General features: G+C 56.8%; 194 protein-coding genes and 6 pseudogenes (1 of these 200 cut by a window edge). 102 read left to right on the forward strand and 98 right to left on the reverse strand.

All coding sequences use genetic code 11. The annotated features are described in order from the left end of the window. Positions 1–188 precede the first annotated feature (188 nt). Together ACMWJS_RS04160 and ACMWJS_RS04165 are read right to left on the reverse strand one after the other, a co-directional pair. Positions 189–647 carry a DMT family transporter gene (locus tag ACMWJS_RS04160; protein ID WP_229225826.1) on the reverse strand — a complete coding sequence of 153 codons (459 nt, stop codon included), beginning with the start codon at positions 645–647 and terminating at the stop codon, positions 189–191. 3 nt (positions 648–650) lie between these two features. Beyond that, positions 651–1085 (reverse strand): DMT family transporter, encoded by a 435-nt coding sequence (locus tag ACMWJS_RS04165; protein ID WP_045910475.1) that lies wholly within the window; start codon positions 1083–1085, stop codon positions 651–653. Positions 1086–1180: 95 nt separating this feature from the next. Here ACMWJS_RS04165 and ACMWJS_RS04170 point away from each other — a divergent pair, with 95 nt between their 5' ends. Then, on the forward strand, positions 1181–2113 hold the full coding sequence (locus ACMWJS_RS04170; protein ID WP_414746662.1) for a LysR substrate-binding domain-containing protein: 933 nt from the start codon (positions 1181–1183) through the stop codon (positions 2111–2113). A 5-nt stretch (positions 2114–2118) separates the two neighbouring features. Here the strand turns inward: ACMWJS_RS04170 and ACMWJS_RS04175 are convergent, their stop codons facing one another. The 4 genes from ACMWJS_RS04175 to ACMWJS_RS04190 form a co-directional block, all read right to left on the reverse strand. Further along, complete coding sequence (locus ACMWJS_RS04175) at positions 2119–3147, reverse strand: methionine synthase (RefSeq protein WP_262749542.1); 1029 nt, start codon at positions 3145–3147, stop codon at positions 2119–2121. Positions 3148–3170: 23 nt separating this feature from the next. Next, positions 3171–4145, reverse strand: a complete 975-nt coding sequence (locus tag ACMWJS_RS04180) for a DUF1852 domain-containing protein (RefSeq protein ID WP_023292484.1) — start codon at positions 4143–4145, stop codon at positions 3171–3173. Between the two features lie 213 nt (positions 4146–4358). Next, the gene (locus tag ACMWJS_RS04185; RefSeq protein WP_069719271.1) at positions 4359–5042 is read right to left on the reverse strand and encodes a YrhA family protein; all 684 of its coding nucleotides are present in this window, start codon (positions 5040–5042) and stop codon (positions 4359–4361) included. A 10-nt stretch (positions 5043–5052) separates the two neighbouring features. After that, positions 5053–6168 (reverse strand): DUF6883 domain-containing protein, encoded by a 1116-nt coding sequence (locus tag ACMWJS_RS04190; protein WP_414746663.1) that lies wholly within the window; start codon positions 6166–6168, stop codon positions 5053–5055. 388 nt (positions 6169–6556) lie between these two features. Between ACMWJS_RS04190 and ACMWJS_RS04195 the strand changes: the two genes are divergently transcribed. Then, positions 6557–7096 carry a DUF2058 domain-containing protein gene (locus ACMWJS_RS04195; RefSeq protein ID WP_167210511.1) on the forward strand — a complete coding sequence of 180 codons (540 nt, stop codon included), beginning with the start codon at positions 6557–6559 and terminating at the stop codon, positions 7094–7096. Between the two features lie 7 nt (positions 7097–7103). Here the strand turns inward: ACMWJS_RS04195 and ACMWJS_RS04200 are convergent, their stop codons facing one another. Together ACMWJS_RS04200 and azoR are read right to left on the reverse strand one after the other, a co-directional pair. Continuing rightward, positions 7104–7790, reverse strand: coding sequence for an RluA family pseudouridine synthase (locus ACMWJS_RS04200; protein WP_414746664.1), 687 nt, complete (start codon positions 7788–7790; stop codon positions 7104–7106). A 90-nt stretch (positions 7791–7880) separates the two neighbouring features. Next, positions 7881–8486, reverse strand: a complete 606-nt coding sequence (azoR, locus tag ACMWJS_RS04205; RefSeq protein ID WP_008502313.1) for an FMN-dependent NADH-azoreductase — start codon at positions 8484–8486, stop codon at positions 7881–7883. A gap of 205 nt (positions 8487–8691) precedes the next feature. Between azoR and hrpA the strand changes: the two genes are divergently transcribed. Further along, positions 8692–12594: an ATP-dependent RNA helicase HrpA gene (gene hrpA, locus ACMWJS_RS04210; RefSeq protein ID WP_048223098.1), complete on the forward strand. Its 3903-nt coding sequence runs from the start codon at positions 8692–8694 to the stop codon at positions 12592–12594. 90 nt (positions 12595–12684) lie between these two features. Here hrpA and ACMWJS_RS04215 read toward each other — a convergent pair. The 5 genes and pseudogenes from ACMWJS_RS04215 to ACMWJS_RS04235 all read right to left on the reverse strand — a co-directional run. Continuing rightward, positions 12685–13335 (reverse strand): annotated as a pseudogene (locus tag ACMWJS_RS04215) (O-methyltransferase); the annotation flags it as partial. A gap of 68 nt (positions 13336–13403) precedes the next feature. Then, the gene (locus ACMWJS_RS04220; protein ID WP_414746665.1) at positions 13404–14783 is read right to left on the reverse strand and encodes an efflux transporter outer membrane subunit; all 1380 of its coding nucleotides are present in this window, start codon (positions 14781–14783) and stop codon (positions 13404–13406) included. After that, positions 14783–15862 (reverse strand): HlyD family secretion protein, encoded by a 1080-nt coding sequence (locus tag ACMWJS_RS04225; RefSeq protein WP_414746666.1) that lies wholly within the window; start codon positions 15860–15862, stop codon positions 14783–14785. Before ACMWJS_RS04225 ends, ACMWJS_RS04220 begins: the two co-directional genes overlap by 1 nt. Positions 15863–15884: 22 nt before the next feature. Next, complete coding sequence (locus ACMWJS_RS04230; protein WP_262763884.1) at positions 15885–17537, reverse strand: MFS transporter; 1653 nt, start codon at positions 17535–17537, stop codon at positions 15885–15887. A gap of 158 nt (positions 17538–17695) precedes the next feature. Beyond that, positions 17696–19015 (reverse strand): MFS transporter, encoded by a 1320-nt coding sequence (locus tag ACMWJS_RS04235; RefSeq protein WP_046092563.1) that lies wholly within the window; start codon positions 19013–19015, stop codon positions 17696–17698. Between the two features lie 327 nt (positions 19016–19342). Here ACMWJS_RS04235 and ACMWJS_RS04240 point away from each other — a divergent pair, with 327 nt between their 5' ends. Next, a complete protein-coding gene (locus ACMWJS_RS04240) occupies positions 19343–20143 on the forward strand; it encodes a YdcF family protein (protein ID WP_414746667.1) in 801 nt (266 codons plus the stop codon). A 408-nt stretch (positions 20144–20551) separates the two neighbouring features. Here ACMWJS_RS04240 and gap read toward each other — a convergent pair whose 3' ends face one another. Further along, complete coding sequence (gene gap, locus ACMWJS_RS04245) at positions 20552–21553, reverse strand: type I glyceraldehyde-3-phosphate dehydrogenase (RefSeq protein WP_061715206.1); 1002 nt, start codon at positions 21551–21553, stop codon at positions 20552–20554. 189 nt (positions 21554–21742) lie between these two features. Here gap and cybB point away from each other — a divergent pair, with 189 nt between their 5' ends. After that, positions 21743–22273, forward strand: coding sequence for a cytochrome b561 (cybB, locus tag ACMWJS_RS04250; RefSeq protein ID WP_414746668.1), 531 nt, complete (start codon positions 21743–21745; stop codon positions 22271–22273). A 99-nt stretch (positions 22274–22372) separates the two neighbouring features. On the opposite strand, the gene ACMWJS_RS04255 is transcribed toward cybB, so the two are convergent. Together ACMWJS_RS04255 and ACMWJS_RS04260 are read right to left on the reverse strand one after the other, a co-directional pair. Beyond that, positions 22373–23440, reverse strand: coding sequence for an oxidoreductase (locus tag ACMWJS_RS04255; RefSeq protein ID WP_262790806.1), 1068 nt, complete (start codon positions 23438–23440; stop codon positions 22373–22375). A 13-nt stretch (positions 23441–23453) separates the two neighbouring features. Then, positions 23454–24197 carry a DeoR/GlpR family DNA-binding transcription regulator gene (locus tag ACMWJS_RS04260; RefSeq protein WP_414746669.1) on the reverse strand — a complete coding sequence of 248 codons (744 nt, stop codon included), beginning with the start codon at positions 24195–24197 and terminating at the stop codon, positions 23454–23456. Positions 24198–24937: 740 nt separating this feature from the next. Between ACMWJS_RS04260 and ACMWJS_RS04265 the strand changes: the two genes are divergently transcribed. The 4 genes from ACMWJS_RS04265 (at position 24938) to ACMWJS_RS04280 (ending at position 47827) form a co-directional block, all read left to right on the forward strand. Then, a complete protein-coding gene (locus tag ACMWJS_RS04265; protein ID WP_045910489.1) occupies positions 24938–26275 on the forward strand; it encodes a TolC family outer membrane protein in 1338 nt (445 codons plus the stop codon). 121 nt (positions 26276–26396) lie between these two features. Beyond that, positions 26397–44402 (forward strand): Ig-like domain-containing protein, encoded by an 18006-nt coding sequence (locus ACMWJS_RS04270; RefSeq protein WP_414746670.1) that lies wholly within the window; start codon positions 26397–26399, stop codon positions 44400–44402. A gap of 72 nt (positions 44403–44474) precedes the next feature. Further along, positions 44475–46655, forward strand: coding sequence for a type I secretion system permease/ATPase (locus ACMWJS_RS04275; protein WP_048030549.1), 2181 nt, complete (start codon positions 44475–44477; stop codon positions 46653–46655). After that, entirely contained in the window at positions 46652–47827 is a 1176-nt protein-coding gene (locus tag ACMWJS_RS04280; RefSeq protein WP_045910492.1) for an HlyD family type I secretion periplasmic adaptor subunit, read from the forward strand. The genes ACMWJS_RS04275 and ACMWJS_RS04280 overlap by 4 nt, the downstream gene beginning before the upstream one ends. Positions 47828–47862: 35 nt before the next feature. Here the strand turns inward: ACMWJS_RS04280 and ACMWJS_RS04285 are convergent, their stop codons facing one another. Then, a complete protein-coding gene (locus tag ACMWJS_RS04285; protein ID WP_045910493.1) occupies positions 47863–48747 on the reverse strand; it encodes a hypothetical protein in 885 nt (294 codons plus the stop codon). Between the two features lie 276 nt (positions 48748–49023). Here ACMWJS_RS04285 and ACMWJS_RS04290 point away from each other — a divergent pair, with 276 nt between their 5' ends. Further along, positions 49024–50487 (forward strand): EAL domain-containing protein, encoded by a 1464-nt coding sequence (locus ACMWJS_RS04290; RefSeq protein WP_414746671.1) that lies wholly within the window; start codon positions 49024–49026, stop codon positions 50485–50487. Between the two features lie 31 nt (positions 50488–50518). Here the strand turns inward: ACMWJS_RS04290 and ACMWJS_RS04295 are convergent, their stop codons facing one another. The 3 genes from ACMWJS_RS04295 to ACMWJS_RS04305 form a co-directional block, all read right to left on the reverse strand. Beyond that, positions 50519–50791, reverse strand: coding sequence for a DUF883 family protein (locus tag ACMWJS_RS04295; RefSeq protein WP_045910495.1), 273 nt, complete (start codon positions 50789–50791; stop codon positions 50519–50521). Positions 50792–50909: 118 nt separating this feature from the next. After that, complete coding sequence (locus ACMWJS_RS04300) at positions 50910–51578, reverse strand: epoxyqueuosine reductase QueH (RefSeq protein ID WP_048030544.1); 669 nt, start codon at positions 51576–51578, stop codon at positions 50910–50912. 124 nt (positions 51579–51702) lie between these two features. Then, on the reverse strand, positions 51703–52179 hold the full coding sequence (locus tag ACMWJS_RS04305) for a GNAT family N-acetyltransferase (RefSeq protein WP_262763857.1): 477 nt from the start codon (positions 52177–52179) through the stop codon (positions 51703–51705). Between the two features lie 90 nt (positions 52180–52269). On the opposite strand from ACMWJS_RS04305, the gene ACMWJS_RS04310 reads away from it, so the two are divergent. Further along, positions 52270–53199 carry a LysR family transcriptional regulator gene (locus tag ACMWJS_RS04310; protein ID WP_414746672.1) on the forward strand — a complete coding sequence of 310 codons (930 nt, stop codon included), beginning with the start codon at positions 52270–52272 and terminating at the stop codon, positions 53197–53199. An 83-nt stretch (positions 53200–53282) separates the two neighbouring features. Here ACMWJS_RS04310 and ACMWJS_RS04315 read toward each other — a convergent pair whose 3' ends face one another. Next, entirely contained in the window at positions 53283–53780 is a 498-nt protein-coding gene (locus tag ACMWJS_RS04315; RefSeq protein WP_414746673.1) for a surface-adhesin E family protein, read from the reverse strand. Next, positions 53777–54400 carry a hypothetical protein gene (locus tag ACMWJS_RS04320; RefSeq protein ID WP_229225841.1) on the reverse strand — a complete coding sequence of 208 codons (624 nt, stop codon included), beginning with the start codon at positions 54398–54400 and terminating at the stop codon, positions 53777–53779. The genes ACMWJS_RS04315 and ACMWJS_RS04320 overlap by 4 nt, the downstream gene beginning before the upstream one ends. 200 nt (positions 54401–54600) lie before the next feature. Between ACMWJS_RS04320 and ACMWJS_RS04325 the strand changes: the two genes are divergently transcribed. From ACMWJS_RS04325 to ACMWJS_RS04335, 3 genes are all read left to right on the forward strand, one after another. Then, a complete protein-coding gene (locus ACMWJS_RS04325; RefSeq protein WP_008502288.1) occupies positions 54601–54876 on the forward strand; it encodes a metal/formaldehyde-sensitive transcriptional repressor in 276 nt (91 codons plus the stop codon). Positions 54877–54906: 30 nt separating this feature from the next. Continuing rightward, a complete protein-coding gene (locus tag ACMWJS_RS04330; protein WP_021242543.1) occupies positions 54907–56025 on the forward strand; it encodes an S-(hydroxymethyl)glutathione dehydrogenase/class III alcohol dehydrogenase in 1119 nt (372 codons plus the stop codon). Between the two features lie 160 nt (positions 56026–56185). Then, a complete protein-coding gene (locus ACMWJS_RS04335) occupies positions 56186–57877 on the forward strand; it encodes a methyl-accepting chemotaxis protein (protein WP_414746674.1) in 1692 nt (563 codons plus the stop codon). Positions 57878–57966: 89 nt separating this feature from the next. Here ACMWJS_RS04335 and ACMWJS_RS04340 read toward each other — a convergent pair. The 4 genes and pseudogenes from ACMWJS_RS04340 to ACMWJS_RS04355 form a co-directional block, all read right to left on the reverse strand. Next, a pseudogene (locus tag ACMWJS_RS04340) lies at positions 57967–60346 on the reverse strand (glucose/quinate/shikimate family membrane-bound PQQ-dependent dehydrogenase). Between the two features lie 255 nt (positions 60347–60601). Continuing rightward, positions 60602–61525, reverse strand: a complete 924-nt coding sequence (locus ACMWJS_RS04345; protein ID WP_045910501.1) for a LysR substrate-binding domain-containing protein — start codon at positions 61523–61525, stop codon at positions 60602–60604. Positions 61526–61706: 181 nt separating this feature from the next. After that, positions 61707–62591, reverse strand: coding sequence for an SDR family oxidoreductase (locus tag ACMWJS_RS04350; protein ID WP_045910502.1), 885 nt, complete (start codon positions 62589–62591; stop codon positions 61707–61709). 64 nt (positions 62592–62655) lie between these two features. Continuing rightward, the gene (locus tag ACMWJS_RS04355) at positions 62656–63045 is read right to left on the reverse strand and encodes a YdeI family stress tolerance OB fold protein (RefSeq protein WP_045910503.1); all 390 of its coding nucleotides are present in this window, start codon (positions 63043–63045) and stop codon (positions 62656–62658) included. A 138-nt stretch (positions 63046–63183) separates the two neighbouring features. Here ACMWJS_RS04355 and ACMWJS_RS04360 point away from each other — a divergent pair, with 138 nt between their 5' ends. From ACMWJS_RS04360 to ACMWJS_RS04375, 4 genes are read left to right on the forward strand one after another with little or no spacing between them, the layout of a single operon-like run. After that, positions 63184–63687, forward strand: a complete 504-nt coding sequence (locus tag ACMWJS_RS04360) for a hypothetical protein (RefSeq protein ID WP_063621939.1) — start codon at positions 63184–63186, stop codon at positions 63685–63687. Between the two features lie 9 nt (positions 63688–63696). Then, positions 63697–64143 carry a DUF421 domain-containing protein gene (locus ACMWJS_RS04365; protein ID WP_414746675.1) on the forward strand — a complete coding sequence of 149 codons (447 nt, stop codon included), beginning with the start codon at positions 63697–63699 and terminating at the stop codon, positions 64141–64143. An 11-nt stretch (positions 64144–64154) separates the two neighbouring features. After that, on the forward strand, positions 64155–64673 hold the full coding sequence (locus tag ACMWJS_RS04370; protein ID WP_045910504.1) for a 2-oxo-tetronate isomerase: 519 nt from the start codon (positions 64155–64157) through the stop codon (positions 64671–64673). A 17-nt stretch (positions 64674–64690) separates the two neighbouring features. Continuing rightward, entirely contained in the window at positions 64691–65677 is a 987-nt protein-coding gene (locus ACMWJS_RS04375; protein WP_414746676.1) for an SDR family oxidoreductase, read from the forward strand. Here the strand turns inward: ACMWJS_RS04375 and ACMWJS_RS04380 are convergent, their stop codons facing one another. From ACMWJS_RS04380 to ACMWJS_RS04415, 8 genes are all read right to left on the reverse strand, one after another. Next, positions 65678–67303 (reverse strand): alpha-amylase family protein, encoded by a 1626-nt coding sequence (locus ACMWJS_RS04380; RefSeq protein WP_414746677.1) that lies wholly within the window; start codon positions 67301–67303, stop codon positions 65678–65680. Positions 67304–67311: 8 nt separating this feature from the next. After that, the gene (gene cydB, locus ACMWJS_RS04385; protein WP_167210557.1) at positions 67312–68322 is read right to left on the reverse strand and encodes a cytochrome d ubiquinol oxidase subunit II; all 1011 of its coding nucleotides are present in this window, start codon (positions 68320–68322) and stop codon (positions 67312–67314) included. Further along, a complete protein-coding gene (locus ACMWJS_RS04390) occupies positions 68322–69725 on the reverse strand; it encodes a cytochrome ubiquinol oxidase subunit I (RefSeq protein WP_048223144.1) in 1404 nt (467 codons plus the stop codon). Before ACMWJS_RS04390 ends, cydB begins: the two co-directional genes overlap by 1 nt. Before the next feature lie 67 nt (positions 69726–69792). Then, on the reverse strand, positions 69793–70665 hold the full coding sequence (locus ACMWJS_RS04395) for a manganese catalase family protein (RefSeq protein WP_008502274.1): 873 nt from the start codon (positions 70663–70665) through the stop codon (positions 69793–69795). 17 nt (positions 70666–70682) lie between these two features. After that, on the reverse strand, positions 70683–71189 hold the full coding sequence (locus ACMWJS_RS04400) for a ferritin-like domain-containing protein (protein ID WP_014831871.1): 507 nt from the start codon (positions 71187–71189) through the stop codon (positions 70683–70685). 25 nt (positions 71190–71214) lie between these two features. Further along, complete coding sequence (locus tag ACMWJS_RS04405) at positions 71215–71418, reverse strand: hypothetical protein (protein ID WP_311389038.1); 204 nt, start codon at positions 71416–71418, stop codon at positions 71215–71217. A gap of 23 nt (positions 71419–71441) precedes the next feature. Beyond that, positions 71442–71936 (reverse strand): ferritin-like domain-containing protein, encoded by a 495-nt coding sequence (locus ACMWJS_RS04410; protein WP_023311678.1) that lies wholly within the window; start codon positions 71934–71936, stop codon positions 71442–71444. Positions 71937–72036: 100 nt separating this feature from the next. Then, positions 72037–72222, reverse strand: a complete 186-nt coding sequence (locus ACMWJS_RS04415; RefSeq protein WP_004150795.1) for a general stress protein — start codon at positions 72220–72222, stop codon at positions 72037–72039. 527 nt (positions 72223–72749) lie between these two features. On the opposite strand from ACMWJS_RS04415, the gene ACMWJS_RS04420 reads away from it, so the two are divergent. Both ACMWJS_RS04420 and ACMWJS_RS04425 read left to right on the forward strand, forming a co-directional pair. Beyond that, positions 72750–74093: a VOC family protein gene (locus tag ACMWJS_RS04420; protein WP_414746678.1), complete on the forward strand. Its 1344-nt coding sequence runs from the start codon at positions 72750–72752 to the stop codon at positions 74091–74093. Positions 74094–74136: 43 nt separating this feature from the next. After that, positions 74137–75642: a carboxylesterase/lipase family protein gene (locus tag ACMWJS_RS04425; RefSeq protein ID WP_414746679.1), complete on the forward strand. Its 1506-nt coding sequence runs from the start codon at positions 74137–74139 to the stop codon at positions 75640–75642. Here the strand turns inward: ACMWJS_RS04425 and ACMWJS_RS04430 are convergent. Beyond that, a complete protein-coding gene (locus ACMWJS_RS04430) occupies positions 75629–76471 on the reverse strand; it encodes a LysR family transcriptional regulator (protein ID WP_229225847.1) in 843 nt (280 codons plus the stop codon). The genes ACMWJS_RS04425 and ACMWJS_RS04430 overlap by 14 nt on opposite strands. 114 nt (positions 76472–76585) lie before the next feature. Between ACMWJS_RS04430 and ACMWJS_RS04435 the strand changes: the two genes are divergently transcribed. The 4 genes from ACMWJS_RS04435 (at position 76586) to rimL (ending at position 81091) form a co-directional block, all read left to right on the forward strand. Next, a complete protein-coding gene (locus tag ACMWJS_RS04435; RefSeq protein ID WP_414746680.1) occupies positions 76586–77755 on the forward strand; it encodes a pyridoxal phosphate-dependent aminotransferase in 1170 nt (389 codons plus the stop codon). 22 nt (positions 77756–77777) lie between these two features. Further along, positions 77778–78551, forward strand: coding sequence for a transporter substrate-binding domain-containing protein (locus tag ACMWJS_RS04440; RefSeq protein WP_048030514.1), 774 nt, complete (start codon positions 77778–77780; stop codon positions 78549–78551). A 242-nt stretch (positions 78552–78793) separates the two neighbouring features. Next, complete coding sequence (locus ACMWJS_RS04445; protein WP_047075337.1) at positions 78794–80449, forward strand: glucan biosynthesis protein D; 1656 nt, start codon at positions 78794–78796, stop codon at positions 80447–80449. A 102-nt stretch (positions 80450–80551) separates the two neighbouring features. Beyond that, entirely contained in the window at positions 80552–81091 is a 540-nt protein-coding gene (gene rimL, locus ACMWJS_RS04450) for a 50S ribosomal protein L7/L12-serine acetyltransferase (protein ID WP_414746681.1), read from the forward strand. Here the strand turns inward: rimL and ydcK are convergent. Continuing rightward, on the reverse strand, positions 81086–82066 hold the full coding sequence (gene ydcK / locus ACMWJS_RS04455; protein ID WP_069719250.1) for a YdcK family protein: 981 nt from the start codon (positions 82064–82066) through the stop codon (positions 81086–81088). The genes rimL and ydcK overlap by 6 nt on opposite strands. A gap of 135 nt (positions 82067–82201) precedes the next feature. Here ydcK and tehB point away from each other — a divergent pair, with 135 nt between their 5' ends. Beyond that, positions 82202–82795 (forward strand): tellurite resistance methyltransferase TehB, encoded by a 594-nt coding sequence (gene tehB / locus ACMWJS_RS04460; protein WP_032674766.1) that lies wholly within the window; start codon positions 82202–82204, stop codon positions 82793–82795. On the opposite strand, the gene pepT is transcribed toward tehB, so the two are convergent. Next, positions 82792–84021 carry a peptidase T gene (gene pepT / locus ACMWJS_RS04465; RefSeq protein WP_414746682.1) on the reverse strand — a complete coding sequence of 410 codons (1230 nt, stop codon included), beginning with the start codon at positions 84019–84021 and terminating at the stop codon, positions 82792–82794. The genes tehB and pepT overlap by 4 nt on opposite strands. 111 nt (positions 84022–84132) lie before the next feature. On the opposite strand from pepT, the gene ACMWJS_RS04470 reads away from it, so the two are divergent. After that, entirely contained in the window at positions 84133–85728 is a 1596-nt protein-coding gene (locus ACMWJS_RS04470) for an ABC transporter substrate-binding protein (protein WP_048223159.1), read from the forward strand. 135 nt (positions 85729–85863) lie between these two features. Beyond that, positions 85864–86538, forward strand: coding sequence for a DUF3313 domain-containing protein (locus ACMWJS_RS04475; RefSeq protein WP_045910520.1), 675 nt, complete (start codon positions 85864–85866; stop codon positions 86536–86538). A gap of 34 nt (positions 86539–86572) precedes the next feature. Here ACMWJS_RS04475 and ACMWJS_RS04480 read toward each other — a convergent pair whose 3' ends face one another. Further along, complete coding sequence (locus ACMWJS_RS04480) at positions 86573–87469, reverse strand: DMT family transporter (protein WP_008502257.1); 897 nt, start codon at positions 87467–87469, stop codon at positions 86573–86575. A 173-nt stretch (positions 87470–87642) separates the two neighbouring features. On the opposite strand from ACMWJS_RS04480, the gene ACMWJS_RS04485 reads away from it, so the two are divergent. Continuing rightward, the gene (locus ACMWJS_RS04485) at positions 87643–88515 is read left to right on the forward strand and encodes a helix-turn-helix transcriptional regulator (protein WP_414746683.1); all 873 of its coding nucleotides are present in this window, start codon (positions 87643–87645) and stop codon (positions 88513–88515) included. On the opposite strand, the gene ACMWJS_RS04490 is transcribed toward ACMWJS_RS04485, so the two are convergent. After that, positions 88495–89661, reverse strand: coding sequence for a benzoate/H(+) symporter BenE family transporter (locus ACMWJS_RS04490; RefSeq protein WP_414746684.1), 1167 nt, complete (start codon positions 89659–89661; stop codon positions 88495–88497). The two genes, ACMWJS_RS04485 and ACMWJS_RS04490, sit on opposite strands and share 21 nt — an antisense overlap. 92 nt (positions 89662–89753) lie before the next feature. Here ACMWJS_RS04490 and ACMWJS_RS04495 point away from each other — a divergent pair, with 92 nt between their 5' ends. Both ACMWJS_RS04495 and ACMWJS_RS04500 read left to right on the forward strand, forming a co-directional pair. Further along, the gene (locus tag ACMWJS_RS04495) at positions 89754–90281 is read left to right on the forward strand and encodes a helix-turn-helix domain-containing protein (protein WP_232945574.1); all 528 of its coding nucleotides are present in this window, start codon (positions 89754–89756) and stop codon (positions 90279–90281) included. An 80-nt stretch (positions 90282–90361) separates the two neighbouring features. Continuing rightward, entirely contained in the window at positions 90362–92326 is a 1965-nt protein-coding gene (locus ACMWJS_RS04500; protein WP_063621599.1) for a peptidase U32 family protein, read from the forward strand. Here ACMWJS_RS04500 and ACMWJS_RS04505 read toward each other — a convergent pair whose 3' ends face one another. From ACMWJS_RS04505 to ftrA, 3 genes are all read right to left on the reverse strand, one after another. Continuing rightward, on the reverse strand, positions 92327–92557 hold the full coding sequence (locus ACMWJS_RS04505; RefSeq protein ID WP_045910627.1) for a DUF2554 family protein: 231 nt from the start codon (positions 92555–92557) through the stop codon (positions 92327–92329). It abuts the gene before it with no gap. A 312-nt stretch (positions 92558–92869) separates the two neighbouring features. Then, positions 92870–93406 carry a dihydrofolate reductase family protein gene (locus ACMWJS_RS04510; protein ID WP_047075346.1) on the reverse strand — a complete coding sequence of 179 codons (537 nt, stop codon included), beginning with the start codon at positions 93404–93406 and terminating at the stop codon, positions 92870–92872. Positions 93407–93439: 33 nt separating this feature from the next. Further along, positions 93440–94447, reverse strand: coding sequence for a transcriptional regulator FtrA (gene ftrA, locus ACMWJS_RS04515; protein WP_414746685.1), 1008 nt, complete (start codon positions 94445–94447; stop codon positions 93440–93442). A 73-nt stretch (positions 94448–94520) separates the two neighbouring features. Here ftrA and ACMWJS_RS04520 point away from each other — a divergent pair, with 73 nt between their 5' ends. From ACMWJS_RS04520 to zinT, 8 genes are all read left to right on the forward strand, one after another. Beyond that, entirely contained in the window at positions 94521–94934 is a 414-nt protein-coding gene (locus ACMWJS_RS04520; protein WP_414746686.1) for a rhodanese-like domain-containing protein, read from the forward strand. A 156-nt stretch (positions 94935–95090) separates the two neighbouring features. Then, positions 95091–96194 (forward strand): cobalamin-independent methionine synthase II family protein, encoded by a 1104-nt coding sequence (locus ACMWJS_RS04525; protein WP_045910526.1) that lies wholly within the window; start codon positions 95091–95093, stop codon positions 96192–96194. A gap of 203 nt (positions 96195–96397) precedes the next feature. Next, positions 96398–97669: an urea ABC transporter substrate-binding protein gene (gene urtA / locus ACMWJS_RS04530; protein ID WP_023618714.1), complete on the forward strand. Its 1272-nt coding sequence runs from the start codon at positions 96398–96400 to the stop codon at positions 97667–97669. A 24-nt stretch (positions 97670–97693) separates the two neighbouring features. Then, the gene (gene urtB, locus ACMWJS_RS04535; protein ID WP_414746687.1) at positions 97694–99268 is read left to right on the forward strand and encodes an urea ABC transporter permease subunit UrtB; all 1575 of its coding nucleotides are present in this window, start codon (positions 97694–97696) and stop codon (positions 99266–99268) included. After that, entirely contained in the window at positions 99268–100341 is a 1074-nt protein-coding gene (urtC, locus tag ACMWJS_RS04540) for an urea ABC transporter permease subunit UrtC (protein ID WP_262823626.1), read from the forward strand. The genes urtB and urtC overlap by 1 nt, the downstream gene beginning before the upstream one ends. Continuing rightward, positions 100341–101138, forward strand: coding sequence for an urea ABC transporter ATP-binding protein UrtD (gene urtD, locus ACMWJS_RS04545; protein ID WP_223540491.1), 798 nt, complete (start codon positions 100341–100343; stop codon positions 101136–101138). The genes urtC and urtD overlap by 1 nt, the downstream gene beginning before the upstream one ends. A 9-nt stretch (positions 101139–101147) precedes the next feature. Further along, positions 101148–101846, forward strand: a complete 699-nt coding sequence (gene urtE, locus ACMWJS_RS04550) for an urea ABC transporter ATP-binding subunit UrtE (RefSeq protein WP_094942553.1) — start codon at positions 101148–101150, stop codon at positions 101844–101846. Between the two features lie 52 nt (positions 101847–101898). Further along, on the forward strand, positions 101899–102540 hold the full coding sequence (gene zinT / locus ACMWJS_RS04555; protein ID WP_414746688.1) for a metal-binding protein ZinT: 642 nt from the start codon (positions 101899–101901) through the stop codon (positions 102538–102540). A 37-nt stretch (positions 102541–102577) separates the two neighbouring features. Here the strand turns inward: zinT and ydeE are convergent, their stop codons facing one another. Further along, entirely contained in the window at positions 102578–103801 is a 1224-nt protein-coding gene (ydeE, locus tag ACMWJS_RS04560; RefSeq protein ID WP_414746689.1) for an efflux MFS transporter YdeE, read from the reverse strand. A gap of 194 nt (positions 103802–103995) precedes the next feature. Between ydeE and eamA the strand changes: the two genes are divergently transcribed. Next, on the forward strand, positions 103996–104901 hold the full coding sequence (gene eamA, locus ACMWJS_RS04565; protein ID WP_414746690.1) for an O-acetylserine/cysteine exporter: 906 nt from the start codon (positions 103996–103998) through the stop codon (positions 104899–104901). 32 nt (positions 104902–104933) lie between these two features. On the opposite strand, the gene marB is transcribed toward eamA, so the two are convergent. Genes marB through marR form a run of 3 tightly spaced genes read right to left on the reverse strand, consistent with a single transcriptional unit; the run spans position 104934 to position 106023 of the window. Further along, positions 104934–105152: a multiple antibiotic resistance protein MarB gene (gene marB / locus ACMWJS_RS04570; protein WP_008502238.1), complete on the reverse strand. Its 219-nt coding sequence runs from the start codon at positions 105150–105152 to the stop codon at positions 104934–104936. A 33-nt stretch (positions 105153–105185) separates the two neighbouring features. Beyond that, entirely contained in the window at positions 105186–105566 is a 381-nt protein-coding gene (gene marA, locus ACMWJS_RS04575) for an MDR efflux pump AcrAB transcriptional activator MarA (RefSeq protein WP_008502237.1), read from the reverse strand. A gap of 22 nt (positions 105567–105588) precedes the next feature. Further along, positions 105589–106023, reverse strand: coding sequence for a multiple antibiotic resistance transcriptional regulator MarR (gene marR, locus ACMWJS_RS04580; protein WP_008502236.1), 435 nt, complete (start codon positions 106021–106023; stop codon positions 105589–105591). Positions 106024–106278: 255 nt separating this feature from the next. Here marR and ACMWJS_RS04585 point away from each other — a divergent pair, with 255 nt between their 5' ends. Beyond that, the gene (locus ACMWJS_RS04585; protein WP_069719240.1) at positions 106279–106944 is read left to right on the forward strand and encodes a MarC family NAAT transporter; all 666 of its coding nucleotides are present in this window, start codon (positions 106279–106281) and stop codon (positions 106942–106944) included. Positions 106945–107029: 85 nt separating this feature from the next. Here the strand turns inward: ACMWJS_RS04585 and ACMWJS_RS04590 are convergent, their stop codons facing one another. After that, entirely contained in the window at positions 107030–108226 is a 1197-nt protein-coding gene (locus ACMWJS_RS04590; RefSeq protein WP_063621608.1) for a sugar transporter, read from the reverse strand. Between the two features lie 177 nt (positions 108227–108403). Between ACMWJS_RS04590 and ACMWJS_RS04595 the strand changes: the two genes are divergently transcribed. Both ACMWJS_RS04595 and ACMWJS_RS04600 read left to right on the forward strand, forming a co-directional pair. After that, on the forward strand, positions 108404–109192 hold the full coding sequence (locus ACMWJS_RS04595) for a PhzF family phenazine biosynthesis protein (protein WP_262808268.1): 789 nt from the start codon (positions 108404–108406) through the stop codon (positions 109190–109192). Positions 109193–109219: 27 nt separating this feature from the next. Beyond that, on the forward strand, positions 109220–110011 hold the full coding sequence (locus ACMWJS_RS04600; protein ID WP_024908451.1) for a PhzF family phenazine biosynthesis protein: 792 nt from the start codon (positions 109220–109222) through the stop codon (positions 110009–110011). Here the strand turns inward: ACMWJS_RS04600 and ACMWJS_RS04605 are convergent. The 6 genes from ACMWJS_RS04605 to ACMWJS_RS04630 form a co-directional block, all read right to left on the reverse strand. Further along, positions 110008–110685 (reverse strand): SDR family NAD(P)-dependent oxidoreductase, encoded by a 678-nt coding sequence (locus tag ACMWJS_RS04605; protein ID WP_414746691.1) that lies wholly within the window; start codon positions 110683–110685, stop codon positions 110008–110010. The two genes, ACMWJS_RS04600 and ACMWJS_RS04605, sit on opposite strands and share 4 nt — an antisense overlap. A 1-nt stretch (position 110686) precedes the next feature. Continuing rightward, positions 110687–111157, reverse strand: a complete 471-nt coding sequence (locus ACMWJS_RS04610) for a YhcH/YjgK/YiaL family protein (RefSeq protein ID WP_167210614.1) — start codon at positions 111155–111157, stop codon at positions 110687–110689. Continuing rightward, on the reverse strand, positions 111154–112317 hold the full coding sequence (locus ACMWJS_RS04615) for a sialidase family protein (RefSeq protein WP_414746692.1): 1164 nt from the start codon (positions 112315–112317) through the stop codon (positions 111154–111156). Before ACMWJS_RS04615 ends, ACMWJS_RS04610 begins: the two co-directional genes overlap by 4 nt. A gap of 1 nt (position 112318) precedes the next feature. Further along, complete coding sequence (locus tag ACMWJS_RS04620) at positions 112319–113731, reverse strand: sodium:solute symporter family protein (protein ID WP_032640176.1); 1413 nt, start codon at positions 113729–113731, stop codon at positions 112319–112321. A gap of 76 nt (positions 113732–113807) precedes the next feature. Beyond that, positions 113808–114692, reverse strand: a complete 885-nt coding sequence (locus ACMWJS_RS04625; RefSeq protein ID WP_414746693.1) for a dihydrodipicolinate synthase family protein — start codon at positions 114690–114692, stop codon at positions 113808–113810. A 17-nt stretch (positions 114693–114709) separates the two neighbouring features. Further along, entirely contained in the window at positions 114710–115852 is a 1143-nt protein-coding gene (locus ACMWJS_RS04630; protein WP_104948567.1) for an iron-containing alcohol dehydrogenase, read from the reverse strand. A 173-nt stretch (positions 115853–116025) separates the two neighbouring features. On the opposite strand from ACMWJS_RS04630, the gene dtnK reads away from it, so the two are divergent. The 4 genes from dtnK (at position 116026) to ACMWJS_RS04650 (ending at position 119548) form a co-directional block, all read left to right on the forward strand. Further along, positions 116026–117243 (forward strand): D-threonate kinase, encoded by a 1218-nt coding sequence (gene dtnK, locus ACMWJS_RS04635; protein ID WP_414746694.1) that lies wholly within the window; start codon positions 116026–116028, stop codon positions 117241–117243. Next, a complete protein-coding gene (locus tag ACMWJS_RS04640; RefSeq protein ID WP_063621615.1) occupies positions 117236–118222 on the forward strand; it encodes a D-threonate 4-phosphate dehydrogenase in 987 nt (328 codons plus the stop codon). The genes dtnK and ACMWJS_RS04640 overlap by 8 nt, the downstream gene beginning before the upstream one ends. A gap of 1 nt (position 118223) precedes the next feature. Then, positions 118224–118985 carry a DeoR/GlpR family DNA-binding transcription regulator gene (locus ACMWJS_RS04645; protein WP_023311787.1) on the forward strand — a complete coding sequence of 254 codons (762 nt, stop codon included), beginning with the start codon at positions 118224–118226 and terminating at the stop codon, positions 118983–118985. Between the two features lie 80 nt (positions 118986–119065). Continuing rightward, entirely contained in the window at positions 119066–119548 is a 483-nt protein-coding gene (locus ACMWJS_RS04650) for a GNAT family N-acetyltransferase (RefSeq protein ID WP_048030483.1), read from the forward strand. Here ACMWJS_RS04650 and ptrR read toward each other — a convergent pair. Further along, positions 119502–120380 carry a putrescine utilization regulator PtrR gene (gene ptrR / locus ACMWJS_RS04655; RefSeq protein WP_032674777.1) on the reverse strand — a complete coding sequence of 293 codons (879 nt, stop codon included), beginning with the start codon at positions 120378–120380 and terminating at the stop codon, positions 119502–119504. The genes ACMWJS_RS04650 and ptrR overlap by 47 nt on opposite strands. A 98-nt stretch (positions 120381–120478) precedes the next feature. On the opposite strand from ptrR, the gene sad reads away from it, so the two are divergent. The 9 genes from sad (at position 120479) to ACMWJS_RS04700 (ending at position 130845) form a co-directional block, all read left to right on the forward strand. After that, positions 120479–121867 carry a succinate-semialdehyde dehydrogenase gene (sad, locus tag ACMWJS_RS04660; RefSeq protein WP_414746695.1) on the forward strand — a complete coding sequence of 463 codons (1389 nt, stop codon included), beginning with the start codon at positions 120479–120481 and terminating at the stop codon, positions 121865–121867. A 111-nt stretch (positions 121868–121978) separates the two neighbouring features. Then, entirely contained in the window at positions 121979–123568 is a 1590-nt protein-coding gene (locus ACMWJS_RS04665) for a methyl-accepting chemotaxis protein (protein ID WP_069719236.1), read from the forward strand. A gap of 62 nt (positions 123569–123630) precedes the next feature. Next, positions 123631–124557, forward strand: coding sequence for a glutaminase B (gene glsB / locus ACMWJS_RS04670; RefSeq protein WP_045910537.1), 927 nt, complete (start codon positions 123631–123633; stop codon positions 124555–124557). Then, positions 124557–124913: a DUF4186 domain-containing protein gene (locus tag ACMWJS_RS04675; protein WP_414746696.1), complete on the forward strand. Its 357-nt coding sequence runs from the start codon at positions 124557–124559 to the stop codon at positions 124911–124913. Before glsB ends, ACMWJS_RS04675 begins: the two co-directional genes overlap by 1 nt. A gap of 113 nt (positions 124914–125026) precedes the next feature. Next, positions 125027–126466 carry a diguanylate cyclase domain-containing protein gene (locus ACMWJS_RS04680; RefSeq protein ID WP_414746697.1) on the forward strand — a complete coding sequence of 480 codons (1440 nt, stop codon included), beginning with the start codon at positions 125027–125029 and terminating at the stop codon, positions 126464–126466. A 119-nt stretch (positions 126467–126585) separates the two neighbouring features. After that, positions 126586–127551, forward strand: coding sequence for a sensor domain-containing diguanylate cyclase (locus tag ACMWJS_RS04685; protein WP_262810680.1), 966 nt, complete (start codon positions 126586–126588; stop codon positions 127549–127551). Positions 127552–127633: 82 nt separating this feature from the next. Beyond that, positions 127634–128161, forward strand: coding sequence for a GNAT family N-acetyltransferase (locus ACMWJS_RS04690; RefSeq protein ID WP_048030473.1), 528 nt, complete (start codon positions 127634–127636; stop codon positions 128159–128161). A 117-nt stretch (positions 128162–128278) separates the two neighbouring features. Continuing rightward, positions 128279–129730, forward strand: coding sequence for a tagaturonate reductase (locus ACMWJS_RS04695; protein ID WP_414746698.1), 1452 nt, complete (start codon positions 128279–128281; stop codon positions 129728–129730). A gap of 200 nt (positions 129731–129930) precedes the next feature. Continuing rightward, complete coding sequence (locus tag ACMWJS_RS04700) at positions 129931–130845, forward strand: bestrophin family protein (protein WP_048223212.1); 915 nt, start codon at positions 129931–129933, stop codon at positions 130843–130845. On the opposite strand, the gene ACMWJS_RS04705 is transcribed toward ACMWJS_RS04700, so the two are convergent. Further along, positions 130833–131381 carry a GNAT family N-acetyltransferase gene (locus ACMWJS_RS04705; protein WP_045910544.1) on the reverse strand — a complete coding sequence of 183 codons (549 nt, stop codon included), beginning with the start codon at positions 131379–131381 and terminating at the stop codon, positions 130833–130835. The genes ACMWJS_RS04700 and ACMWJS_RS04705 overlap by 13 nt on opposite strands. A gap of 118 nt (positions 131382–131499) precedes the next feature. On the opposite strand from ACMWJS_RS04705, the gene ACMWJS_RS04710 reads away from it, so the two are divergent. The 6 genes from ACMWJS_RS04710 (at position 131500) to ACMWJS_RS04735 (ending at position 136975) form a co-directional block, all read left to right on the forward strand. Then, positions 131500–131970: an N-acetyltransferase family protein gene (locus ACMWJS_RS04710; protein WP_414746699.1), complete on the forward strand. Its 471-nt coding sequence runs from the start codon at positions 131500–131502 to the stop codon at positions 131968–131970. 12 nt (positions 131971–131982) lie between these two features. After that, the gene (locus ACMWJS_RS04715) at positions 131983–132423 is read left to right on the forward strand and encodes an N-acetyltransferase family protein (protein WP_414746700.1); all 441 of its coding nucleotides are present in this window, start codon (positions 131983–131985) and stop codon (positions 132421–132423) included. Positions 132424–132568: 145 nt separating this feature from the next. After that, on the forward strand, positions 132569–133564 hold the full coding sequence (locus ACMWJS_RS04720; protein ID WP_063621625.1) for an alpha/beta fold hydrolase: 996 nt from the start codon (positions 132569–132571) through the stop codon (positions 133562–133564). A gap of 44 nt (positions 133565–133608) precedes the next feature. After that, positions 133609–134349, forward strand: a complete 741-nt coding sequence (locus ACMWJS_RS04725) for a response regulator (RefSeq protein WP_032647230.1) — start codon at positions 133609–133611, stop codon at positions 134347–134349. Beyond that, positions 134346–135647 (forward strand): ATP-binding protein, encoded by a 1302-nt coding sequence (locus ACMWJS_RS04730; protein WP_235401767.1) that lies wholly within the window; start codon positions 134346–134348, stop codon positions 135645–135647. The genes ACMWJS_RS04725 and ACMWJS_RS04730 overlap by 4 nt, the downstream gene beginning before the upstream one ends. A gap of 137 nt (positions 135648–135784) precedes the next feature. Further along, a complete protein-coding gene (locus tag ACMWJS_RS04735) occupies positions 135785–136975 on the forward strand; it encodes a cytochrome c biogenesis protein/redoxin (protein WP_414746701.1) in 1191 nt (396 codons plus the stop codon). Positions 136976–136980: 5 nt separating this feature from the next. On the opposite strand, the gene tam is transcribed toward ACMWJS_RS04735, so the two are convergent. Then, positions 136981–137739, reverse strand: coding sequence for a trans-aconitate 2-methyltransferase (gene tam / locus ACMWJS_RS04740; RefSeq protein WP_414746915.1), 759 nt, complete (start codon positions 137737–137739; stop codon positions 136981–136983). A gap of 439 nt (positions 137740–138178) precedes the next feature. Between tam and ACMWJS_RS04745 the strand changes: the two genes are divergently transcribed. After that, the gene (locus tag ACMWJS_RS04745) at positions 138179–138817 is read left to right on the forward strand and encodes an acyl-homoserine-lactone synthase (protein ID WP_414746702.1); all 639 of its coding nucleotides are present in this window, start codon (positions 138179–138181) and stop codon (positions 138815–138817) included. A gap of 14 nt (positions 138818–138831) precedes the next feature. Here ACMWJS_RS04745 and ACMWJS_RS04750 read toward each other — a convergent pair whose 3' ends face one another. Together ACMWJS_RS04750 and ACMWJS_RS04755 are read right to left on the reverse strand one after the other, a co-directional pair. Further along, on the reverse strand, positions 138832–139524 hold the full coding sequence (locus tag ACMWJS_RS04750) for a helix-turn-helix transcriptional regulator (RefSeq protein WP_045910553.1): 693 nt from the start codon (positions 139522–139524) through the stop codon (positions 138832–138834). Positions 139525–139830: 306 nt separating this feature from the next. Next, positions 139831–140415, reverse strand: coding sequence for an NUDIX domain-containing protein (locus tag ACMWJS_RS04755; protein WP_045910554.1), 585 nt, complete (start codon positions 140413–140415; stop codon positions 139831–139833). Between the two features lie 86 nt (positions 140416–140501). On the opposite strand from ACMWJS_RS04755, the gene ACMWJS_RS04760 reads away from it, so the two are divergent. After that, the gene (locus ACMWJS_RS04760; RefSeq protein ID WP_262749967.1) at positions 140502–141275 is read left to right on the forward strand and encodes a DeoR/GlpR family DNA-binding transcription regulator; all 774 of its coding nucleotides are present in this window, start codon (positions 140502–140504) and stop codon (positions 141273–141275) included. Between the two features lie 38 nt (positions 141276–141313). Here ACMWJS_RS04760 and ACMWJS_RS04765 read toward each other — a convergent pair whose 3' ends face one another. Then, positions 141314–141676, reverse strand: a complete 363-nt coding sequence (locus tag ACMWJS_RS04765) for a DUF4406 domain-containing protein (protein WP_048223225.1) — start codon at positions 141674–141676, stop codon at positions 141314–141316. Between the two features lie 135 nt (positions 141677–141811). Then, positions 141812–142048 (reverse strand): annotated as a pseudogene (locus ACMWJS_RS04770) (VOC family protein); the annotation flags it as partial. Positions 142049–142472: 424 nt separating this feature from the next. Here ACMWJS_RS04770 and ACMWJS_RS04775 point away from each other — a divergent pair. The 7 genes and pseudogenes from ACMWJS_RS04775 to ACMWJS_RS04805 all read left to right on the forward strand — a co-directional run. Further along, positions 142473–143072 (forward strand): annotated as a pseudogene (locus ACMWJS_RS04775) (aldo/keto reductase); the annotation flags it as partial. Beyond that, positions 143069–143845 (forward strand): annotated as a pseudogene (locus tag ACMWJS_RS04780) (aldo/keto reductase); the annotation flags it as partial. The pseudogenes ACMWJS_RS04775 and ACMWJS_RS04780, both read left to right, overlap by 4 nt. 102 nt (positions 143846–143947) lie before the next feature. Further along, entirely contained in the window at positions 143948–144982 is a 1035-nt protein-coding gene (locus ACMWJS_RS04785) for an amidohydrolase family protein (RefSeq protein WP_196364563.1), read from the forward strand. 150 nt (positions 144983–145132) lie between these two features. Then, positions 145133–145705: an NAD(P)H-dependent oxidoreductase gene (locus ACMWJS_RS04790; protein WP_032674800.1), complete on the forward strand. Its 573-nt coding sequence runs from the start codon at positions 145133–145135 to the stop codon at positions 145703–145705. Positions 145706–145707: 2 nt separating this feature from the next. Continuing rightward, positions 145708–146727: an aldo/keto reductase gene (locus tag ACMWJS_RS04795; protein ID WP_414746703.1), complete on the forward strand. Its 1020-nt coding sequence runs from the start codon at positions 145708–145710 to the stop codon at positions 146725–146727. Between the two features lie 59 nt (positions 146728–146786). Continuing rightward, positions 146787–147482: an antibiotic biosynthesis monooxygenase gene (locus ACMWJS_RS04800; protein ID WP_414746916.1), complete on the forward strand. Its 696-nt coding sequence runs from the start codon at positions 146787–146789 to the stop codon at positions 147480–147482. A 15-nt stretch (positions 147483–147497) separates the two neighbouring features. After that, positions 147498–148301 carry a carboxymuconolactone decarboxylase family protein gene (locus tag ACMWJS_RS04805; RefSeq protein ID WP_069719220.1) on the forward strand — a complete coding sequence of 268 codons (804 nt, stop codon included), beginning with the start codon at positions 147498–147500 and terminating at the stop codon, positions 148299–148301. A gap of 505 nt (positions 148302–148806) precedes the next feature. Here the strand turns inward: ACMWJS_RS04805 and ACMWJS_RS04810 are convergent. The 3 genes and pseudogenes from ACMWJS_RS04810 to ACMWJS_RS04820 form a co-directional block, all read right to left on the reverse strand. Beyond that, complete coding sequence (locus tag ACMWJS_RS04810; RefSeq protein WP_414455195.1) at positions 148807–151254, reverse strand: sigma factor-like helix-turn-helix DNA-binding protein; 2448 nt, start codon at positions 151252–151254, stop codon at positions 148807–148809. A gap of 1 nt (position 151255) precedes the next feature. Beyond that, positions 151256–153484, reverse strand: coding sequence for a DEAD/DEAH box helicase family protein (locus tag ACMWJS_RS04815; RefSeq protein WP_414455196.1), 2229 nt, complete (start codon positions 153482–153484; stop codon positions 151256–151258). A gap of 682 nt (positions 153485–154166) precedes the next feature. Next, a pseudogene (locus tag ACMWJS_RS04820) lies at positions 154167–154403 on the reverse strand (copper-binding protein); the annotation flags it as partial. Between the two features lie 388 nt (positions 154404–154791). Here ACMWJS_RS04820 and ACMWJS_RS04825 point away from each other — a divergent pair. After that, a complete protein-coding gene (locus ACMWJS_RS04825; RefSeq protein ID WP_414746704.1) occupies positions 154792–155238 on the forward strand; it encodes a hypothetical protein in 447 nt (148 codons plus the stop codon). Positions 155239–155279: 41 nt separating this feature from the next. Here ACMWJS_RS04825 and silA read toward each other — a convergent pair whose 3' ends face one another. The 4 genes from silA to ACMWJS_RS04845 are packed head-to-tail and all read right to left on the reverse strand — an operon-like array spanning position 155280 to position 161444. Continuing rightward, on the reverse strand, positions 155280–158420 hold the full coding sequence (gene silA / locus ACMWJS_RS04830) for a Cu(+)/Ag(+) efflux RND transporter permease subunit SilA (protein WP_414746705.1): 3141 nt from the start codon (positions 158418–158420) through the stop codon (positions 155280–155282). Between the two features lie 10 nt (positions 158421–158430). Continuing rightward, positions 158431–159681 carry an efflux RND transporter periplasmic adaptor subunit gene (locus ACMWJS_RS04835; RefSeq protein ID WP_414746706.1) on the reverse strand — a complete coding sequence of 417 codons (1251 nt, stop codon included), beginning with the start codon at positions 159679–159681 and terminating at the stop codon, positions 158431–158433. A gap of 11 nt (positions 159682–159692) precedes the next feature. Then, a complete protein-coding gene (cusF, locus tag ACMWJS_RS04840; RefSeq protein WP_414746707.1) occupies positions 159693–160034 on the reverse strand; it encodes a cation efflux system protein CusF in 342 nt (113 codons plus the stop codon). Positions 160035–160058: 24 nt separating this feature from the next. Further along, positions 160059–161444, reverse strand: coding sequence for an efflux transporter outer membrane subunit (locus ACMWJS_RS04845; protein WP_414746708.1), 1386 nt, complete (start codon positions 161442–161444; stop codon positions 160059–160061). Positions 161445–161606: 162 nt separating this feature from the next. Between ACMWJS_RS04845 and ACMWJS_RS04850 the strand changes: the two genes are divergently transcribed. Together ACMWJS_RS04850 and ACMWJS_RS04855 are read left to right on the forward strand one after the other, a co-directional pair. Further along, the gene (locus ACMWJS_RS04850) at positions 161607–162290 is read left to right on the forward strand and encodes a copper/silver response regulator transcription factor (protein WP_414746709.1); all 684 of its coding nucleotides are present in this window, start codon (positions 161607–161609) and stop codon (positions 162288–162290) included. Further along, positions 162280–163734: a Cu(+)/Ag(+) sensor histidine kinase gene (locus tag ACMWJS_RS04855; protein ID WP_048223253.1), complete on the forward strand. Its 1455-nt coding sequence runs from the start codon at positions 162280–162282 to the stop codon at positions 163732–163734. Before ACMWJS_RS04850 ends, ACMWJS_RS04855 begins: the two co-directional genes overlap by 11 nt. A gap of 3 nt (positions 163735–163737) precedes the next feature. Here the strand turns inward: ACMWJS_RS04855 and ACMWJS_RS04860 are convergent, their stop codons facing one another. Next, positions 163738–164643 (reverse strand): LysR family transcriptional regulator, encoded by a 906-nt coding sequence (locus ACMWJS_RS04860; RefSeq protein WP_063621652.1) that lies wholly within the window; start codon positions 164641–164643, stop codon positions 163738–163740. 117 nt (positions 164644–164760) lie between these two features. Here ACMWJS_RS04860 and ACMWJS_RS04865 point away from each other — a divergent pair, with 117 nt between their 5' ends. Then, positions 164761–166176, forward strand: coding sequence for an MFS transporter (locus tag ACMWJS_RS04865; protein ID WP_414746710.1), 1416 nt, complete (start codon positions 164761–164763; stop codon positions 166174–166176). Positions 166177–166222: 46 nt separating this feature from the next. On the opposite strand, the gene ACMWJS_RS04870 is transcribed toward ACMWJS_RS04865, so the two are convergent. From ACMWJS_RS04870 to ACMWJS_RS04880, 3 genes are read right to left on the reverse strand one after another with little or no spacing between them, the layout of a single operon-like run. After that, positions 166223–167218, reverse strand: a complete 996-nt coding sequence (locus ACMWJS_RS04870; protein WP_414746711.1) for a DUF2891 domain-containing protein — start codon at positions 167216–167218, stop codon at positions 166223–166225. 9 nt (positions 167219–167227) lie between these two features. Beyond that, entirely contained in the window at positions 167228–168214 is a 987-nt protein-coding gene (locus ACMWJS_RS04875; RefSeq protein WP_414746712.1) for a DUF979 domain-containing protein, read from the reverse strand. Further along, complete coding sequence (locus ACMWJS_RS04880) at positions 168211–168933, reverse strand: DUF969 domain-containing protein (protein ID WP_008501655.1); 723 nt, start codon at positions 168931–168933, stop codon at positions 168211–168213. The genes ACMWJS_RS04875 and ACMWJS_RS04880 overlap by 4 nt, the downstream gene beginning before the upstream one ends. A 200-nt stretch (positions 168934–169133) precedes the next feature. Between ACMWJS_RS04880 and ACMWJS_RS04885 the strand changes: the two genes are divergently transcribed. Beyond that, entirely contained in the window at positions 169134–169679 is a 546-nt protein-coding gene (locus ACMWJS_RS04885) for a winged helix DNA-binding protein (RefSeq protein WP_024908533.1), read from the forward strand. Here ACMWJS_RS04885 and glgX read toward each other — a convergent pair whose 3' ends face one another. Genes glgX through treZ form a run of 3 tightly spaced genes read right to left on the reverse strand, consistent with a single transcriptional unit; the run spans position 169680 to position 176023 of the window. Next, on the reverse strand, positions 169680–171755 hold the full coding sequence (gene glgX / locus ACMWJS_RS04890) for a glycogen debranching protein GlgX (RefSeq protein WP_414746713.1): 2076 nt from the start codon (positions 171753–171755) through the stop codon (positions 169680–169682). A gap of 15 nt (positions 171756–171770) precedes the next feature. Continuing rightward, on the reverse strand, positions 171771–174239 hold the full coding sequence (gene treY, locus ACMWJS_RS04895; protein WP_414746714.1) for a malto-oligosyltrehalose synthase: 2469 nt from the start codon (positions 174237–174239) through the stop codon (positions 171771–171773). Further along, complete coding sequence (gene treZ, locus ACMWJS_RS04900) at positions 174236–176023, reverse strand: malto-oligosyltrehalose trehalohydrolase (RefSeq protein ID WP_414746715.1); 1788 nt, start codon at positions 176021–176023, stop codon at positions 174236–174238. Before treZ ends, treY begins: the two co-directional genes overlap by 4 nt. Before the next feature lie 132 nt (positions 176024–176155). On the opposite strand from treZ, the gene ACMWJS_RS04905 reads away from it, so the two are divergent. The 4 genes from ACMWJS_RS04905 (at position 176156) to ACMWJS_RS04920 (ending at position 179577) form a co-directional block, all read left to right on the forward strand. Beyond that, complete coding sequence (locus ACMWJS_RS04905; RefSeq protein ID WP_045910584.1) at positions 176156–176683, forward strand: GNAT family N-acetyltransferase; 528 nt, start codon at positions 176156–176158, stop codon at positions 176681–176683. 99 nt (positions 176684–176782) lie between these two features. Next, the gene (locus ACMWJS_RS04910; RefSeq protein ID WP_414746917.1) at positions 176783–177532 is read left to right on the forward strand and encodes a 5'-nucleotidase, lipoprotein e(P4) family; all 750 of its coding nucleotides are present in this window, start codon (positions 176783–176785) and stop codon (positions 177530–177532) included. Positions 177533–177674: 142 nt separating this feature from the next. After that, on the forward strand, positions 177675–178661 hold the full coding sequence (locus tag ACMWJS_RS04915) for an MBL fold metallo-hydrolase (protein ID WP_414746716.1): 987 nt from the start codon (positions 177675–177677) through the stop codon (positions 178659–178661). A gap of 4 nt (positions 178662–178665) precedes the next feature. Then, the gene (locus tag ACMWJS_RS04920; protein WP_414746717.1) at positions 178666–179577 is read left to right on the forward strand and encodes a LysR family transcriptional regulator; all 912 of its coding nucleotides are present in this window, start codon (positions 178666–178668) and stop codon (positions 179575–179577) included. Here the strand turns inward: ACMWJS_RS04920 and ACMWJS_RS04925 are convergent. Continuing rightward, positions 179568–180452 (reverse strand): LysR substrate-binding domain-containing protein, encoded by an 885-nt coding sequence (locus tag ACMWJS_RS04925; RefSeq protein WP_008501665.1) that lies wholly within the window; start codon positions 180450–180452, stop codon positions 179568–179570. The two genes, ACMWJS_RS04920 and ACMWJS_RS04925, sit on opposite strands and share 10 nt — an antisense overlap. Before the next feature lie 113 nt (positions 180453–180565). On the opposite strand from ACMWJS_RS04925, the gene ACMWJS_RS04930 reads away from it, so the two are divergent. Continuing rightward, entirely contained in the window at positions 180566–182053 is a 1488-nt protein-coding gene (locus ACMWJS_RS04930; RefSeq protein ID WP_414746718.1) for a UbiD family decarboxylase, read from the forward strand. A 73-nt stretch (positions 182054–182126) separates the two neighbouring features. Here ACMWJS_RS04930 and ACMWJS_RS04935 read toward each other — a convergent pair whose 3' ends face one another. Continuing rightward, on the reverse strand, positions 182127–183461 hold the full coding sequence (locus tag ACMWJS_RS04935) for a J domain-containing protein (protein ID WP_414746719.1): 1335 nt from the start codon (positions 183459–183461) through the stop codon (positions 182127–182129). Further along, positions 183458–185155: an Hsp70 family protein gene (locus ACMWJS_RS04940; RefSeq protein WP_414746720.1), complete on the reverse strand. Its 1698-nt coding sequence runs from the start codon at positions 185153–185155 to the stop codon at positions 183458–183460. Before ACMWJS_RS04940 ends, ACMWJS_RS04935 begins: the two co-directional genes overlap by 4 nt. 164 nt (positions 185156–185319) lie before the next feature. Here ACMWJS_RS04940 and ACMWJS_RS04945 point away from each other — a divergent pair, with 164 nt between their 5' ends. Both ACMWJS_RS04945 and ACMWJS_RS04950 read left to right on the forward strand, forming a co-directional pair. Further along, positions 185320–185607, forward strand: coding sequence for a VF530 family DNA-binding protein (locus ACMWJS_RS04945; RefSeq protein WP_045415848.1), 288 nt, complete (start codon positions 185320–185322; stop codon positions 185605–185607). Between the two features lie 7 nt (positions 185608–185614). Further along, positions 185615–186907 (forward strand): glycoside hydrolase family 10 protein, encoded by a 1293-nt coding sequence (locus ACMWJS_RS04950; RefSeq protein WP_414746721.1) that lies wholly within the window; start codon positions 185615–185617, stop codon positions 186905–186907. A gap of 40 nt (positions 186908–186947) precedes the next feature. On the opposite strand, the gene dsbG is transcribed toward ACMWJS_RS04950, so the two are convergent. From dsbG to ACMWJS_RS05020, 14 genes are all read right to left on the reverse strand, one after another. Next, positions 186948–187706, reverse strand: a complete 759-nt coding sequence (gene dsbG, locus ACMWJS_RS04955) for a thiol:disulfide interchange protein DsbG (RefSeq protein ID WP_414746722.1) — start codon at positions 187704–187706, stop codon at positions 186948–186950. A 41-nt stretch (positions 187707–187747) separates the two neighbouring features. Beyond that, complete coding sequence (locus tag ACMWJS_RS04960; RefSeq protein WP_414746918.1) at positions 187748–188359, reverse strand: DsbA family protein; 612 nt, start codon at positions 188357–188359, stop codon at positions 187748–187750. Between the two features lie 7 nt (positions 188360–188366). Further along, the gene (locus ACMWJS_RS04965) at positions 188367–190391 is read right to left on the reverse strand and encodes a protein-disulfide reductase DsbD family protein (protein ID WP_414746723.1); all 2025 of its coding nucleotides are present in this window, start codon (positions 190389–190391) and stop codon (positions 188367–188369) included. A 48-nt stretch (positions 190392–190439) separates the two neighbouring features. After that, on the reverse strand, positions 190440–190811 hold the full coding sequence (locus ACMWJS_RS04970; RefSeq protein WP_167210770.1) for a hypothetical protein: 372 nt from the start codon (positions 190809–190811) through the stop codon (positions 190440–190442). 87 nt (positions 190812–190898) lie between these two features. After that, positions 190899–191459 carry an RNA polymerase sigma factor gene (locus ACMWJS_RS04975; RefSeq protein WP_414746919.1) on the reverse strand — a complete coding sequence of 187 codons (561 nt, stop codon included), beginning with the start codon at positions 191457–191459 and terminating at the stop codon, positions 190899–190901. 5 nt (positions 191460–191464) lie between these two features. Continuing rightward, positions 191465–191884: a hypothetical protein gene (locus tag ACMWJS_RS04980; RefSeq protein WP_008501687.1), complete on the reverse strand. Its 420-nt coding sequence runs from the start codon at positions 191882–191884 to the stop codon at positions 191465–191467. Between the two features lie 721 nt (positions 191885–192605). Beyond that, complete coding sequence (locus ACMWJS_RS04985) at positions 192606–194156, reverse strand: methyl-accepting chemotaxis protein (protein WP_414746724.1); 1551 nt, start codon at positions 194154–194156, stop codon at positions 192606–192608. An 89-nt stretch (positions 194157–194245) separates the two neighbouring features. Beyond that, positions 194246–195262, reverse strand: coding sequence for a LacI family DNA-binding transcriptional regulator (locus ACMWJS_RS04990; RefSeq protein WP_229225904.1), 1017 nt, complete (start codon positions 195260–195262; stop codon positions 194246–194248). A gap of 28 nt (positions 195263–195290) precedes the next feature. Then, a complete protein-coding gene (locus tag ACMWJS_RS04995) occupies positions 195291–196697 on the reverse strand; it encodes a sucrose-6-phosphate hydrolase (RefSeq protein WP_414746725.1) in 1407 nt (468 codons plus the stop codon). After that, complete coding sequence (locus ACMWJS_RS05000; RefSeq protein ID WP_023619263.1) at positions 196697–198067, reverse strand: sucrose-specific PTS transporter subunit IIBC; 1371 nt, start codon at positions 198065–198067, stop codon at positions 196697–196699. The genes ACMWJS_RS04995 and ACMWJS_RS05000 overlap by 1 nt, the downstream gene beginning before the upstream one ends. Positions 198068–198133: 66 nt before the next feature. After that, positions 198134–199651, reverse strand: a complete 1518-nt coding sequence (locus ACMWJS_RS05005) for a carbohydrate porin (RefSeq protein ID WP_414746726.1) — start codon at positions 199649–199651, stop codon at positions 198134–198136. 172 nt (positions 199652–199823) lie between these two features. After that, positions 199824–200714, reverse strand: coding sequence for an aminoimidazole riboside kinase (locus ACMWJS_RS05010; protein ID WP_414746727.1), 891 nt, complete (start codon positions 200712–200714; stop codon positions 199824–199826). Positions 200715–200802: 88 nt separating this feature from the next. Next, positions 200803–202014 carry a diguanylate phosphodiesterase gene (locus ACMWJS_RS05015; protein WP_414746728.1) on the reverse strand — a complete coding sequence of 404 codons (1212 nt, stop codon included), beginning with the start codon at positions 202012–202014 and terminating at the stop codon, positions 200803–200805. Positions 202015–202109: 95 nt separating this feature from the next. After that, a complete protein-coding gene (locus tag ACMWJS_RS05020) occupies positions 202110–203591 on the reverse strand; it encodes an alpha/beta hydrolase (RefSeq protein WP_414746729.1) in 1482 nt (493 codons plus the stop codon). Positions 203592–203856: 265 nt separating this feature from the next. Here ACMWJS_RS05020 and ACMWJS_RS05025 point away from each other — a divergent pair, with 265 nt between their 5' ends. From ACMWJS_RS05025 to ACMWJS_RS05055, 7 genes are read left to right on the forward strand one after another with little or no spacing between them, the layout of a single operon-like run. Beyond that, on the forward strand, positions 203857–204711 hold the full coding sequence (locus ACMWJS_RS05025; RefSeq protein WP_414746730.1) for a MurR/RpiR family transcriptional regulator: 855 nt from the start codon (positions 203857–203859) through the stop codon (positions 204709–204711). Positions 204712–204723: 12 nt separating this feature from the next. Beyond that, positions 204724–205299, forward strand: coding sequence for a D-alanyl-D-alanine dipeptidase (gene ddpX, locus ACMWJS_RS05030; RefSeq protein ID WP_045415823.1), 576 nt, complete (start codon positions 204724–204726; stop codon positions 205297–205299). A gap of 15 nt (positions 205300–205314) precedes the next feature. Next, a complete protein-coding gene (locus ACMWJS_RS05035; RefSeq protein ID WP_414746731.1) occupies positions 205315–206847 on the forward strand; it encodes an ABC transporter substrate-binding protein in 1533 nt (510 codons plus the stop codon). A 22-nt stretch (positions 206848–206869) separates the two neighbouring features. Beyond that, on the forward strand, positions 206870–207892 hold the full coding sequence (locus ACMWJS_RS05040; RefSeq protein ID WP_023327529.1) for an ABC transporter permease: 1023 nt from the start codon (positions 206870–206872) through the stop codon (positions 207890–207892). Further along, positions 207889–208782, forward strand: a complete 894-nt coding sequence (ddpC, locus tag ACMWJS_RS05045) for a D,D-dipeptide ABC transporter permease (RefSeq protein WP_045908776.1) — start codon at positions 207889–207891, stop codon at positions 208780–208782. Before ACMWJS_RS05040 ends, ddpC begins: the two co-directional genes overlap by 4 nt. Continuing rightward, positions 208782–209768 carry an ABC transporter ATP-binding protein gene (locus tag ACMWJS_RS05050; protein WP_414746732.1) on the forward strand — a complete coding sequence of 329 codons (987 nt, stop codon included), beginning with the start codon at positions 208782–208784 and terminating at the stop codon, positions 209766–209768. The genes ddpC and ACMWJS_RS05050 overlap by 1 nt, the downstream gene beginning before the upstream one ends. After that, on the forward strand, positions 209761–210690 hold the full coding sequence (locus ACMWJS_RS05055) for an oligopeptide/dipeptide ABC transporter ATP-binding protein (protein WP_414746733.1): 930 nt from the start codon (positions 209761–209763) through the stop codon (positions 210688–210690). The genes ACMWJS_RS05050 and ACMWJS_RS05055 overlap by 8 nt, the downstream gene beginning before the upstream one ends. Here the strand turns inward: ACMWJS_RS05055 and ACMWJS_RS05060 are convergent. Next, a complete protein-coding gene (locus tag ACMWJS_RS05060; RefSeq protein WP_008501706.1) occupies positions 210687–211436 on the reverse strand; it encodes an SDR family NAD(P)-dependent oxidoreductase in 750 nt (249 codons plus the stop codon). The genes ACMWJS_RS05055 and ACMWJS_RS05060 overlap by 4 nt on opposite strands. A gap of 115 nt (positions 211437–211551) precedes the next feature. Between ACMWJS_RS05060 and ACMWJS_RS05065 the strand changes: the two genes are divergently transcribed. Next, positions 211552–212457, forward strand: coding sequence for a LysR family transcriptional regulator (locus ACMWJS_RS05065; RefSeq protein ID WP_414746734.1), 906 nt, complete (start codon positions 211552–211554; stop codon positions 212455–212457). Positions 212458–212480: 23 nt separating this feature from the next. Here ACMWJS_RS05065 and ACMWJS_RS05070 read toward each other — a convergent pair whose 3' ends face one another. After that, positions 212481–212909: an OsmC family protein gene (locus ACMWJS_RS05070; protein ID WP_069719180.1), complete on the reverse strand. Its 429-nt coding sequence runs from the start codon at positions 212907–212909 to the stop codon at positions 212481–212483. A 75-nt stretch (positions 212910–212984) separates the two neighbouring features. After that, a complete protein-coding gene (locus ACMWJS_RS05075) occupies positions 212985–213866 on the reverse strand; it encodes a LysR family transcriptional regulator (protein WP_414746735.1) in 882 nt (293 codons plus the stop codon). A gap of 110 nt (positions 213867–213976) precedes the next feature. Between ACMWJS_RS05075 and ACMWJS_RS05080 the strand changes: the two genes are divergently transcribed. The 4 genes from ACMWJS_RS05080 to ACMWJS_RS05095 all read left to right on the forward strand — a co-directional run bounded on the left by ACMWJS_RS05080 (position 213977) and on the right by ACMWJS_RS05095 (position 217383). After that, on the forward strand, positions 213977–214828 hold the full coding sequence (locus ACMWJS_RS05080) for a Vmh family MBL fold metallo-hydrolase (protein WP_048223329.1): 852 nt from the start codon (positions 213977–213979) through the stop codon (positions 214826–214828). A 232-nt stretch (positions 214829–215060) separates the two neighbouring features. Beyond that, positions 215061–215276, forward strand: coding sequence for a biofilm-dependent modulation protein (bdm, locus tag ACMWJS_RS05085; RefSeq protein ID WP_414746736.1), 216 nt, complete (start codon positions 215061–215063; stop codon positions 215274–215276). A gap of 95 nt (positions 215277–215371) precedes the next feature. Further along, entirely contained in the window at positions 215372–215509 is a 138-nt protein-coding gene (gene sra / locus ACMWJS_RS05090) for a stationary-phase-induced ribosome-associated protein (protein WP_008501714.1), read from the forward strand. A gap of 176 nt (positions 215510–215685) precedes the next feature. Then, the gene (locus ACMWJS_RS05095) at positions 215686–217383 is read left to right on the forward strand and encodes an NAD-dependent malic enzyme (protein ID WP_414746737.1); all 1698 of its coding nucleotides are present in this window, start codon (positions 215686–215688) and stop codon (positions 217381–217383) included. A gap of 24 nt (positions 217384–217407) precedes the next feature. Here the strand turns inward: ACMWJS_RS05095 and ACMWJS_RS05100 are convergent, their stop codons facing one another. Then, a complete protein-coding gene (locus tag ACMWJS_RS05100; RefSeq protein ID WP_414746738.1) occupies positions 217408–218235 on the reverse strand; it encodes an HNH endonuclease in 828 nt (275 codons plus the stop codon). Between the two features lie 330 nt (positions 218236–218565). Between ACMWJS_RS05100 and ACMWJS_RS05105 the strand changes: the two genes are divergently transcribed. From ACMWJS_RS05105 to ACMWJS_RS05140, 8 genes are all read left to right on the forward strand, one after another. Next, positions 218566–220278 carry an ABC-F family ATP-binding cassette domain-containing protein gene (locus ACMWJS_RS05105; RefSeq protein ID WP_414746739.1) on the forward strand — a complete coding sequence of 571 codons (1713 nt, stop codon included), beginning with the start codon at positions 218566–218568 and terminating at the stop codon, positions 220276–220278. A 196-nt stretch (positions 220279–220474) separates the two neighbouring features. Next, a complete protein-coding gene (gene adhP / locus ACMWJS_RS05110) occupies positions 220475–221485 on the forward strand; it encodes an alcohol dehydrogenase AdhP (protein ID WP_008501719.1) in 1011 nt (336 codons plus the stop codon). 150 nt (positions 221486–221635) lie between these two features. Continuing rightward, positions 221636–223255, forward strand: coding sequence for a TIGR04028 family ABC transporter substrate-binding protein (locus tag ACMWJS_RS05115; RefSeq protein WP_414746740.1), 1620 nt, complete (start codon positions 221636–221638; stop codon positions 223253–223255). A gap of 10 nt (positions 223256–223265) precedes the next feature. Beyond that, entirely contained in the window at positions 223266–224210 is a 945-nt protein-coding gene (locus tag ACMWJS_RS05120) for an ABC transporter permease (protein ID WP_023327539.1), read from the forward strand. Beyond that, the gene (locus ACMWJS_RS05125; RefSeq protein ID WP_414746741.1) at positions 224207–225058 is read left to right on the forward strand and encodes an ABC transporter permease; all 852 of its coding nucleotides are present in this window, start codon (positions 224207–224209) and stop codon (positions 225056–225058) included. Before ACMWJS_RS05120 ends, ACMWJS_RS05125 begins: the two co-directional genes overlap by 4 nt. After that, positions 225055–226662, forward strand: a complete 1608-nt coding sequence (locus tag ACMWJS_RS05130) for a dipeptide ABC transporter ATP-binding protein (RefSeq protein WP_414746742.1) — start codon at positions 225055–225057, stop codon at positions 226660–226662. Before ACMWJS_RS05125 ends, ACMWJS_RS05130 begins: the two co-directional genes overlap by 4 nt. Continuing rightward, on the forward strand, positions 226659–227648 hold the full coding sequence (locus tag ACMWJS_RS05135; protein ID WP_414746743.1) for a putative FMN-dependent luciferase-like monooxygenase: 990 nt from the start codon (positions 226659–226661) through the stop codon (positions 227646–227648). Before ACMWJS_RS05130 ends, ACMWJS_RS05135 begins: the two co-directional genes overlap by 4 nt. A 10-nt stretch (positions 227649–227658) precedes the next feature. After that, complete coding sequence (locus ACMWJS_RS05140) at positions 227659–228750, forward strand: alkylhydroperoxidase domain protein (RefSeq protein ID WP_262796283.1); 1092 nt, start codon at positions 227659–227661, stop codon at positions 228748–228750. A 6-nt stretch (positions 228751–228756) separates the two neighbouring features. Here the strand turns inward: ACMWJS_RS05140 and araJ are convergent, their stop codons facing one another. The 3 genes from araJ to ACMWJS_RS05155 all read right to left on the reverse strand — a co-directional run. Further along, complete coding sequence (gene araJ, locus ACMWJS_RS05145) at positions 228757–229932, reverse strand: MFS transporter AraJ (protein ID WP_414746744.1); 1176 nt, start codon at positions 229930–229932, stop codon at positions 228757–228759. Positions 229933–230120: 188 nt separating this feature from the next. Further along, the gene (locus tag ACMWJS_RS05150; protein ID WP_414746745.1) at positions 230121–230627 is read right to left on the reverse strand and encodes a YbjP/YqhG family protein; all 507 of its coding nucleotides are present in this window, start codon (positions 230625–230627) and stop codon (positions 230121–230123) included. Next, positions 230627–230686, reverse strand: the 3' portion of a protein-coding gene (locus tag ACMWJS_RS05155) for a hypothetical protein (RefSeq protein ID WP_229225925.1). It continues 309 nt past the right edge of the window; 60 of the gene's 369 nt are visible here — the last part of the coding sequence; its start codon lies beyond the right edge, outside the window; the stop codon is at positions 230627–230629. The genes ACMWJS_RS05150 and ACMWJS_RS05155 overlap by 1 nt, the downstream gene beginning before the upstream one ends.

The raw sequence follows: 230686 nt of genomic DNA on the forward strand, positions 1-230686 counted from the left end.
ATGAGCCTGCATCCCTGCAGGCCACGCCCTCTCGGCGCATCCCTGCGCCTCGCCCCGGCCTTACGGAAACGCTTCGGCGATTTACAGCCGGACCAGGGCATGGCTGCAAGTAATTGCTTCACTTTAAAAAAACTTAATCGCTTTCGGTAAAAATTTTCTGGGGAGCCCTCAGTCCGAAAGATGCGATCTCATGTCCTGTCGGTGCGGGTTTTACTACCCGAGTAAATAAAGACAAGCGCAATCCCCAGGCAGACTACCGCCCCCAGACGACTCGTTGAAAAGGGAATGGCGGGATTACCCAGCCAGCCAAAGTGATCAATCAACATGCTCATGGCGAGCTGGCCAAAGATGACCGCCACCGTGGCGACGGCGGTGCCGATGCGCTGCACCGCCACGACCATAATCACAATATAAGGCACGCCAAACATTGCCCCGAGAAGCTGCCATTTCGGCACGTCCAGCAGGCTGACGGCCTGCTTAGGCTCAAAGAAGAAAATCAGCAGGGCGGTCACCAGCGCGCCGACGGAGAAGGTCAGAAACGCGCTTTTAAATACCCCCACGCTGCTGCCGAGCTGGCCGTTAATGGCGGCCTGAATGCTTAGCGTTGCGCCGCCGCAGACGGCCAGAAGAATCATAATCAGTGTCATACGCTACCCCTGTGCGACCAGAACCAGTGCCGCAATAATGAACCCCAGTGCAATAATGCGCTTTGCGTTTATCTTCCTGTGCGGCGAACCCAGCAGACCATAATGATCAATGATCAGGCTTTTAAAGACCTGGCCGGCCAGAATGCCAATCATGGTCATGGCGATGCCGATGGTGGGTGTCGCCACGGTCAGGATGACCACGTATACCGGACCGAGCACGCCGCCGAGCAGCTGCCAGCCGGGCTGTGCGAAAAACGACGGGCTGTTGCGCGGGCTGAAAAACAGCATCAGCAGAAATGTTAGCGCGGCGCCGACGCCAAAAATGCTGAACGTCGCCCATAAATCCCCGACCTTTCCCCCCAGCGGTCCCAGCAGTCCCGCCTCGACGGAGAGGCCCATCCCGCCAGCAATCACCAGTAAAATCAAAACAAACTGCATTCTTCTTCCTCCGTTTTCAGGCGAAGAAGATTACGTGGGTTGTTCAATGAGAAAAATGCCATAATGCAGCAAACACCTTTGCGAGAAATGCATTAATGGTTGACGCCAGCAACATCAACATCCGCGCGCTGCTGATCTTTATCGACGTGTATGAAGCGCAGAACTTCTCCGTCGTGGCGCGGCGACAGGGGATATCGGCCTCGCAGATATCGCGTGTGATCCACCAGCTTGAGGATGCGCTCGGGCAGCAGCTTTTCTATCGCAATACGCGGGCCGTCATTCCCACGGAAAGCGGTCATCTGTTTATCCGTTACGCCCGGTCAATGGCGGAAAACCTGGAAGAGGCGCGCCGGGAGCTGGACGCGCGTGCGGTGGAACCGTCCGGTGCGATCCGCATTAACGGACCGGTGTTTTTCGGCCAGAAGCATATAGCCCCAGGACTTCCCGGCCTGTCGGAACGCTATCCCCGCCTGAACGTAGAGCTGACGTTGACCGATGATTTTATTGACCCCCACCGGGATGCGGCAGACCTTATCTTCCGCATTGGCGTGCTGACGGACTCCTCGTTTCGGGCGCGGGTGTTCGGGAAGCAGGTGTATCATCTGGCCGCGTCGCCAGATTACGTGCGTAGACACGGTGCGCCTGAAGGGCCGGACGATCTGAATCGCCATCACTGTCTTGTCTATCGTGGATCGTCAGGGCCTAACCGCTGGCTGTTGCGCAGAGCGGGCGAGGCGTGGATACACTATCCCGTGACGCCATTGATGACCTCGAATAATGCGGAAGCGCTGCTGGCTGCGGCGCGAGGCGGGATGGGGATTGTGCTGTTCCCGGACTGGCTGGTGAGCGAGCCGCTCCAGCGCGGTGAGCTGATTCCGCTCCTGCCCGCGCTGGAGTGTGCCATCAATACTGAACAGCAGGCTATTGCGGCGATCTATCCCGATGCCCGACATCCGCCCCTGAACGTCAGGGCGGTAATTGATTATTACGTCGAGCGTTTTGGCACGCCGCTTTACTGGCAAAGGTAAGGGGATTACGCGCCAAGTTCTTTGCGGATAATCTCTGCGCCAGCGCTGAGTGCTCTCAGCTTGCCGTTGGCAACCTGACGGGAGAGGGGAGCCATGCCGCAGTTGGTTGACGGATACAGCTTGTCGGCGTCGACAAACTGCAGCGCTTTACGCAGCGTATCGGCCACTTCCTCCGGCGTTTCAACTGTGTTGGTTGCTACGTCAATCGCGCCAACCATCACTTTCTTGCCGCGGATCAGCTCAAGCAGATCCATCGGCACGCGGGAGTTGTGGCACTCCAGGGAGATGATGTCGATGTTAGAGGTCTGCAGCTTAGGGAAGGCCTCTTCGTACTGGCGCCACTCGGATCCGAGCGTCTTTTTCCAGTCGGTATTGGCCTTAATGCCGTAGCCGTAGCAGATGTGGACCGCGGTCTCGCACTTCAGCCCTTCAATGGCGCGCTCCAGCGCGGCGATGCCCCAGTCGTTGACCTCATCAAAAAAGACGTTAAACGCCGGTTCATCGAACTGGATAATATCCACGCCTGCGGCCTCTAACTCTCGCGCTTCCTGGTTGAGGATTTTGGCGAATTCCCAGGCCAGCTTTTCGCGGCTTTTATAGTGCGCGTCATACAGGGTGTCGATCATGGTCATCGGCCCCGGCAGGGCCCATTTGATCGGCTTGTCCGTGAGCTGGCGCAGGTACTTTGCATCGTCGACGAAGACCGGTTTCTGGCGCGCGACGGCGGAGACCACGGTAGGCACGCTCGCGTCATAGCGGTTACGAATGCGCACCGTCTGGCGGTTCTCAAAATCGACGCCGTTCAGGTGTTCAATAAAGGTGGTGACGAAATGCTGGCGGGTCTGTTCCCCGTCGCTGACGATATCGATTCCCGCGCGGATCTGCTCATCCAGAGACAGGCGCAGCGCATCCTGCTTGCCCGCCAGCAGTTCCTGATCCTGCAATTTCCAGGGCGACCACAGCGTTTCAGGTTGCGCAAGCCAGGTCGGCTTAGGCAGGCTGCCAGCCGTTGAAGTCGGGAGCAATGTTTTCATAATAAAAGACCTTTTTTGATGTATTAAAGCGTGTAGTTATCAGACCACTGCTCAAGAATGTGTTTGTAAGGCTTAATGAAGTACTCTTCGGTAAATCGACCCTGTTCAATCGCCAGACGGCTTCGCTCTTCCCGGTCATACACAATTTTGGTTAATGAGTGATCCTGCTGGTTCAGATCCGGTCGGTAGCACAGTCCGGCCGCCGAGTTGGCGTTATAAATTTCCGGGCGATAGATCTTCTGGAACGTCTCCATCGTGCTGATGGTGGCGATCAGTTCGAGGTCGGTGTAATCACTCAGCAAATCCCCGGTAAAGAAGAACGCGAACGGCGCCACGCTGTGTTCCGGCATGAAGTAGCGCACGCTCAGGCCCATCTTCGCGAAGTACTGCTCCGTAAGCGATTCGCCATCCGGCTGGTACTCAACGCCCAGCACGGGGTGCTGGTTACCGGTGCGGCGATAGGTATCTTTGCTGGAGACGCTCAGGCAAATCACCGGTCCTTTTGTGAAGTTCTCTTTGTATTCCGGTGAACTCACAAAATGGCGGAAGATATTGCCGTGCAGTTCGCCAAACTTTTCCGGAATGCTGAAGTGCTGCTGGTTCTTGTTGTGCTCCAGCAGCAGGACGCTGAAATCATAATCCCGCACGTAAGACGAGAAGTTATTCCCGACAATGCCAGGGATACGCTGGTTGTTTTTCTTGTCGACAATGGTGGTTTGCAGTATCTCAATGGCCGGGAACGGTTTTTCCGCGCCAATATTCAAATCGACAGAGATGATTTCCAGTTCAACCGCATAGCGATCGGCGTTTGGGTTATCCCAGCGTGCTAAAGCGTTAAAGCGGTTGTTGATCATCACCAGCGTATTGCGCAGGTTCTCCTGACGCTTTTCCCCGCGGGCGAGATTGGCGAAGTTGGTGGTCGTACGCGTATTTTCTGACGGGTTGTAATTCTCATCGAAGCAACTGCGCTTAAGGGTATATGTGAAAGCTTTGCTCATTGTGGTTATGCATCCTAAGTTCATGTTGCTAAGAAGTTACCAATGCATAATTTATGCCTGAGCCCGTGGCGCAGGGGAAGTGACTTAATTTCAATGCAACATGAGGGAAGTTCATGAACGGACTGCGATGGTTATCTGCTTCGTGATTGTTCGGGCGGCGCTGGGAAGAAATAGGCTGGTTGCAATTACAACCAGCAATGGATGTTGCGGATTTCAGTTCATTATATCAATCAGCGAGGACAACAATTCGCTGAAGTTAACATGTGATTCAATGGCAAATTCGGTCGATGCCTTATCACGGATCTCGAAACAGTCATCTTTGAAGTTGTAGGCAAACACGGACATAGCATCTTCACCAATGAGTACCTTGTCAGTAAGGTTTGGATCAACATAGATGTCGTTGTCACGTATTTCAACGTTTCGAATGTAGATATTCGACCATACGGGTTCACCGTTTTTCGCCTGCGCCAGGCTGTACAGCGTCAAACCGTTATACTCGAGTCCATCCATGATTTCGAACATACCAGAGTAGTCCAGCCGGTTAATCATCAGGCGTTGGATATCCTCGTAAACTGTTCTCCTCTGAGCATCCCATTCAGCAGGGGCGGCGTTGCGCATCAAATCTGCTATTACGTCTGGATCTACTGGGTTGGCTACGGGGAAATTATTGTCAACCAGCAATGTTTTAAGGATATTTGGGGTGAAATAACTCTTCAACTGAGCGGGAAGCAAAGCAGGCATTGCTATTGTTCTTCCTTCTTCGTCGCAAAACTCGACAAGATAGGCCAGCGTCGGGGTATTGAAAACCATAACAATCGTACCAATAGTCCCTTTTACCAGCCCCTCATTCGGTAAATCCTCTCCTAAAACCACAACGTCTAATTCGGCTCTTTTCATTTGTATTTTCTCATTTAACGAATAGGGTTGTCAGGCGAGGAACTAACGCGTCTGTTTCATACATCCAGCCAGTACGCACGATCGCTGTTTCACCGTTGACGCCTAAAATGGGCATTTCGACAGCCATTGTTTGACCGTAACTATTTGCCTGTAACACTTTTGCTGGGACCAATAATATGCCTTCCTGAATTCTTGCGGCTAAAACATCTGCATTAGTTGGGTTGTATCCCAGCGCTGACTCAAACACTCGGGCTTTGTGTCCTCCGGTAGGATGTGTTGAATCTAAAGCATAAGCCGCGAGTTTTTTCGGGTCGACAACCGCGTGTTCAGCATTCACTAGTGTGCCGCTCTGAGAGGTGAAACCTTTTACATATGGGCTCTCAAGTGTTGGTATTTTACTGAACCCCGATATTTCATCTATTTCGCTTAAAGGATTTAACCTGCCCATTGTTAATCCTGCTGCAACGGAGGCGCTCGCAATGATTAACCCTTTGTTGTTCATGACTTGCTCATAACCTGCTGGAGCATCTCCGCCAAGCTGCAGCGCGGTTTCATGAAACCCTGTAATATTGCCGTTATAAATACCACCCGCGGCGAGCAGACGACCCACAGCTTTACTGTTCAGCGTTTTCTCCGACGGTGCAGTGGTTGGCGCGTAATAATCATAATGCATCCGTTGAGTAGGAGCGGGCTTCCTGCCTTGCCGATCGGCAATAACGTGCCGGTAGGCACTCAGTATTCCGTCCTTATACCATGCATGCCACGATGAGGAAGTAGGGGTGAAAATTAGCTCGCCGTTATTGTCGATATAAAACGGGTTCCGGTCGCTGCTCCAGCGCCTGGAGGTATCCACACCAACAAGCCAACCAATTTTCAGCTCGTGTTTTACTTCGTCATAAATGGGATCTGCGTCGCTGCGATACCTGCGTTCATACGGTCTTTGATGTGGGGATACGCTATATTTTTTCTTGGGGAGACCAAAAGTAAGACTGTGACCGTTCGCTTCATAAGAGAGATCGTAATAAATACATGCCTCTCTTAGCGAGCCCGCAGGCGTCAGAATATATTGAAAATCTTCAGGGTCTAATCGCCGTGTTAATTCATGTGACCTGTAGAGTCGAAACATATAAAATACTTATCCTTTATTTTTGTGTGGATTCCCCGCCTCGGCTGTTTAAAAATCAACCGATGAACACAGTGAATATTTAACAATTCAGTGCTGATCATGAATAGAAGCAGACAAAAAATGTAAATTACAGTCTCCTGAAATGCGCTATGAATATACCAATGCCTGTAGTGGGTACAGATATAAACCTCACATCATATTTATGAACGGCTCATTTTTTAAGAAAATGACCTGGTAATTTTTAACCACTATTCACGCATTACCATTCGTAGAAGCTGCATGAAGAATGGACCAGACTCCGGCACAAAACGCCATGCCTACTTCTCTGGCACACGCTCCGCAATTCCCGCTATAATCCCCAAAATTTCCAACCGGTTTAGAAACAATCATGACAAAACTCACCTTACAAGAGCAGATGCTGAAAGCGGGCCTCGTCAGCAGCAAGAAAGCGGCGAAAGTGCAGCGTACGGCAAAGAAATCACGCGTTCAGGCGCGTGAGGCTCGGGAAGCGGTAGAAGAGAACAAGAAGGCGCAGATCGAGCGTGATAAGCTGCTGAGCGAGCAGCAGAAGCAGGCCGTACTGGCGAAAGAGTTTAAGGCGCAGGTGAAGCAGCTGATTGAGATGAACCGCATCACCGTGGCGAAAGGCAACATCACCTTTAACTTCACCGACGGCAATGTGATCAAGAAAATCGAGGTGGACAAACAAACCCAGGCTCAGTTGATCAACGGCCGTCTGGCGATTGCGCGCCTGGTGCTCAATGCTAACGGTGACTGCGACTACGCGATCATTCCGGCAGTGGTGGCCGATAAAATTGCCCAGCGCGATGCCGACAGCATCGTGTTAAATAGCGCGCTCAGCCAGGAAGAGCAGGACGAAGACGATCCGTACGCGGACTTCAAAATCCCTGACGATTTGATGTGGTAAACCGCGTTCAGAACGGGGCGGCGTGACGGGCGTTAACCGGCTCGCCGCTCACGGGATGAAAAAATTTCAGCTCGCAGGCATGCAGCATCAGCCGGGGCGTTTCCTCAGCGCCCGGCACGTCAAGACCGCCATACAGATCGCAGCCCAGAATCGGGTGTCCCAGCTGCTGGCAGTGAATACGCAGCTGATGGGTTCGCCCGGTCTCCGGGATCAGTTTCACCCGCGTTAACGGTAATCTCGCCCCCTGATAAAACCGTTCCACAACCTGGTAGCGGGAGCGGGCGGGTTTACCGGTAATGGCGCAGATCGACATCAGCGGGAACAGCGCCGGGTCTTTGGCAATCGGCGCATCAATGACCCCTTCATCATTTTCCACGTGGCCGCAAAGCAAGGCGCTGTAGACTTTCTCCACGCTGCGCTGGCTAAACTGCTGGCACAGTGCCGCGTTAATGGCCTTATTGCGCGCAACCACCATCAGCCCGGACGTACCAAAATCCAGACGGTGCACCAGCGTGCAGCCCGGGAACGTCTGAACCAGACGATAATGGACGGAATCGAGATTTTGCGGATTTTTGCCCGAGAGGCTGAGCAGGCCGGAAGGCTTGTCGATCAGCAGCAGATGTTCATCCTGCCAGAGGATCTGAATGTCATCGTGACACGGTGGGGCAATAAAAGAATCAATGATCGCAGACATCAGGCCGCCCGGCTGGAGAGTGGGAGCGGATGATAACGAAATGCGGGGGAAAAGAAAAACCCTCCCACCGGGCGGTGAGAGGGTGAAGTCTTACGCTGCAACCAGGCTGTCGATGGCGGCTTTCGCGTCGGTCTGCGCTTTGGTCGCCACTTCAGGACCGTAAGCGATACCTTCCGCGAACACGAAGTTCACGTCAGTGATGCCGATGAAGCCCAGGAACAGGCTCAGGTACGGTGCAACCAGGTCGGTTGGGGTGTCTTTATGGATACCGCCACGGCTGGTCAGTACGATCGCACGCTTGCCTTTCACCAGACCTTCAGGGCCGTTCTCGGTGTAACGGAAGGTTACGCCAGCGCGCGCCACCAGGTCGAAGTAGTTCTTAAGCTGGGTTGGGATGTTGAAGTTGTACATTGGGGCGTTGATGACGATAACGTCATGTGCCTGCAGCTCAGCAATCAGCTCGTCGGACAGGGCCAGCGCTTCCTGCTGGCGTGGAGACAGCGGTGCATCGCTTGGGCGCAGCGCGCCAACCAGCTCGCCATCCAGCACAGGAATTGGGTTTGCAGCCAGGTCACGCACGGTGATTTCGTCAGCAGAATGCTGTTCACGCCACTGTTCAACGAAGTAATCAGACAGCTGACCAGACTGAGAGTACCCTGCCAGAATACTGGATTTCAAAACTAATACTTTGCTCATGGGTGATTCCTGTTGTTGCATTTGATTGAAGGGGGTTGCCCCGTTGCTTGTTGACACTCTATTCACAATCCTGCCACAGAGATAGCGCAATATATCGAAGCCTATGTTCGAATTTTTTGAATAAGGCGCGAAAGGCGTCAGTGTGGTACTCTATAGCAATCATTAAAAAGAGAGTTTATCAGGGCGTGTACTGCCCTTTAACGCTATGACAGAACAACAAAAATTCACCTTCCCGATGCTCCTGCAACAGCTCGATTCTCTGACGCTGCGCGACAAACAGCGCTTCGCCCGCCGTCTGCACGGCGTCAAGAAGGTTAAAAATCCTGATGCACAACAGGCCATTTACCAGGAGATGGCGAAAGAGATTGAACAGGCAGCAGGGAAGGTTGTGCTGCGCGAAGCTGCGCGCCCGGCGATTACCTACCCGGAAAACCTGCCCGTCAGCCAGAAGAAACAGGACATTCTTGAGGCCGTACGCGACCACCAGGTGGTGATTGTCGCGGGTGAAACCGGTTCGGGGAAAACCACCCAGCTGCCGAAAATCTGTATGGAGCTGGGCCGCGGGATCAAAGGCCTGATTGGCCACACTCAGCCACGTCGTCTGGCGGCGCGCACCGTTGCCAACCGTATTGCCGAAGAGCTGCAGACGGAGCCGGGCGGCTGCATCGGCTACAAGGTCCGTTTCAGCGATCACGTTAGCGACAACACCATGGTCAAACTAATGACCGACGGTATTCTGCTGGCGGAAATCCAGCAGGATCGCCTGCTGATGCAGTATGACACCATCATCATTGACGAAGCGCACGAGCGCAGCCTGAACATCGACTTCCTGCTCGGCTACCTGAAAGAGCTGCTGCCGCGTCGCCCGGATCTGAAAGTGATCATCACCTCCGCGACCATCGATCCGGAGCGCTTCTCGAAGCACTTCAACAATGCGCCGATTATCGAGGTGTCAGGTCGCACGTATCCCGTGGAAGTGCGCTATCGCCCGATTGTGGAAGAGGCGGATGATACCGAGCGCGACCAGCTGCAGGCCATTTTTGATGCCGTTGACGAGCTGGGTAACGAAAGCGCGGGCGACATTCTGATCTTCATGAGCGGCGAACGCGAAATCCGCGATACCGCCGATGCGCTCAGCAAGCGCGACCTGCGCCACACCGAGATCCTGCCGCTGTACGCCCGCCTGTCCAATAGCGAACAGAACCGCGTCTTCCAGCCGCACAGCGGACGCCGCATCGTCCTGGCAACCAACGTGGCGGAAACCTCGCTCACCGTGCCGGGCATTAAATACGTGATCGATCCGGGTACGGCGCGCATCAGCCGCTACAGCTACCGTACCAAGGTTCAGCGGCTGCCGATTGAGCCCGTTTCGCAGGCGTCTGCTAACCAGCGTAAGGGCCGCTGTGGCCGCGTGTCGGAAGGGATCTGTATTCGTCTCTATTCCGAAGACGATTTCCTGTCGCGTCCGGAATTTACCGACCCGGAAATTCTGCGCACCAACCTGGCGTCCGTTATCCTGCAGATGACCGCCCTGGGGCTGGGCGACATCGCGGCGTTTCCGTTCGTCGAGGCGCCGGACAAACGCAACATCCAGGACGGCGTGCGTCTGCTGGAAGAGCTCGGGGCGATCACCACCGACGAGCAGGCGACGGTCTACAAACTGACGCCGCTGGGTCGCCAGCTCAGCCAGCTGCCGGTCGACCCGCGTCTGGCACGCATGGTGCTGGAAGCGCAAAAGCACGGCTGCGTGCGCGAGGCGATGATCATTACCTCGGCGCTCTCCATTCAGGATCCGCGTGAGCGTCCGATGGACAAACAGCAGGCGTCGGACGAAAAGCACCGCCGCTTCCACGACAAAGAGTCCGATTTCCTCGCCTTTGTGAACCTGTGGAACTACCTCGGCGAGCAGCAGAAGGCGCTCTCCTCGAATCAGTTCCGCCGTCAGTGCCGCGTAGATTTCCTCAACTACCTGCGCGTGCGCGAGTGGCAGGATATCTACACCCAGCTTCGCCAGGTGGTGAAAGAGCTGGGCATTCCGGTCAACAGCGAACCGGCGGAGTACCGCGAAATCCATATCGCGCTGCTGACCGGCCTGCTGTCCCACATCGGCATGAAGGACGCGGAGAAGCAGGAATATACCGGCGCACGTAATGCGCGTTTCTCTATCTTCCCCGGTTCCGGCCTGTTCAAGAAGCCGCCAAAGTGGACCATGGTCGCGGAGCTGGTGGAAACCAGCCGCCTGTGGGGACGCATTGCCGCGCGTATCGATCCGGAATGGGTGGAGCCGGTGGCGCAGCATCTGCTTAAGCGCTCGTACAGTGAACCGCACTGGGAGCGCGCGCAGGGCGCGGTGATGGCGACCGAAAAAGTGACCGTTTACGGCCTGCCGGTCGTCGCCGCGCGTAAGGTCAACTACAGTCAGATCGATCCGGCCTTGTGCCGCGAGCTGTTTATCCGCCACGCGCTGGTGGAGGGCGACTGGCAGACGCGGCACGCCTTCTTCCGTGAAAACCTGAAGCTGCGTGCTGAAGTGGAAGAGCTGGAGCATAAATCGCGCCGCCGCGACATTCTGGTGGATGATGAAGCGCTGTTCGAGTTTTATGACCAGCGCATCAGCCACGACGTCATCTCCGCTCGCCATTTCGACAGCTGGTGGAAGAAGGCCAGCAAAGAGACGCCGGACCTGCTCAACTTTGAAAAGAGTATGCTGATTAAAGAGGGCGCGGAGTCGGTCAGCAAGCTCGACTACCCGAACTTCTGGCATCAGGGCAACCTCAAGCTGCGTCTGACCTATCAGTTTGAGCCGGGGGCAGACGCGGACGGCGTGACCGTCCACATTCCGCTGCCGCTGTTAAACCAGGTGGACGAGAGCGGGTTCGAGTGGCAAATCCCCGGCCTGCGCCGCGAGCTGGTGATTGCGCTGATCAAATCCCTGCCGAAACCGGTTCGCCGCAACTTTGTGCCTGCGCCAAACTACGCGGAAGCGTTTTTGGGCCGCGTCACGCCGCTGGAGCTGCCGCTGCTGGACGCGCTGGAGCGTGAGTTCCGCCGCATGACCGGAACGACCATCGACCGCGACGACTGGAACTGGGATCAGGTGCCCGATCACCTGAAAATCAGCTTCCGCGTGGTGGACGATAAAAACAAAAAGCTGCTGGAAGGGCGTTCCCTGAGCGAGCTGAAAGAGGCGCTGAAAGGCAAAGTCCAGGAGACTCTCTCTGCGGTGGCCGACGACGGCATCGAGCAGAGCGGGCTGCATATCTGGAGCTTTGGCCAACTTCCGGAAAGCTACGAGCAGAAGCGCGGTAACTATAAGGTGAAAGCCTGGCCTGCGCTGGTTGACGAGCGCGACAGCGTGGCGATCAAACTGTTTGATAACCCGCAGGAACAGCAGCAGATGATGTGGCGCGGGCTGCGTCGCCTGCTGCTGCTCAACATCCCGTCGCCGATCAAGTATCTGCACGAGAAGCTGCCGAACAAGGCCAAGCTGGGGCTCTACTTTAACCCGTACGGCAAAGTGCTGGATCTGATTGACGACTGCATCTCCTGCGGCGTGGACAAACTGATCCACGAGGCGGGCGGCCCGGTCTGGACGGAAGAGGGCTTTGCCCAGCTGCATGAAAAGGTGCGCGCGGAGCTGAACGACACCGTGGTGGAGATTGCCAAACAGGTCGAGCAGATCCTCACCACCGTGTTCAATATCAACAAGCGTCTGAAAGGGCGCGTGGATATGACCATGGCGCTGGGGCTGTCTGACGTGAAGGCGCAGATGGCGGGGCTGGTTTACCGCGGCTTTGTCACCGGCAACGGCTTCAATCGTCTTGGCGATACGCTGCGCTATCTGCAGGCGATTGAAAAACGGCTGGAGAAAATGGCTATCGACCCGCACCGCGACCGCGCGCAGATGCTGAAAGTGGAGAGCGTGCAGCAGGCGTGGCAGCAGTGGCTGAACAAGCTGCCGCCAGCGCGCCGCGACGATGAAGACGTGCAGGCGATCCGCTGGATGATCGAGGAGCTGCGCGTCAGCTTCTTTGCCCAGCAGCTCGGTACGCCGTATCCGATTTCGGATAAGCGTATCCTTCAGGCGATGGAGCAGATTTCCGGTTAAACCCTTGCCCGGTGGCGCTGCGCTTACCGGGCCTACGGGAGAACGGGTAGGCCGGGTAAGGCGTAGCCGCCACCCGGCTTGCTTTCGTTCTACAATCGCCAGCGTAAACCCATCCCAACCCTTAATCCCCACCGTTTGCAGCGCGGTGGCGGTTAAGCGCGGGTTATCCCCCATCATCTCAATAAAACGCCGCACGCCCAGCACGCGCGCATCGTCGCTTTCCCCGTTGATTACCTCGCCGTCACGCACCACGTTATCGCCGATAATTACCGTGCCGGGGCGGGAGTAGTGCAGCGCCCATTCCAGATAGCCGGGATTGTTTGGCTTATCGGCATCAATAAAGATCAGGTCGAACGGCGGAACCTCACCGAAATTCTCCAGCGAGCTCAGGGCCGGGCCTTCAATTAATTCAATACGTTCGTCTAGCCCCGCGAGGTGAATATTCTGGCGGGCAACCCCGGCATGCGTCGGATCGGCCTCAAGCGTAATCAGCTTACCGTCCGGCGGCAGCGCACGCGCCATCCAGATTGAGCTGTAGGCACCCAGCGTCCCAATCTCAAGAATGCGTCTTGCCTGCGTCATGCGCACGAACAGCGCCAGCAGCTGCCCCTGATTGGCCGCGACATCGTGTTCGGGTAGTCCGGCGCGTTTGTTGTTTTCCAGCACCTGATGCAGTACGTCATCGTCAGGAATCAGCGAAGAAATCATGAAATTATCAACTGCAGACCACTGTTGTTGCATAGATTGACTCCTTGGGAGGGATTGCCGGGTGGCGGCTACGCCTTACCCGGCCTACGGGGTGAAATGTTTCAGGCACTGACCCAGCCGCCGCCCAGCGCTTTATACAAATCAATCTGCGCCAGCAGCAGGTTATTTTTCACCTGCACGACGCTGGTCTGGACCGAGAACAGCGTGCGCTGCGCGTCCAGCACGTCAAGATAGGAGGAATAACCGTTGCGATAGCGATTCTGCGCAATGCGCAGCGTCTCCTGCGCCACATCCTGCTGGGCAAGCAGCTCTGTCAGCTGTTCCTGATAGCGACTTATCGCATCAAGGCTGTTGTTGACTTCGGCAAACGCGTTACGCACGGTTTTTTCATAGGCGTACAGCGCCTGGTTTCGCTGGGACTGGGAAATGTCTACCTGCGCATTCAGCGCCTGGCGGTTCAGCAGCGGGGCGAGAATACTTCCCCCTGCGCTCCAGAGCTGAAGCGGGTTGTCCAGCAGGCCGGATAGGGTGCGATCCTGAACCGATCCGCTGGCGGTCAGGTTGATCGACGGCAGCAGGCTGGCGCGCGACGCGGCAAGCGAGGCATCCGCCGCCACCAGCTGGCGTTCGGCCTGAACGATATCCGGGCGGCGATTAAGAAGCGCAGAAGGCAGCTGCGACGGCAGCGTCAGCGGCGTCAGTGCCGCGAAGCTTTCGCCACGCGCCACGTCGCCCGGGTTGCTTCCCAGCAGCAGGCTCAGGGCATTCTCCTGCTGTGCAATCTGGTGCTGCAGCACGGGCACCTGCGCCCGAGTCGAGCGCAGTTCGGAATCCGACTGCATCAGCTCCAGGCGCGAGCTGTAGCCCGTCTCAAACTGACGCTTCGCAAGATTAAACGCCTCTTCGCGCGATTTCAGCGTGGATTCGGTCACGCGCAGCTGTTCGTCAAGCGAGAGCAGGGTGACGTAGCCGGATGCAACGGACGAGGCAACGGTCAAATCCGCGGCGGCGGCGGCGGCTTTTTGCGCTGCCAGAGAGGCTTCGGCAGCGCGAGAGGTGCTGCGGTTGACGCCCCAGATATCCACGTCATAGCTCGCCGTCAGGCTCCCTTTGTACAATGTGCCGTAAACCGGCAGCCCGGTCGCGGCGGATTGTGAACGGGCGCGCGTCCCGGTTACGCCTGCATCAAGCGAGGGAAACAGGCTGCCGTCGGCCGCATAGACCCGCGCCTGATACTCGTTTATCCTTTCGCGGGCGATCAACACGTCGCTGTTATGCTGTAGCGCCTGATCCACATAGCGGTTCAGGTGGTTGTCATGGAAATTACGCCACCAGAGCTGCTCCGTCGGGCTGGCAGGGCCGGAGACGGTGCGCCACTGGGTGGGGATGTGCAGCGTCGGCTGCGCCGGCTTGACGTCAACGGACTGGCATCCGGCCAGCATGACCGCCGCCACCAGCACGGCTATCGGGCGAAGGATCATTACTTCGCCTCCCGCGTATCAATGGTCACCTGTACCGACATACCCGGACGCAGCAGCGCGGAATCTTCTGGCTTACCGAGTACCTCAATGCGCACCGGAATACGCTGGGCTATTTTGACAAAGTTGCCGGTGGCGTTGTCCGGCGTGATGGCGCTGAACTCCACGCCGGTTGCCGGGGATATGCTCTCCACGCGGCCCTGATACGCTTTGTTGTTCAGGGCATCAACGGTGAATTTCACCGGCTGACCGACGCGCAGCTCCGCGAGCTGGGTCTCTTTAATGTTGGCGATGACCCAGTGCTGCGGCGGCACCAGGGTGGTGAGGTGCGTCCCGGCGGTCACGTAGGCCCCGAGACGCACGGCGATCTGGCCGAGCTGACCGTCACGCGGCGCCACAATGCGGGTGTTTTGCAGGTCAATCTGCGCCAGCTCCAGCGCCGCTTTGGCGTTTTCAACATCCGCCTCCAGCGCACCGCGGTTCACAATCACCGTCTGCAGATCCTGACGCGACATCTCAAGCGCGGCTTTCGCCTGGTCGATATCGGCGCTGCCCTGAGCGGCACTGGCCAGCGCCGCGTCGCGCTCGCGAATGGAAAGCGAGCCGTCCGTCGTCAGCTCTTTCACCCGTTTTAAATCCGCCTGGCTTTTCAGGCTCTGGGCGCGGGCATTTTTCAGCGCAGCGTCATTTTTGGCGATCGTTGCTTCGGCGCTTTTACGCTGCTGCAGGTTGTTATTCAGGGCGGCAATTTTCATCGCCAGCTGCGCCTCGGCCTGATGCACCCGCTGACGGTAGATACGGTCATCAATCTGCATCAGCAGGTCACCTTTTTTGACCTGCACAAAGTCCTGAACCTTCACCTCGGTGATATAGCCGTTCACCTGCGGGCTGATAAACGTCGTCTGGCCGCGCACGTAGGCGTTATCGGTAAACTGCGCGTGACGGGTAAACGGCGGCAGCTGCCACGCATAAAGGATTACCAGCACGCCGACGATACCGATGGCGGCGGCGGTGAAAACGGAAACAATGCGCACATTTTTGCGGGTGTTGGCCTGCTCTTTGGCGGCATCCTGCTGACTCATAAACTCTCCAGAACTCTTTATATTATTTGTTGCCGGTGGCGTTCTTCAGCGCCAGACGGGCAGTGATGCGCAGGCGCAGCAAGCGCCATAAAATCCAGATCAGCGTGGCGGCAGCGATGCTCGCCGTCAGCAGATAAGTATCGTTGTAGGCCAGAATATTCGCCTCCAGCGCGGTCACCGTTTGCAGCTGCGTTATCGCCTGGGTGCCCAGCAGCGCGCTGTCGCCAATCAGGCTTTTGTACATTTGGGTATAAAGCTGAATTCGCTCGTTGACCAGCGGGTTGAGCGTGGTGAGCTGGTCCGCCAGCAGGCTGGAGTGGTACTTCTCGCGCCAGGTCTGGAAGGTGCCGAGGATCGCGGAGCCCAGCAGGCCACCGAGGTTCTGGCTCATGCCAAACATCACCGAGAAGCTGACCAGGTTACGCGGGTCGGCGATCACCCCGCCAATGGCGGCCAGCATAGCGGGCGCCAGGAAGAAGGCGCTGCCGAAGCCCAGCAGGAACTGGCTTACCATCAGCTGATCCGGACGGGTCAGGTTGTTGGACTGGCTGTCCAGCAGCGAGGCAACAATCATCAGCGCCAGGGAGGTAATGATTGGCCACGCCAGCTTCGTTGGCTTGATGGTAAGACAGCTGGTGACAATCCCGCAGACGATCCCGGCGAAAATAGACCACGCCAGGTGCGTCATCTGCTCGTTCTGTAAGCCCACGTACTGCAGCCAGCCGATGACGCCGGTGTTCTGCTCGGCCAGCACGATTCGGATCAGCAGCATAATTAGCCCCAGGCGGACGATGCTGCCGCTCGACAGCCAGCGGGTGTTCAGCAGCGGGTTGCTGCGGTTATGTTCAAAGACAATGGCTGCGACAATCAGCACCAGCGATAGCGCCAGTGACCAGCCGATCCACGGCGCTTCGAACCACCAGTCAAGGCGGCCTAAAGAGAGCACGGCGCAGAGCAGGGCCATCCCGGGGGCCATTAAAAAGAAGGTGATAAAGTCTTTTTTCTCGAAGACCTTGCGCCGGTCGCCCGGCGGCAGTTTTAAGGCGATAACGCAGGCCAGGGAGATCAGCGCCAGCCCCAGCTCGAAGAAATAGAGCCCGCGCCACTCGTCCAGCTGCAGCAGCTCGGTCGAAAACAGGCGGGCCAGCGGGATGGCGAGCGACGATCCGGTGATGCCGATGGTCAGCGCCTTCAGGCGGTGCTTCGCAGGCCAGGCCTGGATTTGATAGTAAATCCCCAGCGAGCTGAGCGCGGCGGCCACCATGCCGTGCGCGGCGCGAACCATCAGCGCCGAGCTAAGATCGTTTACGAACAGATGGAAGAAGGTGACCAGCACGTACAGCACCAGAAAACCTTCCGTAAAGGCGCGCAAACCGTACTGCTGGCGGAATTTCACCAGCAGCAGGTTGATGGAGATGTTGGTCATCACATAGACCGCGGGCAGCCAGGCGATTTCGGTGGACCAGGCCCCGAAAGTCCCCTGCAAATTTTGCAGGTTGGCGGTCACCACCGCATTTCCCAGCGCCCCGGTCAGGCAGACCAGCAGGCCCACGACGCCGTAGGCAATGCGTTTTGGCGTACTGTGTTCGGGCGTGGAGGGCGAACCCAACAGGGCGGGTTTCTCATGTGGCTGCCACTCGCGAGGAGCATAAGGGTCGCGTTCGGGCAGGCGCATAACGTCGTTTACCTTAGAAATGATTGAATAATTAGCGGGCTAGCGATTCTACGTCTGCCGCAAATGATAATTCAAGTGAATATGATTTACGCATGTTAATCAAATGGTGAAGGGAAATTTAAGGAAAAAGAGCGGCCCGCAGGACGGGCCGGGAAGGGTCAGAGACGTTCGGGCTGCGCCTGGATGAGAGTGGCACGCTTAACGCGGCTGGCGCAGAAAATCGCGATTAAAGAAATGGTCACCGTGACGGCAAGATACCAGGCCACCGGCACCCAGTCGCCGTCGTATTTTGCCAGCAGGCCGGTGGCAATCAACGGCGCGGTACCGCCAGCCAGCGCGGCACCTAGCTGATAGCCTAGAGTAATGCCGGTGTAGCGCACGTTTGCACTAAAGATTTCAGAGCACAGCGTGCCGAGTACCGCGGTGACAGGGGCCCACAACACGCCAAAGGCGATGACCGTTGCGAGTACGATACCCCATGTGGTGCCGGTATTGAGCAGCATAAACCACGGTACGATAAACAGGCCCAGCACGAAGACGCTGATCGCGTACATGCGCTGGCGACCTACCTTATCGGAGAGCAGCCCCATCAGCGGGATCATAATGGTCGCCACCAGCGCACCCAGCGTCACGGCTTCCAGCGCCTGCGATTTCTGATACGTCAACGTGCTGGTGGCATAGCTCACCACGAAGGTTGAGAAGATGTAGAAGGGGGCGGTTTCAACCACCTTCAGACCGGCGGCAATCAGCACTTCGCGCCAGTGATGCTTCAGCGTATCGCGCAGGGGAGCCTTAGCCACCTGACCGGACGCTTTGACTCGCTGAAAATCGGGCGTTTCATCAATATCTTTGCGGATCCACAGGCCGAGCAACACCAGAACCGAGCTCAGCAGGAACGGGATGCGCCAGCCCCAGGAGAGGAAATCCGCCTCGCTGAACAGGGTCATCAGCGAAACGATAAAAGTTGCCATCAGCATACCGATGGTGACGCCCGCCTGCGGAATACTGCCGAAGAAGCCTTTACGTTTTTCTGGCGCATATTCATAGGCCAGCAGTAGCGCGCCGCCCCATTCACCGCCAATGCCCATCCCCTGAATGATACGCATCAGGATCAGCAGAGCGGGCGCCCACAGGCCAATCATCTCATACGTGGGCAGCAGGCCAATCATGACGGTTGCACCTCCCATCAAAGAGAGGGTCAACACGAGGGTTTTTTTACGTCCGATGCGGTCGCCAATGTGGGCGAAAAGTACCCCACCAATGGGGCGAATAAAGAAGGTTAAGGAGAAAGAGAGATAAGAGAGGATGAGTCCAATCACCGGATCGACCATCGGGAAAAAGATCTTATTGAAGACCAGCGCGGCCGCCGTACCGTAGAGAAAATAGTCAAACCATTCAATGGCACTCCCGGTAAGGCTGGCGATTAACACCTTTTTATTTTTTCGTAATACCGTCGTCGTACTTTCATGTTCTGTCATGACCTGAAACCCCGCCACGTTGATGATGAGAGAGGTGTCACCTGGCGCGCTTCAGGTGCAACCTGTGATGATGAAAAAGGTTGTGAAATTGTTAAGCAACTTAGGGTTGGATGTTACGTTTGGCAAGCGCAGGGGGGATAAAACTGGTCAGATCACGGTGAAATAAGCAGCGCTGGGTGCTTTTTCATGACGCCTGTACAATACAATGTTTTGTAAGGCTGGAAATCAAAAGCATAATAGGCAGGTGCAACCCGATGATTTTTGGATGTTTCTGGTTATTTCAGAAAAATGATAAATTCGGCGCTTCAACAACGTGAGGAGTTCACCATGGTTCAGCCCCATTTTCCCTTTCTGGCAGATGCCACGCTGGCGGCCATCAATACTGTCGGTGAATGGCTGGCGCAGGATGACCTGAGCGCGACGCGTCCGCTCCCGGAAGTCGATGCGGTAATTCTGGCAGGAAACGCGGTGATCCCAACCATTGACGCGGCCTGCCGGATGGCCTCTCAGCAAGACGTGCCACTTCTGATTAGCGGCGGCATCGGGCATTCGACCACCTTTTTATACGCCGCCATCGGCAGTCATCCGCGTTATCACACCGTACCGGTCACCGGGCGGGCTGAAGCGGGCATTCTTGCCGACATTGCGCGGGCGTTCTGGCAGATCCCCGAGGCGCAGCTGTGGGTTGAGGATCGCTCCACCAACTGCGGTGAAAACGCGCGCTTTAGCTGGAATATGCTGAAACAGCATCATCGAACGACCGGGCGGGTGCTGGTGGTGCAGGATCCGACGATGCAGCGCCGCACGATGGCGACATTTGCCCGCGTTTGTCGGGATGAGTCCGTTTCACCGCAGTGGCTCAGCCATCCGGGGTTTACGCCGACGCTGCAAAACGGTAACGAGGGCGTGGAATTCAGCGAGGGCAACACCGGCCTGTGGCCCGTTGACCGTTACCTTTCATTGGTTATGGGTGAGCTGCCGCGCCTGTATGATGACGCCAACGGCTATGGCCCGGCCGGGCGGGATTATATTGCTCACGTTGAATTCCCCGAGGCCGTCACCGCCGCATGGAAACAGCTGCAGCAGGATCCGGTCCTTGCGGATGCGTTGTCCATGCGCTCGCTTTAAGGACGTAATTAGAAGCAATAACAACCGCTTCAGAATAACATTTGGCTTACAGCGACACCCTGGTCCGGCTGTAAATCGCCGAAGCGTTTCCGTAAGGCCGGGGCGAGGCGCAGGGATGCGCCGAGAGGGCGTGGCCTGCAGGGATGCAGGCTCATGCCCGACCCGATAGCCTGAAGGAATAAGCTGAGGGCACCGCGAAGCGGCGATTTACCGCCGGAAGCCTGGGTCGCCAGGGTGGTGGCGATTGAGCCACCCTGGCACGTTCACCGGTCATGTCGTTACAGAGTAGCAAGGAACACAACGTGAACGGAATGACCACCAGAGCCGTATGTTCCCCTCACCCTAACCCTCTCCCATAGGGAGAGGGGATGGTTCACAGCTCATATTAGCCCTGAATAAAGAAAAAAATCACAGCGCCGCAAACTTATCCAGCGTCCGCACCAGCTGGGTCACAAACCCATACTCGTTGTCATACCAGGCAACGGCTTTCACCAGCTGAAGTTCTCCCGCTTCTGACACCTCCGTCTGCGTGGCGTCAAACACCGAACCATAGTGCGAGCCAATCACATCTGACGACACAATCTCTTCGTCGGTATACCCGAACGATTTATTGCCCTGCGTCGCCTTTTTCAGCGCGGCGTTGATCTCCTCAACGGTCACTTTCTTGCCCAGAATGGCCACCAGTTCGGTAACGGAGCCCGTTTTAACCGGCACGCGCTGCGCGTGGCCTTTCAGTTTGCCGCTGAGCGCAGGGATCACCAGACCAATGGCTTTGGCGGCGCCGGTGGTATGCGGAATGATATTCTCTGCCGCCGCCCGCGAGGCGCGAAGATCTTTCCCGCGCGGGCCATCCACCAGCGCCTGGGTACCGGTATAGGCGTGAATGGTGGTCATGGTGCCCACCTTAATTTCAAACGCGTCGTTCAGGGCTTTCGCCAGCGGGGCGAGGCAGTTGGTGGTGCAGGAGGCGACGGAGATGATGGTATCACCGGCGTCAATGGTGTCGTCGTTCACGCTGTAGACGATGGTTTTCATGTCGCCCGCAGGCGCAGAGATCAGCACCTTCTTCGCGCCCGCGTCCAGGTGCGCCCGTGATTTTTCTTCAGACGTATAAAAGCCGGTGCACTCCACGACGATATCCACACCTGCGGTTTTCCACGGAATATGCTTTGCCTCTTTTTCGGCATAGACCGCTATGGTTTTACCGTCAACGATCAGCGCATCCTCGGTGAAATCCACGCTCCACGGGAAGCCACCGTAGTTGGAATCATGCCTGAGCAGATAGGCCAGCACTTTCGGGGAGGTGAGGTCGTTGATGGCGACGACGGTATTACTGTCCTGGGTTTCAAGAAGGCGACGCAGAACAAGACGTCCGATGCGTCCAAAGCCGTTAATGCCAATTTTACTCATGGTGTTCTCCTGTAAACGTGTCGATGCGACAGTTTGAACTCATCCAGGCTTAGACCATCACGGGCAGGGCGGCAATTGAAGATGCTTCATGCGGGGGGAAGTATTTGAAAAACCATACAGAAAAGTTAATGAATTTTTAAGGAAAGGGGATTATGTTGGCGCGGTAACTGTTTTTAATCGAGAAATCACATGCGCACTAAATATACAAGCCTGCAAATCGGCATCCACTGGCTGGTGTTTCTGTTAATCATCGTCGCCTACTGCGCCATGGAGTTCAGAGGTTTCTTCCCGCGCACCGCGCGTCCGGTGATCAACATGATCCACGTCTCATGCGGGATCGGTATCCTGGTGCTGATGGTGACGCGTCTGCTGGTTCGCCTGAAATTCCGCGCGCCGCCGATTCAGCCGAAGCCAAAAGCGATGGTGACGGGGATGGCACATCTGGGGCATCTGGTGGTGTATCTGCTGTTTATTGCGCTGCCGCTGATTGGCATTGTGATGATGTATAACCGGGGCAGCGACTGGTTTGCCTTTGGCCTGGCGATGCCGCATGCGGCGGAGTCCAATTTTGACCTGGTGGATACGCTGAAGACGTGGCACGAGACGCTGGCAAACCTGGGCTATTTTGTGATTGGGCTGCACGCGGCGGCGGCGCTGATGCATCACTATTTCTGGAAAGATAATACTCTTCTGCGCATGATGCCGAAAAAGCGTTCGTAGTCATTAACGCTTGCCGGGTGGCGGCTACGCCTTACCCGGCCTACAATGCAATTCCCGAATCGTAGGCCGGGTAAGGCGTAGCCGCCACCCGGCTTGTTTTTAACCCAACAGAGCACGCTCTTCGGCACTTAACGCCAGCGCCTGGGTTGACCCCGTCTCAGACGACTTCACCGCCGCTTCCAGCACGGCCATGACTGCCAGTGCCTCAACCGGGTGGACCGGATTGGTGATTTTCCCAAGCAGCGCGTCACGCACATTGATGTAATACTGGCGCTGATCGCCTTTCGGGGTAGGGATCGTTTGCGATGCGCCGTCAGCGCCAAAGAACACCATACTGTCGCTGTCTTCGCCCCAGGCTTCACTCCCAGGGATAACCCCGGAGAGCAGCTGTGCTTCCTGCTGATCGATTCTGGCCTTCACCACGCTGCCCTTGTCCCCGTGGACGGCAAAGCGCGCCGTACCGCCTGCCACCAGCATGCTGGCGTGCAGAATCACCTTATGCTCCGGATAGTTTAAGACCACGTGCGCCCAGTCGTTGATTTCTGCGCCGTCGCGCAGCGTCGCGATATTCCCCTGAACCGACTGCGGCAGACCAAAGAGCTGTAGCGTCTGGTCGATAAGATGAGGCCCCAGGTCAAACCACAGGCCGCTCCCGGGGACATTCTGCTCGCGCCAGCGCACGCGCACTTCCGGGCGGAAGCGGTCGATATGCGACTCCAGGTGCTTAACCTTGCCGAGCGTGCCTTGCTCAATGACCTGCTTAATGCCGAGGAAATCGCTGTCCCAGCGGCGGTTGTGGAAGACAGAAAGCAGTCGCTGCTTTTCCTCCGCCAGCGCAATCAGGTCGCGGGCTTCCTGCATGTCGAGGGTGAAAGGCTTATCCACGACCACGTGTTTACCTGCGTTCAGGGCCAGCGTCGCCAGCGGGGCGTGCGTGGCGTTGGGGGAGGCAATCACCACCAGGTCAACATCAGGATGCTGAATAGCCTCTTCAGGGGTGGCGACCACCTCTACGTCCGGCAGATCGCGTTTCACCTTCTCTTCATCACGAGAAGAGACCACGGCCAGCTTAAGCCCGTCCACAGACTGGATTAACGGGGCATGGAAAGTTTTGCCCACAAATCCATACCCGATCAGCGCAATGTTAATTGTTCGAACTGTACTCATGAACTTCTCCACGTTAATTCGCGCACACCGTGACCTGCAATGCGCCAGGGTCCCCAAGCTCAGGCCAGGGACGATCTAAAAAGAGTTGTTGAATGTTAGATAACCCGGAAACCAGATACGGTTCGCAGCGGTTGACTTTCAGGTGGTCGGCAACAATCCAGTGCGCATGGCTTGCGTCAAGCATAGCGCGTTTAACCTCGGCATCCGCTTCTTTACCGGCGCTCAAACCGAGTTCAGCATGAATGGCGCACGCCCCGAGGATGGCAATATCTGCCCGATAGCGGGACAGCAAGGACAAGGTGGCGCTTCCGGCAAACAGGCGCTGCTTATGGTCCCATTTCCCGCCGAGCAGGATCAGCTCAACGTCTTCCCGGTCGCTAAAGTGCTGGGCGATGTCCAGCGACGTGGTAATGACGGTGAGCGGCCCGCGAAGAAAGGAGGCGACAGCCATCACCGTGCTGCCCGCATCCAGAAACAGGGTAGAACCCGCAGGAACCTGCTGTGCGACCTGTTTTCCCAGGCGCTGTTTGGTTTCCGGCAGCAGCGTATTGCGGCCCAGGCGATTCATGGCGGAAAGATTCAGCGCGATGGCCCCGCCGTGGTTCTTCTGCGCCAGCCCCTGGTTTTCCAGGTCGGTCAGATCCCGACGGATGGTATCGGCTGAAACCTGCAGTTTTTCTGCCAGCTCGGTGATGCTGGCCTGGCCTTGCTCGCTCAGGATATCCAGAACGTGGCGTTGTCGTGCGGTTTTGTGCATCGGTGTGCGTTCCTGCAAAATGTCGCAATATTTTGCATAATACAGCATTTTAACGCAGAGAAAAGGGCAACGTGGTTTTGATGTCGGGGAGTGAGGTGATGATTCAGATGCGTGATTATTAAAATTTTATTAAACAGGTATAAGCAAGCCGTTTTGAATGTTAACCACAATGTTATTGTTATGTTTTATTTAACGATTTGGGTTATGTAACCACTGCATTCCTATTGTCTGGTTTTTTATTCTGTTTAATGTTGCTAGTGTGGTTTTTTATTGCTTTAATTAGTTTATTAATGGCATTAAATTCTAATTTGTCTGGTTTAGCTACTTAAATTGACACTTCTTTGAAAATCTTTGTGTCTGACCCGCCCGGAAATTAACGCAAAAATGTGCAGGTGACGAATTAAGAATTTTCCTTAAATAACAGTCGGTTTATATGTTTCATCTGAAAGGTCATTTTAAGAGTTTTGTCCAGAAACCCCATCTTTTTTCTTAATTGTAACACCACATTAACATTGGGGGTGTAGTGGCTTATAACGCATTTTGTTATGCTGCTAACCACTTTAGGAAATAAGTAAATTCTTAATTTAAATAAGACGCAGGCAGATCTCATCTCCAGAGGAAATGGGTATGGGGAGTTTTACCTAAAATTCGGCAAGGATGCGAAATAAGATATTTGTCTAATTATCTATACCTCTTTTTGGGTAATTGCTTCAGTGTCACTCAGAGTCAGGGAGATAAAAATGACGATATTGCGAAAGCCTATGTTACGTCGATTTACAGCAGCACTGGCATTCATTTCATTAGCCATAAATACGGCGTACGCCAATAGTAGTCAGGTGGGTATTGCCCCGGTTGCCACGACAACCTTAAAAGAAAGTATTCTTTTTGCTATCGATCGCGATCCGTCGATTAGTCAGCAGGCCGCGCAACTCGGTATTGGTCAGGCGCAAATAGATGAAGCGCGCAGCGGCTGGATGCCGCAAATATCGCTGAACGGCAGCACGGGCCATAGCCAGACCACCGATTCCAGCGGGTCGCTGAAGAATTCAGCCGCGTGGGGGCTGAGCCTGACGCAGCTGATATATGACTTTGGCAAGACCAATAACAGCATCAGCCAGTCTTCCGCCCAGCGCGATAGCTATCGCTACCAGCTGATGAGCACACTCTCTGACGTGGCGGAAAAAACGGCGCTGAGCTATGTCGAGGTCAAACGCTATGCCGATCTGCTGCAGGCGGCAAAGGAGAACGTTCAGGCGCTAAAAAATGTTGAGCAACTGGCAAAGCTGCGCGCCGACGCGGGTGTGAGCTCGACCTCCGATGAGCTCCAGACCCGCACGCGTATTGCCGGCATGCAGGCGACGGTCGCGCAGTATCACGCCGCCTTAAACAGCGCCCGCGCGAGGCTCGCGGTATTAACCGGAATGCAGGCCGATAACTTTTCGCCTGTACCCGCAAATCTCGCGGTTGAGCCTGATTCGCTCAACCGCATTGATTATTCGCTGATACCGGCGGTCATGGCCGCGCAAAACATGGAGCGCTCAGCCCAGTATGGGGTGGAAACGGCGAAGTCTCAGCACTGGCCGACCTTAAGCCTGAAGGGCGGACGTACCCGTTACGAGTCGGACAACCGTTCGTACTGGGATGACCAGATCCAGCTCAACATTGACGCACCGCTTTATCAGGGCGGCGCGGTCTCTGCACGCGTGCGGCAGGCTGAAGGGGCACGGGCCATGGCCTCCTCTCAGGTCGATCAGGCGCGTTTCGATGTCCTGCAAAAAGCCTCCGTCGCGCAGGCGGACTGGACCGGTGCACGGGGAAGAATGGAGGCCGGGAAACAGCAGCTGGAAAATGCCCTGCGCGCCCGTGATGTCTATAAAAATGAGTACACCCTGAGCAAGCGGAGCATTAACGATCTGCTCAGCGTTGAGCAGGATGTCTGGCAGGCCACCTCGGCGAAAATAATCGCTGAGTATGATGGCTGGAGTTCGGCAATTAATTATGCTTCCGCGGTTGATAATTTAATGCCGCTTATTGGAATAGAGAAAAACGCTGCCGCAAAACTACCCGATTTGAGTTAAAAAAAGACGCGTATTGTCGCGCAAAATAAGTCTGAAAATAATGGGTGTTTTTTCCCAGGGATAGCTACATCCGTCTGGTGGACATATCCACAGGAATCCGTACACCTGCAAGGAGAGAAATATGAGTAACATAAAGGTTGTTGATGTCATCATTCGCAAAACGGCGGAGAAAACGAAATTAACCGGCGAAGGGAATTTGTCGGTCTCTATTTCATCCCCGAGCGTGATTGAAATCCAGGGTTCTGCTCAGGATGTGGCGCGTTATGTCCGTCAGGGGAAAGACCTCCTCATTTATATGAAAGATGGCAGCGTGATTCGCTGCAATAACTATTTTGTTGAAGATCCTGAAACGCATACTCAGTCAGAGCTGGTATTCAACGATCGTCAGGAACTGACGCATATTTCTTTTGCCGATGCCGGGGAAGCATCAGGCGTGGCGGTGACCGAGTTAACCGCGCAGGCCACACCGATTAGCAGCATTCAACCTTTCCTGGAGCAGGAAAGCGTCTTAAGCGATGCGCCGTGGGGCTGGATTGCGGGAGCTGCATTAGGCGGCGGTGCCATCGGGGCGCTGCTGGCAAACGGCGGCGACGGCGATACTAAAACAAAAGTTATTGATAATACGAAAGAGGTGGAAAGCGCCACGCCAACCTTCCTGCTGTCGGATAAAGCGGGCGACAAGCAGGGCGTGCTGACAGCAAACGCGATCACGGACGACAACACGCCAACCTTTAGCGGTACCGGTCAGCCGGGCGCGACGATCCAGATCAAAGACAGCAGCGGCAGCACCATCGCCAGCGCCATGGTGAGTAAAGAGGGCACCTGGACGGTAAAATTACCGACCCAGACGGACGGAGAACACACCTGGTCGGTGGTGCAGATCGATGGCAGTAAGACTACCGATGCGGGCAATATCACCGTAACGGTCTCGACCGCCGAGGCCGCCATTACGCTGGCCACCACGGCGGGCGATAACGTGCTTAACGCCAGCGAGCAATCCGCAGGCTTTACGCTCTCCGGCGCCAGCAAGAATCTGGCGCAGGGCACCGAACTTACCGTGACGCTGAACGGTAAAACTTACGCGGCCGTGGTGGGCGCTGACGGGACGTGGAGCGTTAACGTACCCGCGGCCGACGCGCAGGCGCTGGGCGATGGCACCTGGACGGTTAACGTCAGCGGCAAAGACGCGGCGGGTAACACCGTGAGCGGCAGCCAGACAATCGGCGTGGATACCGTCGCGCCAACCCTCTCTGTCGATACCCTCGCGCAGGACAACATCATTAATGCCGCCGAGCACAGCCAGCCGCTGACGCTGACCGGCAAAACGAATGCGGAAGCCGGTCAGATCGTCACAGTCACGCTGAACGGTAAAAACTACAACGCCACGGTGGGCAGCGACGGCACCTGGTCCGTCACGCTTGCCGCGAACGACGTGCAGGCGCTCAGCGAGGGCAATCACACCCTGACGGTGAACGTCAGCGACAAAGCGGGTAACGGCTCGTCTGTCACCGCCGATTTTGCGGTGGATACCACCGCGCCGGTCGTCACCATCGATACCGTGGCGGGCGACGATATTCTCAATACCAGCGAGCAGGGTCAGGCGCAGATTATCTCCGGGCAGGCAAACGGCGCCGCTGCGGGGGATGTGGTCACCGTGACCGTTGGCGGCCAGTCCTTCACCGGCGTGGTGCTGGCGGACGGCACCTGGAGCGTAGGCGTTCCGGCGTCCGTGCTGGGCGCGCTGGGGGAAGGTAACCATACGATTTCAGTTTCCGTGACCGACGCGGCAGGCAACACCGGCAGCGCCACACACGGCATTACGCTGAGCGGCAACCCGCCAGAATTTACGATTGATGCCATTAGCCAGGACAACGTGTTGAATGCTCAGGAGGCAATGCAACCGCTGAGCCTGACCGGCACCAGCAACCTGCCTGACGGCAGCGCCATCACCGTGACGCTGAACAACGTCAGCTATCAGGCCACCGTTGAAAACGGCATCTGGGCGGTCCAGGTGCCGGTTTCCGATGTACTGAATCTGGCGAACACCCTTTACACCGTCAGCGTCAGCGGTACTGACAGCGTGGGTAACAGCGGCTCTGCCGCGGCGACGCTGCTGGTGGATACCGTGCTGCCGCAGGTGATCATCAACACCTTTGCGGGGGACAACCTGGTCAATAACGCCGAAGCGGGTGTGGATCAAACGCTCAGCGGTCGCGTCACCGGCGCGGCGGCGGGCGATACCGTTTCTGTCACCGTGGGCGGCAAGAACTACATCGCCACGGTGGGCAGCGATCTGACCTGGAGCGTAAAAATCCCGTCAGCGGATCTTCAGGCGTTCGGCGACGGCGATTTAACCTTCACCGCGTCGGTGACCAATTCGCACGGCAATACCGGCACCGGCGAGCGCGATATCAACATCAACGCGCAGCTGCCGGGTCTGCGCGTGAACACCATTTCCGGCGATGACGTGGTCAACGCCATTGAGCAGCAGCAGGATCTGACCGTCACCGGCTCCAGCACCCATCTGGCTGCCGGCACGCAGATTACCGTCACCATCAATAACGTTGAGTACGTTACCGCGGTGAACGCCAGCGGCCACTGGCAGATCGGTGTCCCGACCGCGGACCTGCAGGCCTGGACCGCGGGAGAGGTGACGGTAAGCGTCAGCGCTGAAGATGCCTGGGGCAATACCGTTGCGGCTGAACACCCGATTGAACTCGATCTGAACGCCGTGGCGGTCACCATTGATACCGTCTCCGGCGACGACCTGCTGAATGCGGCAGAAAAAGGCGCCGATTTAACCCTATCCGGCCAGACGCAGGGCGTGGAGGCGGGGCAGACCGTGGTGGTGAAATTCGCCGACCAGACCTTTACCGCACAGGTGCAGCAGGACGGCTCCTGGAGCCTGACCGTGCCTGCCAGCGCCATGGAAACCCTGATCGACGGGCGCGCGCAGGTGAGCGTCAGCGTCACGAACGTCAATGGCAACAGTGCCGACGCGTCGCGCGTGATCACGGTGGATACGCTGCCGCCAGCGATTACGCTCGATAATCTGACCGCCGACAACATCATCAACGCGGCTGAGGCGCAGCAGGATTTAGCCTTGAGCGGCACCAGCAGTGCTGAAGCAGGCCAGACGGTCACCGTGACGCTGAACGGTAAAACGTATCAGACCACGGTCCAGACGGACGGTACCTGGCAGCTGATCGTTCCGGCGGCTGATGTCGGCGCCCTCAATGATGGCATCGTGACCGTGACGGCCACCGTGAGCGACGTGGCGGGCAATAGCAGCAGCGCCGACCGCGTGGGTTTGGTGGACGCGACCGTGCCGCAGGTGACCATTAACGACTTTGTCACCGACACTAACACCGTTAACCAGCTCGCCCATTCACAGGCGCAGATCCTGAGCGGCTCCGTCGCCGGTGCGGCAGCGGGCGACCTTGTGACCATTACCATTAACAGCGTCGATTACACCACCGTGGTGGATGCAGCGGGCAACTGGAGCCTTGGCCTGCCGGCGTCTGTCGTACAGGGGCTGACGGACGGCACCTGGACCATCGACGTCTCCGTGACCGACAGGTCCGGTAATACCGGTAGCACTTCGCTGGATGTGGTGGTGAATACCGTGGCGCCTGTCATCGGTATCAACACGCTGGCGGCAGACGACGTGATTAACGCGGTTGAGAAAGGCGAAGCTCTGCAGATTTCCGGCACCAGCAACCAGCCGGAAGGCACGACCATTACGGTGACCCTGAACGGCATACACTATACAGCCACCGCTGACGCCAGCGGCAACTGGAGCCTGACCGTTCCAGCGGCAAACGTCTCGGCGCTGGGCGAGGCGAATTACACCGTGACGGCGAGCGTCACCGATAGCGTAGGCAACAGCGCCTCAACCTCGCACGATGTGCTGGTGGACAGCTCGCTGCCGGTGGTAACGATCAACACGCTGGCGGGCGACAATATCGTTAACGCGGCGGAAGTGGCGGCGGGGCAAACCCTGTCCGGTAAGGTGACGAACGCGGCGGCAGGTGACACTGTCACGATTATCCTCGGCGGTCAGACATACACGGCAACCGTGCAGGACGATCTCACCTGGAGCCTGCCGTTAACGGAGAGTCAGTTCACCGCGCTCGGCAATGGCGATCTCACCGTATCGGCCAGTGTGACCAACGGCCACGGCAATACCGGCTCTTCTTCTCTCGACTTCACCATCGACGCCCAGCTTCCGGGGCTGCGTATTGATACGGTCGCAGGCGACGACGTGATTAACGTGATTGAACACGCGCAGAACCTGATTGTGTCCGGCACCAGCACCGATCTGGCGGCGGGCAGCGCCGTGACCGTGACCATCAACGGCAAAGCGTATTCCGCAACGGTGCTGGCGGACGGCTCCTGGCAGGCGGCGGTACCGGCGGCGGACGTGTCCCAGTGGGCGGATGGCTCGCTGGATATCAAGGCAAGCGCGCAGGATGCCTCCGGCAACCCGGTAACCATCGGGACCGTCGTGGACGTCGATCTCGCGCCGGTCGCCATCACCATCAGCAGCGTGACCGACGACAACGTGCTTAACGCGGCGGAAAAAGGCCAGGATCTGGTGCTGTCCGGTACGACATCCAACGTTGAAGCGGGCCAGACCGTCACCATCACCTTCGCAGGGAAAACGTATACCACGACGGTGGATGGCAACGGCGACTGGACCTGGACCGTTCCGGCTGCCGATCTGAGCGGCCTGAAAGAGGGCGACGCTAGCGTGCAGGTCAGCGTCACCAACGTGAACGGCAACACGGCCTCTTCGGCGCAGGCATTCAGCGTCGACACCACCGCGCCGACGGTGACCATCAACACCATCAGCGGCGATAATATGCTGAATGCGGCTGAGGCGGCGCAGGATCTGACCCTGAGCGGGACGTCTACGGCCGAAGCAGGCCAGACGGTCACCGTGACCTTCAACGGCAATCAGTACACCGCGCAGGTGCAGGCGGACGGCAGCTGGACGCTCGACGTGCCTGCGGCGGATCTGGCAGGCATTACCGACGGCAACGCGGCGGTCACGGCGACCGTGTCCGATAAAGCAGGTAACCCGGCCAGCGCGGGATCCTCGGTGCTGGTGGACACCACCGTGCCGCAGATCACCTTCAACATCGTTGCCGGCGACGACATCGTGAATATTGCCGAGCACGGTCAGGCGCTGATTGTCTCCGGTAAGGTGACGGGCGCGCAGGCGGGCGACGTGATTACCGTGACCCTGAACGGTAAAGACTACACCGCCATGCTGGACGCGTCCGGCAACTGGAGCGTGGGCGTTCCGGCGGCGGACGTGGGCGCGCTGGCCAATGGTGACCAGACGATCTCCGCGACCCTCACCGACAAAGCCGGTAACAGCGCCAGCGCGACGCACGAATTTGACGTCTCCCTGACCGCGCCGGTCATTGCCATCAATATCCTGGCGGTTGACGACGTGATCAACGCGACCGAGAAAGGCCAGGATCTGCAGGTATCCGGCACCAGTAACCAGCCGGACGGAACGACCATTACGGTGACCCTGAACGGAATCAGCTATACGGCCACCACCGACGCGAGCGGGAACTGGAGCGTGACCGTTCCGGCGGCAAACGTCTCGGTGCTGGGCGAAGCGAGCTACACCGTGACGGCGAGCGTGACTGACGCCGCGGGCAACAGCGCGAGCACCGGCCACAGCGTGCTGGTCGACAGCGCGCTGCCGCAGGTCACCATCAACCCGGTCGCCACGGATGATGTCATTAACGCCGCGGAAGTAGCTGCCGGGCAGACCCTGAGCGGGAAAGTGAGCGGTGCGGCGAGCGGTGACACTGTCACAATTTCCATCGGCGGCAATATCTATACTGCGACGGTTCAGGACGATCTGAGCTGGTCGGTCAACGTGCCGTCCTCGGTCTTAACCGCCATCGGTAACGGCGATCTGACGGTGTCAGCCAGCGTCACCAACGGCCACGGCAACACCGGCACCGGCGAGCGCGACATCAGCATCGACGCAAACCTGCCGGGCCTGCGCGTCGATACCGTGGCAGGCGACGATGTGATCAATAGCATTGAGCACGCTCAAAACCTGGTTATTACCGGCTCCAGCGACGGACTGGCGAGCGGCTCCGCGCTGACGGTCACCGTCAACGGCAAAACCTACGCGGCCACCGTACTGGCGGACGGCACCTGGACGGCGGCCATTCCGGCGGCAGACGTCAGCGCGCTCGGCGCGGGCACGGTTACCGTGACCGTGGAGGGGCAAAGCGCGGCGGGGAATCCGGTGACCATCAGCCATGACGTGAAGGTGGATCTGGCGGCAGTCGCCATCAGCATTAACCCGATTGCCTCTGACGACGTGATTAACGCGGCAGAGAAAGGCGCGGACCTGGTGCTGTCCGGCTCCACCACCAACGTGGAAGAAAACCAGACCGTTACCATCACCTTCGGCGGAAAGTCGTACACCGCGACGGTCGATGCCGACGGCAACTGGACGGCTACCGTACCGTCTGCCGACGTGGGCAGCCTGAAGGACGGCGACGCCAGCGTGCAGGTGAGCGTGACCAACGTGAACGGCAACAGCGCGTCGGCGGGCCGTGAGTACAGCGTGGACGCGACCGCGCCGACGGTGTCTATTGAAATCATCAGCGACAACAACATCATCAATGCGGCTGAAGCGCAGCAGGATCTGGTGATAAACGGCGTCACCAACGCCGAAGCGGGCCAGACCGTCACCGTGACCCTGAACGGTGTGGACTATACCACCACCGTGCAGGCCAACGGCAGCTGGAGCGTGACCGTGCCGTCCGCGGATCTCAACGGTATTACCGACGGGAACTACACCGTCAGCGCTGCCGTATCGGACAAAGCGGGCAACCCGGCCTCCGCGGATCGCGACGTGCTGGTGGATACCACCGTTCCACAGTTGACCATTCACACCGTGTCCGACGACGACGTGATCAACAGCGCCGAGCATGCGCAGGCCCTGATTGTCACCGGTTCCGTGACGGGCGCGGCGGCGGGCGACGTGGTCACGGTCACCCTCAACGGCAAATCGTACACCGCCACCCTGGAGGCCTCCGGCAACTGGAGCGTGGGCGTGCCTGCGGCGGACGTCACCGCGCTGGCCGCCGGGGATTACACTATTACCGCGGCGCTGACCGATAAAGCGGGCAACAGCAACAGCGCCACGCACGGCGTGGAGGTGAACCTGACCGCGCCGGGGCTGACCATTGACACCGTTTCCGGTGACGATGTGATCAACAATACAGAGAAAACCCAGGATCTGACCCTCTCCGGTACGGCTTCCGGCCTGGCGGCAGGCGCGGTGGTGACCGTGATGCTGAACGGCAAAGCGTACAGCGCGCAGGTGGACGATAACGGAAAATGGATCACCACCGTTCCGGCGAGCGAGGTCGGTCAGCTGGGCGAGGCGCTTTACACCGTCACCGCCTCGGCCACGGACAGCGTCGGCAACAGCACCAGCGCGTCGCACACGGTAAACGTGGAGTCCGTTCTGCCTGGCGTGATCGTCAACACCATTGCGGGCGACGACGTCATTAACGCGGCGGAGCTGGCAGCCGGCCAGACCATCAGCGGTAAGGTGGTGAATGCCGAAGCGGGCAATACCGTGACCGTGACGATTGGCGGTAATATCTACACCGCAACGGTGCAGAGCGATCTTACCTGGTCCGTTAACGTGCCGTCGGACGTGCTGACTGCGCTGGGTAACGGCGATTTAACGGTGTCGGCCAGCGTGACCAACGGCGTGGGCAACAGCGGATCCGCTGAGCGCGATATCACTATCGACGCTAACCTGCCGGGCCTGCGCGTGGATACCGTGGCGGGTGACGACGTGATCAACAGCATCGAACACGGGCAGAACCTGATTATCACCGGCACCAGCGACGGGCTGGCGGCGGGCGCGGCGCTGACCGTGACCGTCAACGGCAAAACCTATCCGGCGACCGTGCTGGCGGACGGCACCTGGCGCGCGGCGATCCCGGCTGCGGACGTGGGTGCGCTGAATGCAGGCACGGTCACCGTGACCGTGGCAGGCCAGAGCAGCGCCGGTAATCCGGTCTCCATCAGCCATGATGTGACGGTGGACCTGGCGACCGTTGCCATCAGCATCGATGCGATTGCCGCCGACGACGTGATTAATGCCGCCGAGAAGGGCGCGGATCTGGTGCTCTCCGGGGCGACCTCAAACGTTGAGGAAAACCAGACCGTTACCATCACCTTCGGCGGCAAGAGCTACACCGCGACCGTAGGCGCCGACGGCAAATGGACGGCCACGGTGCCAGCCGCCGACCTGGCGGGTCTGAAAGACGGCGACGCCAGCGTGCAGGTGAGCGTCACCAACGTGAACGGCAACAGCGCCTCGGCGGGCCGCGAGTACAGCGTGGATGCGACCGCGCCGAGCGTGACCATTAACACCCTGGCGACGGACGACATCCTTAATGCCGCCGAAGCGAAGAGCGATCTGACCGTGTCCGGTACCAGTACCGCCGAAGCGGGCCAGACGGTTACCGTATCGCTGAACGGCAAAGACTACACCACAACCGTCAGCGCGGATGGCAACTGGACGCTGAACGTTCCGGCGGCCGATCTGGCAGGATTAACCGACGGCAGCGTCACCGTGACCGCAAACGTCAGCGACAAGGCGGGTAACCCGGCGTCCGTGGACCACAACCTGACGGTAGATATCACCGTGCCTGCGGTGAACATCAATACCGTGGCGGGCGACGATGTCATTAACATCGCAGAACACGGCCAGGCGCAAATCATCAGCGGCACCGCCACCGGCGCAGCCGCGGGTGATAAGGTCACCGTCACCATCGGCGGCCAGACGTACACCACCGTGCTGGACGCGGCGGGGAACTGGAGCGTGGGCGTTCCGGCGAGCGTGATTTCCGGCCTCAGCGACGGCACTGTGACCGTGACTGCGTCCGTCACCGACGCGGCGGGCAACACCGGCACCGGTACGCATAGCGTGACCGTCGATACCGGCCTGCCATCGGTCAGCTTCAACGCCATCAGCGGTGACAACGTGCTGAATGCGGTGGAAAAAGGTCAGGATCTGAGCGTGAGCGGCACCAGCGCCAACCTGGCGGAAGGCACCGTGGTGACCGTGACCCTGAACGGCAAAAACTACACGGCGACGACCGCGGCAGACGGCACCTGGAGCCTGACGGTTCCGGCGGCGGATCTGGCCGGTCTGGGTCAGGCCAACTACACCCTGAATGCGACCGCCACCAACGGGGTGGGCAACAGCGTGAGCAACACCGCGAACCTGCTGGTAGACACCGCGCTGCCGGGCGTCACCATCAACACCATCGCGGGCGATAACGTTATCAACGCGGCGGAAGTGGCCGCGGGCCAGACCCTCAGCGGCAAGGTAACGAACGCGGAAGCGGGCAATACCGTCACCGTGACCATTGGCGGCAACAGCTACACCGCAACGGTGCAGAACGACCTGACCTGGTCCGTCAACGTGCCGTCTGACGTGCTGACCGCGCTGGGCAACGGCAGCCTGAGCGTGACGGCGACCGTCACCAACGGCCACGGCAACACCGGCACCGGCGAGCGCGAGATCGCGATCGACGCTAACCTGCCGGGCCTGCGCGTCGATACCGTCGCGGGCGACAACGTGGTCAACAGCATTGAGCATGCGCAGAACCTCATTGTTACCGGCTCCAGCGACGGGCTGGCACCGGGCACGGCGCTGACCGTCACCATCAACGGCAAAGACTATGCGGCCACGGTGCTGGCGGATGGCAGCTGGAGCGCGGCGATCCCGGCTGCTGACGTGAGCGCGTGGCCGGAAGGCACCGTCAAAATCAGCGTCACTGGCGACAGCGCTGCGGGCAATCCGATTACCATCAGCCACGATGTGACGGTAGATCTGGCGACCGTTGCCATCAGCATCAATGCGATTGCCACCGACGACGTGATTAACGCGGCGGAGAAGGGCGCGGATCTGGTGCTGTCCGGTGCGGTCATCAACGTGGAAGCCGGGCAGACCGTGACCATCAGCCTGAACGGCAAAATCTATAGTGCGACAGTGGACGACAGCGGCAACTGGACCTGTACCGTACCGTCTGCGGATCTGGCTGGCCTGAAGGACGGCGACGCCAGCGTGCAGGTGAGCGTCACCAACGTGAACGGCAACAGCGCCTCGGCGGGCCGCGAGTACAGCGTGGATGCGACCGCGCCGAGCGTGACCATCAACACCCTGGCGACGGACGACATTCTTAATGCCGCCGAAGCGAAGAGCGATCTGACCGTGTCCGGCAGCAGCTCTGCCGAAGCGGGCCAGACGGTGACCGTGTCGCTGAATGGCAAAGACTACACCACCACCGTCAGCGCGGACGGTAGCTGGACGCTGAACGTCCCGGCGGCTGATGTTGCGGCCCTGACGGACGGCAGTGTGACCGTTACCGCAAGCGTCAGCGACAAGGCGGGTAACCCGGCGTCCGTTGATCACAACCTGACGGTGGACGTCACCGTTCCGGCGGTGACCATCAACACCGTGGCGGGTGACGATGTGATTAACGTGGCTGAACACAGTCAGGCACACGTTATCAGCGGCACCGCCACCGGCGCGGCAGCGGGCGATAAGGTGACCGTCACCATCGGCGGCCAGACGTACACCACCGTGCTGGACGCGGCGGGTAACTGGAGCGTGGGCGTACCGGCAAGCGTGATTTCCGGCCTCAGCGACGGCACCGTGACCGTGACTGCGTCCGTCACCGACGCGGCGGGCAACACCGGCACCGGCAGCCATAACGTGACCGTCGATACCGGCCTGCCGTCCGTGGCCTTCAACGCCATCAGCGGTGACAACGTGCTGAATGCGGTGGAGAAAGGTCAGGATCTGAGCGTGAGCGGCACCAGCGCCAACCTGGCGGAAGGCACCGTGGTGACCGTGACCCTGAACGGCAAAAACTACACGGCGACGACCGCCGCAGACGGCACCTGGAGCCTGACGGTCCCGGCGGCGGATCTGGCGAGCCTGGGCGAAGCCAACTACACCCTGAGCGCGGCCGCGACCAACGGCGTGGGCAACAGTGTGAGCAACACCGCGAATCTGCAGGTGGATACCGCGCTGCCGGGCGTCACCATCAACACCATCGCGGGCGATAACGTTATCAACGCGGCGGAAGTGGCCGCGGGCCAGACCCTCAGCGGCAAGGTAACGAACGCGGAAGCGGGCAATACCGTCACCGTGACCATTGGCGGTAACACCTACACCGCGACGGTGCAGAGCGATCTGACCTGGTCCGTGAACGTGCCGGAGTCCGTCCTGACGGCGCTGGGCAATGGCGATTTGACCGTGTCAGCAACCGTCACCAACGGCCATGGCAATACCGGGACCGGCGAGCGCGAGATCGCGATCGACGCTAACCTGCCGGGCCTGCGCGTCGATACCGTCGCGGGCGACGATGTGATTAACAGCATCGAACATACTCAAAACCTGATCGTCTCCGGCACCAGCGACGGGCTGGCGGCAGGCACAACGCTCACCGTGACCGTCAATGGCAAAACCTATGCGGCCTCCGTGCTGGCAGACGGTTCCTGGAGCGCGGCGATCCCGGCGGCAGACGTCGCGGCCTTCGCAGCAGGTACGGTCACCGTGACCGTTGCAGGCCAGAGCGCGGCGGGCAACCCGGTGACCATCAGCCATGACGTGACCGTCGATCTGGCGGCGGTTGCCATCAGCATCAATGCGATTGCCACCGACGACGTGATTAACGCGGCGGAGAAAGGTGTGGATCTGGTGCTCTCCGGCAGCACCTCGAACGTGGAGGAAAACCAGACCGTTACGGTTAGCTTCGGCGGCAAGACGTACACCGCGAAGGTGGATGCTGACGGTAACTGGACGGCCACCGTGCCGTCCGCGGATCTCGCGGGCCTGAAAGACGGTGACGCCAGCGTGCAGGTGAGTGTCACCAACGCGCACGGCAACAGCGCGTCGGCGGGCCGGGAGTACAGCGTGGACGCGACTGCGCCAACCGTGACCATTGATACGGTCGCAGGCGATAACGTGATTAACGGCAGCGAAGCGGCTGCGGGCGTTGCTATCTCCGGCACCACCACGGCGGAAGCCGGGCGGACGGTCACCGTGACGCTGGGCGGTAAGAGCTATACCGCGCAGGTGCAGCAGGGCGGCGTCTGGAGCGTGAACGTTCCGGGCAGCGATCTGGCCGCACTGGCGGATAGCGGCTACACCGTGCAGGTGAGCGTGAGCGACGCGGCGGGGAACCCGGGCAGCGCGGGTAAGACGATTACGCTTGATACCACGCCGCCGACCGTCAGCTTTAACGTGGTGGCGGGCGATGACGTGATTAACAGCGTGGAGCACGGCCAGGCGCAGATCGTCAGCGGGTCGGCAACCGGCGCGAACGTCGGGGATAAAGTGGTTATCACCCTCGGTTCGCACCAGTACACCACTAACGTTGACGCCAGCGGCAACTGGAGCGTGGGCGTTCCGGCCAGCGTGATTTCCGCCCTGACCGACGGCACCGTGACCCTCAGCGCGACCATTACCGACAGCGCGGGTAACAGCAGCACCCAGACCCATGACGTGGTGGTCAACACCGCCTCCGTGGCGCTGACGGTGAACACCGTTAGCGGTGACGACGTCATCAACGCGGCTGAAGCCGGTTCGTCACTGGTGATTAACGGCTCCAGCGCGCAGCTCGCCAGCGGGACCCAGGTCACCGTGACCCTGAACGGCAAGACCTATACCGCCACGATTCAGAACGACGGCACCTGGACGACCACCGTACCGGCCGCCGACGTGGGCGCCCTGGCCGATGGCGCGCGCTATCAGGTGTCCGTATCGGCACAGGACAGCGCGGGCAACAGCGCGTCGGCAACGCACGGCATCAGCGTGGATACTACTGCGCCGGTGGTGAGCATTGGGACGCTGTCGGTTGACGACATGCTGAACGCCGCGGAAGCGCAGCAGCCGCTGACCGTGCACGGATCTTCCAGCGCGGAGGCGGGTCAGACCGTTACCGTGACGCTGGGCGGAAAAACCTACACTGCGCTTGTCGGCAGCGACGGCACCTGGACGCTCGACGTGCCGGCAGCCGACCTGGCCGCCCTGAGCCAGGGCGCGCTGACGGTCACTGCCTCCGTCAACGATAAAGCGGGTAATAACGGCCAGACCACGCACACCTTAACAGTGGATACCGTTGCGCCAACCGTAACCATCAGCACTGTGGCCGATGACGATATCGTCAACAACGCGGAGCAGCTGGCGGGCCAGACCATCCGCGGCACGACCACGGCGGAACAGGGCCAGACGGTGACCGTCTCCTTCAACGGGCACAGCTATCAGGCGACCGTCGGGGCGGACGGATCGTGGTCGGTCTTCGTGCCGGGCCGTGATTTCCTCGGCCTGAGCGACGGGGAGTACACCATCACCGCGTCGGTAAGCGACAAGGCGGGCAACCCGGGCAGCGCAACGCACGACGTGACGCTGAACGGCGATGTTCCGACCATCACCATTAACACCTTTGCGCAGGACGATATCGTCAACGCCGCCGAGCATGGCACGCCGCTGGTTATCAGCGGCACCACCGATGCGCCGGCAGGCCAGACGGTGACCATCACGCTGAACGGTAAAACCTATGCGGCTACCGTCCAGAATGACGGTACCTGGAGCTACACGGTGGGAAGCGCTGACGTGACCGCGCTGGCAGACGGCGGCTCGTACGTGATTAACGCGCAGGTCAGCAATACCATCGGCAACAGCGCCAGCGATAACCATACCGTCACGGTCGATCTGACCGCGCCGTCGATGGGGATCGCTATTGATTCGCTGCAAAACGACACCGGCCTGAGCGCAACGGATTTCATCACCAACGACAGCCAGGTCGTCGTCAACGGCTCGCTGACCGCGCAGCTCGGCAATAACGAGAAGGCGCAGATCAGCCTCGACGGCGGCGTCACCTGGATTGACCTGACCGTGACCGGCACCACCTGGCGCTACGCCGATGGCCGCACCCTGACGGACGGGACGTATCAGTACCAGGTCCGCGTGATTGATAACGCAGGCAACGTGGGGGCCACGGACAGCCAGGACGTGGTGATTGACCTGACGAAGCCTGCGGCAACCACCATTACCGTGGATTCCATTACGCAGGATACCGGCCTGTCCGGCAGCGACTTTATCACCAGCGACAACCAGATCAGCCTGAAAGGGACGCTGGGCGCGGCGCTGGGCAGCGGCGACCACGCGCAGATCAGCCTTGACGGGGGCGTCACCTGGACCGACGTCAGCGTCAGCGGCCTGAGCTGGACGTATGTCGATGGCCGCACGCTGGCCGACGGGGATTACAACTACCAGCTGCGCGTGATTGACGATGCGGGCAACATCAGCGCCACCGCCAGCCAGGTGGTGACCATTGATACCGTTGCGCCGGACGCCAGCAAAACGATCGCCATCGACAGCATCAGCGACGATACCGGCCTGAGCAGCAGCGACTTTATCACTCGCGACACGTCCCTGACGTTGCACGGCTCGCTCGGCGCGACGCTGGCCGACGGCGAATACGCCCAGATTAGCATCGACGGCGGCGTCACCTGGCAGAACGTGATCGTCACCGGCAACAGCTGGTACTACGTCGATAGCCGCACGCTGGGTAACCAGACCTATGACTACTACGTCCGCGTGGTGGATGCCGCCGGTAACGTGGGGGCCAGCGCCCATCAGCAGGTGACCGTCGATACGGTCGCCCCGGATGCGGCGATTACGGTGACCGTGGATAACATCACCGTCGATACCGGCTTCGACAATAACGACTTCCTGACCAGTTCGACCTCGTACACGCTGCACGGAACGCTCGGCGCAGAACTCGGCGCGGGTGAATTCGTGCAGGTGAGCATGGACGGCGGCACGACCTGGGTATACGCCACCGTAAGCGGGACGCAGTGGAGCTACAGCGACACGCGTACCCTGACCGACGGCAGCCATAACTACCAGGTGCGGGTCGTTGACCTGGCGGGGAACGTTGGAGCCACCACCTCGCAGGCGGTGACGGTGGATACGCAGGCGCCGCAGTACGGCGTCACTATCGACAGCATCAGCGAAGATACCGGCCAGTCCGGCAGTGATTTCATCACCATGGACACCACGCTGACCATCAACGGTTCGCTGGGCAGCGCGCTGGCAAGCGATGAGCGCGTACAGATCAGCCTCGACGGTGGGAATACCTGGCTCGATGCCACGGTCACCAACCAGCGCTGGAGCTACACCGATACCCGCGATCTGCCTGACGGGGACTACACCTACCAGGTGCGGATTATCGACCAGGCGGGCAACGTGGGTTCCACCGCGTCTCAGGTCGTCACGGTAGACACCACGCCGCCGACCACGGTTGGCACGGTCGTGAGCTACACCGACGGCGAAGGCGAGCGTCAGGGCACCTTTGGCAGCGCGGTGGCAACGGACGATAACTCGCCGCTGATCAACGGGACGCTTAACCGCGCCCCGGATGACGGCGAGATCGTGCAGCTTTACCGTGACGGGGTCCTGCTCGGCCAGGTGACCATGAACGGCAGCGCAAGCTGGTCCTTCCAGGACAACGGCCTGAGCGACGGGAATCACACCTACATCGTGCGCGTCACCGACAGGGCCGGAAACTACACGGAATCCGACGGCTTCGTGCTGAACGTTGATACCAGCATCCCGACCACCACGGCGGCGATTACCGCGCAGACCACGTCTGATACCACGCCGATCGTCACCGGTACCGTCTCCGCTGACCTGGTGAACGGTGAATATCTGGTGGTGACGGTGAACGGCAAAACCTACACCTCCCAGACCGGCGGCGCGGTGGTGGTCGACCCGGATCATAACACCTGGTATCTGCAGATCCCGGACGGCGATGCGCTGGGCGTGGCGAGCTACAGCGTGACCGCGCAGGTGAAGAGCAGCGCGGGTAACGGCAATACCACGGGTACGGCGACCGGTAGCCTGGTGATTGATACCACCTCGGTGAACACCGACTGGGCAACCACGGCGGGGAACAGCAACAACTCCACCATGACCCTCGGCATGAACAGCAGCGGTCTGTGGAATATCATCGCTAACGGCCAGTCTTACTCCAGCAGCGATAGCTCGACCTATGCCGGCAATACGCTGACTAACACCCGTAACTACTACGTGGTGAGCCAGACCGCCGCCGACTTTGACCGTAACGGCACGCAGGACATTTTCGCGACGGAAAATACCTACGCCGGGTCAACGCAGGTGATGTGGACCTACGATGGCAGCACCTATAACGCCAGTCAGCTGGCAATGGGGACCACCATCTGGTACGGCGGTGTGATTGCGTACGATAAAACCGGGGATGGGTATCTGGATCTGGCGTACGGCGATGCCGGTATGGACTCCCTGACCTATCTGGTGAACAACAAGGGTGTCCTGTCGCCGGACGGCACCGGTGGAGAAGGCGGTTTCTACGGCCAGTTTGATTCCGGGCGCGAAATCTCCGGCGTTGACCTGAACAACGACGGTACGGTGGATATTGTTCAGCACACCAACCGCAGCGGCGCGTACTCGTTAACCGTGATCAACAACAACGGTAACGGGACGTTATCCATCGGTCAGAACCTGACGAACGTGTTTGTGGCTAACGCCTCGAATACCACCACGGCGGCGTCCATGACGTGGGCAGACTTCAACGGCGATGGCTACATGGATCTGTACCTGGGCAGCAGCTACAACAACAACGGCGGGGTGATCTACTACAACGACGGTACCGGGAAGCTCTCGGCCACCAAGAGCGCGGTCGAGGCCTCTAACGCAGCGGCGGGCTATCTGTCGGTGGCGGTGGACTGGAACGGTGACGGGCAGATGGACATCATCAAGCTCAGCACCTACGGCGGCTCGCAGACGGCGACCCTGTTCACCAACAACGGCTACGGCTCCACCTGGACCTCAAGCCAACTGGCGTCCGGCATTGCTTACGCCACCGGCGTGGCGGCAGTGGACTACAACTGGGACGGCGCGCAGGATCTGCTGGTCTCTCAGCAGAACGGCAAGGTGGTGCTGGTGCAAAACAGCAAAACCATTGCTGATGGCACCGCGATGCATCTGCACATTGTCGACAGCGAGGGCATCAACGCCTACTACGGCAATACGGTCAACCTGTACAACGCCGCGGGCGTGCTGGTGGCCTCGCAGATCATTAACGCCCAGTCCGGTATCGGGTCGAACGACACCTCCGCGCTGGTGAGCTTCTACGGGCTGGATCCGAATGAAACCTATTCGGCCGAGATCCTGAAGATCACCAACGGCGTGTCGGATAACGTCACCTGGAGCGGTCTGGAAGCGGGCAACGGCAAAGAGGGCTACGTCCTGACGGCCGAAGCGGCCACAGGCGGCCACAGCGGAACCATTACCGGAACCGGGTATAACGACACCTTTATCGCAGAGCAGGGTACCTATACCTACAACGGTTCCGGCGGCTGGACTACCCATTCCGACCATGACACCTGGAGCAACACCGGTGGGATGGACGTGGTGGATTACCGCAATGCGACGTCTGGCGTGACCGTGGACCTGCGCCTCTCAACCGCGCAGGACACCGGCTTCGGCACCACGCGTCTGCTGAACATTGAAGGGATTAACGGCTCGGATTACGACGACGTCATCACCGGCAACAGCGGTGATAACCGGTTCGAAGGCCGCGGCGGAAACGACACCTTCAACATCGGCAGCGGCGGTCACGATACGCTGCTCTACAAGCTGATCAACGCCTCGGATGCCACGGGCGGTAACGGTCACGACGTGGTGAACGGCTTTACGGTCGGCACCTGGGAAGGGACGGCGGACACGGATCGTATTGACCTGCGCGATCTGCTTTCCGGCAGCGGCTATACCGGCACGGGCTCGGCGAGCTATGTGAACGGCGTGGCCACGCTGGACAGCAGCGCGGGCAATATCAGCGATTACATCCGCGTGGTGCAGAACGGCAGCAATACCGAGATCCAGGTTGACCTGGACGGTACCGGCGGTCAGTTCTCGCCAACCACCCTGGTGACGCTGAACGGCGTGCAGACGGATCTGGCGACGCTGCTGGCGAACCATCAACTGTTAATTGCGTAAAACAACGCCGCGGGGAGCGATCCCCGCGGCCTTTTGGCGTTTCTTTACACGAATTGCGTTAACCCGGAGATTATGAAGACACATCCACAGTACGAACCCTGGCTGCAGGGCATGCTCATCATCGCGAAGCACTACCGGCTGGACTTTTCGGTGGAGCACGTTCGGGTCACGATTAACCATGAAAGCCAGTCGCCGCGCCAGCTGGTGCTGGAGGAGATGGCGCGCCAGCTTGGGCTGGGGATGCGTGTGGTGGCGGCGGAAGCGGTCTCCCTCGATCCGTGGCGTCTGCCGCTGCTGGCAGAATTCACCGGCGGGCAGATTGCGGTGATCAACCGCATGGACAACGAAGGCAACGTCAGCCTGCAGTTCAGCGGCGACGGCGGCCTGGAGACGACGCTGACGCGCGAGGCGCTCGGGTCGCGATTAAAGGGCCTGATGGTGCTGCGCCCGCTCGAGTCCACGCCGGATGCCCGCGTGGATGACTACATCAAACCGTATGAGAAAAACTGGTTCTGGCAGCTGGCGCTGAAGGACTGGCGACGCTACAGCGACATTATGCTGGTGGCGCTGGTCGCCAACGTGCTGGCGCTTTCCGGCATGGTCTTCTCCATGCAGGTCTACGACAGGGTGGTACCATCGCAGTCAGAAGCCACGCTGTGGGTGCTGTTTGGCGGCGTGATGATTGCCATCGTGTTCGAATTCATCATGCGCATGCTGCGTGTGCACATTTCTGACGTGGTAGGGAAGCGCGCCGATCTGCGCATCTCTGAACGCGTCTTTGCCCACGCGCTGCGGATTAAAAACGGCGCACGCTCGAAATCAACCGGATCGTTTATCGCGCAGATCCGCGAGCTGGAGTCGGTGCGCGAGCTGATCACCTCGACGACCATTGCGGCCCTCTCCGATCTGCCGTTCTTCCTGCTGTTCGTCTTCATTCTGTGGATGATTGGCGGTCCGCTGGTGCTGGTGGTCCTGCTCGCCGTGCCGCTGTTGCTTATTCCGGGCCTGCTGGTGCAGCGCCCGCTGGGGAAACTCTCCAGCGAAGGGATGCGTGAATCCGCCATTCGCAACGCCACGCTGGTGGAAGCGGTGCAGGGCATTGAAGACATCAAGCTGATGCGCGCCGAGCAGCGTTTCCAGAATCAGTGGAATAACACCAACGACGTTGCCGCCAGCGTCGGCATGAAGCAGCGCTGGCTGACGGGCCTGCTGCTTACCTGGACCCAGGAGGTGCAGTCCATTGTTTACGCAGTGGTGCTGCTGGTGGGCTGTTACCTGGTCATCAGCGGCGACATGACCACCGGTGCGCTGGTGGGTACCTCGATTCTGGCGTCGCGGACCATTGCGCCGCTGTCGCAGATCTCAGGCGTGCTCTCGCGCTGGCAGTCGGCAAAAGTTGCCCGTAAGGGGCTGGACGACCTGATGCAGCGGCCGATTGACGATCCGCAGCACGGCAAGAAGGTGCACAAAGCCCACCTGCGCGGCGATTATGCGCTTGAGGACGTGGGGTTTTACTACGACGAGGAAGAGAAACTCACCGTGCTCAACATCAGCAAGCTGCAGATCCGCGCCGGAGAGCGTGTGGCGGTGCTCGGGCGCAATGGCTCCGGCAAAAGCACGCTGTTACAGCTTCTGGCGGGCATGCAGGAGCCGCAGCAGGGCAGCATTCTGCTGGACGATATTGCCCTCAATCACCTCGACCCGGCCGACGTGCGTCGCGACATGCAGCTGCTGAGCCAGCAGGCCCGTCTGTTCTTTGGCTCCGTGCGGGACAACATCCTGATGGGTAACCCGCTGGCGACCGACGATGAGATTCACCAGGCGCTGGTCAACAGCGGCGCGCTGGAGTTTGTGCGCAAACAGAAAATGGGGCTGAACACTATCATCAACGAGGGCGGAACGGGACTCTCGGGCGGACAGCGTCAGGCGCTGCTGCTGGCGCGCGCCCTGATCACCTCGCCGACTATTCTGCTGCTGGACGAGCCTACCGCCTGGCTGGACGAAATGAGCGAGAAGCAGTTTATTCAGCATCTTCACACATGGCTGGGTAAGCGCCGCACGCTGGTGGTGGCGACGCATCGCCTGCCGATTCTGGACCTGGTCGACCGCATCATCGTGCTGGAAAACGGCAAGGTGGTGATGGACGGCCCGCGCGACGCCATCCTGCACCAGCATGGTATGGCGCCGCAAAAGACAGCGCAGCGCACCGTGACCATGAAACCGGCGGCGGTTGCAGAGGAGGGGGCGGCATGAATGATTTCTCCCGTTTTAATAGCCGACTGAAGGAGCCGCGCCTTCCGCGCTCTACCCTAGTGGCATGGTCCCTGTTCGCCCTGCTGGTGGTGTTTATCGCCTGGGCGAGCCTGTTCCATCTTGATGAGGTGACGACAGGCAGCGGCAAGGTGATACCGTCTTCGCATGAGCAGGTCATCCAGTCCCTGGAAGGCGGCATTATCCACAGCCTGATGGTGCGCGAAGGCGACATCGTCGAGCGCGGCCAGCAGCTCGCGCAGCTTGATCGGACAAAAACCGAGTCGAGCGTGCTGGAGAGCGAGTCGCGTCTGAATGCGGCGCTGGCCACGGCGGCACGCCTGAAGGCCGAAGTTAACGACACGGAGCTGACGTTTCCCGAGGAGCTGGATGACGACGTTGAGCTGGTTAAGCAGGAAACGGCGCTCTATCAGTCCCGTCGCGAGAGCCTTGAAAAAGGGCTGGCGGGTTTACGTCAGGGTGCCGAGCTGGTGCAGCGTGAGCTGTCGTTGACCCGTCCGCTGGTGACCCAGGGGGCGGCCAGCAAGGTGGAGGTGCTGCGTCTTGAGCGTCAAAAAAATGAGCTTGAGAATAAAATCACCGAGATGAAAAACCAGTATTACGTCCGCGCCCGCGAAGAGCTGGCGAAAGCCAATGCGGAGATCGAAGCCCAGCGTTCGGTGATGAAGGGGCGGGAAGACTCTCTGACCCGACTGACCTTCAATGCGCCGGTTCGCGGGATCGTGAAGGATATTGACGTCACGACCGTGGGCGGCGTCATCCCGCCGAACGGCAAGCTGATGAGTCTGGTTCCGCTTGACGATCAGATGGTGGTAGAAGCGAAAATTTCGCCGCGCGATGTGGCGTTTATCCATCCCGGCCAGAAGGCGCTGGTGAAAGTGACGGCCTATGACTACTCCATTTACGGTGGGCTGGAAGGGGAAGTGACCATGATTTCGCCGGACACCCTGCAGGATGAGGTGAAAAGAGATGTTTATTACTATCGCGTCTATATTCGTACCGACAGTAACCATCTGACCAATAAGCAAGGTCAGGAATTTCCGGTCTTTCCGGGCATGATTGCCACCGTTGATATCAAAACCGGCAGCAAAACTATTCTGGATTATCTGTTGAAACCGCTGAACAAGGCAAAAGAGGCGCTGCGGGAAAGATAAGTGAACGGCGTTCGGAACACCGAACGCCTGGTGGATTATACGGTTGACGTCACGTTGTGAACGTGGCGTCGCTCTTTAGGAACAACGTTGATGTAATGCGTAACATACGCAAAATATAACCCGGCATAATTTTCGACGAGTTCGATAAACGCCGGATAGACCGATAGCCGACCATCACCCCGATCTTTCAGATAGCCTGCCTCCTGAGCCGATTTGATAATCCGGTTGACGTGGATACGCGATACAAAAAATTCTTTTGCGAGCGTGCTGGCTGAATAGTCGATGACGGCACCATGGGCAGATTTATTTTTCATAGCCTGCAGGTAAAGATAAAGCATAATCATACGTCCGCCATCTTTATCGATAAATAATCCCACTTCAGGCAACACCTTTCTGAACGTTAATCCCCGAAAAAGATATTCTGCCGCACGGCGGAAGAAGTTATTTCTCAAAATATCATTATCCAGCAGGTTCACGTTAATATTGAATGTTGGGTAAAGAATACTGACGGGCAAAAAAGCGCCGGACATATATCGCTTAAGTTCATTCAGGCCTTTTTCGGTTGGCGCGATTCTCGTTTTGCGTCTGTCTTCCGTACAGCGCCAGGTCCTGATGCGCCCGGTGGTTCTGAGTATCGTGATGATCGCAATAACGCTGTTAGGGCTGGCTATCTTATAGCGAGAGCATAACTCTTTAATTTCTGAGACTGACTCGGCCTGATTTCCAAAAATAAAACAACACATGGAGAGGATAATGTTGAACCGTGATTCCTGCAGCATTGTCTTGTAGAACAAAGGTTGTTTTTTGTAGATGGTGTCATTAATTGTGTAGTGCTCTAATATTGCCTCACCGAATCGTGGATTGTTTTTTATAACATCCCTTCGATGTAGCAAGGCCCTGGATGAGATATGATTATCCATAGCATTTTTTCTCGTATTTGAATGAGCCGATAGATGAAGTATCCAGTCTTCTTTTCGGAATTTTCATTATACCCTGAGAATAAAACAATTGCCGTGGTTATTTGAAAAGAAAAGTATATTTAAACGCGGGTGATTAACGCAAAGATGTTCCGGTGAATTAGGCTGATAACAGTTTCTTAACCCTGGGTGCTACTGTAAAATTATACTTCGCAACAGATGCAATAAATTTTACGCATACTCAAATGGAAATGGCGCTTTGGTGCCCAGGAGCAGGTTATGACCCACAAAATTTCTCTCAGAAATGGGGCGTGCGATGAACATAAGTTTGTCATCTCAGCCTGCGGTTTCACATTCCAGGGATATTGTTCGATCCTTAACAAATACGGAATCCATGCTTCCCGGATCCACTTTAACGGAGATGAGGCATCTCAACAGGATATTGAAAATATCCTTAAAAATCAGGATGCGCATATCGTGGTGTTTCTCGGGAAAGGCGTGGTCAACCTCCTGGAAAGCCTGAAGCGACTGGCATCCATACTCAATGCACTGCCCGTCATTCGGCACGTCACCCTGTATGGTGATATTCCCGATGGCTGGCTGTACCGCACGCTGGGCAGTCTTTTAAATAACCGCTATCAACTATCATTGATTCGCGTAGCCAGCGTTTCTGATGTAATAGCCTGCTTTCATACCCATTACAAAAGTTTTAAGGATCGCTCTCGCGCATTACGCGAACGCTACATGGATATTTCCTCGCAAGAAAATCTCAAGTGGTTAACACGAAGAGAAATTGACGTATTATTAAGTTTCTACCGCGGCATGTCCGTAAAAGAAATGTGCGATAGAATGGGGTTGTCGAATAAAACGGTGTATACCCACCGTAAGGAAGGCGTGCTTAAATTACACTTAATTAAGCGTTGGCTACACGAACCGCATAATTTTAAAGCAGAAATGCCTGCTAAACACCCACGTCAAAAAACGGGGCTCACGGAGAAGGAAACCGACATTTTTAATGCCCTACGAAATCGCGAAATATTTCCGGCATATCAGATCATTACCGATCGCGATAAAAAGGGTGTTGGGTTTGAAATACTGATTCGCTGGAATAAAAACGGTAAAATTGTCAAGCCTGCCAGTTTTTTAACGGATATTACCAATCATGAGATATGGCTGCAAATAACGGCCTTGGTCATCCATGCTGCCGTTTCAGGTATTAATAAGTATAACGGGAAATATTATTTTTCTGTGAATATCCCGCCTCGTCTGGCTTCCGGAAATGCCTTGCCTGATATGGCACGAAAGGCCATCGATATGCTGCTTAAACCGCAGTGGGCGGAAAAGCTGGTCTTTGAATTTGCAGAGGATATTGACGTGACGAAGGATAAAAGGATCCCTGAAACCATGCGGCATTTACGCAAAACGGGGTGTCGTTTATTTCTGGATGACTGCTTTTCTAACCATCAAACCATGTTCCCGGTGCGCCAGGTCCATTTCGATGGACTCAAACTGGATCGGGACATCGTCGATCACTTTGTGGCAAATGACAATGACTACAATTTGATAAAAGCGATTCAGATTTATAGCGACATGACCGGCACTGACTGTATTGCAGAAGGGGTTGATAGCGAAGAAAAGTTCGAGAAACTCGTCGCGCTGGGCGTTAAAAACTTTCAGGGATATTATCTTTCACGTGCCGTGAAAGAGGATGAGTTAGATCGCATGGTACGGTTATTTAGCTGATAAGAAAAATAAAGCCCCGAAGGGCTCTGGTTTATTTTCGACCCAGCAGCAGGCCGAGAACAATACCGACAGCACCCGCGGCGATGAGGCCGGTGAGGGGATTATTTCTGACCGCTTCTGTGACGTCGGAAACGGCATCGCTGGCCTGAGCGGCGTATTTTTTCGCGGCACCTTTTACCTGATGTTTTGGTGAATCGACGAATTCACCAAACTGCTGCTGCGCTGAACCTGCAAGTTCATCAAATTTATTTTTTGCCTTGTCTTCAGCAAACTGGGTGTTTTTATCAGTACCGATATCAGACATTTTTGCCTCCTTTGTTGATAGTTAAAGGATAGCCGCTCTTTGCGGATGTGGGAGACGCAAGGCTAAATTCGGCACCTGACAGGGCGGTTTTCGGATATATCTCTATACCGGGAACCCGTTATTTCTCATTGTCATCCTGACCGTAATACAGTTTCCCGATGCGGATCAGCGGGCGACCCTGAGACTTACGGTGCAGGTTACTGTCCCTGAGCGAATAAACGCACCCGCAATATTCCTGCTGGTAAAACTGTTCCCGCTTGCTGATCTCAATCATGCGTGAGGATCCGCCCTGTTTGCGCCAGTTATAGTCCCAGTAAACCATACCCGGATAGCGCGCGGCCGCACGCTGGCCGCAGTCGTTTATCTGCTGCATGTTCTTCCAGCGGGAGATCCCCAGCGAGCTGCTGATGACGCTGAATCCATTTTCTGCCGCATAGAGCGCCGTGCGCTCGAAACGCATATCGAAGCACATGGTGCAGCGGACGCCGCGCTCGGGTTCCCATTCCATGCCTTTCGCACGCTCAAACCAATTATCGGTGTCGTAATCGGCATCAACAAACGGCACGCCGTGCTTTTCCGCAAAGCGAATATTTTCCTCCTTACGAATGAGGTATTCCTTTTGCGGATGGATATTGGGGTTATAGAAGAAAATGGTGTACTCAATGCCCGACGCCTGGATAGCCTCCATCACTTCACCCGAGCAGGGGGCGCAGCAGGAGTGCAGCAGCAGCTTGTCGGCACCGTCTGGTAGGGTAAGTTGAGGGCGGATAAAAGGGGCTGTCGTCATGGCGTTCTGCACTATGTTGATGAAATTTATGGAAGGGTAGCATAAATTCAGAAACTGTTGAGACGGGAGCGATGCAGGAAAGCGCGATCCCGCGGGGCGGGATCTTCTCGGGTAGCGCGTGCCGCTATTCGGCAAAGTTCAGCAACGCTTCTCCGTCAAGACGGTAGCGCACCCATTCGGACTGCGGCAGCGCGCCAATGCTCAGGTAAAAGTCGATGGCGGGCTGGTTCCAGTCCAGCACACTCCATTCAAGGCGACCGCACTGCCGTTGTACGGCGAGCTGGGCGATATGTTTCAGCAGTGCTTTTCCCGCCCCCAGGCCGCGATACGCCGGAGAAACGTACAGGTCTTCCATATAAATCCCGTTGCGGCCAAGCCAGGTTGAATAGCTGGTGAAGAACACGGCATAGCCCGCGATCTTGCCTTCACACTCCGCGATCAATGCCTCGGTTTTAGTACCTGCGCCAAAGAGCGTTTCCCGGATCTCCTCCGGCGTGGTAACCACTTCTTCCGGGGCTTTTTCATACACCGCCAGCTCGTAAATCATGGCGTAAATGGCCGCCGCATCTTCGGGGCGTGCCTGGCGAAGGGTGATGCTCATTGTTTTTCCTGCTTTTTAGCGTGCGTCTTGATTGATGGCGTTAAGCATACGGCGTATTGTCTGAAGAATTAAGTGCAATGAAATCAACAAATGATGAATATTATGCATCCGGTACTGAGGCGTCTTGATTTAAACCTGCTGCCCGTTTTCGACGCGATATACCGCCACCGTTCCGTTCGGCTGGCCGCTGACGAGCTGGCGATGAGCACATCCGCGCTCAGCCATGCGCTGTCGCGCCTGCGCGCCACCCTGAATGACCCGCTGTTTTTTCGTGAAGGGCATCGCATGTCCCCCAGCGTGTATGCCTCTCAGCTCGCGCCTTCGATTGCTTCTGCACTGTCGTTCCTGAATCATGAGCTGACCCCGCAGCCGGAGTTTGATGCAGCCAGCAGTACGGAGAGCCTGCAGATTGCGATAACGGACTTTACCGCGCTTTGCATTTTTCCGGCTCTGATGCACAGGCTGCAGCTTACTGCCCCGGGTTTACGCTTTGATTTGCGCTATCTGCCGCACAGCCCAGCGCTGACGGAACTGCTGGCGGGCGAGGTGGATCTGGCGCTGGGCTTCAGCACGCCGGAGGATATCCGTCATCCGGAACTGGAAGAGATCGGCTGGTTTGAAGATGAGTATGTGGTCATCAGCAACGCAAGCCGGACCCGGCTGACGCTGGAGGATTATCTCGCGGCCCGGCACCTGGTGGTTACGCCGTGGAATGAGAAGCAGGGCGTTCTGGACGTGCGGCTTGAGCAACTGGGCTATACCCGACAAATCGCGATCAAAACGCCGTCGATGCTCAGCGCACCGTTTATCGTAGCGGAAAGTGACCTGCTGATGGCGATCCCCCGCTATGCCGCGGAGAAGCTGATTAAGACAGCGGATCTCCGGATTTTTGCGTTACCGTTTCCGATACGCACGTTTGAAGTGAAAATTTACTCGCATAAACGCAGCGGCCAGCGGGGCGCGGCCCGCGGGGTGAAGGAGGAACTGCAGACGCTGGCGCAGGCTGTCAGGGGACGGTAGGCTATTTGTTAGCGGACAGCCCAGCCCGCGCTTTAATATTGAGCAGAGCGAGTCTGTCCTTAGAAGCTTAGGTCCTGAAGATTTTATTCATCCAGTAACGGTTTTCGATTATCTTTCGCTGGCTCTGGCTTGAGTTTTTCAACGGGAATACTACACATGCTTTCCGCTATTGTCCCAAAAAGAGAGTCTTTCGGATAACTTTCCCATTGTCCCACATCCTGTGTCACATGTACGACATCGCCTTCCGCGAACGGTTTCGAAAAATAGGTTCGCGCCATAACGGCACGCTGGTTTTTGTCGCAGTTAATCACGTCGATTGCCCGTGAGCTCGCTATGTAGACGGGAGGATTTTTTATAATGAGTGTCTTCTCGGCGTAGTTATTGATGAAATAAAAGCGGCGTAAGTGATCGTTACCCTGATAAGTTGAAATCACCCGAAAATCGATATACGAAGCAATTCTTTTATCTTCAAGGATTTTTATGACGCCTGCCGGTGGCTTGGGGGTAGACTGGGGATGGGGTTTACTTGTCCCGGTACAACCTGTCAGCATAAGTAATACCAGCCATGTTAGCTTTTTCATTTCGCATCCCCTGCGGATAAATCAGGTCTTAATGTCGTCAGCATGTCAGGCGTTACATTTCCCTGAACGGTACAGAGCAATAATGTCCCGTCTTTACCTTTGCTGAGCATTAACAGCTTTTCAGTACTTTCTTTTGCCGGAGCAATACCTGTCACCGCCTGCGCGTTGTCTTCCCACTCACTGTTTGGGTTGATTTTAATCATCGTCTGAGAAACATAATCGTCTCCCGCCTTTTTCCAGGACAAATGATCAAGTCTGGACATCACTTCTTCTTGCGACTCTTTGAAAATGAGTCCCCAGTAATAGTACTTACCGTAATTGATTTCATCGAGATTGCTGGTTTGCAGGTAATATCCCGACACCGTCAGATTTAATTCATGCAGGGGTTGGGCAAACCAGATGGTGCGATTGCCGTCCTCAGGGGCTTTGAACCAGGCCTGCGAATGCTTGTTGAGCGTTAAGGGGGCTACGCGGCTGAGTTTGGCTCGCTGATGATAAATCTCGTTGAAAAAGGTTGAGTCGCAGCGGGTCAACGTTTGTGTCAACGTGCTGGCGTGAACCGCGGGTGTGGCTACAGCCATGCCTGCTATGAGCCCAATGGAGGAGATGAGTTTACGCATGTAATATCCCTATATTAAAAAAAGACCCTATTTTTATCGGCTTATCAGGATGAGACTTTACGCTTTTTTATTTTGCTTCGTTGTCTGGCGTATTCAATGCCTCCCCCGAGTTTTGTACAAAACCTCAACCCTCTAATCTTTAGGTTTACACAGCGGTAACAAAATAGGTACCATACCCCCCTATAGTATCAGGAGGGCGTATGCCGCATTCACCCGAAGATAAAAAACGTATTCTTACCCGCGTCCGTCGCATTCGGGGCCAGGTTGATGCCCTTGAACGCGCGCTGGAGTCGGGCGACCCCTGCCTGGCCATCCTGCAGCAAATTGCCGCCGTGCGCGGGGCTGCCAATGGCCTGATGGGCGAAATGGTTGAAATTCACCTCAAAGATGAGCTGGTTGCGGGGGACACCACGCCGGATCAGCGAGCCGTTCGCATGGCGGAAGTCGGCCATTTACTGCGCTCTTATCTAAAATAAATCCACATACCTGACAAGAAGGGAAGACATATGAAATCTCGCGCTGCAGTTGCATTTGGCCCCGGCCAGCCGCTCAAAATCGTTGAAATTGACGTGGCACCGCCGAAGAAAGGCGAAGTGCTGATCAAAATCACCCATACCGGCGTGTGCCATACCGATGCGTTTACGCTCTCGGGCGATGACCCGGAGGGCGTCTTCCCGGCAGTGCTCGGTCATGAAGGCGGCGGGATTGTGGTGGAAGTGGGCGAAGGCGTGACCAGCCTGAAGCCGGGTGATCACGTGATCCCGCTGTACACCGCGGAATGCGGCGAATGCAAGTTCTGTAAATCCGGCAAAACTAACCTCTGCCAGGCGGTGCGCGCCACCCAGGGGAAAGGGCTGATGCCGGACGGGACGACCCGTTTCTCTTACAACGGCGAGCCGGTTTATCACTACATGGGCACCAGCACCTTCAGCGAATACACCGTTTGCGCGGAGATCTCGCTGGCGAAGGTGAACCCGCAGGCGCCGCTGGACAAAGTCTGCCTGCTGGGCTGCGGCGTGACCACCGGTATTGGCGCGGTGCATAACACGGCAAAAGTCAAAGAGGGCGATACAGTGGCGGTGTTCGGTCTCGGCGGCATTGGTCTGGCGGTGATTCAGGGCGCGGTGCAGGCGAAGGCCGGTCGTATCATCGCGGTCGACACTAACCCGGAGAAATTCAGGCTGGCGGGTGAAATGGGCGCGACCGATTTCGTGAACCCGAAAGATCACGAGAAGCCGATTCAGGACGTCATTGTTGAGATGACCGACGGCGGCGTGGACTTCAGCTTCGAGTGTATCGGCAACGTGAACGTGATGCGTTCCGCACTGGAGTGCTGCCACAAAGGCTGGGGCGAGAGCATCATCATTGGCGTGGCCGGTGCGGGTCAGGAGATTAAAACCCGTCCATTCCAGCTGGTCACCGGGCGCGTATGGCGCGGTTCCGCGTTTGGCGGGGTGAAGGGGCGTACCCAGCTTCCGGGTATGGTTGAAGATGCCATGGTCGGCAAGATTCAGCTCGATCCGTTCATTACCCATCGCTTACCGCTGGAGCAGATCAACGAGGCGTTTGATCTGATGCACGAAGGAAAATCCATCCGTACCGTTATCCATTTCGGCGACAAGTAACTCTTCTGCCAGCGGTTTTTCGCCGCTGGCATTTCTTTAATAATCTTCTCTAAAGTGTGACCAGTGCGGCGTTTTTAGCCGTAATCTAAATCTCTGCCGTGCCGATGACTATTTAACAGGCGTGTTTTTACGCATCTTACCTACAAGAGAGTCGACGGTCATGGACAACACTACTTCGATGCTGGCGCAGCGCAAGCTGAGCTTCTTGCATCACATCAGGCTGGTTCCGCTGTTTTCCTCCATTCTCGGTGGCATTATTCTTCTGTTTGCCTTGAGCTCGGGTCTTGCGGGTTATTTCCTGCTGCAGGCCGATAACGATCAGCAGGATGTCACAGCTGAAATTCAGGTGCGTATGGGGCTGTCGAACAGCTCAAACCATCTGCGAACCGCGCGTATCAATCTGATCCACGCCGGTGCGGCAAGCCGTATCGCGGAGATGGACGCCATGAAGCAGAACATCAGCGAGGCGGAAACACGCATTAAGCAGTCCCAGGAGAGCTTTACCGCCTACATGAATCGTGCCGTGCGCACCGCCGAGGGCGCAGCGCTGGACGCGGATCTCAAGGCGCGTTACGACGCCTATATCGCTGGCATGCAGCCGATGGTCAAATTCGCCAAAAACGGCATGTTCGAAGCGATCATCAACCACGAAAACGAAACGGCGCGTCCACTGGATGACGCTTATAACGCCGTACTGCTGAAGGCGATTAAGATCCGTACCGACCGTGCCAATGCGCTGACGGAGCAGGCGCACAGCCGCACACAGCTGGGCCTGATGTTTATGGTGGGCGCGTTTGCGCTGGCGCTGGTGCTGACGGCGATGACCTTTGTCGTGCTGCGCCGCACGGTAATCAATCCGCTGCAGCGGGCAGCGAAACGTATCGAGAATATCGCTAAGGGCGACCTGACGATGCCGGACGACGTGGCGGGGCGCAGCGAAATTGGTCGCCTGACGCGCGATCTGCAAACCATGCAGCACTCGCTTGAAAACACCGTGGGCACCGTACGTCAGGGGGCAGAGGAAATCTACCGTGGCACCAGCGAAATTTCAGCCGGTAACACCGATCTCTCGTCCCGCACCGAGCAGCAGGCTGCCGCCATCGAGCAAACCGCCGCGAGCATGGAACAGCTGACCGCGACGGTGAAGCAGAACGCCGATAACGCCCATCATGCCAGCAAGCTGGCGGAAGATGCTTCCGGCAAAGCCACCCGCGGCGGCCAGATGGTCTCCGGCGTGGTGAAAACCATGGGCAATATCTCCAGTAGCTCGAAGAAGATCTCTGAAATCACCGCCGTGATTAACAGCATTGCCTTCCAGACCAATATCCTGGCGCTTAACGCGGCGGTAGAAGCGGCCCGTGCGGGTGAACAAGGGCGCGGATTTGCCGTGGTGGCAAGTGAAGTGCGCACTCTGGCAAGTCGCAGTGCGAATGCCGCAAAAGAGATCGAAAGCCTGATCAACGAATCGGTATCGCTGATTGACCAGGGCTCCGGCGAGGTTGTTGCCGCCGGTAACACCATGAATGAGATTGTCGACGCGGTGAAACGCGTTACCGACATCATGCTGGAGATCGCCGCGGCGTCCGATGAGCAGAGCCGCGGTATTGTGCAGGTGAGCCAGGCGATTTCTGAGATGGATAAAGTGACCCAGCAGAACGCCTCGCTGGTGGAAGAAGCCTCCGCGGCGGCGGCGTCTCTGGAGGAACAGGGCGCGCGTCTGACCGAGGCGGTTGGCGCGTTTCGGTTGAACAGCGCAAAGCAGGGCCGCGTGGTGACGGCTGCGCCGGTGGCGCAGAACGTACCGTTACGCCCGGCGGCGACGGTTTCCGGGGATAACTGGGAGACGTTCTGAGTGGCGTGTTGCGTCGGGTGGCGCTTCGCTTACCCGACCTACAAAAACTGACCTACAAAAAAGGGACCTTTCGGTCCCTTTTTCACATCTTATTTCTTATCGGGTAACGCGTACGCGATAACGTAATCACCGCGGTCCGGCGACTGGCGGGCGCCCCCGGCGTTAATGATGATGTACTGCTTACCGGTTTTCGGCGACACGTAGGTCATCGGGCCGGACTGGCTGCCAACCGGCAGGCGGTCTTTCCAGATCTCTTTCCCGGTGGCGGTATCAAACGCGCAGGTAGAAATCCTGGGTACCGGCAAAGAACAGCAGACCGGACTGGGTAGAGAGCGACGCGCCCAGGGTCGGCATACCGATTGGGATTGGCATGTGCATGCGAATGCCCAGCGGGCCGGTATCTTCCACCGTGCCGACAGGAACCTGCCACACCAGCTTGCCGGTTTTCAGGTCAACGGCTGACATGGTGCCAAACGGCGGCTTCTGACACGGAATACCCAGCGGTGACAGGAAGCGTTCACGCATCGCGCCGAACGGCGTGCCGTCCATTGGAACAATCCCCATCTCGATACCGCTGGCATTTTTCGCCACGTTCGCGCGCGGCACCATATAGTTCGCCAGACCCAGGCGCATATCGTTGACGAACATCAGGCTGTTGTTTGGGTCAACGGAGACGCTGCCCCAGTTCATCCCGCCGAGTGAGCCAGGGAACTGCAGGGAACGATCGAGACCAGGCGGGGTAAAGACGCCCTGATGACGCATCTCTTTAAACTGAATGCGGCACAGCAGCAGGTCGACTGGCGTCGCGCCCCACATGTCGGACTCGGTCAGCGTCTGGTTGCCAATCATCGGCATGCCAACGGAGTACGGCTGGGTTGGGGAGTAGCGTTCACCTTCAACGTTACCCGCCGGGACAGGGCGTTCCTCTACCTTCGCCACCGGCTTACCGGTTTCGCGGTTAAGCATGAAGATCATGCCCTGCTTGCTGGTCTGCACCAGCACCGGCGTGGTGCCGCCCTTACCGTCAGGCAGGTCGTACAGCAGCGGCTGGGAAGGCAGGTCGAAGTCCCAGAGATCGTGGTGGGTGGTCTGGAAATGCCAGCGGACCTGACCGGTGGCCGCGTCGACGGCGACGATGGAGGAACTGTACTTATCGTCCAGCGCGGTACGCTCGCCCGCCCAGAAGTCTGGCGTGGCGTTGCCGGTTGGCAGGTAGATCAGGTTCAGTTTGGCGTCGTAAGACATCGCAGACCAGACGTTCGGCGTACCGCGGGTGTAGGTCTGGCCTTCTGGCGGCAGGCCGGTCAGGTTCGGATTACCCGGATCCCACGCCCAGGCCAGTTTACCGGTGTGAACGTCGTAGGCGCGCACCACGCCCGGCGGTTCACCGGTAGAGTAGTTATCCGCGACGCGACCGCCGACGACGACAACGTTCCCGGCAACCAGCGGCGTGGAGGTTTGCTGATAATATCCGGGCTTGATCTCGCCCATGCCGACGCTCAGATCCACGATGCCATGGTCGCCAAAGTCGTCGCAGACCTTGCCGTTATCCGCGTTGATGGCAATCAGACGGGCATCGGTGGTGGGCAGGAACAGGCGGCGAGGGCATGCCGCTGGCGATGTTCCTGTCTGTGACACTGTCACGTTTGCATGATCTTCAAAGTAGCCCAGACCGCGGCAGCGCTGCCAGTTCGGCGCGGTGGCTTTCGAATCATAACGCCATTTTTCTTTACCGGAATCCACGTCCAGCGCCAGCACTTTACTGTACGGCGTACAGACATACAGCGTGTCGCCAATCTGCAGAGGCGTGTTCTGATCTTCCGCACCCGAGCCGTTGCTCTGCGGAATATCGCCGGTGTGCGCAACCCACGCGACTTTCAGCGAGTTGACGTTTTGCTTGTTAATCTGGTCCAGTGCGGCGAAACGGTCGCCGTGGGTGGTGTTGCCCCAGTGTTCCCAGTTCTTTTGCTGCTCGCCGGGTGCAACGGGTTTCACCGGAACGGGCTCGTTCGCTGCCACGAGGGTTTGCGGCTTAAACATCCAGCCCAGGCTGACCAGCATGGCCACCGCGAGCAGGGCCGCGACGCCAAAGGCGGGCGCCTTGTTCGGGGCAGTGTGGTTTGCTGCGCGCAGGAAGGGCCAGACGATGGCGCACAGGAACGCCAGCACGGCAAAGGTAAACAGGCGGGAGAAGAGCGGCCAGAAATCCCAGCCTGCATCGCTTACCGCCCAGAACAGCGAGGCAATAAACGCGATGCCGTATAGCAGGATCCCGCTGGTGCGGTTGAGGAAAATCAGGATCGCGGCAATCACCATTACCACGCCCATTATCAGGAAGTAACTACTTCCGCCCACGGTGGCGAGCTTAAAGCCCAACCCGCCGACGGCCAGACCGATGAGCATCATCAGTCCGGCAAGAAGCCACTGCAGAATACGAGGTATCCCGCGCGGCGCGCTGCCAAATGCCATTTCTGTCTCCTTAGATCCCCCGCCGTGTCGGGCATGTACCAGTTGGGTAATAAATGCGGTGGGATTGATGGTTAATACCGGTGAATTCGTTTCTGTCAAATAATTAGCGAACCATTTGGTGAATTCGCCGCTATGATAAAACTGTTAAATTGTTTTACGCAATTGTTAATGATTTATTCCGCATTATTTGATTAACGCACAGGACAGCCCCCTCGCCCCTGAGGGGAGAGGGTTAGGGGGAGGGGCAAAAAGGTTTTAGACTGGCATCGATTTGCGGATGGCGCTCAGCAGCGTCTGCGCGCCCGTGGAAAGTGGAGTATCTACCCGGGTCAAAATACCAATAGGCTCACCGGCGCCGGGGGCCGTTACCGGGAGAGCGGTCAGCGTGCCCTGGCGCAAATCATCTTTTACCGCCCCGGAGGGAACGAACCAGACGTAGTCATAGTCGAGTGTGAGCTGGCGTGAAAGCGAGGCCGACAGCGTTTCGATGCACCCTGATGGCAGCGTACACCCCTGCATTTGCAGCAAGGTTTCGGCGGTCTGACGTGGGACGGTCCCTTTCGGGCACACCACCACCGGCCACTCCATCACGCGGCTTAACGTCACCGTGTCCTGCAGCAGAGGGTGATCGGGACGAACCACCAGCTTCAGGGATTCCAGGAACAGCAGTTCGTAATTGAGACCCCCCATCAGTTCAGGATCGGACATGCGGCCGATACCGATATCCAGTTCGCCCGATTTCAGCCCCGCGAGCAGCATGGTGTTATTCATGGTGGCAACCTGGATCGTGGTATGCCGTTGCTGCTTGTGGAACTGGCCAATCACCGGCGGAAGAATGCCGAGCGCGGCGGTAGGCAGGGCCCCGACGCGGACGACCTCGCTGCTGTGTTCTTCTTTTCGATGCAGGGACTGGCCTGCGGTATTGAGCGCATCCAGCACCTTAACGGCGTGCGTCAGGAACTGTTCGCCGACGATGGTAAGCTGCGCGCCCAGACGACCGCGGTCAAAAAGACGGGCGCCGGTCAGCTGTTCCAGCTCGTTGAGGGTTTTCGAGAGCGCAGGCTGGCTCAGGTTAAGAGTTTCAGCCGCACGCCCCAGCGTTCCCTGTTGAGCGACGGCCACAAATGTATGCAAATGGCGCAAGCGTATGCGCTGACTGAACAGACCATTTTTTTCCATAGGCGATGTTAAAAACAGAGCGATGCGGGTGACAAGTTAAGTTGTTTAATTTTGATAACCTGATAGCAAAATATTTTTAACATTTGATCTGTTTGAGTTACAACATGTTTTTCGGCAGGGGAATAGGAGCGAACATCCTTGTTCATTTATTGCTCATTGCTGAGGGGAAAGGGTTATGCGGTTAGATTACCCCGTCACCGCCGTCAGAACACCACACCTGGCCGGACGTAAATGAACATTCATCCGAGGCCAGCGTGACGTACAGCGGGGCAATCTCGACGGGCTGACCCGGACGTCCCAGCGGCGTATCTCCGCCAAACTCCTTCACTTTTTCCATCGGCTGGCCGCCGCTGGACTGAAGAACCGTCCAGTAAGGCCCGGGAGCGACCGCGTTGACGCGAATGCCTTTCGGACCCAGCTGCTTGGCTAAGGATTTGGTAAATACCGCCAGACAGGCTTTCGTCTGAGCGTAGTCCAGCAGCACCGGGCTGGGCTTCACCGCCTGAACAGAGGAGGTATTAATGATCACGGACGAGGCTTTCAGGTGGCGCAGAGCCGCCTTCGTGATCCAGAAAGGCGCGTACACGTTAGTTTTAAACGTCGCGTCAAAATCTTCGGTGGTCAGCTCTTCAAGCGATTCACGGAACTGCTGGCGACCGGCGTTGTTGATCAGAATATCCAGCCCGCCCAGCTTCGAGACGGCTTCTTCGACCAGGTTCTGGCAGAAGGTTTCGTCCCGGACGTCCCCCGGCAGCGCGACGGCGTTCCGCCCTTCGGCTTTGATCAGGTCGATAACCTCAGCGGCGTCTTTTTCCTCTTCAGGCAGGTAGTTAATGGCCACGTCCGCGCCTTCACGGGCATAGGCGATGGCTACAGCGCGACCAATACCCGAGTCACCGCCGGTGATCAGCGCTTTTTTGCCCGCCAGGCGGCCATGCCCTTTATAGCTGGTTTCCCCGTGGTCGGGTACGGGCTGCATTTCGGATGCCAGTCCCGGTGGCGTTTGTGGCTGTTCCGGGAACGGGGGCTGCGGGTAAGCGTTCGTACGTTGTTTAGTATCACTCATAGCTGACTCCTTAAGCCAAGGGGTGAGATTTGATGGATAACTGCAGCGTTAACGCTTCGCTGAATTATTTCTGCAAACGATCAACACGGACGACGGCAGGGGATGATTTTTTATCAAGCGAACCGTTGATACTGATCATCTGGTCGGGTTTTACCGTTCTGCCGTCGAAGACTGCCTGGGGAATAATAACGTCGATTTTTCCGGTTTTATCCTGAAATACAAACTTATCGCCGCTACCATCAATAAGATTACCGCGTAATGAAATGGTCGCACCGTCGTGCAGTTGTTTTGCCTGATCGATGGTCATAATACGCGCATCATCGGTTCCGCGATATCCGCTATCCAGCGCATGGGGTGGCGGCGGAGCTTCACCTTTTTGTAACCCGCCGTTATTATCTGCGAAGGCGGCCGGAACCAGAAATATCATAAAAGCGGAAATAAGTGATAATTTCATCGGATATCCTTCATTTTGGGTGTCTTGACTTATTAAGTATTGTTGCTATTTCTTTATGTGGCAAATGTGATAAGTCCTAAAAACATTCGCGTGAAAAATCAAACTTATCGGATAATAAGCGAAACGGTGACGATGACCATGAAGCGTGAAAATGAAAAGTTGCCCGGGATAGATGAGAGTTATCGCTTGCTGACGTTTGAATACGCGTTTCGTCAGGTGGGTTTTATTGTTCTGCTGGTTATTATCATCGCCGCTATCGCCGGTCTGTTTTCAAGCGGGTGGGTCAGCGATACGGTTAAAACCAATTCCGCTAAATCACTGACCATAAGCTATGAACGGTTTGGCCGCCGGGAGACGGAGACGCGAATGGCGCTGGCGTTCCCGGTGCGAACAGAGGGAAAGTATGTTCTCAGCATGGCCAGCGAGAGCAGCGATGTTTACGAGCCTGGCAGCGTCTGGCCGCAGCCGGACAGCATGTTCAGCCGTGGCAAGACCCTCTATTTTGTCTATAACAACCTGAAAAAGTCAGACCGCTTCGCGGTGTTACTCTTCACCACGCCTTCGAGAGCCGGTAAATGGAACACGACCGTTCGTGTAAACAACGAGCCGGAGATAACCCTCTGGCAATTTATTTACCCCTAGGAGGCTGATATGGATATGGTCTTTCGTGCGCTGGCGATTTATCTGTTCCTCGTGGTGGTATTTAAAGTGGCCGGGCGGCGTGCGCTGCTGCAGATGACCAGCTTCGATCTCATACTGCTCCTGATAATTAGTGAAGCTACGCAGCAGGCGCTACTCGGACAAGATTTTTCCGTCACCGGTGCGATGATTACGATTACCACCCTGGTGGTAGTGGATATTACTTTTGGCCTTATGAAGAAGTATTTTTCCCCGGTGGAGAATATTCTGGACGGCACTCCCGTGATTCTGGTGGAAAACGGCGTACCCCTGGCGGATAAACTCAAAAAGGTCGATGTCTCTTGCGATGATATTCTGGTGTCAGCGCGTCAAAATAATGGTATTACCGAAATAAGCCAAATTAAATATGCCATACTTGAGCGCAATGGACATATTTCAATCATTCCTTTCGAGAAATAAGAGGCGAAAAGATGAGCAATCTTTTTCACGACAACAATTATACCGTGGGTGAACTGACGAAAAAACTGGCGAGCAAATTAACCGATCTCGGGCTTCGCTTAACCACGGCGGAATCCTGCACCGGCGGAAAGCTATCGGTAGCACTTTGCGCCGAAGAGAACACGGCCGATTTTTATGATGTTGGCCTGGTCGTATTCAGCGACGAAGCCAAAGCGCGGATCCTCGGCGTTCGTCCTGAGACGCTCGCGCGCTATACCGCCGTCAGTGAGCAGACGGTGACCGAGATGGCCGCCAGCATCCGCGACATCGCCCAGGCGGATATCAGTATCGCCATCAGCGGCTATGCTGGCCCGGAAGGGGGCGACGATGGCACGGCGGCGGGGACGGTCTGCTTTGCGTGGAACATCCAGGGCGAGACGCAAACCCGCACCGTGCTTTTCTCCGGCGACTGTCAGGACGTGGTGGAAAAAGCGGTGCATTTTTCGCTGGCCGAGCTGGTGACAGCATTGTCGGACGGGCATAACGGTTGATTTCACGTGGAGGTTCTATGGCTGTCATAGTGATTACCGGTGGGACGGCGGGCGTGGGAAAAGCCACGGCGCTGCACTTTGCAAAAGCAGGTTACGATGTCGGCCTCATCGCCCGCGATGAGGCAAGCCTGCACTCAACCCAGGAAGAGTTGCGCCGCTTCGGCGTAAATGCACACGCCGTGCAGGCTGACGTCGCCGACAGTCAGGCGGTGGTGGACGCGGCTAACGACATTGAGTATCGCCTCGGTGCGATTGATGTCTGGGTTAACAATGCCATGGGGGCCGTGCTGGCACCGTTTCGCACCCTTACGCCGGACGAGTTTCGTCGCGTGACTGAGGTGACGTACCTCGGCTACGTGAACGGTACCCGCGCGGCACTCGAGCTTATGGTTCCGCGCGACAGGGGCGTGATTATCCAGGTAGGGTCCGCGCTGGCCTACCGTTCCATTCCCCTGCAGTCCGCCTACTGCGGGGCCAAAGCGGCGATCCGCGGGTTTACCGACGCGGTACGTACCGAGCTGATGCATGAGAACAGCCGGGTTCAGCTTTCGATGGTGCAGATGCCGGGGCTTAACACGCCGCAGTTTGAATGGGCAAGGAACAAGTTCGCCTGGGCGATGCGGCCGGTACCGCCGGTGTTCGAGCCTGAAGTCGCCGCCAGCGCCATCTTCAGGGTGGCGAAAAAGCCGGTGCGTGAGCTGTGGGTAGGCAGCAGCACCATCCAGTCGATTGTCGGGCAGTTCCTCTTCCCGGGTTTTCTGGACCGGCTGATGGTGAAGAAAGCCTGGGAAGGTCAGATGACGGACGATCTGAACGCGCCGGACCGCCGGGACTATCTCGACCAGCCGGTTAACGACCTGCACAGAATCCATGGCCGTTTCACTGACGAAGCGAAAACCCGCGCGACGTCCGTGACCTCCGGTATGCCGGGCAAAGTAGCGTTAGGGGGGCTGGCGTTGGCGGGGATTGTATTAACGCGTTTGCTCACCCGCAGGAAACCGTAATCAGCGCAGCGCGCTGCGGTGCGTCCAGAACCAGCGATAGCCGTAGCCGCCAAGGCTGAGCTCAACGGTTTTACCGCAAACCAGCGCGTCATCGTAGCGTTTGTCCGCAAGACAGGCGGTCCAGGTGGCGTTGCGGATCCCCTTGACGGTGAACCGTACCGGCTGGTCGCTGAAGTTAACAAAGGTCAGGATGCTGCGTTCTTCGGTCTCGTAATAGATCCCGAGCACCGCGTCACTATCGATCGTGAGGAGCCGAAAGGGCGCAACGGCGATTTCGGGGAACTCCGAGCGGGTATTGGCGATATCAATGATCCGGTGCAGAAGCGAGTTGCGGTGGAGCAGCGAATCAGCGACGTTGATTTTCTGATAGCGATAAGGGCCGTGGTTGATAATCGGCGCGATAAATTTTTCCGGATCGGCCGCTGAGAAACCGCCGCCTTGCGATCCCGCCCACTGCATCGGCGTGCGGACGGCGTAGCGCTCCTCCAGTTCGAGGTCATCCCCCATGCCTATCTCGTCGCCGTAGCGCATCACCGGAACGCCAGGCAGGGAAAAGAGTACCGCGTGGCAGAACGCCAGCCGCTTCAGATCGCCGTTGAGCATCGGGGCCAGGCGACGGCGGATCCCGCGCTGATAGACGTTCATCTCGTCGTCAGGGGCGAAGGTATCGAGGACAAACTGTTTGTCTTTCTGGCTGATGCCCTCCAGATCCAGTTCGTCGTGATTGCGCAGCCAGTTGGCAAAACAGCATGAATCGGGCGGGACGATCATCTTCTTCACCGCGTTGCGCAGCGGACGGGCGCTTTTGCGGGCCAGGCTGACGTAAAAATACTTGTTGAGCCAGAAATTGAGCACCAGATTCAGGCGGTCATTATTGCCAAAGTAGTCCTGATAGGCCTCCACCTCGACGTCCACTTCACCCAGCAGGATCGCCTCCGGATTATGCTCCTCAATAAGACGGCGCATATGCTCGAGGATCCACAGGCCCTTTTTTTCATTACCGTTTCCCGCCTGCGTAGTCAGGTGGGAGGCGGCATCCAGGCGGAACCCCGATACGCCCAGCTTGAGCCAGAAGAGGATGATGTTCTCAATCTCTTTCAGCACCGCGGGCGAGGTCAGGTTCAGGTCCGGTTCGTGGCGATAGAACATGTGCCGGTAGTATTGTCCCGCCTCGTCGTCCCAGCTCCAGATGCTCTCCTCCACGCCGGGAAACATCGGGGGCGTATCGTCGTCGTCAGTGTCTGACCAGAGGTAGTAATCCCGGTAGGGTGACGCTGGGTTACGGCGGGCCTGCTGGAACCAGGGGTGCGCGTCGGAGGTGTGCTGGATCAGCAGCTCAATAATGACCTGCATGCCCAGCTCGCGGGCCTGTTCGATAAGGGCAATGATATCGGCCAGCTTTCCGAAGCGGGGGTCCACCTGGAGATGGTCGCTGACGTCATAGCCTTCATCGAGAAAGGGGGTTAGGTAAAACGGGGTGATCCAGATAACTGTCGCCCCCATCCGGCGAATGTAGCGCAGCTTGGCCGCTATCCCGGCGATGTCTCCGCAGCCATCGCCGTTCAAATCATAAAAGAGTGCGGTATCAATCTGGTAAATAATGGCCCGTGTATGCCAGTCCGTCATAGCGTTCCTCAGTGATAGCCTTCAGTATCCGAGACCTTGCCCCGGAAAACGTAGTAGCTCCAGGCGGTGTACACCAGGATCACCGGAATAATCAGTAACGTCCCAACCAGCATAAACAGCTGGCTGGCAGGCGGAGCCGCGGCCTCCCACAGGGTGATGCGTGGCGGAATAATGTTTGGCCAGAGGCTGATGCCCAGCCCGCTAAACCCGAGGAAAATCAGCCCCAGCGTCAGCAGGAAAGGGCGCGCGTGGCTGGCCGGGTTGCGGGTCAGGCGCCAGATCAGCACGCTGAAGATGCCGACCAGCAGAGGAACCGGCAGGAACCAGAAGAAGTTGGGCAGGGTAAACCAGCGGTCGGCGACGTACTGCCAGCCGAGCGGTGTCCAGACGCTGACTACCGCGATAACCACCATCAGGGCCAGCAGCACGTGGCGGGTCAGCTCGCGCATGCGTTGTTGCAGCGCGCCTTCGCTTTTCATAATGAGCCAGGTGGTGCCCAGCAGCGTGTAGGCGACGACCAGTCCGATGCCGCAGAAGAGGTTAAAGGGGGTGAGCCAGTCCAGCGCCGAGCCGACAAAGCGTCGGCCCTCCACGTCAAAGCCGTTGATCACCGCCCCCACCACCACGCCCTGGCTAAAGGTGGCGAGCAGGGAGCCGCCGGCAAAGGAGTAGTCCCAGAACCGACGGTGTGAGGGTGTGGCTTTGAAGCGGAACTCAAAGGCGACGCCGCGAAAAATAAGGCCGATCAGCATTGCGGTGAGGGGGATCGTCAGCGCATCAATAATGACCGCGTAGGCCAGCGGAAACGCGCCGAACAGCCCCGCACCGCCGAGCACCAGCCAGGTCTCGTTGCCGTCCCAGACGGGCGCTACGCTGTTGACCATCACATCGCGCTCTTTCGCATCGCCCACGAAGTTAAACAGCAGGCCAATGCCCAGATCGAAGCCATCCATAATGATGTACATCAGCGTGGCAAACACGATGATGGCAAACCAAATCACTGAGATATCGACGCCCATCAGATTCTCTCCTCTTCCGGAACAGACTCAGCGGCAGACAGCGGACGGGCAGGTGTGCCCGAGGTGTTTGACGTCAGCGTATCGACGGGTTGAGGTCCTTTCTTAATCAGCCGGATGAGATAAACATAGCCCACGCCAAACACGGATGAGTAGACAACGAAGAACGCCAGCAGGCTGATGCTCATCTGTAGGGTGCTATGCAGCGATACCGCGTCGATGGTGCGCAGGTAGCCATAGACGACCCACGGCTGACGTCCCACTTCGGTGGTCACCCATCCGGCGAGCAGCGCCAGCAGCCCGGCCGGCCCCATGCAGAGGGCAAACCACTGGAACGGGCGCGACTGGTAAAGTCGATGGCGATAGCGTAGCCAGAGGCTGACAAGACCAAGGGTAATCATCAGCAGTCCCATCCCGACCATCACGCGGAACGACCAGAAAACGATGGTCGAGTTTGGCCGATCCTCTTTCGGGAAGTCTTTCAGCGCCGGGACCTGCTTGTCCAGACTGTGCGTCAGGATCAGGCTGCCGAGCGCGGGGATCTCCAGGCCGTATTTGGTGCGCTCTTCCTCCATATCCGGCAGACCAAACAGCAGCAGCGGGGTGGCCTCACCGGGGGGATTTTCCCAGTGGCCCTCAATGGCGGCAATTTTTGCTGGCTGATGTTCAAGCGTGTTCAGGCCGTGCATATCGCCCACCACCGCCTGAATGGGCGCGACCAGCAGCGCCATCCACATCGCCATCGAAAACATGGTGCGAACGGCGGGCGTATCGTTACCGCGCAGCAGATGCCATGCCCCCGATGCTCCGACAAACAGCGCGCTGCTCAGAAACGCGGCGATAGCCATATGAATAAGACGGTAAGGGAAGGAAGGGTTAAAGACGATGGCCAGCCAGTCCTGCGGGATCACCTGGCCATTCTCGATAGTGAAACCCTGCGGCGTGTGCATCCAGCTGTTGGAGGCGAGGATCCAGAAGGTCGACATTAGCGTGCCGAGCGCCACCATGCAGGTCGAAAAGAAGTGCAGCCCCGGGCCGACCTTGTTCCAGCCGAACATCATGACGCCGAGGAATCCGGCCTCCAGGAAGAAGGCGGTTAACACCTCATAGGTCAGAAGCGGGCCGGTAATGCTGCCCGCGAACTGGGAGAACCCGCTCCAGTTGGTGCCAAACTGATACGCCATCACCAGCCCGGAAACGACGCCCATGCCGAAGTTAACGGCAAATATCTTGAGCCAGAAGTGGTACAACGATCGCCAGACGTCGTTTTTGGTGCGCAGCCACATGCCCTCCAGCACCACCAGGTAGCTGGCGAGACCGATGGTGATCGCGGGAAACAGGATGTGGAACGAGACGGTAAAAGCGAACTGAATTCTGGCCAGATGAAACGCATCGAGTTCGAACATGGTCCGTACCTCTGAGACGATGGGGCACGCGAATTGCCGGGCAGTTCAGGCCTGGCCGGCAAACCGATTACGGTTTAGTCTTACCGGCACCCAGCTCGGCACCGGTCAGCGGGTCGGAATGTGGATCGGATTTCGTGCGGGCAGACATCGCCTTGACCAGGGTTGCCTGCTCGGTTGTGAGCGTGACGCTGGCACTGCCATCGCCGCCATCCACCGCAGGCTGGGGGGACTCAACGTAATCGAAGTGTTTATCGCTGTTCCAGCTTCCGCGAACCTCTCCACCTTCAGACATATTGTAGTACTTGTTGGTGAATTCCTCGATTGGCGGCAGTTTTCCCGGCGGGAAATTATTACGGATGGACTGCAGCGCCTTCTCAAAGGAGAGCTGATGCGCCGCCTCACGCGTCATCAGAAACGCCAGGGCATCTTTAACGCCGGGATCGTCAGTCACGTTGATCAGACGTTCATAGATGATTTTCGCTCTGGCCTCGGCCGCCACGTTTGAGCGCAGGTCCGCCGTCGGCTCGCCAATGGTGTCGACGTAGGCCGCCGTCCACGGCACGCCCGCCGAGTTGGTGAGCGGGGTACCGCCGCCGTAGAGCAGGGAGGTGATGTGGCTGTCATTGCCGTTTTCGGTCATGGAGCGATACAGCTCGGCCTCATTTTCCACCCCTTCCGCCAGCGCGCCCTTGGCACCTTTATTCAGCATACCGACCAGGGTACCGATGATTTCGAGGTGGCTTAATTCCTCGGTCGCGATATCCATCAGCATATCCTTGCGGCCCGGATCGTCATCGCTCAACCCTTGCGTAAAGTAGCGGCAGGCGGCGGCCAGTTCACCCTGCGGTCCGCCAAATTGTTCCAGTAAAAGGTTGGCCAGGCCGGGATTCGGTTCGGCGACGCGAACCGTGTATTGCAGCTGTTTGACGTGTCGAAACATAGGCACTCTCCTGTGGATTATTTTTTCGCTTCGACACCCGATGCGTCTGAGCGCAGCAGGAACTGTTCCGTCGTTTGCGGGATATGGCGAATCAGCCAGTCGGCCATTTCGCGCTCTTCTGCGAGGATCGTCTCAATAGCGGGTACCGAAGCGGTGTCCCCGGCTTTTTTGGCCGCTGCCAGCAGGGAGGTATAGCAGGCGATTTCAAACTGTTCGAAGACATAGCCGCTGATCGAGCCCTTCACGATTTCGTCTGAAGGGAACATGCCGCCGATGGATTGTCCCAGCGCCGCCATTTTGCTCATCGAGTCTTTTAAGACCGAACGAGAAATATCATTACGGTCGAGGATTTCCTCCAGCAATGTGATTTGCCGTTTTGTCTCATTAATATGCTGTTCAATTCTGGCGCGAACATCAGGATAATTATCGATACGGCTGGCCATGGATTCCAGCATAGATTCGGCTTGCTTTTCCATCGCATGGGCATCGCGTAGCCAGTCATGGTAGTGTTCTACGTGATTCATCATTGTATCCTCATTAGGGGTTCGCTTATTTGGTCTCACTTTCAGCAGCCTGATCGGCACGTGCGGCACTGTAGCCAGATAAATGGCCGACAATATTGGCATAGATACTGATGATAATGACCCATAGCACGCTGTTCTTCCACCATATTACGGAAGGGATAGCGAGTATGAACCATATTATAGCTGCCGTTAAATGGCACCGTTTAATTATCCTGGGACTGATGCTCATTTTATTTAACCTGTGTTATTGCGTCATTTCTGCGCTTTTTGGTTAATATTTCCAACGGCCAGGTCGGTGAGTTTAAGGTCGGTCTCTTTTTCTTCTTCCAGCGTTTCGGCAAGAAGTTTAACGGCTTTTTTATAGCCCAGTTGTTCTGCTAATGTGGCAAGGGTACCGTAGCTGGCTATTTCGTAATGCTCAACTTTTTGTGCAGCGGCAATTAACGCGGCATCACGCACTTCATTTTTTTCCGTGCTTTCGATGACTTCGTTGGCTTCTTCAATTAAGCCTTCCATCGCCACGCATTTCATGCGTTTGATCTTAATACCGTCTTCCTGCTCGACGATCTGGTCGATACGTTCAATCTGACCTTGCGTCTCTTCAAGGTGTGCGGTAAAGGCGGCGCTCAGCTTCTCGCTGGAGGCGGCGCGGGCAAGTTTACTTAACGCTCGGGTAAGCTGCTTTTCTGCGCTGTAGGTATCCGATAGAAGATGAATAAATACATCCTCAACACTTTTCATATTCATAATAATTACGCTCCGGTAAAATTAAAATAATGAAAGGGTACTGCGAGCTTTTCAGCCCGCAGCATGCTCTCTGGTTTTATTAAAAGAGTACTAAATAAGATCAGGAGTTATCAGACTTACGGCCTCCGCCGTGACTGTTCTGTCCCCCTTTCTTGCCAGCTTCAGATGCGCGTTGCGGATCGTTTTTAAAATTACCACCGCTGTGCTGGCCACCTTTACGTCCAGCTTCTGATGCTTTTTCACGGTCTTCAGCGAAATTACCGGAACCACCACGATGCTCTGCCATATTAAACCTCATAGTCATATATTGGTTATGTCAGTACGATACGAAAATATTCCGTATCACTCGTCGTTCGAGTAATAACTCTAGTCGCTGTGCGTCATCCGTCAAATGCGTTTTGCTATTTGCAGCTGCGTTATTTTTAAATATTTGTATATTTACGCTTCGCTTGAAATGGAAATATGGATAGGCAGGAAGGACTTGTAAACAACCATTCAGATTAATCCTAACTTAGAGCTAAAAATTTGAAAGGTGAGGATAAAAATAATGGCGTACTCAAATTGGTTGATTTGTAGTCAGGGGAAAATAAAAAATACTCCTTTATAGCTAGAAAGCGAAACCCTAAATAATTATAAGGAAAATCCTGGATAAAAGCGTTCAGGTCGAAAGGGCGGTTTCGTTAAGGCTCGTTCAGGGGCATGTAGCACACGGTTTGACCACTGTCGTCTTAAGATCACAAATCAGAAATTCTTCCCCCCGGAAGGAACGGGTTTCTCTACACTCCAGGTAATATTCACTGGAGGCATGACATCATGGCGAACACCATCACGGCTGATGACATTCGGGAACACTTTTCGCAGGCTATGTCGGCGATGTACCAGCAGGAAGTTCCGCAGTATGGCACCTTGCTCGAACTGGTTGCGGACGTAAACCTGGCGGTGCTGGAAAATAACCCACTATTACATGAACAACTGGCAAACGCCGATGAGCTTGCGCGCCTGAACGTGGAGCGTCACGGGGCGATCCGCGTTGGCACAGCACAAGAACTTTCAACCCTGCGTCGTATGTTTGCCATTATGGGGATGTACCCGGTCAGCTATTACGACCTCTCCCAGGCGGGGGTGCCGGTCCACTCAACGGCGTTTCGCCCGATCGATGATGCGGCGCTGTGCCGTAATCCGTTCCGTATCTTTACGTCGCTGCTGCGCCTTGAGCTGATTGACAACGTTGCGCTGCGCGAACGGGCGGCGGAAATCCTCTCTCACCGGAACATCTTTACCCCGCGCTGCCTGGCGCTGCTCGATCTGTATGAATCTGAGGGGCAGTTTACTGACGAACAGGCGCACGAGTTTGTGCAGGAAGCGCTGGAAACCTTCCGCTGGCACCGTCATGCGACGGTCGATCAGGAAACCTATCAGGCGCTGCATAACGAGCATCGCCTGATTGCCGACGTGGTCTGCTTCCCGGGCTGCCATATTAACCACCTCACGCCGCGCACGCTGGATATTGACCGGGTGCAGGAGCTGATGCCGAAATACGGTATCGAGCCGAAAATTTTGATTGAAGGGCCGCCGCGTCGCGAGGTGCCCGTCCTGCTGCGTCAAACCAGCTTTAAAGCCCTGGAAGAGCCGGTGCTGTTTGCCGGGGAACATAAGGGCACCCACACTGCGCGCTTCGGTGAGATTGAGCAGCGCGGCGTGGCGCTGACCCCGAAAGGGCGTGAACTGTACGATAGCCTGCTTTCCCAGGCCGGTACCGGCAAAGATAACCTGACGCATCAGCTGCATCTGCGGGAGATCTTTAGCGCCTTCCCGGACAGTGAACTGCTAATGCGCCGTCAGGAGCTGGCGTATTTCCGCTACCGTCTGACGCCTGCGGGTGAAGCGCATCGCCATGCGTTCCGGCCGGGAGATGATCCGCAGCCGCTAATCGAGCGCGGATGGGTGGTCGCTCAGCCGATCACCTACGAAGATTTCCTCCCGGTTAGCGCCGCCGGGATATTCCAGTCCAATCTCGGGAATGAAACCCAGGCCCGTAGCCACGGCAACGCCAGCCGCGATGCGTTTGAAGACGCGCTGGGCTGCCCGGTGTATGACGAGTTCACGCTCTACCAGGAGGCTGAAACCCGCAGCAAACAGCGTTGCGGTTTGCTCTGAAATCGTTACTCTGCAGGGGTGTGATGGAAAAAATAAGGTCGTTATGCAAAATCCTTCCGCCCCTGTGGTTGAAACGCGCCAGGGCGCACTGTCTGGTTTAACCGATGAAAATGTCCACGTCTGGTGCGGCATTCCCTACGCCGCACCGCCCGTGGGCGAGTGGCGCTGGCGCTCCCCGCGGCCGCCTGAACCGTGGGATGGCGTTCGCGAGGCCACCGCCTTTTCGGCCTCAAGCTGGCAAAGCAGCGAATATTGTCAGGAGCTGGGCGGGGGCGATCCCGGTCAGTTCTCGGAAGACTGTCTTTATCTGAACGTCTGGTCCCCCAAAGAGCGCGCCGGGGCGCTTCCGGTTATGGTCTGGTTGCACGGGGGCGGTTTTACGATTGGCGCAGGCGGCCTGCCGCCTTATAACGGCAAATCGCTGGCCACACGCGGGGTGGTTGTGGTCACGATTAACTACCGTCTCGGCCATCTCGGCTTTTTCGCCCATCCGGCGCTGGAGGGTGAGGAAGATCGCGTGGTGCATAATTTTGCCCTGCTGGATCAGATCGCGGCCCTCGAATGGGTTAGGGACAATATCGCCGCATTTGGTGGCGACCCCGCTAACGTGACCCTGTTTGGCGAATCCGCCGGTGCGCGCAGCGTGCTCTCTCTGCTGGCATCGCCCCTGGCGGCTGGCTTGTTCCACAAGGCGATTGTGCAAAGCGGGTATACCTTGCCGGACACGCCGCGTGAACAGGCGCTGCAAAAAGGGGAGGCGCTGGCCGCCCATTTTGGCCTGGAGAAGGCGACTGCTGAACAGCTGCGCGCCATTCCGCCGGACGCGTTCTGGCCGTTAACCGCGCCGCTGAACGTCGCCCCGGCGCCCATCGTCGGGGACTGCGTTCTGCCCGAAGCGATGCTGGACGTCTTTTTCGCTGCCCGCCAGCATCCCGTACCGGTGATGATTGGGTCGAACAGCGATGAGGCCAGCGTGATGGCGGTGTTTGGCATCGATCTCGCCGGGCAAATCCAGAAGCTCCGCCGGGAGCGGCGCTTCGGGCTGGGGCTGATTAAGCTGCTCTATCCGGGCGTCAAAGGTGATGAGGAGTTGGGCAGGCAGGTGTGCCGCGACATGGCGTTCACCACGATGGGCTATGTCGTGATGCAGGCGCAGCAGCGCGTCGGCGGACTGTGCTGGCGTTACTGGTTTGACTATGTCGCGGAAGCGGAACATGCCACCTATATTAACGGCGCCTGGCACGGCAATGAAGTGCCCTACGTCTTCGATACCCTCGGCCAGGTGGAGCCTTCACGCCAGTATGTCAACGACCGGGATTTACAGTTTGCTGCGCAGGTCGCCGATTACTGGGTAAGCTTTGCGCGAGACGCAGGGCCTCGTGAGATCCTGCCAGGGCCGACGCACTGGCCCGCATGCCGAAAAGGGCGGGATGTTTTGTTACGCATCGGCGTGAATAAACATGCAGGATTCCGGCTTGAAAACCGCTTTATGCGCGCCCGCATGAGCCTCTTCAAACGGGTAATGAAGCACCACGTCAGCCTCGATTAAGCAAACAGGCGCGAAACGCCGCCAGTCCATTTTCCTCCCCTGGCGTTTCGCGCAGCACCAGCCGGTAGCTCGCGCCGGTTTTTATGCTGGTTTCATAAGGCCGCATCAGTCTTCCCGCGCGGACATCTTCGGCCACCAGCGTTTCGTCGGCAATGGCCACGCCCAGCCCCTGAATGGCGGCCGTGATGGCGAGATCCATCGTGTCGAAGTGTTGATTTTTGTGCATGGCAAAGCCCGGACCTTCCTGTTTCGTCAGCCACAGCGACCAGTCTGTCTTATCCCTTGTGGGGTGCAGGAACGTCAGCGACCCCAGCGCTGCACCCGCCCGCACCGGGCTTATCACCGGGGTGAGTGCCTCTTCGAACAGCAGATCGCCTGCGCTCATGTGCGTGCCGAACACGATGGCCGCGTCGTAAGATTCGGTTTTGAAATTGACGTTGTGATCGGTGGTGGTGGTCAGGGCGATCTGCAGATCCGGCTGCTCACGCTCCACCTCCAGTAGGCGCGGCACCAGCCAGCGCATGGCACAGGTGGGCGCCTTGAGCCGGATTACGGTCTGCTGGCTGCGGGCCTGGTCGGCCACGGTCAGTAATTGTTCGAAAGCAGACTGCAGTTCCGGGAGAAGGGCGCTGCCCTGCGAAGAGAGGCGCAGGCCGCGTGCGTGGCGTTCAAAAAGCGGAAAGCCAAACCACGCTTCGAGGGAGGCTATCTTGCGGCTCACGGCCCCCTGCGTCAGGCAAAGTTCTGCGGCAGCATGGGTCAGATTCAGGTGACGCGCGGTGACTAAAAATGCGTCGATGGCATTGAGCGGGAGCGAACGGCGCGACATGGAAACACCTCAGCTATGCATTTTTCTCATGGCTATTATGACAACAATTCGATTGTCCCGACAACAGAGATGTTGTTTGAATAGTTATGCAATGTCCATGAGAAGGGAAAGAGGATGACTTTACGAACGCCAGTGCAAACGCGCTCTAAACTGCCCGATGTGGGCACCACCATTTTTACCGTTATCGGCCAGCTCTCGGCGCAGCATAACGCGATTAACCTTTCTCAGGGCGCACCGAATTTTTCCTGCGACCCGAAGCTTGTTGCGGGCGTTACCCGCGCAATGGAGGCGGGGCATAACCAGTATGCGTCGATGACCGGTCTGCATCCGCTCAAAGAGCGCATTGCTGATAAAATTGCCACCCTATACGGCACGCGGTATGACCCGGCCAGCGAGGTGCTGGTGACCGCCAGCGCCAGCGAAGGGCTCTATTCGGCAATCAGCGGGCTGGTGCATCCGGGTGATGAGGTGATCTACTTTGAGCCGTCATTTGACAGCTACGCGCCGATTGTCCGTCTGCAGGGGGCAACGCCGATTGCCATCAAGCTCACCGTGCCGGATTTTGCCGTCAACTGGGACGAAGTCCGGGCTGCCATCTCCCCGCGCACGCGCATGATCATCATCAATACGCCGCACAACCCGAGCGGCCAGGTTTTTTCAGCCAACGACCTGCAGCAGCTGGCGGCGCTGACGCGCAATACCGACATCATTATTTTGTCTGACGAAGTGTATGAACACGTGGTGTTTGACGGTGAGCCGCACCACGGGATGGCCACGCACCCGCAGCTGGCGGAGCGTAGCGTGATTATTTCCTCTTTCGGAAAAACCTATCACGTCACCGGCTGGCGCGTGGGTTACTGTGTTGCACCGGTGGTGCTGATGGACGAGATTTGTAAAGTCCATCAATTTTTAATGTTTTCTGCCGATACGCCAATGCAGCACGCGTTTGCTGAACATATGGTCGACCCGCAAACCTGGCTGTCGCTGTCGGCGTTTTACCAGCGCAAGCGCGATCTGCTGCAGAGTCTGCTGGCCGATTCGCCGTTCACGCTGCTGCCCAGCGCCGGATCGTTCTTCATGCTGGCGGACTACAGCCAATTCAGCAACGAGCGCGACAGCGAGCTGGTGAAACGACTGATCGTTGAGTACGGTGTAGCTACCATTCCGCTGTCGGCGTTTTATGCGGACGGTACGGATAATAAATTGATTCGTCTCTCTTTTGCGAAAGATGAGGCGACGTTACGGGCAGGTGCCCAAGCCCTGTGTCGGGTTAAACCACGCTGAGATAGGCTCTGAGGAGTTTGAGATGAAGATACGCGCGCTAGTTGTCGGCATGGGATTGCTGTGTACATTTTCCTCCTTCGCGGCGTCCGAGCTGCGTTACGGTCTGGAAGCCGAATATCCGCCGTTTGAAAGCCGCAATGCGGCAGGCGAACTGGAAGGGTTTGACGTTGAGCTGGGGAATGCCATCTGCAAAGCGGCAGCGCTGAAGTGCAGCTGGGTGGAAACCTCGTTTGATGCGCTGATCCCGGGCCTGGTGGCGAAGAAATTCGACGCCATCAACTCGGCGATGAATATCACCGAGCAGCGCCGCAAGAGCATTGATTTTACCCAGCCGATTTACCGTATTCCGTCGCAGCTGGTCGGCAAGGCCGGCACGGCGGTTGAGGCAACCCCAGAAGGGCTGAAGGGGAAAACCATCGGCGTGCTGCAGGGATCCATTCAGGAAACCTATGCCAAAGAGCACTGGGAAAAGCAGGGTGTCACCGTGGTGTCGTATAAAGATCAGAATATGGCCTGGGGCGATCTGCTGAATGGCCGTATCGACGCCTCGCTGGTCATGTCCGCGGCCGGGCAGGCAGGTTTCCTCAGCAAGCCGCAGGGGAAAGGGTTTGGCTTCATCGGCAAACCGGTGTCTGACGACACTATCCTCGGCAGTGGGATCGGCTTTGGGTTGCGCAAAGGTGACGAGGCCACCAAAAAGCAGCTTGATGCCGCAATTGATAAAGTACGTGCCGACGGCACGATCGCCAAACTCGCTGATAAGTACTTCCCGGGTATCGATGTCAGCGTAAAATAACCGCCTCATTCGCCCCGTCAGCTGATGTCCTGACGGGGCATTTTTATACACATTTTCCAGGCTTTCTTTACACCACTTTCGGGCCGTTCTGGTCGACAGAAAATATTTCTCACTTTGTTCAGATAATCACCGGCCAACAATTGGATTCTTAACCATTTTTGTTTAGGCTGTGCGTTCTTTCTTGCCGTCATTTCGCCAGGCGCGAAACACATTCACACGACCATAAGGACGTTTTTCCAGGCATGAATCGCAGACGTTTTCTAAAAGGCTCGCTGGCAGTGGCAGCCCTGAGCGGCACATCCGGCCTTGCTTCCCTGTTTTCCAAAGCGGCATACGCTGCCGACTCTGACATTGCTGACGGCCAGAGCCGTCGTTTTGACTTCTCCGTCCTGCAATCCATGGCGCATGACCTGGCGAAAACCCCGTGGGGTGGCGCGCCTCGCCCGCTGCCGGAGACGCTGGCCACGATGACGCCGCAGGCGTACAACGCCATCCGCTACGATGAAAAACAGTCACTGTGGAACAACATTGAAGGGCGTCAGCTGGACGTGCAGTTCTTCCATATGGGAATGGGGTTCCGCCGTCGCGTGCGGATGTTCTCGCTGGACCAGTCAACCTCTATGGCGCGCGAGATCCACTTCCGTCCGGAGCTGTTCAGCTACGGTGAAACGGGGGTGGATACCAAACAGCTGGAAGGGCAAAGCGATCTCGGCTTTGCGGGCTTCCGCGCGTTTAAGGCGCCGGAGCTGGCGCGTCGCGATATCGTCTCTTTCCTGGGCGCGAGCTATTTCCGCGCGGTGGATGACACTTACCAGTACGGCCTTTCCGCCCGCGGCCTGGCGGTTGACACCTTTACCGACACGCCGGAAGAGTTCCCGGACTTTACCTCCTTCTGGTTTGAGACCGTCAAGCCCGGCGACACGACCTTTACCGTCTATACGCTGCTCGACAGCCCGAGCATCACGGGTGCCTATAAATTCGTGATCCACTGCGAGAAGAGCCAGGTGATCATGGAGGTGGAAAACCACCTCTACGCGCGTAAGGACATCAAGCAGCTCGGCATTGCGCCGATGACCAGCATGTTCAGCTGCGGCAATAACGAACGCCGCATGTGTGACACTATTCACCCGCAAATCCATGACTCCGACCGCCTGGCGATGTGGCGCGGCAACGGGGAGTGGATCTGTCGTCCGCTGAACAACCCGCAGAAGCTGCAGTTCAATGCCTATATGGACAAAAACCCGAAAGGGTTCGGTCTGCTGCAGCTCGATCGCGATTTCTCGCACTATCAGGACGTGATGGGCTGGTACAACAAGCGTCCAAGCCTGTGGGTGGAACCGCGTAACGACTGGGGTAAAGGCGCGGTTGGCCTTATGGAGATCCCGACCACCGGTGAAACGCTGGATAACGTGGTCTGCTTCTGGCAGCCGGAAAAAGCCGTCAAAGCGGGCGACGAGCTGGACTTCAAATATCGCCTCTACTGGAGCGCGATGCCGCCGGTGCGCTCCCCGCTGGCCAACGTCTATGCCACCCGTACCGGCATGGGCGGCTTCCCGGAAGGCTGGGCACCGGGCGAAAACTACCCGAAAGTGTGGGCCCGTCGCTTTGCCATCGACTTCGTCGGCGGCGACCTGAAGGCCGCTGCGCCAAAAGGCATCGAGCCGGTGATTACGCTCTCCAGCGGTGAAGCGAAGCAGGTAGAGATCCTCTACGTTGAGCCGTTTGACGGCTATCGCATTCTGTTTGACTGGTACCCAACGTCGGATTCGACGGAACCGGTGGATATGCGCCTGTTCCTGCGCTGCCAGGGCGACGCCATCAGCGAAACCTGGCTGTACCAGTATTTCCCGCCAGCGCCGGATAAACGTCAGTATGTTGACGACCGGGTAATGCGTTAACTTTTGTGGGATTGTGCCGGGTGGCGGCTTCGCCTTACCCGGCCTACGTTTCAGTACTGTAGGCCCGGTAAGCGCAGCGCCACCGGGCGATGACGAGGCACCATGACATCTGAAATCATCCCCGTTTCACAACACATCGAACTACGTTCCGTCGAAGAGCGCTACACCGCCGACCTGCACAATCTCGTCGTCAAAAACAGAGCCTTTCTGCAAACCGCGTTTGACTGGGCGCAGCACGTGGGCAGCGAAGAGGATACCCGCCGCAACGTGCAGAGTAACCAGATGCTGCATCAGCGCGGCTACGCCAAAATGTTTCTGATCTTCAAGGATGATGCGCTGGTTGGCGTCCTGTCGTTCAACACCATTGAACCGACCAACAAAGCTGGCTACATCGGCTACTGGCTGGATGAAGCCCACCAGGGGCAGGGTATTCTCTCTCAGTCACTGCAGGCGTTTATGCGCTACTACGCTGAACGCGGTGAGATCCGTCGTTTTGTGATCAAGTGTCGGGTGGCGAATCAGCACAGCAACAGCGTTGCCCTGCGCAACGGTTTTACGCTGGAAGGATGCCTGCGGGAAGCGGAATACCTGAAAGGCCGCTTTGAAGATGTCAATATCTACGGCCGGATCTATACCCTATAACGCGCCCAGCAGCGGCGTGCGGGTGATGCGCTGGTCGCCGTTAATTACTTTTTCGCCACGCAGGTGAATGCTCTCGCCGGCAAACGCTTCAATGACCGCATCGTCGGTGATTTCAACCCGGTGCTCGATAAGCACATCTCCACTGATGCGCGCGCGCCCCTGGATCACCACTTTATCATCCAGCATGATCGGCCCGCCGCGCAGCCAGGCCTGCCCGCCAATCAGAACGTGATGCTTGATGACGCAGTTGCCTTCGACCACGGCATTCTCCGCAATCTGCGAGCTGTAGCGCACCGTCGGGATGGCATCGTCGTCAAACCCGGCTATCACGCGGGCGTTACCATAGACTTTTGCGCAGTCGCACACCCAGACGTTGTTCAGTTCGTTACCCTCCAGGATCGCGTTGTCGAAGACTTCGGCCCGGTGTTCAACAAAGGCAAAATTGACCATCGCCTCGCCGTAGATTTGTGCCTGGTGCACAATCCGCGACTGGCTCACCGTCGCCTTGTCGTAGATTTGCAGGATCTGTTCATGGTCCGGCGTCAGCCCTTTGGCGGCAATGACCACGCTGTGATGCAGCACGCGCGCGTCGCCGTAGATATGACACTCTCCCCGTACGCAGGATTGCTGAATGGTGACGTTGTCACTTATTCGCGCCCCGTGGCTGACCTCTGCGCCGTCCAGCCAGCAGCTGTCGCCGATATGCGCGTTATGGCTAATGATGCACGGCAGGGTAAGACGCGCGTTGCCGGAGACGACTGCCCCCGCGAACACCACGCTGTTTTCATCGTAGATCCAGCAGTCGCCGTCCTGCGCGAGGGCGCGCTCATCGTCAATCCAGCCGCCTCTCGTGCCGACTGTCACGTCGTTAAAGTCCGCCGTGGCGATAATCTGCCGCAGCGTGGTGGCGTGGGTGGTTTCGCCGTTTTTCCATTGCCAGAGGCGGGTCTCGTCGCTAAGGCGATATTTGTTCATCTTCATGTCTCTGATAAGCGTCTTCACTAAACGTAGCAAAGTTTTCGCATTTCGAGCGGCTTGGCAACCAGACGGTAAACGCCTTAAAATGGCATGTAAAATGCACTTTCACTTTATGCGAACGCAGGAAAAACAATGACCGTCGATGAGAATTACTTCACAGAGAAATATGGCTTAACCCGTACCCATTCAGAGGTGCTGTACAGCGCGGAGATTGTGAAGCCCGGTAAAACGCTGGATCTGGGCTGCGGCAACGGCCGTAACAGCCTGTACCTCGCGGCCAACGGGTACGATGTGACCGCGTGGGACAAGAACCCGATGAGCATCGACAATATCGAGCGCATCAAGGCGGAAGAAGGGATCGCTAATCTGCATACCGCGATTAAGGATCTGAACAACCTGAGCTTTGACGGTCAGTACGATTTTATTCTCTCCACCGTGGTGCTGATGTTCCTGGAGGCAAAAACCATCCCGGGCCTTATCGCCAATATGCAGCGCTGCACGACGCCGGGCGGTTACAATCTGATCGTTGCCGCCATGGATACGGCAGACTACCCCTGCACGGTCGGCTTCCCGTTTGCCTTCAGGAGCGGTGAGCTGAGCAACTACTACGAAGGCTGGGAGTTGCTCAAATACAACGAGGACGTTGGCGAACTGCACCGCACTGATGAAAACGGCAACCGCATCAAGCTGCGCTTTGCCACGATGCTGGCACGCAAGCCCGCTTAACGGGCGGCCAGCAGGCAGATCTGCAGGGCCGTCTTATAAGACGCCTCAAACGACGACAGCGGCAGGAATTCAAACTTCGAGTGGAAGTTATGCGCCCCGGTGAAGAAGTTCGGCGTGAGTAGCCCTTTAGCCGAGAGCGCCGCGCCGTCGGTGCCGCCGCGCATTGGCGTCGGTTTCGGCGTGATGCCGAGCGATTCCATCGCCTCGAACATCAGATCGATGGCACGCCGGTCTTCGCCAATCGCATTGCTGATATTGCTGTAGGTATCTTCAATGCGATAGTCCACTCTGGCCGTCGGATATTGGGCGGCAATCAGCGCGGCTACGTCGGCAATCTGCTGCTTGCGCGCGGCAAAGCTCTCCTTGTCAAAGTCGCGGATATTGGCCTTAAGAACGGCCTCGTTCTGTCCGGCCTGAATGCCGTTAAACCAGATATAGCCTTCACGTCCCTCGGTGCACTCGGGCGTTTGCTGGCGGTCAAAATGGCTGATGTAATCAGTCGCCATCAGCAGGGGATTCACCAGCACGCCTTTCGCGGACATCGGGTGCGCCGTCACGCCGGTAAAGCGGATTTCCGCGGCTGCCGCATTAAAGTTCTCGTAGACAATCTCCCCCAGCTCGCAGCAGTCAATGGTCCAGGCAAAGTCGACGTCGAAGCGCTTTAGATCCAGCGCCTTGGCACCGTTCAGGCCGATCTCTTCGTCAGGCACAAACGCCACGACGATATCGCCATGCCGGTGCTCCGCCGTCAGGTTTTCCAGCACCGTCGTGACCACCGTGACCGCCGATTTATTATCGGCGCCCAATACGCTGGTTCCGTCGCTGAAAATAATCTCCTCGTTCGGATAAGCCAGAATTTCGGGATGCTCGTTTACCCGTAGCCAGATGTCTTTCTCTTTATTCAGACAGAGATCTTCACCGGTAAACGTTAATATTTGTGGATGAATATCCGGTGAAAGTCCCACGTCGACGGTATCAATATGGGTAATAAAGCCGATGCGCGGCGCACCGGGCACGTTGCCTTTTTTAACCGCCGTCACCGTGGCGAATTCATCAATCACAATGTCGTCTAACCCCAGCTGTGCCAGCTCCTGCGCCAGTTCGCGCGCCATGTCATGCTGGCCCGGCGTTGAGGGCAGGGTTTTGACTTTGGGATCGCTCTGGCTGGTGATCGCGAGATAGCGGAAAAAACGGTGCGTTAATTGTCTGGAAAGCGGCGAGCCCATAGTGATTTATTCCTTATTTATTTTTCAGGTGTTTGCCACATCACTTTAATGTTATTTATGAAATGGCAAAAGAATTAATTAGCCGTCGAATTAAAAAGACAGGAATAAATGATGACAAGCAAACTCACAACTTTCACATTGGCGCTCGCGGCACTCACGGTCAGTTCCGCTGTCGCTGCGAAAACGCTGGTGTATTGCTCCGAAGGATCGCCGGAAAACTTTAACCCTCAGCTTTACACCTCGGGAACCAGCGTCGACGCCAGCGCCGTGCCGGTCTATAACCGTCTGGTCGATTTCAAACCCGGTACCACGGAGCTGGTGCCGAGCCTGGCGGAGCGCTGGGAGGTGAGCGACGACGGCAAGGTTTACACCTTCCATCTGCGCAAGGGCGTGAAGTTCCAGAGCAATAAATCCTTCACGCCGACCCGTGACTTTAACGCCGACGACGTGATCTTCTCGTTTATGCGGCAAAAAGACGTGAATCATCCCTACCACAACGTCTCTAACGGCAGCTATTCCAACTTCGAAAGCCTGGAGTTCGGCAGCCTGATTACCGCCATTGATAAAGTCGATGACCACACCGTGCGCTTCACCCTGGCGCACCCGGAAGCGCCGTTTGTCGCCGATCTGGCCTGGTATTTTGCCTCGATCCTTTCAGCGGAGTATGCCGACGCGATGCTGAAAGCGGGCACGCCGGAGAAGGTGGATATGGAGCCCATCGGCACCGGGCCGTTTAAGCTGGCGCAGTATCAGAAGGATTCCCGGATCCTGTTCACGGCGTTTGCCGACTACTGGCAGGGGAAATCGAAGCTGGACAGGCTGGTGTTTAGCATCACCCCGGATGCCTCCGTGCGTTTTGCCAAAATTGAGAAGAACGAATGTCAGGTGATGCCGTTCCCGAACCCGGCCGATCTGCCGCGCATGAAGGCCAACAAAGATATCAACCTGATGAGCAAAGCCGGACTGAATACCGGCTTCCTGGCGTTCAACACGCAGAAGCCGCCGCTGGATAACGTGAAGGTCCGTCAGGCGCTGGCGATGGCCATCAATAAACCGGCCATTATTGATGCGGTGTTCCACGGTACCGGCACCGTGGCGAAGAATCTGCTGCCGCCGGGCGTCTGGAGTGCCGACAGCGAGCTTAAGGATTACGACTACGATCCTGAAAAAGCCAAAGCGCTGCTGAAAGAGGCCGGCTTTGCCAGCGGCGTCAGCATCGATTTATGGGCGATGCCGGTCCAGCGTCCCTATAACCCGAATGCGAAACGCATGGCGGAGATGATTCAGGCGGACTGGGCGAAAATTGGCGTACAGACCAAAATCGTTACCTACGAATGGGGCGAGTATCTGAAACGCGTGAAGGGCGGAGAGCATCAGGCCGCGCTGATGGGCTGGACGACGGCCACCGGCGATCCGGATAACTTCTTCGGCCCGCTCTTTACCTGCACCTCGGCGAACGGCGGATCAAACTCGGCGAAATGGTGCTACAAGCCCTTCGATAACCTCATTGCCGAGGCGAAATCGATAACCGATCATGATAAGCGCGTGGCGTTGTATAAAGAGGCGCAGCAGATGATGCATGACCAGATGCCTGCGGTGATGATTGCGCATTCAACGATTTTCGAACCGGTACGCAAGGAGGTGAAGGGCTATGAAATCGACCCGTTTGGCAAACATCTGTTCTGGCAAGTGGATATAAATCAGTAACTTTTCACTGCCCGGCATGCGTCCGGGCAATCTTTTTGCAATTTGTGCTCACCGCATCATTTTTTGTCACAACAAACCCGCCAGTCTTTTGCTATAACTTCAAATGCATACTTGCAGATAACATGGAAAACTATCATGCGTACTCAAACTTTTTTTAAAGTTGCAGTGCTTACTGGTCTGTTGGCGTTGGCGGGCTGTTCTTCAAAAGTCGCCGCTCCAGAACAATACTCCGGCTTTTTAAAAGACTACTCAGGCTTGCAGCAGACAACGTCTGCGACGGGTAAACCAACGCTGCGTTGGGTTGATCCTTCTTATAATGAGGCTAACTACGACAGTATTCTCTGGACACCAATTACCTATTACCCAACGCCAAAACCGACCACGCAAATTGGTCAAAAAACGCTTGATGAGTTGTTGAATTACACCAATAACAAAATGAAAACGGCGATTGGTACGCGTAAGCCAGTTGTGACCACGCCGGGTAAACATAGCCTGATTTTCCGCGGCGCGATTACCGGGGTGAGTTCGCAGAAAGAGGGGCTGCAGTTCTATGAAGTGGTGCCTGTTGCGCTGGTGGTTGCCGGTACGCAGATGGCAACCGGACACCGCACCATGGATACGCATCTCTTCTTTGAAGGCGAGCTGATCGACGCGGCCACCAATAAACCGGTCATGAAGGTGGTACGTAAAGGCGAAGGTAAAGAGCTGAATAACGAAAGCACGCCAATGACCTTTGCGACGCTGAAGCAGGTTGTTGATGATATGGCGACGGACGCCACCATGTTTGATGTGAAAAAGACCGCAAAATAAAATAAAACGGCCTGCGTAATGCAGGCCTTTTTATTTACGCCATCCTTAAGCGTCTGAACCAGGTTTCCGGTTTGGTAAACATCACCATATTTCCTCCCAGGATCAGCACTAGTCCCACGATACCGTTGACATGCCAGACGTAGCCTTCATAGACCGTGGAGATGGAGAGCGCCACCAGCGGAAACAGCAGCGTGCTGTAGGCCGCTTTGCCCGGGCCAATACGTCCCACCAGCGTGAAGTAGGCACCAAAAGCAATCACCGAGCCAAACAGGGCCAGATACACCAGCGCGCCGAGATAGCTCACCGTCCATTCCGGCACAAAGCTATCGCCTCTGAACAGCGCAATGCAGCCCATCACCAGCGTGCCATAGAGCATCGCCCAGGCGTTGGTGGTCATGGTTTCCAGGCCTCTGCGCTGATGGCGCATGCTGATCATATTGCCCAGCGAGAAGCCGTAGGTTCCGAGCGCGGAAAGCCCAATGCCGGTCAGGAGTGATGCGCTCCAGCCGCTGGCCAGCAGATCGTCCCAGAAGAGGGTGACAATCCCAACCAGCCCCAGTGCCGCCGCCGTCCAGAAACGCGCGGGCGGTCGCTGTCCGAAGAAAATAAAGCTGTTAATGGCATTATAGAGCACGGCCATGGAGAAGATCACCGACTCCAGCCCGGTATTGATATGTGCCGCTGCCGTGTAAAAACACCAGAAGTTAAAGCAGAAAACACAGCATCCCTGAAGCAGGCAAAAAAGATGATCCCGAAGCGCCAGCGTGCGCAGGCGACGCAGGGCGAGTAACACCACCATCATCGTGAGGCTTGCGACGGCGAAGCGCCAGAAAATCGACACCGGCGCCGCGACGGGGCCCTGCTGCAGGAAAATCGCAATCCAGGTGGTTCCCCAGATAATGACCACGAGTCCATATAATAATGCGTTCATAGTTGTCTCTTCTCAAACCGCGGAAGCCCGCAGTATGGCGCTGAACTGCGTAACGGGCTTTCACCTGCTTGCGGGTGACTTGCAAAATCTTGCGCTTTTTTCTTCTCTGGGGTCTGGCAACGGGGGACAACTCTTTTTAGACTGATATTCCGATCATTCATGCGCTAATGGTTATGTCTCTCGCTTACGATACCTTTGAAACGCTTTGCCAACAGAATGCAGTCCTGCGGGAAACCGTCTCGCTGAATTCGGGTATTCAGCTGGCTGCGTGGTACAACAAGCACGACACGATAACCGTTAAAAGTAACCATCACACCCTCAGCCTGTACGTGGCGGACGGGTACGAAAGCTATCAAAAAACGCCGGGTGGCTGGAAGAACGGTGGGGGGCCGGACCGTTTCTGCCTGATGCCCAAAGAGAGCGAATCGACGTGGGATATCCGTGATGACCTGTCGTTTGTGCATCTCTACTGCACCGATGAACACCTGCGCGACGTGGGGGAGAAAATCTGGGACAAGCGACCGCTTTCGCTGACCCTGGACGAGCGCATTTTTGGCAGCGATCCGAAGATCACCACGCTGTATCGCCAGTTTTTACTGGGCTGTGACTGGCAGCAGCACGCCAACCAGCTGACCCTGAGCACAGCCTCCACGCTGCTGCTGACCCATCTGCTGCAAAACTACTCAAACGTGCAGTGGAAGCTGCCGGTTGTCACGGGAGGGTTGTCGCCGTTTGTGTTGCGCAACGTCCTTGCCTTTATCGAAGAGAATCTCGGGCAGCCCCTGACGCTGGCCGAACTGGCGGCGCAGGCTGCCCTCAGCGAATACCATTTTGCCCGCATGTTCCGCCAGTCGACGGGGCTGGCGCCGCATCAGTATGTGATGCAGAGGCGAATGGATAAAGCGAAAGCCCTTGTCCAGCATACGACGACGCCGCTAACAGAGATCGCGCTTGCCTGCGGGTTTAACTCCGCCAGCCACTTCAGCAACCGCTTTCGCAGCGCGACGGGCATGACGCCTTCGCAGCTACGCGCGGCGAGCGCGTGAAAACAGGACGTAGCATACTCCGCCCAGCACCAGCCCCCAGAATGCCGAACCGATGCCCAGGATTGTCACGCCGCTTGCGGTCATCAGAAATGTGACGATAGCTGCGTCGCGCTCCGCTTCGTGACTCAGCGCCTGATATAAACTCCCGCTGATGGTGCCCAGCAGTGCCAGACCGGCCAGCGTCTGGATCCAGCTGAGCGGCAGCGCGGCCATCAGCCCGGTAATGGAGCCACCGAAAATTCCCGCCAGCAGATAAAACCCTCCCGCAGCGATGGCCGCCAGCCAGCGTTTACCCGCATCCGGGTGAGCATCCGGGCTTTGGCAAATGGCGGCGGTAATGGCCGCAATGCAGATTGAAAAGACGCCAAACGGAGAAAACAGCAGCGCCATTCCCCCCGTAACGATAATGAGCGGTGAGACCGCCAGCGGGTAACCGGAGGCTTTCATCGTGGCGAACCCCGGCGCGTTTTGTGAGGCCATGGTGACCAGGAAGAAGGGCAAGCCAATACTCACCAGGCTGGTGAAGGTGAAGGCGGGCGCAATAAATTCGGGCATCACCAGTGAAAGCGTGAGCTTATCCGTGACAACGTCACCACCGACCCATGCCACCATACCGCCCACCAGGAGCGTGACCACGATGGCATAGCGCGGCGACAGCGCTTTGGCGATCAGCCACGCCGCAATCATGCTGCCGCACAGCAGAAAGTGTCCCTCAAGATGCGCAAACGCGTGAAGGCCAAACTGCAGCAATACCCCGGCCAGCATGGCGGCAGCAAGCGAATGGGGGATCAGCTTCATCAGACGGGCGAAAAGCCCGGTAACGCCGCAGAGCAAAATAAGCGCGTTCGCAAAGATGAACACGCCAATGGTTTCCGCCAGCGTGACGCCGTGCAGGCTGGTGGCGAGCAGCGCCGCGCCGGGCGTCGACCAGGCGGTCAGTACGGGCGCTTTGTACCACCAGGAGAGCGCCAGCGTGCTGACGCCCATCCCAATCCCCAGCGCGGTCATCCAGCCCGCAATCTGCTGCGCGCTGGCGCCTGCCGCGGCGGCGGCCTGCCAGATGATGGCTGCTGAGCTGGCGTAACCGACCAGCACGGCGACAAATCCAGCCAGTGCGACTGGAATAAGATGAGAGGAAGGGCGCATGAAAACTCCGTTGTGCGTTATAACGTCCGAAGTAAGGTAGCACTGTGCGCTATAGCGTACAAGTGGTATGCTGAATGTCACCAGGAGGGAACATGGACATCACACGACATCTTGCAACCACATTGAAAACGCTGCGCCAGGCACGCGGCTGGAGTTTGTCGAAGCTCGCGGACGAGACCGGCGTGTCAAAGGCTATGCTCGGGCAAATCGAGCGAAATGAATCCAGCCCCACGGTGTCGACGCTGTGGAAAATTGCCACAGGACTGAACGTGCCGTTTTCCGCCTTCATCACGCCTGAGGTGGACCGACAGGCGGTGTTTGACCCGCAGCAGCAGGCGATGGTCGTCAAGCCGCTCTTTCCGTGGGACGAGGCGCTCCGGTTTGATTATTTCTCCATTACCCTGGCCCCCGGCGCCCTGAGTGAATCCACGCCGCATGAGGCGGGGGTGATTGAACATGTGGTGGTGGTCAGCGGCGAGCTGGAGATGAAGCTCGAGGGCAAGTGGCAGACGATCTCTGCCGATTCGGGCGTCCGCTTCGCCGGCGATAAACCGCATGCCTACCGCAACAGCAGCGACCGGACGGTGCATTTTCACTCCCTGATTCATTATCCCCGCTGAGGCTACGCAAAACTGTTTCGCTGACGCAGACTTCTGACTACAATAGCCGCCATTTTGACCATAACGGATAACGACGAAGTATGCGCCTGCAATCCCATCATCTTGAACTTTTAAGCCCGGCCCGTGACGCCGCCATTGCCCGTGAAGCGATCCTTCATGGCGCAGATGCCGTCTACATTGGTGGTCCTGGCTTCGGTGCCCGCCATAACGCCAGCAACAGCCTGAGCGATATTGCTGAACTGGTGCCGTTCGCCCACCGTTTCGGGGCGAAAGTGTTCGTGACCCTGAACACCATTCTTCATGATGATGAGCTGGAGCCTGCGCAACGTCTGATTACCGATCTTTATCAGGCCGGGGTGGATGCCCTGATTGTTCAGGATATGGGCGTGCTGGAGCTGGATATTCCGCCCATTGAACTGCACGCCAGTACCCAGTGTGATATCCGCACGGTTGAGAAGGCGAAGTTTCTCTCTGACGTCGGCTTTTCGCAGATCGTCCTGGCCCGCGAGCTGAACCTGAATCAAATCCGCGATATTCACCAGGCGACAGACGCGACGATTGAATTCTTTATCCACGGCGCGCTGTGCGTCGCCTATTCCGGTCAGTGCAACATTTCCCACGCGCAGACGGGGCGCAGCGCCAACCGCGGCGACTGTTCACAGGCCTGCCGTCTGCCGTATACCCTGAAAGACGATCAGGGCCGCGTCGTGGCATTTGAAAAACACCTGCTCTCGATGAAGGATAACGATCAGACCGCCAACCTGGGCGCGCTGATCGACGCGGGCGTGCGTTCCTTCAAGATTGAAGGGCGCTATAAAGATATGAGCTACGTGAAGAACATCACCGCGCACTATCGCCAGATGCTGGATGCCATTATTGAGGATCGCGGTGACCTGGCGCGCGCGTCGGCCGGTCGTACCGAGCATTTCTTTATTCCGTCGACGGACAAAACGTTCCACCGCGGCAGCACGGACTATTTTGTGAATGCCCGTAAAGGGGATATCGGCGCGTTTGACTCACCGAAGTTTATTGGCTTACCGGTTGGCGAAGTGCTGAAAGTGGCGAAAGATCACCTTGATGTTGCGGTGACGGAGCCGCTGGCGAACGGCGATGGCCTTAACGTGATGATTAAGCGTGAAGTGGTGGGCTTCCGCGCCAACACGGTCGAAAAAACCGGCGAGAACCGCTACCGCGTGTGGCCGAATGAAATGCCGGCCGATCTCTACAAGGTGCGACCGAACGCGGCGCTTAACCGTAACCTCGATCATAACTGGCAGCAGGCGCTGCTGAAAACCTCCAGCGAACGTCGTATTGCGGTGGACATTGAACTGGGCGGCTGGGAAGAGCAGTTGATTCTGACCATGACCTGTGAAGACGGCATCAGCGTAACGCATACGCTTGATGGCCTGTTCGAGGTGGCAAACAACGCGGAGAAAGCGCTCAACAGCCTGAAGGATGGCGTCGCGAAGCTGGGTCAGACGATTTACTACGCCCGCAACGTTGAGGTCAACCTGCCGGATGCCCTGTTTGTGCCGAACAGTTTGCTCAACCAGTTCCGCCGTGAAACCGCCGAGATGCTGGATGACGCGCGCCTGGCGAACTACCCACGCGCTAGCCGTAAAGCGGAAGCCGTTCCTGCGCCCGTCTACCCGGATACGCATTTATCCTTCCTGGCCAACGTCTATAACCATAAAGCACGTGAATTCTATCATCGCCACGGCGTGCAGCTGATCGACGCGGCCTATGAAGCGCATGAGGAGAAGGGCGATGTGCCGGTGATGATCACCAAGCACTGCCTCCGTTTCGCGTTTAACCTGTGCCCTAAGCAGGCAAAAGGCAACATCAAGAGCTGGAAGGCTACCCCTATGCAGCTCGTAAACGGTGACGAAGTACTGACCCTCAAATTTGACTGCCGTCCGTGCGAAATGCATGTGATTGGCAAGATGAAAAACCACATCTTCAAAATGCCGCAGCCCGGCAGTATTGTGGCGTCCGTCAGTCCGGACGATCTGATGAAAACGCTGCCAAAACGCAAGGGCAGCTAATTACCGAACGTGCGTGTCCGGTTTGCGCGATTTCTGCCACAGGTGGTGTTCGCGCAAACCTTCCGCCGACTCCTCCGCCGCACTTCGCAATTCATCGCTGTCGGCTTCATGACGCAGTTGATGCTCCACATTCTTTACCCACAGATATTCATGTCCTTTGTGCCCGGCCATAAGCTGGCCTGAAAAAAGGGCACAGATCAGCATCACGAGAGATAAACCTTTTTTAACCATGAAGTCACCGCCGAATAACATTGCGGCTTGATCATGCCGATTATTTATTATGGTTATTATTCAAAACTTCAAATTAGCGCAAAGGAAATGTCAAAGAGTATGATTTCGGGCGCGCTGCATGTCATGAGAGAGCTTTATCCATGCGGGTTAAAAAAGCTGTTTAACCTTCGTTAAGACAACGGGTGTTAGCTTGTATGGGATCCGCAGCCCGGCTATGTCGTGTCGGGACGTAGAGACCAAAATACAAATCTATCCATGCAAGCATTTACCGCCATTTTTGGCGGTTTTTTTTGCGCAGTATTTACCGTGGTTTTACGGCATCAGTCGGTAGTGCGACTGCACCAGACCCGAAGGGAAGCTGCGGCTGGAGACCAGCGTCAAATCGATATCCCCGGGCAGGGCGCCAAACAGTGATTTACCCGAGCCGAGCAGGACAGGAACGGTCGTGATCACCATATCGGCGACCAGTCCTTCTCGCAGAAACGACTGTATCACCTGCCCACCATCAAGATAGACGCGATGGACGTTCTGCATCGCCAGATCGTCGAGCACCTCCTTTGGCGTGCGGCCGGAAAACTGTACTTTTCCCCTCAGTGCGTCGGGCACGGGCGTGTCGGCCAGCCGTCGGGAGAGGACCAGCACGGGCCGGTCATAGGGCCAGGTGTCAAAAGTCAGCACCTTCTCATAGCTCCCCCGGCCCATCACGATCCACTCTTTGTCCGCGATGAACGCCGCGTAGCCATGATCCTCAGTCGGGTCATCGCGCTGCAGCAGCCACTCGATATCGTCATTGTGTCTGGCGATGTAGCCATCAAGACTGGTTGCGATAAAAACGTGTGTGGTGACCATCAGGTGCTCCGTATTAACCATAAAACTAACGCCTCAGCGGGCAGTACCGGAATGGGAAAATTGTTTACGGTACTGGGCCGGGGAAATAGCGAACTGCTGGCGAAAATGATGACGCAGCGTCGATGCCTGGCCAAACCCGGTCTGTTCCGCGATGCTGTCGATGCTTAAACGGCTGCTTTCCAGATAATCTTTCGCCCGCAGCAGGCGCTCGTTGAGTAACCAGCGGGCAGGCGTCGTTCCCGTTGCCGCTTCGAAGCGACGAAGAAACGTGCGCTGACTCATACCGACGCGGCGCGCCAGCGAGTCGACGCTGTGCGGCTCGGTAAGATGCGTGTGCAGAAAATCAAACAGCTGACCAAGGCGCTGGCTTTCGCGCAGCTGCGCCACCGGGCGACTCAGCTGTTGCGGCTGAGAGCCATCCCGGTGAGGGGGAATGACCAGCCGACGCGCCACGCTGTTGGCGGTTTCCATCCCATAATCTCTTCGTACAACGTGAAGGCAGAGATCGATCCCCGCCGCGCTGCCTGCGGAAGTCAGTATATCGCCTTCGTCCTGGTAGAGCACATCCTCGACCACGTCGATGTCAGGGAAGCGGGTTTTTAGCGTTTCAATGTAGCGCCAGTGCGTCGTGGTTTTACGTCCGTTCAGCAGCCCCGAGGCGGCCAGCACAAATACGCCCGAGCAGATGGAGAGCAGCTGACAGCCTCGCGCGCTGGCCTGACGTAATGCGTTGCAGAGCGCGTCCGGCACCGGCGAATCCAGCCCACGCCAGCCCGGCACCACGATCAGATCGGCAGACGCAAGCAGGGAGAGATCGCCATCGGTAATGATACGGATCCCGCCTGTCGCCCGAAGCTCACCGCTGTCAACGCTTGCCACGGCAAAACGATACCAGTCGTCGCCCAACTCGGGGCGCGGCAGGCCGAAGATTTCCACCGCCACCCCAAACTCAAAGGTACACAGACCGTCATACGCCAGCACCACCACCTTCGGGCGGGCAATCTGTCTTAACGTTGTCATCTTTTTGCTGTTTTCTGGCATAAGCGAGCGCATTCACGGGCTGAATTTGTGGATAGAGTAGTGTTAACACAAACGCCAAAGATGAGGAAGGATCATGAGATATGTTACTGAATTTCCAGCTGCCGAGCCGCAGGAAGCCGTTACCCATTTCCTGCGCCGCCTGAGCGTCGAAACCGACTGCGCCGATGTGCATCATGCCATCACGCATAATGAGCAGGACTTTGTTTTACTGCACGTTGTGGGAAGCCCGGAGCAGTTTGCCCGTCGCCATGTGCCGGGCGCTCTGCATATGCCATGGAGCCAGATGACCGCTGAGCGCATGGCCCAATGGCCTGAAGGAACGCTGTTCGTCGTCTACTGCGCAGGGCCGCACTGTAACGGCGCGGACAGAGCCGCGCTGAAGCTGGCGCGTCTCGGGCTGCCGGTCAAAATCATGCTCGGTGGGATCACCGGCTGGGAAGATGAACGCTACGCGTTTGCCAGCGAGGCGTCCGTCGCCGCGCTGTGAAGATGAATTTTTTTCAACACCCGTGAAATTTTCTCGTTTGCCGGCACCGGTGAGGTATGACATTGTTTTTGGACATTTAGACATCCAGAAGTCTAAAACTTCAAATGATGAATTATCACTGTGGGCAATTATTGCCGGCAGACTGAGGAGATTTCCATGCAACGACACCACGCCCCGTTCCGCGCCGATGTAGTCGGCAGTTTTTTACGCCCGGATGCCATCAAGCAGGCTCGCCTGAAATTTGCTAGCGGTGAGATTGATGCCGGGCAGCTTCGCGCGGTGGAGGACGAGGCCATTCGCCACGTCGTCGAGCAGCAGTGTGCGTGCGGCCTGCATGTGGTGACCGATGGTGAGTTTCGTCGTGCCTGGTGGCACTTCGACTTCTTCGACGGTCTACAGGGCGTTGAGCGTTACGATTCGCAGCAGGGCATCCAGTTTAACGGCGTGCAAACCAAAGCCCACGGCGTGCGCGTCACCGGCAAGCTGGGCTTTGGCGAGCATCCGATGCTGGAAGACTTTCGCTATCTGAAAAGCATCAGCGGGAACGCCCAGCCGAAAATGACCATTCCCAGCCCGAGCGTGCTGCATTTCCGCGGCGGTCGCAAAGACATTGATGCGACCGTCTATCCGGACCTGAACGTCTATTTTGACGATCTGGCCACCACCTGGCGCGACGCCATTCGGGCCTTCTACGATGCGGGCTGCCGTTATCTGCAGCTGGATGACACCGTCTGGGCCTATCTCTGTTCGGACGATCAGCGCCGTCAGATCCGCGAGCGAGGCGACGACGCCGATGAGCTGGCGCGCATCTATGCCCGCGTGCTGAACAAGGCGCTGGAGGGCAAGCCGGACGACCTGACCATCGGGCTGCACGTCTGTCGCGGCAATTTCCGCTCCACCTGGATTTCCGAGGGCGGCTACGAGCCGGTAGCGGAAGTGCTGTTCGGAACCGTCAACGTTGACGCCTTCTTCCTCGAATATGATAACGACCGCAGCGGGGATTTTGCGCCATTGCGCTTTGTCCGCCCGGGCAAGCAGCAGGTGGTGCTGGGTCTTATTACCACGAAAAACGGCGAGCTGGAGAACCCGGAGGGGATTAAAGCCCGTCTGGAAGAGGCGGCGAAATACGTGGCGAAAGAGCAAATTTGCCTTAGCCCGCAGTGCGGCTTTGCCTCTACCGAAGAGGGCAACAGCCTGAGCGAATCCCAGCAGTGGGACAAAGTCCGTCTGGTCACGCAGATCGCCAGCGAAGTCTGGTAAAACCTTCCTCCTCAGCGCTGCATTATAAAAGTGCAGCGCTGTGCCATTGTGAGACGTTCTCTTTACATCCGGCGTTCCCCTCCCAGAAATAGCGCTATCTCCATTCTGGCATTCTTTTTGCTCCTGCTTCGCTGACACATTTATTTCCGCGTCCACGCCGTAACGGACGTTTTCGCACAGCGTTCTTTTTCAGGAGTGAAAATATGCACCGTCGTACTTTACTAAAAGCCTTCGCGTTGTCTGCGTCCGTCGTGGCGATGGGGATGAGTTTTGGCGCGCAGGCGGCCGATACCATCAAAGTGGGGATAATGCATTCTCTTTCCGGCACGATGGCTATCTCCGAGACCCCGCTGAAAGATGTCGCCCTGATGACCATCGACGAGATCAACGCCAAAGGCGGCGTGCTGGGCAAGAAACTGGAGCCGGTGGTGGTGGACCCGGCCTCAAACTGGCCGCTGTTTGCCGAGAAGGCCCGTCAGCTGCTGAGCCAGGATAAAGTGGCAGTGGTATTCGGCTGCTGGACCTCGGTTTCGCGCAAATCCGTACTGCCGGTTTTCGAGGAGCTGAACGGCCTGCTGTTCTATCCGGTGCAGTATGAGGGCGAGGAAATGTCGCCAAACGTCTTCTATACCGGCGCGGCGCCGAACCAGCAGGCGATCCCGGCGGTGGAATACCTGATGAGCGAAGACGGCGGCGCGGCGAAACGCTTCTTCCTGCTGGGAACCGATTACGTCTATCCGCGTACCACCAACAAGATCCTGCGCGCGTTCTTGCATTCGAAAGGGGTGGAGGATAAGGACATCGAAGAGGTGTATACCCCGTTTGGTCACAGCGACTACCAGACCATCGTCGCCAACATCAAAAAATTCTCTGCGGGCGGCAAAACCGCCGTGGTGTCGACCATCAACGGCGACTCCAACGTACCGTTCTACAAAGAGCTGGCTAACCAGGGGCTGAAAGCGACCGACGTGCCGGTGGTGGCCTTCTCTGTCGGTGAAGAAGAACTACGCGGGATCGACACCAAACCGCTGGTGGGTAACCTGGCGGCGTGGAACTACTTTGAGTCCGTCGATAATCCGACTAACCAGGCGTTCGTGGCGGATTACAAAGCCTATGCGAAGGCGCACAAGCTGCCGAACGCCGACACCGTGGTGACCAACGACCCGATGGAAGCGACTTACGTGGGGATTCATATGTGGGCGCAGGCGGTGGAAAAAGCAGGCACTACCGATGTGGACAAAGTGCGTGCGGCGATGGCCGGTCAGTCTTTTAAGGCGCCGTCAGGCTTTACGCTCACCATGGATGCCACCAACCATCATCTGCATAAGCCGGTCATGATCGGTGAAATCGAAGGCAACGGTCAGTTTAACGTGGTGTGGCAGACCGAACAGCCGGTACGCGCCCAGCCGTGGAGTCCGTTCATCGCCGGGAATGACAAAAAGCCCGACCAGCCGATGAAAACCGCCAGTAACTAAGCCATCACCGCAGGGAGAAACGTCATGAACGCCATGCGCCTGTTCATCGCTCTTGTATGGCTTTCCGGACTGCTGCCAGGGATGGTGCAGGCATCGGATGCCGATCGTTTTGTTGCCGCCAGCCGCAGCCAGCAGGCGGATTTGTTGACGCAGTGGGCCGCCGCGCCGGATGCGTCAAGACTGCCGCTCCTTGAGGCGCTGCAGAAAGAAAACCTCTACGTCGATACGCAAAAGCACGCCTTTGCACAACGCGGTGGCAACGTCATCCCGCTGGGGGAAAGTCAGACGGCAGAGGGCCCAACCAAAGCCGTTCGTCTGACGAACCGGCTGCGCGTGCTGGCTGCGACCGCCATCGCCACGCATCAGCTGGTGAGTGACAGTGTCACTGAAAGGCGGGCGGCGGCGCGTCAGCTGCAGCGCGATGCCCGGCCCGACATGCTCGCTTTTCTGGAAAAGCGAGTGAGCGATGAAACGGATGCCGTGGCGCGTCAGGCGCTGCTGCTGGCGGTCGCGAATCTTCAGCTGGCAAGCCCGCAGGCCGAGGTGCGCCGCAAGGCCGTGGCGTTGTTAGGCCAGTCCGACGATCCGGACGTACAGTCCAGACTCACCCCGTTTACCCAGCCACAGACGGAGCCGGATAGCGGCGTTCGCGCGGCCGCAGAAGAGAGTCTTAGCCAGATCCAGCACCGACTGATGTGGGGCGATCTGCTGGGCCAGGCGTTTATGGGGCTGTCCCTCGGATCGGTACTGCTGCTGGCCGCGCTGGGGCTGGCTATCACCTACGGCCTGCTGGGCGTGATTAACATGGCCCACGGCGAGATGCTGATGCTGGGGGCATATGCTACCTGGATGGTGCAGCAGGCGATGGCCGGGCTTGCACCCCAGTGGCTGGCGCTCTATCCCGTTATCGCCTTGCCGGTCGCGTTCTGCCTGACGGCGGGCATTGGAATGGTGCTGGAGCGCACGGTGATCCGTCATCTGTACGGTCGTCCGCTGGAAACGCTGCTGGCGACGTGGGGCATCAGCCTGATGCTTATCCAGCTGGTGCGCATGACCTTTGGCGCCCAGAACCTCGAGGTGGCGAACCCGGCATGGCTCTCCGGCGGGGTGCAGGTTTTTGCCAACCTGACGCTGCCGTGGAACCGCATTGTGGTGCTGGGCTTCGTGCTGCTGGTGCTGTTCTTCACCTGGCTCATTCTGAATAAAACCCGTCTGGGGCTCAACGTGCGGGCGGTGACGCAAAACCGCAGCATGGCCGCCTGCTGCGGGGTACCGACAGGCCGCGTCGATATGCTGGCGTTCGGGCTTGGCTCCGGGATTGCGGGGTTAGGCGGCGTGGCGTTATCGCAGCTCGGTAACGTCGGGCCGGAGCTGGGCCAGGGCTATATCATCGACTCCTTCCTTGTTGTGGTGCTCGGAGGCGTAGGCCAGCTGGCAGGCAGCGTGGCCGCGGCATTTGGTCTGGGGATCTTTAATAAAATCCTTGAACCACAGATGGGGGCGGTGCTGGGCAAAATCGTGATTCTGGTGGCGATCGTGCTGTTTATTCAGAAACGCCCCCAGGGACTGTTTGCGCTGAAAGGGAGGGTAATTGACTGATGAGCCAGCCGCTGACCTTAACGCTGGCGCGCAAAGCGCCACGCACAACGCAACTTGCAGGCAGCCTGCTGGTGGTGTGTCTGCTGATATTGCCGTTTTTCGCCTTACTGCCTGCGACGCATCCGCTGGCGCTGTCGACCTGGATGCTGACGCTGATTGGCAAGATCCTCTGCTATGCCATCGTTGCGGTGGCGCTGGATCTGGTGTGGGGCTATGCCGGTATGCTGTCGCTTGGGCACGGGATCTTCTTCGCGCTTGGCGGCTACGCGATGGGCATGTACCTGATGCGCCAGGCTGCAGGTGACGGTCTGCCTGCGTTTATGTCGTTTCTCTCCTGGAGCGAACTGCCGTGGTTCTGGTGGGGCACCCAGCATTTTGCCTGGGCGCTGGTGCTGATTGTGCTGGTGCCGGGGCTGCTGGCGCTGGTATTTGGCTGGTTTGCCTTCCGCTCGAAGATCAAAGGGGTCTATTTCTCGATTATGACCCAGGCGCTGACCTATGCCGGGATGCTGCTGTTCTTTCGCAACGAAACCGGCTTTGGCGGCAATAACGGCTTTACCGGCTTCACCACGCTGCTCGGGTTTTCAGTAACGGAAACGACGACCCGTATCGCGCTGTTTCTGGCCACCGTGCTGTTGCTGCTCCTGGCCCTGGGCACCGGGTTTGCGCTGGCGAAGAGCAAGTTTGGCCGCATTCTGACCGCCGTTCGCGACGCCGAAAACCGGCTGACGTTTTGCGGCTACGATCCGCGCGGGTTCAAGCTGCTGGTGTGGACGATCTCTGCCGTACTGTGCGGTCTGGCGGGGGCGCTCTATGTGCCGCAGGTGGGCATTATCAACCCGGGGGAAATGTCGCCGACAAACTCGATAGAGGCCGCCATCTGGGTGGCGCTGGGTGGGCGCGGCACGCTGGTGGGGCCGGTGATTGGCGCGGCGCTGGTGAACGGGGCGAAAAGTTTCTTCACCGTCGCGATGCCGGAATACTGGCAGCTGTTTCTGGGGCTGATTTTTATCGCCGTTACGCTGTTTTTACCGCGCGGCGTCTACGGACTGTTTCGTAAGGGAGAAAAATAATGCAGCCAGCCGAAGGATTATTCACCCGCCAGTTACCCGGCGATCGCTACCGCGATCAGACCGACCCGGTCCTGCAGCTTGAGGCGATTAACGTCAATTTTGATGGCTTTCAGGCCCTGACCGATCTCTCGCTGAATATCGGCGTGGGCGAGCTGCGCTGCGTGATCGGTCCCAACGGGGCCGGTAAAACCACGCTGATGGACGTTATCACCGGCAAAACGCGGCCAAAGAGCGGCAGGGCGATTTACGACCAGTCCATCGACCTGACCGCGCTGGAGCCAGCGGCCATTGCGCGCCAGGGCATCGGGCGTAAATTCCAGAAACCCACGGTCTTTGAGGCGCTGACGGTGTGGGAAAACCTGGAGATCGCGATGAAAACCGATAAGTCCGTCTGGGCGAGCCTGCGGGCAAAACTCAACGGCGAGCAGCGCGATCGGATCGACGAGATGCTGGTTTTACTGCGGCTGACCGGCGAGCGCGACCGCCGCGCCGGGCTGCTTTCCCACGGACAAAAGCAGTTTCTGGAGATCGGCATGTTGCTGGTGCAGGACCCGCATCTGCTGCTGCTGGATGAACCCGCCGCCGGAATGACCGACGCGGAAACGGAATACACCGCAGAGCTGTTCAAAACGCTGGCTGGCAAACACTCCCTGATGGTGGTGGAGCACGATATGGGCTTTGTTGAAACCATCGCCGACCATGTGACCGTGCTGCATCAGGGGCGGGTGCTGGCGGAAGGGTCGCTTCGCGAAGTTCAGGCCAACGAGCAGGTGATTGAGGTCTATCTGGGACGTTAAGGAGAGGGAATGTTACAGGTCAACGAACTGAATCAGTATTACGGCGGCAGCCATATCCTGCGCGGCGTGAGCTTTGAGGCCATCACCGGCGAAGTCACCTGTCTGCTGGGTCGCAACGGCGTGGGGAAAACCACGCTGTTGAAGTGTCTGATGGGGCTGATCCCGGCGAAAACCGGGGAGGTCATCTGGCAGGGAAAAACGATCACCCACAGTAAACCGCACCAGCGGGTACAGTCTGGCGTGGCGTATGTCCCGCAGGGACGGGAGATTTTCCCGCGCCTGACCGTGGAAGAGAACCTCCTGCTGGGGCTGTCGCGATTTTCCGCCCGCGAGGCGAAGCAGGTGCCGGAGGAGATCTGGCAGCTGTTCCCGGTGCTCAAAGAGATGAAGCACCGTCGCGGGGGTGATCTCTCCGGCGGGCAACAGCAGCAGCTGGCGATTGGGCGCGCGCTGGCGAGCCGTCCGCAGCTGCTGATCCTGGATGAACCGACCGAAGGCATACAGCCTTCCGTTATTAAAGAGATCGGCCACGTGATCCGCACCCTGGCAAACAGAGGTGACATGGCGATCCTTCTGGTGGAGCAGTTTTACGACTTTGCCGCCGAGCTGGCCGACAGCTATCTGCTGATGTCCCGCGGCACCATTATTCAGCGCGGGCGGGGCGAAAACATGGAGCAGGAGGGCGTGCGCGGCCTGGTTGCGATCTGAAATGTTATAATATAACATCCTCATTCTTATAAAACGGAATGAGGGCGTTACTTTGGCTGCACATATTGGAAAATTTGCCATGACTCTGGGGGCGCTGCTGGTCAGCGGCCAGCTGTTTGCTCACTCGCACGGCCATCAGATGACCGAAGCGGAACAGAAGGCTGCGAACGGCGTGTTTGAGGATAAAGACGTGAAGGACAGAGTGCTGTCTGACTGGGACGGCACCTGGCAGTCGGTCTATCCGCTCCTGCTCGATGGTTCGCTGGATCCGGTCTTTAGACAGAAAGCCCAGAAAGACAAAAGCAAATCCTTTGATGAGGTGAAAGCCTACTACCGCACGGGATATGCGACGGACGTGGATGCCATCGGCATCGAAAATAACGTGATGGAATTCCATCAGGGCAAAGCGGTCAGCCGGTGTCAGTATGATTACAGCGGCTACAAAATTCTGACCTACGCGTCAGGTAAGAAAGGCGTTCGCTATCTGTTTGAGTGTAAGGATGCCGCTAGCAAGGCGCCGAAGTTCGTGCAGTTCAGCGATCATACCATCGGACCGAAGGCCTCGTCTCACTTCCATATCTTCATGGGCAACACCTCTCAGGAGGCGCTGCTGAAAGAGATGGACAACTGGCCGACCTATTACCCGAACGAGATGTATAAAGAGCAGGTGGTGGAGGAGATGTTGCACCACTGATGCTTTATTGCCGGGTGGCGGCTTCGCCTTACCCGGCCTACGATTCGGGTTTTGTAGGTCGGGTAAGCGCAGCGCCACCCGACACGCTATCTTCAGTTTTCACGCTCATCCCGCGCAAAATCATCAGCCAGGCCATGGCGATGGCGACCATCATGATCACAAACAAGGACCAGTGCGGCAGGTTGGTCAGGATGATACCGGTGATCATCGGGTTTGCCGCCGCGCCGAGCCATCCCAGCGCCTGCGCGGAGAAATAGCTCGCCTTCATTCCCGGTGGCGCAATGTTGTCGATCAGCATGTATTCACCCGGCGCATAGATAATCTCACCCAGCGTGAAAATGGCGGCAGCGATGCCCCAGTAAACCAGATTTTCCCCGGAGAGCATAAAGCCGCCCAGTCCCACGATAAAAAACAGGGTGGCAAGGGTCATCAGCGGGCGGATATTGCTGGCTGAGATTTTGCGGCCCAGCGCATATTGCAGCGTCACCACCACGGCAGCGTTGACCGGGAGCACCACGGCCACCACCTTTTCGGCGAAATCACTGTCCGCATGCGCGGCCAGAACGTATTGCGAAATACAACTCGCGAACGACCCACCCACGTAGGACGCCAGCAGGCCAGAGAGCGTGTACCAGAACAGCGCGCGGTCTTTCAGCAAGACCGACGGCTGCCAGGGCATCTTCTCCTCTGCGGTATCTAACGCCACGCTTTTTTGCACAAAGAAATGGATAAAGCCCAGCGGCAGGGCGGCACAGAAGGCTGCCAGCCAGAACGGCAGCTGCAGGCTGTACATTACCAGCAGGGTGCCAATGGGCGGGCCGACCGTCCAACCAATGTTCAGGAAGCTGTAGTTCAGCGAGAAGACCCGCGCCTTCTGGCTGGACGTCAGTACGTCGGAGAACCAGGCTTTCAGCACCGTCGAAAAGACGGAGTAGGCGCAGTTAATCAGCGCAAAGAACAGCACCACCAGCGTGACGTTATTGACCAGCGGGATCGCCACAAAGCCGGCGATAAACGCCACAATCGCGATCAGCATGTAGCGTTTTTTATCAAACTTATCGGCCAGAATGCCAAATCCCAGGCTGAATACCACGCCAATGGTCAGCGCCACGGTCAGGGCATAACCAATATTCTCGACGCTCATGCTGTAGACGCGCGTGAGATAGATGGTCATGAACGGCAGCGTTGCCCCTCTACCGATGGTTAACAACAATGACGATGCCAGCAGCGCTGCGGTTGAGCGCCTGAGAGATGGTTTCATATTCCTGCCCGACAGTTGCTTATGCTTTTATTAGATGTGTGTTAACAGGATTACCATGACATAAGGGGCTTGTATAGCACCTGATTTATCCCTAAGTGCTTCAGCTGCCTGCCAGAAATAATGATCTTCTCGTGATGTACTTTTTTCTGTTACCTTGAAGTGTTAACAAATTATTAATAATTCAGGGGCGGGATATGACGCGGAAAGACGGGCTGCTGGCATTGCTGGTGGTCGTAGTATGGGGGCTCAACTTTGTGGTCATTAAGCTGGGGCTGCATAACATGCCGCCGCTGATGCTGGCCGGTTTACGCTTTATGCTGGTCGCTTTCCCGGCCATCTTTTTTGTGGCGCGTCCAAAGATCCTCTTTAAACTGCTGCTGGGCTACGGTCTGACCATTAGCTTTGGCCAGTTCGCGTTTCTCTTTTGCGCCATCAAGTTCGGTATGCCGGCGGGTCTTGCCTCGCTGGTGTTACAGGCGCAGGCGTTCTTTACCATTATTCTCGGGGCGTTCGTGTTTGGCGAGCGTCTGCAGGGCAAACAGCTGGCAGGGATCACCCTTGCGGTGTTCGGCGTGCTGGTGCTGATCGAGGCCAGCCTGAATGGTCAGCATGTGGCGCTGCTCGGGTTTATGTTGACGCTGGCGGCGGGGCTGAGCTGGGCCTGCGGGAATATCTTCAACAAGCTGATTATGCAGCACGAGGCGCGCCCGGCGGTGATGTCGCTGGTGGTGTGGAGCGCACTGATCCCGGTTATTCCGTTTCTGCTGGCGTCGAGTATTCTGGACGGTCCGGCGGTGATGATGAACAGTCTGGTCGACATCGATATGACCACGATCCTGTCTCTCGTCTATCTGGCCTTTGTCGCCACCATTGTGGGCTACGGGATCTGGGGATCGCTGCTGGGACGGTATGAGACCTGGCGCGTCGCGCCGTTATCTCTGCTGGTGCCGGTGGTAGGACTTGCCAGTGCGGCGATATTGCTGGATGAAACGCTAAGCGCGCTGCAGCTGTTGGGTGCCGTGCTGATCATGGCCGGGCTGTACATTAACGTGTTTGGTCTGCGGGTTCGTCGGACGACGCGGGTAAGCGAAAAGGCATAAAAAAAGCCCCGCATCTGCGGGGCAAAAACGAATCAGAAGCCGTGCTGATTATAATAAGGCACGCCTAATTCGTCGGATTTGTCGCTACCAGCACCCATGTGGTTGAAATCATAAGGCGACTGGTCATGTGCTGACGGCAAAATCATCGTATCAGGATTATTTTGCTGCGTTGCACGAGGGGTTTGCTCCGCGAAGGTCTGGCTGGAGAACAGCACCAGCAAGGCGAGGGCGGCGGAGGCGATAACTTTCATGATTTCCTCGGTTACGTCTGTTACAGGCGATGATTAACTACAGTGTTTTAACGGATACAGGTATCGGGATTCGCCCGGCACGCTGGTGATTCGGTACTTATGAGGCGGCACGTCAAAATAGTTCTTGAACGTACGCGTCAGGGTTTGCTGCGATTCAAATCCGTAACGCTCCGCCAGATAAAGGATCGGCTCATTGCTTTCTTTCAGTTTCTGGGCAATTTCCGTCAGCTTGCGGCTGCGAATATATTGACCTAATGAATGACCGGTCTCTTTTTTGAACATCCGTTGCAGGTGCCATTTGGAGTAACCCGAACGCTCTGACACTTTTTCAAGGGAGAGCGGCGATTCCAGGTTATCCTCGATCCAGTCCAAAATGCTATGAATGGTGATAGCGTCAGTATTGCGTCTGGACATCGTCATACCTCTTTTTTTCTGTTTACGGCAGGATTTTCTTCAGCAGAAGCTCAAGGGTTGCCACTTCATCTGCCGTTAAGTTTTTTGTTAGTTCCTGATGCAGTGTTTGTCCTACTAATTGATGACATTGCTCGCACATGGCCGCGCCATCGCTGGTTAGCTTCACCAGTACGCCGCGTTTGTCATTCGGGTTAGGGCTTCGTTCTATCCATCCTTTGCAGACGAGACGATCGAGCATGCGGGTTAACGCACCCAGATCGACAGAGAGCACCTTTTTCAGCTCAACCGGCGTGATACACACTTCGCAGCGAATGGAACACAGCACTTTGAACTGTGTTGCGGTGATATCCAGCGGTGACAGGTAGTCATTGAGCAGGCGATCTTTTTTCTGATTGACCATATGAATAAGACGACCCAGCGGAACAACGTCGTTAAAGATATCACTGGTGCTTTTCACAATGGTTGCCCTGGCAAGTAGTTAGTCACGGCAGATATTATTGCTCAGGCAAGTATAAGTCAACTGAATGAATCAGCCGATGCCACGAATTGCTAAAACGTTTCATGAACTTTTTTTGAGGTCTTTCAAATCATAGAGATAACTGACAGTTATCTTTTCTGAAGGAAAATAATCGTTACGTTGCCCCCATGGCTGAATGTCACACTTTCCCCCTATAATTGCTGTGTTAAATATGGATAAGGACGACAACGCACTATGTTGGATTTAATTAAAGCAGTCAGCCTCGGGCTGGTGGTCTTGCTGCCGTTGGCTAACCCGTTAACGACGGTGGCGCTTTTCCTCGGGCTGGCAGGGAACATGAACAGCGCCGAGCGCAACCATCAGTCGATGATGGCCTCGGTGTATGTGTTTGCCATCATGATGGTGGCTTATTACGCCGGACAGGTGGTGATGAATACCTTCGGGATTTCCATCCCTGGTCTGCGTATCGCCGGGGGGCTGATTGTGGCCTTTATTGGTTTCCGCATGTTGTTCCCGGCGCAAAAAGCGCATGAGTCGCCGGAAGCGACCAGCAAATCGGAAGAGCTGGAAACCGAACCGAGTGCGAATATCGCCTTTGTGCCGATTGCCATGCCGAGCACGGCGGGGCCGGGGACTATCGCGATGATCATCAGCTCCGCGTCAACGGTGCGTGACAGCGCAACTTTCCCGGACTGGGTACTGACGGTTGCGCCACCGCTGATTTTTGCGATTATCGGTCTTATCGTGTGGGTGTCGCTGCGCAGCTCCGGCGCCATTATGCGCTGGGTAGGTAAGGGCGGTATCGAGGCAATTTCCCGTCTGATGGGCTTCTTACTGGTCTGTATGGGCGTGCAGTTTATTATTAACGGCGTGCTGGAGATTATTAAGACCTATCATTGATGTCTTGCCCGGCGGCGCTTCGCTTGCACGGGCCTACGGGTTTTGTAGGCCGGGTAAGCGCAGCGCCACCCGGCACCAACAACCCTCACCCGTGCTGCCCCTGTTCCTCCAGCGCCACCGGCCACTTACGGAAGATGAGTACCGACCAGATCAGCGCCACCAGGGCCGGAATAGCCCCCAGATAGCCAATCGCCGACATCGACACGTGCAGGATGACCTGATTTCCCACCAGCGCCCCCGCGCCAATGCCCAGATTGAAAATCCCCGAGAACAGCGACATGGCGACGTCCGTCGCATCCGGCGCCAGGGCCAGCACCTTCACCTGCATGCCCAGGCCAATAATCATGATCGCCACGCCCCAGAACAGGCTGAGGATCGCCAGATGGCTTTCACTGCCCGCGGCGGGCATCAGCAACAGCAGACAGCCCAGCAGCAGGCCGATGGCGCTGCTCACCAGCAAGGAGGCGTGCCGGTTACCCAGCTTGCCAAACAGCACGCTGCCAATAATGCCCGCGCCGCCGAGGATCAGCAGTAAGACGGTGGCAAAGTTGGCGCTAAAGCCCGCCACCACCTGTACAAACGGTTCAATGTAACTGTACGCCGTGTAGTGTGCCGTCACGACGATGGCGGTCAGCAGGTAGATGCTCAGCAGCGCAGGGCGACGCATCAGCAGCGGCAGGCTTTTCAGCGAGCCGGAATGTTCGCTTGGCAGCGCGGGCAGCAGTTTAATCAGGCATACCAGCGTCACCAGCGCGCCCATCCCAATGGCGAAGAAGGTCGTGCGCCAGCCGAAGTATTGCCCCACGATGCGGCCAATCGGCAGACCCAGCACCATCGCCAGTGCGGTACCGGTAGCAATCAGGCTCAGCGCCTGGGCGCGTTTACCTGCCGGCGCCAGGCGAATCGCCAGCGACGCGGTAATCGACCAGAATACCGCATGAGCAAAGGCGATGCCGATTCGGCTCATGACCAGCACCGTAAAATTCCACGCCATAAACGACAGCACGTGGCTCGCAATGAACAAGACAAACAGACCGATCAGCAGCCTGCGTCGCTCCATCTGGCTGGTCAGCAGCATAAACGGCAAAGACATCAGCGCCACCACCCAGGCGTAGATGGTCAACATAATGCCCACCTGCGCCGTTTCCATCTGGAAACTGTCAGCGATGTCAGACAACAGCCCAACCGGCACAAATTCTGTGGTATTAAAAATAAACGCGGCAACTGCCAGCGTGACCACGCGTAGCCACGCGACCCTGCGGGAAACTGTGTTCGTTGTCATAGGGATGTCTGAGATTCGTTGCTGAAAAGAAGAGGAGACGATCTTAAAACGTCGAACGGCGAAAACTCAACCATTATGTGACGCAGATCTCAATATTTACCTTATGAAAGCGGTAGCCGGGGACGCTGTTTTCATTGAATATAAAAGAACAACACAATAAAAACAGGCGGTAAGACAATGCAGGAGATTGATTTTTATCTGGTCGATGCGTTCAGCGATACCACGTTTGGCGGTAATCCTGCCGCCGTATGCCCGCTGAAAGCATGGTTACCCGATGAGATCTTGCTGAAGATGGCGCAGCAGCATAATCAGTCGGAAACGGCGTTTTTCGTCTGCAGCAAAGGGGGCATTGAGCTACGCTGGTTTACCACGCTTAGCGAAGTCAATCTCTGCGGTCACGCTACGCTTGCGGCGGCGCACGTACTGTTTACCGAGCTGGATTACCCGGACGCGCGGATCCACTTTGATACCGCCTCTGGCCGCCTGACGGTCACCCGGGAGGGGGACTGGATGACGCTGGACTTCCCTGCATGTCCAACCCATGAAGAGACGCCCCCGCCGGAAATGCTTTCGGCGCTGGGTATCAGCCGCTACGTTGAAGCCCGTAAAGGGCGCGCCTGGGTCATCGTTCTGGAAAATCGCCAACAGGTCGAGGCCCTCGCCCCGGACTTTTCGGCGATGACGCCGGGCGAGCATAAGGTGAGCGTGACGGCGCGCGGTGAGGGGGAATACGATTTTGTCAGCCGCTTTTTCTCCCCCGGCGTTTCCGTTCCGGAAGATCCGGTCACCGGCTCCGCGCACACCATGCTAATTCCCTGGTGGAGCGAAAAATTGGGGAAAACAGCCATGCTTGCCCGTCAGGTTTCCGCGCGCGGCGGCGACGTGCGCTGTGAGCTGAAAGGCTCGCGGGTGCTGATGAGCGGGCAGGCCACACTTTATCTGAAAGGCACAGTTTTTCTGCGCTAAATACCCATAACAAGAGAGGAAGAGACAATGCAGGAAATTGATTTTTATCTGGTGGATGCCTTCAGCGACAAAACCTTTGGCGGCAACGCGGCAGCGGTCTGTCCTCTGGAAGAGTGGCTGCCGGACGAGACGCTGCTCAAAATGGCGCAGCAGCATAACCAGTCTGAAACCGCCTTTTTCGTCCGTACCGACGGTGGGTTTGAGCTGCGCTGGTTTACCACGCTGGATGAAATTAACCTGTGCGGCCATGCCACGCTTGCCGCATCGCACGTTATTTTCGAATACCTTGACTATCCGCACACTGAAATCACCTTCACCACGCGCTTCGTGGGCGAGCTGACGGTTAAACGCAGCGGCGACTGGCTGACGCTGAACTTCCCCGCGTGGTCAACAGAGGTGGTCGAGAACCCACCTGCGCTGTTGTTTAGCGGCCTGGGCATCACAGAGGCAAAAGAGGTGCGCGTTGGACGTGATTACCTGGTGGTGCTGGAGAGCCAGCAGCAGGTAGAAGCGTTAACGCCGGATATTGGGGCAATGCTTCCGCTGGATAAAATGATCTGCGTGACGGCGCCGGGCGATAAATATGACTTCGTCAGCCGCTTTTTCTGCCCGGGCGAAGGGGTGCCCGAAGATCCGGTTACCGGATCTGCCCACAGCATGCTGATCCCTTACTGGAGCGAAAAGCTGGGTAAAACGTCACTCAATGCCCGCCAGGTGTCACACCGTGGCGGGGATCTGCGCTGCGAGCTGAAGGGCGACCGCGTGCTGATCGGCGGTCAGGCCACCCTGTATCTGAAAGGGCGTGTTTTCCTGCGCTAGCCGAGTGAGGCGCCGCCGCATATCACCATCTCCTGTCCGGTGATGGCGGCGGCTTCATTGCTAAGTAAGAAATTCACCAACCCCGCCACCTCCTCTGGGGCGATCAGACGTCCGATTGGCGGACACCTCGGCGGCGAGGTTTCTCTCCCCGGTGCGCTGAGCATCGGCGTTTGGGTTGCCCCTGGCGCGACCACGTTAGCGGTGATCCCGCGCGGGGCCAGCTCCGCCGCCCAGCTTCTGACCATCCCTACCATTGCTGCTTTGGTGGAAACGTACTGCGATCGTCCTGCTGCACCGCGAGAGGTTCTGCTGCCAATCGCCACAAACCGTCCACCTGCGGCCATTGTGGGCGCAAAATGGTTAAACAACGCCTCACAGGCCCGGACGTGGAGTTGCCACAGTGAGGTGCTCACATCGCTTTCGAGCTGGCCCAGGGGCGCAGCGGCCATCATCCCTGCAGCATGGATCACCGCCTGGGGCGTCGCGATGGTTTGCAGGGCGCTGCACAGCGCAGCAGGATCGCTGATATCCACGCGCAGGCCCGTGAAGCCAGGGGCATTCAGCATCACTGCCCGGCGGCTGAGCCCGGTGACCTGCCAGCCTTCCGCCAGTAAACGCTTGACGATGGCCTCACCAATTCCGGAGCTGGCCCCGGTGACGACGGCGTGACGCATGTCAGACCTCCAGCATCGCTCGGGGAATTTTAAATACCGCTTTGCGAACGGTCAGCGGCGCCTCTGCGGCGCACAGCGCCTGGTGGGGTTCTCCCGGACAAAAGACCGCAAAGTCTCCTGCGGCAAGACGGATCCTCACGCTGTGTTCAGCAGGTGAAGTAATAAAGAGATCCGGTTTACGCTCTTCGTCCTCCGGCTTGCCAGTGGGGCGTGCGCCAGCATAAATATGTTCTTCTCCTGCCAGTACAACCTGAATATCGGCCCACTGGCGATGGTACTCCGTATGCCGATCTGCACGTGGCTGCGTCTGCGCCGGACCAATCTGGCAAAACCAGGTTGCATTTTCCGGCTGCCAGCGCCCGTCATCGCGTTCGCTGAGCGCCTGCAGCGTGCAGTCCGGACGGGATAGCAGGGCGTACAACGCCGACGGAAGCCCTGCCAGCGGCAGGGCGTTGAGATGACCGATAATCATATGGACTCCTTAACCCATTCCGGGGTCACCCGCACATATTTGATGGCCTGGCGGAAGTAGGTGTACGCGATATGAAGCGCGCCATCGGGCCCCTGTTTGATGCTGGGATAGGAGAATTCGCGGTTCAGCTTTTCCAGAGAGTTGTTGGTCATGCAGTAACCATCCCCCTCATCCAGATGACGCTGCCACGGCCAGCTTTTTCCGCCGTCAGGCGAAATGGCGACGGTCATCGGCGCCCGCGGTGCGCCCCAGAAGGCCGCCCGACCGTGGGTAACAACCGGCTCCTTGCGGTCATCACCATCGTCAATTTCATCGTATAACGAGGCGCGACGTTCCCGCGCCCCGGCGGCGCTCATGGGGTTAAAGACCAGCGCGAGTTCACCGCCCGCAAGCGTGGTCACCTGGATAGAGGAGTTGTTATTAGGGAGCTCCGTGGGCTCTGGTACGGACCAGCTTTCGCCGTTATCCGTTGACTGGCTGTAATAGATATTGTCTGCCCAGCGGCTGCGGAACAGGGCGACCAGTGTGCCGTTGAGCAGGCGGGTAATATTCATATGTACGCAGCCGAGGCTTTCCGGAACCTCAACATCGCGCCACGTTTTGCCGCCGTCCCCGGATATTTTTACCGCGCTGATATCGTCGTTTCCGACCCATTTCTCACCTGGTTGGGTACGGCAATAAAACACCGGGAGCAGCCAATTACCGTTATCCACCACGACAATCGGCTGACGGATAAACGTGCCCGGTTTATCGAGCAGGGTAGCGATCTCCCCCCAAGTTTTCCCCAGATCCCGGGACTGGCGATAGCGAACGATAGCCGTATCCTGATTACCTGAGATCTGCGCGGTCCACAGCAGCCACAGGACGTTGTCCGGGGCCAGGAACAGAACCGGGTTCTGTTCGGAACGCGTGGCATCGTCCGACAGTTTTACCGCATCACTCCACTGCTGGCTGCCCGGTGCCAGGCGTGACCCCCACACGGAGATATCGGCAATGCCTTCCTGGGTGCCGCCAAACCAGACGCACATCAGCGAGCCATCCGGCAGCGGCAGCAGATTCGCCGCGTGGTTTTGTGGGCAAGAGGAGGGCAGCATGACGGTTTGCACGTGCGCATCCTGTTGTGGTCGAACAATCCCGTCGCGGGTTACGGTTACAGACATATCAGACTCCATTATTTTGAGCGGGGGTTGGCGCTTTACCCTGCGCTTTTCCCGGAATGAGGCGATCGATCGCCATGATGACGGCAGGGGTCAGCAAGGCAATGTACATATTGTTGATGCCGAAAGGGTCGCCCAGCAGATACCAGACGGAGGTGACGACGCAGGCGCCAATCAGGCCCGCATTGGCACCGCGGGTGCTGCGGAAGAACGGCGCGTAAAACGCAATAACGGCCACCACGGAAATCGACAGGCGAATGGCGCGGGTAAAGAACGAGAGCTTCAGGACTTCAGGTACCAGCAGAACAAAAATCAGCGGCAGGAAACCAATCAGCAGGGAGATCCAGCGGGTGGCCTTAAACTCTTGATCGGGCGTTGGGTTGCGCATCGGCACGTAAAAGTCTTTTACCACCAGAGAGGCGATAGCCAGCGCCACGGTACTGACGCTGACGAAAATAGACGCCACCAGAGAGGTGGTGACCAGGCCGGCCAGCCACGGGTTCATGTCCTGCAGGAAAATCGGCATTGCATACAGGCTGTTAATTTCCGGGTGCAGGTATTTTGCCGCCACCCCAATCACCGCAATGGCCAGCGCAATCGGCAGGCAGAAGAAGAAGGCGACCCAGGTAGAGCGTTTGGCCGATTTCACGTCTTTGGTGGAGGAGATTGCCTGGATTACAAACTGGGTACAGAAGATAGAGCCGATGGTGCCGATGAGCCACGCGAAAATGGTCGACGCACCGATGTTACCGTCCCAGGTCCAGTAGAAGGCCGGCATGTTTTCAATCATTGGCGTAAAGCCGCCGGTTTTGGAGAGCGCAAAGCCCATGATAGCGAGGATACCAAAGTATTTCAGCGCGCTGTGCAGTACGGTCACCCAGGCTACCCCCTTCATGCCGCCAAAGGCGAAGTAGAAGGTACTGACGATGGCCGTAATGAAGGCGGCAACGGGCAGGTTGACTTTCAGTACGGTGGAAATAGCCGCTGCGCCGCTGACGTAATTCCCCACGTTAACCAGCAGCAGGGCGTAAATCATGATGACAGAGATAATGTTTTTGGTGCTGTTACCGTATTTTTCAGCAATCGCACCAGAGATAGTGATTTTCCCGGTGTTGTAGATGCGTTTTACCAGCAACAGGCCAAAGAGCGGGAAGCCAATCGCGGCCCCGATGACCGACCATGACGCGGCAAAGCCGTCTTCAAACGCCGCCTGTGCGGTGCCGATGGTGGATTTAGCGCCGATATACTCGGACATCAGCAGGATCCCGACAATAAATGCCGGCATTGCGCGGGAGCCTTCCATAAAATCGCCGGAATTTTTACTGCGGATCCGGAAGGTCAGCCAGGTGGTGAAAAGGATGTAAGCAATAACAATGCCCACAATGATTAGGGTATCTTCAGCGGTAAAATTATTCATCTTTGCCTCTCTTCAGGGCGAGTGAATCCTGGGCACCTCAGGTACCCGGTATTCTTATTGACGAAACCAACGCCGTTTAGTTAAGTGACGTTGTCACTATTCGGCGTATCTGTTGGCACTGCTGCTCGCTAAATGCCACGGCATATCGACTCTCACCGACGTCTTCCCCCATGATCTGCAGCGCTTTTTTGACTGCGGCAGGGGAAAACGCCACGTTGTAGAGCTCGGTGCGCAGTTGGGTGACGCTCTCCTGCGCAAGGCGGGAACCGTCAATATCCCCCGCGTTAAAGCGTGACCAGATAGCGTTGATGGCCGTCGGCGCCACGTTTGCCAGCCCGGAAATGCAGGCCGAACATCCGTCGACGAAGCCCTGGTGGATAAGCGAATCTGGGCCGTTGAGCACGTCGAATCCATCCATGTCTCTCACCGCATTAAGGAATCCAAGCAGGCTTTCATAGCTCCCGGCACTGTCTTTAATACCGACGATGTTGGGATGTTCGGCCAGCGCGCGGGCGGTAGCGGGTTCAATGGTATTGCCGGTACGCGCTGGAATGTTGTACAGAAATACCGGTACGGCTAGCGCGTCGGCGATAGCGGTGTAGTGCGCGACGAGTTCGGACTGTTTCAGTGGAACGAAGTAAGGGGTAATGACGGAAACGGCATCGACGCCCAGCGAGGCGATCTGTTTCCCCAGACGGATGGTTTCGCGGGTCGAAATTTCCCCAATGTGCGCCACGACCGGTGCGCGCCCGGCCACCGTTTCCACGCAGGTGCGGGTGACGGCGATTTTTTCTTCTTCGTTAAGCACGAAGAACTCGCCGTTTGTGCCGCCGCAGAAGATGCCGTTGCCAGCACTGAGTTGACGATCGATCTGTCGTTTCAGGCCCGACAGGTTCAGCGCGCCTTCCATGTCAAAGGGGGTTACAACGGCCGTTAGCACGCCCCTGATGTTGTTACGCATTACACACTCCTTGGCTATTAATGTTGGGGAAACAGTGTCCGGTAAATCGCCTGCACCTCGTCGTGATTAACCTGACAGGGTGCATTGTTCATGAGCCGCTTAACGTTAAGGGCCGCATCACTGAGGGAGGCGATATCTTCACGCGGTACGCCCAGTGTCTCCAGGTTATCCGGCAGGTTGAGTCTGCGAACCAGCGCGGCAAAGTACTCCACCAGCGCGTGGGATTTTTCTTCGTCTGACAGCGACGTATCCGCGCCGGGCACCAAATCCCAGACTTGCGCAAATTTCGTCACGCAGTGGGGACGAACCACGCGCATGCAGGGCGCCAGCAGAATCGCGTTGGCCACCCCGTGAGGCAGGTGATATTTGCCGCCGAGCGGGTAGGACAGGGCGTGAACCAGGTGCGTGCCAGCATGTGCAATGGCGACCCCGCCGTAGTAAGACGCCCACAGCATCTCCAGTTTCGCCAGCAGATTGCCCGGTTCGGCGCAGGCCGTTTCAATGTTGTTGAGCAGCTTAGACAGGCCCATCAGCGCGGCGTTATCGCTAACCGGATTAGCGACCGTTGAGGTGAAACACTCAATCAGATGGCACAGGGCATCAATCCCGGTGGATGAGGCAATGTGTGCGGGCATGCTGGTCGTCAGCTCCGGCAGCAGGGCGACATAATCGGGCAGCAGGACGGGGGAGATGATGCCCACTTTCGTGCTTTGCTCCGGTATGGCCAGAATGGCATTCGGCGTCGCTTCCGATCCGGTTCCTGCAGTGGCCGGGATCAGCAGTGACGCGATGCGTGCCACCGGTTTTATGCCCGCGAGCAGGTTGTCCAGCCCTGGAGAAAGCGGGTGACAAAGTACTGAAAGCAGTTTGGCTACATCCAGTACGCTACCGCCGCCGAGCCCTACGACCAGCCCAAACGTTCCCTTTAACGTCGAGAGCAGTTGGTTAACGTCGTGATGGGTGGGTTCAGGCGGGACATTGTCGATAATCGTGACGCCGCGCTGGTCCTCTTCGAGGATCGCGCGGATCTGCTTTGCTGCCTCCAGACGCGCAATATTGCCGTCCGTCACCAGCAGGATCTGCGTTTTATCAGTAAGTAATGGCCTGATGGCGGCGATGGCATTCGCCCCGCTAATCAGGGTGCTGTTGATCGTAACCACGCTTTTCTCCTGTCTCTGTATCTATGATTGATTTCGCTCAAGCAAGACGCTTCATGGTCATCGTGTGGCTAAATTTATAATTTATTCGCAAACTGATTAACTTGATCTTGCTCACATATAATCAATCATGATTGAATATAATCATTAACAGGAAAGACTAACCCGAAGTGGGGATGAAAGTGAGCAATGTGAACAGAGAGGTCGTGGTCGTCGCCGATGACTTTACCGGCGCAAATGATGCCGGTGTCAGCCTGGTGCTGTGCGGCAAAAAAGTCAGCGTGGCGTTTCATACACCGTTTACCCAGGCGAGCGATGTGCTGATCGTTAACACCGATTCCCGGGCGCTGAAGGCATCGGAGGCGGCCGAAAGGGTTGCCGCACTCGGGGCTGAAATCGCGGATGCCCGCTGGCTCATTAAAAAGATGGATTCCACGCTGCGTGGCAATGCAGGAGCCGAATCTCAGGTTCTTAAGGCATTAAGCGGCAGGCGGCAGGTGATCGTGGCGCCGGCATACCCGTCAGCAGGGCGGATCACGCGGTACGGCAGGTGTCTGGTAAACGGCGTTCCGGTGAATGAAACCGAATTTGCCAGCGATCCCAAAACGCCTGTCCCGTCTGCCGCTATTGCTGACCTGTTTACCGGGGTGAGCGCTAAAAGCGTGACCGTGAAAACGCTCACTGCCGAACTTGCCCGAGGAACGGAATGGCTCATCGTGGATGCGCACACCGATGAGGAGATGGACGCCATTATCGATGCCGCGTTGGCCTGCTCACAGACGCCGCTGCTGGTGGGCTCTGCCGGACTATGCGATGCGCTGGCCCGTCATCTGGCCCCGGTCCGGCGTAAACAACTGCTGGCCGTCGTCGGCTCGATGAGTGAGATCGCACAACGACAGATTGCACTGGCGGTAAGCCAGGCGGACGTCTCGTCGGTACTCATTGATGTGAATGACGCGCTGCGCGGAGACACGTCCCGGTATCTCGAACAGATTGCGCAGGTAATTCAGTCTGGCCATCACTGCATTGTGCATACCTGTGCGGGCCACGAGGCCCGGCATCAGGTCGAGCAACTCTGCCAGCAGTATCGCGTCACCCGCGCAGGCCTGGGCGAAAAAATTTGTACGTTTTTAGGCGAACTGACCCGACAGGTGCTGGCGGCGCAGACGCCTGACGCGCTGTACGTCTCCGGTGGCGACGTGGCGATGGCTGTCGCGAGGGCACTGGACGCTCGGGGGTTTGAGATTACCGGGTGCGTCGCACAGTGCGTGCCAGTCGGAAAATTTCTGGGTTGTGGCTGGCAGCAGCCGGTAATGACCAAAGCAGGGGGCTTCGGAAACGAAGAGACGCTGCTTGAGGTGTTGCATTTTATCGAGGAGAGACTGAGTGACTAAAATTATTGCTGTAACCATGGGTGACCCGGCTGGCATTGGCCCGGAAATCATCATCAAATCCCTCACCGAGGGTGAGTTGTCAGGGGCGCCTGTGGTGGTTGTGGGCTGCGCCAGAACGCTGCAGCGGGTGCTTGAGAAAGGAATCACCGGGCAGGCGGATATCCGCACTATCGACACGGTCAGCGGCGCGCGCTTTGCCGCTGGCGTGATTAACGTGCTTGATGAACCGCTGGCCGATCCTGATGCACTGAAGCCGGGTATCGTTCAGGCTGAGGCCGGGGATCTGGCTTATCGCTGCGTGAAGCGTGCTACCGAACTGGCGATGGCGGGTGAGGTGAAGGCGATTGCAACGGCTCCCCTGAATAAAGAGGCGCTGCACCTGGCCGGTCATCTCTATCCGGGTCATACCGAGCTGCTGGCGCATCTGACCGACAGCAAAGATTACGCCATGGTGCTGTATACGGACAAACTGAAGGTGATTCACATCACGACCCACATTGCGTTGCGCAAATTCCTTGATACGCTCAATCAGGATCGGGTAAAAACCGTGATTGGGATTGCGGATAGATTCCTGAAACGCGTCGGCTTTCAACAACCGCGCATTGCGGTTGCCGGCGTTAACCCGCATGCGGGTGAAAACGGCCTGTTTGGCGATGAAGAGATCAAGATTGTCGGCCCGGCTGTCGACGCGATGAAAGCGCAGGGGTTAAACGTCACCGGACCGTGTCCACCGGATACGGTATTTATGCAATGCCACGAAGGAATGTATGACATGGTCGTTGCGATGTATCACGATCAGGGGCATATTCCGCTAAAATTACTCGGCTTTTATGACGGGGTGAATATCACCGCTGGCTTGCCGTTTATCCGTACCTCTGCGGACCACGGTACCGCATTCGATATTGCCTGGACCGGCAAAGCGAAGTCTGAGAGCATGACGGTGTCTATCCAGTTGGCTATGCAAATTACACGGGAATGATATGAAGGGATATAACCGGTTAGAGCAGATAATGGATTACCTGAAAGGGCACAATCTGGTGACGGTGGATCAGCTGGTGGCAATTACCGATGCCTCTCCGGCGACGATCCGCAGGGATTTGATAAAGCTCGATCAGGAAGGTGTCATTAGCCGTACCCATGGCGGCGTTACCCTTAACCGGTTTATTCCTTCCCAGCCCACAACGCATGAAAAAATGCAGCGCAGTCTGGCAGAAAAACACGCCATCGCCAGCGCGGCGGCAAGCTTTGTTAAAGCGGGCGACGCCATTGTGCTCGATGCTGGCACCACGATGATTGAACTCGCTCGCCAACTTACGCATCTGCCGCTTCGCGTCATCACCAGCGACTTGCACATCGCGCTGTTTCTCTCGGAATTCCGTCAGATTGAAGTGACGATAATTGGCGGGCGTATTGATGATTCAAGTCAGTCCTGCATCGGTGAGCACGGGCGTCGCTTGCTGCAGAACGTGTGGCCAGACGTGGCTTTCGTTAGCTGTAACGGATGGGATATCACCCGCGGCATTACCTCACCAACGGAAGAGAAGGCTGCCTTAAAGCGGGATCTGATTGCCAATGCAAAACGTCGCGTGCTGCTGGCGGACAGTTCCAAGTACGGAGCCTGGTCGTTGTTTAACGTGGCGCATCTTAATACCCTGACGGATATCGTCACGGACAGCAGGCTGGACGAAGCGACACAGGCCGGGTTGAGGGCGTTAGATGTCCAGTTGACGCTGGCGTCATGACATAAGTTAATACTATGAAGCACCCTGGCAGGCCTGCGCTATGTTGAAATTTAGCCTCATAAAAAAGCAAGGAGCCTGCCATGTATTCCATTACCTCTGAATCTGCACGTCACCCGGACATTCTTAGCCTGATCGCGGCGCTTGACCGCTATCAGAGCGAACTCTATCCCGCTGAAAGTAATCATCTGCTCGATCTGGCTGCGCTGCCGGAAGCCTCGCTGATCCTGATGATCATTCGCGACCAGCAGCTTCAGGCCGTTGGCTGTGGCGCTATCGTGCTCAACGGCGACGGTACGGGCGAGATGAAGCGGGTCTATATTGACCCGGCCCATCGTGGCCAGCATCTGGGAGAGATGCTGCTGGCCGCCCTGGAAGATGAAGCTCTGAGCCGTCATTGCCATACGGTACGGCTGGAGACGGGCATCAAGCAGCATGCCGCGGTGCGTCTTTATGAACAGTGCGGATACGATTTGCGTCCGGCGTTTGCCCCGTACGTTGACGATCCGCTCAGCCTGTTTATGGAGAAGGCGCTGGTTGAAGACGTTCGTTTAGCAGCGCTATAAAGGCCTCCAGCTGGCGGGTCATCGCCCCGCGTCGCCACACCAGCCAGGTGGTGAGCCAGCGCCAGTTTTCTGCCAGCGGCCAGGCTTCCACCTGATGATGTCCAGGCATACTCTCCAGCATCGAGCGCGGCATCAGCGCGATGCCCGCGCCCGCAATAACGCAGGCGAGCATGCCGTGATAGGATTCCATCTCATGAATGCGACCGGGCGCGGCGCGGTCAGCGTGAAACCAGCTCTCCAGGTGTCGGCGATACGAGCAGTTGGCGCGAAAGGCATACACGTCGCTGCCGCTGACCTGCGCGGCGCGCGTCACCTCCACATGCCCGGCAGGCGTGACCAGCATCATCTCTTCCCGGTAGACCGGCATTCCTTCCAGCTCCGGGTGCGACAGCGGCCCGTCGACGAAGGCGGCGCTGAGGGTTCCCTCCAGTACGCCATCAATCATCGTCCCGGATGGCCCGGTCGAAAGGGCAAACTGAATGCGCGGATAGCGCTGGTTAAACTGTGCCAGCGTTTCCGGAATGCGCACGGCGGCGGTACTTTCCAGCGCGCCGAGGGCAAATAACCCCTGCGGCTCATCCCCCGCGACAACCATGCGCGCTTCATCTACCAGCGCGAGGATCTGCTTGCTGTAGCGCAGGAAGTTATGCCCGGCCGGGGATAAACGCAAACGCTGGTTCTCACGAATAAACAGCTCAACGCCCAGATCGGCTTCCAGCTGGCGGATGCGGGTCGTCAGGTTAGACGGCACGCGATGCACCTTTTGCGCCGCCTGGGTGATACTGCCCGTCAGCGCGACGGCGTTAAACATCTCAAGCTGGGTTAAATCCATAATGTTCTCGTTTCGTGAATAAGGTGGTTAGTATTATTCATTTTTAAGAAATAGCAGAGTGGGCCACAATTAATCAACCGAAAAACGTGGAGAACACCATGACTTATTCCTCTGCAACACATGCCTTCTCTGTCAACCCGGCCACGGGTGAAACCCTCGCCGCGTATCCGTGGGCGACGTCGGAACAGGTTGAACGCGCGATTTCTCAGTCCGACGCGGGCTATCGCCAGTGGCGTCGCGAAAGTGTCTCCCACCGGGCGCAAAAGCTGCGCGATCTTGGTGCCGCGCTGCGTCATCGCGCTGAAGAGATGGCGCAGACGATCTCCCGTGAAATGGGCAAACCCATTCAGCAGGCGCGGGCGGAAGTGGCGAAATCCGCCGGCCTGTGCGACTGGTACGCCGAGCACGGCCCAGCGATGCTGCATGCGGAACCCACGCAGGTGGAAAACCAGAACGCGGTTATTGAATACCGTCCGCTGGGGCCGATCCTCGCGGTAATGCCGTGGAACTTCCCGCTCTGGCAGGTGCTGCGCGGCGCGGTACCGATTCTGCTGGCAGGGAACAGCTATCTGCTCAAACACGCGCCCAACGTGCTCGGCTCGGCGGATCTTATCGCGCAGATTTTTGCGGATGCGGGTTTCCCTGAAGGCGTGTTCGGCTGGGTGAACGCCACCAACGACGGCGTCAGCCAGGCGATTAACGATCGTCGTATTGCGGCGGTGACCGTCACCGGCAGCGTGCGTGCCGGGGCAGCCATTGGTGCTCAGGCGGGGGCCGCGCTGAAGAAATGCGTTCTTGAACTGGGTGGCTCAGACCCGTTCATTGTTCTCAACGATGCCGACCTGGATCTTGCCGTGAAGGCGGCGGTAGCAGGCCGCTACCAGAATACCGGACAGGTGTGCGCGGCGGCAAAACGCTTCATTGTGGAGGAGGGCATTGCGGACACCTTTACCCAACGCTTTGTCGATGCGGTTGCGGCCCTGAAGCTGGGTGCGCCGGACCAGGAAGAAAACTATCTGGGCCCGATGGCGCGTTTTGATCTGCGCGATGAACTGCATCAGCAGGTGCAGGCGACGCTGGCAGAAGGGGCAACGTTGCTGCTGGGCGGTGAGAAAATCAGCGGCGAGGGGAATTATTATGCGCCAACCGTGCTGGCGAATGTCACCCCGTCGATGACGGCGTTCCGTCAGGAGCTGTTTGGTCCGGTCGCGGCCATTACGGTCGCGAAAGACGCGGAGCACGCCCTGATGCTGGCCAACGACAGCGATTTTGGTCTGTCAGCCACGGTCTTTACCGCCAGTGATGCGCTGGCAGAGACCTTCTCCCGCGAGCTGGAGTGCGGCGGGGTGTTTATCAACGGCTTTAGCGCCAGCGATGCGCGCGTAGCCTTTGGCGGCGTGAAGAAAAGCGGCTTTGGCCGCGAGCTTTCCCACTTTGGCTTGCACGAGTTCTGTAATGCGCAGACGGTGTGGAAGGATCGCGTGTAATCTTGAATATCGGCCCTCATCGCGAGGGCCGTTGTCACTATTCTGCAATGGTTCTGTCATTTTCATTTCGTAGACTCGCTCGCGTCTAACGCCTTGTAAATGAAGCTAATTATGAACCTAACGCAAATTTTTCGCCGTATTGCGCAGCGTCTCACCCCCCGTCACTTTGGCCTGCTGACGGGCATCTTTTGCATTATTGGCCTTTTCTCCGCGCTGCAGCTCTCCTCGTCACTCCTGCTTAACGCCTCCCTGAACGAAGCCCAGCGCAACGAGCAGCACAACCTGCTGGCCTGGCAGCAGCAGAGCAAGCTGGATTTGGCTCGCGTCTCTCTGCTGGCCGCAAGCGATCTCCTTAACCGCTCCGGCGTCTGGTTTATGCAGGATAAAGAGACCGGCTCCGACGGAAGCTGGCATAGCCTGATGGATGACGCGCAAAAGGCGCTGACGGTTTCGCAGCAGGCATGGAAGGCCTGGCTGGCGCTGAATCCGCCGAAAGACGACGCGCTGGTGAACAGCTATCAACTTTTCTACGGTGCGATCAAAGAGCAGGCGGAAGGTCTGGTCAAAACCAACACCATCGACGCTTTTTTTGCCGTCCCGGCGCAGGCGTTTCAGACGGATTTTAACGACAACTATGCGCGCTATCAGCAGGCAAGCGAGAAGCAGGCGATGCAGGGGCGTCAGAGCCTCATGGCGCAGCTCTCCGATCTGCAAACGTTATTTCTGTTTGCCCCGGTGCTGTTAGTCGCCATCGCCGCTGTCGTCTGGTTCGGTATGTCCCGATGGGTGATTACGCCGCTGCGTCGGCTCATCGCGCATATCAACCGGCTGGCAGCAGGGGATCTCTCCGGCACGCCGCCGAACGTTATGCGTTTCAATCGCGAGATTGGGCAGCTTAGTGACAGTATTGCCACGATGCAGCTTGGCCTGCAGCAACTGGTGACGCAGGTCAGCCATGCCACGGCGACCATGGTGGAGAACATTGATGCCCTGGCACAGGGTAACCAGAAGCTGTATCAGCAGTCGGCACGTCAGGCGAAAGAGCTTGAGGATGTGACGGCGCATATCGCGGCGCTGGAAAGCCACGTTGAAGGCAATACCGGGTATGCCAGACTCGCCAGCGCCCGGGCCGATGAAGCGCGCCAGGCAGCCGTGGGGGGAGACCAGATGATGTCGACCGTAAACGCGTCGATGCAGGCGATCGTCGACCGATCGTCCGAGATGCGCGGGATCGTGGCGATGATCGACAGTGTGGCGTTTCAGACGAACATCCTGGCGCTGAATGCCGCCATTGAGGCGGCCCATGCCGGAAATCAGGGGCGAGGGTTTGCCGTCGTTGCCCGGGAGGTTGGGCTGCTGGCCAGAAAGAGCAGCCACTCGACGCAGACCATTCAGGAGCTGATCAACCGCTCGGTGCAGGGGATTGAAGACGGTTCTCGAGCCGTCACCCTGATGGAAGAGAATCTGCAGCAAGTCACCGGTCTGGTGGGCAATTTAAGCAGTTTGCTTAATGAGATCTCCACCGCCACGCTCAGCCAGGGAGACAGTATTCACCAGATGACGCGTCAGCTTCAGGCGCTGAACCAGGTCTCCCGTCAGACGGATTTGCTGGTCTCTGACGCCTCGGATGCTTCTGAACGTCTGCAAAAGCAATCCGATCTTTTATTGCAGGCCGTTTCGCGTTTTCGTCTTAGCGCCTGACGCAATACATAAGCCTCTGTTATACTCGCAGCCCGTTTTAGCCTGAGGGCAAGGAGCAAAGTGTGGCTGCGGTCATCCATAATGAGATGTTGGACGAGATTCTGGCGCAGGTTCGTCCGTTAATTGGAAAGGGGAAGGTTGCCGACTATATTCCGGCCCTTGCCTCGGTCAGCGGGAATAAGCTGGGCATTGCTATCTGTACCATCGACGGACAGCGATACCAGGCAGGGGATGCAACAGAACGTTTTTCCATTCAGTCCATTTCGAAAGTGCTCAGTCTGGTTGCGGCGATGCGCCAGTATGAAGAAGACGAGATCTGGCAGCGGGTGGGCAAAGATCCGTCCGGCCAGCCTTTTAACTCGCTGCTTCAACTCGAGATAGAACAGGGTAAACCGCGAAATCCCTTTATTAACGCCGGTGCGCTGGTGGTCTGCGATATGCTGCAAAGCCGCCTCAGCGCGCCGCGTCAGCGTATGCTGGAGATCGTGCGCCAGCTTTCGGGCGTCGACGACATTGCCTACGATCCGGTGGTGGCCCGCTCGGAATTCGAACACTCCGCCCGCAACGCGGCAATCGCGTGGCTGATGAAATCCTTCGGCAATTTCCATAACGACGTGGCGACCGTCCTGCAAAACTACTTCCATTACTGCGCCCTGAAGATGAGCTGCGTTGAGCTGGCTCAGACGTTCCTGTTCCTGGCGCATCAGGGGCACGCGCCGCATCTCGATCAGGAGGTGGTTTCACCTCTGCAGGCACGCCAGGTTAACGCGCTGATGGCGACCAGCGGGATGTATCAAAACGCCGGCGAGTTTGCCTGGCGCGTTGGTCTCCCGGCTAAATCGGGCGTCGGTGGCGGAGTCGTGGCTATTGTGCCGCATGAAATGGCGATTGCGGTCTGGAGCCCGGAGCTGGATGAAACCGGAAATTCGCTTGCTGGTGTGGCGGTTCTGGAGAAACTGACCCAGCGTATGGGACGTTCAGTCTACTGATGTCTGACCTGGATCCTCTTTTTTCCCGTCTGGCGCGATCGACGTTTCGCTCGCGCTTTCGCTTAGGCGATAAGGAACGGCAGTACTGCTGGGACAAAGGCCCGGATACCATTGACCAGCATGCCGCGGATTTTGTCGAAAAGCGTCTTGCCCCTGCACAACCTGCAAACGACGGGAAACAGACGCCCATGCGCGGTCACCCGGTGTTTATCGCCCAGCATGCTACCGCCACCTGTTGTCGGGGCTGCCTGGCAAAATGGCATAATATTCCACCCGGTGTTCAGCTCACCGCGCAGGAGCAGCAGTATATCGTCAGCGTTATTCACCACTGGCTGGTGCTGCAGATGAACGCCTAAATTTGACGAGTTATGATCCCGCTGTATTTGTGTTATAGATGCATCTTAAGTGAGCTCCGATCGTGCTGACGACCGCAATAATTGCCATAAGCTTTCATATGGAATGATATTTAATGCGTTCTGCTCTTACCGCTTTCAGACCGTTCCAGCCTGACACGCCGCTGCGAAATGCATCGACGATCTTTATCCTCACCACCTTGTTCTATTTTGTGGGCGCGGAATTACGTCTCGTGGAGGCCTTGTCGCTGTTCTGGCCACTCAATGGCGTGATGGCAGGGATCTTTGCCCGTTATGTTTTCCTGAATCGCCTGCATTACTATGCGGTATCCTATGTCGCGATGCTGTTGTACGACGCGGTCACGACCAGCTGGGGGATGGCCTCCGTGGTGATCAATCTGTCTAACATGGTCTTTATCGTCGTTGTGGCCGTGCTGGTTCAGCGTGACAGGCGGCTGATGAAGAAAACCCCCGATCCGCTTAACGCATTACGCCTGTTCAACTACTGTCTGATCGCCGCGCTGCTGTGCGCGTTGCTCGGCGCGGTAGGTTCGGTCGGAATTGACAGTCATACGTTCTGGCCGTTGTTCGCCGACTGGTTTAGCGAGCAGTTCTCAACCGGCGTGCTTGTTGTGCCGTGTATGCTTACGCTGGGCATGCCCGTGCGCGAATTCAGGTTGCGTCTGGAGCAACTGTTACCGGTTATTGCGCTGATTGTCTCGGTGGTCGCGTCGGTGGTGATCGGCGGAGCGGGGAGCCTCTCTTTTCCTCTGCCTGCGCTTATCTGGTGTGCGGTACGCTACCCATTGCCTGTGACCTGCTTGCTGACGTTTGTCACGGGCGCCATAGAAATTATTCTGGTCGCCAATTCGGTGATTAATATTGCCGTGGCGACGCCGTTTACCACCCCAATGATGTTTTCTGCCCGGCTGGGTATTGCCACGATGGCGATCTGTCCGGTGATGGTCTCCGTCAGCATGGCTGCCATTAATTCCCTGATCCGTCAGGTTTCCCTGCGGGCGGATTATGACTTCTTAACGCATGTTTACTCGCGTTCCGGGCTTTATGAGGCGTTAAAACACGAAGAGACGCACCGGCACTCGCGCTTTCTGACCGTCATGCTGCTGGATATCGATTACTTCAAAAGTATCAACGATAACTATGGCCACGAGTGTGGTGACCGCGTGCTGGCGTCATTTGCCAGACAGGTTCAACAGGTTGTCGGCGAAGACGGCATGGTTGCGCGAATGGGCGGGGAAGAGTTCGCGGTGGTGGTAAACTCTGGTAATGCGCAAAACGGTTATGAACTGGCGGAGCGTATCAGAACCACCGTCGCCAGCCATCCTTTTACGTGGCGCCACCAGACGCTCTATCTGACGGTCAGTATTGGCCTCGGAAGCGGAAAGTCTGAGTCATGGCAGTTGACCGAGGTCTTCAACACGTTGATGGCCGAAGCGGACGATCATCTTTATCGTTCAAAAAAAGCGGGTCGAAATCGTACCAGTGCCCGGACGTCGGACGAGCAGGTTGCCGCGACCTCCGGGAGTGAAATATAGCTGCGTTAATCGTCATAAGGCATTGACGTGAATAGCAAGCGGCTTAACAGGATGTTCGAACACTGACAATGTCTCTGTTTAAGCTACGCTTTTAGTAACGCTTTACGTCAGGAGACATTATGAAAGCACCTGCAACCCCTGAAAATGAAACAGACAGACTGAACTCGCTGCGCGAATCCGGTTTGCTTGAGATAGACAGCTCCCCGGCGTTTGACCGGTTAACACGTCTGGCAAAGCGCTTCTTCCAGGTGCCGCTGGCGATGGTCAATCTGATTGATGAGCATTCACTTATTGTGAAGTCGGCCGACGGGCAGGCACCCAATTCCGTACCGCGTAACATTTCGTTTTGTGGCCATACGATCCTCACCGAAGCACCGCTGGTGGTGGGGGATATGCTGCAGGACGATCGTTTTGCGGATAATCCGCTGGTGGCCGGTGAACCTCGCGTGCGTTTTTACGCGGGCTTCCCGCTGCGCCTGCGTGACGGCGCGAGCGTGGGCTCGCTCTGCCTGATTGACTACGCGCCCAGGGAGTTTTCAGCGGCCGATCTCGCCGTGCTGGGGGATCTTGGCGCGCTGGCTGAAGATGAGTTTGCCGCTATCAGCGCGGCGACAACGGATGAATTAACGGGTTTATTCAACCGTCGGGGCTTTAATCAGCTGGTGCGGTTCACGCTTTCCGTTGCCCGACGCCGGGCTGAGCCGCTCACGCTCGGCTGGCTGGATCTGGATCGCTTTAAGGAAATCAACGATCGCTTCGGGCATGAAGAGGGTGATAAGGCGCTGAAAGCCATGGCGCAACTGATGCGTGCTTCTTTCCGCGAAGCGGATCTGCTGGTGCGTTTTGGCGGGGACGAGTTCGCCGTGCTGTTTGCGGATACCGACGAGCAGGGCGCCTGGATTGCCATGCAGTATCTCGCTGAGCAGGTGGAACACTATAACGCCCGCAAGCTGCATCCCTGGTCGCTTCATTTCTCATGGGGGCTTAGCGAATTCGATCATAACGGCAACGACCTGCAGCAGTGGTTAAAAGATGCCGATGAAAAGATGTACGCCATGAAACAGCAGCGCCAGCGCGCCCGGTGACATAACAAAAGCCTATGTCCGATCCGCTTGCGTTAATAAGTTGTTAAATACAAAGTGAGTGTATTCAACGTAAGGAAAAACAATGAATACCTCACTGCAAATCAAAAATCTCACCCGGGAAGAGATCCTCACCCATCTTGATGCGCTGGCCGGGATCCTCGAAAACTGCGTAAACGGCGGGGCATCCGTCAGCTTTATGCTTCCTTATGGCCTGGATAAGGCCCGTATTTTCTGGCGCGGTATTGCCGAAAGCGTCGCGCGTGGCGAGCGACTGGTGCTTGCCTGCGTCGATGCGCAGGACGGCGTCATCGGAACGGTGCAGCTGATCACAGATCAGCCCGAAAACCAGCCGCATCGCGCCGATGTGGCGAAGCTGCTGGTTCACGAGAAAGCTCGCCGGAAAGGAGCCGCGATGGCATTGATGGAAGCGCTGGAAGCTGAAGCCAGAGCCAGAGAGATTTCGGTGCTGGTGCTCGATACCTCCACCGGCAGCGGGGCCGAGACCTTCTACCAGCGTGCTGGCTGGCAAAAGGTTGGTGAGATCCCGCGCTATGCCCTGATGCCGGACGGTGCCATGACATCCACGTCCGTGTTTTATAAGTTCTTATAATTTTTCTGCACAACTACGCGACGTATTGATCAAAACAGGGTTTCTGGTCGTTAAGTTTTGATAAGTTATCGTACCAATCTTATCAGGCTGTATGACTAATCATAAAAGGAACCTCTTGTGAACACGCTCAACCGTCGCGATTTTCCCGGTGCTCTGTATCCCGAACGCATCATTCAGTTTGGTGAAGGCAACTTCCTGCGCGCGTTTGTCGACTGGCAAATTGACCTGTTAAACGAACATACCGATCTTAACGCCGGCGTGGTTATCGTCCGTCCGATTCAGAGCGACTTCCCGCCGTCATTGAATACACAGGACGGTCTCTATACCACGCTCATTCGCGGTCTGAATGAGAAGGGAGAGGCGGTGAGCGCGAGCCGGCTTATCCGCTCCGTTAACCGGGAAATCGACGTCTACGGCCAGTATGATGCGTTCCTGAAGCTGGCACACAATCCGGATATGCGCTTTGTTTTCTCGAATACCACCGAAGGGGGTATCAGCTACCACGAGGGTGACCGGTTCGACGATGCCCCAGCGGTGAGCTACCCGGCGAAGCTGACGCGTCTGCTGTTTGAGCGCTTTAGCCACTTCAACGGTGCGGCTGACAAGGGCTGGATCATCATTCCCTGCGAGTTGATTGACTACAACGGTGACGCACTGCGTGAACTCGTCTTGCGCTATGCGCAGGAGTGGGCGCTGCCCGCCGCCTTTATTCAGTGGCTCAATGACGCCAACAGCTTCTGCTCGACGCTGGTTGACCGTATCGTGACGGGGTATCCACGTGACGAAGCGGCTGCGCTTGAAGCTGAGCTGGGTTATCACGATGGGTTCCTGGACACGGCCGAACACTTCTATCTGTTTGTTATTCAGGGACCTGCATCCCTTGCCCGCGAACTTCGTCTGGATAAGTACCCGCTAAATGTACGGATTGTCGACGACATCAGGCCCTACAAAGAACGCAAGGTTGCCATTCTGAACGGGGCGCATACGGCGCTGGTGCCGGTCGCCTTCCAGGCCGGGCTGGATACGGTAGGCGAGGCGATGAATGATGCGGAGATCTGCGCGTTCGTCGAAAAAGCAATTTATCAGGAGATCATTCCGGTCCTCGATTTGCCGCGTAACGAGCTGGAATCTTTCGCCAGTGCGGTGACTGGGCGTTTTCGTAACCCTTACATCAGACACCAGCTGCTTTCCATTGCGCTTAACGGTATGACCAAATACCGTACCCGCATCCTGCCGCAGCTGCTGGCAGGGCAGAAGGCAACGGGGCAATTACCGGCACGTCTGACGTTTGCCTTAGCCGCGTTGATCGCGTTCTACCGCGCGGAGCGTGACGGGGAGAGCTATCCGGTGCAGGATGATGCGTGCTGGCTGGAACGTTATCAGCAGCTCTGGGCGCAGCACCGCGATCGGCAGTTGAGCACCCGTGAGCTGGTGCAGTCGGTGCTCAGCGCACGCGAACACTGGGAGCAGGACTTGACGCAGGTAAGCGGTCTTGTCGACCAGGTCACGCTGGACCTGGATGCCATTCTGCTGAAGGGCATGCGCGCTGCGGTTAAACCGCTTTGCTAATGCGTTCACCCGGCTTCGGCCGGGTTTGAACACGATCTATTTAGTTACAACATACTATTGGCTTTGTTTTTAAAAAGCACATGCAGCACTGTGCGGAATTCGCTAATCAGGGGAGAAAATGCAATGTCCCGTTAACAAGCTTGCAACGGTGACGGGGATCACGTTTAATAGCCTCGCTCTTTTCTTTCCTGAAACTCACTATGATCGTTCGTCCTAAACAGCACTGGCTACAACTGATTTTTGTCTGGCACGGTTCGGTACTGCCTAAGATCTATACCCGATTGCTGCTCAATTTCCTGCTTTCTATTGCCGTTATCCTGATGTTGCCGTGGTATACCTCGCTGGGCATCAAATTTACCGTGGCGCCATTCAGCATTCTCGGCGTGGCGATCGCTATCTTTTTGGGTTTCCGAAACAACGCCTGTTATTCACGCTACGTTGAGGCTCGTCTGCTCTGGGGGCAGTTGATGATAGCGGCACGCTCGCTGTTTCGCGAGGTAAAAAACACCTTGCCTGACGATAAGCACCTTGGCGAATTCGTGCGACTGCAGATTGCTTTTGCCAACTGCCTGCGGATGACCCTGCGCCGGGAGCTGAACGCAGAGCAACTCTCTCGCTATCTTTCTCCGGATGATTTACGTCAGGTGATGAACGCCAGCGCGCCCGCGAACCGTATTTTACTGATCATGGGGGAGTGGCTGGCCGTGCGGCGACGTAACGGGCAACTCTCAGACATCCTGTTTCACAGCCTGAATAACCGTCTGAACGATATGTCCATCGTCCTGTCCGGCTGCGAGCGCATTGCGACCACGCCAGTACCGTTTGCCTACACGCTGATTTTGCACCGTACGGTCTATCTGTTCTGCATCATGCTGCCGTTTGCGCTGGTTGTGGATCTGCACTACATGACGCCCTTTGTCTCGGCGCTGATTTCATACACCTTTATCTCGCTGGACACCCTGGCGGAAGAGCTGGAAGACCCGTTTGGCACGGAAGATAACGACCTGCCGCTGGACGCCATCTGCAACATGATGGAACGCGATCTGCTGCAGATGAACGACGAAGAGAATATTCCGGAAAGGCTGGTGCCGGATAAGCACTATCAGCTGACCTGACGGGCGTTCCACTCGTCGCGGGTGATCTCCCACAGCTCGGAGTCCAGCATCCCGCTGACGTAGGCTTTCTTCTCCGTCCTGATAAGCCGCATGCCGCTACTGTCTGAAATACGACGGGAGCGGCTGTTAGCAGCGGCCTTCGGGGCCCGCAAAACGGATTTGTTTAGCGTGTTGAACCAGTAATCCGTCGCGGCAATGCTGGCTTCGCGCATATATCCCTGACCCTGGAACTCCGGCGCGAGCCAGAACCCGCGGTTGTTATCCTCGACGTCGTACAGGCAAATAATGCCCATCAATTCATCCGGCACCTCACGTCGCCGGATGCTCCAGAACCAGGCAATCCCTTTCGCCATATCCGGCAGCGCCACGTTGTTGACATAGTTTTCCGCGCCGTTATCCGGATAGGGCCAGGGCACGGAAGAGACCATATAGCGGACAATCTCCCAGCGCGGATACAGCGTTTGTATCTGGACGGCATCTTCCGCAACCAGCGGTTTCAGCAGTAAACGTTCTGTCGTGAGCGTCGGTATCGTCATGCGCGGATCTCCCTATTTAGGCGTTATGCTTTTGTTTGCGTTCTGGTATTTTCATCTCAATAGCACTCTATCTCAACAAGCTCACTTTTCCATCCTACTATCATCTGCAGAGGTCACTATGGCATTGAGACGAGCCAACCCACAGGAAGCCGAAACACTCTGGAATATTCGCAACCAGGCGATTCGTCACGGCTGTAAAACCAGTTACGACGCAGAGGTCATTGCGCGCTGGACGCCTGATCTGATGCCCGAACGCTATCGGCAGATGGTCATTGAATACCCTTTTTACGTGATTGAAGATGAAAAGGGCGATGTTGCGGCAAGCGGCTATCTCGATCTGGATACCCATTGCCTGGAGGCGATTTTCACCTTGCCCGCAGCCTTCGGTAAAGGCATGGCGACCCGGATTATTGGGGCACTCAAACACGAGGCCCGCAGCCGGGGGATAACCCGCCTGACGCTCGATGCGACGCCTAACGCCCAGTCGTTTTATCAGAAGCTTGGGTTTGTTACGCTGAGAGAACATAATCATCATTCGCGTATGGCGGGGGCTGATTTACGCTGTTTTGAAATGGCAATTGACCTGTAATGTGAGGAAAACATGGCAGTTACGGTAAGACCTTTACGCGCAGAGGATTATTCCCAATGGCGCCCGCTGTGGGATGGTTACACCCATTTTTATGATTGCTTCCTCGAGGAATCCGTCACCGCAGCGACGTGGGAAAGGGCGCTCTCAGCGCATTCATCGATGTTCTGCCGGGTCGTGGAGAAGGACGAAAAGATCATCGGTTTCGCGATGTGCATTTTGCATGAAGGCACCTGGTCAACCGCGCCCATCTGCTACCTGGAAGATCTGTTTGTTGATGCTGCCGAACGCGGGGCGGGAGCCGGTAAGGCGCTCATTGACGCGCTGATTGACGAAGGCAAGCGCGAAGGGTGGTCGAAACTGTACTGGGTCACCCGGGAAAACAACCCGGCGCGTAAACTCTATGACAAATATGGTGAAGCTGACGATTACGTCCGCTATCGTCTCTCCCTCTAAAACTTCAGCGCCTGTGTTTGTATCACACTGTATCAGCGTCCCGGATACATACACAGGCTTGCAATAAACCCGCTTTCGCACATATCCGCTATACATTGAGGTGTTGTGATATCCCCGTGAATTGTACTCAACCGGAGATACCAACATGTTCAGCAAACTTGCTTACTCAACCCTCGCACTGACCGTTTCGCTTGGCACCGTGATGTCCTGTCAGGCCGAAGTCACCGGCACAAACGTCGCCGCAGCCTTTGATCATCCTCAGCAAATTAACGCCGGCGACCTGAATGTCGGTTATGTCGACATTGGCCCGAAAGACGGTCAGCCGGTTATTTTACTGCATGGGTGGCCCTACGATATTCACAGCTATGCCGAGGTTGCACCCGCACTGGCGGCAAAAGGGTACCGGGTCATTGTGCCGTCTCTGCGCGGCTACGGTACCACGCGTTTCCTGTCAGCAAACACACCGCGCAACGGCCAGCCCTCGGCGATGGCGAAAGATATCGTTAATCTGATGGATGCACTGAATATCAGGCAGGCGGTATTTGCAGGATATGACTGGGGCGCCCGGACGGCGGATATCGTCGCGGCGCTGTGGCCTGAGCGCGTAAAATCACTGGTGTCGGTGAGCGGGTATCTCATCAGCAGCCAGCAGATTGGCAAACAGCCGCTGCCGCCAAAAGCAGAGCAGCAGTGGTGGTATCAGTTCTATTTCGCCACCGCACGCGGTGCTGAAGGCTATGCCAAAAACACGCATGACTTTGCGCGCTTAATCTGGTCGCAGGCCTCGCCTGACTGGAAATTTAGCGATGCGGTCTTTAACGCCAGCGCCAAATCCCTCGATAATCCGGACCACGTCGCGGTGACGCTCAGTAATTATCGCTGGCGTTTAGGGCTGGAAAAAGGCGAGCGTAAATACGACCGCTACGAGCAAAAACTGGCCACGCTGCCGAATATCACCGTCCCAACGATCACCATCGAAGGCGGCAACAACGGCGCGCCGCATCCGGCACCGCAGGCCTATGCAGCTAAATTTACCGGCAAATATGAGCACCGCACCTTCGGCGCAACCGTGGGGCATAACCCGCCTCAGGAAGATCCACAGGATTTCGTCAAGGCAGTTATCGACGCGGATAAGCTGTGAAATGTGCTATTTTCAGTACGTTACCCTTCGGTCTGGAGAGTTCGGTGGAACATATTGACCACATCCTTGTCGTCGATGACGACAGGGATATTCGTGAACTGATTGTCGATTATCTCGGTAAGTCTGGTTATCGCGCGACGGGCGCGGCCAACGGCAAAGAGATGCGTAGCGTACTGGATAAACAACATATCGACCTGGTGGTGCTGGACGTCATGATGCCGGGCGATGACGGTCTCACGCTATGCCGGCAGCTACGCAGCGGCAAACATAAAGATCTGCCCATCCTGATGCTGACGGCGCGCAATGAGGAGACGGACAGGATCCTGGGTCTGGAGATGGGGGCGGATGACTACGTGGTGAAGCCGTTTGTCGCCCGTGAGCTTCTGGCACGCATCAAAGCGATTTTACGGCGTTTTCGCACGATGCCGCCCAATTTACAGGTGACAGAAGCAGGGCGGCTGGTGATGTTCGGTGAATGGCAGCTCGATACCGTTGCTCGCCACTTAATCGACCCGGAAGGGGTGATTGTGGCACTCAGTGGGGCGGAGTATCGTCTGCTGCGCGTTTTCCTGGACCATCCGCAGCGCGTGCTGACCCGTGATCAATTGCTCAATCTGACGCAGGGGCGTGACGCCGAACTGTTTGAACGTTCTGTCGATCTGCTGGTAAGCCGGGTTCGCCAGCGTCTCAATGAAGATGCCCGCACGCCCGCCTATATCAAAACCGTACGCAGCGAAGGTTACGTCTTTACGATGCCGGTGACCATCAAAGAGGTTAACGAATGACGCTCTGGCCACGCTCTCTGCTGGCCCGTTTGCTGATCGTCGTACTGTCCGGTTTGCTGCTGGCTAACGCCCTGAGCCTGACGCTGGTCATGACTGAACGCATGCACAGCGCGCGCACGGTGATGCTCGGTAATCTGGAAAACGATGTCGCAACCAGCGTCGCCATTTTAGACCGCTTACCGGCCAGCGAACGCGCCGCCTGGCTGCCTCGGCTTGAACGAGGTAACTATCGTTATATTCTGGGCACAGGAGAACCCGGCGCAGCGCCGACGGATAAGCGTTCGCAAGATGCCATCCGAACCTTAAAAGCGACGCTTGCCGCGCATTACCCGCTTAGCTTTACCGCGGTTCCCGGCGCCATTTCGCATATTCAGGCCCATCTTACGTTACGCGATGGCGCGCCGCTGACCATTGACCTGATCCCGCGCATGCCGCCCGTCGCCAGCTGGCTCCCGATCGTTCTCGTCCTGCAGCTGCTGGTTCTGGCCGTCTGCGCCTGGATCGCCGTGCGGCAGGTGGTACGGCCTTTTTCACATTTTACCCGCGCGGTGGACGCGCTGGATCCGGCGGCCAGCACGCCAATGACGGAAAAGGGGCCGCTTGAGGTGCAGCGGGCAGCGCATGCCTTCAACGCCATGCAGGCGCGCATTCAGTCTTATCTCCGGGAACGCGCACAGATCCTGGCCTCGATTTCCCACGATCTCCAGACGCCCATTACTCGCATGAAGCTGCGTGTCGAAATGGCCGGGGAACCGGAACTACGCGACAAGCTCCTCAATGATCTTGATAGCATGTCTCGTCTGGTGCGGGAGGGTATCGCGTATGCCCGGTCATCAGAATCACTGGAAGAAACGTCGCTGAAGCTGGAGCTGAACGCCTGGGTCAACAGCATCGCCAGCGATTATCAGGACATTGGTAAAAACGTGCAGTTTCAGGCAAGCGAAACCCGCTTGCCCATCGTCACGCGTCCACAAGCGCTTCGTAGAGTGATGACTAACCTGCTGGATAATGCGCTTAAGTTCGGCGGCGGTGCCGTCATTGCCATTGATATTTCGTCTGCCGAAGAGGTGGTGATTCACATTGTGGACGACGGGCCGGGAATACCCGAAGCCGAACTGGAGGCGGTTCTGCAGCCGTTTTATCGGGTTGAAACCTCGCGTAATCGCGATACCGGCGGGACAGGACTCGGCCTGGCGATTGCCGCGCAGCTGACCGCACAGCTGGAAGGAAAACTCAGGCTGGCGAACCGCGCCGGAGGCGGACTGGATGTCGCCATTACGCTACCGCGTCGTGCGTAAAATTGTACGGCTTTGTATCTCCTGGCCTGGGTGATACAGAGCCAGACAAAAACCGCGCGTTTACACATATCCTGAACACATCAGGACGATGAAATAGCCTCACTGCAGTGTCGCAGGACGTGTAATGTGAGGTCATTATGTTTCTGTTAATCGCTTTTCTGGGCGGGATGATAAGCCTGCTCAGCCCATGTACGCTCCCGGTTATTCCACTCCTGTTTGCCGGTTTTCAGGGGCAACGACGACATATTTTGGCCCTGCTCGCAGGGATGGTCGTGATGTTCACCCTGGTGGCGATGGTCGTCACCGTCGCCAGCGAGTGGATAACAGAGGCGACCATTGTCGGGCGCTGGATCGCGCTCGTCATTCTGGCCACCGCCGCGCTGGCCTTAATTTTCCCGTCTTTCGCCCAGCGTATTGCCGGTCCGGCCGTCAGCGCGGGAAATGTCCTCAACACCCGAAGCGGGCAAACGCGCGGAATGGCATCGGCATTTCTGGCCGGGCTTGCGGTAGGACTGCTCTGGTCTCCCTGCGCGGGCCCCATCCTGGGAGCGATCTTCAGCATTAACATTGCGGGGCATTCCGCCATTACTACCGGCGCACTGCTGGCCGCCTATGGCAGCGGATGCGCGCTGATGCTGGGATTACTCGTCATTGGAGGCCGCACGCTAATGACCCCGCTGAGAGCAAAATCGGCACTCATGGCGAAGCTGCGTCAGGGCGCGGGGGTGGCGATGTTAGCGGCAATCGTCCTGAATGCGACGGGGATGACCTCGTTGCTGAAAGGCGCTAACGGCGTCGCAGACCGTCTTGAGACCGCGCTCTTAAACCTGGCAAAACCCACAACCGCGACGGTGAAGCTCCAGCCGGTGGCAATCGCTGAGCCCAGCAGCCAGCTGCCTCCGCTAAGTGGTGGAACAGGATGGATTAACGGTGACCCTGTCACGTCTGAATCCTTGCGAGGGAAGGTTGTTCTGATTGATTTCTGGACCTGGGACTGCATTAATTGCCAGCATACGCTCCCACATGTGCGGGAGTGGGCTACAAAGTATCAATCGCAGGGTCTGGTGGTGATTGGGGTTCACACCCCGGAATACCCCTGGGAAAAACCGCTTTCGTCGGTTAAAAATGCGGTGAAAGAGTGGCAACTGCCGTATCGGGTCGTGACGGATAACAACTATCAAATCTGGAATGCGTTCGGCAACCAGTACTGGCCAGCGCATTACTACTTTGATGCCAAAGGGCAGCTGCGCTATACCGCCTTTGGCGAGGGGGATTATGCTCAGCAGGAAAAGGTTATCCAGCAGTTGCTCAAAGAAGCCCGCCTGTAATCGGATCAGGGCTGGCGTTGAGCCACGATAAACAACCGAGGAAAAGCCAGCAGTATCTGCCCGTTTTCCTGGAGCGGATACTGCTCTTCCAGCAGTTCATGGTAGCGTTTCAGGAAACGTTTCTGTTCGCTCTCATTCAGTTCCTGGAGCCAGGGCCGCAGGCCGGTGGCGCTTACCCAGTCAATAATGGCCTGATGAGAGCTCATTTTGTGATAATAGGTTGTCCGCCAGATATCCACCTCACAGCCAGCCTCCGACAGAATATCGTAATAAGCATGTACGCCGGGCAGAGGTTCGCGGCCCCGGTCTGGGTAGTCTTGCTCCAGCGCCACTTCACGCATCGCCACATGAGTGGGTTCCAGCCAGTTGTCGGGCATCTGGATCGCCAGCACGCCATTTAACTTAAGCAGGGAGACAAGATGCGGCAGGAGATCGTAATGGTCCGGAACCCATTGCAGCGACGCGTTGGCATAAATCAGGCTCAGCGGCTGGCCAGGCTTGTACTGCCGGATATCGGCCTCAACAAAGTGGCAGTCAGGTAAGGCGGCGTGTGCTTCCTCGAGCATAGCAGGGGAGTTATCGACCCCGGTGATGTGCGCAGAAGGCCAGCGATGCTTCAACAGCGCCGTGCTGTTGCCCGGACCGCAGCCCAGATCGGCGATAGTCGCAGCCTCATCCAGAGGAATTCTGGCGAGCAATTCGGCGGCTGGACGCGTTCTTTCTGCGCCAAATTGCAGGTAAAGAGAAGGGTTCCAGTCGGCCATCATCAATTCTCCGTCTTACATGATTCAGCAAGAATAGCACAGGCAGATGTCTGTAAAGCGGTACCGACGAGGGTTCTGGGCAGATGAAATCAGCAGAGCCAGTAAAACGAAGGGAAGGTAGAAAAAATAAGCAAACGGAAATATTACCCCTTAAAAGATTAAGGGGCAATGTTTTTATTGTAATTATTTTGTGATTATTGTTTTTTAATATTTTATCGGCAAAGTGCTTCTTATGCTCTGTACCCGAAACTTTAAATATTAGATAATCATCGATGGGTATATCCCTGGTGTTTCGTAGGTCTTTGACCTCCTGACCGCTTAGTTTTGCGAGAACTTCGTGGTCAGGTACTTTTTAAGTATAGGGAATATGCGGCACAATGAAAGCTGTCCTTAAAGACAGGTGATAATAGTTTCAGGTGTTATTATCAGGAACAAGAGCATGAATTCTGTCATTGAATTTTTTTTACACGACTACGATGATTTACCACCAGCATTAGCACACGAACTCTACCGACTCAGAAGAAAAACTTTTCGGGACCGACTCGACTGGAAAGTGGAATGCATCGAAGGTATGGAAAAGGATCAGTTTGATTCCCATAACACGACATACTTGCTGGGGATGTATGATGGACAGCTGTTATGCGGCGCGCGATTTATTAACGCAACGCAGCCGACAATGATAAGCGAGATCTTTCACAACTATTTCGATAATCCCATTGTTTTTCCAGCAGATGTTCCCTGCTGTGAAGTGAGTCTTTTATTTTTAGAAAAAGAAACACGAGACTCTGCAAGTCTGCAGGGCGTGCCCGCCAGTAAAGCATTGTTTCTTGCAATGAATATTTATTGCATAAAGAAAAAATATCACGGGATGTACGCAGTAGCCAGTCGTGGTATGTATGCCATATTTCGCCATGCAAACTGGAAAGTTGAAGTAATTCAGCGCGGTGTCTCTGAAAAAGGGGAAGTTATTTATTATATTTATATGCCTGCCAGCCCCAGCATTATTGAAGACATTATTAGCAAAGATAAATCCAGTCACTGGCTTCGCGAAATGCTCGAGCATTTACGCCATTTATAACCAGTGGCTGAGGCTCAGTCCTCCAGTAACCGGAGTTCCGTTCCAAGTTTTATTGCGTGTCTGGCATTATTTACACCGAGTTTTTTCATTATATTGCCCATGTGAAATTTAACGGTGCGCTCGGCAATAGACAAAATAACCGCAATTTCTGCGTACGTTTTCCCGGCGCTGACCCATTTAAGGATTTGGCGCTCGCGTGGTGATAAGAAAACATTCTTTTTCTGCTGATGCTGACTATAAAGATTGAGTGTCTTCTGATGTAACTGAACAAGGAAGCGTAGAAATTGCGGTCGATATTTCTCTATGTCAATGCCAGAATGCTTAGGACTGATGACGGATAAGACCACAAGATTATTCAGATAGTCATGCAGAGGAAAGGTCTGTCCCTGGTAAATATCATACTGGACACTTTCGTCGAAAATGCGTGTCAGGTTGTAACCATCCGACAGGACGACGTCACTTTCCCAGAAAAAATCTTCAACACAGCGCAAAGCCCGAATAATGACAGGGTCAATGAACTGATATTTTCTTTCAAGGTAGATATTAAACCACTCGGGGCTATTATTGAGTATCCTCATCTGTGAAGGATCTTTCTTGTTCATAATAGCGTAGGCGAAGACGATCCCTTTGAAATCCTCAAAAAACGCGTCCAGCTCACTCTGAATTTGCGTGTTGATCGTTATGTCGTTGTAATATGTATCCTTCACGTGAGTTGCTGCCTCCTGTTCGAGTGGAGGACCAAGTATAATATGCTTCGTTATCTGTAGCGAGTCGCATTTTAATCCAGACAACCGATAAGACAGGCTACCTCAGCAGGCAGCCTCGTGAACGTTTGGCATTTTTGAATGATAAATGCAGGTGACTGAGGGAATTGTTGATGATTTTATCGAATTTCGAAATCGTTCACTAAATATAGTAGGCTGCAAAATTTAGGAGGTTTTCCGCTTTTCATCCGGGTAGCGCACAAGCGTACCGATTTCATGCGCCTTCAAATCAGGATGTAAACCAGTAGGTTACAGAATACCTTTCAGGGCAACATGATAAAGCAGCATGATGGTCTTACCGTCGACAATCTTGCCCGTTTCAATGCTGCGTAATGCCTCTTCAAGCGTCATTTCCAGCACGTCGATATCTTCACCCTCGGCCTTGATCCCACCGCCTGCGCCGGTTCTGTCATCTGGCTGGTACTCTGCAAGATAAAAATAGAGTTTTTCCGTGACGGAGCCTGGGCTCATATAGGCTTCAAAGATTTTCTGCACGCGCGAAACGTGAAATCCGGTCTCTTCTTCCGCTTCTGCTTTTATGCGGCTTTCGGGATCCATGTTGTCCAGCAATCCCGCGGCAGCTTCAATTAAATCGTCCTGGTGGCCGTTGATAAAGACAGGGAAGCGGAACTGGCGCGTCAGGATCACCGTCTTTTTCTCACGGTTATAGAGAAGAATCGTCGCGCCGTTGCCACGGTCATAGACTTCCCGATGCTGCCGTTGCCATTCGCCATCACGTCGCTGGAGGTCAAAGGTATATTTTTTAAGGATGTACCAGTTGTCAGAAAGGGTTTCACTGTCGATGATGCGCACATCTGCACGTTTTGATTGCACGATTGTTCCTCCTTACGTAGAGTAATGATCATAAACAGCAATATCATGCATGTTCAAGATAAAACATGCAACATCAGGAATTCATGATGCTCACCAGTCAGCGAAAACAATTGATCCTTGAAAAGCTGGATGCCGAAGGCCAGGTCCAGTCAAAAGCGCTCAGCATTCTCTTTGACGTCTCTGAAGATACCATCCGGCGCGATCTGCGCGAGCTGGCGGCAGAAGGGCGTTTGCAGCGTGTTCATGGCGGCGCGCTGCCGTCATCTTCCGCTATAGCTCCGTTTGCAGAACGGCAATCCGTGAAGATGGATGCAAAAAAAAGGGTGGCCCGGAAAGGAGCACAGCTGATTTCATCAGGCCAGGTGGTGATTGTCGACGGTGGCACGACTACCTCGGAGCTGATTACATTTTTCCCTCCTGACTTGCGCATCACCGTGGTGACGCACAGCCCAAGTATTGCTCTGGGGCTCGTTGATCATCCTTCCATTGAGGTGATTTTAATCGGCGGACGCTTGTATAAACACTCGATTGTTGCGGTCGGCGCTGCGGCCATCGAAGGCATAGAGAATATACATGCAGACCTGTTCTTTATGGGGGTGACCGGTATTCATCCCGATGCGGGGCTGACAACCGGTGATTTCGAAGAGGCATGCATCAAACGTGCATTTTCCGGCAGAGCCGCGGAAACGGTCGTTCTGGCGTCTCCGGAAAAGATCAACACCGCGTCGTCGTTTGTGATTGGCGATGTATCTTCAGTGAATACCATCGTCGTTGAAGACGGTACGGATAAGGCGTGGATCCGCGCGGTATCAGAAAAGGGGGTATCCGTCGTGCTGACCTCAGATCGTGACCGCCTCTGACAGCCAGCCTTTAACGTCAGGCTGGCTGGCGTCCAGGCTTACGCTTCTGGAATGTTCTCAAGCGCGGTATACACGCTGAGACCATATTTTCTGGCTACCTCAATGTCCATATCGGCACCTTTAGACGCACCGGCAATACGATAAATCGCATCGCATTTTGCGATGAGCCGGTGAGCAACGGGGTACAGCATCGCTTCGCTGATTTCATCACCCACCGTTTTTGAGCCTGCGGCTTTTGCCAGCGGCAAAGCAAGCCATTCACCAATGACCGGGATGTGGCCACGCTGGTAAACGGCTAATGCTGCGTTTTCGAGACGCGCCAGATTCTCATCAATTCGCGCCTGAACACCATCGGTTCCGCTGCGATAGGGACCGGCAATTAAAATCAACTGTTGTGTCATTAATACCTCTGTCAGCGTTATTGCATGAAACTGCACATTTACAGAGGATACCTTACGCCATTACCGGCCTGAAATACAACACTTCGTGCAATATCGTGCACAAAGTCGCATGAGCATTTTGACAAAGGCGTTGTGCTACTGGCTCTCCGGTGCATGGCACACGGCCTCGATGTTATGACCATCAGGTGAGATGACAAAAGCGGCATAATAATTTTCACCGTACGGTCGCAATCCCGGCCCGCCGTTATCACGTCCGCCAACGCGCAGCGCGGCGTGGTAAAAATCATCAACCTGCTGACGTGTAGTAGCCACAAACGCCAGGTGCAGAGGCGCAGGTTTATCATTTGTCTGGAAAAGGCAAAGTGAAACATTTTGAGGCACCTGATCTGGGCGTCAGGGGGAAATAGCGAGTTGTTAGCCGTTCGAGCAAAACGGCCACAAACCGGCATGAGTATTTATCTTCCATGACCATAGTGCGCATAATGTATATTATGTTAAATTAACTTCATAGGTCTTTTCTCCATAGTGCTCTCATGCAGCAACAGAAATCAGGACATTGGTGTCCTCCCTTCTCGATAAAATCCACCGTCGATAACAAACCATTTGTGAGAAAAACTCACAGCACCATTCGATAGCACATGCTGGTCCCCTTCATACCAGTGCAATAACCTGTCGCATACAGAATTGCTGGTAATAAAAGAAGGAACACCGAATGAAGTATGTGAATCTGGGTCGTAGCGGTTTGAAAGTCTCCCGTCTTTGTCTCGGTTGTATGAGCTATGGTGACCCCTAACGTTTGCCTCAACCCTGGTCCCTGGATGAAAAAGCGTCACGTCCGCTCATTCGTCAGGCGCTTGAAGCTGGCATTAATTTTTTTGATACCGCAAATATCTACTCGGGCGGAAGTTCTGAAGAGATCACAGGAAAAGCGCTGAGAGAAATGGCCAGACGCGACGAGATCGTTGTGGCGACAAAGACCTTCTTTCCATGGCGCAACTCACCCAATACCGGGTTTCTTTCCCGCAAGGCCATTTTTCAGTCTATTGACGATAGCCTGATGCGCTTAGGTATGGATTATGTGGATCTCTTTCAAATTCACCGCTTTGACCACTCCACGCCTGTTGAAGAGACCATGGAGGCTCTGCATGACCTCGTTAAATCAGGAAAAGTACGTTACATCGGCGCATCATCTATGGAAGCCTGGCGCTTTGCAAAAATGCAGCATACTGCAGAGCGTAACGGCTGGTCCCGATTTATTACGATGCAACCGCAATACAACCTGCTTTACCGGGAGGAAGAGCGCGAGATGCTGCCCCTGTGTGAAGACCAGGGGGTTGGTGTGATCCCCTGGAGTCCGATGGCACGCGGCAGGCTCACGCGCGACTGGAGTGAAACGCTGAAGAACGGCTGGGCCTCCAATTAGTCCGTCAGTTCCCCCGCGAGGATATGATTTTATCCACCAAATTCACACCGCAGATTGCGAACGAACAGTCAGCGCAGCCTGTCAGCGATATGCTTGAGGCCAGCCTCGGACGTCTGGGTGTGGACGCGATTGATATCTACTGGATCCATAATCCCCTCGACGTTGAGAAATGGACGCCAGGACTGATCCCACTTTTACAAAGCGGTAAGGTCAAACGCGTAGGTGTTTCCAACCACAATCTGGCACAAATCAGACGCGCCAACGAAATCCTTAACGCTTCCGGTTATTCCCTCAGTGCAGTACAAAATCACTACAGCCTGCTCTATCGCGCTTCTGAAGAGGCCGGAATCCTTGATTATTGCCGACAAAATATCATCACGTTCTTTGCTTACATGGTCCTGGAGCAAGGCGCGCTCAGTGGTCGTTATGATTCAAATCATCCCATGCCTGCCGGGAGTGGCCGGGCCGAAAGTTATAACGCGGTACTGCCGCAGATAGAAAGATTGACCGCCGCCATGAAAAAAATGGGAGCCGAAAGGAATGCCAGCGTTGCACAGATAGCCATCGCATGGGCTATTGCAAAAGGTACCCTTCCCCTCGTTGGTGCGACTAAAGTTCATCACGTTCTGGACGCCGCCTGCGCTTCAGACATCCAGTTACGCGATGAGGAAATCATCATGCTGGAACAACTCGCCGCAGAGACCAGAGTGGATACACGAGGCGCCTGGGAAAAACCGATGGTGTAAACCCCATCCGAGACAGACTGTCATGAATCACATTCACGTATGGACAGTTCCGGGCGATCCTAATCTGTATCACTTTTACTGCTTTGTATGAAGGGTGAGAATATGAAAATCATTTGCCTTGAAGAACATTATCTCGACAGCGAGTTAGGCCGAGCGTGTATGCCTGTTGCGCTTGAGCAGGCGCCTTTCCTTGGCGACTGGGGGAAAACCGTCGCTGATGGTCATAATCCTGACCGAAGCCGGCCGCAGATAGAAAAGAATGCGCTGATAAACGCGAAAGGCGCTGATTTGGGAAGCCGCCGCCTCAGGGATATGGATGAGGCTGGAATTACCCTTCAGATCCTTTCTGTGGGCGGATTCCCCCAGCTGGCACCTAAGGATGAAGCGGTAACATTAAATACGGCGGCAAACGACCGCCTTGCCGGGGCGGTAAGAAATCATCCGGATCGCTTCGCGGCATTTGCCACTCTTCCCTGGGCACAGCCGGAAGAGGCTGAAAAAGAGCTTGTCCGCGCAGTTGAAGAACTGGGGTTTAAGGGGGCACTTCTGAATGGCCGACCCTCTTCATGCTTTCTCGATAATCCTGACTATGACTCCCTGCTTTCCCGCTTTAATAAACTGAATGTGCCACTCTATCTTCATCCCGGATTACCGTTTAACAGCGTGCAACAGGCCTACTTCACGGGCTTCAGCGCAGAGGTCAACGCCCGGCTCTCTATGTTTGGCTGGGGCTGGCATCACGAAGCCGGGATCCATTTGTTACGGCTGATGTTATCGGGCGTATTTGATAAATATCCCCACTTGCAGGTAATCAGTGGCCACTGGGGGGAGATGCTGCCCTTCTGGCTGCAGCGTCTTGATGACAGCCTTCCACTGGCTGCAACGGGTCTGTCACGCACGCTAACGAGAACCTTCCAGGAGCACGTTTACGTTACCCCGTCAGGTATGCTGTCGCTGCCGCACTTCCAGTTTATCTACGCGTTAATGGGGGCAGAAAGGATCCTGTTCTCCGTCGATTATCCCTATCAGACCCTGGACGGTGTAAAAACCTTTATCGACAGTCTGCCCGTCAACAAGGCTGAAAAAGAGGCCATCGCATTTCGCAATGCAGAACGTTTACTGGGCATCACGGCGTAGTTCACGGGTTCGTGATGACCGGTACAATGAGAACAGTCGACTATTATTAGTTTTTGTCTAAAAGTGAATGAGTCTTTACTGCTCTAAAAAAAATAATGGTGTCACTCTATACTGGGTTAAACATTCATCAAATATATTTAACTCATTGAAATGAAAAATATCCTTATTGTTTCAGGCCATCCTGAGCTTACCCATTCCGTCGCCAATGCCACGATCCTTGATGAAGTGGCGACCGCCCTTCCCGATGCTGAAATTCGTCGTCTGGACTGGCTCTATCCGGACGGCAAATTCAATATCGCTGCGGAGCAGGAAAGCCTGCTCAGGGCCGATGTGATTGTCTGGCAGTTTCCTTTTTCCTGGTATGGGCTGCCCGGGTTAATGAAACAATGGCTGGACGAGGTCTTTGTCCACGGCTTCGCGCATGGCTCAACGGCGAAACTTGGCGGTAAAAAGCTGCTCCTCTCCTTCACTACAGGGGCGCCACAGGCGCTCTATACCGCTGACGGTTTCTTTGGCCATGCCATTGAAGAGTATCTTATTCCGTTCGAGACCACGGCAAAACTGTGCAATCTTGAGCTGCTGGCGCCGGTTTATACCTGCGGTATCAGCTATGCCGACCGGGATGCCGACAAAATCGCGCAGCAAAAAACGCTTGCCCGGGAACACGCTTCAAGGCTTGTCGATCTGCTCAATTCCGTCGTGAATAATCCAGAGGGAGAATAACGATGCAGTATACCCGGCTCGGTAAAAGTGACTTACTGGTCTCCCACATCTGTATGGGATGTATGGGGTTTGGCGACCCGTTAACGGGCCAGCATCGCTGGACGCTGGACGAAACAGCAAGCCGGGACATCATCCGCTACGGTCTCGAAAAGGGTATCAATTTTTACGATACCGCCATCGCCTATCAGAACGGCTCCAGCGAGCGATACGTTGGCCGGGCGCTGCGGGAGATGGCAAAACGCGAGGACGTGGTGCTGGCCACCAAGTTTCTGCCACGAACCGCCGCGCAAATTGCCGCGGGGATCGGCGGAAAAGAGGCAATAGCCCGATCACTCGACCAGAGCCTGCAGAATCTGGGGATGGACTACATCGACCTCTACATTTACCACATCTGGGATTACAACACGCCAGTTATTGAGGTGCTTGAAGCGCTTCATGCCGCCGTTACTGAGGGCAAAGTGCGCGCTATTGGTATATCCAATTGCTATGCCTGGCAGCTTGCGAAAGCGAACGCCCTTGCCGAACGCGAAGGGCTGACGGGCTTTGTTTCCATGCAAAGCCACTACAACCTGATTATGCGTGAAGATGAACGAGAGCTCTTCGGTCTGTGCGCTGAAGATGATATCGCCATGACCCCCTATAGCGCGCTGGCCAGCGGTCGTCTCTCCCGGAAAGAAGGCCACACGCGGCGAGCCTCCGAGGATGCCTATGCCCGCGGAAAATATGACAGCACGGCTGAACAGGATCGGAGCATTATCGAGCGCGTCGCCGAGCTTGCTGAACGACATCAGGTGTCCATGACGGAAATCTCACTCGCCTGGCTGCTGACAAAAGTCACGTCACCTGTCGTAGGGGCCACAAAAAAAGATCACGTCGATGGCGCGGTAAACGCCGTAAATCTTCAACTGAGCCCGGAGGAAATCCGGTTTCTGGAAGAAACCTACCAGCCGCACGTTCTGATGGGGATCATGGCGCAAAACACGCCGCAAACGAAAGACGTTAATCAGGTCTGGACGCGGTAGCAAACAGTAATTTCAGTAAAAGGATCATCGTGAAAAAGCCCCTTATGCTTTTAATTTGTATGCTCATAAGCAGCCCTGTCTTTGCAACAAAACTGGACGCGCCGGATAAGCGAGTGATGAATATCTTTGAGCTCGGCGTCAGGCCCGATCGGGACAAAGATTTTGCAGACGTAGCCAGACAGACGATTTCCGCTTCGGTTGATCATGAAGTAGGTACGCTGGCGATGTACGCCCTGCACCGCAGCGACAATCCACATAAGGCATTCATGGTCGAACTCTATGAAAACGAGAGTGCTTACCGCAAACATCTAAATGCTGAACCATACAAGGCATTCGCTGCCCGGGCACCTGACATTATCGATTGGAAAAATAAAATCACTCTGGAGCCCCAATTTCTGGGGGACAAACACATCATACCGAATGAGCGAACCATTAATAATCTGGTGATCGTCGAGGTAAAGCCTGAATTTCAGACCGAATTTAAAAACATCGTCCTGCCCGAAATGGCGGAATCGCTCAAAGTAGAGAAAGGCGTATTAGCAATGTATGCCGCTACAGATTCACAGACTCCGAACCGCTGGTATTTCTATGAGATTTACGCCAGTGAGGAAGCGTATCAACTGCACCGACAAACGCCACACTTCCGTGACTATCTCAGGCAAACGGCGCATATGAGCGCCAGTAAGGACGCTATCCCGGTAAAACCGGTATTTCTTCGTAACAAAAGCGGAATCAAACAGGATCCGCACCGTTGACCAGTGAGGATTAACATGAAAAGCGTAATTGCAGCGGCGGCCATGTCGCTTGTTATTTCTGATTTTGCTACTGCTGAGGAAACAAAAGGTAAAGCGATGATGAAAATTGAACCTTCAACAACTTCGGAAGCTGATATTCGTTCCGTCTCACCGGCTCTTGCGCGCTTTGGTCGAGAAGCGATTACTGAAGATCTGTGGACACGCGATGCCCTCTCGCCCAGGGATCGTAGTATGGTGACCGTCGCCATGCTAATTGCCAGAAACCAGCCTGGCGACCTTAAGCACTATATAGACATTGCCCTTGATAATGGCGTTACGCCAGCGGAGTTGTCAGAAATCATTACCCATCTGGCGTTCTACTCAGGTTGGTCAAATGCCATGTCAGCCGTCAGCGTGACCAAAGCAGTATTTGAAACTCGTGGCGTCACGGCAGATGTACTTCCTGAAGCTTCTCCGGACCTGCTTCCTCTCAATCAGGAAGCAGAAAAGCAGCGTTCAGAGACAGTGGAAAAAAATGTTGGCCCAATATCTCCGGGCCTGGTTAAATTCACTACAGATCCACTGTTCCTGGATCTCTGGCAAAGACCCGCGCTGAAACCCCGCGACAGAAGTATGATTACGGTCAGCGCGTTAATCGCATCCGGACAGAGCGCGCAGATTGGCTATCACCTCAATAGAGCAATGGATAATGGACTTTCTGTTGAGGAAGCTGGTGAGATCGTTACCCAGGCCGCGTTCTACGCTGGCTGGCCAAACGCATTTACTGCTGCTCCGGTTGTCGGAGAGGTGCTAAACAATCGATCATCGAGTAAAAGGTAATATTACTGAACACTAAAACCTGACGCACATCACAAAATTAGAACGAACAGTTCATGAACCAACAGGCGTGACATCGAGTGATTTATGGACAGCGTTTAACACAGTTATGAACCAAAACTGAGTTCATAACTGTGAGTTTGAATCGCCATTTGATAAATATGCATTTAAAACAGTTTGTTATACTGTTTCTGGTGCTGTCGTAAATTATGTATATTCCTCAAACCCAGAATAGTTAAATTGAATTCATAATTCTATTATCCATGGTGCTCTCATGCAGCTACAGAAACCAGTACGTTGGTGTCCTCCCTTTTCTATAAAATCCACCACCGATTACAAACCTTTTGTGAGAAAAACTCACAGCACCATTCGATAGCACATGCTGGTACCCTTCATGCCAGTGCAATAACCTGTCGCATACAGAATTGCTGGCAATAAAAGAACGATCCTTCCATGCCAGTCGGACTGATGGATAACTTAGGCCCTCTCGTAAAGTCCTCTGATGTTCTCAGTTGACCATAAATCGTGCAGTGCGCCAGTTTTGAATAGCAATGGCAGCCGTTTCACGTGTAATGGCGATATTTTCCTGCAGAGCATCAATGTTCTGCTGCAATGAAGCCCCATAATCGCAGTGTGTATCCATCGCCGATGATATATTGCTAAAAGGGATCTCTGTGGCCGAATAAAGGCTATGTTTACGGTGCCAGCCCTTTTCTTTGGCATTTAACCGGGCAAGAGAAGCATAGAAATACTTCGAGTAGCTTCGCTCAAATTGTATATTCAGTTGTGCTTTAAAAATGGAGGGTTCTACTGGCTTACCAAAATGCAGGAGCAATGCATGAAGGGCCGCGACATAGTCGTCGATGACGATATTTTTATAGGCGCAGGCTGGTGTGGTATAGAGCATGCGATCCACCTGAACAACACTCCCCCGCTCAATCATTTCATCCAGATAAAACGACGCATGTGCTAGACTTTTACTTTTCAGCAAATTGGCAATTTCAGGTTTCGTTAGCGGTTTATCGCTGTTGTTCATCGCTTCGATGATGACGTCCTTTTGCGTGATGTTCTTAAAACCTTTCTCCATCCCTATTGAATCTGCCTGAGATTTTCCGTCGAAATAAAAACCGTAATCCTCGCCGAAATGTTTCACAAAATGGCGAATGATATAGTAATCATGCTTTTTCATATTGCGCGAGGCTTGGTAAAACTCATTCAGGTGGAAAACCGAGCGGGAATATTTCTCGGCGTATTCCATCATTTCCAGAAAAATGTCGTCTATCTGCGCCGCATCGATATCGATAAAACAGGTGTGCTTGTAGGTACCCTTGCCGGAAAGGTAGATATATTCAGGCTGGTTTAACGCTTCTTGATCCTGACGGTCCTCGTAAACAGGACTGCGCGAATAATTATTCCCATTGATTAATTTTGCAATATCCAGCCAAGGCAGACCCTTTGGGTGTTTAATCAGTACGCAGGCGCTGGCCTCAGCTTTCTTTAGTTGCAGGGGGTAGACATTCTCACCTTTAAGCTGGATGGCGCCTTGTTGCGCTAGATGACGAATTGCATTGTCAACGTAGGGTATTTCTATGCTGCAGACGGAGGGGATAAACTCCCGGATGTCGTCAAGGTGGATTGGTGCGCCATTCTCGGCAAAGTAGGTATTCAGGATCGCCTTGTCAATCTCGGGATAAACATGAGCGATAAGCTCTGTCTGACCTGAAACCATATCCAGAAATTCAAAGAAGTCACGTTCAGAGTGGAAACAGGAAAAAAGTGACTGCATTTTCAAACAAAGGTCCGGCGATATCTCAGGCTTCAATGCCTCCCAAACTGATGGTTGACTGACACGCATATGTCCAAGGAATTCTTGTTTGATATCGGCCTGAATTTGGCGAATGCGCTCTCTTGATACGTCGTAATCGGCCCCGATCTCTTCGAGAGTCTTTTTTTCTTCGACGAACCCCCAGCGGCGTTGGGCAATGTCGACCTTCATTTCACTACTTTTATCGAAGTAAGATTCGATATCTTCCAGTATAACAGCTTCAAGTTTATTCAATGGGCAGTTAATAAGTCGTTTTGGAACGATCAATACGGATTCGAGCGCCAGGTAGTCAATGTCACCATTCTGGATAGCGATGATCTCTTCCCGTAATCTGTCTCTAAATGCCAATAGCTGTGTGGTACTACCCTTTCCCCAAGCAGGAATGGCTACTAATTGCTCATGTTCAGCATTCAGAATAGCCTGCAATATATCGCCCATATCTTCCTTTTTAAGATAGCGACCAAATTTTTCCAGTACTTTCGTATATTTGGCTTCCACGCCAGCAAGGCTCAACCGCATCTGGCTGATATCCATCTTTGCGAAATCAATGACCATATTAATAGTATCGTTAGCCTCAAAGGAAGGTGCAGACTTAGCCCACTGTTGCAATTCTTTAAAAGTCTCAATATATAGAGCCCCTATTCCAGGCTGTGCGGCCAGCTCATGATCTGTTAGTGCAACGAGTTCGCCGAAGGTATCTCCGAGTCCAAAATCGGGGTTTAGCAAGTGTACGTTTTTCAGCCTCCTGATTAATTTCATAAACCTATCAGGTAACTCAATCGTGTCCAGTAAAGTATAGGAGGCAGGGATCTGTAGACATTCCATCCCCAGCTCATCACTCGTCATCTGCGGCTTTTCCTCAACATCAGTTTCAATTTTCCTCATATCCTCATCATCTACTGCAAGCTTCTGTCCTTGAGGGGGATAAATCTCTACTGCTCGCAGAAAATCTGCGAAATAGACATTTTTCTTCAATGCCATGAATTGCTGCATGCTGAGTTTTTCACAGAGCTCCCAGGCACTACACATTTCTCCGAGCGTGAGTCGACTTTCTTCGACCAGGTTATGGAAGAGTTTATTGATAGCTCGGTCGAGCTGAAGTTGATCTACAACGATGTCAATTTTTTCCATATTAAAGCGCGTCTTTTAACTTTTTGAGAAATACAAATGCCGATTGATATTTATTCTTAATCTGTTCCTGCACATCCGACGGTAATTGCTTAAAGCTGACAAGGTTCATAGACTGTCCCCGGTACGTTTCGATCCACGGGCAAACTTCCGCTTCCTTCACCGGCATATAACTCACGACCTTAGGGGCTGTCACTTTAATTCGTGCACTGACAAGGTTGTCGTAATCTGGGAGAAGCTGTTGAATCTCTTTTTCGCTAAATTCGTACAACGGGTTCACGCCGAAATTCAGTGAAATAGTGTAAAAACTTGGTGCCATATTGTTCTCCTCGATAAAGGTATCGAGAAACTCTATCAGTCTCGTGCGCATGGAAGGAGTATCCACGTCTTCATTGAATGCGATTGTCTGGTAGCTAAAATAAGAGCCGAAATGGGTGGCAATTTGATCAAGGCTGACGTCATCTAACTCTTGTTCCAGTTGCGCAATGGAGGGTAACTCGGCATTTTCTTCTCGATATCGGCGCAACTTATCTAGCAGTACATCTCGGCTATTAAGCTGCATTTTCATCTCTTCCAGCAGAGCCAATACTTTCGCAGCCTCTGCACTGAATTGCACATCCAGCGAAGTGTCATGATAAACCCCGGACGCGCCCATTTCCTCCGGATCATCAATAGAGCTATCGGGATACCTTGGCTGCTGTTCAATCTCTTTTGCAAGGCCCTTAATCTCATTCAATCGCTCAAGGGATCCAACAAAATCTAAAACATGAACAAACTCTTTATTTGGCGTTTTGCGCAACCCACGTCCTAACTGTTGCAACCAGATTGTACGTGACCCGGTATAACGCATAAAAATCAATAGGTTGGTTTCTGGAATATCAATACCTTCATTGAACAGGTCGCACACCAAAATGTATTTATAATTCCCTTCCCTGAACATTCGAATATTTTCTCGTCGTTCCTGGGCATACATTTTTGAGTGCACAAGGGTGGCTGTGCCGGGCTCAAAGAATGCAATAAGATGATTCATATGCTGGATGTTACGGCAAAAGATAATCCCTTTTACGTTCTCTATCCCCTGCTCGGTCACAGTTTTGTCAATGAGGCGAACAATCTCATGATCTTTTTTATGCAAAAAAAGTAGTTTATCGATATCGGATAGAGAAAGACCACTCTCGAGCTGATCGATCTTATCCTGATCCAGATCGTCAAGCAGAACAAGATATTTGGGGAATGCCAATTTTTTATTTTTTAGTGCCCAAACCAGATCAAACTTACCGATATGCCCATCGGCACCACCAAAGAAACTCACTACATCGCGATTATCCGTCCGGTACGGGGTCGCGGTTAGGCCAATCAGAAGTTGCGGTTCGAAAAGGGACACCACCGCAGAATAGGTTTTTGCCAGTGTATGATGGGCTTCATCGACAATGACGTAATCAAATACTCCTGCAGATAACGCATCGAGTTTGCTATAGATAGTATCAAACGACGCAAAGACGAAATCAGTCTCTTCGGGATGTGCGCCACCGAAACAGGCAGAAAAACTGTAGTTACCAATACCCAAAACGTTTTTAAATGCGGTAACAGATTGCAATAAAATCTCAACCTGATGTGCCAGAAATAGCACTCTTGATCTGCGACTATTTTGTTGGAATAAGCGCTTAATTAAGTGGGCAACGGTATAGGTTTTGCCTAATCCCGTCGCCATTTCAATCAGCAGTTTTGACTTTCCTGCCGCATGAAGTTCAAGGGCCTCGTTAATCACATCCTGCTGATAAGTTCGCGGCTTAATGTCACGACCAATCTCGGAATGCTTAATGACCCAAAGATTTTGCAACTCATCCCGGTCTATCAACTCAACTCCGAGTCGTAATGCTCGCGCCTTCACTTCAGAGGTAAACCAGGAGTTGGTAACTAAAATTTTGTATGTAACATTAGCCAGTGTGGCGCCGGTAACTAGTTGATTAAGAGCCTTCACATCTACTGTCGTACCCAGTTGGCGCTGTTTCACCTCAATAGCAAATTTTCGTTTCCCTTTCCAGGCGAAAATATCGACTCCACCATCTCCGTGTTTGAATTCTTTGCCTGTTTGGGTAATTTCGGCATCGGTCCATCCCGATGCGACAAACAAATCGCGAACGAAAATTTCAAAGTCCGAAGCCGAAAGTTTATCGATGTCTTTAAATTCTGCGATTAATGGTTTGTACTGCGGAATTACAGAAACCGTCATAACACCGTTATCCTCCATAAAAAAAACTTATTAACTTCATAGCCACATGCTTCCGCGAAATGTAGGGACAACTTGCCGGAGTGATGCCAGGCTTCCTGCCCTAAACAATGTCCACCGATGTAAACAAGAAAAAGAGATTTCTCTCGAACCTGGTTAAAAGGGATACTGATAAAGCTAATGTGTGCGATCGAAACAATGGGTTACCTTTACCAAGAAGCCTGCACGATAGCTGGCAGAGGCACCGATGGCGGACGTGGCGAAAAATATCAATTACTAACATCACGGTGTACTACTCAATAGGCGGCGGGTCAAGTCTATGCTATAGCAACCTGCATTTTATTCAATAGATCAACCCGATAACCCTTCAGTACCATGAGATGTTCTTTTTGAAAATGTGATATGAGATGGCTAATAAACTGGAACTACCTGTCAGCTAAAGCTAGCTACATTGCGTTAGTTTAGGAAGTAAATTATTGGCGAGTAATAAAATACACTTAAAAAACAACACAATAAATACATCTTATTCATTAACCAAGTTTGCACTCAACATAAGTTAAATGAGATATTGCAGGAACCCCAATCTCAACACCTTCAGCGCCATCCCGGCCTTTCCCATAAAAAACGCCCCTCTTTTAAGGAGAGTATCAGTAACATCAATAATCAATGACAGACTTGCTGTAGATTAACTCCCGTTCATCTGGCGACGATGCTGTTCAGCCTGCTGCTGATGGCTAGCCGAAGACTGTCCGTTATTCGCCGTTTCGTGTGCAATCGCCGCTTTCTCGTGTTCATTCATCGCAGAAAACGACGTCGCTGTTTCGTTAGTACTGCATGGACCGTTTTTGATCATCTCCTTATGCATGTCAGCCATGCTCTGGTGTGCAGCTTCTGTGTTGTTTTGCATCATGTCATAAGACATTACCTGTTCGTTGTTGTTTGTCTCTGCAGCCCAGCTGGATGCAGAAACCGCCAGGATGGCAATAACAGATAAAAGGAACTTTTTCATGGTTGTATCTCCGAAATTAAAGTGCTCAACAGTTGGTGGCCTTCTTTATAATGAATTATAAAAACCGGCCGCTGTTTATCGCATGACTGGCGAGTGACATTTCTGTCACTCCAGGGGCTTAATCCCTACCCTGTTCCGGGACTCAAGGAGTGAGAGAGGCAAAACTTTGATTATTCAAATAATTAGAAGAGCATCCCGCCGCCTGCAACACTGTAACGAGGTGGCTACCAGCATAAGCAATACCTCCCCGACACAGCTGCAACAGCTAAAGACTCAGTTGGCTGAAGAAATGGGCAAACCTGTGGGTCTACACACCATGGGTATTCCGGCGGCAATCAGTACTCTCGGGGTAATTGTCAGCTTCGCGATTCCTCAGCTGTGGTTGGGCTATAGCGTACTCGCCGCACTCGGCCAGCCAGCCGAACGCGTATTCGTGTGGGTTGTGCTGATCGCCCTCCTGTTCGCAAGCATCAACGGCGTGACGATGTTTATGATTGGCAAAGGCAGCATGCGCGCCGTGCGGTTACATCTTACGCTGGCGGTGATGAGTCTGGTATTAACGGCAGCCTATTTGCTGGCCGCGCTGAGCGGTAGCGCTGCTCCGGGCGTCAGTCTGACCGCTGCGATGGTGAGTACTGTCATGCTGGGGCTTAGCGGCAGCTGTATCCTCTCTACCGATTTCTATAAGATGCTGCTATTTACGCTACATAACAGAGCCTGGCGCAAACTGATCAGCAAGGCGCGCTAAGCGTTCATCCCGTAAAAACCCGCCGTTACCGGCGGGTTTTTTTATGGCTTTTTATGTCTGCGCAACCAAATTAACTTATACGCCGCAGGAATAATAAACAGCGATAGCAGCGGTGCCGTAATCATCCCGCCGATCATGGGCGCCGCTATCCGGCTCATGACTTCTGACCCTGCGCCGGTCCCCCAGAGAATGGGCAGCAGACCCGCGATGATCACCGCGACGGTCATTGCCTTTGGCCGCACGCGCAACACGGCACCATGATAAAGCGCCTCATCAAGCCCTCGTTCAGTGAATGTTTCCTGGCGGGACAACGCCGGATGTGCTTCAACGGCATGACGCAAATACATCAGCATGACCACCCCAAATTCTGCCGCCACCCCGGCCAGGGCGATAAACCCGGTGCCGGTTGCAACTGACATATGAAAACCCTGCCAGTAGAGGAACCATATCCCGCCGACCAGCGCGAACGGCAGGCTCATCAGGATCAGCAACGCTTCATCCACGCGACGGAACGCCAGATAGAGCAGAATGAAAATGATCATCACCGTCATCGGCACCATCAGCTTCAGTTTCTTGTTGGCGTGTTCAAGCAGTTCAAACTGTCCGGAGAATGACACGCTGGTACCCGGCCTCAGCTTCACGTTCTGACTGATGGCCGTTTTAATGTCGTTCACTACGGACACCATATCCCTGCCGCGGGCATCGATATAAATCCAGCTTGCAGGTCGGGCATTCTCCGTTTTTAGCATCGTGGGGCCGGAAACCACGTTGATATCCGCCACATCACCCAGCGTGATCTGCTGTTTCATCGGCGTCAGGATCGGCATCTGCCTCAACGCGTTCGGGCTGTTCCGGTAGTCCTGAGGATAACGAACATTAATCGGGTAGCGGGCCACGCCTTCCACCGTTTCCCCCACCGTCGCGCCGCCGATGGCCGAGGAGACGAACAGCTGCACGTCGCCCACCGTCATTCCATAGCGGGAGGCTTTCTCCCGGTTGATATCAACATCGATGTAGCGCCCGCCTTCCAGACGTTCAGCAAGGGCAGACACCACGCCCGGCACCGTTTTGGCGACTGCCTCTATGCGCTGCGCCGTGGCGTCGATATCAGCCAGAACGGTACCTGACACCTTGATACCTATGGGGCTTTTAATCCCGGTTGAAAGCATATCGATGCGGTTGCGGATGGGCGGAACCCAGAGATTCGCCAGGCCAGGCAAACGAACGGTCTTATCGAGCTCGTCAACGATCTTGTCAATCGTCATGCCGGGTCGCCACTGATCCTCAGGCTTAAGCTGAATGGTGGTTTCGACCATTTCGAGCGGCGCGGAATCCGTGGCCGTTTCGGCTTTACCGGTTTTACCGAACACCGACGCTACCTCAGGCACGGTTTTGATGAGTTTGTCCGTAGTCTGCAGGAGCGCCGCCGCTTCTGCCGGAGACACGCTTGGCAATGTCGAGGGCATATACAGCAGATCGCCTTCGTTGATCTTCGGTAAAAACTCGCCACCCACCTGGCTCAGGGGCCAGATCACCGTGAAGATGGATAATGCCGCAACCAGCAGGGTTGTTTTAGGCCAGTGGAGCACCCGAATCAGAAGCGGATGATAGGCGTTAATCAACAGTCTGTTCAGCGGGTTACGGGTCTCGGCAGGGATTTTACCCCGGATCCAGAATCCCATCAGAATGGGGATCACGATGATGGCCAACGAGGCCGCGCCCGCCATGGCGTACGTTTTCGTGAAGGCCAGTGGACCAAACAGCCGCCCTTCCTGACCCTCGAGGGTAAAGATGGGAATGAACGACAAGGTGATGATCAGCAGGCTGATAAACAGGGCTGGCCCCACTTCAACGGAGGCATTAGTGATCACCTTCCAGCGGGTGGCGTTGTCAATCTGTTCCCCCGGATGCTGGTGATCCCACTCTTCCAGCCGTTTATGCGCATTTTCAATCATCACGATGGCGGCATCCACCATTGCACCGACGGCAATGGCAATACCTCCGAGCGACATAATATTGGCGTTCAGCCCCTGGAAATGCATGACGATGAAGGCAATACACAGGCCAAGCGGCAGAGAGATAATCGCCACCAGCGCCGAGCGAATATGCCAGAGGAACAGTGCACAGACGATGGCCACCACGATAAACTCTTCGAGAAGCTTGCCGCTCAGGTTATCAATGGCCCGGTCGATGAGCTGGCTGCGATCGTAGGTGGTCACAATCTCAACGCCTTCCGGCAGGCTGGCCTTCAGCGTCTCCAGCTTATCTTTCACCGCCGTGATGACCTCGCGCGCGTTTTTACCCGAACGCAGGATCACCACGCCGCCCGCCACTTCCCCCTGCCCGTTCAGCTCGGCAATACCGCGGCGCATTTCCGGCCCTGTTTGTACGCGGGCAACGTCACGCAGATAGATCGGTACGCCGTTCTCGCCGGTTTTCAGGACGATGTGATTGAAATCATCGATGGTCTGCAGATAGCCGCTGGCCCGAACCATATATTCCGCTTCCGCGATTTCTACGGACGATCCCCCTGCTTCCTGATTAGACGACTCAAGGGCCTGCTTAACCTCCGGCAGGCTGACGCCATACTGTGCCAGCTTTAACGGGTCAACCTGAATCTGATACTGCTTCACCACGCCGCCGACGGAGGCCACCTCGGCCACGTTCGGGATCGTTTTCAGCTCAAACTTCAGGAACCAGTCCTGCAATGAGCGCAGCTCGGCGAGATCGTGTTTTCCGCTGCGATCCACCAGCGCATATTCAAATATCCAGCCCACGCCGGTGGCATCCGGGCCGATCTCGGAACTCACGCCAGCAGGGAGTTTGCCCTGAACCTGGTTCAGGTACTCCAGCACGCGCGAACGGGCCCAGTACAAATCGGTGCCATCTTCAAAAATGACATAGACATACGAATCACCAAATTGCGAAAAGCCGCGCACGGTCTTCGCGCCGGGAACCGACAGCATGGTGGTGGTGAGTGGATAGGTCACCTGGTTTTCAACAATCTGCGGGGCCTGGCCGGGATAGCTGGTTTTGATAATCACCTGAACGTCAGACAGATCGGGCAAGGCATCGACCGGCGTATTGATGATGGTCCATGTTCCCCAGACGCTGAGAAACAGCGCCCCCATCATAACCAGGAAACGATTAGCAACTGACCGCCGGATAATCCATTCAATCATCATTGTCTCCTTAATGGCCAGAATGGGCGTCGTCAGGGAGTTCAGCGTGGCGCATGCGCTCCAGCGCACCGGTAATATTGGCCTCCGAGTCAATCAGGAACAGACCGCTGACGACGACTGACTCCCCCTCTTCCAGCCCGCTACCAATGCCGGACTGCTGCTGAGATTCATGCAGAACGTGGATCCTTTTCGGTACAAAATTCCCGTTAGCGTCAACGGTAATAACGCGCTGCTCTTTGCCGGTATCGATAACGGCCTGAGACGGAATCAGCAGCATTTCCCGACTTTGGGTATTCAGCTTCAGGTAGGCATTCATGCCCGGTTTCAGCAGCTCATCCTTGTTGGAGACCTGCAGGCGCACCTGCAGCGTACGGGTGGTTTGATCCACGCTCGGCAGAAGACTCCACTTTTCAACCGGGAAGGATTTATCCGGCCAGGCCGGTACCGAAACAGCAAACTGCGAGGTATCTTTCAGCAGATACGCAATCGATTCTGGGACCGCCGCGCCGATCCAGACCGGATCCATTCCCTGAATTTGCGCCACGACCTTATCTTTCGAAATATTCATCCCGGTGCGCAGGTCAAATGCCGTGATCACCCCGTCGATGGGCGCCCTGATGGTAAACTGGGTCTGGATAGTGCGGGTCGCACGCAGCCGCTGAATATCCTCATCCGGCATACCCGCCAGCCTAAGCCGTTCCAGAACCCCTTTAATCTGCGTGGGCGTTCCACCGGTGCCGGAGAGCAGCAGGAACTCGCTCTGCGCTTCGACCCAGTCAGGAATGGTAATATCAATCAGCGGCGTGCCTTTCTTCACCTTATCGCCGATCGTCAGCGGGTAGACTTTCTCAACGAACCCATCCGCACGCGCCTGCACAATGACAAACTGATAGTCGTTATAGCTGACGTTGGCCGGGATCGTCTGGGCATAATTCAGCGTTCCGCGCGTCACTTTTTGCGTTTTTAATCCTAAATTCTGGACCTGCGTCGGATCGATACGTATTCCGGTGCTGCTTTTATCCTCATTTTCGTCCGCATATTTCGGGACCAGATCCATATCCATAAACGGTGATTTACCGGGCTTGTCGAATTTCACGTCAGGCTTCATCGGGTCATACCAGAAAAGGACCTTTCTTTCCGCAACGCTATTTGCTGTTTTTTCAGATGAATAAAGTGTCTGCCATGCCGTCACGGATATCAGCCCTCCGGCAATAAGGCTGCTGACTATCATGGCAGCGTATTTTATATTTAATGAGGCCATGCCGTTTCTCGCTATTTAATGCTCTTTAGTAAAGAGATATTGCCCTGCTGAACAAATGAAAAATCAACGTGACTGCCGACCTTTAAGGCGTTGATGCTCTCATCGGCCTCAATAAAGGTGAAACGCATGGTCATCGCGGGCCAGCCAATCGCCGGGATGGCCTCATGAGAAATCGTGACTTTTTTATTCGTGAGATCAATGTCTTTCACGATACCGGTCCCGGTAATAACCTGCTCAGCGGCCCCTTCACGGGCGGCGCTCATCGCCTCGTGCTGATGAACCTCAGCCTGAAGTCCGGCAGAAAACGTCACGGCGATCGCACCGAATATCACGGCTTTAAGTGAATTACGCATTTTTAGTTTCCTCTTTAAGTACAGTTATTCGACCCAACCGCCGCCCAGGGCGGTGAAGAGCGTTATTTCATTAACCTGTCGGGCATAAATAAGGTCGAGAAGGGTCTGGCGGGTGGAGAAAAGAGAACGTTCCGCGTCCAGCACGTTGATATAACTGACCGCACCACTGGCATATAATCCTCTGGCACGCTGGAGCGTAATCTGGAGCGAATCAAGATAACGACGCTGTGCGTCAATTTGCTGGTTAATGCTGTCCCGCAGCGCGAGCGCATCGGCGACCTGTTTGAAGGCGGCCTGTATTTTTTGTTCGTAATTCACGACCGACTGCTGCTGACGAATTTCAGCCAGCTTCAGGTTAGACTTATTCCTGCCCGCATTAAAAATGGGAATATCGATTTTAGGGATAAAATTCCACATCCCGCTGCCCGCGGTGAACAGGCTGGATAATTCCGTGCTGCCTGTGGAAAGCCCGCTGGTCAGGGAAATCGACGGGAAAAAGGCGGCACGCGCGGCGCCGATATTCGCATCGGCCGCGTTAAGCTGATACTCCGCCTCCATAATATCCGGGCGCTGCAACAGTATTTCTGAAGAAAGATGAGGCGGGAGTTTTACCGGCGCAATATCGCTGGCGTTCATTCCACTGTCGCCCGGCAGCGCACGGTACGTCCCGAGGAGCAGCTGCAGGGCATGATTGGCCTGCGCCAGCTCCCCCTCACGTTTGGCAATCTCTGCCTGCGTGCTTTCGATCTGTCCCCGGGCCTGCTCCAGCGCGAGTACGTTCGTGCTGCCCGTCACCAGCTGTTGCTCAACGAATGCATAAGACTGCCGGTAATTTTCCAGCGTTTCCCGCGCGATACGCAGCTGTTTATACGCCAACTGCTGGTTGAAATAGCTCTGCGACACGTTAGAGACGAGCAGGATATGCACGGCGCGACGGGCCTCTTCCTGGGCATAATAGTTCTGTCGATCAGCCTCACTCATGTTCTTCAGCCTGCCGAAAAAGTCGAGTTCGTAACTGAGCGCAAGACCCGCGTCGTACTGTTGAGAAGTCGGTTTGTCACTTTTCAGTCCACCGCTGTACGTGATACCCGCGGATCCGTTCAGCTGCGGATAACGGTCCGCCTCCGTCACGTTGAACTGCGCCCGCGCCTCTTCAACCTTCAGGACGGCCATTTTTATATCGCGATTATTGTTCAGGGCTTCCGTAATCAACCCGGCTACCTGCGGGTCGACAAAAAAGGTGCGCCAGCCGGTGTCCTGATACCCCGCCACCGCGGGCGTCAGGCCGTTACGCGAAAGCGAAAACTGCTGGGGGACCGGTGACGCCGGGCGCTGATAGTTGGGGGCCAGCGAGACGCAGCCTGCCAGGATAAATACCGTACTGATGCTAAGTCGTTTTATCAGGAACATAACGGTTCAAATGAAGTCCAGAGTATTTTTAGGGCTACTCTACTGAACGCTTCCTGTTTGACGGGTGACGGGATAATGACAATGTTGTCATTTTTAACGTAAGTCATTGTGAACGGTGGCGGGCGCCATAGAATGTCATCAGCAGCCAGTCAGGGGAGCAAGATGAAAATACTGATCGTTGAAGACGAAATGAAAACCGGTGAGTACCTCAGCAAGGGACTCACTGAAGCGGGGTTTGTCGTGGACCACGCTGATAACGGCCTGAACGGCTACCATCTCGCCATGACCGCTGAATACGATCTGCTGATTCTCGACATCATGCTGCCCGATGTGAACGGCTGGGATATTGTCCACATGCTCCGCTCTGCCGGCAAAGGGATGCCCATACTGCTTCTGACGGCTCTCGGTACGATTGAACACCGGGTAAAAGGGCTTGAGCTGGGCGCAGATGATTATCTGATCAAGCCATTCGCCTTTGCCGAGCTGCTCGCCCGGGTAAGGACGCTGTTAAGACGCGGAAATACGGTGATCGCTGAAAGCCAGCTTCAGGTGGCTGACCTGACGGTTGATCTCGTGTCGAGAAAGGTCAGCCGGGCCGGTAGTCGGATTATGCTCACCAGCAAGGAGTTCAGCCTGCTGGAGTTTTTCATGCGCCATCAGGGGGAAGTGCTGCCCCGCTCCCTGATTGCCTCCCAGGTATGGGACATGAACTTTGACAGCGACACGAACGCGATTGATGTGGCGGTAAAGCGGCTGCGCGCAAAGATCGATAATGACTTTGAACCGAAGCTGATCCAGACGGTGCGCGGCGTGGGCTATATGCTGGAGGTGCCGGATGCGCGTTAAGCCCCTCCGACGCCCGTTCTCTCTTGCGCTGCGGCTGACCTTTTTTATCAGCCTCTCCACCATACTGGCCTTCTTCGCCTTTACCTGGTTCATGCTGCACTCCGTTGAGAAGCACTTTGCCGAGCAGGATATCAGCGACCTTCAGCAGATCAGCACCGCGATGCACCGCATACTGCACTCACCGGCCGATCCCGACCAAAAGAAAATCAGTAAGATCAAAGAGTCGATCGCCAGTTACCGCAACGTGGCCGTCCTGCTTCTGGATCCGCAGGGCAATACCCTGTTCAGCTCGACGCAAGGGGCAGCGTTGCGCCCGGCAATGAAGACGGCGGACTTTAGCGAACACCGTCGTGCACAGGATGTGTTTCTCTGGACGGTAGAAGACCCGGCCAACCCCATGCATGCCGGGTCCGACATGAAAATGGAAACGTACCGGATTATCGCCTCCTCAGGCACGGCGACGCTGCAGGGCAAAACCCAGGACTACGTCATGCTGATCGGGCTCTCCATTAATTTTCATCTCCACTATCTTGAGGCGCTGAAAAAAAACCTTCTGGCGATTGCCGCGGTTATCAGCCTGCTGATTATTCTTGTCATCCGCATCGCGGTGCGTCAGGGACATTTGCCCCTGCGTAACGTCAGCAACGCCATTAAAAACATCACCTCCGAAAACCTGGATGCACGACTGGAGCCGTCCCGCGTCCCCGTTGAACTGGAACAACTGGTCATCTCCTTCAACCAGATGATCGAAAAGATTGAAGATGTCTTTACCCGTCAGGCTAACTTTTCCGCCGATATCGCGCACGAAATCAGAACCCCTATCACCAACCTGGTGACGCAAACCGAAATCGCGCTGAGTCAGAACCGTTCTCCGAAGGAGCTGGAGGATGTGTTGTACTCCAGCCTGGAAGAGTACAACCGGATGACCCGCATGGTCAGCGACATGCTGTTCCTGGCACAGGCCGATAATAATCAGCTCATCCCGGATCGGGTGATGTTTGATTTAAGCGCCGAAGTCATGAAGGTGTTTGATTTCTTCGAAGCCTGGGCGGAAGAACGCCACATCGCGCTGACATTCAACGGGATGCCCTGCCTGATAGAAGGCGATCCGCAGATGTTCAGAAGGGCCATCAATAATTTGTTATCTAACGCCCTGCGCTATACGCCAGCGGGCAAAACGGTGACGGTCTCACTGCGAAAACAGGATAACGACGTTGAGCTGGTGACAGAAAACCCCGGTACGCCGATCCCGCCGGCGCATCTGCCGAAGCTGTTTGACCGTTTTTATCGCGTCGATCCGTCCAGGCAGCGTAAAGGCGAAGGCAGCGGCATTGGGCTTGCCATCGTGAAGTCCATCGTCACCGCACACCACGGAAAAGTCCGCGTGGAATCGGATGCGGTGTCGACGCGCTTCATCCTCACCGTGCCGGGGAAAGTGCTCTGAGCGTCAGCAAACCGCGCGGCACACTTCAAGGACCTTTTCCCTGAGCCAGCGATGCGCCGGGTCCCGTTCCATGCGCGGATGCCACATCTGGGATACCGTAATAGTGCGGGTCTTAAAGGGCAGTTCAAAGACGTGCACGCGCTCGGTCATCGCCTGATTGAGCAGATATAACGCTGGCACCATGGCAATCAGATCGGAGGCCAGCGCCACGGATAACGCCGTCGGAAAGCCGGGCACCACGCTGGCGACCTTGCGCTTCATCCCGCGCTCCGCCAGCGCCTCATCGACAAACCCGTGCAGCGATCCGTCCGGCGAGGCCACCACATGCCCCCAGGCGACATAGTCACTCAGGCTGACCTCCGGCTGCTCTGACAGCGGATGCCCCTTGCGCACCGTGCCAACAAACCGATCCTGGAAAAGCCTTTGCAGCCGTATTTCAGGCCCCATGTTGCCCTGCACGCCAATCTCCAGATCGACAAGTCCCTCCCGCAAGTAGCGCGACGTTTTTTCCGGTTTCGGTGAGAAGCGGATGCACACCCCGGGCGCGACGCTCGCCACCGCAGCAATAAGCAGAGGCCCAAACGCCACCACAAAACCGTCGTTGGCCCGGATGGTGAACAGCCGTTCGAGGCTTTCCACCTTCAGCGCGTCGGTGGAGGGCTGCAGCACCGCCCTCGCCTCGTGCACGGCGCTTCTGGCGCGGTCCCGGGTGGCTTCGGCCCAGGGCGTCAGCACCATGTGACGACCGGCCCGCACCAGGATCGGATCGCCGGTCACCTCCCGCAGCCGGCTCAGGGTGCGGCTCATGGCGGAGGTGCTCAGGTTCAAACGTCGCGCCGCGCCGGCTACGCTGGCTTCTGCCAGCAAAACGTCGAGCGCAACCAGAAGGTTAAAATCAGGATCGGACACGATGGCTCCTCAGATATGGCGTTACGTGCAATGATTAAGTGCAAATGCTGCGTCTTCCGCCCTGTATACCGCATGATTATAGTTTCGTCATCACGATTCTTTTTCGGAGTAACGACGATGACGCTCTTTTCAAACCAGCCCGGCGATGAAGGTTTACCCGGACATGAACGCGCCAGGGTGATGGCCGCCGTTATGACCACCACGCTGATGGGCGTTTTTGACGGTACCATGATCAACATCGCGCTCCCCTCCATGGCAAGCGCGATGCAGGTCCCCGCGAACGTTGCGGTCTGGTTCGCCAACGGTTATCTGCTGTCAGCGGCGATGATGTTGGCCATCTTCGCGGCGCTGGCGGCCCGCGTGGGCTATCGCCCAATCTTTCTGGCCGGGCTTGCCACCTTTACGCTCACCTCGCTGGGCTGCGCGCTGGCAACAACGCCGGAAATGTTAACCGGGATGCGAATTCTGCAGGGCATCGGCGGGGCGGCGACCCTGAGTATTGCTCCGGCGATCCTGCGGTCCGTTTTTCCGGGCCGACTGCTGGGCCGTATTCTGGGGCTGCACGCCCTGCTTATCGCCTCCAGCACGGCGATTGCCCCGGTACTCGGCGGAACAATACTGGACGCCCTGAGCTGGCAATGGCTGTTCGCCATTAACCTTATTCCGGGCAGCATCGCCCTGCTGCTGGCATGGCGGGCCTTGCCGCGGGAATCGGCCGTTGACCGCACTCCCTTTGACGCGCCGGGCGCCGTGCTCTCCGCCGTCCTGTTAGGTTCCGCGATCATGATGGCCGACAGCCTTCAGCACGTGACGCAACACATTAACCGGCAGGCCGTCTGCTGGGGCGTTCTGGCGCTGGTCAGCGCCTTCGCCTTTACCTGGCGTATCCGGCGCGCGCAACATCCTTTACTGCCGCCGGTGATGTTCAAAAACGGGCGTTTCACTCTCGCCGCGCTGACCTCGCTGGCCTCGTTTGTGAGCCAGGGGATCACGTTTGTCGCGCTGCCGTTCCTGTTTCAGAGCGTGTATGGCTACAGCCCGGTGGTGTCGGCGCTGCTGTTTACCCCGTGGCCGATTGGCATCGTGCTGATCGCGCCGCACGCGGGTCGCTGGGCGGATACGATCTCCGCGCCGCTGATCTCGACCCTCGGGCTTATCGTCTTTGTCGGTGGGTTGGTCCTGCTGGCCACGTTGCCGGAGAATCCTTCCGTGTGGAATATCTGTCTGCGCAGTCTGGTATGCGGTATTGGATTTGGCTGCTTCCAGAGCCCCAATAACCGGGAAATGCTCGCTAACGTCGCGCGGGAATATGCCAGCTATGCTTCCGGCGTGTTGTCGATTGTGAGGACATTCGGCCAGTGTCTCGGCGCCGCCGTGGTGGGGGTGCTGCTGGGAGCAGCGGCAGGATGGGACCATCAACATGCTATCCAGGTTGCACTGTGGCTAGCCGTCATCGCCTCGACGGGTTCGGTGGTATTTAGCCTGAGCAGGCTGCGCCCTGCGCGGTCTACAGGCAAGCGTTGCACAATGTAGGCCGGGTAAGCGCAGCGCCACCCGGCAAGAAAAACGGCGCGTTTGTTTACTCCAGCGCCAGCAGGGCAAAGCTCGCCAGCCAGTGCCCGCCGCTATAGTGGCTGCCGACCACATGCCCGACGCTGGCGGCAAGATGTTTCGTCACCGCCTCGCGCAATGCCGGTTGCGTCGGGTGGCTGGCAGGAAGCGCTTTCGCAATGTGCTTCATACACCACGCGCGGCTGAGGTTTAATCCGTCCAGATGGGCAATTTTCGGGTCGGTACGATCGCTCACTTCCGCCGGGTTCATCAGTGCCGTAACGGCGCCCACCTCCGGCAGAAACGCGTCAAACCAGGCCGGGAAGTCTTCAGACACCTTGCTCATCAGCAGCGCCTCCGTCAGCGCGCCGGAAATATACTCGTCTCCGCCGGGCTCATAATGAGCCGGATAGTGCGTGTCGGCGAGATAAAACCGCTCCGCCGCTGCCACAATCGCCTGTTCAAGCGCCTTGTCTCCGACTGCGCGACCGTAATCGAGCGCCAGCGCGAGGGCAAACGCGGTGTTGTAGTGCGTCCCGACGCGGATCGGATAGGTGAGCTTACCGAGGTAATCCACCAGCCGGTTGCGAATATCCTGGGTGAGCGGCGCCAGCGTCTGGTACCAGCCTGCGGCCTGCGGCAGCGACGACTGTTTCAGCTCCTGGGCCAGCGCCAGCAGCCAGCCGTAGCCATACGGTCGCTCAAACGAGGCGCGGAACGGCGCGGTAAAATAGGCCAACTCCTTCGCCACGTTCTCTTCGGTCATGTGCTCGTCAAAAAGCGCGACGATCGCGTCCCGGCACGGTAATTCTGGATAGAGTCGCACGCAGCGCAGCAGCAGCCAGTAGCCGTGCACCGCCGAATGCCAGTCAAAACAGCCGTAGAAAATCGGGTGCAGTTCGCGAGGCGGCAGCACGTCGCCATCATCATTCAGCAGGTGCATGATGTGGTTCGGGTATTCCTGGCGCAAATAGGTCAAAGGCATGCGGGCAAACGCGTCAGCCTGATGTTGCGTTAATTCCATGACAGCTCCTTAGCGAAACACGAGGAAATACATTAAGAACACGTTCACCACCAGCAGGGTTAACGCGGTCGGGATCTGGATCTTGATCACCTGATATTTGTCTTTCAGCTCCAGCAGCGCGGCGGGAACGATATTGAAGTTCGCGGCCATCGGCGTCATCAGCGTGCCGCAGTAGCCTGCATACATGCCAATCGCCAGCAGCGGCGCAGGGTTACCGTGATGCACGTTGATCAGAAACGGCAAGGCGATACCGGCACTTAACACCGGGAAGGCCGCAAAGGCATTACCCATAATCATGGTAAACAGCGCCATACCCACGCAGTAAATCACCACCAGCATAAAGCGGCTGTCCGGGTTCACAAACAGGCTCACCACCTTCTGTACCGAGTCGCCCGTGTTGGCCACCACGAACACACCGCCGAGCATGGCCAGCATCTGCGGCAGGATCACCGCCCAGCCGATGGTATCGACAAGACGACGGGACTGACGAACGGCATGCAGCGGCGTGCCTTTGGTCAGCCACCAGCCGGTAAGTATCGCCGCGACGCAGGCCACGCACAGCGCCGCCAGGGTGAGCTGCTTCTGATCGAGCAGAAACACGCCGCCGACCGAAACGCCCTTCAGGAATAACGTGCCCAGCACCGTCACCACTGGGATCATTAGTGCCGGCAGGAACAGCCAGTTTTTAAGCCGGTTTGACGACGTGACGCGCTCCTCCTCGGTGGACATTTTATAGTGCCCTTTCCCGACGAGGCCAAACCCCGCCAGCAGCGCGATGGCGATAACCCCGCCGCCGATAATCCGGTACGCCAGCGATTTGCCGAGTTCCTGAACCATCAGATCGCCAAACAGGAAGATCCCGCCAAACAAGAACCAGAACAGCGCGGTGGTAAAGCGCTTCGGATTGGCGCGATCGCGCAGGGTCATCACAACCAGCAGCATCACCACAAAGCCAATCAGGTAGTACACGCGGTTAATGGTGATAAGCGTCATCATTGCGCGGCCTCCTGCGTACCCTGCTCTGCACGCCAGGCCATCACGTCGCGACGGATACTTGCATCGAGGCGCAGCAGGCGCGTCATATGAATAATCAATGCCGCAATGGCGGTGGGAATGGCCCACAGGCCGATATGCAGCGGTTCAATGCCCTGAATACCATTCTCTTTCAGGAACGCGTCGATCAGCAGCACCGCCCCAAAGGCAATAAAGATATCTTCCCCAAAGAAAACCGCGATGTTGTCACACGCGGCGGCATGGGCTTTGATTTTGTCGCGAATGTGCTGCGGCAGCTCGCCATATTCGTTCAGCGCCGCCCCTTCGGCCATCGGTGCCAGTAGCGGGCGCACCGTCTGCGCGTGACCGCCCAGCGACATCAGGCCCAGCGCGGCGGTACCTTCACGGGCGACAAAATAGAGCATCAGAATACGCGCTGAGGTGGCGCTGGCGATCTTCGCCACCCAGGCCTGGGCGCGCTCTTTTAGCCCGTAATATTCCAGCAGACCAATCACCGGCAGGATCAGGATGAAGGTGGCCAGCGATCGGCTATTGACGAACTTCTCGCCAAAGGTTTCCAGCAGCATGCCGAAATCCATCCCGACCAGCAGACCCGTCGCCAGCCCCGCCACCACGACCACCAGCAGCGGGTTGAAGCGCAGTGCAAAACCAATAACCACGATCGGTATCCCGATCAGCGGTAACAGCGTAGTACCGTCCATAACGTTTACCCTATCGAAAGTGAGCGTTGCGCGCCGACGGCTATTTTTTTAATTTGCGGCGAGCGATGTTGTGTTTTGTTGGCAGGCTTCGCAAAACCTGCGCTAAAAAGCTATATCTGAACCTCAAAAACATGTAAACAAATTATCAATAAAATGTTCTTATTTTATCGATGAGTTTACATTTCTGGCTAAGGAACGTTATGACCTCAGAAAAGAGTGCTTCACCCGATCGCGACGATATCAACGATGGCCGGATCGTCTCTTCCCGCCACCTGGTATCCGAGCGCTGCGCGGAGTTATCAGAGCTGGAATATGCGCTGATCATGACCAGCAACGCGTTCAACAAATGGATGGTGCGCTGCATGACGGCTGCCGGCGAGCCCGATATGGGCGCCTTTGACGTTTCGCTGCTGCATCACGTCAACCACCGCGACCGCAAGAAAAAGCTGGCCGATATCTGCTTCGTCCTCAACGTAGAAGACACCCACGTGGTGACCTATGCCCTGAAAAAACTGGTCAAAGCAGGCTACGTGACGAGCGAGAAAGCGGGTAAAGAGCTTTTTTTCTCTACCACGGAGGAAGGGAAAGCGCTGTGCATGAAATACCGGGACGTGCGGGAAGCGTGTCTGATTGCGATCCACGCGGAAAGCGGCATTGCCGGGAAGTCGATTGGCGAGACCGCGCAGCTGTTACGCACGATCTCCTCCCTGTATGACACCGCCGCAAGGGCGGCGGCGTCACTGTAACTAAGGACGGCGGAACAGCGTAATGCTGCGCCCGGCCAGTTCGTACTCAACGGTTTCGGTGATCGCTGTCCCGGTGGCAGCGTCATCCGCCGTAGACAGCTCCAGCACCCATCCCCCTTCGCCAAATTGCGGGATCTGGAACGGCACGGTGCCTTCAAACGGGTTGAACAGCATCAGCACGTCGTGCCAGATACCGTCCTCCTGCCGCAGATCCGGCCTGCTGATGGAGACCCCAAGCGTCGAGCCTTCATCCCACTGCTCGGCCTGCTGTGGACCGCCTCCGGCATTGAACCAGCGGATCTCCAGCCCGTCGCGCCAGCTTTCACGGCGCAGCAGCGGCTGTTGCGCGCGAAGGGCAATGAGACGACGGGTAAACTCGCGCAGCGCAGTATCGTTTTCGGACAGCCCCTTCCAGTCGATCCACGAGATCTCACTGTCCTGGCAGTATCCATTGTTATTCCCCTTCTGCGTACGGCCAAACTCATCCCCCGCCAGCAGCATCGGCGTGCCGTGGGAGAACAGCAGCGTGGTCAGGAAATTACGTTTCTGCCGTTCGCGGGTAGCAATAATATCCGGATTCTCGGTTGGCCCTTCCTCGCCGTAGTTGTACGAGCGGTTATCGTTATGCCCGTCGTTATTGTCCTCACCGTTGTCGGCGTTGTGCTTTTCGTTGTACGACACCAGGTCATTCAGCGTAAAGCCGTCATGGGCGGTGATGAAATTGACGCTGGCCCACGGACGGCGTCCGCGCAGATCGTACAGATCGCCGGAACCGAGAAGCCGCGCGGCAAAGTCCGTGGAGACGTTGTCCCCCTTCCAGTACTCGCGAACGGTGTCGCGGTATTTGTCGTTCCACTCCCCCCAGCCTGGCGGGAATCCGCCCACCTGATAGCCGCCGGGACCGATATCCCAGGGTTCACCAATCAGCTTCAGTCGGGATAAGACCGGATCCTGAGTCATGGCGTCAAAAAAACCGCCGCGCGGGTCAAACCCTTCGGGCTCGCGGCCCAGGATCGTCCCGAGGTCGAAACGAAAACCGTCAATGTGCATCGATTCCGCCCAGTAGCGCAGGGAATCCATCACCATCTGCAGCACGCGCGGATGCGAGGTGTTGACCGTATTTCCCGTCCCGGTGTCGTTGATGTAGTACCGGTGCTGGTCCGGGAGCGTGCGGTAATAGCTGTAGTTATCAATCCCCTTAAACGAGAGCGTCGGGCCAAGCTCGTTCCCTTCCGCCGTGTGGTTGTACACCACGTCCAGAATCACCTCGATGCCCGCGTCATGATAGGCGCGCACCATATCGCGAAAGCCCTGGATCCCTGCCGGGCCGTAGTAGCGCGACGCCGGAGCAAAAAAGCCCAGCGTGTTATAGCCCCAGAAGTTCTTCAGGCCGCGGTCGAGCAGGTGCTGGTCATCCGGGAACCAGTGAACCGGCAGCAGCTCCACCGAGGTAATGCCCAGGCTTTTGATATAATCGACCGAGGCTTTATGCCCCATGCCTTCAAACGTGCCGCGTAGCTCGGGCGGTATGGCCGGGTTCATCTGGGTAAAGCCTTTCACGTGGCTCTCATAGACAACGGTATGCGGCCAGGGCACGTTCGGCCGGCTGTTGTCCTGCCAGTCAAAGGCGTTCGGGTCGATGACCCTGCCTTTCGGCGTAAACGGCGCGCTGTCCCGCGTGTCAAAGCTCAAATCCAGCTCGTCATGCCCCAGCTCATAGCCGAAATGGGCATCGTTCCAGTCGATGTCACCCACCAGTTCGCGGGCGTAGGGGTCGATAAGCAGCTTATGCGGGTTAAAGCGATGACCGTTTTCCGGGTCGTAGGGGCCGTAGACGCGATAGCCATACAGTGCCCCCGGCTTCAGGTCGGGCACATAGCCGTGCCAGACCTCATGGGTATACTCCGGCATCTCCAGCCGGGCGATTTCCGTTTTCCCGGACGGGTCAAACAGACAGAGCTCCACCCGTTCAGCGTGAGCGGAGAACAGCGCGAAGTTAACGCCCTTCCCGTCATAATTCGCCCCCAACTGCTGGCCATGACCGGCCCGGATTTCAAACGTTGTATCCTTTGCCATTTTCGTTCTCCACGATTATTCGCAGGTAAGCAGAACCAGTACACATCCCTTTTCTGGCGTTAACGCCAACGTTTCTTGCAGCATGCGGCTTTCGCCGCTGAACAGATCCCGATAGCGCTTCCCGGCCAGTTCGTCGGGTAACGCGACCGTGGTATTGACCCACAGCTGATGATTATCGGTGACGTCAAAAACCAGACGCGGCACGGCGACAATCAGCGCCTCGTCGTCCTTAACGCGCGCATAGACAATCAGGTTCTCCTCGCGCTCGCCGCTGACCTTAAGCGGCAGCCAGTCGCCGTAGCGGAAAAGCGCGTCGTAGTGCGGTCGAAGCCGCAGCAGCGTGGCGGTAACAAACTGCTTCACCCTGCCGTCCCGCCAGCATGCCGGGTTGTCAAACACCCCGGCATCCGCCGCGCTGAGGCTCTGCACCAGGGCCGGAAAGTCCGGCTCGCGTCGGTTATCCGGGTCGACAAGGCTGAAGTTAAGCGCCTCGCTGCCCTGATAGATATCCGGCACGCCGGGCGCCGTCAGCTTGATCACCGTCTGGCTAAGGCTGTTCATCAGCCCGGCGCGGATAAAGGGCTGCATCGCCTCGCTGAAATCGTGCAGGAACAGGCTGTTGTCCGGTGAAAGCAGGTGCCGCGCGTAGCTCATCACCACGCTCTCATAGCTCTCGTTGCTGTCAATCCAGTCGGTGCGCTGTTTCGCCTCGCGCAGCGCTTTTTCGAGGAAGCCGAGAAAACGTTCTTCCAGTGATGCCAGCCCGTCAGCGTCGTCCGATGTCAGCGTGGCAGGCCAGACGCCCGCCAGCGCCTGGTAGATCATCCACGTATCGGCGGCGTTCGGCGCGGTACCGTCATTGAGAAAACGCACCTGGGTCTGGTTCATCTGCCGCCAGCGGGCCAGATTTTCCCCCCAGCGTTCCGGGGCTTCCGTCAGGGTGTAAAGGCGCGCCCGGGCATCTTCCCCGCGCTTGGTATCGTGCGTGGAGGTGCCCAGCAGCGCGTCGGGCTGACGGGCCAGACGAATGCGCATCTCCTGGTGGAAGCGGGATAAGGAAAACGCGCGCGGGGTCGGGTCAGCACCGACTTCATTGAGCGCAAGCTCGAGGTTGTGGCGAAAGAACAGCGTGTCTTCAACGGACTTCGCCATCAGCGGCCCGGTTAGCTGCTGGAAGCGGGTCCTGAACAGCGCGGCGCTCTCGCGGCAATCTTCCGGCAGGTCGCCGGTAAGAATGCGCACGATCAGGCTGAGCGCGGCTTCCGACGTCTCCACGCTGGCAACTACGCGGTTAAGCAGCGCCACGTCCGGCGGGGTTAACCCCTCGCGAGTGCCATAGGTGCGGTAGACCGGAAACGCAATAAGCAGTTCGCGCAGCGCGTGGCGGATTTCCTCGCGTGGCAGCGCAACCTCATTGCGGCGTGCCAGATCCTCAGCAAGGTTTAGCAGCGTAGTGAATTCACCCTCAAAATTACGATCGGCCATCAGGCCTTTGGCATCGCGCAGTTCCGCGTGGCGATCGACCGTGATGCCCAGCGTCTCGTCATGGATTTTCTCAAGACGTCCCAGGCTATCGTCGTCGACCAGCACTTCCGCCAGCGAGGCGATAAACTCGTAGCCGGTGGTACCGGATACCGGCCAGTCAGCGGGGAGCTGTTCCCCTTTGGCGAGAATCTTTTCGACCGTAATGTAGCAGTCGGGCCCGGTGGCCTGCCGCAGGCGCTGCAGATAGCCCAGCGGATCCGCCAGGCCGTCGACATGGTCAATGCGCAGACCATCCACCACGCCCGCGTGGACCAGCTCAAGGATCAGCCGGTGCGTGTCGTCGAAGACTGCATCATCTTCAACCCGAACGCCGACCAGCCCGGTGATCTCAAAGAAGCGCCGCCACGAGAGCTGCTTTGGCGCCTCCCGCCAGGACATCAGCCGCCAGCTTTGCGCGTTGTGCAGCTCGGCAATGCTCTTCTCCTCGCTGTACGTGTCGGGGTTGAGCGGATACTCGGCGTCGTAATAGACCAGCGCGGCCTTTTTCGTGACAGGGTCACGTTTTAACGTGATAGCTCCCTTCTCCAGCTCCGCCTCAAAGGTGTCGCCAAGAAACGGCAGCGTTAGCGGTCGCGACCCGTCGATATCGAAGTAGCGGAAATAGCGGCTCTGCTGGCCATATTCAATCACGTCCCGCCACCATGCGTTTTCCAGCGAGGTGGACATGTGGTTCGGGACAATGTCCATAATCAACCCCATACCGGCCTGCTTAAGCGCGGCGGTCATGCGGTCAAATCCGTCTCGCCCGCCGATGGCGGGGTCGATTTCATTCGGGTTGGTCACGTCATAGCCGTGGGTAGACCCCGTCGTGGCAGTGAATACGGGCGACGCGTAAAGGTGGCTGATGCCGAGGTCCTTCATATACGGCACCAGCGCTACAACGCGGTCGAAGGTCATGCCGTTACGGAACTGAATTCGGTACGTGGCGGAAGGGATCATAACGATGCTTCTCCATCAGCAAAGCGAACGACAATACCGTTCGGGGGTAAAACGTCAGTGACCTCCGGCGAGGCAAAACGCGTCTCCCCCGCCATAGCAGGCAGCGCGACGGGCTTAATGCCGATATTAAGCGCCAGTGAGAGCGTCCCCGACGGAAAGCGCCAGCACACCGCCACCATGCCGGGCGCGGTCTTGAGCACATGCCCCTCAACGGCGCCGCCCGGATGCAGAAGCGGAACGATATAGCGATGGCGCAGCGTCAACAGATGGCGCGTATAGCGCAGCCATGTCTTGCCCTCGTCGGTGGCGACTTTATGCCAGTCGAGCTTTGAGCGGATAAACGTGTTCACGTCGTTCGGGTCCGGGACGGTTTCATCGTGCCCGGCATGGCCAGTAAACTCTTTCGCGCGCCCTTCCCGCACTGCCTTTGCCAGTTCGCCGTGAAAGTCGGTGAAGAACAGGAACGGATGCGTTTCCCCAAACTCCTCGCCCATAAACAGCAGCGGGATATGCGGGGAGAGCAGCAGCGCGGCAAGCAGCACCCGCGTCTTGTCGGCACCCGCGAGGGAGATAAGCCGCTCGCCCTGGGCGCGATTGCCGGTCTGATCGTGGTTTTGAATAAAATCGACGAAGAACTGCGGCGGCTGCGTGCGGCACTCCACCCCGCGAGATTCTCCGGTTTGCAGAGACACTTCGCCCTGGTAGACAAACCCTTCCGCCAGCGCCCGGGCGAACTTTTTCTCCGGCTCAAAGGCAAAATCCTGGTAGTAGGCGTGCGTCTCACCGGTGGCAAATACGTGGGCGGCGTTGTGGAAGTCATCGTTCCACTCGCCGGTAAACAACGGCGCGTTGCCCTGTTCATCGCGCGGATGCAGGAAAATCACGTTGCGGCTGTCTTCCGTGGTCAGGTGAACGTGACGGTGCGGAATGGCCTCGCGAATTTTTGCGGCAATCTCCTCGAGAATATGCGTGTCCGAGCCGTCTTTAATCTGGTCGATGGCATCAAACCGCAGGCCATCCAGGCGGTATTCCGTCAGCCAGAAGAGCGGCGCGTCGGTCATGTACTGTCTCACCGGCTCGCGCTCGTAGGCGATGCCGTTGCCCCACGGCGTCATCCGCTGAGCATCGAAAAACGCGGGCGACAGCAAAGGCAGATAGTTCCCCTCCGGACCGAAGTGGTTAAGCACGATATCCAGCACCACGGAAAGCCCCAGCCCGTGCGCGGCATCAATAAACGCGTGGAAATCCTCCGGCGTACCGTAGGCAGAGTGAGGGGCATACAGCAGCACGCCGTCGTACCCCCAGCCGCGGGAACCGCCAAACTGAGAGACGGGCATCACTTCAAGCTGGGTAATCCCGAGTTCTGCCAGATACGGCAGCTTGTCGATGGCCGCCCGGAAGGTGCCCTCCGGGGTAAAGGTGCCGATGTGCAATTCGTAAATGATCGTCTCTTCCCACGGCCGCCCTGCCCAGTCGCGGTTGACCGGCTGGTAACGTCGGGGATCGATCACCACCGAGGGTCCGTTAACGTCGCCCTTTTGCGCCCGCGAGGCGGGATCGGGCACCGCCATGCCGTCCTGAAGAACAAACTGATATTCTGCACCGTGCGTGACGCCAGGGACGTCTGCCTGGAACCAGCCGCCGCCTGTTGCCGTCATCGGCACATCGGTGGCGGCAAGACGTAGCGTAAGTTCTTTCTGTCCTTCTGCCCAGACGCGAAAACGTACAACGTCATCGGAAATAAACTCAGCACCCCACTGCTTTTGAAATGTCCTGAATTCCATTCATTGTCCTCGAATGACCCACATTTTACGCGGAACGAAGTACAAGCTTAGTTCAGGATTAAAAGTGCGTGAGCTCAGCGGATTTAACCGCTTCGTCTATTCTTTATGAAATAACTCACTATCGGGAATACTATGCAGATTCGAAAAGGATTAAATACGGACCTCGTCCGTCTTGAATGTTGTGACTTTTCTTTCACCATTAGCCACATTGCGCGAGAGCCCTTTATCCATTGTGATTTGCATATTGAAGCCGTCGCCGAGCCGTGGATAAAAACCTACGAACTTGACATTCAAACGCTTGAAAACCATTGCGTTAATCCGGACGCCATATTTCTTGTGGCGGAAACGGATGACGGTGAATTAGCCGGATTTATTACCGCGTCGATCGGCTGGAATAAGTTTATTTCAGTGGATTATATTGCCGTTGATCGCACCAGACGCAGAACCGGTGCCGCGCAAAAATTAATGGCCGCCGCCCACGTCTGGGCCCGCAGCGTAAACGCGCCCGGATTACGGCTTGAAACACAAAATGTGAACGTCTCCGCCTGCCTGTTTTACCGTCACTACGGATTCACCCTGGGCGGGTACGACCGTTATCTCTACAACGCCTTGCCGGAAAAAGACGAGGTCGCCCTGTTCTGGTATTACATGCTGGTCTAGCGGAAACACATTGCCACATCGCGGTCATATTTCTGTCACTGAATTTCATTACGCTTTCGGGATTTTAACCAGGGTGTTGAGGAAAAAAGCGTGAATTCAATGGCTAAGGCATTACTGCTGGCATTACCTGTTATGAGTGCAGCGGCAACCGCGACGGCTGCCGGGCGCAACCTGTGTGAACCGAAAGCGTACGAAATGGCGCTGCGCTATCAGCAGAAATCGGCAGAGATTATGGCCCTTCAGCTGCAAACCTATCGGTTTGCCACCGAGCGTTTCAACGAAAAGTTAAAGGATCTGAAAACGCCCGAAAACTACGCCGTGGTGATGGACCTCGACGAAACGGTGCTGGATAACACCCCTCTGCTGGTGCGCGACGCGGAGCAGTGTCACGACTATACACAATGGGACACCTGGAGCGACTGGGAGAAGCAGGGAAAACCCGGCTTAATCCCGGGTGCGAAAGCGTTTCTTGACCACGTGAATCAGAGCAAGGTCCGGATCTACTATGTCTCGGATCGTATGCAGGAAAATAAAGCCGACACGCTGAAAACGTTAAACGCTCTCGGCCTGCCGCAGGTGTCTGACGAAAGCGTGCTGCTGGATACGGTCAGCAAGGAAGAGCGCCGCCAGAGCATCCTCAAAAAGCAGCAGATCGTGATGCTGTTCGGAGACAGCCTGCCGGACTTCGCCGTGCAGTTTAAAAACAAAAAGCCGAGCGAGCAGCAGCGTGAGCTGGTTGAAGCCAGCGCCGAACACTTCGGCAACGACTGGATTGTGCTGCCTAATGCCGCTTATGGCGCCTGGTCCAAAGCCACGCTCGATAGCTGGAACGCACCGCTGAAAAAATAAGGTTTTGCAGGCCGGGAAAGGTATCGCGCGCCTTCCCGGCCCTTCGGTTTCCTATCCATCCCGTTTATAGGTCCTATCATTTCTGGGCAGGTTCTTATAATTTTACGGAGCAGTAAGATGAGCACTTTCAAAGGAGACTCGTATGCTTACCGTGAAAAAACTTGCTCTTTCCACGCTGATTTCCAGTTCACTGCTTTTCTACCCTGCGCTCCAGGCCTCGGCAGAGACGCCCCAGCACGTCGTTAAACAACCGGCGGGCGGATATAGCGTTCAGGTTGGGGACGTTCTGGTCACCTCGTTTACCGACGGGACCGTCGCGCAGGATCTGCACAAGCTGCTGCGCCGGACAACGCCGCAAAACATTGATGAGCTGCTCGCGAAAAACGTCCAGACCAACCCGGCTGAGGTCTCCATCAACGCGTTCCTGATTGCGATACCCGGACATAAAATCCTGGTGGATACCGGCTCTGGCCAGCTCTTTGGTCCTGATACCGGCGGACGTCTGGTTGAAAGCCTCGCCACGCAGGGGATAAAACCCGAGGACATCACTGAAGTCCTGCTGACTCACGCTCACTCCGATCATGCCGGTGGCCTGGTGAAAGATGGCAAGGTGGTGTTCAGCAACGCGCGCGTTTTCGTTGGCAAACCGGATATCGACTTTTTCTTTAACGACGACAATCAGAAGAAAACCGGCTACGGCAAGAACTACTTTGACGTCGCGCAGAAGACCTTGAAGCCCTATCTTGACGCGGGGAAAGTGGTGCCGTTTAGCGGTACATCGGAGATTCTCCCGGGTCTGACCGGCACGGTTCATCCCGGCCATACGCCGGGTTCAGCCTTCTATACGCTAACGAGTAAAGGCGAGAAGATCACCTTTGTCGGCGACATCATTCATGCCGCGGCGGTTCAGTTCCCGCAGCCTGCGGTGACCATCACCTATGATGAAGATCAGAACAAAGCGGCAAGCGTACGCGAGCATGCGTTCGCTGACTTTGTGAAAAACAAGGACCTGGTTGCCGCCCCGCACCTGCCTTTCCCGGGCATCGGCTATGTGACGAAAGGCGAGAAAAGCGGTTATGCCTGGGTCCCTGTCACCTATACCAACCGGGACGCCAGCGGCGCGAAATAGAGCGATGACGCGGATATCTGACATGGACATAGACCTGCTCCTGACGCTGGACGCCCTGCTTCAGGACAGGAACATCACCCATGCGGCCGCGCGGCTGGGCATCAGCCAACCCGCGCTGTCTGCCCGTCTCGCCCGTCTGCGCACGCTGTTTGGCGAACCGCTGTTCATTCCCTCCCCGCATGGACGCGGGGTGCTTCCCACGCCGCGAGCGGAAGCGCTCAAGCCGCAGGTGGCGAACGTACTGCGCGGCATCAGCGCGCTGTTTGCCCCCACGGCATTTGATGCGCAAACCAGCAGCCGCACCTTTGTTATCGCGCTGCATGAGAACCCGGCGCTGATGCTCGGCACCGGGCTGCTTAACCAGGTGGGAACCGACGCCCCCGGCATCCGCCTGCGCTTCGCCCTGCCGGAGATGGCTGACCTGCCGCAGCAGCTGGAAAACGGGGATGTGGACATCTACATCGGCGTGAGCGCGGGCGCTCATGACGGCTGGGTGAGGCGCAAACTCCTCGACGACGCGTTTGCCACCGCCCAGCGTAAAGGCCATCCGCGCGGAACAGGTCCGTTAGATCTGGAAAGCTACTGCGCGCTTTCCCATCTGGTGGTGTCGTCAGTGGGAGATCCGTTTACCGGCTTTGTCGACCAAACTCTTGCCGGGCTGGGCTATCAGCGACACGTCGCCATGTCCACCCAGAGCTACGCCATGGCGCCGCCGCTGGTTGCCGGTACCGACCTGGTCTGTACCCTGCCGGAACGGATGCTGCGACGGTTCGCCAGCACGCTGGATATTTTTCCACCGCCGCTGCCGCTCCAGCCGATTACCATCAACATGTACTGGCACCCGAAAAACAGCCAGGATCCGGCGAATGCCTGGCTGCGCGAGCAACTCCTGCGGGCCGCCGGACGTCAGGTGTGATCGAGGGTAACCAGAAACTTTTTAAGCACTTCTGAGCGTATAATCCGGTGACAAACCAGGGTGAGTTCGCTCTCCCGCAACCGGTCGAGGATGTCCACGTAGACGACGTTCTCGACGCTCACCGCCTTTGCCGACGCGGGCAGCAGCGCCAGACCAAACCCTGCCGAAACCAGGCTTATCACCGTGGGCACGTCAGTCGCGTTTTGCACCACGTCCGGCTGAAAGCCCGCCCCGCTGCAGGCGTCATAGAAGTACTGTTCCAGCCCCATTCCCTCCGGGTCGCGCAGGGAGATCCATTTTTCGTCTTTCACCGACGAAAGCGTCAGCGCGGCGGACCCGGCCAGCGGATGCTGACGATAGAGCGCCAGCACCGTTTTCTCCGAGGCGAACGGCCGGCTTTGCAGATCGTCCGGCAGAGACGGCAGCGGCGCGCGGATGATGGCCACATCCAGCTGGTTGCTCTGCACGGCGGCGTAGAGCGTCTGCACGTTTCCCGTCATCAGCGACATGGTAATGGCCGGCCAGCGGCTATGCATCTGGCGCAGCGCGGCGGGCAGCCTGCCGTCGAACATCGCGCTCGACACGCACCCGAGGTTTAACACACCCTGCTCGCCCCTTGCCGTCTGTCTGGCGTCCAGCACTGCCTGCTCGGTTAACGAGATGGCAAGCCTGGCTTTTACCAGGAACGCTTCACCCGCGGGCGTCAGGGTTAAGCGGCGGTTCGCCCGGCTGAAAAGCGTGACGCCTAAACGTTCTTCCAGCGCCTTTATCTGCTGGCTCAGCGCCGGTTGCGCCATGTTCAGACGCTCGGCGGCCCGGTGCATATGGAGCTCTTCGGCCACGACGATGAAGTGGCGCATCTGACGAAACTGCACGAGACGACTTCCTGAATTGATATGAATTTACTTATCAATTTAACAGCAATGATGCAATTGATGCTATTGGTCATTGCCATAAAAATGGAGGTATTCAACCGAGGGAGGAAAATATGGAACACAAGATTAACGATCTCCGCAGCGCCATCGCCTTACTGCAGCGCCGCGAAGGGCAATACATTGAAACCGATCATCCGGTCGATCCCAATGCGGAGCTGGCGGGCGTCTATCGCCATATCGGCGCAGGCGGCACGGTCAAACGTCCAACCCGTACGGGCCCGGCCATGATGTTCAACAGCATTAAGGGCTATCCGCACTCCCGCATCCTGGTGGGCATGCACGCCAGCCGCGAGCGCGCGGCGCTGCTGTTGGGCTGCGAGCCCTCTGAACTGGCAAAACACGTCGGCCAGGCGGTGAAAAAGCCGGTTGCGCCGGTTGTCGTTCCGGCCTCGCAGGCCCCCTGTCAGGAGCAGGTCTTCTACGCTGACGATCCTGACTTCGACCTGCGCAAGCTGCTTCCGGCCCCAACCAACACGCCGATTGATGCGGGTCCGTTCTTCTGTCTGGGGCTGGTGCTGGCAAGCGATCCGGAAGACAGCTCGCTGACGGATGTCACCATCCACCGCCTCTGCGTTCAGGAGCGCGACGAGCTTTCCATGTTCCTTGCCGCCGGGCGCCATATCGAAGTGTTCCGCAAAAAGGCGGAAGATGCCGGAAAGCCGCTGCCGGTGACGATCAACATGGGTCTCGATCCCGCCATCTATATCGGCGCGTGCTTTGAGGCCCCGACCACGCCGTTTGGCTACAACGAACTGGGCGTCGCCGGGGCGCTGCGCCAACAGCCGGTTGAGCTGGTGCAGGGCGTGGCGGTCAAAGAGAAAGCTATCGCGCGGGCGGAGATCATCATCGAAGGTGAACTGCTTCCGGGCGTGCGCGTGAGAGAGGATCAGCACACCAACACCGGCCACGCGATGCCAGAGTTCCCGGGCTACTGCGGCGAGGCGAATCCTTCCCTGCCGGTGATCAAAGTGAAAGCCGTGACCATGCGAAACCACGCGATCCTGCAGACACTGGTGGGACCGGGGGAAGAACATACCACGCTGGCCGGATTGCCGACCGAGGCCAGCATCCGTAATGCCGTTGAAGAGGCTATTCCGGGCTTCCTGCAAAACGTCTATGCCCATACCGCGGGCGGCGGTAAGTTCCTCGGGATACTGCAGGTGAAAAAACGCCAGCCGTCAGACGAAGGGCGTCAGGGCCAGGCAGCGCTTATCGCCCTGGCCACCTATTCGGAGCTGAAAAACATTATTCTGGTCGACGAAGACGTGGATATTTTCGACAGCGACGACATCCTGTGGGCGATGACGACGCGCATGCAGGGCGATGTCAGCATCACCAATATTCCGGGGATCCGCGGCCACCAGCTCGATCCGTCCCAGTCGCCGGATTACAGCACCTCGATTCGCGGCAACGGCATTTCCTGCAAGACGATCTTCGACTGCACGGTGCCGTGGGCGCTGAAGGGCCGCTTCGAGCGCGCGCCGTTTATGGAGGTGGATCCACGTCCATGGGCGCCGGAGCTGTTTGCCGATAAAAAATAAGCTTCAGACAAACATAAAAAGGTCACCCGGCTTAAGTCCGGGTGACCTTTATTATGAGAGCGTCATACCCGGTTCATCTCTCACTAAACTGCTTAATCAGCGCCGCCATAACTGCAGCGCAAATAAAATAATGAATGAAAAGCCAGAATAAGCCATACCATGCGAAATTCATCACCTCCAGGATCCGCCATGGACTGGCAAAGAGCCTGCTCATAATGATCCCCGGCAAACGTATCGCCGGTACCTTCTGGCCTGGCCATACTGCCCATACGGCTATCGCTGACAGCAGCAAAAAGATCGCCGTCACCAGAAGTGGTGGCCCCAGACCGGGTGCAGTAATGGCCGAAAGCGCAGCAAAATAGAGTCCGCCAAAGAACCACTGAATAATGATGAGTGAAAACAGGAACTCAATGCCCAAAAAAGCACTGAGCAATCTGGGCCTGGAATGAACACCTATCAGCACCATATCGCTGAAGTAAAGGTAGAAAAAAAGGGTGGCTATCGTAATGGTGCTGACCAGGTTAATGCCCCCTGTGGAGGGTAAAATAGCGCTGAAAAGAAAGCCCCAGAATGCGAATAAGAAAAGACCCGCCGAGGTAATGCCTAAACGGGGTTTCTGCAGAAACGGCTGAATGGCGGGATTCAACCTGGCGAGCGTTTCGGGGAAAAAGTGCAGTAAGTATTGATATCGTGCTGCCATTATCTCAATAAGACCCGGCACTAATCGTATCCAACAGGGGACGCTTTGACGTTCACTTCTGAGCAGCTTAATAGCCACCCTCTCCCGCCATGATCCATGCTTCCCTTCCGCCTCCATTTTCTGCCAGGCACGGAGGATTTCAGTCTGGCGTATCTGATGATTGATGGCGTGCTGAACGTAAAGCGGGATGACATGGCTAAAGTCGTAATCATTTATCCGCCAGTCCAGCGTTTCCGCCACGATATCAAGTTGCGCTTCAGTTAATCCATCCTGCTCAGCCAGTGCAGCGGCAAGACGTTGACTGAAAATTCGTTGTTGTTCAAGGCTTCCTCGCCCGTTAATGCGAGCGGAGAGACGCTTGAGAGAAGCAATACCTGTTATCTCTTCGTTGACGAGCTTATAAGCCAGAGCCGATATTTCCTGTTCCGTGTATAACGCTTCACGCTCTGGTAAGACAACGGCCACGCGTTCGTCAGTTTCTTCCAGACGATCAACCATGGCTGCCGGTTCATCGACCAAAACAGGTTGCGGCCCCTTCTCTTTGCCTTGCTGTGCTAACCGTTTTGCATCATCAAATGCTTCCCGCAGCCGTTGGTAACCCGTGGGGTCGGTATCAGGGCGATTCTTTTTTAACTGGCGGGCATAGGCTCGCCGAATTTCCGATTCATCCTCTGTAGGGGCAATATCAAGAATTTGCCAGATATTCATCTACCTGACCCCTCGTAGTGATTGAGGAAAAGTTCAACCTCACGTGCGCAACGTTCAATCCGCTGCGGCTCCTGACTCTCAAGTGCCCACTCAAATTCTGTTGTAAGCCGGTCAATGCAGATACGCTCGTCCCCAAGAAGCCGCTCATACAGACGTGAACTGCGAGCCAACAGCGCGACGTTCTCCTTACGATCGCGAGGATGGATTTTGAGTGCAGCGAGCTTTTGCAGGCTCTCGGCAATGTGTTCATCGCTCATCTGCCCTGGCACTTTCTCAATAATTAGCCTTGAGATGGCAGGGTTTCCCTGGCACTGGCATTCAACTTCCAGCAAACCATCGAGGGTGTAGGTAAAGCGGACATCCAGAGAGACCTCTCCCGCCGGTGCTGGGGGAACATCGATACTCATTTCACCCAGAAAAATATTATCGCGAACTTTGCGCGCCTCCCCCTGGTAAATCTTCAGTAAGACAGTGCGTTGATTATCTTCAACGGTATTGACTGTCTCCATTTTACTCACGGGTAGAAAGGTATTACGTTCGATGAGTGGCAGGAAAAAGCCCGTCTCAAGACGGTCCAAACTCCGTCGGGCAACTTCAACCCCCAGAGAAAAAGGCATCACGTCCGTGAGAATAATATCCTCCACGGCGACATCAGACATGACCATTCCCGCCTGAACGCCCGCGCCAAGCGCTACGGCTTCATCTGGATGAAGGTCGTAACGTGGGAAGCGGCCGAAAAGACGTGCGACCGTCTGGCGTACGAGTGGCATACGGGTAGCCCCTCCCACCAGCAGGATGTGGTCCAGATCGTGTACCGAGAACCGCGCATCATGGAGAGCCTGCTGAACAGGCGCCTGAAGCCGGTTTAAAATCGGTTTGCAGCACTGAGCAAATTGCTCTTCATTCATTAACCAACGCCACTCCGTATCATTCCAGAATAGCGTTGCCTGTGCCTCTGCATACTGGCTAAACGTCAGTTTCATGCTTTCAGCTTTTGCCAGCAGCTCGGCTCTCACCGTATCGGGGGCAGCGTTAAGAGCAGGATGTTGTTGCAACATCCAGTGCAGAATGGCCTCAGAGAAATCATCTCCACCTAACCGTACATCACCGCTGCTGGCACGAACTTCCACCACGCTCTCAAACATATCAATAATGGAAACATCAAATGTCCCGCCGCCAAGATCGAACGTAAGGTATTTTTGTTCGCGGTTTTCCAGTAATCCAAACGCAAGCGACGCAGCTGTAGGTTCGTTTAACAGGCGGATTGCATTCAGTCCTGCCAGGCTCGCAGCATTTTTTACAGCCCGGCGTTGTACATCATTAAAGTAAGCCGGAACGGTAATGATCGCTTCGGAGACGGCCTGACCAAGCCAGACTTCAGCATCTTCTTTGAGCTGGCGAAGCAGCAGAGCGGATAACTCCTCCGCACGAAATTGCCGCTGTCCAAGCGGAAGCTGGACGTCTGTCCCCATAAAACGTTTAAAGCTCGCCTGCGTGAGATGGGGGTGAGTTTGTAAACGATCCCGGGCGGAACGACCTGTCAGAATATTACCGTCATCGTCAAGACCCACGACGGAAGGGGTCAGAACCTCACCAAATTTATTCGTAACCAGTACTGGCCGCCCCTCAAGCCAAACACTGACCGCGCTGTTCGTTGTGCCGAGATCGATTCCCAGCACCTGATTATGCGTCATCGGTATACCCGTTTTTTATTGTTAGTCTGTTGATTATACAGACAGTTAGAAGGAGCTAATGCCCAAAAAAAGGGGGATCTCGATGTTATTGCCGCTTCCCCTGCTTTCTTGTACCCTTTCAGCGTTTACCCCAATCCCCTAAAAATCGAGACATCCGGACGCCTATGACTGCACATATTTCCAAAGATCCTTTGCATGGCGTAACGCTGGAGATGATGGTCAACGCCCTGGTGGCGAAATATGGCTGGAGCGAGTTGGGCGACCGCATCAAAATTAACTGTTTCAGAAAAGACCCCAGCGTTAAATCGAGCCTGAAATTTCTGCGCCGTACCCCATGGGCGCGCGCGGAAGTGGAAGCCCTGTATCTGGACTCTCTCAACGATGAGGGAAATACAGCGCAGGCGGCGCCCGCCTTTAATCCCTGGGCCAACAGTCGGATTATCAAGAGCTAATACGCAAATGACGCGACACGTAAAACGGATCGGTGCGCTGGCTGCCTGCGCGCTTTTACTTGTGAGCTGCTCCTCAAAACCACCGAAATCGCTGGTTACCCCTCTCCCCACCGTCAGCAAACCGACGCCGCAGGCAAACCAGCCGATGCGCGGCATCTGGCTGGCGACCGTCTCGCGTCTCGACTGGCCACCGGTGGCCTCGGTGAATGGCCGCAGCGCGGACCAGCGCATCGCGATGCAAAAGCAGGCGCTGATAGCAAAGCTCGACAACCTTAAGCACCTCGGCATCAACACGGTCTTTTTCCAGGTGAAGCCGGACAGCACGGCCCTCTGGTCATCAAAGATTCTCCCGTGGTCGGATATGCTGACCGGCAACATCGGTGAGTATCCGGGGTACGATCCGCTGCAGTTTATGCTCGATGAAGCGCACAAGCGCGGCATGAAAGTCCATGCCTGGTTCAACCCCTATCGCGTGTCGACCAACACCAAACCGTCTACTATAGCCGCCCTGAACCGGACCGCCTATCAGACCCCGTCCAGCGTCTATGTTCAGCATCCGGAGTGGGTGCGCATCTCAGGCGACCGCTTTGTGCTTGACCCTGGCATTCCCGAGGTGCGGGACTGGATAACCAAAGTGGTGACCGAAGTGGTGGCGAACTACCCGGTAGACGGCGTGCAGTTTGATGATTACTTCTATGCCGAATCGCCGGGCTCCGCGCTGAATGATTCACAGACCTGGCGGCAGTACGGCCAGGGATTTGCCTCAAAAGCCGACTGGCGAAGGCACAACACGCAGCAGCTGATCGTCCAGGTCTCCCGCGCAATCAAGCAGACAAAGCCCGACGTTGAGTTTGGCGTCAGCCCGGCGGGGGTATGGCGTAACCGCTCCTTTGACCCGGCAGGCTCCGACACACGGGGCGCCGCGGCCTATGATGAATCCTTCGCCGATACGCGTCAGTGGGTGCAGCAGGGCCTGCTGGACTACATCGCGCCGCAGATTTACTGGCCCTTCGCGCGTGATGCCGCGCGCTACGACGTGCTGACCAGATGGTGGGCCGACGTCGTGAAGCCAACCCACACGCGCCTGTATATCGGCATTGCGTTCTATAAGGTGGGTGAGCCGTCGAGAAACGAGCCGGACTGGACGGTTCAGGGCGGCGTGCCGGAGTTGAAAAAGCAGCTCGATCTCAACGATTCGCTGCCCAACGTCAACGGCACCATCCTGTTCCGGGAAGATTACCTGAACCAGCCGCAGACCCAGCAGGCGGTAAACTACCTCCGGGGACGCTGGGGTAGCTAAGTAACGAGCAGGCAGAAACGCCCGTTTCTGCCTGTTTTTTTTACGGCTTCGGCCCGAACATCGCCTCGAGCTGCTGCGCATCCGGCATACCCACCACCTGCTGCAGCTCGTTTTCCGCATTCAGATAATAAATAGCCGGCGTGGCGTTAGCGCCCAGGCTGTCCATCAGCGCCTGGTGCTTCTGCAGTATCGCTACCGTTTCCCGAGAAGCCTCGCCTTCAGGCTTGGGCAGTTTTTTGCCGCCGGAGAGCTCGTATTCGCGCCAGGCCGCAACCGGATCTTTCGCATTCAGAATGGCGGCGGCGTTGCGTCCGCTGTTGGGGTTGAGGAATGCCACCAGCAGCGTATTGAGCTGAACCTTACCGGCCTTGACCCACGGCTGCGCTTCGGCCCAGAACTGCTTGCAGTACGGACAGAACGGATCGGCAAAGACAAAGACCTTACGCGGGGCGTTATCCGCCCCTTCTTTCAGGGGATGCGCCACATTGAGGTTCTTCCACATTTCACGTCCCATTGGGGCGTAGATCTCTTTCTGGAAATAGCCCTCGCTGAGGTTCTTCCCTTTGTCATCATAAAGATAACCTGAGATCACGTGCTTGCCGTCCGGCGTAAGAAAGAGCGTCACGCCCATATCCTGATACTGCCCCAGCCAGGCTGGCGCCCCGCCCGGCGCATCCAGCTTCTTGATGATTTTGATGTTCTGCTGCTCGCTGAAGTGCTTCACCACATCCGGTATGGCTTCAGCCGCCTGTACCAGCCCTGACGTCGCCAGCGCCGAAAGTAACAGTAATTTTTTCATTTCCCTCTCCGGTTTGTCGGGGGCATTTCGCCCCCTTCAGGTTAACGGTTTTTCAGTGCTTCACTGACCATTTCGTCGAATTGTTCGAACGGCACCCAGCCGGGAAGCAGCCCCTCGCCGATAAGCGTGGCGGGCGTGCCCTGGATCCCCATTTTTTCCGCCACAATGAGGCTGCGCCTGATCGTCAGAAAACTCTCCTCGTCCGGCGTCGTCACGCTCACGCCCGCCCGCTTTTGCGCCTCCTGAATGCTGGCGTCATCGTGGTACCCCTTTTTCGCCATCAGGGTGTGGTTCAGCTTCATAAACTGCTCAGGATGCGCACGCCAGACAGTTAACGCGTCTCGTGCGGCGGTCAGCGAACTTTCCGAGCGGAAAGGTAAAAACTTAAAGACCACCGCCACGTCCGGATGTTTTTCGACAATCTTCTCCAGGTACGGATCGAATTTTTTACAGTACGGGCAGTTGTAGTCGGTAAACACCACCAGGGTGAGCTTTGGGTTTTTCGCGCCGATGCGCGGGGAGTTTGGATCGTTAAACAGGAAATCAGCGATCATCTTCTGCGCGCGCTGCTCCTGGTAAGGCGTCAGCGGCTGGGCAGCAAATACCTGAAGCGGGGCCAGCAGGAGTAGAAGCGTAATAAAGAGTTTTTTCATCATACCTTTAGCCTTTTGCATTGTTCAGGGTGGTAACCAGGGTGCGTTTGTCCAGCAGCGGCGAGAGAATTTCCCCTTCAGGCAGACCGGGGCCATACACCGCGTTAAACGGAATGGCGTAGCGGTTTCGCTTCGCCAGAAAATCCGCGATAAACGCGGACGGCTGGCTCCAGTCTCCGCGCAGGGCCACCACGTCCGGCTGGCGCAGCGCGGCAATCACGTCCGGCTGACTGAGTACGCGGTGCTCGTTAACTTTGCACGTCACGCACCAGTCCGCGGAGATATCCACAAACACTCGCTTCCCCTGCGCCAGCGCCTGCTCAATGGCCTCTTCACTGAGCGGCTGCCACGGGACGGTTTGCGCAACGTTTTGTGCCGGAGCGTCAGACGGCGCGTTAAGCAGACCGCGCAGCTGATACCCGCCGAACGCCGACAGCGCGATGACCACCAGCCAGAACAAGAGCGAAGATTTTTGCCGCTTCTGTGCGAACAGCACCAGCGCAGAGGCAGTCAGCGCCAGCATCACGATCTGGCTGACCGCCTCACCCAGATGCACGCTAAACAGCGTTGCCAGCCAGAGGCTGGAGGCCAGCATCATCATGCCGAGGATGACCCTGAGCGTGTTCATCCAGCGGCCGGGTTTCGGCAGCAGCATCGCCGTTTTCGGCACCAGGGCAACGAACAGCCACGGCAGACTCATGCCCACGCCGAGCATCAGGAAGATGAGCCACAGGGCGTGCAGCGGCGCGCCAAGGGCAAAAGCGACCGCGGTACCGAGGAACGGTGCGGAGCACGGCGTCGCCAGCAGCGTGGCGAACATCCCTTCGCAGAAGCTGCCGCCGATCCCCGATCCCCCTGCCGTCGCCAGCCGTCCTGCGGCAGAAGAAGGCAGCAGCATTTCAAACGTCCCAAACAGGTTCAGCGCAAACAGGAAGGTCACGGCGACCATCAGGCCGATAAACCACGGGTTCTGGAACTGAATACCCCACCCCAGCGACGCTCCGGCCAGCTTCAGCGCGGTGACCATCCCGGCCAGCAGCATAAAGGAGGTGAGGATCCCGGCGCTGGTGGCCAGAAAGCGCAGCCTGATGGCGCGGCTGTTCGATCCCGCCAGCAAGATGCTATTAAGCTTCATGCCCATCACCGGCAATACGCAGGGCATCAGGTTCAGGATCAGCCCGCCCAGCAGGGCAAAGAGCACCATTTTTCCCGTCCCGTCCGGCACGGAGGTCTCTTCGGGCGTTGTCCCAACGGTCATGGTGGTTTGCTGCGCCCGATCGCCGTTGGTCAGCACAAACGACAGTCTTTTGCCTGCCAATGAGGCGGGTTTATCACCCCATTCGTCGGTCACGGGTACCGTCACCCGAAGCGCAGTGCCGTCGTGTTTAATGACCGGCTCGCCGGGCAGAATGTCACCCTCCAGCGGGTCAAAGTAGATCCCCGGATTGTTCCACTTCCCGTCCGTGGTGCCGGTAATCACCAGCTTGTCGCCAGAGAGCCAGGCAGAGAGATCCTTGGATACGCCAGACGTGCCCGGAACGGCGCGCATCGCTTGCCCGAAGGCGCTGCGGAAGCCCTCATCCACCGGCTGGGTAAAATCGAGGTGCAGCGGGTAGTCCGTCAGCAGGCAGACGTTGCTGCACGTAGAGAGCGTCAGCGTCCCGTCGAGCGTGTCGCCCTTCGCTCCATCGAGCGTAATCGGGATCGTCACCTTATCGTGATAGCCCTGCGTGGTCATGCCGGAGATATCGAAGCGCGACGGCACCGGCCAGGACCAGCTGTCCGTTACGCCTTCCGGCCAGCTGATTTTCGGCGCCACGCCGCCCTCGCCCGGCGATCGCCAGTAGGTTTTCCAGCCGGGCTTTAGCTCAACGGTGAGCACGCCTTTAACATGCGTTTGTTCCCTCTCCGCCTGAAAGCGGATGCGGGCGTGATCGTTTTGTGGGGAGACCAGCCAGCCGGTGTCCGCCGCATGGACAATGCCGATGCAGGACAGCCACAGGAAGACGAATCCCCTGAAGAGGTTAACCATGTTGTACTCCGTGAACAGTGAAAAATTATCGTGTGGTGACGATGTTTTTCATTCACGGAAAACGCAGTTTTTAAGGTGTATTCGGGGAGGCGGTGCCTGAACGGGCTGTTCCGCAGGAGCCAGTGCCCGCCCTTGCGTCAACAGCTGCAGCAGCGCGAAGAAGATAATAATGGCCGGTAATGCACCGTCGAAGAACAGCGGCTGGGCGCAAAGCAGCGAGTGCGCGCCGAGCTGACACGGCGACGGGCCGGGTTGTTCAGTGTTGCTGGTTTGAGTCGGGGCATCTGCACTCAGCGAAATCTGCGGATCCAGTCCCTGTAAAAAATGGTTGAGCATCACCGCACGCTGCACGAGGCAAAGCGCCATCGCGAGACAGGTGATAATCAAAAGCCATTTTCCGAGGAGCTGACGGTTGCGCATAACATTCCAGAGTGACAAGACGCCCCGATCATAAACGATAGTGATGAATCTACAAGTGCCGGAAGTGTAAGGTTTTGTCTGCCGCCGCTATTCGCCTGTCAGCGCGTCATAGACGTCCCGCAGCCGCGTGCGCAGAAACAGCACCGCCTTGTGCTTGCGGGATAACAGCGCCTGTTCGCTGGCGCCGGTCTCCTCTGCCAGCATTTTAATGCTGTAGCCGTGGAGCTCGGTCTTTTCAAATACCTCCCGCTGCGGCGGCGGAAGTTCAGACAGCGCCTGGCCCAGCTCTTCCCACAGCAGCGTTTTGAGGTACTCCTCCTCCGGCGTGTGCGGAACGCCGAACAGGGTTTCGGCCAGCTCGTCTTCCGGATAACCGTCGTCATCTTCGCCCGTAAAATAGCCGGAGAGCGACACCTCGCGCTTTTTACGCGCCCGGTCGGTCATTTCGTTACGCGCCGCGCGGAACAGCCAGGCGGCGACGTTTTCGACCGGCTGCTCCACTTTCATCAGCTGATACGTCACTTCCTGCAAAATGTCGTCGGCATCATCGCGCACGGACGTCCGTCCGCGAATGAAGGCTTTCAGCCGGGCGCGACAGGCATTGAGCGCCGACATCAGCATGGATCCGCTCGCCTCCCCGGCTTTCATCTCGCTCACTCTGCTTCCGGCGCTTTTGGCGTGGCTTCATCGCGCTTATCGTCACGATGACCGTGCCAGCCGCAGTGACCGCGACCGTGGCGACCGAACCCTTCACGGCGCTGCTGAATAAACGCCTCACGCTGTTCGGGCGTCATGTTCATCCAGCGCTCGTGCATGCGGCGGTGCGCGCCAAACATTCCGGGGCGGAAACCTAAGCCGCCAAACAGAATGCGGCTCAGCACCAGAATGCCCAGCGCCTGCCAGAATCCGATGGCCTTCACGCCGAGGATCGCCGGGAGCAAGGCGTTCCACAGGGACATCACCAGCAGACCGAGCACGATGAAAATCACCGCGCCGATGATTAAACCTTTGCCCATACGGTGGCGACCAAATCCGCGCCCGTGACCTCTGCCGTGCAGTTCAAAATCTCTCATGGTGTTTACCTCGTTTGCAGTAACTGATTATGGCTTGTGATGAGGTAGACGGATGAGGGAGTGAAATATTGCTGGGGTGAATAAAATTTTTTTGTGCTGCAGAATTTGGACTCATAGCGGTAACGGCTGACGGATGCTATGAGTCACTTGTAGGCAAATCATCGCGTACGAAGAAGTCGCTTAACCAATGCGATAGCAATGACGGCCAGTATGATTGATAACAATGCCAGGAAGATGAGTTTGTTAATGGCGCAACGCTTTACTCAAAGGCTCAGGTAGCAGCATCTGCGGCTAATCGACTCAAATTTCAGGATCCTCAGTACTACCAGGCACTGTATAAAGAAAATATCGAGATGTTATACTTCTTAATCGAACCGCAAATGTCTGAAATCATTTATCAGGTAAACTCTGGGGATAATAATGAGCAAGTGATAGGCGACGCCTTGTACGAGATACTGCGGAAATGAAGCAAGCAATTTTATGGCTTTTGAAATCGTTTTTTTACCTGATTCCTGCGTTGCTTATCGTAATTGGAATATATCTATTTGTACGGTTTATACCGGGGCATGCTGCTTTACTCAGCGTCGTTTGGGTGATTGTTATTTCTGTTATATATGTGAAATACAATAAGTGGTACTGAAACAAACTCAAAGAGTAAGCAGGCAAGACTTAATGTGTGACAGTAATATAAAAGGCTCCTTGCGGAGCCTCCCTCATACCATCAAGCCTGCACCGGCAACCTAAAACTCGAAATACTCCGTGAAAGCTGCTGCGCCTGCTCTTCCAGCGAGGCCGCTGCCGCCGCGGACTGCTGCACCAGCGCGGCGTTCTGCTGGGTCACGCCGTCCATCTCGGTTACCGCCTGCCCGACCTGACTGATCCCGCGGCTCTGCTCTTCAGAGGCGACGGAGATCTGCTCCATCAGCGTATTCACTTTATTCACCGATGAAATGATCGAATCAATCACCTCGCCCGAGCGGCTCACCAGCTCCGCACCGTTTTTCACGCTGGAAACCGACTGCGCGATCAGGCTTTCGATATCTTTCGCCGCCACCGCGCTTTTCTGCGCCAGGGTGCGTACTTCGCTGGCCACGACCGCAAAGCCGCGTCCCTGCGTACCGGCGCGCGCCGCTTCAACCGCCGCGTTCAGCGCCAGGATGTTGGTCTGGAAGGCAATGCTGTTAATCACGCTGGTGATGTCTTCAATGCGCTTCGAGTTCGCCGCGATGGTATTCATCGTGTCGATGACTTCACGGGTTACCGCTTCACCGGTGTGGGCATTTTTCACCGCGTCCTGCACCAGTTTCCCGGCCTGATACACATTATCGGTATTGTTCGCCACCGTCGCGCTCAGTTCTTCCATGCTGGCCGCCGTCTGGGTTAACGCCGAAGCCTGCTGCTCGGTGCGTGACGCCAGGTCGATATTCCCGGAGGCAATCTCCTGGGCTGCGTGCGTTACGGTATGGCTCGCATCGCGCACCTGGGCGATGGTCGCCAGCAGCGCCTGACGCATCTGCTCCATCGAGCCCATCAGATGGTCGATTTCGTTGCCTGTACTCCCCTTCACCGGCACTGGAATGTCCAGCTTGCCTGCCGCAATCTGGCTGCAGTGCTCGCGCGCCAGGTTAACCGGCGCAAAGACAAAGCGCTTCATCAGCAGGCTGACGGCGACAATCACCACCACAAACAGGCTTGCGATAGCGGCAATGATCGCCAGGCCAGAGACGAAGTTACTGCTGGCATCTTCGTTCAGGCTTTTGGCGTATTTCTGGTGGACGGAAAGCACCTGGTCGAGAACGATCTCGTACTGGCGGTCGAGGCGGGAGACTTCCGGGATCAGCGCGTTGAATTTGGCAACATCGTGCACCTCGGCGGCGTCGATCAGCGGCGCCAGCCCCTGGTTGCGGTAGTTTTGCCAGGCGTCCTGATAGGCAGTGACCAGCGGCGCTTCATCGCTCAGGCGCGGCGACGCCATAAAGGCCGCAAAGGCGTGGTCCGCTTTGGTCAACGCCTCTTTCACGGTGGTAAGCTTTGCAGCGCCGTCCGCCGCGTTGCCCGCTTCCACCATCTTCACATACTCCATCACCCGCACGCGCAGCGTACGGCTGTGGTTGATAGGGTCAATAATGGACAGCACAACCTGGATCTCTTTGTTGACGTTATCCAGCGAATTATTACTTTTAATGATGAGGCCAACGCTGGTGACGGTGCTGACAACAAAGAAGAAAAGCAGCGAGAACAGGACAATCAGGGACGACTTTTTCAACGACATAAACCAATACCTCAAGGAGAATTATTCCTTATGGTTATCGGCCATTCCAAAACTTAAATTAATTAAAGTTATTGAAGTATCGAACCGGGCTATTTCGCTGACTTATAGCGTCGCTGCAGGGTGGCATTGAGCTTGCGCTGCAACGGCTGCGGCGTCTCCCCCTCGATTAATTTGCTAATCAAATCAAAGCAGTGCCACGCCAGCTGGCGGTTATCCTGACGAATGGTATCCACCGGGATCGTCAGCGAATCGTAGAGATAGTGATCGTCAAAACTGGCTAACCTGATATCGCTTTGCAGCAGGTTATGTTGGCCCATATAGCGTAGCACCCCTTCCAGCAGCCCGCAGGCGGCGGCGAAGAGCGCTTTCGGCGGACGCCCCAGGCGGGCGCAGAGTTCAGCAAACATCTCGTATCCGGAGCTCGGATGATAGTTGCCGTGAATGATCCACTCGGGTCGCAGCGCCACACCGGCCTCACGCAGCCCTTGCTTAAAGCCTTCCAGGCGGTCGCGCGTGGGCGACAGGCGGGGCTGGCCGCCGAGAAAGTAGAACTCATCAGGATGCTGGCGCGCAATGTCGGCCACCAGTTCGGTCGTCGGGGTAATGGAATCGGTGATCACCAGCGGCAGCGCGCTGTCGTTGATGTGGCGGTCAAACAGAACCACCGGCAGCTGCTCGCTCAGCTTATGGTAGTCCGTGTCGTTGAGCATGCTGGAGGCCACAATCAGCCCGTCCACCTGACGCGCCACCATGTTGTTCACCACTACCGTCTCCTGCCCCGGATTTTCATCGCTGCAGGAGATCAGCAGTTGAACGCCCGCCTCGCGGCACAGCGTTTCCAGCTCGTGAGAAAAGACGGCAAAACCGTAGTTGGTGATCTCAGGAACCACCAGACCAATGGTGTGGCTGCGGTTATCTCGCAGCGAGCGGGCGTGAATGCTGGGCTGATAGTGGTGTTCTTTTGCAATTGCCAGCACGCGCTCGCGCGTCTCTTCCGCCACGCGAAGCTCTTTGCTGCGACCGTTCAGGACCAGGCTGGCGGTGGCTTTTGACACACCCGCCAGCTCCGCGATGTCTTTAATGGTGACGCGTTTTGTTTTTCTCACAACGACTTAGATCCGGCTGCCAAAACCCTCATTCTATCATGCAGGCGCGCAGCGACCAGTAGCGTAATGTGATATCGGACGCACCTTCGAATCGCACCCGGGCCGGATGGTCAGGAAAATAGCGGCTGCTCATCACCCCTTCGCCCTGGTTAATGAAGATTTCGACGCTGGAGCGGTCGCACAGAACGCGTAAGTGACGGACGTCACCCTGCCAGTAGCGGGTCAGTGTTTCACCGGTTTTCAGGCTCGCGCGTTCCAGGCGCACGCCCTGCTCATCGACCTTGAGACGCAGCGCGCCGGCAAAATCGACGTTCACCTGCGATGCGCCTAGCTCAAACTCCAGGCGCGTCGCGTCCAGTTCGGGCGCGTCGCTGGCGCGCCCCTGCCAGTGCTGCTCATCTTCACGCAGCGCCGCCAGCTCGCGCGCCGGGGTCTGCCAGAGCCTGCCGTCGCGATAGCGGAGTTCGCGCGGGCAGGTCATCTGGTGCATCCAGCCGTGCGCCCGGGTGGGCTGAAGCATCTCTTCCCCGTCCGGTACGCCCATCCAGCCGATCAGAATGCGGCGTCCATCTTCCGCCAGCGTGGTTTGTGGGGCGTAAAACTCAAACCCCGCATCCAGCTCGTGAAGCTCGCCGTGATCGAATGCAGCGCTGGCATAGTCAAACTCCCCGTTCATCCAGGTGGCCGGATAGGTATTGAGATAGCGATGCGGCTCGCGCGCCAGGCCCTGCGGGCAGCAGATCAGGACATGTGTCCCGTCGAGAGCAAACAGGTCCGGACATTCCCACATATAACCCGCGTCCGTCAGGCCGTTTACCCCGTGACCGGCGATCTCCCCGCAGGATATCCAGGCGTGCAAATCGGCTGATTTAAACAGCAGCACCTTGCCGCGCTTCTGCACATCCTGCGCGCCGAGCACCATGTACCACATCCCCTCGTGCTGCCACACCTTCGGGTCGCGCACGTGGCCGGTGTAGCCTTCCGGCAGCGCCAGCACCGGCCCCAGCTTCCTGAAGGTCCCGTCCGGCTGCTCCACGGCCAGGCACTGCCATGCGGTACGGCTGCCGTCATCGAACTTAACGTTGCCGGTGTAGCACAGGGTCAAAATGCCCTCGTTATCGATGGCGCTACCGGAGTAGCAGCCGTTGCGGTCATACGCTTCGTCGGGCATCAGCGCCAGCGGCTCATGCCGCCAGTGCATCAGGTCTGCAGAGCTCCAGTGCCCCCAGCACTTAAAGCGATGCTCGCAGTCCAGGGGGTTCCACTGATAGAACAGGTGATAGCGGCCAGCGAACCAGATAAACCCGTTCGGGTCGTTCATCAGCCCCGTCACCGGCGCGGCGTGCCATTGCGGATAATGGCTGTCCGACAGCGCCCGCGGCTGACCTGTCATAACGGCCTGCAGGATCGCAGGCCAGCGGGAAGGTAACGTCATTATTCAGAATCCGTTTTATATTTCAGCAGCAGTGAGACGGTAAACGCCACGCCGAAGGCAATCACCATGCCGATAATATAGTTGAGCAGCGAGCTGGCCTGCACGATGGCCATCCCCGGAATCGCGGTCAGCCCGACAGCGGTCATGTACACATGCACGGAGACCACCCATGCCCCGCCCACCGCGCCGCCAATCAGCGCAGCGATAAACGGCTTAACGAAGCGCAGGTTGATACCAAAAATGGCCGCTTCGGTGATACCCAGCATTGCAGAGAACGCCGACGGCAGGGTAATGGCTTTGATTTTGGCGTCTTTGGTTTTAAACCACACCGCCAGACAGGCGCCGCCCTGCGCCACGTTCGCCATGGCCCAGATCGGCAGCAGGAAGTTAACGCCAATCGACGGGTTGCCCAGCAGCCCGGCTTCAATCGCGTGGAAGCTGTGGTGAATACCGGTGATCACAATCACCGAGTAAAGTCCGCCGAACAGCAGCCCGGCGAGCCAGCCCGCGTGGGCGATCAGCGTGCTCAGAATAAAGGAAATACCGTCACCCAGGGCGCGCCCCGCCGGGCCGATAATCAGCAAGGCGATAAAGCCGGAGATGACGACGGTGAGGAACGGCGTCAGGATCAGGTCTAACGCATCCGGGATCGCGCGGCGCAGGTTTTTCTCCACGATGCTCATAAACCAGACGGCCAGCAGCACCGGGAATACCGTGCCCTGATAGCCAATCATCGCGATCTCAAGGCCGAAGAAGTTCATGGTGTGGAAGCCCGACGCCACGCCCCAGGCGTTGGTCAGCGCCGGGTGGGTCAGAATGCCGCCCAGCGTCGCGCCGAGGTACGGGTTACCGCCAAATTCGCGCGCGGCGGTAAAGCCAATCAGAATAGGCAGAATGATAAACGCCGCCGAGCTGCACATGTCCAGCATGATGTAGATGGCGTTATCCGCATTGACCCAGCCGTAGGTTTTCACCATGCCGAGCAGGCCCATCAGCAGACCGGACGCCACAATCGCGGGGATGATTGGCACAAAGATGTTGGAGAGCAGACGGGCAATGCGCTGGAACGGGTTCAGCTTGCGCGCCGCCAGATCCGCAGCCTCAGATTTGCTGGATTCGCTAATCCCCGCCGCCTGAATAAACGCGGCGTACACCTTGTTGACCACGCCCGTGCCAAAAATCACCTGCATCTGCCCGGCGTTACGGAAACAGCCCTTCACACCGTCAACTTTGCCGATAGCCTGCTGATCCGCCAGCGCGTCATCGACCAGCACCAGACGAAGACGCGTTGCGCAGTGCGCCGCGCTGGCGATATTTTCCTTGCCACCGAGCAGCGGAATAAGCTCGCGGGCGATTTGATTAAAATCCATAGATACCTCTGCCTGACTTCTTTTTATGATGTGCGAAACGCTCCCGCCAGGCGGGAGCGTGATGGGTTAAAACCAGGTTTCCATCTGGACCCCAAAGTTCCATTCCCCGCCAGCGTTGAAGCCGCTGATGCCAAAGGCATCATCGCTGGCGTAATGATCCAGTTTGCTGCTCCAGTCCATCCAGGTGGCAAACAGGCGCAGTTCGGGACGGCTGAAGAAATCGCCGATTTTGCTCGCTTTTAAGGTTGGCGCAAAGGTCAGCTTGTAGAAACTGCCGTTCACGGCGTTGCGATCCTTATAGCCTTCCGGGTTTAAATCCATGTACTGATAGCTGCCCTCAAAGGCCAGCGCGAAATTCTGGGTGACCTCTTTGATCAGGCGGGTGTTGAGCGTTACCCACTCATAGCTATCGCCCTTGACGTAGCGATCTTTACTGCTTTGTGCCAGAACGGCGGGCGCAACGCTCCAGCCACCGCCGATCGGCGTGACACCGTAACTTGCAAAGCGCCAGGTATCCGCCTCAGACAGCAAGGCGCCATCGGAGCCGATGCTTTTCACCTCCGCACCCAGCCCGTGACCATACAGCAGCGCCGTTTTGGCGGTCCCTTCGCGCAGGCCGTAGAAGCTGTCATTATGCAAGCCCATCAGAGCATGAACGCCGTGATTGGCGGCATCCGTTTTGATGAGATCGCCGTTAGTGTCTTTACGGTCGTCGTTATCCTTCGCCCGCAGGCCGCTCACCATCAGCTGGAACGGGCCGGCGAAGTGGTTCATGCTGAGGATATAGTTCTGAACGTTGTTGTCGGTCTGCTCCACGCTGCCGAAGTTGCGGCCATAAATGGAGAAGTTGCTGCGCAGCGAATCGTTCCATTTCACGTCATAAACGCCGCCGCCGGTACCGGCCAGGAACACCACATCGGAATCCAGCCAGTGGATGTCAAAGTTGTCGCGGTCGAAGCGTTTACCCGCCCAGAAGGTGCTGCCCTTCAGCGCGCCGGTAAAATCAGGCAGATTGCCCAGTTCTGCGAAGGCCTGGCGAATATTGAGGTCGCTGGTATCGGCTGACCAGTCGTTATAGGTTCTCTGACCGTCGGCCAGCATCGCTTTAAAGCGCGTAGTCGCCCCGTTATCCAGGGTTTGCTTGTGCTCGAGGTTTAGCTCGACGTAGGTGTCGGCTTCGTTACCCAAACGCCCCACCGCACCACCGGTTTCACCGGCTGGCGTCAGGTAAGGGCCGCTTTTGCTGCTGGAGGCCGCATCGTTCATCAGCAGGCCAGAGCGGGCATAGCCGTGGAACTCAAACCCGCCGGTCTGATCCGCCTTCTTCTCCAGCGCGGTGGTGCGCTGCGCCACCTCCTGGGTCGTCGTTTGCGCCTGCTGCTGAGCGGCAACCAGCTGCTGCGTTTTTTGTTCTGCTGCCGCGGCGCGTTTTTCAGCCACCTGCGCGCGCGTCTCCGCGTCCTGAAGGCGCTGCTCCATCGCGGCAAGGCGCGCTTCAATACTGGACATATCCGACTGGGCAAAAACAGAGGTACTTCCGGCCAGCATGCCTATCATCACGGCAAGTCTGCGTTTTTTATACATTTTGTCGCATCCCTAAAAGAAGTCATTAAACGTGCTAAATTGCTAAACCGGTTTAGGTTGCTGATACTAAACCTGTGAATTTTGGATCGGCAATCTTTTTTGCTAAACCGATTTAGTAAGTGTGATCGAGGCGACAATTCAGGCCGCCGGATGGCGGCCAGGAGAGGAGAAATTACAGGTCATGCTGCCAGGGCAACGCGGTCATCGCCCCTTTGGCGGTGGTGGCCAGCGCGCCGCAGCGCTGGGCGAGCGCGATAACCGCAGGCAGCGCCTGACCGTCAGCCAGACCGTAGAGCAGCCCCGCCACAAAGGCGTCGCCCGCACCGGTCGTATCAACGCACTGCACAGGCGTTGCCGGATAGTGTTTCACAGTGCCTTCATGCCAGGCGATCACCCCCTCTTTACCCTGCGTAACCAGCACCAGACGCGCCGGGCAGCGCTGCATCAGCACCTCCAGACCAGCGTTCACCGCCGCGCTGCCGGTGAAAAAGGCCAGCTCTTCTACCGAGAGTTTCACCACGTCAGCGCTTTGCAGCGCCTGTTCAAGACAGCGGTGAAGTTCGTTCTCATACGGCCAGAGATCCGGGCGAATATTGGGGTCGAAACTGACGTAACCGCCCGCCTCCCGGATGGCGTCCATCGCCTGAAATGTCGCAGTACGGCTCGGCTCGGCGCTTAAGGCGATGGAGCAGACGTGCAGCCACTCCCCGGCGCTGAACGACGGCAGGTCGGCGGGTTCGAGAAACAGATCGGCGCTCGGGCGCACCATGAAGGTAAACGATCGCTCGCCGTGGTCGTCCAAATCGACCACCACCGTTGAGGTGCGGTGCGCCGGGTCAAGGCGCATCCACGTCACGTCAACCCACTCGTCAGCGAGCGTTTTCGTCATAAAGCGCCCGAAAGGATCGTCGCCAACCCTGCCGATAAAGGCGCTCTGGCCGCCCAGCCTGGCAATACCGACCGCGACGTTCGCCGGCGCGCCACCGGGACACTGCAGTAATCGACCTTCTCCATCGGGCAGCAAATCCACTACCGCATCGCCAAGTACCCAGATTTTCTTCATGTGATCCTCGTAGCTAAACTATGTTAAACCGTTTTAGCTATTTAAGCACAGGCCGGGCTAAGGGGAAATAACGGGAGGGAAATTTGACTTAACGCACCAGATGCGGCCAGTGGATATCGCCGACGCCATTCAGTTGCGGCCGGGCAAACAGGAATCCCTGAAAGCGGCGGATCCCGGCAGATTCGAGCCAGCACCACTCCTCAATTTTCTCGATACCTTCCGCCACCAGGGTAATTTCAAGATCGGAGCAGCAGCTGATGATGGAGCGCACAATTGCCTGTTTCGGGCCGCTCAGGTGGATATTGCTGACAATTTCCCGGTCGATTTTAATTTTATCCGGCTGGAACCGGGTCAGCAGCGAAAGTCCGGCATAGCCCGAGCCAAAATCATCGATCGCCAGGCCAATCCCCTCACCGCGAAGCTGCTTGATGGCACTGTTAAACTGGTTGAACCCGGAGATCATCTCGTTTTCAGTGACTTCAATGACCACCTGCTCGGGCTGAAGGCCATGTTTTTTAATCTGATCGACCAGAAATTCCACTGCGCCAGGGACATTCACCAGCGACATGGGCAGCAGGTTTACCGCGATTTTATGGCTGCCAATGCCCAGCTTTTCAGCCAGCGCAAAGGCATAGGCTTTTGTCTGGAGATCGACTTCGTAGATGTTGTCGGGATCGACAATGCTGAAGAAATGCTCCGGGCTGCCGCCGTCGTTGCCGCGGATAAGCGCCTCAAGGGAGCTGATCTTCCCTTCCGAGGGCTCGACAATAGGCTGCAACGCAAACTGGCAGGTTTGCCCGGCAATCAGGCCCAGGTGTTCGCCAAAGGGTAGCGTTTCGGTCGAGAGCGTCCATTTGTCCGCGGTGTAGCGTGCCCCCAACGGGACCGGACGTTTACCGGTTATAAAGGTCTGAATAAATTTGAACACCCGATCGTCGGAGGTCAGATAGCTGTCCAGCTTGCTGTAGCGCAGCACCGACTGCAGCACCTCTTTCGGCGACTGCGTTTGCAGATCGAACAGCAGCATGCCGACGTTTTCGAAGCGTCTGCGCGGACCATAGTCCCGCAGCAGTTCTACCACCCCACTGTGCCGCTTGTCCTCACGGATGGTATGGAAAAGTTTGACCACACTCTCTTCCGACCCTTCGAGGACCTGCAGAACCTCATTCCCATTAGCCAGGAGGACGCCGGTAATAGCCAGTTTTGTGTTGCGGCCCCTGGCGCGCTCCACCAGCTCCCGCAGTTCGGTGGACGGGCGGGATAAATTCAACTGGCTTCGGTAGATCAGAGTCGTCAGCACAAAAAGGGGTTCCAATGAGAAAAAGAGGTGCCTTGAAGCTACTATGTAACATACTTAATCAATGCGACCTAACATATTCACGCTACAGGGGAACGTTACTTTTTCTCGTCCCCGATCCGGCTGTTAATCCTCTCCTGCATAAAGTCGTAAAACGGGTTCGAGGTGACCCGCATCAGCGCCTCTTTTCCGACGCTTAATACGGACGTTTCTCCCCAGAGCGCAATCGTCCCCAGGCTGATACCGTAGCGGTTTTTCACCCCAGGTTCGCGACCATAGAGATCGTCATCCGGCGGGAACGGCACCGCAACGTGCGACAGGGAATAGACATCCTGCGGCCAGGACTGGGCAAGCGGCACCACCGTCTCCTGCGTTCTGCCTGCCGGGGTTATTTTCGCCACCGTCGAGAAACTGTGCTCGCTGGCATTGGTGATAATCGTGACACCGTAACGTCTCTGCGCTACCGGCAGCAGCGCCGTGGTGGCCGTCCAGGACGACGGTTTGAAGAGCGGACGGAAGCTCGCCGCCTGGTTGATATCGAACATCACCAGCTCGCTGCCGTTTGCCGGAAGCTGGTCAAACAGGCCGCTGACCACCGCGCGGGTACTGACCGTGGAGTCCATCACCGACTGGAACGCCAGCACCGGCGGCAAATTCGCCAGCCTGTTTTCCCGCGCCGCGCGGCCAATCTGCTCCTGCAGGGCCTTCGTCAGCAGCCACGACTGGCGGGCGGCGTTCACCGGGAACGAATTGTATTTATACGGATTATATTCCGGGGCGATATTCAGCCAGGCCGCTTTGGCAAACGGCGGCAGCAGCGCCGGTAGCCCGGCGAAACCGGCGAACCGCGCAAAGGCCGTCACGCCAATCATCGGCGAGAGCAGGATCACCTGCTGCGGTTTACGCAGTGCAGGCGCGTCCAGCGCATCGAGGGCATATTTCATCGCCAGCGCCCCGCCGTTGGAGTAGCCCACCAGATGCAGAGGCACCGCATCACCCGCCAGGCGCGTGGCTTCCCGTACGGCAAGGCGCGTGGCCGCCAGCCACATTTCCCAGTCCACGTCCGTCAGCGCACCGGGCGCGGTGCCGTGTCCGGGAAGACGCGGGACCACGGCCACAAAGCCGTGCTGCTGATAGTTCACGGCAAGGCGCCTGACACTGTATGGCGAATCCGTCAGCCCGTGCAGCAGCACCACCGCGCCGCGGGGCTTGCCGATTGGCATCAGCACAAAGGAGCGGTTGGCATCGGGGGCAAACTGACCGGGCCACACCAGGCTCTGGCGGTAATAGCGGTTTAACGGGGTTTGTTCCTCGCCCGCTGTTTTCGCCGTCACCGCGTTATCCAGATCGGTGAAAATCGCCTTTTCCCGGGCGAGGTACCCGGCAAAATCGGCGTTATCCAGCTCGCGAACGGACATCTCATCTGCCCGCCAGGTGTGCCACAGGTGCAGTTCCGGCCCCTGCTGCGAGAGATACACCCGCACCGCCAGCAGGACGACCAGGACGATCCCCACGACCATTCCTGTTTTCTTTGCAAGCGCGATCAGGCGCACGCTGACTCGCCAGGGCAAATTCGCCATGAGGGATCCCTTTTATGTTCTCAGTGCTTCTATCTTATCAAAAATGTGAACAGGCTGACGTATTCACCAAATTCATCCCTGCTAGGGCAGCCAGTGCACCAAAAGTGAACTACGCTGCACAAATGTTGATCATCGGTTAACCAAATATTGCATGAAGTTTACTGCGCAGCGGGTTTTCGCCCGCCTGTGAACATGGCACGCGTCATGCATTGTTAATCAGGTAACACAATTTCGGCCATTGACAGCCTGTTAACAGCGAGGCGGTATGACGACGAAACCTGAGATGTTGAGCCGTATCGAAGCGACTTTCAGCCAGCTGACCCCCAGCGAGAAGCGGGTCGGGAGCTGGCTGCTGGCGCACGCCGCGCAAATCCCGTTTGAAACGGCGGAGAGCGTCGGGCTGGCGAGCGGGACCAGCGGGATCACCGTCGGACGCTTTCTGCGCAAGCTGGGGTATCGCAACCTGGAGGATGCCAAAAAGAGCCTGCGCGATCCTTACCAGCCCTGGGGCATGAACGAGCGCCTCGACTCCTGGCAGCAGCAGCGCCCCCTGCCCAACCGCCTTCAGCACGCCCTGTCGCTGGAAGTGGACGCCATTACGCAGGTGTATCAGCTGGCGCAAACGGACGCTTTTCGTCAGGTGGTGCACCATCTGGCCCACGCGGACGCGGTCTTTGTGCTGGGGATCCAGTCCACGCGCGGGATCGCCAACGCCTTCTTCAGCCACCTTGAATACCTCCGCCCGCGGGTGAGCTACTCCGAAGGGGCATCCGGCAGCTGGGTGGAATCCCTGAACTCCGGGTTTGCGCACCCTTATGTCGTGCTGACCGATACGCGTACCTACTCCACGATGGCCCGACAGTACTGCCGCGTCGCGAGCGAGAAAGGCATTCCGCTGGCCTTAATCACCGATATCTGGTGCCCGTGGGCGCGGGATTATCCGATTAATTTACTGCAGGTGAAAACCGATACCGGTCATTTCTGGGATTCACTTGCCCCTGTGAGCTGTCTGTTCAACCTGCTGCTGTCGGGTGTGGTGGAAGCGCTGGGTGATGCGCTCCCGGCGCGCCTGGCAGTAAACCGACAATTACAACAAGAGTTTGGTCAATTCGAACGCTAAAGGAGCGGAGCTATGCCCGTAGAGAGTGAACTGATTGATGTGGCGAAGACGTTCCCCACGCTGCATATCGATCTGAAGTACGCCACCGCCGACAATATTACCGGCCGCCCGATTTACCAGGAGGCGCAGTGCCTGCTGCATACCGACGCGGCCACCGCGCTGGCAAAAGCCATCAGCATTGCCACGCTGGCCGGACTGAAGCTGGTAGTCTACGACGCCTATCGGCCACAGCAGGCGCAGGCCCAGCTGTGGGAGGCTTGCCCGAACCCGGAATATGTTGTCGACGTGGCGATTGGCTCCAACCACAGTCGCGGCACGGCCATCGACGTGACCCTGATGGACGAGCATAACGCCGTGCTGGATATGGGCGCCGGTTTTGACGAAATGCATGACCGCTCGCATCCGTATCACCCTTCCGTGCCGCCCCACGCCCAGCGCAACCGTCTGCTGTTGAACGCCATCATGTTCGGCGGCGGTTTTGTCGGGATCGGCAGCGAATGGTGGCACTTCGAACTGCCGAACGCCGCCAGCTACCCGCTGCTTGATGACCGTTTTGCCTGTTTTCCCCTGACGCACACCCCTCTTTAAACCTGGAGCACTGCCATGAAAACATCGCTTCTCTCGACCTTCATTGCCGCCACGCTGGCCCTGAGTGCACCGCTGGCACTGGCTGCCGTCCCGAAAGACATGCTGGTCATCGGTAAAGCCGCCGATCCGCAAACGCTCGATCCGGCCATCACCATTGATAACAACGACTGGACCGTCACCTATCCGTCCTACCAGCGTCTGGTCAAGTACAAGCCAGGCTCAACCGAGGTGGAAGGCGATCTGTCGACGGGCTGGAAAGCCTCCGACGACCAGAAAGAGTGGACCTTCACCCTGGCGGATAACGCCAAATTCTCCGACGGCACGCCGGTCACCGCCGAGGCGGTCAAACTCTCCTTTGAACGCCTGCTGAAGCTCAGCCAGGGGCCGTCTGAAGCCTTCCCAAAAGATCTGAAAATTGATGCCGTTGATGACCATACGGTGAAGTTCACCCTCAGCCAGCCGTTCGCGCCTTTCCTCTACACCCTGGCGAACGACGGCGCCTCCATCATTAACCCGACGGTGCTGAAGGCCAATGCTGCGGACGACGCGCGCGACTATCTGGCGCAAAACACTGCCGGCTCCGGGCCGTTTATGCTGAAGAGCTGGCAGAAAGGCCAGCAGCTGGTGCTGGTGCCAAACCCGCACTGGTCGGGCGACAAGCCGCACTTCAAGCGCGTCTCGGTGAAAATTATCGGTGAGAGCGCGTCGCGCCGCCTGCAGCTTTCCCGCGGCGATCTGGACATTGCCGACTCCCTGCCGGTCGATCAGCTGTCGGCCCTGAAGCAGGAAGGGAAAGTCGCCGTCGCCGAATACCCGTCTCTGCGCGTCACTTACCTCTACCTCAACAACAGCAAAGCGCCGCTCAATCAGGTCGATTTACGCCGCGCGGTCTCGTGGGCGACGGACTATCAGGGGATGGTGAAAGGCATTCTGAGCGGCAACGGCAAGCAGATGCGCGGCCCGATCCCGGAAGGCATGTGGGGATTTGACGCCTCGGCAATGCAGTACAGCCTCGACGAGGCCAAAGCCAAAGCGGCCCTGGAGAAGGTTAAAGACAAGCCCGCCAGCCTGACCTTCCTCTACTCTGACAACGATCCGAACTGGGAGCCTATCGCGCTCTCAACCCAGGCCAGCCTTGGCAAGATCGGCATTAACGTCAAGCTGGAAAAACTGGCCAATGCCACCATGCGCGACCGCGTCGGCAAAGGCGATTACGACATTGCCATCGGCAACTGGAGTCCGGACTTTGCCGACCCGTACATGTTCATGAACTACTGGTTCGAATCGGACAAAAAAGGGCTGCCGGGCAACCGCTCGTTCTATGAGAACAAAGAGGTCGATTCCCTGCTGCAGGCCGCGCTGAAAACCACCGACCAGGCGGAACGCACCAAAGATTACCAGCAGGCGCAGAAAGTGGTTATCGACGAAGCGGCCTACGTTTATCTGTTCCAGAAGAACTACCAGCTGGCGATGAACAAAGAGGTCAAAGGCTTCACCTTTAATCCAATGCTCGAGCAGGTGTTTAACATCGTCACCATGAGCAAGTAACCGTTTCGCCGGGGGAAAGTGTATGACGTTCTGGAGCATCGTGCGCCAGCGCTGCTGGGGGTTACTCCTTGTGGTGGCCGGTGTCTGTATTATCACTTTTATTATTTCGCACCTGATCCCCGGCGATCCGGCCCGTCTGCTGGCCGGCGACCGCGCCAGCGACGATATCGTGCAGAACATTCGCCAGCAGCTGGGACTGGATCAGCCGCTGTATGTTCAGTTTGGCCGTTACGTGGACGCCCTGGCCCACGGTGATTTAGGCACCTCCATCCGGACCGGCCGTCCGGTTGCGGAAGACCTGAAGGCTTTTTTCCCCGCCACGCTGGAGCTGGCCTTTTGTTCCTTGCTGCTGGCGCTGGTCATCGGCGTGCCGCTGGGAATTTTGTCAGCGGTCTACCGCAACCGCTGGCTGGATCACCTGGTGCGTTTAATGGCGATGACCGGGATCTCCACCCCGGCCTTCTGGCTTGGGCTGGGCGTCATTGTCCTGTTCTACGGGCACCTGCAGATCCTGCCGGGCGGCGGCAGGCTGGACGACTGGCTCGACCCGCCTGCCCACGTCACCGGCTTTTATCTGCTGGATGCCCTGCTGGAAGGTAACGGAGAGGTCTTTTTCAATGCGCTGCAGCACCTGATTTTGCCCTCGCTGACGCTGGCGTTTGTGCATCTGGGCATCGTGGCGCGTCAGGTCCGTTCCGCGATGCTGGAGCAGCTTAGCGAAGACTACATTCGCACCGCCCGCGCCAGCGGCCTGCCCGGCTGGTATATCGTCCTGCGCTACGCCCTGCCAAATGCGATGATCCCGTCGATTACCGTGCTCGGGCTGGCGCTGGGCGACCTGCTGTACGGCGCCGTGCTGACCGAAACCGTCTTTGCCTGGCCGGGCATGGGGGCCTGGGTGGTGACATCCATTCAGGCGCTCGATTTCCCTGCCGTGATGGGCTTTGCCGTCGTTGTTTCGCTGGCCTACGTGCTGGTTAATCTGGTGGTCGATCTGCTTTACCTGTGGATTGACCCGCGAATTGGGCGCGGAGGTGCCGAATGATGTTAACGCAGGAAACGCCCGTCCCGGTTAAACCCGTCAGACAACGCATCAACTGGGCAAAGCTGTTCTGGATGCTGCGTCAAAGCCCGCTCACGATCGTTGGCGGCGTCATTATGCTGGTGATGCTTTTCATTATGGTGGCCGCGCCGTGGATCGTGCCGCATGACCCAAACGCGCTGGATCTGACCGCGCGCCTGCAGGCGCCGTCTGCGCAGCACTGGTTTGGTACCGACGAGGTGGGCCGCGATCTGTTCAGCCGCGTGCTGGCGGGCAGCCAGCAGTCCATTACCGCCGGACTGGCGGTGGTGGTGATTGCGGGCGGCATCGGTTCGCTGCTGGGTTGTCTGTCCGGCGTGCTGGGCGGGCGCGGCGACGCCGTCATCATGCGGGTGATGGACATTATGCTCTCGATACCTTCCCTGGTGCTGACCATGGCGCTGGCCGCCGCGCTCGGGCCGAGCCTGTTTAACGCCATGCTGGCGATTGCGATTGTCCGCATTCCGTTTTACGTCCGCCTGGCACGCGGCCAAACCCTGGTGGTGCGCCAGTTTACCTACGTGCAGGCCGCCCGCACCTTTGGCGCCTCCCGCTGGCATTTGATCCGCTGGCACATCCTGCGCAACGCCCTGCCGCCGCTGATTGTGCAGGCATCGCTGGACATCGGCAGCGCCATCCTGATGGCCGCCACGCTGGGGTTTATTGGCCTGGGGGCGCAGCAGCCGACCGCCGAATGGGGCGCGATGGTGGCCGTCGGCCGTAACTACGTTCTGGACCAGTGGTGGTACTGCGCGTTTCCCGGTGCGGCGATTTTGATAACCGCCGTGGGCTTTAACCTGTTTGGCGACGGTATCCGCGATCTGCTGGACCCGAAATCGGGAGGTAAACAGTGATGACCGATCCGGTACTCAAGATTGAAGACCTGCATCTGAGCTTCCCGATTTTCCGCGGCGAGGTCCACGCGCTGAACCACGTCTCGCTGGAGATCGGCAGGGGTGAAATTGTCGGTGTGGTGGGCGAATCCGGTTCGGGTAAATCGGTGACCGCCATGCTCGCCATGCGTCTGCTGCCGGAAGGCAGCTACCGCATTCATCATGGTCAGGTGAAATTACTCGGCGAAAACGTCCTGACGGCGTCCGAGAAACAGCTTCGCCAGTGGCGCGGCGCAAAGGTCGCGATGATTTTTCAGGAGCCCATGACCGCCCTCAACCCGACGCGGCGGATTGGCAAACAGATGGTCGAGGTGATCCGCCAGCATCAGCCGCTTTCCCGGCATGAGGCGCAGCAGAAGGCGATTACCCTGCTGGAAGAGATGCAAATCCCGGATGCGAAAGCGGTCATGGCGCGCTATCCGTTTGAGCTGTCCGGCGGCATGCGCCAGCGGGTGATGATCGCCCTTGCCTTCTCCTGTGAGCCGGAGCTGATTATCGCCGACGAACCGACTACCGCGCTGGACGTCACCGTCCAGCTCCAGGTGCTGCGCCTGCTGAAGCACAAGGCACGGGCCAGCGGCACCTCGGTGCTGTTTATCAGCCACGATATGGCCGTGGTGTCCCAGCTCTGCGACAGAGTGTACGTGATGTATGCGGGCAGCGTGATCGAGAGCGGTGCCACGCAAATGCTGATCCACCAGCCTGTACATCCCTATTCCATTGGCCTGCTGCAGTGCGCGCCGGAAAACGGCCAGCCGCGCGCCCCGCTTCCCGCCATCCCCGGCACGGTCCCCAACCTCAGCCAGCTTCCACAGGGATGCGCGTTCCGCGAGCGCTGCTTTGCCGCCGGGACGAAATGCAGCGAAACGCCGCGCTTACAGCCCACTGGCGCAGAGGGCCAACAGGCTGCCTGCTGGTATCCACAACGGGAGAAAGCCCATGTCTGATGTACTGCTGGAACTGGATAGCGTGCATGTCAATTTTGCGGCACGTAAAAACTGGCTGGGCCGCGTGACGGAACAGGTCCACGCGCTCAACGGGCTCGACCTTGAGATCCGTCGGGGAGAAACGCTTGGCATTGTCGGGGAGTCCGGCTGCGGGAAAAGCACGCTGGCCCAGCTGCTGATGGGCATGCTTAAGCCCAGCACCGGCGCCTGCCAGCGGGCTCACCACGCGGGCGGCATGCAGATGGTGTTTCAGGATCCGCTCTCTTCGCTCGACCCGCGCCTGCCGGTCTGGCGCATTATCACCGAGCCGGTGTGGATACAAAAGCGCAGCAGCGAGCGCGAGCGCCGTCAGCTGGCTGAAAACCTGGCGCTACAGGTGGGCATTCGCCCGGAGTATCTCGACCGGCTTCCGCACGCCTTCTCCGGCGGGCAGCGCCAGCGCATCGCCATCGCCCGGGCGCTCTCGTCCGATCCGGATATCATCGTGCTCGATGAACCCACCAGCGCGCTGGATATTTCCGTGCAGGCGCAGATCCTCAACCTGCTGGTGACCCTGCAACAGCAGCGTAATCTGACCTACGTGTTGATCTCACATAACGTCTCGGTGGTCAGGCACATGAGCGACCGCGTGGCGGTGATGTACCTTGGGCAGATTGTGGAGCTGGGCAGCGCCGCTCAGGTGCTTGGGGAGCCGCGCCATCCTTACACCCGTCTGCTGCTTGATTCGGTTCCCCGCACCGGTGAACCGCTGGATGAGACGCTGGCCTTACGCAAAACGGAGCTTCCCGGCAACCGTCATCTGCCCGAAGGCTGTTTTTTCCGTGACCGATGCCCGATGGCCGCGCAGGGGTGCGAACGTCCTCAGCCGTTACAGCCCTCTCGCGAGGGCCGTGATGTCCGCTGCTGGCGCAGTCTGGGTTAAATTTGCGCCATCCCACCGTCCACGAACAACTCGGTGGCGTTAATAAAGCTGGCCGCGTCGGAGGCCAGAAACGCCACCGCTTTACCCACCTCACCCGGCGCGCCTAAACGGCCGAGCGGCACCTGTGCGGCCAGCGCGTCGTACAGCCCCTGACGATGTTCTTCCGGCACCAGATCGCCGAGGCCAGGGGTTTTGATCGGGCCCGGGCTTACCACGTTGACGCGGATCCCACGGCCCTGCAAATCCAGCGCCCAGGAGCGGGCAAAGTTGCGCACGGCGGCCTTGCTGGCGCTGTAGACGCTAAAGTTTGCCGTCCCCTTAATGGACACCGTCGAGCCGGTCAGAATAATCGAGGATCCGGCGGACAGCAGCGGCAGCGCCTTCTGTACCGTAAACAGCACCCCGCGGACGTTGGTGCCAAAAATCCGGTCAAACTGCTCTTCGGTTATCGCGCCCAGCGGCAGCATATCGCCGCCACCCGCATTGGCGAACAGAATATCGAGGCGGCCTTCTTCTTTGGCTATCCGGGCATAGACCTCGTCCAGGTCCGCCAGTTTTGACACGTCAGCGCGAATGCCCACTGCCGTTGAAGCGATTTCAGCCACCGCCGCGTCCAGCTCGGCCTGACGTCGTCCGGTGATGTACACCTTCGCGCCCTGTGCAGCAAGCTCCTGCGCCGTGGCAAGACCGATGCCGGTGCTGCCGCCGGTGACCAGTGCGATTTTTCCTGAGAGAGTCGTGTTCATGTCATTTACCTTTTGTTGGGTTTGCGTTGGACAAACTTTAGCCCTTGCCGGATTAGTGAAAAACCGGCAAAAATGAAAATGACTATTCACACACAGAAATAATCAGGGGGGCCTAATGGACCAGCTAATGGCGATGCGCGCGTTTACCCGGGTGGTGGAAACCGGCAGCTTTACCCGCGCGGCGGACTCGCTGAACATGCCCATTGCCACCCTGAGCAAGCTGGTGAAAGCGCTTGAGGCGCATCTTGAGATACGTCTCCTGCACCGGACGACTCGCCGGGTGGTCGCGACGCCGGAAGGGGCGGATTACTATGAAAAAGCGCTCAGGGTCTTGATAGATATCGAAGATATCGACACCGCGTTTCACGTTTCCCGCGCGACGCCTAAAGGGCATTTGCGGGTTGACGTGGGCGGCTCCACCGCTCGGGACGTGCTTATTCCCCTGCTGCCGGATTTTATGCAGCGTTATCCGGAAATCCGCATCGACCTTGGTGTAGCCGATCGTCCGGTGGATCTCATCAGCGGTAACGTAGACTGCGTCATCCGCGGCGGCCCGCTGAACGACTCGACCCTCATCGCCCGCCATATTGGCAACGCCGAAATGGTTACCTGCGCGACGCCGGGTTACCTGAAAAACCATGGCGTTCCGGCCTATCCGCAGGAGCTGTGCAACGGCCACAAGCTCATTAGCTACCTCTCGCCCGTCACCGGGCGGGCGTTTCCGTTTCGCTTCAGAGAGAACGGCCAGACGCTGGAAATCAATATTCCGCATTATCTCGGCGTAAACGAAAGTAATGCCCATCTGGCGGCTGCCGCAGCGGGATTGGGGATCGTTCAGACGTTTGAGTATTCGGCAAATGCGTATTTAAAGGCGGGTACGCTGACGGCGATCCTGAGCGACTGGCGCCCTGCCACCTATCCGTTTCATGTGGTTTACCCTCAGAACCGGCATCTGACGCACCGTCTTAAGGTGTTTATTGCGTGGCTGGCGGAGGTGTTTCCCGCCGCGCTGAAGGGATAGCCGGGCGCAAACCCGGCAGGGAGTTAATTTAGCGTGTAGTCCAGGGTAATCTCGGCTTTCAGGAGCTGCGAAACCGGGCAGCCCGCTTTCGCTTTCTGAATAATACCGTCGAACTGCTGAGGGGCAATGCCGGGAACGGTCACCTTGCTTTTCAGGGCAACCTTCGTAATCGCAAAGCCGCCGTCGGTTTTATCCAGAGAGACGTCCGCGGTGGTATCAATAGAGTCAGCGGTATAGCCCGCTTCCCCGAGCATCAGCGACAGCGCCATCGAAAAACAGGCCGCATGTGCCGCACCGATCAGCTCTTCCGGGTTGGTCCCCTTTTCACCCTCAAAGCGGGTATTGAAACCATAAGGCTGCTGATTGAGAACGCCGCTCTCGGTGGAAACCGTCCCTTTACCGCGCTTAATGTCGCCAGACCAGTGTGCCGAACCGTGCTTATGAATAGTCATTCTTGCTCTCCTTTTGGCTTACAAAGGGTTAAGTATAGAAGGCTGTCCGGATTTTGCGGGCAAGACAGACGAGTCTTAGTCACTGAGTAAATGGTGCGCCAGCGCGTCAAGGAACACCCGCAGCGCGGCAGGCTGGTATTCCCGGGACTGATAAATGCCATGGATGGCCAGCGGTTTCGGCTCCAGCGTCTCCAGTACCGGCACCAGTATTCCCTGCGCCAGCGCGGCACGCGCTTCGCGCTCCGCCAGCATGGCGATACCGCAGTGCTTAATCGCCGCATCCATCAGCAGCGAAGAGATGCTGGCGCTCAGGTTGCCGCTGACGGCCACGCTCAGGCTCTCGCCTTCCGGCGTCAGGAAGTGCCAGGACTGCCCGGCAAAAAAGCTGTAGTGCAGGCAGTTATGCTGGGCTAACTCTTCAGGGCTGACGGGCGTGCCGTGCTGCGCCAGATAACCCGGCGAAGCACAGAGCACCGAGCGACACTCCCCCAGCCTCCGGGCAATCATGCCGGGTTCGGGGTTGTCGGTAATGCGCACGGCGACGTCAATGCGTTCTCCCACCAGGCTGACCGGATGGTTGTTCACATCCAGTTCGATGCGCAGCTGCGGGTAACGCGAGAGCAGACCGGGCAGCACCGGCGCAATCAGGTGCATCGCGGTAAAGTGCGCGCAGGCCACCCGCAGGGTACCTGACGGGAGATCTTTCTCTGACTGGCCTTCAATTTCCTGCGAGATCTGCGAGAGGGTCCGCGTTTTTTGCAGCACCTTTTCCCCTGCCGCAGTCAGCGTCAGCTTGCGCGTGGAGCGGTTTACCAGACGCGTACCCGCCCACTTTTCCATCTGTTCAAGGTAGCGGCTCACCATTGGTCGGGAAATACCCAGCGCGCGGGCCGCCGCGCTCAAACTTCCCAGCTCGCATATCCGGTTGTAAACCTGGGCGGCAATAACGCGATCCATATCAACTCCATCTGCTCGATTTATGAAACTAAGCATGTCCTGTTTCAGGAATTCTGGCAAATGCGATTATCCGTACAATAGAGACATTCCTGAACAACAGAGACAACAGCATGAAATTCACCCACATAGCCCTGCTTTCCACGCTTTTCACTCCGGCTGTTTTTGCCGCACCGTTGAGCATTGATACCTATAACCCTCAGGAGAAAGGCATTTTCGCGGTCTCCTCCACGCTGGTTTCCGGCCCGAAAGAAGCGGTGCTGTTTGACGCGCAGTTCAGCGTGAAGGATGGCGAAGCGCTGGTAGAGAAAATTCGTCAAAGCGGTAAAACCCTGAACAAGATTGTGATCACCTCCGGCGATCCGGATTTCTATTTTGGCCTGCAGCCGCTGGTCAAAGCCTTCCCGAACGCCAAAGTGGTGGCCACGCAGCATGTGGTTGACCACATCAAGGCTACCAAAGACGCCAAGCTCGCCTTCTGGGGTCCGCAGATGAAAGACGGCGCGCCAACCGAGCTGGTCGTCCCGCAGGTGCTCGCCTCCACCACGTTTATGGTGGACGGAGAAAAGATCGATATCGAACAGCCTGACAGCTACGCGGCCTATGTGTGGATCCCGTCAGCGAAAACCATCCTCGGCGGCACCGGGGTAGCCTGGGGAATTCACGTCTGGACGGCAGACACCCAGACAGCGGAAAGCCGTAAGCAGTGGCAGGAAACGCTGGTGAATATGGCGGCGCACAAACCCGAGCGCGTCATCCCGGGTCACTATCTGGGCACCCCACCAGCCGGGACGGGGGCGATTGATTTTACCCGTGACTATCTCCAGCGCTTTGAAAAGGCCTTATCCGTTCATAAAGATTCTGCAGGCGTCATCAGCACCCTGAAAAAACAGTATCCGAACCTGGCTGAAGAGAGCTCGCTGGAATTAAGCGCTAAGGTGAATACCGGCGAAATGAAGTGGTAATGTAAACTCTGCTCCTGCTATATTTTCGTGATAGCAGGGGCACCGTCATAATATTCTCTCAACGCCACGTCGATTTACCCCCACATTTCAAAACCACACAAAAGCATACACTTATGTCATTTTTATTTCTAAGATGAATCTGAGCCACAACCGGGAAAATATTTGCCATTCTGTTTATGAATTAATTTTTTTGCGAGCCGTACCATTAAACAGACAACGACACGGAGGCAGCATGTTTACTTATTACCCGGCAAATACCGCAGCAGCACAACCTGAACTCGTTAACGCGATTGCACAGGGTCTTCACGCCGAGCACGGTGCTGTGACTGAAGATGACATTTTGATGGAACTGACCAAGTGGGTGGAATCCACAGATAATGACATCCTCAGTGACATCTACCAGCAGACCATTAACTACGTCGTCAGCGGGAAAAACGCACCCTTGTAAAAACCTGCTAAGCTGGATCTGCAACCTAAGGGGTTACATTTCGTTTGCGTAAGCAAACTGGTCCTTAAAACTATCAACAGGATTGAGGAGTTAATATGAAATCGAACCGTCAGGCACGCCATATTCTGGGACTGAACTACAAGCTTTCTAATCAGCGTAAAGTGGTGATTGAAGGCGACCACGAAACCCAAGTCACTCACGCCACCGGCAGAAAACGCCACGCCGGCAAGTAAGTTCCAGACTGAGATCCAGAACACCATCGGTAATCCCGATGGTGTTTTTGTTTATGTGTTGCGGTAATTAATATTTAGCTCCTTTATAATACCGCCGGACCGCACCCCATCGCACAGGCCAGAAAGATGACAAACAGCAGTGTCAGGGACGGATCTTCATAAAAAGAGTGAGTGACATGGACAACAAACTGAAAAAACATCGTTCCTTATACATCCCATACGCCGGACCGGTTTTACTCGAATTCCCCCTGCTCAACAAAGGCAGCGCCTTCAGCATGGAAGAGCGCAGCAGCTTTAACCTGCTGGGTTTACTGCCTGAAGTGGTTGAAACCATTGAAGAACAGGCAGAGCGCGCGTGGATCCAGTACCAAGGTTTCAAAACTGAAATCGACAAACACATCTACCTGCGCAACATTCAGGACACCAACGAAACCCTCTTCTATCGCCTGGTACAAAACCATCTTGAAGAGATGATGCCGGTGATCTACACCCCGACGGTGGGTGCCGCCTGCGAGCGTTTCTCCGAGATCTACCGTCGCTCCCGCGGGGTATTCATCTCTTATCAGAACCGTCACAACATGGACGATATTCTGCAGAACGTGCCTAACCACAACATCAAAGTGATTGTGGTGACCGACGGCGAACGTATTCTCGGCCTCGGCGACCAGGGCATTGGCGGGATGGGGATCCCAATCGGTAAGCTCTCACTCTACACCGCCTGCGGCGGCATCAGCCCGGCGTATACCCTGCCGGTAGTGCTGGACGTCGGCACCAACAACCAGCAGCTGCTCAACGACCCGCTCTATATGGGCTGGCGTCATCCGCGTATTACCGACGACGAGTACTATCAGTTTGTCGACGACTTCATCCAGGCCGTGAAGCACCGCTGGCCGGACGTGCTGCTGCAGTTTGAAGACTTTGCGCAGAAAAACGCGATGCCGCTTCTGAACCGCTATCGCGATGAGATCTGCTCCTTTAACGACGATATCCAGGGCACCGCAGCCGTCACGGTGGGTACGCTTATCGCCGCCAGCCGTGCAGCGGGAAGCCAGCTGAGCTACCAGAAAATCGTCTTCCTTGGCGCAGGCTCCGCAGGCTGCGGTATTGCCGAGCAGATTATCGCCCAGACGCAGCGCGAAGGCTTAAGCGAAGAGCTGGCCCGCTCCCGCGTCTTTATGGTGGACCGTTTCGGCCTGCTGACCGACGGCATGCCGAACCTTCTGCCGTTCCAGACGAAGCTGGTGCAGAAACGCGACAACCTGAAAAACTGGGATACCGACAACGAAGTCCTTTCCCTGCTGGACGTGGTGCGCAACGTGAAGCCGGATATTCTGATCGGCGTTTCCGGGCAAACCGGTCTCTTCACTGAAGAGATTATTCGCGAGATGCACAAGCACTGCGAGCGCCCTATCGTGATGCCGCTGTCTAACCCGACGTCCCGCGTGGAGGCGACGCCGCAGGACATCGTCGCCTGGACCGAAGGTAACGCGCTGGTTGCGACCGGCAGCCCGTTCGATCCGGTGGTGTGGAAGGATAAAACCTATCCGATTGCCCAGTGCAACAACTCTTACATCTTCCCGGGCATTGGTCTGGGGGTGATTGCCTCCGGAGCGTCCCGCATCACCGACGAAATGCTGATGTCGGCGAGCGAGACCCTGGCGGGCCATTCGCCGCTGGTCAACGACGGCGAAGGTCTGGTTCTGCCAGAGCTGAAGGACATTCACAAGGTGTCGCGCGCTATCGCATTTGCGGTGGGTAAAATGGCGCAGCAGCAGGGCGTGGCGGTGAAAACCTCTGCCGACGCGCTGCAGCAGGCCATCGACGACAACTTCTGGAAGCCTGAATACCGCAGCTATCGCCGTACGTCGATTTAAAATGTGAGTGGGCCACTGGCCCACTTATTTTTTGCCAGGTTGCCAGCTTTTATCTATCCGCGGTTCACCGTAATGCTCCTGCCGATGACAGTTAGGGCAAAGGGCAATAGCATTGTCTACGTTGTCTTCCCCATTTTCTGATAGCGGAATAATGTGATGAACTTCTAAATAATATCTCCCATCCTTCGTTCGCTGAAATGGCGCCGGGGCATCACAACATTCACAATTATTTTGAGCTCTGAGGAGTACTTCGGCCACCACATCAGGATTACGATCGTAACGCCAGACGGAAACCTGTTTTTTCGCCGGATGCACAGAAGCATTTTGCAGCCGCTTTCGTCTTTGCTCAGATTGTAGTTTTAACGCCTTGCTGACTTTGTCGTAAAAGTCGTTTTCATCGCGTCCTGGAATATCTTCGCAGTCCACTCGCTGTTGGTTAAGTTGTTCCTTGAGGATGGCAATAACCGTCGCGTCCAGAGGCTTCTGGAATGTTCTTCCTGTTTGAGCGAAGTGATTCATGAAGCGATCCCAACGGGATTCTTTGCCCGCTGGGGGCAGAACTTTGCTTAGTTCGTGGCGATCAAGCGTAATAAAATCATCCAGCTTAGACAAATCGCTCAACTGCACACGATGGGGGTAAACGTTTCCCTCATCGAAATCGATCCCTTCAATACGGTAAAGTCCACAAAGCTGGTATCCCACTGATTTATTAACATTTTGGATGACAAAGACAAAGTCACCTGTTTTTACATTACTCAGCTTTTTCTCACTACCAGCACTAACACCATAGCCCTTGATGTAATCAAAATTGCTGGAATTAGATGCGCTGTGATAGGCGTAATAATAGGCCATACCCTCAACCTCCTTTTGGTTTCATAATGAAGGGTATCGGCATAATGACAAAAATCTTAACGTGCAATCGAGTGACATTCGATTATACTTTCGACACACATTAACCCACTGAATATATAAGGAGGCCAATTATGCTGTATCGTGAAATTTTCAATGTTTCACATACATTTGGTGATCGCACCAGCTCAAGCGTTATCGGTATCGTGCTGCGATAACTTCTGCTTGAGCGAAGACACCAACCCCTGAAATCCCTTCTCTCGGGCTTACTGAGTTATCGTCAGCGATGTTTGACGAGGCATAAACATGCCTGTAACTCTTGGGTAAGCAACAATGAGCACTTTACTCACTGCACAATCTTTACGCGTTGATACGGCGTTTGGCACGCTCTTCGACTCACTCTCCTTTACGCTGAAAAAAGGCGACCGCGTTGGCCTGCTGGGCGACAACGGCTGCGGTAAAAGTACGCTGCTGAAGGTGCTGGATGGCACTGACTCCCCCGCCGCCGGAACGGTCTCGCTGGCCGGGCACTGCCTGATGGCGCGCGTGGAGCAACATCTCCCGGACGCTATTTTTCCGCTGACCATGCTGGATGCCGTCCTGGCCCAGTTGCCCTCAACTGAACGGGAAAGCCTGCGCTGGAAAGCCGAAACGCTGCTGGCAAGCATGGGCTTCACGCCGCAGGATATGGCGCTGCAATCCGCCACGCTGAGCGGCGGACAGCACACCCGCCTGCTGCTGGCGAGGGCGCTGATTCACGAGCCGGACCTGCTCCTGCTGGATGAACCCAGCAACCACCTGGACCTTCCGACCATGCTCTGGCTGGAACACTTCCTACAGAACTGGTCGGGCAGCTTTGTGCTGGTCTCGCATGACAGACAGCTACTGGATGCCGTCACCAACGGCAGCTGGATCCTGCGCGATAAAACGCTGCACTACTTTGCCCTTCCCTGTACGGCAGCACGCAAGGCGCTTGAAGCAAAAGATGAGAGCGATGCGCAGCGCCACAAGGCGGAGCAAAAGGAGATCGACCGCGTGACCGCCAGCGCGAAGCGGCTGGCGACCTGGGGCAAGGTTTACGACAACGAAGACCTGGCCCGAAAAGCCAAACAGATGGAAAAACAGGTCGAACGGCTCAGGGAGAGCCAGACGGAACTCACGGCAGGTAGCCCGTGGACGCTAACCCTTCGCGGCGACGCGCTGCGGGCCGACCGTTTACTGGAGATGGAAAACCTTGACGTGCCCCCTGCTCCGGGCCTGCCTGCGTTGTTCAGCATCGACGTTGCGCGGTTAAAAAGCGGCGATCGCGTGGCGATTGTCGGTCGTAACGGCTGCGGTAAATCGTCGCTGATGAAGCTTATCTGGCGACAGTTTACCGATGAACTGACCCACGACGGGCTGAAGCTGCACCCGCGCGTGTCGACGGGCTATTACGACCAGACGCTGAATCAGCTGCCAGACAACGCCACGCTGCTCGACGCGCTGGAGCCTTTCGCTCCGGATCCGCAGAACCGCAAAATGGCCCTGATAAGCGCCGGTTTCCCGTGGGCGCGTCACGGACAAACGGTCAGCACGCTCAGCGGAGGCGAACGCTCGCGTCTGCTGTTCGTTGGCCTGACGCTTGCCCGCTATAGCCTGCTGATGCTGGATGAGCCTACCAACCACCTGGACATGGAAGGCAAAGAGGCGCTGGCGCACACCCTTCAGCAGTTCGAAGGCGGCGTCCTGCTGGTCAGCCATGACCGTCAGTTAATTAGCCAAAGCTGCAACCGTTTCTGGCTGATTGAAGAGGGAAAACTGAGCGAGTGGCACGATGCAGAAGCGGTGTTTGAGCGGCTGCGTGAACACGCGGGACTGATCACATCCACTGCGCCTGACATCGCGGCGCCGACGGATCGCCCCTCGCCTTATGACGATCTGCTTGAACGCCTGATCGCGCTGGAGACGCTGCTGGAAGACGATCTGGCGCGTAAGCCGAAGCATCAAAAGCCGCAGCTGCAGGCGCAATGGCGTAAAGAGATAGAGGAGATAGAAGCCCAACTGTAAGTCTGCGCCCGGCGAGCGCCTCGCCGGGCCAGAATTTTCCCCCTTAATTATTAGAGGAACGCCGTATTCTTAATCTGAAATCGAATCAAATGATGACATTATGTTGCTGCAGCCTTGCATTACCAGGCTAATGTATTAATCCTTAAGAGGTACTACACCTGCTATGCAGATTCTTATCATGAACAAGGAGATACACATGAAGGCTGCTGTTGTCACTCAGGATCACCAGGTCAACGTTACCGAAAAAACCTTACGCCCGCTAAAGCATGGGGAAGCCCTGCTGAAGATGGAGTGCTGTGGCGTATGCCATACCGACCTCCACGTGAAGAACGGTGATTTCGGCGATAAAACCGGGGTCATCCTGGGCCATGAAGGGATTGGTATCGTGAAAGAAGTCGGCCCTGGCGTGAAGTCGCTGAAAGTCGGCGACCGCGCAAGCGTGGCCTGGTTCTTTGAAGGCTGCGGGCACTGCGAATACTGTAATTCCGGCAACGAAACCCTGTGCCGTGACGTGAAAAACGCCGGTTACTCCGTTGACGGCGGCATGGCGGAAGAGTGCATCGTCACCGCGGATTACGCGGTAAAAGTGCCGGACGGTCTGGATTCGGCTGCAGCCAGCAGCATTACCTGCGCGGGTGTCACCACCTACAAAGCAGTGAAGGTATCGGGTATTAAACCGGGCCAGTGGATTGCGATTTACGGTCTCGGCGGGTTGGGTAACCTCGCGCTGCAGTACGCCAAAAACGTCTTTAACGCCAAAGTCATCGCCCTTGACGTTAACGACGAACAGCTGAAGCTGGCGGCCAGCATGGGTGCGGATCTCACCATCAACTCCCGCAGCGAAGATGCTGCTAAAATTGTGCAGGAAAAAACCGGCGGCGCGCATGCCGCAGTCGTCACTGCCGTCGCAAAAGCCGCCTTCAACTCGGCGGTGGATGCCGTGCGTGCCGGTGGCCGCGTGGTCGCCGTTGGTCTGCCGCCGGAAGCGATGAGCCTCGACATTCCTCGCCTGGTGCTGGACGGCATTCAGGTGGTGGGTTCGCTGGTTGGCACCCGTCAGGATCTGCAGGAAGCGTTCCAGTTTGCCGCTGAAGGTAAAGTTGTGCCGAAAGTCACGATGCGCCCGATCGAGGACATCAACGCCATCTTCAAAGAGATGGAACAGGGCCAGATCCGTGGCCGTATGGTGATTGACCTGCGTTCATAATCACCTACCGTTCGATTACCGCTCCTGACAGGGGCGGTTTTTTTATAGCCATTTTCCGGCAATCCTTATCTTAATTCCTTTGTTCCCTTGTTTTCCCCTGCGCCCGATGATGAATCCGACGCTAACAAGAAGATAACAAAGGAATTCACCATGCAAACCCCATTTCGTCTGCCGCTGCTGACGGCGCTGATTCTGACGACCACCGCCGCCTGGTCCGCGGATGCGCCTGTTAAAGGCGGCACGCTGATTTATCTGGAGCAACAGGCGCACACCAACCTCTATCCGCCTGCCGGCGGCTTCTACCCGAACGGCGGCATTTTGAACCAGATCACCGACAAACTGACGTGGCAGAACCCAAAGACGCTGCAGGTCGAACCGTGGGTGGCCGAAAGCTGGACCACCAACGCCGATAAAACTGAATACACCTTTAAACTGCGTCCCGGTATTACCTTCTCCGACGGCACGCCGCTGGATGCTAACGCCGTGGCGAAAAACTTTGATACCTACGGTTTGGGCAACAAGGCGCGGCGCCTGCCGGTGTCAGAAGTGATCAATAACTACGATCGCAGCGAAGTGGTCGACCCGCTGACCGTGAAGTTCTACTTCAAAAAACCGTCACCGGGATTCCTGCAGGGCACCGCCACCATCGGGTCGGGCCTGGTCTCGCTCAGCACGCTCAAGCGCAATTTTGAAGAGCTGGGTGACGCCCGGCATATCATTGGCTCAGGCCCGTTTGTGGTGAAGGACGAGAAGCTGGGTCGCGAAGTGACGCTGGAAGCACGTAAGGACTACCAGTGGGGGCCCAAAAATCTGGCGCAACAGGGGCCAGCCAATCTTGATGGCATCAAGTTTATCGTGACTCAGGAAGACAGCGTGCGCGTCGGCGCCCTGCTGGCCGGTCAGGCCGACTTTATTCGCCAGGTGCAGGCATATGACGAAAAGCAGGCGACCGATCAGGGCTATAAAATCTACGCCGCCCCGACGCGCGGGGTGAATGACAGCATTAGCTTCCGTCCGGATAACCCGCTGGTCTCCGATATTCGCGTGCGCCAGGCGCTGCTGCATGCCACCAATGCAAAACAGGTGGTTGAGACCCTCTTCTCGGCTAACTATCCGCAGGCGAAGTCGGTGATTGCCGATTCCGCCGCTGGCTTTGTCGATCTCAGCGACAAATTGTCCTTTGACCCGGCAAAAGCCAACCAGCTGCTGGACGAGGCAGGCTGGAAAGCAGGCAGCGACGGGATCCGCACCAAGGATGGACAGCGGCTGGCGCTGACGGTATATGAATCCCTGCCGCAGCCACAAAATAAAGAGGTGCTGCAACTGGTTGCCCAGCAGTGGCGTCAGGTGGGCGTGGCGCTGAGCGTGAAAGCAGGCGACGCAGGCAGCCGCACGCTGGATAACCTTGATCCGCTGAAAACCCCGTTAACCGTCTCCGAAGTGGGCCGCGCCGATCCGGACGTGGTGAAGAGCATGTTCTACCCCGCTAACCGCGACGCCCTGCTGCAAAAAGGCGGCTCCAGCGACAAGGTCAAAAGCTTCCGTGACGACAAGCTGAATGCGCTGCTGGTGAATATCTCCTCAGAGGTTGATCCACAAAAACGCCTGCAGCTGACCGGCGATGCCCAGCGTTACCTGCTGGATAACGCCTACGTCATTCCGATTTTCGAAGAGCCGCAGGTCTTTGCCGGTGCGCCGTGGCTGAAAGGCGTCAGTTTTGAAGCGGTCGGCCGCCCGTCGTTCTACGGCGCGTGGATAGAGAAACACTGAGGAGCTGACGATGCGCCACGCACTTCTTCAACGTTTTGGGCACGGGCTGCTGGTCTTGTGGGCCGCCTTTACCCTCTCGTTCGTGTTGCTCCAGGTGCTGCCGGGCGACGCGGTGCTGATTAAATTTCAGAACCCGGACCTGGGCTTAAGCCCGGCGCAAATCGAGGAGATGCGCGTGGCCTATGGCGCGGACAGCCCGCTGTGGCAGCAATACGGCCACACGCTGCTGGCGATGCTGCGCGGGGATTTTGGCTACTCGTTACAGGCCGGGGTGCCGGTCAGCGAGCTGATTGCCAGCAATCTGCCGGATACCCTGAGCCTCGCCCTGCCCGCCTTTTTACTCGCGGTCCTGCTGGCGTTTGCGCTGGCATTTGCGTCGCGCCTGCCGGGTCTGCGCTGGCTAAGTAATACCCTCCAGTCTCTGCCGGTCCTGTTTATCTCTTTACCGACGTTCTGGCTGGGGATTGCCCTCATCCAGCTCTTTTCTTTCCAGCTGCGGCTGATCCCGGTGATTAACCCGACGCCGCTGCAGGGGCTGATCCTGCCGATCGTGACCGTCGCGATCCCGATCTCCGCCCCGCTGGCACAAATCCTGATGCGCAGCCTCGACCAGGTGGCGACGCAGCCGTTTGTCGCCGTGGCCAGGGCTAAAGGGCTGAGTGAAACCGCCGTGCTGTGGCGTCACGTCACCGGCAACGCCCTGCTACCGGTCCTGAACATTGCCGGGTTGCTGCTGGGCGAGCTGATTGCCGGGGCGCTGATCACGGAAACCGTTTTTGGCCGCAGCGGGCTCGGGCAGCTGACCCAGCAGGCGGTGAACAACCAGGACATCGCCGTGCTTCAGGCGGTGGTCATGATATCCGCCCTCGGTTTTGTCCTGATCAATCTGCTGGTGGATCTGCTGATGCCGCTGCTGGATCCCCGTCTGCAAACCGTTACCGGAGGTGCATCATGAGCCTGGTCGATTACGCTGCCGCTGCGCGAAAACGTGTTCCCGGCTGGCAGAGCGTCGCGTGGCAGCCGGGACTGTGGCTGGCATGGGCGGTCATTATTATTGCGCTTTTTGCCGCCGTGGCGCCCGGCCTGTTAACCCACTACAGCCCGATTGAGGGCATCGCCGGAGCGCAACGTCTGGCGCCGCAGGCGGGCCACTGGCTCGGCACCGATCAGCTTGGCCGCGATGTTTATACCCGTATTGTGTATGGTGCGTCCCACTCCCTGAGCGCGGCGCTCGCTGCCGTCACGATGGGGCTGGTGGCAGGCACCGGCCTGGGGGTGATAGCCGGGGCGTTCGCCGGACGCGTCGAGTCTTTCCTGATGCGTTTTGTCGACGTGCTGTTGTCCATTCCGTCTCTGCTGCTCTCGCTGACGGTCATTATTCTGCTCGGGTTTGGCACCGTTAATGCCGCGATTGCCGTCGGCGTGGCCTCCATTGCCAGCTTCGCCCGCCTCGCGCGCGGTGAAGTGGTGCGCATCCGCCATACGGATTATGTCGAGGCAGCGTTCGGCAGTGGCGGGACGTTCCTGGCGGTGCTGTGGCGACACATCCTGCCCAATGCCTTAACCGCCGTCCTCGCCTTTGCCACGCTGCAGTTTGGTCAGGCCATTCTGGCCCTCTCCACGCTGAGCTTTCTCGGCTACGGTACCCCGCCGCCCGTACCGGAATGGGGTTTATTGATCGCCGAAGGCCGTAACTATCTCTCTACCGCATGGTGGCTAACCACCTTCCCCGGCGTGGTCGTCATCGCCGTGGTGCTTGCCACCAACCGTATCAGCCAGCAGTTCAGCGGAGGCCTGAAATGACCGTACTCTCGGTAGAAAACCTGACCATCAGCTACCGTACCGCGCGCCAGTGGCGCGAGGTGGTACATAACGTCAGCTTTACCCTCAGGCGAGGGGAAATGCTGGCCTTTGTCGGCGAATCCGGATCCGGCAAAACGACCACGGCACAGGCAATCATCGGTCTGCTGGCGGATAACGCCCGGCGCGATGCGGGAAAAATCGTGCTCAACGGCGAGGAGATTAGCCAGTGGTCAGCGAAGCGTCTCGATACCCTTCGCGGGGCGCGAATCAGCCTGGTTCCGCAGGATCCGGGTAATTCACTCAATCCGGTGAAGACGATCGGCGTGCAGGTCGGGGAAATTATTCAGCTGCACCAAAAGGTAACGGCTCTCCAGCGTGACGAGCAGGTGCTCGCCCTGCTGAGAAAGGTCGGCCTGAGCCACCCCGAACAGCGCATGACGCAGTATCCGCATCAGCTCTCCGGCGGGATGAAACAGCGCGTGCTGATTGCCATCGCCATTGCCCTGCGCCCGGACGTGATCGTTGCCGATGAGCCCACCAGCGCGCTGGACGTTACGGTGCAAAAACGCATTCTCGATCTGCTGGATATCCTGCGCCGGGAATCGGGTACTGCGGTTCTGTTTGTCACCCACGATCTGGCCCTGGCCGCTCAGCGCGCGGACAGGCTGCTAGTGTTTCGCAACGGTGAGGTTCAGGAGCACGGCGACACCGCCGACATTGTCCGCACGCCGCAGCACGCCTACACCCGTCAGCTACTGAGCGACCTCCAGGGCCAGCGCCTGACCATCGCCCCGGTATCTGGTCTTCCGCTCTCGTCACCGGCCATTCGCGCCCGCGCCATCAGCAAACGGTTCTCGCTGGGTAAAGGTCATCAGCTTCAGGCGCTGGATCGGGTGACGTTTGACGTCAGACGCGGCAGCACCCATGCGCTGGTTGGTGAATCCGGCTCCGGGAAGACCACCCTCGCCCGTATTTTGCTGGGGTTTGAACAGGCGGATAACGGACAGGTCATTATTGATGACATTGATGCCACCGCGCTCAGCCGCGAGGCCCGCCGTCAGCTGCGCCAGAAGATCCAGTTTGTCTACCAGAACCCGTTCGCCTCTCTCGATCCGCGTCAGACGCTGTTTGACATCATCGAAGAGCCCCTGAAGAACTTTTCTCGCCTCGCTAAGGCGGAGCGAAAGACCCGGGTGGAGACCGTGGCGCAGCGGGTTGCCCTGCCCGTCGAACTCCTGACCCGTACGGCCAGAGAGCTTTCAGGCGGGCAGCGACAGCGCGTGGCCATCGCCCGTGCGCTGATCCTGGAGCCGACTATTCTGGTGCTGGACGAAGCCACCTCCGCACTGGACGTCACCGTACAGGCGCAAATTCTGGCTCTGCTTCAGCAGCTGCAGCAACAGCTGGGATTAACCTATCTGTTCATCACGCACGATCTCTCCACCGTTCGCCGGATCGCCCACAGCGTCACGGTGCTGCGCAGCGGTCAGGTGGTCGAACACGGTGACGTCGAAACCTTATTCACCTCGCCACAGAACGACTATACCCGCGAGCTGATTGCCGCCATTCCCCATTTTTCACCCGCTACGGAGGAGTTCGCATGACGCGAAAACGCCTGGGATTTTTCACCCGCCTGCTTGACGATGTCACGCCAAAAGAGCGCTATCGACTGGCTACAGAACAGATCCGCCACGCTGAACGCCACGATTTTGACAGCGCCTGGATTGCGCAGCACCACTTCCATGAGAATGAAGGCGGCCTGCCATCGCCGCTGTTGTTTCTGGCCCACGTTGCGGCGCATACCGAAACCATTCGGCTGGGCACGGCCATCATTACCCTGCCGATGGAAAACCCGCTGCGTGTGGCGGAAGATGCCGCCGTGCTGGATTTACTCGCTGATGGACGTCTCGAAGTCGGTTTTGGTTCGGGCGGCACACCGACCTCTTTCCTGCCGTTCGGACTGACGTTTGAACAGCGCGGCGCGGCTTTTGCCGACCATCTACATGTGATCCAGAGCGCCTGGCGCGGGGATTCGCTCACCCATCCGGATAACCACCTTTACCCGCCAGCGCCACAGCTCGCTGACCGGATCTGGATTGCCACCTTTTCCGTCGACGGTGCCGTTCGCGCCGCGCAAGCCGGACACGGTTTAATGCTCTCCCGCACGCAGCCGCGCCCGGCAGAGCAGTTGGATTTAACGCTCGACGCGATCCAGAACCCAATTGTGGATGCCTACCTTGAGGCACTGCCCGCCGGTACCGCACCGCGCATTCTGGCTTCTCGTACGGCATTCGTCGCCGACAGCGATGACTATGCGCTGAAGGTTGCAACGCCGGGTCTCACGAAACAGGCCCAGCAGCATCGCGCTGCCGGACACGTGGTTAAAGGTGACACTGTCACAGATTTTCGTCGCCAGTTCGATGCCCATATCGGTTCGCCTGAGACGGTGCTGCGTTCGCTGCAGGCCGATTCCGTTCTCAGGCGCGCCACTGACATCTCATTCCAGGTCCATTCGGTCGAGCCCACCCATCGCGACACGCTGCGCTCCATCGAACTGATCGCCGAACATATTGCCCCCCATATCCATTGAGGAGATACCTATGTCATTAAGTCACGACATTCTCGCCGAGCTGGCGGAAATTAAACCCGGTTCCCCTCTGGCAGAGGCGCGCGCCACGCGGGACGCCGCCACGCGCCACGCACAGGGCAGCTACGAAATCTTATTCACTCAGCAGGATAGCGATTTTGCGCTGGACGAACGCTTCGCCGTCGCGGCAAAAGTCGCGAGGTGGCATAACGCGGAGGCGCTGGCCGCGCACTATGCGGGGTTTGGCCTGGCAGACCCGACCTCAGACCGTCTGACCCCGGCGCTCAATTTCGCGCGCCTGCTGACCTTCTCCCCCGTCGAAGCCACGCCGACATCGTTAAGGGCGCTGACCCAGGCGGGATGGAGCAAGGAAGGCATCGTGACCCTGGCGCAGCTTATCGCCTTTGTCAGCTTCCAGAGCCGACTGATTGCCGGGCTGCGGCTGCTGAACGACAGGCCTGTCGCCACAAGCGATGCGCCGGTGGCGGCAGGCGTCTGGCACACGACCGCCACCACGGCCACCGGAAAGGCGGCTCCCGTCGCCTTCACCCAGCAGGAACTGGGCTGGGAGCCGTGGATCGCCGCCAAACCGCTGGCGGATTTTCGTGATGACGAGGTTGCTATACTGGCGAAGTTTGGCCACACCGATTCCGACTATTTCCGACTGCTGGGGCGCAACCTGCCGGTGCTTGAACAGCGCACGCTAACGGATAAAGGGATTTTTTATACGCCGGGAGGATTGCCGCGCGCCGAGCGCGAGCTGGCCGCAACGGTCGCCAGTAAAATTAACGGCTGCATCTACTGCGCATCTGTCCATGCGCGGAAAGCCAGCCAGCTGTCAAAGGATGACGCGGCGGTAGAGGCCCTGCTGGCCGTGCGTCCAGGACAATCCCTGAGCGAGGGGCAATCTGCGCGCTGGCAGGCGGAGATTAATTTTGCGGCAGCGCTGTCGGTTACCCCACCAGCCGCCACGCCGCTGCACCTTGCCTCGCTGGAAAAAGAGGGGCTGGACACCTTAGCCCAGCTTGACCTGGTGCAGTCCGCCGCGTTCTTCGCCTGGGCCAACCGCCTGATGCTGACCCTGGGCGAGCCCTGGCTTGCCTGACTTCAATCAGGCTAGCGCGCGAGCGTTAGCCTGAGCCTGCCTGGCCCGCAGGTAGCCGTATACCAACAGCGCGCTCATGGCCGAGAACGAGAGTATCGCCGCAGGTAGCGTGACGTAGCGCCAGCTAAAGCCGAGGGTAATCATCATCCCGCCAAAGTACGCCCCAATAGCACTGCCGAGATTAAACGCCATCTGCCCTCCGGCCGCCCCCAGCATCTCGCCGCCCTTCGCATTTTGCAGAAGGAGGATCTGCAGCGGCGCAGAGAGCGCGAACAGCCCGGCACAGCAGATAAAGCCCGTAATTAGCGAGGCCGTTTTCAGTTCACCGCAGGCGAAAAGCAGCAGCAGCGAGGCAACAATCACCATGTCGGTGGTGGCCGCAATGCGCAGCGGGCTAAAGCGTCCCGAGAGTTTGCCGCTCAACAGATTGCCCAACACCATGCCAAGGCCCATCAGCATCATGATGATGGTCATCGTGCCTTCGGAGAAGCCAGAAACGTTGACCATAAACGGTTTAACGAAGCTGAACCACGCGAACACGCCAGCATTACCAAACATCGTGGCGGCAAAAATCAGCCAGGGCTCCGGTTTCTTCAGGAACTGGAACTGCTCGGTCAGTTTAATTTCTGATTTGTCATGGATGTCCGGCACCCAGATCAGCACCGAGAGGATCACCAGCGCATCGAACAGAGCGATCAGGAAAAAGGTATAACGCCAGCTGAACTGGTGTCCCAGCCAGGTGCCGAGCGGGACGCCCACCAGGTTAGCCAGGGTCATCCCGGCGATCATCCCGGCCACCGCGACCGTCACCTTCCCCGGCGGCGCAATTTTAGACAGAATAATCGCCCCGACGCCGAAAATCGCGCCGTGCGGAAAACCGGAAATCAGGCGCCCGGCCGCCAGCCAGAAATATGAATTAGAAAACGTAAACAGAGCGTTCCCGACCGCGCACAGGGCAACCAGAAACAGCAGCGTGGTTTTTAACGAGAACTTGCCTGAGAAGAGCGCCACAATCGGGGCGCCAATCACCACGCCGAAGGCGTAAAACGAGATCATATTCCCGGCGGAGGGAATCGAAATACCGGTGTCATGCGCCAGCTCGGTTAACACGCCCATAATGCCAAATTCGGCCATGCCCAGGCCAAATGTGCCAAGCGCCAACGAAAATATTGTCTTTTTCATACCTCAACCACGGGTTAATCACTCGCAACGGGCATTATTGAATAATCTTGTATGGTGAGCCAGTTCAAATCAGCTGGCTGACAGGTTAATCCATTGATTCAGGAGTTTTCTCCAACTGCTACGCGGTGGGAGTGGCAAACAAAAAGCCCCGGCAGGTGTCAGGGCTGGAAAGGGTTCAAGGTCTGGTTTTACAGTGCGCTCGCTGCCGCTGCTTTAGCGCGTGTAATAGCACCAGCATTGAAAATAGGATGCTCATGATTGTTCGTTATGTCACGAACGCGGTAGATTTTCCATGCATCATCTTGACGACGAAGAAATACCTCAAGATGGATGCTTCTCCCGTTACCCGCCCCTTCAATGACCTGGACTACTTCACCGTTTAAAAATGACCTGGCGTTTTCCACTCGTAACGCAGGTATCCATTCACGAGAATAATCTTGGGTATACGTAAAATAGTCAGATTCTATTAACTCTTGTTCAGAGATTTCCTGAATGGTATTAATGCGAGCAATCGTATCAGCAGAAACATATTTACGTAGTTCGTCGGCAGGATAAGGCCTGGTTTCATCGCTGCCGAATACGGAAAGATAGGATTTATAAAATGATTCGGTAGCGTCTTGCGCGCTATGATGTTGATTGGTAGCCGAACTGCATCCCACCAGCAACAAAACGAATGATAAAAATATTCTTTTCATCAGTGCATCCTGTAAATTTTAAATGATGGTTGCATTTTGCGGTACCCAGGCCCCGGATA

The sequence above is a fragment of the Enterobacter sp. HK-058-C-ECC genome, from assembly GCF_047531125.1.
GTDB classification, from domain to species: domain Bacteria; phylum Pseudomonadota; class Gammaproteobacteria; order Enterobacterales; family Enterobacteriaceae; genus Enterobacter; species Enterobacter quasiroggenkampii.

Coding starts and splice junctions, on each gene's coding strand:
- ACMWJS_RS04435 (WP_414746680.1), top strand. CDS start 76,586: ATGACTTTACGAACGCCAGTGCAAACGCGCTCTAAACTGCCCGATGTG.
- ACMWJS_RS04915 (WP_414746716.1), top strand. CDS start 177,675: ATGCTTACCGTGAAAAAACTTGCTCTTTCCACGCTGATTTCCAGTTCA.
- ACMWJS_RS04255 (WP_262790806.1), bottom strand. CDS start 23,440: ATGAGTACAGTTCGAACAATTAACATTGCGCTGATCGGGTATGGATTT.
- ACMWJS_RS04835 (WP_414746706.1), bottom strand. CDS start 159,681: ATGGCCTCATTAAATATAAAATACGCTGCCATGATAGTCAGCAGCCTT.
- dtnK (WP_414746694.1), top strand. CDS start 116,026: ATGAAAGTGAGCAATGTGAACAGAGAGGTCGTGGTCGTCGCCGATGAC.
- ACMWJS_RS04190 (WP_414746663.1), bottom strand. CDS start 6,168: ATGTTTCGACTCTACAGGTCACATGAATTAACACGGCGATTAGACCCT.
- ACMWJS_RS04370 (WP_045910504.1), top strand. CDS start 64,155: ATGAGCAATCTTTTTCACGACAACAATTATACCGTGGGTGAACTGACG.
- ACMWJS_RS04880 (WP_008501655.1), bottom strand. CDS start 168,933: ATGGACGGTACTACGCTGTTACCGCTGATCGGGATACCGATCGTGGTT.
- araJ (WP_414746744.1), bottom strand. CDS start 229,932: ATGAAAAAGACAATATTTTCGTTGGCGCTTGGCACATTTGGCCTGGGC.
- ACMWJS_RS05080 (WP_048223329.1), top strand. CDS start 213,977: ATGAAATTCACCCACATAGCCCTGCTTTCCACGCTTTTCACTCCGGCT.
- ACMWJS_RS04785 (WP_196364563.1), top strand. CDS start 143,948: ATGAAAATCATTTGCCTTGAAGAACATTATCTCGACAGCGAGTTAGGC.
- ACMWJS_RS04620 (WP_032640176.1), bottom strand. CDS start 113,731: ATGAATAATTTTACCGCTGAAGATACCCTAATCATTGTGGGCATTGTT.
- ACMWJS_RS04195 (WP_167210511.1), top strand. CDS start 6,557: ATGACAAAACTCACCTTACAAGAGCAGATGCTGAAAGCGGGCCTCGTC.
- urtB (WP_414746687.1), top strand. CDS start 97,694: ATGAACGCCATGCGCCTGTTCATCGCTCTTGTATGGCTTTCCGGACTG.
- ACMWJS_RS05005 (WP_414746726.1), bottom strand. CDS start 199,651: ATGTATAAAAAACGCAGACTTGCCGTGATGATAGGCATGCTGGCCGGA.
- ACMWJS_RS04170 (WP_414746662.1), top strand. CDS start 1,181: ATGGTTGACGCCAGCAACATCAACATCCGCGCGCTGCTGATCTTTATC.
- ACMWJS_RS04940 (WP_414746720.1), bottom strand. CDS start 185,155: ATGACGCATAATCAGGTGCTGGGAATCGATCTCGGCACAACGAACAGC.
- ACMWJS_RS05105 (WP_414746739.1), top strand. CDS start 218,566: ATGAGCACTTTACTCACTGCACAATCTTTACGCGTTGATACGGCGTTT.
- cybB (WP_414746668.1), top strand. CDS start 21,743: ATGCGCACTAAATATACAAGCCTGCAAATCGGCATCCACTGGCTGGTG.
- ACMWJS_RS04510 (WP_047075346.1), bottom strand. CDS start 93,406: ATGGTCACCACACACGTTTTTATCGCAACCAGTCTTGATGGCTACATC.
- ACMWJS_RS05050 (WP_414746732.1), top strand. CDS start 208,782: ATGACCGATCCGGTACTCAAGATTGAAGACCTGCATCTGAGCTTCCCG.
- ACMWJS_RS04395 (WP_008502274.1), bottom strand. CDS start 70,665: ATGTTTCGACACGTCAAACAGCTGCAATACACGGTTCGCGTCGCCGAA.
- ACMWJS_RS04735 (WP_414746701.1), top strand. CDS start 135,785: ATGTTTCTGTTAATCGCTTTTCTGGGCGGGATGATAAGCCTGCTCAGC.
- silA (WP_414746705.1), bottom strand. CDS start 158,420: ATGATTGAATGGATTATCCGGCGGTCAGTTGCTAATCGTTTCCTGGTT.
- ACMWJS_RS05130 (WP_414746742.1), top strand. CDS start 225,055: ATGACCGTACTCTCGGTAGAAAACCTGACCATCAGCTACCGTACCGCG.
- ACMWJS_RS04605 (WP_414746691.1), bottom strand. CDS start 110,685: ATGCGTCACGCCGTCGTCACCGGGGCCAGCTCCGGAATTGGTGAGGCC.
- ACMWJS_RS05025 (WP_414746730.1), top strand. CDS start 203,857: ATGACGACGAAACCTGAGATGTTGAGCCGTATCGAAGCGACTTTCAGC.
- ACMWJS_RS05140 (WP_262796283.1), top strand. CDS start 227,659: ATGTCATTAAGTCACGACATTCTCGCCGAGCTGGCGGAAATTAAACCC.
- cusF (WP_414746707.1), bottom strand. CDS start 160,034: ATGCGTAATTCACTTAAAGCCGTGATATTCGGTGCGATCGCCGTGACG.
- ACMWJS_RS04705 (WP_045910544.1), bottom strand. CDS start 131,381: ATGACGATACCGACGCTCACGACAGAACGTTTACTGCTGAAACCGCTG.
- urtC (WP_262823626.1), top strand. CDS start 99,268: ATGAGCCAGCCGCTGACCTTAACGCTGGCGCGCAAAGCGCCACGCACA.
- ACMWJS_RS04495 (WP_232945574.1), top strand. CDS start 89,754: ATGGACATCACACGACATCTTGCAACCACATTGAAAACGCTGCGCCAG.
- pepT (WP_414746682.1), bottom strand. CDS start 84,021: ATGGGCTCGCCGCTTTCCAGACAATTAACGCACCGTTTTTTCCGCTAT.
- ACMWJS_RS04960 (WP_414746918.1), bottom strand. CDS start 188,359: ATGAAAAAACTCTTTATTACGCTTCTACTCCTGCTGGCCCCGCTTCAG.
- ACMWJS_RS04525 (WP_045910526.1), top strand. CDS start 95,091: ATGCAACGACACCACGCCCCGTTCCGCGCCGATGTAGTCGGCAGTTTT.
- ACMWJS_RS04315 (WP_414746673.1), bottom strand. CDS start 53,780: ATGAAAAAGCTAACATGGCTGGTATTACTTATGCTGACAGGTTGTACC.
- ydeE (WP_414746689.1), bottom strand. CDS start 103,801: ATGAAACCATCTCTCAGGCGCTCAACCGCAGCGCTGCTGGCATCGTCA.
- ydcK (WP_069719250.1), bottom strand. CDS start 82,066: ATGAACAAATATCGCCTTAGCGACGAGACCCGCCTCTGGCAATGGAAA.
- ACMWJS_RS04885 (WP_024908533.1), top strand. CDS start 169,134: ATGACCTCAGAAAAGAGTGCTTCACCCGATCGCGACGATATCAACGAT.
- ACMWJS_RS04700 (WP_048223212.1), top strand. CDS start 129,931: ATGATCGTTCGTCCTAAACAGCACTGGCTACAACTGATTTTTGTCTGG.
- dsbG (WP_414746722.1), bottom strand. CDS start 187,706: ATGAAAAAATTACTGTTACTTTCGGCGCTGGCGACGTCAGGGCTGGTA.
- ACMWJS_RS04390 (WP_048223144.1), bottom strand. CDS start 69,725: ATGTTCGAACTCGATGCGTTTCATCTGGCCAGAATTCAGTTCGCTTTT.
- ACMWJS_RS04815 (WP_414455196.1), bottom strand. CDS start 153,484: ATGACGGTTTCTGTAATTCCGCAGTACAAACCATTAATCGCAGAATTT.
- marB (WP_008502238.1), bottom strand. CDS start 105,152: ATGAAAGTTATCGCCTCCGCCGCCCTCGCCTTGCTGGTGCTGTTCTCC.
- ACMWJS_RS04410 (WP_023311678.1), bottom strand. CDS start 71,936: ATGAATATGAAAAGTGTTGAGGATGTATTTATTCATCTTCTATCGGAT.
- ACMWJS_RS05020 (WP_414746729.1), bottom strand. CDS start 203,591: ATGGCGAATTTGCCCTGGCGAGTCAGCGTGCGCCTGATCGCGCTTGCA.
- ACMWJS_RS04855 (WP_048223253.1), top strand. CDS start 162,280: ATGCGCGTTAAGCCCCTCCGACGCCCGTTCTCTCTTGCGCTGCGGCTG.
- ACMWJS_RS04665 (WP_069719236.1), top strand. CDS start 121,979: ATGAACCTAACGCAAATTTTTCGCCGTATTGCGCAGCGTCTCACCCCC.
- ACMWJS_RS04905 (WP_045910584.1), top strand. CDS start 176,156: ATGCAGATTCGAAAAGGATTAAATACGGACCTCGTCCGTCTTGAATGT.
- ACMWJS_RS04610 (WP_167210614.1), bottom strand. CDS start 111,157: ATGATTATCGGTCATCTCAACGCCCTGCCGCTGGCAGGGCTTCCGTCG.
- ACMWJS_RS04405 (WP_311389038.1), bottom strand. CDS start 71,418: ATGAGCATCAGTCCCAGGATAATTAAACGGTGCCATTTAACGGCAGCT.
- ACMWJS_RS04230 (WP_262763884.1), bottom strand. CDS start 17,537: ATGCGCCTGCCCGAACGCGACCCTTATGCTCCTCGCGAGTGGCAGCCA.
- ACMWJS_RS04480 (WP_008502257.1), bottom strand. CDS start 87,469: ATGAACGCATTATTATATGGACTCGTGGTCATTATCTGGGGAACCACC.
- ACMWJS_RS04485 (WP_414746683.1), top strand. CDS start 87,643: ATGTCTCTCGCTTACGATACCTTTGAAACGCTTTGCCAACAGAATGCA.
- ACMWJS_RS05055 (WP_414746733.1), top strand. CDS start 209,761: ATGTCTGATGTACTGCTGGAACTGGATAGCGTGCATGTCAATTTTGCG.
- ACMWJS_RS04220 (WP_414746665.1), bottom strand. CDS start 14,783: ATGATCCTTCGCCCGATAGCCGTGCTGGTGGCGGCGGTCATGCTGGCC.
- ACMWJS_RS05035 (WP_414746731.1), top strand. CDS start 205,315: ATGAAAACATCGCTTCTCTCGACCTTCATTGCCGCCACGCTGGCCCTG.
- ACMWJS_RS04445 (WP_047075337.1), top strand. CDS start 78,794: ATGAATCGCAGACGTTTTCTAAAAGGCTCGCTGGCAGTGGCAGCCCTG.
- ACMWJS_RS04335 (WP_414746674.1), top strand. CDS start 56,186: ATGGACAACACTACTTCGATGCTGGCGCAGCGCAAGCTGAGCTTCTTG.
- ACMWJS_RS04910 (WP_414746917.1), top strand. CDS start 176,783: ATGGCTAAGGCATTACTGCTGGCATTACCTGTTATGAGTGCAGCGGCA.
- ftrA (WP_414746685.1), bottom strand. CDS start 94,447: ATGCCAGAAAACAGCAAAAAGATGACAACGTTAAGACAGATTGCCCGC.
- ACMWJS_RS04295 (WP_045910495.1), bottom strand. CDS start 50,791: ATGTCTGATATCGGTACTGATAAAAACACCCAGTTTGCTGAAGACAAG.
- ACMWJS_RS04590 (WP_063621608.1), bottom strand. CDS start 108,226: ATGACAACGAACACAGTTTCCCGCAGGGTCGCGTGGCTACGCGTGGTC.
- rimL (WP_414746681.1), top strand. CDS start 80,552: ATGACATCTGAAATCATCCCCGTTTCACAACACATCGAACTACGTTCC.
- ACMWJS_RS04645 (WP_023311787.1), top strand. CDS start 118,224: ATGAAGGGATATAACCGGTTAGAGCAGATAATGGATTACCTGAAAGGG.
- ACMWJS_RS04270 (WP_414746670.1), top strand. CDS start 26,397: ATGAGTAACATAAAGGTTGTTGATGTCATCATTCGCAAAACGGCGGAG.
- gap (WP_061715206.1), bottom strand. CDS start 21,553: ATGAGTAAAATTGGCATTAACGGCTTTGGACGCATCGGACGTCTTGTT.
- ACMWJS_RS04720 (WP_063621625.1), top strand. CDS start 132,569: ATGTTCAGCAAACTTGCTTACTCAACCCTCGCACTGACCGTTTCGCTT.
- ACMWJS_RS05060 (WP_008501706.1), bottom strand. CDS start 211,436: ATGAACACGACTCTCTCAGGAAAAATCGCACTGGTCACCGGCGGCAGC.
- ACMWJS_RS04505 (WP_045910627.1), bottom strand. CDS start 92,557: ATGGTTAAAAAAGGTTTATCTCTCGTGATGCTGATCTGTGCCCTTTTT.
- urtD (WP_223540491.1), top strand. CDS start 100,341: ATGCAGCCAGCCGAAGGATTATTCACCCGCCAGTTACCCGGCGATCGC.
- ACMWJS_RS04500 (WP_063621599.1), top strand. CDS start 90,362: ATGCGCCTGCAATCCCATCATCTTGAACTTTTAAGCCCGGCCCGTGAC.
- ACMWJS_RS04400 (WP_014831871.1), bottom strand. CDS start 71,189: ATGAATCACGTAGAACACTACCATGACTGGCTACGCGATGCCCATGCG.
- ACMWJS_RS04200 (WP_414746664.1), bottom strand. CDS start 7,790: ATGTCTGCGATCATTGATTCTTTTATTGCCCCACCGTGTCACGATGAC.
- ACMWJS_RS05135 (WP_414746743.1), top strand. CDS start 226,659: ATGACGCGAAAACGCCTGGGATTTTTCACCCGCCTGCTTGACGATGTC.
- ddpX (WP_045415823.1), top strand. CDS start 204,724: ATGCCCGTAGAGAGTGAACTGATTGATGTGGCGAAGACGTTCCCCACG.
- ACMWJS_RS04420 (WP_414746678.1), top strand. CDS start 72,750: ATGGCGAACACCATCACGGCTGATGACATTCGGGAACACTTTTCGCAG.
- ACMWJS_RS05125 (WP_414746741.1), top strand. CDS start 224,207: ATGAGCCTGGTCGATTACGCTGCCGCTGCGCGAAAACGTGTTCCCGGC.
- glgX (WP_414746713.1), bottom strand. CDS start 171,755: ATGGCAAAGGATACAACGTTTGAAATCCGGGCCGGTCATGGCCAGCAG.
- adhP (WP_008501719.1), top strand. CDS start 220,475: ATGAAGGCTGCTGTTGTCACTCAGGATCACCAGGTCAACGTTACCGAA.
- ptrR (WP_032674777.1), bottom strand. CDS start 120,380: ATGGATTTAACCCAGCTTGAGATGTTTAACGCCGTCGCGCTGACGGGC.
- ACMWJS_RS05010 (WP_414746727.1), bottom strand. CDS start 200,714: ATGAAGAAAATCTGGGTACTTGGCGATGCGGTAGTGGATTTGCTGCCC.
- marA (WP_008502237.1), bottom strand. CDS start 105,566: ATGTCCAGACGCAATACTGACGCTATCACCATTCATAGCATTTTGGAC.
- ACMWJS_RS04175 (WP_262749542.1), bottom strand. CDS start 3,147: ATGAAAACATTGCTCCCGACTTCAACGGCTGGCAGCCTGCCTAAGCCG.
- ACMWJS_RS04160 (WP_229225826.1), bottom strand. CDS start 647: ATGACACTGATTATGATTCTTCTGGCCGTCTGCGGCGGCGCAACGCTA.
- ACMWJS_RS04490 (WP_414746684.1), bottom strand. CDS start 89,661: ATGCGCCCTTCCTCTCATCTTATTCCAGTCGCACTGGCTGGATTTGTC.
- ACMWJS_RS04520 (WP_414746686.1), top strand. CDS start 94,521: ATGAGATATGTTACTGAATTTCCAGCTGCCGAGCCGCAGGAAGCCGTT.
- ACMWJS_RS04930 (WP_414746718.1), top strand. CDS start 180,566: ATGGAACACAAGATTAACGATCTCCGCAGCGCCATCGCCTTACTGCAG.
- ACMWJS_RS04235 (WP_046092563.1), bottom strand. CDS start 19,015: ATGACAGAACATGAAAGTACGACGACGGTATTACGAAAAAATAAAAAG.
- ACMWJS_RS04415 (WP_004150795.1), bottom strand. CDS start 72,222: ATGGCAGAGCATCGTGGTGGTTCCGGTAATTTCGCTGAAGACCGTGAA.
- ACMWJS_RS04805 (WP_069719220.1), top strand. CDS start 147,498: ATGAAAAGCGTAATTGCAGCGGCGGCCATGTCGCTTGTTATTTCTGAT.
- ACMWJS_RS05120 (WP_023327539.1), top strand. CDS start 223,266: ATGCGCCACGCACTTCTTCAACGTTTTGGGCACGGGCTGCTGGTCTTG.
- azoR (WP_008502313.1), bottom strand. CDS start 8,486: ATGAGCAAAGTATTAGTTTTGAAATCCAGTATTCTGGCAGGGTACTCT.
- ACMWJS_RS04475 (WP_045910520.1), top strand. CDS start 85,864: ATGCGTACTCAAACTTTTTTTAAAGTTGCAGTGCTTACTGGTCTGTTG.
- ACMWJS_RS04745 (WP_414746702.1), top strand. CDS start 138,179: ATGAATTCTGTCATTGAATTTTTTTTACACGACTACGATGATTTACCA.
- ACMWJS_RS04685 (WP_262810680.1), top strand. CDS start 126,586: ATGAAAGCACCTGCAACCCCTGAAAATGAAACAGACAGACTGAACTCG.
- ACMWJS_RS04275 (WP_048030549.1), top strand. CDS start 44,475: ATGAAGACACATCCACAGTACGAACCCTGGCTGCAGGGCATGCTCATC.
- ACMWJS_RS04365 (WP_414746675.1), top strand. CDS start 63,697: ATGGATATGGTCTTTCGTGCGCTGGCGATTTATCTGTTCCTCGTGGTG.
- ACMWJS_RS04260 (WP_414746669.1), bottom strand. CDS start 24,197: ATGCACAAAACCGCACGACAACGCCACGTTCTGGATATCCTGAGCGAG.
- ACMWJS_RS04625 (WP_414746693.1), bottom strand. CDS start 114,692: ATGCGTAACAACATCAGGGGCGTGCTAACGGCCGTTGTAACCCCCTTT.
- ACMWJS_RS04345 (WP_045910501.1), bottom strand. CDS start 61,525: ATGGAAAAAAATGGTCTGTTCAGTCAGCGCATACGCTTGCGCCATTTG.
- ACMWJS_RS04285 (WP_045910493.1), bottom strand. CDS start 48,747: ATGGATAATCATATCTCATCCAGGGCCTTGCTACATCGAAGGGATGTT.
- ACMWJS_RS05000 (WP_023619263.1), bottom strand. CDS start 198,067: ATGGATTTTAATCAAATCGCCCGCGAGCTTATTCCGCTGCTCGGTGGC.
- ACMWJS_RS04995 (WP_414746725.1), bottom strand. CDS start 196,697: ATGACGTTACCTTCCCGCTGGCCTGCGATCCTGCAGGCCGTTATGACA.
- ACMWJS_RS04320 (WP_229225841.1), bottom strand. CDS start 54,400: ATGCGTAAACTCATCTCCTCCATTGGGCTCATAGCAGGCATGGCTGTA.
- ACMWJS_RS04380 (WP_414746677.1), bottom strand. CDS start 67,303: ATGACGGACTGGCATACACGGGCCATTATTTACCAGATTGATACCGCA.
- ACMWJS_RS05100 (WP_414746738.1), bottom strand. CDS start 218,235: ATGGCCTATTATTACGCCTATCACAGCGCATCTAATTCCAGCAATTTT.
- ACMWJS_RS04240 (WP_414746667.1), top strand. CDS start 19,343: ATGGTTCAGCCCCATTTTCCCTTTCTGGCAGATGCCACGCTGGCGGCC.
- ACMWJS_RS04185 (WP_069719271.1), bottom strand. CDS start 5,042: ATGAAAAGAGCCGAATTAGACGTTGTGGTTTTAGGAGAGGATTTACCG.
- ACMWJS_RS04300 (WP_048030544.1), bottom strand. CDS start 51,578: ATGACGACAGCCCCTTTTATCCGCCCTCAACTTACCCTACCAGACGGT.
- ACMWJS_RS04760 (WP_262749967.1), top strand. CDS start 140,502: ATGCTCACCAGTCAGCGAAAACAATTGATCCTTGAAAAGCTGGATGCC.
- cydB (WP_167210557.1), bottom strand. CDS start 68,322: ATGGGCGTCGATATCTCAGTGATTTGGTTTGCCATCATCGTGTTTGCC.
- ACMWJS_RS04690 (WP_048030473.1), top strand. CDS start 127,634: ATGAATACCTCACTGCAAATCAAAAATCTCACCCGGGAAGAGATCCTC.
- sra (WP_008501714.1), top strand. CDS start 215,372: ATGAAATCGAACCGTCAGGCACGCCATATTCTGGGACTGAACTACAAG.
- ACMWJS_RS05040 (WP_023327529.1), top strand. CDS start 206,870: ATGACGTTCTGGAGCATCGTGCGCCAGCGCTGCTGGGGGTTACTCCTT.
- eamA (WP_414746690.1), top strand. CDS start 103,996: ATGACGCGGAAAGACGGGCTGCTGGCATTGCTGGTGGTCGTAGTATGG.
- ACMWJS_RS04810 (WP_414455195.1), bottom strand. CDS start 151,254: ATGGAAAAAATTGACATCGTTGTAGATCAACTTCAGCTCGACCGAGCT.
- ACMWJS_RS04845 (WP_414746708.1), bottom strand. CDS start 161,444: ATGTTCCTGATAAAACGACTTAGCATCAGTACGGTATTTATCCTGGCA.
- ACMWJS_RS04375 (WP_414746676.1), top strand. CDS start 64,691: ATGGCTGTCATAGTGATTACCGGTGGGACGGCGGGCGTGGGAAAAGCC.
- ACMWJS_RS04935 (WP_414746719.1), bottom strand. CDS start 183,461: ATGAATATCTGGCAAATTCTTGATATTGCCCCTACAGAGGATGAATCG.
- ACMWJS_RS04470 (WP_048223159.1), top strand. CDS start 84,133: ATGACAAGCAAACTCACAACTTTCACATTGGCGCTCGCGGCACTCACG.
- ACMWJS_RS04330 (WP_021242543.1), top strand. CDS start 54,907: ATGAAATCTCGCGCTGCAGTTGCATTTGGCCCCGGCCAGCCGCTCAAA.
- urtE (WP_094942553.1), top strand. CDS start 101,148: ATGTTACAGGTCAACGAACTGAATCAGTATTACGGCGGCAGCCATATC.
- ACMWJS_RS04310 (WP_414746672.1), top strand. CDS start 52,270: ATGATGAATATTATGCATCCGGTACTGAGGCGTCTTGATTTAAACCTG.
- treY (WP_414746714.1), bottom strand. CDS start 174,239: ATGATCCCTTCCGCCACGTACCGAATTCAGTTCCGTAACGGCATGACC.
- tehB (WP_032674766.1), top strand. CDS start 82,202: ATGACCGTCGATGAGAATTACTTCACAGAGAAATATGGCTTAACCCGT.
- ACMWJS_RS04280 (WP_045910492.1), top strand. CDS start 46,652: ATGAATGATTTCTCCCGTTTTAATAGCCGACTGAAGGAGCCGCGCCTT.
- ACMWJS_RS04440 (WP_048030514.1), top strand. CDS start 77,778: ATGAAGATACGCGCGCTAGTTGTCGGCATGGGATTGCTGTGTACATTT.
- ACMWJS_RS05095 (WP_414746737.1), top strand. CDS start 215,686: ATGGACAACAAACTGAAAAAACATCGTTCCTTATACATCCCATACGCC.
- ACMWJS_RS04675 (WP_414746696.1), top strand. CDS start 124,557: ATGTCTGACCTGGATCCTCTTTTTTCCCGTCTGGCGCGATCGACGTTT.
- ACMWJS_RS04790 (WP_032674800.1), top strand. CDS start 145,133: ATGAAAAATATCCTTATTGTTTCAGGCCATCCTGAGCTTACCCATTCC.
- ACMWJS_RS05150 (WP_414746745.1), bottom strand. CDS start 230,627: ATGAAAAGAATATTTTTATCATTCGTTTTGTTGCTGGTGGGATGCAGT.
- tam (WP_414746915.1), bottom strand. CDS start 137,739: ATGGCCGACTGGAACCCTTCTCTTTACCTGCAATTTGGCGCAGAAAGA.
- hrpA (WP_048223098.1), top strand. CDS start 8,692: ATGACAGAACAACAAAAATTCACCTTCCCGATGCTCCTGCAACAGCTC.
- sad (WP_414746695.1), top strand. CDS start 120,479: ATGACTTATTCCTCTGCAACACATGCCTTCTCTGTCAACCCGGCCACG.
- ACMWJS_RS04870 (WP_414746711.1), bottom strand. CDS start 167,218: ATGGAATTAACGCAACATCAGGCTGACGCGTTTGCCCGCATGCCTTTG.
- ACMWJS_RS04180 (WP_023292484.1), bottom strand. CDS start 4,145: ATGAGCAAAGCTTTCACATATACCCTTAAGCGCAGTTGCTTCGATGAG.
- ACMWJS_RS04350 (WP_045910502.1), bottom strand. CDS start 62,591: ATGAGTGATACTAAACAACGTACGAACGCTTACCCGCAGCCCCCGTTC.
- ddpC (WP_045908776.1), top strand. CDS start 207,889: ATGATGTTAACGCAGGAAACGCCCGTCCCGGTTAAACCCGTCAGACAA.
- ACMWJS_RS05075 (WP_414746735.1), bottom strand. CDS start 213,866: ATGGATCGCGTTATTGCCGCCCAGGTTTACAACCGGATATGCGAGCTG.
- ACMWJS_RS04595 (WP_262808268.1), top strand. CDS start 108,404: ATGCAGGAGATTGATTTTTATCTGGTCGATGCGTTCAGCGATACCACG.
- ACMWJS_RS04265 (WP_045910489.1), top strand. CDS start 24,938: ATGACGATATTGCGAAAGCCTATGTTACGTCGATTTACAGCAGCACTG.
- urtA (WP_023618714.1), top strand. CDS start 96,398: ATGCACCGTCGTACTTTACTAAAAGCCTTCGCGTTGTCTGCGTCCGTC.
- ACMWJS_RS04225 (WP_414746666.1), bottom strand. CDS start 15,862: ATGAGTCAGCAGGATGCCGCCAAAGAGCAGGCCAACACCCGCAAAAAT.
- ACMWJS_RS04800 (WP_414746916.1), top strand. CDS start 146,787: ATGCTCATAAGCAGCCCTGTCTTTGCAACAAAACTGGACGCGCCGGAT.
- ACMWJS_RS04975 (WP_414746919.1), bottom strand. CDS start 191,459: ATGAAAGCCGGGGAGGCGAGCGGATCCATGCTGATGTCGGCGCTCAAT.
- ACMWJS_RS04425 (WP_414746679.1), top strand. CDS start 74,137: ATGCAAAATCCTTCCGCCCCTGTGGTTGAAACGCGCCAGGGCGCACTG.
- ACMWJS_RS04360 (WP_063621939.1), top strand. CDS start 63,184: ATGAAGCGTGAAAATGAAAAGTTGCCCGGGATAGATGAGAGTTATCGC.
- bdm (WP_414746736.1), top strand. CDS start 215,061: ATGTTTACTTATTACCCGGCAAATACCGCAGCAGCACAACCTGAACTC.
- ACMWJS_RS04325 (WP_008502288.1), top strand. CDS start 54,601: ATGCCGCATTCACCCGAAGATAAAAAACGTATTCTTACCCGCGTCCGT.
- ACMWJS_RS04850 (WP_414746709.1), top strand. CDS start 161,607: ATGAAAATACTGATCGTTGAAGACGAAATGAAAACCGGTGAGTACCTC.
- ACMWJS_RS04865 (WP_414746710.1), top strand. CDS start 164,761: ATGACGCTCTTTTCAAACCAGCCCGGCGATGAAGGTTTACCCGGACAT.
- ACMWJS_RS05070 (WP_069719180.1), bottom strand. CDS start 212,909: ATGACTATTCATAAGCACGGTTCGGCACACTGGTCTGGCGACATTAAG.
- ACMWJS_RS04715 (WP_414746700.1), top strand. CDS start 131,983: ATGGCAGTTACGGTAAGACCTTTACGCGCAGAGGATTATTCCCAATGG.
- ACMWJS_RS04765 (WP_048223225.1), bottom strand. CDS start 141,676: ATGACACAACAGTTGATTTTAATTGCCGGTCCCTATCGCAGCGGAACC.
- ACMWJS_RS04950 (WP_414746721.1), top strand. CDS start 185,615: ATGACGCGACACGTAAAACGGATCGGTGCGCTGGCTGCCTGCGCGCTT.
- ACMWJS_RS04615 (WP_414746692.1), bottom strand. CDS start 112,317: ATGTCTGTAACCGTAACCCGCGACGGGATTGTTCGACCACAACAGGAT.
- ACMWJS_RS04985 (WP_414746724.1), bottom strand. CDS start 194,156: ATGTCGTTGAAAAAGTCGTCCCTGATTGTCCTGTTCTCGCTGCTTTTC.
- ACMWJS_RS04680 (WP_414746697.1), top strand. CDS start 125,027: ATGCGTTCTGCTCTTACCGCTTTCAGACCGTTCCAGCCTGACACGCCG.
- ACMWJS_RS04980 (WP_008501687.1), bottom strand. CDS start 191,884: ATGAGAGATTTTGAACTGCACGGCAGAGGTCACGGGCGCGGATTTGGT.
- ACMWJS_RS04355 (WP_045910503.1), bottom strand. CDS start 63,045: ATGAAATTATCACTTATTTCCGCTTTTATGATATTTCTGGTTCCGGCC.
- ACMWJS_RS04795 (WP_414746703.1), top strand. CDS start 145,708: ATGCAGTATACCCGGCTCGGTAAAAGTGACTTACTGGTCTCCCACATC.
- ACMWJS_RS04965 (WP_414746723.1), bottom strand. CDS start 190,391: ATGGTTAACCTCTTCAGGGGATTCGTCTTCCTGTGGCTGTCCTGCATC.
- ACMWJS_RS04165 (WP_045910475.1), bottom strand. CDS start 1,085: ATGCAGTTTGTTTTGATTTTACTGGTGATTGCTGGCGGGATGGGCCTC.
- ACMWJS_RS04920 (WP_414746717.1), top strand. CDS start 178,666: ATGACGCGGATATCTGACATGGACATAGACCTGCTCCTGACGCTGGAC.
- ACMWJS_RS04710 (WP_414746699.1), top strand. CDS start 131,500: ATGGCATTGAGACGAGCCAACCCACAGGAAGCCGAAACACTCTGGAAT.
- treZ (WP_414746715.1), bottom strand. CDS start 176,023: ATGGAATTCAGGACATTTCAAAAGCAGTGGGGTGCTGAGTTTATTTCC.
- ACMWJS_RS04650 (WP_048030483.1), top strand. CDS start 119,066: ATGTATTCCATTACCTCTGAATCTGCACGTCACCCGGACATTCTTAGC.
- ACMWJS_RS04600 (WP_024908451.1), top strand. CDS start 109,220: ATGCAGGAAATTGATTTTTATCTGGTGGATGCCTTCAGCGACAAAACC.
- ACMWJS_RS04875 (WP_414746712.1), bottom strand. CDS start 168,214: ATGATGACGCTTATCACCATTAACCGCGTGTACTACCTGATTGGCTTT.
- ACMWJS_RS04430 (WP_229225847.1), bottom strand. CDS start 76,471: ATGTCGCGCCGTTCGCTCCCGCTCAATGCCATCGACGCATTTTTAGTC.
- ACMWJS_RS04730 (WP_235401767.1), top strand. CDS start 134,346: ATGACGCTCTGGCCACGCTCTCTGCTGGCCCGTTTGCTGATCGTCGTA.
- ACMWJS_RS04290 (WP_414746671.1), top strand. CDS start 49,024: ATGACCCACAAAATTTCTCTCAGAAATGGGGCGTGCGATGAACATAAG.
- ACMWJS_RS04945 (WP_045415848.1), top strand. CDS start 185,320: ATGACTGCACATATTTCCAAAGATCCTTTGCATGGCGTAACGCTGGAG.
- ACMWJS_RS04970 (WP_167210770.1), bottom strand. CDS start 190,811: ATGCGCAACCGTCAGCTCCTCGGAAAATGGCTTTTGATTATCACCTGT.
- ACMWJS_RS05065 (WP_414746734.1), top strand. CDS start 211,552: ATGGACCAGCTAATGGCGATGCGCGCGTTTACCCGGGTGGTGGAAACC.
- ACMWJS_RS05115 (WP_414746740.1), top strand. CDS start 221,636: ATGCAAACCCCATTTCGTCTGCCGCTGCTGACGGCGCTGATTCTGACG.
- ACMWJS_RS04585 (WP_069719240.1), top strand. CDS start 106,279: ATGTTGGATTTAATTAAAGCAGTCAGCCTCGGGCTGGTGGTCTTGCTG.
- ACMWJS_RS04305 (WP_262763857.1), bottom strand. CDS start 52,179: ATGAGCATCACCCTTCGCCAGGCACGCCCCGAAGATGCGGCGGCCATT.